Raw genomic sequence first — 196,341 nt, 5'->3', positions numbered from 1 at the left:
CACCACCCCCCCGGGTTCGCGTCCATTTTTCATCTCTTGGCCCGTGGGCTTACCCCATTGGCTGGCTTTTTTGTACCCCGGGGGGGGGGGGGGGGGGGGGGGGGGGGGCCCCCCCCCCGCCCGCTGTTGTGGTGCGGAACCTGCCGGCCGCGTAACCGTGGAGCTGCCCTGCTACCTCTTGACTGCGACCAGCAGACCGTCGCCGGTCGGGAGCATGGCTGAGGCGAGGCGGTCGTCCTCACGGATGGACTTGCCCACCTGGCGGAGGATCACGGTGGTGGCCTCACGCGCGGCAGGGTTGGCGACACGGTCCTTGTCCAGCGCATCGTTGACGATCAGCAATCCGCCGGACTTGAGCAGCCGGACTGCCTGTTCCACATAGCCGGGGTAGTTCGGTTTGTCGGCGTCAATAAAGACCAGGTCGTAGGCGCCGTCTGTCAGCCGGGGGAGTACGTCGCGGGCGCGGCCGGAGATGGTCCGTGTCCGGTTTGCCGGGCTGCCGGCCTCCTGGAACGCCTCCCGCGCGGCCTTGAGGTGTTCGACGTCGACGTCGATGGTGGTCAGGACGGCGTGCGGACCCAGCCCGCGCAGGATGCAGACTCCGGAGACCCCTGCGCCGGTGCCGATTTCGACGGCGGTCTGGGCCTTGGAAGCGGCAGCCAGGACGGTCAGGACGGCACCCACGCCGGGGCCGACCGGGGTGACCCCCAATTCGAAGGACCGTTCGCGCGCGTGCAACAGGACCTCATCCTCGGCAGGCAGATCTTCTGCATAGGACCAGCTCGTAGACTTATCGGCGCTCATGGATTCGCTTTCTGGGCGGCAGGGGATTGTTCCCTCCAGCGTACTGGGTCAGGGGGGACCCGGCAGGCAGGCGCCACCGCTGGCGCGGTCACAGTGCACTCGCCGCCGTGGGCACAGCCGGCCGGTGCGGGCCGCCGGTTCTGCCGAGGGCGGAAGGGTGGCCGGCGTCAGGAAATTCCCAGAAAATTTTGAAAAGATGGATATCCGCTCATCCGCGTGGTGATCGGCGCCGAATCAAGGATGCCGGAGCTTGCAGCCGCAAGCACCGTCCACGGCGTAAGCACCATCCACGAGGGGAGCGGACAATGTCGATAGTGGCAGCTGTCCCTGTAGCTGAAGAGTCCCAGGCCGCGGCGGAGGCCGTATGGGTCCGGCCCACCTGGGAGGAAGTGGTGACTAACCACTCCGCCAAGGTGTACCGGCTCGCGTATCGTCTCACCGGCAACAAGTACGACGCTGAGGACCTTACCCAGGAAGTATTTGTCCGGGTCTTCCGTTCGCTGGAGAACTTCAAACCGGGCACCCTTGACGGTTGGCTGCACCGGATCACCACGAACCTGTTCTTGGACCAGGCGCGGCGCAAAAGCCGGATCCGCTTCGACGCGCTGGCTGACGACGCAGAATCCCGCCTGCCCGGCCGCGAGCCCGGCCCGGAACAGAGCTTTGAATTCAACAACCTGGACGTCGATGTGCAGACTGCCCTGGAGGAACTCCCCCCGGACTTCCGCGCCGCCGTCGTCCTCTGCGACCTTGAGGGGCTCTCCTATGACGAGGTCGCCGTCGCTTTGGGCATCAAGCTCGGTACCGTCCGCTCCCGGATTCACCGCGGGCGCACCATGCTCCGGGAGAAGCTGGCCCACCGGGACCCGAGGCCGCCGCAGTCCGCCAAGCCGTCGCTGAAACCGCGTCTGAAGCTGCCGCGCATTGCCGGCCTCCTCTGAACCAGGCGATGCGTCTGCTCCAGCGACTGCTCCGCGTCCCCCACAATCGCCGGGGCCGGCACCGGGACCCATGCCCGGACTGCCAGCTGCAGAAGCGCCGGGAACGGCAGTACCTGGAGCGGCTGCGCGGAGCGGACGTGCCGGCGGCCAGCAGCGACCTCACTGCACGACTGCTGGCGCGCACCGCGGAACTCGCCAGCGCTGAGCAGCCGGACCGCCGCCCGCCGTCAACGGTCTTTGGCCGCCGCCCCGCGCTGCGTGCCTCGGTGATCGCGGCCGGCAGTGCTGCGGCCGCCGCGGCCTTGCTCGGCGGATCGGCCTATCTGATGGGCGCCGACCCTGCCCAGCGGCCCGGCGTCGTGCCCGCCACGGCGTTTTTCCAGCAGGATCCTGCTGGTTTCGGGGCTGATGCCGTGGACGGAGCGGCCGGCGCACCAGCGGGCTGGAGCCTCACCGGCGAACCCGATTTCACTCCGGCCGGCTCGCTGAGCACGGTCCAGCTGACCATGCTGCGCTCCGAGGGGTGGTCCTGCCCCGTGCTCCGTGAACTCGGCTACCACCTGATCTGGGCCAGGGGCCGGGTCCTGACCGGCGGCGACGCTGTGGAGCTGCGCCTCACGGACGGCCGACATTTCACCACCATCCTCGAACAGCACGGCGCTCCGGACCGGCAGCGCGGCCCGGCAGGGCAGTCCGGCTTTCCTGAAACCGCCCCGCCACTGAACCCGCTCACGGGCCACCCGGCAGCACTGGACGGCTTCACCTCAGCGGTGTTGCCTGCGGGGAACGCCGCAGCGGGCGTGGAGCCAGGGGTTGGCGCGAGCCAAGGCAGCCTCTGGGTAAATCATGCCGCGCCCTTCGCTGCCATCTACAAGGCGGACCAAACTACCTTCACCTACGTCTCGGACCAGCCCGCGGAGCGGACAGGCGAGGCCGTGGCCGCCCTGGTCCGGGCCCGTAACTTGGCCGTCGGAACGGCCGCCGGCCAGGGCCAGGAACCGCAGGGAACGATCCACGGCCCTGCGACGGCGGACGTCGGCGGTCCGGAGTCCGGGCCCGGGCACGATTTCATCAGCCGGATGGAACGGGGCATGGGCAGGATTCTGGAGTTGCTGGCACCGTGACGTGCGGATTTGGTGGGGTCACGCGCCGGGTATTCCGGCCGAATCGTCGCGGCCCCGCGTGAGAGGGTAATCTTCGTACAATGCTTGGAATCAATGGACCGGAGTTCCTCCTTCTGCTGATCATCGGCCTTCTGGTGATTGGCCCCAGCAGGCTGCCCGAATACACTCAGAAACTTGCCAACATCGTTAAGGAAGTCCGGCGGATGGCGTCGGGGGCCAGAGAGCAGATCAAGGACGAAGTCGGCATCGACATCGACGACGTTGACTGGAAGAAATACGATCCCCGGCAGTACGATCCGCGCCGGATCATCAAAGAGGCGCTGCTTGACGATGACACCAAGCCGGTCAGCGGCGGCGCCCCGGCGGCGGCAGTAGCCACCGTTGCGGCAGCTGCGTCGGTTCCCCGGCCGGACCGAATTGTCGAGCGGCTCCCGGACGGCGAGCAGGCGCCCTTCGACTCGGAGGCTACTTAACTGGCTGCAGGCCCAGCGACTTTCCGTTGAGCCCGCGCGGGATGGCACCGATTCTGCCGGCAATGTCCAGCAGCGCCGCGGCGGCGGGAGTTTCGGGCCTGCCCAGCACCAGCGGGACACCGGTGTCGCCCCCCTCCCGCAAGAGAATGTCCAGCGGAATCTGTCCCAGCAGTGGAACATCAGTTCCCACAGTCGCTGAGAGCCGCTCGGCCAGCATGGCGCCGCCGCCACTGCCGAACAGCTCCATCCGGCCGCCGTCGGGCATTTCAAGGTAGGACATGTTCTCCACAACACCGGCGACGACTTGGCCGGTCTGGGTCGCGAGGGCACCCGCCCGCTCGGCTACATCCGCAGCAGCGGCCTGGGGAGTGGTCACCACCAGGATCTGGGCTTGGGGCAGCAGCTGGGCCACGGAGATCGCGATGTCACCGGTGCCGGGCGGAAGGTCCAGGAACAAGGCGTCGAGATCGCCGAAGTAGACGTCGGTGAGGAACTGCTCCAGCGCACGGTGCAGCATGGGCCCGCGCCAGGCGACGGGCTGGTTGGCGGCGACGAACATACCGATCGAGATGACTTTGACCCCGTAGGCGACCGGCGGCAGGATCATGTCATCGACCCGGGTGGGGGACTGGGTGATGCCCATCAACGCCGGGACGGAGAAACCGTAGACGTCCGCATCGACGATCCCCACCCGCAGGCCCCGTGCCGCGAGGGCGCAGGCGAGGTTTACCGTCACTGAGGACTTGCCGACGCCGCCCTTTCCGCTCGCGACGGCGTATACCTTGGTCAATGATCCGGGGTCGTTGAACGGGATGCCGCGTTGGCCGCCGGCACCGCGGAGCTGGTCCTTGAGGGCGTCGCGCTGTTCCTGGGTCATGACTTTCAGCTCGACCTCGACGCCTGTGACGCCCGGCACGGCGGACACTGCCGACTCGCAATCGGCGGTGATGGTTCCGCGCAGCGGGCAGCCGGCAATGGTCAGGAGTACAGAGACCCGTACCTGCCCGGCCGCGGAAATCTCCGCCGCTTCCACCATGCCCAATTCAGTGATCGGACGGCGGAGCTCCGGATCGATGACGGTGGCGAGTGCGGCCTGCACTGCCCCGGCCAGCGGGGAGTCCGGGACGGTGCCGGGGGTGGTGCTGTCCTGGCTGAAGCTCATGCGGTAGGTGCTCAGTTCTCGGGGAGTACGGGGGGCGCAGGCGCGCCGGCATGGTCCGCGCCGGCGTTGTTCTGCTGTTCGGCCAAGGCGCCGGACTTCTTATTTGCCCTGGGCTTGCTCTCAGACCGGACCCGGGGGATCTGCTGGGTCCGGGGACTGCGCTGTTTGTCGCGGCGTTCCTTCAGTTTTTCCTTGACCTTGTCCCGCGGCGACTCGTGAACACCTGCGGACGGATCGTGGGTGCGCAGTTCCTCCTGTGCTTCCAGCATGTCCTCCAGCAGGCTCCGCAGCTCGGCCCGGACGTAATCGCGGGTGGCGACTTCGCGCAGGGCGATGCGCAGCGAAGCGAGTTCCCGGGTCAGGTATTCGGTGTCGGAGAGGTTCCGCTCTGCCCGCTGGCGGTCCTGCTGCAGGGAGACGCGGTCACGGTCGTCCTGCCTGTTCTGGGCCAGCAGCAGCAGCGGCGCGGCGTAGGAGGCCTGCAGTGAAAGCATAAGGGTCAGCAGGGTATACCCGAGGGCCCGGGAGTCGAACTGCCATTCGGAGGGCGCGAATGTGTTCCACCCCAGCCAGATGACGACGAACACCGTCATGTAGACCAGGAACTGCGGGGTGCCCATAAAGCGGGCGAACCCTTCAGTGGTCTGGCCAAAGGCGTCCGGGTTGGGGGAGAACTTCGGCAGGATCCGCTGGCGGCCGCTCAGGGGCGTATCGAGGCCGCCCCTGTCGGCTTTGCTGCCCGGCCGTGCCTGGGGGTTCCGTGCTGCGCTGATATCAGCCAATGCGGCCTCCAAGCTTCCTTATCGGGACATCGTCCTCGTGGGCGCGCCAGTCATCGGGCAGCAGATGATCCAGCACATCGTCAACAGTCACCGCCCCTACAAGCCGACCGTCGCTGTTAACAACGGGGAGCGAGTTGAGGTTGTAGGTGGCCAGCGTCCGGGCCACCTCGCTGATGTGCGCGAGGTCCGAGACCGGTTCCAGGGTCTTGTCCACGAGGTTGCCCAGCGGTTCGGGCGGCGGAAAGCGGAGCAGCTGCTGGATATGGACGACGCCCAGGAAACGGCCCGTAGGCGTCTCCAACGGGGGCCGGGCAATAAAGATCGACGACGCCAGGGCGGGTGAGAGCTCTTCGCGGCGCACATGGGCGAGGGCTTCCGCGACGGTGGCTTCGGGAGGCAGGATGACTGGGACCGGGGTCATCAGGCCGCCGGCGGTGTCCTCGTCGTATTCAAGCAGCCGCCGGACGTCTTCTGCGCCTTCGGGTTCCATCAGTTGCAGCAGTTCTTCGGCCTGGGCGCTGGGAAGCTCCGCGAGGAGGTCGGCGGCGTCGTCCGGGTCCATTTCCTCCAGCACGTCTGCCGCGCGGTTCACGTCAAGGGCGGAGAGGATCTCGACCTGGTCGCCTTCGCGCATCTCCTGGAGGACGTCGGCCAACCGTTCGTCCTGAAGTTCGCTGGCGACCTCGAAGCGGCGCTTGTCGCTCATTTCCTGGAGCGCCTCGGCAAAGTCGGCAGGCTTGAGGTCCTCGTGGGTCGCGACGAACTGGGTTGCTGCCTGGGGTTCGGTGTGGGCGCCCTGCTGCGCGTCGGCCCAATCGATAATCATGGTCTCGTTGCGGCGGAGCCGGCTCAGCGGGGAGAGGGAATGCCCGCGGCGGACAAAAAGCTTGCTGACAAACCAGTCGCCGGAGCGGTGCTTGTCCATCGCGATGTCCTCGATTGTGGCATCTCCGCTGCCGTCGGCGAGGGTCACACGGCGGTCGAACATTTCGGCTACGACGAGGGTTTCGGCTCCGCGCTGTTCGAAACGGCGCAGGTTTACCAGTCCGGTGCAGATGACCTGGGTCTGGTCGATCGAGGTGATCCGAGTCATCGGCACAAAGACGCGCTTCTTGCCCGGCACCTCAACGACGATGCCCACAACGTGCGGCGCGCCCCGGGAACCTCGGGAGAGCACCACAACGTCACGCAGCCTGCCCAGGCGGTCGCCCAGCGGGTCAAAGACGTCGAGTCCGAGGAGGCGGGCAACAAACACCCGCGAAAGATTTGTGCTCACCTGTACAGGCTACCGAGTCCGCTCTCTTTTAGCTGAATTTACAGCCGGTGCCCAGCCGGATAGGTAAGAATGGACCTATGTCAAACATTTTTGGTGCTCCCAGGGCCGGCGCTCGCACCGGCCCGGACGAGGCCCGCAGTGTCCCCAAGGGGGACACCGTTGGTTCCTACAACTCCTACCTGGATGCCCAGAAGGCGGTGGACTACCTCGCTGACCAGCAGTTTCCGGTGCAGATGGTCTCGATCGTGGGCAACGATTTGAAGATGGTGGAACGGGTCACCGGCAGGTTGACGTACCCCCGGGTGGCGCTCTCCGGTGCGCTGAGCGGCATGTGGTTCGGCCTGTTCGTCGGCATTATGCTCTCGTTCTTTTCCACGACCGACGGTGCGTTCTCGATTATGACGTCGGTGCTGATGGGTGCGGCATTCTTTATGCTCTTCGGCATCGTCACCTACGCCATGCAGCGGGGCAAACGGGACTTCACCTCCACCAGCCAGGTCGTGGCCACCAACTACGACGTTGTGGTTTCATTCGAGGCGGCGAACGATGCGCGCCGGCTGCTGCACCAGCTTCCGATGACGCAGCAAGACGCCGCCCGGCCCGCCGGCGCGGCCGGCTACTCCCAGCCCGAGCACCAGCCGCACCAGCAACCGGGCCGGCAGCAGGGGCCCGGGCCGCAGCGGCCCGCTGGCTGGAGCGACCCCTACGGCCAGCGGACCCCCGAAGCCGGCGGCGACCCGCGCGAACAGCCCGGCAACCAACCGGCCGCCGGCCAGCAGTCCGGTCCGTCCCAGCAGGGAGCTGGCACCGCCTCCGGCAAACCGGCAGGGGAAGAGGAACCTGTCAAGGCTGCCGGGTTCGCGTATCCGGACCTGCCGGACGGCCGCCCGCAGTACGGCGTCCGCGTCGACGACGCGGCCAAGCAGGAGCCCGGTGGCGGCGGCCCGCAACACTGACCCGCAATGCAAAAGGCCTCCCCCGAGATGATCCGGGGGAGGCCTTCTGCGTGTCACCGGCGGTTACTGACCGCCGGCGGCGAGCTACGCCGTCGCGTCCGCTTCCTGGTAGATGCCCGCCATCCAGGACTCAACGTCGTCGGCCTTGCGGGGCAATGCCGCGCTGAGGTTGACCGGACCGTCGGCGGTCATCAGGATGTCGTCCTCAATCCGGATACCGATTCCCCGGTACTCCTCGGGAATGGCGAGATCCTCGTCCTTGAAGTACAGCCCGGGTTCGATCGTGAAGACCATGCCGGCGGTGAGGACGCCGTCGAGGTACAGCTCCCGCTTGGCCTGGGCACAGTCGTGCACGTCGAGGCCCAGGTGGTGGCTGGTGCCATGCGGCATCCAGCGGCGGTGCTGCTGGCCTTCCGGACTGATGGCTTCCTCGACCGAAACCGGCAGCAGGCCCCAATCGGCCAGCCGTTCGGCCAGCACGGTGGTGGCGGCAGTGTGGATGTCGCGGAACTTGGTGCCGGGCTGCGCGGCAGCGAAGCCGGCGTCGGCGGCGTCCAGAACGGCCTCGTAGACCTTGCGCTGGACCTCGGAGAACGTGCCGTTGGCCGGCAGGGTGCGGGTGATGTCAGCGGTGTAGAGCGAATCCGCTTCGACCCCGGCGTCGAGCAGTAAGAGTTCGCCTGCCGTGACCTTGCCGGTATTCCGGGTCCAGTGCAGCACTGTGGCGTTGTTGCCGGAGGCCGCAATGGTGTCGTAGCCGAGCTCGTTGCCTTCTTCCCTCGCCCGGGCAAAGAATGCGCCTTCAACGACCCGCTCGCCGCGCTGGTGGGTCAGGGCACGCGGCAACGACTTGACCACCTCGGTGAATCCCTGCACGGTGGCCGCGACGGCGGTCTGCATCTGGCCGATTTCCCATTCGTCCTTAAGCAGGCGCAATTCGGAGAGCGCCTCGGTGAGTTTCTCATCGAGGGCGTCAAGGGCGCCCAGATCCAGGTTGTCCGGGTCCTTGGCCGTGTTGTAGCGGGCAGTGTCCACCAGGGCGTCGACGTTTTCGTCCGCCTTCCGGACCAGCCGGATGGAGATCCCGCCGATTTCGGGGGCTCCCACGTTTTTGGTGATGCCCACTTCGAGTTCGCTGATCTCAGCGGTCGCCAGGCCAAGGCGGGCCTTGAACTCGGCCAGGGTGGGACGGGTACCGATCCAGAATTCGCCGGACCGGGAATCTGCGTAGAACTGCTCGGTGTCGCGGCCGGCGAGCGGACGGAAATACAGTGTCGCGAGGTGGTGGCCGCCGTCGTCGCCCTTGCCTGCCTCTACGGGTTCGAGGATCAACACGGCATCGGGTTCGTGGTCCAGCCCCAGGCCCGTGAGGTGCGCGAAGGCCGAGTGCGGGCGGAACCGGTAGTCGCAGTCGTTGGAGCGGACCTTCAGCGGTCCGGCGGGGATGACCAGGCGTTCGCCTTTGAACTGCTCGGAAATGGCGCGCCGGCGGGCGGCTGCATGGTTGGCGACGGCATCGCGTTCCGGGAGCTGCTCCTGGGACGGTGCCCAGTTGCTGGCCATAAACGCTTTGAAAGCATCGGAACTGGGCCGCTGTGAGCGGTTGTTGACGCGCTCGTCGAGGGGCTGGGAAGCGGAGACTTGGGTGTTATCTGCATCGTTCACGCATCCATAGTCTCACCAGCACAGCGGCTTAGGCCAACAGCCCGACGGCGGTTGGCCCGGACGCCGCGGCCACGATCTACTAGGCTGGTGCGGTGAGGATTGACCTGCATGCCCACTCGAACGTATCCGACGGTACCCAGGCGCCGGCAGCGGTGATGGCTTCGGCGGCGGAGGCGGGGCTGGACGTCGTCGCCCTGACCGACCATGATTCCACCGGCGGCTGGGCGGAGGCCGGACCCGCCGCGTTGGCGTACGGGGTGGCGTTGGTTCCCGGCATGGAGATCTCCTGCCGGACGCCGGAGGGGATCAGCGTCCACCTGCTCTGCTACCTGCACGACCCGGCGCACGCCGGGCTGCTGGAGGAAATTACCAAGGCGAAGGATGCCCGCTTCACCCGGGCCGAGCGGATGGTCAGCCTGCTGGCGGAGGACTACCCGCTGAGCTGGGACGATGTCATCCACCACGTGGCGCCCGGCGCTACCCTGGGCCGGCCGCACATCGCCGACGCCCTCGTCGCCGCCGGCGTGGTCGCGGACCGCACCGAAGCCTTCGAATCGATTCTCACGTCCCGGTCACGCTACTTTGTGCAGCACTACGCCCCGGACCCGGCAGCCGCCGTCGAACTCGTCCGGGACGCCGGCGGGGTGCCGGTGTTCGCCCACCCCGTGGCGTCCGCCCGCGGGCGGATCGTGGGCGAGCGCGTCTACCGGGAAATGATCGACGCCGGGCTCGCCGGACTGGAAATCGACCACCGGGACAACCCCGAGGAGGGCCGGGCATTCCTGCGCAAACTTGCGGACCGGCACGGGCTGCTGGTCACCGGCTCCTCCGACTATCACGGGTCCGGGAAACCGAACCGGCTAGGCGAGAACCTCACGGCGCCGGAGGTCCTTGCCCGGATCGAGGAACAGGGGACCGGGACGTCCGTGGTGCGCTGACCCCCCGCGGATGCGAGCTTAGGTGCCCGGGAAGACGCTGAAGCTGGCATGCGGGGCCAGCCTTTTGGACATGACGTCGATGGCCGGCTGGTTTTGGTCCACGCAGACGAACTTCCGGTCGAGTTTCGCGGCGACGGCACCCAGGGTCCCGGAGCCGGCAAAGAAGTCCAGGCACCAGTCGCCGGGCCGGCTGGAGGCGGCAACCACCCGGCGGATCAGGCCTTCGGGTTTCTGCGTCGGGTAGCCGGTTTTCTCCTTCCCCGTGGGGGAGACGATCGTATGCCACCAGACGTCGGTGGGCAGCTTGCCCAGTTCGCGTTTGGCAGCCGTGACGAGCCCGGGGGCCATGTACGGCTCCCGGTCCACCTCGGCGCTGTCGAAGTGGTACTTCGTGGGGTTCTTGACGTAGACCAGGATGTTGTCGTGCTTGGTGGGCCAGCGGTATTTGGCCCGGGCGCCGTAGTCGTAGGCCCAAATGATCTCGTTCAGGAAGCACTCACGCCCGAAGATGGCGTCGAGCATCACCTTGGCGTAGTGCACTTCGCGGTAGTCCAGGTGCAGGTACAGGGTGCCGTCATCGGCCAGCAGCCGCCACGCCTCCACGAGCCGGGGTTCCAGGAAACTCCAGTAGTCGCTGAACGCGTCGTCGTACTTGTGCAGCGCACCCTTGATGGTGTCGTAAGAGCGTCCCTTGAACCCGACCCGGTCGCCCTCACCGCCGGCATTAAGCACCATCCTGGTTTCCTGGCGCTTCTGGACCCGGCCGGTGTTAAAAGGAGGATCCACGTAAATGAGGGTAAAAGCGCCGTCCGGCAGCGTCGGGAGGTAGTCGGCGTTGTCCGCGTGTACCACCAGATTGCTGCCGTCCGGCGCCCAGACGGTGTCAGCCATATAAGGGTTTAGGCCTCGGTGCTGCTTGCCGGTGCACCGGCCTGGGACTCGCCCGCCACCACTTCGCCATTATGGCGGCGGGTGCGGGTGCGGCGGCGTGCGCGCGTCGCACGGTCGACCTCGGTCGGTGCGCTGGCTGCGGCTTTGGCCGGGGTCTCAGCTGCGGGACCCGTGCCGGCGTCAGCTTCGGCCGGACGACGACGGCGCTCGCCCGAGCGTCCGCTGTCCTTGGCGCCGCCGGTGCCGCCGCTGCGGCGCGAATCATGGGCGCTGTCCCGTCCGCCGGTGCCGCGGCTGCCGCCGCCGCTGCGGGCGCTGTCGCGTCCGCCGCCGGCCTGACCGCCGCGGGGGGTGTTCTTCTTTCCGGTCTCGCCCAGGTCCTCCAGGACCTCGGCATTGACACCGGCGAGTACACGTTTGTCCCGGGGCAGCCGGCCCTTGGTGCCTGCGGGAATGTCGAGCTCCTCGAAAAGGTGCGGGGATGAGGAGTAGGTTTCCACCGGCTCCGGGACACTCAGGCCCAGGGCCTTGTTGATCAGGCCCCAGCGGGGCATGTCGTCCCAGTCGACGAAGGTCACGGCCGTGCCCTTGTTGCCGGCGCGGCCGGTGCGGCCCACCCGGTGCAGGTAGATCTTTTCGTCTTCAACGCACTGGTAGTTGATGACGTGCGTGACATCATCGACGTCGATGCCGCGGGCTGCGACGTCGGTGGCGACGAGGACATCGACCTTATTGTTGCGGAAGGCACGCAGGGCCTGCTCGCGTGCGCCCTGGCCGAGGTCGCCGTGGATGGCGGCCGCAGCGAAGCCGCGGTCCACCAGTTCCTCGGCGACTTTGGCGGCGGTGCGCTTGGTCTTGGTGAAAATGATGGTGCGGCCGCGGCCGCGGGCCTGCAGGATCCGGGCCACGACCTCGATCTTGTCCATGCTGTGGGCACGGTAGATCAGCTGCCGGATGTCGCGCTTGGTCAGTCCCTCGTCGTCTGGGTCCGCGGCACGGATGTGGGTGGGCTTGGTCATGTACCGCCGTGCCATGGCGACGACCGGGCCGGGCATGGTGGCGGAGAACAGCATTGTCTGGCGGACCGGCGGGGTGCCGGCGATGAGGGTCTCGACGTCGGGCAGGAAGCCGAGGTCCAGCATTTCGTCGGCTTCGTCCAGGATCACCATCTTGACGTTCTTCAGGACGAGATGCTTTTGCTTGTAGAGGTCGATGAGGCGTCCGGGCGTACCGACAACAATTTCGACGCCCTTCTGCAGCGCCTCGACCTGCGGCTCGTAGGCACGGCCGCCGTAGATGGTGGTGATCCGGGCGTTGCGCTTGCGGGCGGCATTCTGCAGGTCGCCGGCGACCTGGACGGCCAGCTCACGGGTGGGTACAATCACGAGGGCCTGCGGGGCGCCAGGGGCCGGGAGCAAGTCGTAGCCGGCGTCGTCGGGTCCGACGACGCGCTGCAGGGCCGGGATGCCAAAGCCGAGGGTTTTGCCCGTTCCGGTCTTGGCCTGGCCGATAATGTCGTGGCCGCCAAGGGCTACCGGCAGGGTCATGGCCTGGATCGGGAACGGGTGGGTGATTCCGGCGTCGGCGAGGGATTCCACGATATCGGCGCGGACATTGTAGTCGGCAAAGGTCTTCTCGGCGATCTCGTGCGGCTTTTCGTCCGAGATGATGGTTTCTTCCGGTTCGATCGTTTCCGTGCCGGATTCGTCGGTCAGAAGCTGGTGCGTGTGCAATTCACTCACTAGGGGAGATTCCTTATTCATTTTGGGCTGCGCTGCATGCTCAACGGGCCGGCCGGGTGGCCGTTCCGGAGCACGCTCAGAAGCGCAAGCAATTCCAGTGGAAGCCGATCGCGGGCTATCTAGATGCTGGCACTGGGGACCAGCGGGTGTATCTCAAGATCGCGTAGGGGCGGGCTTGTTGAATTCGAAAATGAAGGAAATCAACGACCGGGCATCCATATCTACCCTTCCAGTCTAGCCGCACACGGCCCGGAAACTCGACGGCGGCCACTGACGGCGCGGCAAGGCCGCCGATCGCTCAGACGGCCAGCTCCAGCCGGACCTCACGGGTGGTGATGTCGGCCGCGACCACCCGCACCCGGACCTGGGTGCCGGGTTCCAGTTCGCCCGGGCAGCGGGCAGTGACGGCGGGTTCGGCGATTTGCACGATTCCGGCGGGCCCGCCGGTGGTGCCGGCGGCATTGGTGCCGTTTTTGCCGGTGCTGTTCTTTCCGCTCCTGGCGGGTTTAGCGCCGGAGATCACGACGGCGTCGAACTCCTGGCCAACGTGGTTGACCAGCAGCGCCGCCTCCACGGTATCGAGGGAGAGGCGCTCCAGCCTGGCGGCCAGCTGGTCCGAGGCTGCCATGATCGACGGGAGCGACGGCAGGGCTTCCCGGGCCCAGGCCGGGACAGCCGTGCCGTTGCTGAGCGCCTCGCAGATCACCAGGACAAAGCGGTCCACCAGACGTCGGAGCGGGGCCGTGGAGTGGGCGTAGGCGGCGCCGATGGCTGCCTGGACCGCGGCCCCGGGCACCGTGCCATCGAAGGGCGTGTAGCCCGCGCCGCGGAACAGCATGCCGGCCGAGTGCACGATCGCCAGCTGCCGCGGATCCGTGGGATCCAGGGTGCGCAGGTATTCGCCGTAGCTCATGTCGGCGTTCCAGGGCCTGCCAAGGGCACGGGTCTGGCGGTGGAAATGAGCCAGCGACGCTTCATCCGGCGCCGGCATGGTGCGCAGGATACCGACTTTGCCTTCGAGCATGATCCCTGCTGCGGCCATTCCCGTCATCAGCGAAATCTGGGCGTTCCAGTCTTCCACGGGCAGCGGCGGGGCAGCTACAATCCGGTAGCCGCCGTCGGGCAGCTGTTCGATTTCCTGTTCGGGCATGTTCAGGCTGGCGCCGCCGCGGAGCCGTTCGAGCTCTACCCGCTTCATCCCGACTTCCTTGAGCAGCTCCAGCAGCGGCGCGGCCGTGCCGGCGTCGAGGTCGGCCTGGACACCCCGGTAGCTGAGTTTGGCCCGGCTGCGGACTGTGGCACGGCGGACCAGCACTTCCGACACCTCCGCGGTGGTGTCCAGCTCGAATTCCCACACAAAGGCGGCACACCGTTGCCCGGCCAGCAGGCTTCCGGCTTCTTCGCTGATGACTTCTGGGTGCAGCGGGATCCGGCCGTCCGGGGTGTAGTACGTTTGGCCGCGACGGCGGGTCTCGGCGTCGAGCGCTCCGCCGGGGACAACAAAGGAGGGGACATCGGCGATCGCGTAGAAGACCTTGTATCCCGCGCCGGAACGGTCGATGAAGAGGGCCTGGTCCAGATCGGTGGAAGACGCAGGATCGATGGTCACAAACTCGATGTGGGTGAAATCCAGCTCCGGCAGTTCGTGTCCGGCGACGGCTTCCTTCGCTTCCCGCAGCGCGTCCTCGGGGAACGGTCCGGGCAGCTCCAGGGTTGTGCGCAACGTGTTGAGTGCCTCGGCAAGGAGGCTCTCCTGCTGGTGGACATTCGGGGTCAAGCGATGCTGGGACACGGAAATCAGAGTAGCTTCATTTGCACTATTAGTCTTGGACCATGAGCAGATTCCCGGCTGATCCCGCCCGCTACAACAGCTTTCTGAGGGATTTGTTCGGCGTGATGGCCTACACCGAACTCTCCGCTTTCGAGCGGCTCTCCTCCGACGCACGGTACGCGCCCACCCTGCACGACCGGGCAGCGCTGGGACGTATCGCCGTGATCGAGTTCCAGCACTACGAACTCGTCAGCTCCAGGCTCGAAGCCATGGGCCTGGACACCGAGGAAGCCATGCTGCCGTTCCAGCCGTCGGTGGACCACTTCCATAAACGCACCCGCCCGGCGGACTGGCACGAGTCCCTCATCAAGGCGTACGTGATCGACACCGTTTCCGCCGACGCCTACCGCGCCATGTCCCGTTATCTCGACGCAGGCACCCGTGCCCTGGTGGAGCAGGTCCAGGCCGGCGACGAAGCGGCAGCGGTGCTGCGGGAACGGCTCCGGGCCGCCCTCGCAGATGACCCGAAGCTGGCGTCGCGGCTGGCACTGTGGGCCCGGCGACTGCTGGGGGAGGTCCTCAACCAGGCGCAGCGGATGAGCTTCGAGCACGCCTTCGCCGACCGGCTGATCGGCGCGGATGAGGACGGGCCGAGGGAGCTTGTCCGAGCCCTGCTGCGGGAACTGGCAGCGAACCACGCACGCCGGATGACGCAGCTCGGCCTTGCCGGCTGAGCAGGCGGGCCTTAGCGTTCCGCGGCGTCGAGGGCGGCAAGCAGGGCCCGGGCTGCGCCCTCGGGATCGGTGGCCTCGGTGATCGCGCGGACCACGACGATCCTGCCGGCGCCCGCGGCCACCACTTGCTCCACATTGCCCAGGTCGATGCCGCCGATCGCGAACCACGGCCGCGCGCCCCAGAGGTTCCCCGCAGCCTCGCTCCGGGCAGTTCTCCGCTGCTGGGCCTCTGACCCGCCGATCGCGTCCGCCGCGTAGCGGACGAGGTCAAGTCCGACGGCGGCGCGGCCCGGCTTTGTGGGGGTGGCCCATACCGGGCCAACACAGAAGTAGGTCAGACCGTTCCGGCCGGAAGTTGCGGCTATCGCGGCGTCCACCTGGGCCGGAGTGTGGGTGGACAGCCCGATCGCGGTCTCCTGGCCGAGGAAGTCCCGCGCCGCCCCGAACGGGATGTCCTTTTGCCCGATATGGAACACCGGCGCCCCGGCCAGGGAGGCGAGGTCTGCCCGGTCGTTGACTGCCCAAAGCCGGCCATGACGGCGGGCCGCCTGCTGCAGGACCGCCAGCAGTTCCAGCTCCTCGGCGGCTTCCAGGGATTTGTCGCGCAGCTGGATGATGTCGACGCCGCCAGCAAAGGCCGAGTCCACGAAGTCTGCAAAGTCGCCGCGGTCCCGGCGCGCGTCGGTGCAGAGATAAAGGCGGGCGGTGGTGTGGGCGGCATCCTGGCTCATGTTTCCAGCCTAGTTCCTCTACACTGGGCCAATACCGCGGGAGCCCGCCGCCGTCCACGCCACTGGCGACCGGCAACGGCAGGCTGAGAGGGCGTAGCAGCCGACCGCTTGACCTGATCCGGTTAGTACCGGCGTAGGGAAGGAATCCTCTATGGACGGCACCTTCGTCCCCGGCACGGCCCGTGAAAGCGACGCAACCTCGGCTGCGGCCGCCGCGGATGACCTCAAAAACCCCGAATGTTACGACGTGGCCGTGATTGGCGGCGGCGTTGTTGGCCACGGGATCGCCTGGGCGGTGCGGCGCTCGGGCCGATCTGTCGCGTTGATCGACGACGCCCCCGGAACAGGAGCCAGTTGGGCTGCCGCCGGCATGCTTGCCCCGGTGAGCGAACTGCACTACCAGGAAGAGGCCCTCCTGGAGCTTATGCTGGAATCCTCCCGCCTCTGGCCGGCATTCGCGGCCGGACTGGACGGCGCCGGGGGCGGAACGGGGGGCTCCCGGACGGGCTACCTCACCACGCCGACCCTCGCCGTGGGTGTCGACGCCGCCGACCGCCGGGCGCTCGCGGACCTGCGCACCGCCCAGCAGGCTGCCGGCCTCAGCGTCGAGCCGCTGACCGTCCGTGCGGCACGAAGGCGAGAGCCGCTGCTGAGTCCGGGCATCTCCTGCGCCTTCGATATTCCCGCCGACCACCAGGTGGACCCGCGCCTGCTGCTGGCCCGGATCAGGGAACTGCTGCGCACCGACAGTCGCTCCACCACCATCGCCAGGCGTGCCGGCGGGCTGTTCTGGGAGCAGGGTCGGGTGGCTGGCGCCAGCCTCATCGGCGGCGGTTCCATCCGGGCCAAGGACACCATTGTGGCCAACGGCCTTGGCGCCGCCACACTTGAGGGGCTGCCCGCGGGGCTTGAGTTTCCCCTGCGGCCGGTCCACGGGGACATCCTCCGGCTCCGCGTCCCGGCGAAACTACGGCCGCTGCTCACCGCCACGGTGCGCGGGCTGGTGCGCGGGGTGCCGGTCTACATCGTGCCCCGGCAGGACGGCACGGTGGTGATCGGCGCCACCCAGCGCGAAGACGCGCTCGGCGGCGACAACCCGGATGCTGCCACCCAAGCTGGTGTCCCGGGCCGGGCGGTGTCCGCCGGCGGTGTTTACCAGCTGCTGCGTGATGCCCAGCAGCTGGTCCCCGCCGTCGCCGAACTGGAATTGCTGGAGGCCACTGCCCGGGCCCGGCCGGGGACCCCGGACAACGCGCCGCTGCTGGGCCGGGTGGCGGCGCGGGGGCGTCCGGGGGAAATTGCCGGTTTGATGATAGCGACCGGCTTTTTCCGGCACGGCATCCTGCTCACACCCGCCGCCGCGAGGATCTGCTGTGAGTTGCTGGACGGAACCGTGGATTCCCGTTGGAAGCACTTCCGCCCGGACAGGTTCGCCACCGGCAGTCAAACCAGCAGACCGGCCGCAGCCGGCGCCCGGAGGCCGTCCCCGAAGATCATCACCCATCCGAACACCCACCCTGAAGAAAACAAGGAAGCGGTATGAACATCACCCTGAACGGAACCGGGCACTTTCTCCCGGACGGCGCCTCGGTCAGCCAGCTGGTCAGCCAGGTTACCGGCCGGCCGCTGGCGCCCAACGGCCACTCAGTCGACGGCGGGAAACTCGGGGTCGCCGTCGCCCGCAACGCGGACGTGGTCCCGCGCAGCCAGTGGTACACCACAGCGCTCGTCGACGGTGACGACCTCGAACTGGTCACGGCGGTGCAGGGAGGATGAGCGGCAGGGAGGACACCACACTCGCCGGGGCGCCGGGAATTTCACCGGCCGCCGCGGACCCGTTCACGGTCGACGGTGTACAGCTGGGGTCCCGGCTGATTATGGGAACCGGCGGGGCGCCTAGCCTTGACGGTCTGGGTGCCGCGCTGCTGGCGTCCGGCACCGAACTGACCACCGTGGCGATGCGGCGCTATTCGCCGGCAGAATCGGGGTCGTTGTTCCAGCTGCTTTTGGACCACAACATCCGGGTGCTGCCGAACACCGCGGGCTGCTTCACCGCCAGGGATGCCGTCCTCACTGCCGAGCTGGCACGGGAAGCCCTCGAAACGGACTGGGTAAAGCTGGAAGTCATTGCGGACGAGCACACCCTGCTGCCGGATGCGGTGGAGCTCGTCGAGGCCACCGAGCAGCTTGTGGGCCGCGGGTTCAAGGTCTTTGCCTATACCAACGACGACCCCGTGCTGGCGCTGCGGCTGGAAAACCTCGGCGCCGCTGCCGTGATGCCCCTCGGCGCGCCGATTGGCACCGGCCTGGGCATCTTGAACCCGCATAACATCGAACTGATCGTCGCCCGTGCCTCCGTGCCCGTGGTCCTTGACGCCGGGATAGGGACCGCCTCCGATGCAACCCTGGCCATGGAGCTTGGCTGCGACGCCGTGCTGCTGGCCACGGCGGTGACCCGGGCACAAAATCCGGTTCTGATGGGCGAGGCGTTTAGACACGCGGTGATCGCCGGACGGCTGGCCAAACGCAGCGGCAGGATCCCGCGGCGGGAGCACGCACTGGCATCATCGGCCATGGAAGGCCGTGCCGAGTTCCTCTAGGTGCGTTGGGCGGGTCCCGGGGCGGAACCCGGCCCGGCCGGCGTGCCGGGACCTCGCTAGTAGCGCAGGATTGCGGTCAGCCTGGCAGTATCGCGGCTGGTGCGGTTCCGACCCAGGTACAGCACGGACGCCGTGGCGGCGGCTGCGCCCAGCAGGATGGGCAGTATCCACGGAATCCAGCTCAGTCCCGACTGATAGCCCAGCCCCGCGGCGCTAAAAAGAATCCAGCTCAGCATCCCCACCGTGAGAGATGCCCCGGCGGGCACCGAGATGCCGTACTTGGCGTGCCGCTTGTCATTGGCCCACACGACAAAACCAGCAGCGACGGTCACCAGGACCACCACAATCAGGGACAGCATGTTCGGACTCCTTGCGGGTTGGGTCTGGGGCCGGGCAGCACGGCGCTGCCCGGCGTCACAGCTGGTGCCTAGACCGCGCCGAAACCTACGCGGCGCACTTCCTCGGCGCCGATCTCGACATAGCCCAGGACGTTCGCGGGAATGATGATCAGGCGGCCTTTTTCGTCAGTCAGGCGCAGCTCCGTGCCCTTCGCGATTGCTTCGCCGACCACCTTGGCTACGGCGTCGGCTTCCTGCGCCGATTCCAGGACAATTTCGCGGCCGATGTTCTGAATGCCGATCTTTACTTCCACAGCAAGGCCTCCCAGCCAATCAAAGTTCTTAGGGTGTTATGTCTATTTGTAGCCTAGGTTTCCTTGGGGAAGCGGGAGATTCCGCGCCAAGCTAAACGGTAGATCAGATCGCTTGCCACATCGAGGTCGAGGTTACCGTCAGTTTCCAGCCAGTAGCGGGCGCTCACCTGCGCCAGCCCGGCCAGTCCCCGGCCCAGCAGTTGGGCCTCCAGCTCCGGCAGCTTGGTGTCCTCGGCGATGACCTGCCCAACGGCGTCGGCAAAAGTCTTGTTAAAAGCCTCCAGCCGGGCGCTGACGTCGACGTCATTGACCAGGTCGGATTCGAAGACAAGACGGTGGGCCTGGTCATCGCTGGCGATGAAGCGGAAGTAGGCCCGCATCACAGCCTGGACGCGCTCGTCGTTATCCGTCGTGGAATTCAGGGCACCCAGCAGCAGCCCGATCAGGATGCTCAGCTGGCTGTCCAGGAGGGCCAGATACAACTCACGTTTGGACGGGAAGTGCTGGTACAACACGGGCTTACTGACATGGGCAGTCTCCGCAATCTCGTCCATCGCGGCGCCGTGGTACCCGTTGGCGACAAAGACTTCCTGGGCCGCCGCGAGCAGCTGCGCCCGGCGTTCGTCACGGGGAAGCCGCGCCGATCGCGATCCGCTGCGGGCCGGGACGTTGGGGGACTTTCCGGCCTGCCCCTGCTCAACGGGTGCCTGGTGAACCACTGTAGGCCTACTTTCGCTTGCTGTTACGACTACTTTACGTGCCAGTAATATGACCTGGCGGCATCTTCGGGCATAGATTGAAGTATGGCCTCCCAGTTGACCTCCAATGCAGCCCCCGCCACACCGGCAACAGCGTCCGGAGTGCCGGGGCCGCTGGTGGAAGCGGCCGAAGGCCTGAGCCCCGAGGAGGTGGAGCGTTACTCCCGGCACCTGATCATTCCGGAAATCGGGGTGACCGGTCAGCGCCGCCTGAAGAATGCCAGGGTCCTTGTGATCGGCGCCGGCGGGCTCGGTTCCCCCGCGTTGCTCTACCTGGCCGCGGCGGGCGTGGGCACGCTGGGTATCGTCGACGACGACACGGTCGATCTGAGCAACCTCCAGCGTCAGGTGATCCACGGCGCAGCGGATGTAGGACGGCCCAAGACCGAGTCCGCCCGCGACGCCATTGCCGCCCTGAACCCATTGGTGGAGGTACGGCTGCACCAGCTCCGGCTTGATGCGTCCAACGCGCTGGAACTTTTCGCCGGCTACGACCTGATCCTCGACGGCGCCGACAACTTCGAAACCCGCTACCTCGTCAACGATGCTGCAGCGATCCTCGGCAAGCCCTACGTCTGGGGTTCGATTTTCCGCTTCGACGGGCAGGTCAGCGTCTTCTGGGAACAGCATGGCCCCACCTACCGGGACCTGTACCCTGAAGCGCCGCCTGCAGGATCAGTGCCGTCCTGCGGAGAGGGCGGCGTATTTGGGATGCTGTGCGCCGCCGTCGGCGCGCTTATGGTGACGGAGGCCGTCAAGCTGATTACGGGCGTCGGGCGCTCCCTGCTGGGCCGGGTGGCGCTCTTCGACGCCCTGGGCGGCAGCTGGCGCGAAATCAAAGTCTCCCGCGATCCGGAGGCGGAGCGGATTACCGCGCTGACCGACTATGAAGCTTTTTGCGGTATTCCGCCGGCTGCGGACGCCGGCACCGAACACACCGTGACGGCCGCGCAACTGGCAACGATGCTCGCTTCCCGCAAGGCCGGGCTCAAGGATTTCCAGCTGGTCGACGTGCGCGAGAGCGGCGAATACGAGATCGTCAGGATCGACGGAGCGGTGCTGATCCCGCTGGGCCGGATCCTAGCCGGCGAGGCGTGGCAGGAGCTGCCGCCGGACAGGGACATCGTCTTCCACTGCAAGTCCGGTACCCGGTCGGCAGCCGTACTTGCCGCCGCCCGTGCCGCAGGCTATGAGCGCGTCAGCCACCTCGACGGCGGAATCCTGGCGTGGGTCCGGGATGTTGAACCGGGCAAACCTGTCTACTGACTGCCTGAAACTCAAGTGACCCAATAGCGGAAAGGCCAGTGAAATGGGCGCGAACTTTAACGCAACACCACAGCATAAGATCGGTTCCGGTTTCGGCAGGGACTCCACGGCAGCGGAGGTAATTGCCGGGATCGACCTGCACGGTAAGACCGCCATCGTCACCGGCGGATACTCCGGCTTGGGCCTGGAAACCGTCCGGGCGCTGGCCTCGGCGGGCGCCGCGGTGACAGTTCCGGCACGGCGTCCGGAGCACGCACGGGAAGTCCTCGCCGAGGCCGCCATCCCGTCCGGGACCGATGCGGGGCAGGTGAGCGTCGCCGCCCTTGACCTGGCCGAGCAGTCGAGCGTCAAAGACTTCGCAGCGATGTTCCTGGCCGCTGGCCAGGCCGCCGGTGCCGACGGGGGAATCCGCAGCCTGGACATCCTGATCAACAATGCCGCCATTATGGCCAGCCCCGAACGCCGGGTGGGGCCCGGCTGGGAGTCGCAGTTCGCCACGAACCACCTGGGCCATTTTGCCCTCACCAACCTGCTCTGGCCCGCGCTGGCTGCCGCGCCCGGGGCCCGGGTGGTGTCGCTGTCCTCCACCGGGCACAAGCTCTCGCCGATCCGTTTCGATGACGTCAACTTCGAGTCGGGCTATGACAAGTGGCGGGCCTATGGGCAGGCCAAAACGGCGAACTCGTTGTTCGCCGTGCAGCTGGACAGCTTGGGCCGGGACTCAGGGGTCCGTGCCTTCGCGGTGCACCCGGGCGGGATCATGACGGAACTCCAGCGCCACCTGCCCAGGGAAGAGATGATTGCCTCCGGCTGGCTGGACGAGTCCGGCAAAGTTGACTCGCGGTTCAAGACCCCGGCCCAGGGAGCGGCGACGTCCGTGTGGGCGGCAACGTCGCCGGCGCTTGCGGGTATGGGAGGTGCTTACTGCGAGGACTGCGACATCGCGGAGTCCACGGCGACGGGCTCGCCCGAGGCACGGATCAGGGGCGTGGACGCGCATGCGGTCGACCTCGCTGATGCTGCCAGGCTTTGGACGCTGTCCGCTGAGCTGACGGGAATCAACGCTTTCGGCTGAGGCCGGTTTCCTGAGGCCGGATTCCTGAGGCCGGTTTACTGACGCCGGTTTCCTGACGCCGGGCTGGCGGAACTACCCGGCGGAGCTGGCTGAATACCAGCAACCAGCCGATCAGGGACATTGCCCCAGGAGGCTGTCCGGCGGAGTGTCGCTGAGGGCCCTGGCCAGGACAGAGCAGCCGGGCCTGAGACAGGCAATTCGTGTCGGGCCTCCAACTGGGCCACCTCAGCCAAGCCGTCCAGGCATGCATCGGCCAGAGCTTGCAACTGGCGCCGCGTCCGCCGTCGGGAGAGGGGTGGATGCTGACACGGACCGTGTACGGCAGGCAGAGTTCGCCTCAAAATACCGCAGCCGCGGTCTGCGCTCAGGTCATTGAGAGCTGAGGGTCCGGCAGGACCAGCGCCCTAGGCTGTTTCCCGTGCGTCAGTTTCCGCAGCCCCGCCCGAGGCCCGATGCTCAACCGGGCATTCGGCGCCCTTGGGCGCGGGCTGTTCGACTGTGATGCCGTACAGCGACTCAAGGGCAGCGACATAATCCTCCTGCTGACCGTTGGCGGCCAGCTCGCGGGCCCGCACCGTCGGCACATGGAGCAGCTGCTTGACCATCCGGCGCAGCGCAAATTCAACTTCCTCTGCCGCGGCCGTGCAACCGTGGCGGGCCCGGACCTTTTCCATTTCCGTATCCAGCACGTTCATGGTGTGCCGGCGCAGAGCGACGATGGCCGAATCCACCGAGCGGGCCTCGCGCTCCTGCTCAAACGCGTTGGCCGCACCGGCCACAATACTGCTGGCTTGTGCCAGCGATTCGGCCTGTTCCTGCGGGGCGGCCAGCCGGACCGATTCCAGCGTGAGCAGCTCGACGCCGTCGAGCGCTCCGACAGCGGGATCAAAATCGTGGGTGAGGGCCAGATCAATGGCAATCAGGGGCTGGGTCGAGGCAGCCCGGACCCGGCCCAGCTCAGCAGCCTCAACGCGGGTATCGGCGCCGCTGCAGCCAATCAGGACGTCGGCGGCTGCGACGGCGGCCGGAAGGCTCTCGCCATCCAGTGCGGTCCCGCCGCGGGTGGCGACAAAACCGGCGGCACGGCCGGAGGAGGAGTAGACGGAGATGTTGGTGCAGCCGCGCTCACGCAGCAGGGACATGGTTGCGCCGGCGTAGGCGCCGGTGCCGAAGACGACAACTGTTTTGGTGGACCAGTCAGGGACCTCGGAAAGCTCCGTGGCGAGGTCCAGGGCCACGGAGACCACTGACAAGCCACGGGCGCCCAGGGCGGTCTGCGCTCCGACGTCCTTGGCGGTCTTCGACGCTGCCTGGAAGAGCCGGACGAGGCCGGAACTGGCCGTGCCTTCGTGCTGGGCGGTAATGAGGGCGCGCCGGACCTGTCCGGCGATTTCGCGTTCGCCCACGACTGCTGAATCCAGCCCGGAGCTGACGGCGAAGAGATGCCGGGTGACATCCTCGCCCGTGCGGGTATTAAAGGAACGCCCGACGAGCTGTTCGTTGAGGCCGGTGGAGCCGCTGAGCTGGGTGATGAGGGCTGAGCGGGCTTCCTCGACGTCGTCAGGGCGGGGCGCTTCGCCGTAGATTTCGAGGCGGTTGCAGGTGGCGAGGACTATCGCACCCGCCACGGCCGGCGACCCGGCGAAGGCGGATGTGGCAAGCTCGGAAGCACCGGTGCTCAGCTGAGCAACGGTCTCGAGGTCGATGTCGGCGTGGGTCGCCACCAGAGAAAAAAGAACCACAGCTCTTCAATCATAGCTTTTTCGTACCCGCGTAGAACAACTGTGCGGGGTGTGACCGCCCACGCGGGCCTGTGATTCGTGCCACCGTGCGGGCGCCGACCGGCGCCGTGACAGTCTGTCGTTATCTTTTGGGGCCGATTTTCGGCACAATCGAAGTCATGACCTCTCGCGCTGCGGCAACTTCCCAAACCTCCGGCCTTGACGCCGGACACCCCCTGATGGACGGCCGCACCGCGGATTCCCCACTGATCACCGCCTACCGGGGCGGGAAGCCGGCCCGCCGCCCGGTCTGGTTTATGCGCCAGGCCGGCCGCTCGCTGCCCGAGTACCTCAAGGTGCGTGAGGGGGTCGCGATGCTGGACTCCTGCCTGCGCCCCGAACTTGCCTCCGAGATCACCCTGCAGCCGGTCCGCCGCCACGACGTCGATGCCGCCATCTTCTTTTCCGACATCGTGATCCCGCTGAAGCTCGCCGGCGTCGGTGTGGACATTGTGCCCGGCGTGGGTCCTGTGCTGGAGAAGCCGGTGCGCACCGCGGCCGACGTTGCCGCCCTGCCCCAGCTGACCTGGGACGCCCTCGAGCCCATCCGCGAAGCCGTCCGGCTCACCGTCGCCCAGCTGGGGAAGACACCGCTGATCGGCTTCGCCGGTGCCCCGTTCACCCTCGCGGCGTACATGGTCGAGGGCAAGCCCTCCCGGGACCACCTCGGCCCGCGCACCATGATGCACGCCGACCCGGAGACGTGGACCGCGCTGGCAAACTGGGCCGCCGACGCCTCCGGCATGTTCCTCCGTGCCCAGCTGGAAGCAGGCGCGTCCGCCGCCCAGCTCTTCGACTCGTGGGCCGGCTCCCTTGGCCTGGCCGACTACCAGCGCTTCGTCGCACCGGCGTCCGCCCGCGCCCTGGACCATGTCCGGGACCTAGGGGCCCCGCTGATCCACTTCGGCACCGGCACCTCGGAACTGCTCGTCGCCATGCGCGACGTCGGCGTCGACGTCGTCGGGGTGGACTACCGGCTGCCGCTGGACGAAGCAAACCGCCGGCTCGGCGGAACGGTGCCGCTGCAGGGCAACATCGACCCTGCCCTGCTGTCCGCCCCGTGGGAGGTTCTGGAAGCGCACGTCCGGGCCGTCGTCGCGGCCGGTGCTTCGGCCCCCGGCCACGTGCTTAACCTCGGCCACGGGGTGCCGCCGGAAACCGATCCGGCAGTACTCACACGGGTCGTTGAGCTTATCCACTCGATTTCGCCGGAGTAGGCGCATGCAGGCAGCCGGCTCCACCGCGGAAGCCGCACCGCAGACCGCTGTGGTGGTGGGTGGCGGGATTTCCGGCCTGCTCGCCGCCCGCGTCCTGGCCCGGGCCGGCGTCCGCACCACTGTTCTTGAAGCCAGCGGAGTGTGGGGCGGCTGCGTCGGGAGCCATACGGTGGCCGGCCTGACCCTGGACAGCGGCGCCGAGTCATTCGCCACACGTTCCACGGCCGTGTCAGAGCTCGCCGCCACGCTGGGCCTCGCCGGGAAGATTGTGGCACCGCAGCCCGGCGGCGCCTGGGTCCAGCTGCCCGACGGCCCGCGGGAGCTTCCCCGCACCGGGGTCCTTGGCATCCCGGCCAATCCCTGGGACCCGGAAGTCCGCCGTTCCCTCGGTTTCCTCGGGTCGCTCCGGGCCTCGCTCGATTCACTGCTGCCGGCCGCGTTGGGTACCGGGCCGGAAGCCACAAGCGTGTCGGCGCTGGTCCGTGCCCGCATGGGGCGCCGTGTGCTCGACCGCCTCGTCGCACCTGTCGTCGGCGGGGTCCACTCCGCGGACCCGGGCGTCCTTGACATCGACATGGTGGCACCGGGCCTGCGCGCCGGCATCCGGGAGCACGGATCGCTCGCCGCCGCCGTCGCGGCCCAACGCCGGGGTCCTCGCGCCGCAGCCATTCCCGGTGCAGTTGCCGCCGCGCCACGCCCGCCGGTGGGGGCGCCGCCACTGCAGAAGGCCGGGTCGGCAGTCGCGGGCCTGCGCGGCGGGATGCACACGCTTATCCCGGCACTGCTGGCCGAGCTGGGCCGCGATGGTGTCACCTTGCTGACCGGCGCCCGGGCTGACGCCGTGCAGCGCGCCGCCGGCGGGTGGCGGGTCTTGGCCGGGGACACAGCACACGACGCCGGGTTGCTGGTTGTCGCCGTGGACGGCCCGGCCGCCATCGACCTGCTCGCCGGCGCGGTGCCGGAACTGGCCGGCCGACGTCCGGAGGCAGGCCCGGACGTCAGCCTCGTCACCCTCGTGCTGGACCTTCCCCGGCTCGACGCCGCCCCGCGCGGGACCGGGGTCCTCGTCGCGCCGCAGAGCCCGGGAATCCAGGCCAAGGCACTGACCCACGCCACCGCCAAATGGGAGTGGCTTGCAGACCAGGCCGGTCCCGGTACCCATGTCATCCGGCTGTCCTACGGGCGCGGGGACGCCCGCCATGGCGCCGCAGCGATGCCGGGGCCCCGCTCGGATGCTGAACTCTTCACGGCTGCCTTGACGGATGCATCCTCGTTGCTCGCGCTCCCGGTTACCGCAGCGGACGTGGTGGATTGGGACGTGGTGCGCTGGGGCGGGGCGCTGCCTTTTGCGTCGCTCGGTCACAAGCGCCGGGTTGCGGAGGTCCGCAATATCTGCGCGGCGGACGGCACACTTGCCATCGTCGGCGGCTGGCTGTCCGGCAACGGCCTCGCCGCGATTGTGGCCGACACACCGGGGCAGGTCCGGCAGCTGCTGGCCCCGGGTGAAGGCCCCGGATGAAGGCGCCGGATCCCCGCCACTGTGAAATAAAGCACTTCTACGCCCCGTAGAAGTCCTTCATTTCGACTTAGCCGGAGGGAAGGGGCAATATGGTATCCATGAGCCACACTTCTGCCGAAACTGTCACTAAAACTGCATCAGCAAGCGAAGAATCAGCAGCGCAGTTCTTCACGCTCTGGACCGTTTTCAAGCGCTCCGCCGAAGGCCTGCGCAGCGACGATGCTGCCGGCGAGTTCGACGCCCTCACCGCACGGCTGGCCGACGCCGGTGTGGTCCACCGCGGCAGCTATGACGTCTCGGCCATGCGCGCCGATGCCGACATTATGGTTTGGCTGCATGGCGCCGAGCCCGAGGCCCTTCAGCGGGCCGTCCGGGACATCCGCCGCAGCAAACTGTTCGCCGGCACCGAAATTGCCTGGTCCGCCATGGGTGTGCACCGCGAAGCGGAGTTCGCCAAAAACCACACGCCCGCATTCTCCCGCGGGGTGGAACCGGCAGAGTGGCTCTGTGTGTATCCCTTCGTCCGCTCCTACGAGTGGTACCTGCTGCCCGACGCCGAACGCGGGGCCATGCTTCGCGACCACGGCTTACTGGGCCGGGACTTCCCCCAGGTCATCGCCAACACGGTGTCCTCCTTCGCCCTCGGCGACTGGGAATGGATCCTCGGCCTGGAAGCCCCCGAACTGGTGGACCTCGTGGACCTGATGCGCCACCTGCGGGCCACCGAAGCCCGCCACCATGTCCGCGAAGAAGTCCCGTTCTACACCGGCCGCCGGGTGAACGCAGCCGAGATTGCCGAGGTCCTGTCATGAACCCGCTGAACCCCCAAGACACGGTTACCGCCGTCAACGCCGTGACCCAGGCCGGCCGGATGGCCCCCAAGGATTACGACGCCGTACTCCTGGCCTCCTTTGGTGGCCCCGAAGGCCAGGAAGACGTCCTCCCGTTCCTGCGTAACGTCACCCGGGGACGCGGCATCCCGGACGAACGGCTCGAGGAAGTCTCGCACCACTACCGCGCCAACGGCGGCATCAGCCCCATCAACCAGCAGAACCGAGACCTCAAGGCCGGCATTGAAGCCGAACTTGCCGCCCGGGGAATCGAACTGCCGGTGTTCTGGGGCAACCGCAACTGGGCGCCCTACGTCCCGCAGACCCTCCAGGACATTTACGACGCCGGGCACCGCAAGGTCCTGATGCTCACCACAAGCGCCTACTCCTGCTACTCCAGCTGCCGGCAGTACCGCGAGGACATTGGCATAGCACTGACCGAGACCGGCCTCGACGGCAAACTTGAAGTGGACAAAGTCCGGCAGTACTTCGACCACCCGGGCTTCGTCGAGCCGTTTGTGGAAGGCACCGCAGCCGGCCTGGCCGACGTCCGCGCCCGGCTGGCCGCGGCCGGTACCCCGGACGCACCGGTCCACATCCTGTTCGCCACCCACTCCATCCCCACCCGCGACGCAGCGGCGGCGGGCCGCTCCGACGCCGAACCGCGACAGTTCGAGGAGGATTCGGCCTACGTCGCCCAGCACCTGGCGTCCGGCACCGAAGTCATCCGCCGGGTCGAGGCAGGCAGCGGTGACACCGCCCCCTGGTCCCTCGTCTACCAGTCGCGCTCCGGCGCCCCGCACGTGCCCTGGCTGGAACCCGACATTAACGACGCCATCGAAGAGCTCGCCGGGAAGGGCGTCAAGGGCATTGTGATCGTTCCGCTCGGCTTCGTCAGCGACCACATGGAAGTTGTCTGGGACCTCGACACCGAGGCCCTGGAAACCTGCGCCACCCTGGGCCTCACCGCGACGCGCGTCCCCACACCGGGGACGCACCGGAAGTTCGTCAGCGGACTTGTGGACCTGATCAGCGAACGGACCGCAGCGAACAACATCGCCGACCGCCCGCACCTGACCAAACTCGGCCCCTGGTACGACGTTTGCCGCCCGGGCTGCTGCGCCAACTTCCGCGGCGAAAAGCCCACCATTTCGGGCGCGGACACCACCATCGGCACCGGCCACGCCCCCTACCCGGCGGCTCCCGCCGGTACCCCCGCTCCGGCGGCGGGACAGGATACGGCGTGAGCGTCAGGGTCGGAACCCGCGCCAGCAGGCTTGCGCTCACGCAGACCCAGCAGACAGCGGACCAGCTGACCGCCGTCGGCGGCTTCCCGATCGAACTGATCCACATCCGGACCGACGGTGATGTCCTCACCGGATCGCTGTCCCAGATGGGGGGTACCGGCGTCTTCGTCGCGGCCCTGCGCGACGCCCTGCTGCAGGACAAGTGCGACATCGCTGTGCACTCACTCAAGGACCTGCCCACCGGGGCAGCACTCGGGCTGACGCTCGCGGCGACGCCGAAACGCGCCGATGTCCGCGACGTGCTCTGCTCCCGCGACGGACTCAAGCTCGCCGATTTGCCGGCCGGCGCCGCAGTGGGTACGGGTTCCCCGCGGCGGGCGGCCCAGTTGCGATCCGCCCGCCCGGACCTGGACATCCGGGATATCCGCGGAAACGTAGACACCCGGCTGGGCCGTGTCCCCGGCCTGCCGGGCAATAGCACCGACGCTGTCGTTGAAGGAAAAAGCTGTGATCTCGACGCCGTTGTGCTCGCGGCCGCCGGGCTGCAACGCCTCGGCAGGTTGGCCGCCGTCAGCGAATACCTCGAATCCGCTGTTATGCTGCCCGCCGCCGGGCAGGGTTCGCTCGCGATCGAATGCCGCTCCGCGGATGCTCCGCGCAAGGCGGGATCCACCGACGGCTCACAGGGAGTGCTGGCGCAGGCCCTCGCCGCCCTCGACGACCCTGACACCCGGCTTGCGGTAACGGCTGAGCGGGCCCTCCTGGCCCGGCTGGAAGCAGGCTGCGCTGCGCCGGTGGGCGCCTATGCTGTCCGTAAGGGTAGCCGGCTGCACCTTGAAGCCGTGGTCTGTGCCGTCGACGGTACGGCCTCGGTCCGGGATTCAAAGGCCACGGACGGACTCACCGAGGTGGGTGCAACCCTGCTGGGGATCGAGCTTGCGGAAGTCCTGTTGGCCCGCGGTGCCGCCGAGATCGCGGACCTGGCAGCGTCCTGAGCCGAGAATTCCACCAGGTCATGGGAAGGCACAGCGGCGTCAAGGCGCCGGACGGCGCCCGGATCCTCGTCGCCCGCAGCCCGGACCGGGCAGCGGGCCTGGTCAGTGCCCTGCGCGGCGTCGGCGCCGAACCCGTGCTGCTTCCGCTGATCGATTTCGAGCTGGCCAGGGACCAGCATTCCCTGGATGTAGCCTTCGACGCCCTCGGTGCCGGTGCGTACGCTTGGCTGGTCGTCAGCAGCGTGACAGCTGTCCAGGCGCTCGAGGCCAAGGCCACCGAACGGGGTACCAACCTCGCTGCCTGGCTTCCGGGCAGCCTCATGGTCGCCACGATCGGACCCGCCACCCGGCACTACCTCGAAACCCGGGGAGTCGCCGTCGACCTGGCACCCGCCGGCCAGCAGTCCGGTGCGGGACTTCTCGATATCTGGCCCGCACACCAGGGCAGTGTATTCCTGCCGCAGGCAGATATCGCGGACCCCCGGCTCCGCCGCGGGCTGGCGGCCCGCGGCGCCTTCGTCCAGGCCGTGACCGCCTACCGCACCGTAGACTACCCGGCCGACCCGCGCCGGAGCCTGGCCTTCTGTCAGCCGGCAACACTCCCGGACCCCGGCCCGGACCGGCCCGCCGAAGCCGCTGTCCTTACCCCGGCGCAGGCGAAAAACGAAATCGACGCCGGTCTGCTGGACGCCGTTGTTGCTGCTTCCCCCAGTGCCGTCCGGCGCATCCACGAGGACCTTTCCCCGCTGGGCGCATGCCGGTTCGTGGCCATCGGACGCTCGACCGCCGCCCAGGCTCAGTCACTCGGCCTCAGCGTCGCCGCCGTGGCCGAGGAGCCCACCGCCTCCGGTCTGGTGGCAGCCGTTATTCGCGCGCTGGCCAAGGAATCGCCCCCACACCATCCGCCCGCAGAGCCCACAGCAAAGGACACCATATGAGCTTCCCGACCCACCGCCCCCGCCGGCTCCGCACCACCCCTGCATTGCGCCGGCTGACAGCCGAACACCGGCTCTCGGCCGCCGAACTCGTCCTGCCCGCCTTCATCCGCGAAGGGCTGACCGAGCCGAACCCGATTTCCTCGATGCCCGGCGTCCAGCAGCACACCACCGAGACGCTCAAACGCGCCGCCAGCGAGGCCGTGGAGCTCGGCGTTGGTGGCATTATGCTCTTTGGAATCCCCGCCGTCCGCGACGCCACCGGCACCGCCGCCCTGGACCCTGACGGAGTGCTTAACAAGGCCATCCGGGACGTCCGTGCCGAAGTCGGCGACGAGCTGGTCATCATGAGCGACGTCTGCCTGGACGAATTCACCGACCACGGGCACTGCGGAGTCCTCGACGCCAGCGGTTACGTGGACAACGACGCCACGCTGGAGATCTACGCCCGGATGGCCGTGGCCCAGGCCGAGGCCGGCGCCCACGTGCTCGGCCCGTCCGGGATGATGGACGGCCAGATCGCAGTCATCCGACAAGCCCTCGAGGAAGCCGGCCACACCACCACCGCCGTCGTCGCCTACGCCGCGAAATACGCCTCGGCGTTCTACGGTCCGTTCCGTGAGGCCGTTGATTCCCAGCTCACCGGTGACCGGCGGACCTACCAGATGGACGCCGCGAACCGCCGCGAAGCGGTCCTCGAAGTGGAACTGGACCTCGAAGAAGGCGCCGACATGGTGATGGTCAAGCCAGCCATGAGCTACCTCGATATCCTCGCCGACGTCGCCGCGATGAGTCCGGTGCCGGTCGCGGCCTACCAGATTTCCGGCGAGTACTCGATGATCGAAGCTGCCGCGGCCAACGGCTGGATCGACCGCCGGGCCGCCATCACCGAATCGGTACTTGGCATCAAACGGGCAGGCGCCAACATCGTCCTCACCTATTGGGCCAGCGAACTTGCCGGCTGGCTGAAAGAGTCCCGGTGAGCCCCGTGACAGGGTCCGATCCCGCTTCCGCGCCAAACCCCACCGCCCCGGTGGGCCCGGGGCGCATCCTGCTGGGCCTGAACACCTTCGGCGACATCGGGGTCTTCCCCGACGGACACCCCGTCCCGCACGCCCAGGTACTGCGCCAGCTGCTGGAGCAGGCCGAACTCGCTGACCAGGTGGGGCTCCATGCCTTCGGCGTAGGGGAGCACCACCGCCGTGACTTCGCCGTCTCCGCCCCCGAAGTGTTCCTCGCCGCGGCGGCAGCCCGGACCCGGCGCATCCGGCTCGGCTCCGCAGTCACCGTGTTGAGCTCCGATGACCCCATCAGGGTTTTCCAGCGCTTCTCCACCGTGGACGCCATCTCCAACGGCCGGGCCGAGGTGATGCTGGGCCGCGGCTCCTTTGTGGAGTCCTTCCCGCTCTTCGGACTCAACCTCGCCGATTACGAGGTCCTGTTCGAGGAGAAGCTGGAGCTCTTCGACAAAGCCCGCGCCCAGCAGCCCATCCACTGGGAGGGACGCACCAGGCCGTCCATCAGCGGTCTGAGTGCCTACCCGCCGCTGGAACACCACCTGCTGCCGGCCTGGATCGGCGTCGGCGGAACCCCTGAATCGGTGCTGCGCTGCGCCGAATACGGGTACCCGATCATCTTCGCAATCATCGGCGGAGAGCCGCGGTCCTTCGCCCCGCTGGCGAATCTGTACCGCGATGCGATGGCCAAATACGGCCACCCGATGCAGCAGATAGCCACCCATTCGCCCGGCCACATTGCTGCCACCGACGAGGAAGCACGGGAGGAGTTCTTCCCGCACTGGCTCGGCCAGCGCAACCTGATCGGTGCCGAGCGCGGCTGGGGTCCCGGCAATCGCGCCGAGTTTGACGCGATGTGTACCCAAGAGGGCGCCCTCTACGTCGGCTCGCCGGACACCGTCGCGGCCAAGATCGGCCTGCTCAAGCACAACCTCGGCGTGGACCGCTTCGACCTCAAATACAGCAACGGCACCCTGCCGCACACGGCGATGATGCGCTCGATCGAGTTGTTCGGCACCGAGGTGGCACCCCGGGTTGCCTCGTTGCTGGCCGGGTCTTCACCGCAGAACTGAAAGAATAGGAACCATGACTTCCAGCCACCCTCGCAACGAGGCACTCTTCGACCGCGCCCGCCAGCTGATGCCGGGCGGTGTTAACTCGCCAGTCCGTGCGTTCGGCTCCGTCGGCGGCACACCGCGGTTTATGGTCTCCGCCAAGGGCCCCTATCTGACAGATGCCGATGGCGCAGAATACGTGGACCTGGTCTGCTCCTGGGGCCCGGCACTGTTGGGTCATGCACACCCGGAGGTCCTCGCCGCGGTGCATGCCGCCGTCGACCGGGGGCTGTCCTTTGGCGCCTCGACGCCGGATGAGGCCAATCTCGCGGCTATCGTGCAGGAACGTGTTCCTGCCGCCGAGCGGGTCCGGATGGTCTCCACCGGCACCGAGGCCACCATGACCGCCGTCCGGCTGGCCCGCGGCTTCACCGGCCGGAACCTCATCATCAAGTTCGCCGGCTGCTACCACGGACACCTCGACGGGCTCCTCGCTGCGGCCGGCTCGGGCCTGGCGACTCTCGCGCTGCCGGGTTCGGCCGGCGTCACGGCCGCCACCGCAGCCGAAACCCTCGTCCTGCCCTACAACGACCTCGCCGCCGTCGAGGCCGCCTTCGCCCAGCACGGACCCAACATCGCCGCGGTCATCACGGAGGCGGCGCCGGCCAACATGGGCGTCGTCACCCCGGGTGAGGGGTTTAATGCCGGCCTGTCGCGCATCACCGGCGAGCACGGCGCCTTGCTGATCCTCGATGAAGTCCTGACTGGATTCCGGACCGGCTACTCGGGCTACTGGGGCCTCACTGGCGGTGCCGCCGGCGCGGCCCAGCCCTGGACCCCGGACCTGCTGACGTTCGGCAAGGTCATCGGCGGCGGAATGCCGGCCGCGGCCCTCGCCGGCCGCGCAGAGGTCATGGACTACCTGGCGCCGTTGGGCCCCGTCTACCAGGCCGGCACGCTCTCCGGAAACCCGGTGGCCATGGCCGCCGGCGTCGCCACCCTCACCCACGCCAACGCCGGAGTCTACTCCTTTGTGGACGCCCGCTCGCTGGAGCTCTCCGCGGCACTGTCCTCGGCACTGGGCGCGGCAGGGGTGGACCATTCGATCCAGCGGGCCGGGAACCTGTTCTCGGTGGCGTTTGGCACCTCGGCGCGCGGCGTGCACAACTACGACGACGCCCAGGGCCAGGAAGTGTTCCGCTACGCGCCGTTCTTCCACTCCATGCTCGACGCCGGGGTTTACCTCCCGCCGTCGGTCTTCGAGGCCTGGTTCCTCTCCGCCGCGCACGACGACGCCGCGATGAACCGGATCTTCGATGCCCTGCCGGCCGCCGCCAAGGCAGCGGCGGCCGCGAAGGCGTAGCTCCGGCGGGCCCCACGGCCCGTACTGCCCATCCGGTATCGAGCTTAAACAGCTGTGGGGCACCCGCCGCGGCGGGTGCCCCACATGCTTAAGCGGCAGTCCCGCGCTCTAGAGGACGTCCGAAAGGAATCCCTGCAGGCGTTCCGTGCGCGGATCGGTGAAGATCTGTTCCGGCGGCCCGGACTCGACGACGACGCCGCCGTCCATAAACGTCACGGTGTCCGAGACGTTCCGTGAGAAGCCCATCTCGTGAGTCACCACGACCATGGTCATACCACCCTTGGCGAGGTCGGCCATCAGCGCCAGCACACCCTTGACAAGTTCCGGGTCGAGCGCGGACGTAGCCTCGTCGAAGAACATCACTTCGGGTTTCATGGCCAAAGCCCGCGCTATCGCCACCCGCTGCTGCTGACCTCCGGAGAGATTGGCGGGGCGGGCATCCGCCTTGTGCTTGAGCCCCACGAGGTCAAGCTGGGCAACTGCCTCCTCGCGGGCCTGCTCCTTGGACATTCCGCGGAGCTTGCGCAGTGCCAGCGAGACGTTTTCCACCACGGTCTTGTGCGGGAACAGATTGAATTGCTGGAAGACCATACCGATCCGCCGGCGCAGCTCGTCGGGGTTGTCCTGAAGCACGGACTTCCCGTCGAGGAGGATGTCGCCCTGGTCGGGTTCGATCAGCCGGTTCATAACCCGCAGAAGCGTTGACTTACCTGAGCCGGACGGCCCGATAACGGAAGCCGTTGTGCCCTGCCCAACGTGCAGGTCGATGCCGCGGAGGACGTGGTTCGCCCCGAACGACAGGTGGATGTTTTTTGCTGTCAGCGACCCGGAAGCAAACTCGCTCATGCCGGGGCCCCCTTTCCGACCTTGGCGGCCGCGTCATCGGGTTCCTTTTTTTCCGGCCGGCCCGAACGCAGGCGGCCATCAATCCAGTTCACGAAGTGTGTTAATGGAACCGTCAGGGCCAGGTAGAAGACCGCCGCGGCAACATACGGGGACAGGTTCCCGCTGGTCGACGCCGCATCCTTGCCGATCTGGAAGATTTCCCGTTCCGAGGCCAGCAGGCCCAAAAGGAAAACCAGCGAGGACTCCTTGATCAGGGCGATGAACTGGTTAACCAGTGCGGGCAGAACCCGCCGGATGCCCTGGGGCACAACCACCAGCCGCATCGAGGGGCCATAGCCGAATCCCAGGGCGCGGGTGGCTTCGAGCTGTCCCTTGTCCACGCTCTGGATGCCGGAGCGGAAAATCTCACCGATGTAAGCTGCCGACATCAGCGACAGTGCCGCCACCGCCATCGGGTACGGGCTCGTCGATCCGGTCAGTTGCCGAATGATCGGACCGAAGCCGAAACCGATCACGAGGATCGTCAGCACCGGCGGCAGCCCACGCAGGATGTCGGTGTAGACACGCGCGATCCAGCGCACCGCAGCGTTCCTGGAGATACCCATCAGGGCAAGCACCATCCCGAGCAGCGTTCCGATGATGCCGGAAGTGATTGCCAGGACGATCGTATTCGGCAAGCCGACCGCGAACATCATGGGGATGACTTCGCCCATCGCCTTCCAGTCGAGGAAGGTGTCGCCAAGTTGTTTGAGAATATCCAGGAGGTTCATAGACGGCCCGGGCTACTTTGCCGGAATCTGGACGGCCTTGCTGCCCGGCTTCCAGCCCTGCGGGGTCTGCTCCGCCACGGTGGGACGGTCCGTGTACCACTCGGACGTCAGCTTGGTCCACGTGCCGTCGGCGATCACTGCATCCAGGCCGGCGTTCAGCGCCTCGATAAGGGCCTTGTTGTCCTTGTTCACGGCGTAGGCCGTGAAGTTCTGGGTATTTACGACCTTCTCGGCGATTTTGGTCTTGTCGCCTTCCTTGACCTGGCCTGTTGCCTGCTGGGACGGGGCCACCCACGCGTCCACCTGGCCGTTCTTCACGCTGGCGTAGACCGTGTTGTAGTCAGGGAAGCGGACAGGCTCAAGTTTAAGCGTGTTGGTGACGTAGTCATCCTGCACGGTGCCCTGGACGACGCCGACGCGTACGCCGGCCTTAAGGTCATCGAAGGACTTGACCTGGGCGTTGTCCTTTGTCACGACAGCCATGTAGCCGAAGTCGTAGCCATTGGTGAAGCCAACCGTTTCGCGGCGCTTGTCGGTCGTGGAAATCGAGGATGATCCGGCGTCGAACTGTTTGTTGTTGACTTGTGAGAGCAACGCGGAGAAGTCGGTTGAAGCGAATTCGACCTTGAGGCCCAGCTTGTCGACGATCGCACGCATCAGCTCGTTGTCGTAGCCGGTGAACTTACCGGAGGGATCGATGAAGATGTTCGGCGGCGCATCCGAGAGGGTGCCGACCCGCAAGGTGCCCTCGGTGATCAAGCCAAGTTTCGTCTTGTCGATCGTGTCCAGGGGAGTGATCTCAGCGGTCGTGTACTTGTCCAGCGAAGTCTGGTCGCTGCCGGCGAGTGCGTCAGTGGGTGAGCCGGACGGTTGCGCTGATCCGCCGCCGCAGGCCGCCAGGGACACAGCCACAGCGATCGCCACAGGAACAGTAGTCAGCCACTTCATGGCTTTGGTTTTCATCATGCAATCGCTTTCGTCAGGAGTGTGTGGTCCGCGGGGGCAACGCCGCGCCCGGGCGCAGGGCGCGGACGGCCCGGGGACAGCAAGCCGCAAAATATAAGTGTGACACCTGACCCGAAGGCGAATTCAAAGCGAATTTCTGCTCTCGATCTCCCTTCGATGCCGAATTAAGTTCATGCGCCTTAGTAGTGCCACGTTATCTGAGCCGTCCGGGCAGGGTGCGACGGAACGAATGACGTGCAGGCCCGGTCCCGCCCGGCGCCGCAAGGGCTGTGATTTCCGTCGCACTTGGCCGGTTTTCGGGGCGTTGAGGGCTATAGAGTGCCGCCATGCCCGTCAGTGTTTCGGCGCGTGACGTGCTCTTTGTCCTAGAAATCCCCGCGGCTGGCGTCTTCCGGCGGCAGCACCGGCCAGTCGCCCTCGATCACGGCGGCGGGTTTGGTTTTGCGCAGGTAGGTCTGAAAATCCGACGCCTGGGCCGAGGCCCACTCGATCTGGAGCTGGTGCAGGTGGCTGGCCGGCATCCGGAGCTTCGGGAACTTCCCTGCCATGGCGTCGAGCATACGGAGGGTGGCGAGGGCGTCCGCCGCTGAGGTGTGGGCATTGTCCAGGTTCACCCCGTACTCCTCGCAAAGGGCTGTCAGCGTGCGCTTGCCTTTGCGGTACCGGTCGACCTGCTTGTTCATGATGTACGGATCCAGGACGGGAAAACGGCTCAACTGCGGGACACCGTAGCGGGCCGATTCGGCGGCGAGCACGGTGAAGTCGTAGCTGGCGTTGAAGGCGATGACCGGCACTCCCCGGTCGAAGAGCTCTTGAAGCGCTGCGGCAACCTCCCGCGTCACTTCGGCGGCAGGGCGGCCCTCGCTGCGGGCCCGTTCTGTCGTGACGCCATGGATGTCACTGGCCTCGGTCGGGATCTCGACCCCCGGATCGGCGAGCCACTCGTGCTCGTTGATGATCCCGCCGTCGTTGTCCACCACAGTGATGGATGCCGTGACGATCCGTGCGGAGCGCGAGTTCCGACCTGTGGTTTCGAGGTCGAAGGCCGCGCGGGGGAGGGTGTTCCAAGTGCTCATGCATCAACGCTACCTGCTGCCACCGACAGGAACGCGCCACCGTTTGTGCCCGGCACGGCGTCGGCGGTGCCTACCGCGGCGGGTCCGGCCGGCGGGTTGGGGTGGGGCGGGTTGGGGTGGGTTGGGGCGGGTTGGGGTGGGGAGGACCGTCGGGACTGCCGCGCCGCTAGGCTGGAGTGATGAAAGCGGAGTATGTGGAGGCGGTGCTGGATGTGGTGGCGCTGATCCCCGCAGGCGCCGCGGTGGCCTACGGCGACATCGCGGAACTCCTCGGTTCCGGCGGCCCCCGCCAGATTGGCGCCGTGATGAGCCACCACGGCAGCGCGGTTCCCTGGTGGCGGGTCCTGAAGTCCAGCGGCGAGGCGCCTCCCGGACACGAACGCGAGGCCCTTGCCCGGTACCTCCGGGAAGGCACCCCGCTGCTGGGCGAGTACAAAAAGTACCTGCACTCCGGTGAGGGGCGTTTCCGGGTGGACCTGATGGCTGCCCGCTGGGCGCCGACGGGCAGTGATTTCGACGCCATCGACGCCGCCGCAGAGCGGCTGGAACGATCCTTGCGCAAACTGTCGGTCCCTGATGATGAAATGACTGTGTGAGCAACCCCAGCAAGAACGCCGAGTCCCGCCCGCCCGTCACACGGCCCGCAACATCTCCACCGGCTTCCCTGGCTCAGGCACCAGGAGGGTCCGAAGCCGGGACGCGCCGAGCTGCCAGGCCGGGCGGCTCCGGTTCCGCGCTCCGACTGCTGCCGCCAAAAAAACTGCACAACGCTGTGCCTGTGTTGTCGGCAGACCAGCTCGCCGCCGTCGACGTCCCACACGGCTCCGGCCCCGTTCTGATCCCGGGAGCGCCGGGAACCGGCAAGTCCACTGTGCTCGTTGAGGCCGCCGTCCGGCGGGCCCGGCGCGATGGACTCGATCCGGAACGGATCCTCATCCTCGCCCCCGGACGCCTTGCCGCCGATTCGCTCAGGGACCGCTTTACGGCCCGGCTGGACCGCAGTTTAAGTACGACGCCGGCACGCACCTGGGCTTCATACGCCTTCGATCTGATCCGGCGCGCCAAAGCGGAAGGGATCCTGCCGCTACCGCGTCCGCCGAAACTCCTCTCCGGCCCGGAACAGGACCTGATCATCAAGGAACTGCTGGAGGGCCACGCGGAGCCCGGACTTGAGCTGCCCTGGCCCGAGGACCTGGCGGCCGCACTGCTGACGCGGGGCTTCCGCCAGGAAGTCCGCCAGCTCTTTGACCGGATCATCGAATCCGGCCGGACGGCCGAGGACCTTGTGGTCCTGGCGCGACGTTGCCACCGGCCGGACTGGGTTGCCGCAGCCGGACTCTATGCGGAGTACCGCGACGTCCTGGACCTGCGGATGCCGGAATCCTTCGACCCGGCCGGCATCATCACCGCGGCCCGGCAGATCTTCCAGGACGAGCCGGACTTTCTGGCCGCTGAACGCGACCGGCTCCAGCTGATCCTGGTGGACGACATGCAGGAAGCCAACCCCGCCGTATTCGAGCTGCTCGCGGACATCGCCGCCGGCAAGGAAGCGCTCATTACCGCATCGCCGGACACCGTAGTCCAGGGTTTTCGCGGCGCCCGCCCGGACCTTGTCGCGGAGCTCCCCTGGTTGCTGGCCCCCGTCGACGGTGTTGTGATCGAACGGCCGCTCCGGACCGCGCACCGCCACAGCCCGGCGGTTGCTGAGGCCTGGCTTTCGGTTGCCGGACGGATCTCCAGCAGGGCCGGCGGGCAGTCCGCTCGCCAGCTCGAGCAGCCGCCCGCACCGGATCCGGACCCGGGAACCGCCGCCGGAGCCGTTGAAGCGCACCTGCTGCCGTCGCCGGTGCACGAACTGCGCTACGTGGCACAACGGATCCTGGAAGCCCAGCTCACCGACGGCCGCGACCTCGGTGACATCGCCGTGGTCGTGCGCAACGGCGGCCAGCTCAGCCAACTGCAGCGCTACCTCGCGGGTCAGGGGATCCCGGTCCGGATCCCGGTGGCGGAATCCGCTGTCCGCGACGAAGTCGCCGTCCGGCCCCTGCTCAATGCCTATGCCGTTGTGTTGGACCCTGCCGTACTCAGCCCCGAAGCGGCAGTGGCGCTGCTGACCTCGCGGATCGGCGGGGCCACCGCGATCGAGCTGCGGCGCCTCCGCCAGTCCCTGCGCCGGGAGGAGCTCCTGGGCGGCGGCGGCCGCACCAGCGATGTGCTCCTCGTCGAGGCCCTGCTGGAACCGGGCGCGCTCGGGACCCTCGGCATTGAGGGCACCTCTGCACGACGGATTGCACGGATGATCCAGGCTGGCCGGGTTGCCGCCCAGGCTCCGGGCGGCAACGCCGAAACGGTGCTCTGGGCACTCTGGAACTCCACCGGTCTTGCCGCGCGTTGGACCGAGGCGGCGCTGGCCGGCGGATCGGCGGGTGCCCGTGCTGACCGGGACCTCGATGCCATGATGGCCCTTTTCCACACGGCGGAGCGCTTTGTGGACCAGCTGCCCGGGTCCGGACCCGAGCAGTTCCTCGAGTACCTGCTCAGCCAGGAACTCCCGATGGACACCCTCGCGGCACGGGCCCAGCTGGAGGACGCCGTTGAACTTATGACCCCGGCCAGCGCTGCCGGCCGGGAATGGCCCGTCGTCATCGTCCCCGGCCTGCAGGAAGGCGTATGGCCAAACACCAGGCTCCGCGGCGAACTGCTCGGCAGCACACTCTTCGCGGACGCCGTCGAGCACGGCGTGGAATACGCCCTGCAACTGGATCCCCTCAGCAGGCTGCGCGAAATCCGCTACGACGAGCTGCGCAGCTTCTCCACTGCTGTGTCGCGGGCCAAGGAGCAACTGATCTGCACGGCCGTGTCTTCCGAGGATGAACAGCCGTCGTCGTTCCTGGACTACGTGGTGCCGCTCCGCCCCGGCCAGGACCGGCGCGCTTTCACCCAGGTTGAGCGCCCTCTTACCCTGCGCGCCCTCGTCGCCGAGCTGCGCCAGTACGCCCAGCTCGACGCCGGAACTCCGGAAGCCCTGGAAGCCTCCGACGTTCTTGGCACATTGGCCGCGGCTGAGCCCGCCGTACCCGGCGCGCATCCCGCGAGCTGGTGGGGGCTGGCCCCGCTGTCCACGGACGATCCCGTTGTTCCCCCAGGCGGCACTGTCTACGTATCGCCTTCGAAGGTGGAGGCGGTGCAGAAGTCGCCGCTGGACTGGTTCGTCCAGGCTGCCGGCGGCGAAGCCGCTACCGACTTTGCCCGCAGCCTGGGCACCCTGGTCCACGCCATCGCGCAGGACCTGCCCGATGCTTCGGGCGGTGAATACGTGGCTGAGCTCATCCGCCGCTGGCCGGCGTTGGGGATGAAGGACAACTGGGAAGGCAAACTGGACTTCCAGCGCGCCGAAACGATGGTTCGTAAACTTGCCCAGTACGTGCTGGTGATGCGCAGCGAGGGACGGTCCCTGGTCGGCGTCGAGCTGGACTTCGAAGTCAAGCTCCCGGACCTTGGGGCCGGGGACGGAGCGGCCGGCGCTGACCCGGGCGCCGACGGGGGCCCTTGGCCTGCCCGCCCGGCCGTGCTGCGCGGCCAGGTCGACCGGCTGGAGATCGACGCCGAGGGCCGGCTCGTTGTGGTGGACCTCAAGACCGGCAAACGGCAGCCGGGCAAAGCCGAGCTGGCGCGGCATCCGCAGCTGGGAGCGTACCAGGCTGCGGTGCTGGCCGGAGGTTTCGCCGGTTCCGACGACGGCCCGCCCCCGCTGCCCGGCGGTGCCGTCCTGGCCCAGCTGGGAACCGGCACCAAAAGCCCTGGCATCCAGTCCCAGGCAGCGCTGGACCCCGCGGAAAACTGGGCACTGGACATGGTTGGCGACGCTGCCCGGGTGATGTCCGGGAGCGCCTTCGAGGCCCGCCATGATCCGTCCAAAAGTGGCCACGGTGGCCACGGTTGCCGCCTTCCCGAAGTCTGCCCGCTGTGCCTGCGGGGAAAGCAGGTTACCGAATGAGCACCGAAACTGCCCGTCCCGCCGTTGCACCGGCAGCACTTCCAGTCCCCAGGTTCACCCCGGCGGAGCTCTCGGCCCTGCTGGGGGAGACCAACAGCCCTACAGCCGAACAGTCGCAGATCATTTCCTCACCCCTGTCACCGCGGCTCGTTATTGCCGGCGCCGGTTCGGGCAAGACCGCCACGATGGCAGACCGCGTGGTGTGGCTTGTCGCCAACGGCTGGGTCCGTCCGGAGGAAGTCCTCGGCGTAACCTTTACGCGCAAGGCGGCCGGCGAACTGGCCAGCCGGATCCGCGCCAAGCTGGCGGCGCTGCAGCGTATCGCCGCGTCCGACACGCAGAACCAGGTGTTCCCCGCCGGGCTGCTCAGTACCGATGCACTTGAACCCAAGGTCTCCACCTACCACTCCTACGCCAGCGGCATTGTGTCGGACTACGGGCTGCGGCTCGGCGTCGAACGCGACGTTGTGCTCCTCGGCGGCGCCCAGGCCTTCCAGCTCGCCAGCGAAGTCGTGGAAGCCTACGACGGCGACTACGAACACTTCCGATCCGCAAAATCCACCCTGGTCAAGGCAGTCATCCAACTGGCGGGCGAGTGCGCTGAGCATCTCCAGGAACCCGCTGGCGTCCGCCGCTGGCTGCTGGAGCGGGTGGCCGAGTTTGAGCAGCTGCCCTACCTCGCAACCGCCACAAAGAATCCCAGCCAGGCCGTCGCCGAGCTCAGCGGACTGCTGCGCACCCGGGCCAGCGTCGCGGACATGGTGGGGCGCTATACGGACGCCAAGCGTGCCCGCGGTGCCCTCGACTTCGGGGACCTCGTGGCCCTCGCCGCCCGTGTGGCCAACGAGATTCCGCTCGCCGCGGAAACCGAACGCCAGCGCTATAAGGTGGTGCTGCTCGACGAATTCCAAGACACCTCACACGCCCAGCTTGTCCTTTTCTCCCGGTTGTTCAGCGACGGCCATGCGGTCACCGCGGTGGGCGATCCCAATCAGTCGATCTACGGCTTCCGCGGAGCCTCCGCCGGCCAGCTCTTTCATTTCGTCCGCGAATTCCCGGCGCGGCTCGGAGCCGGCGAAAGACCAGCCGGCGTCGGTACCGGTGCCGACGCGGCAGACAGCACGGCGGGCTTTGCCCTCGCGCCGACGTCCTACCTCACCACGGCATGGCGCAACGGCCGGACCATCCTCTCGGCCGCCAACGTCATTTCCGCGCCGCTCAGCGCCGCCGCGGCCCGGACCGGCCCGGCCGGTGAACGGGACAAGGCCGGGGGTGTCGAGGTGCCGCCGCTGCAGCCCAGCCCCGCCGCGGTCCAGGGCCGCGTGGTGATGGGCCGGTTTGGCACCGATGAGGATGAGGCCGCGGCGATCGCGGGCGACGTGTTGAAATTCAGGGTGACAGACTTCAGCGGGACGGCAGGGGAGCCTGAACCGCCCGCCATGGCGGTTCTGTGCCGCCGGCGCGCCCAGATGGAATGCATTCGCCGCGAATTCGAAGTGCGCGGGATCCCCTATGAAATCGTCGGGCTCGGCGGTCTGCTGGACACCCCCGAAATCGTGGACCTGGTTGCGACCCTCCGGGTACTGGCCGACCCCGGACGGTCCGATTCGCTGATGCGCCTGCTGGCCGGGGCACGCTGGCGGATCGGGCCCGCGGACCTGATGGCCCTGCGCGACTGGTCCAGCTTCCTGGCCCGGCGCCGCGGCCGCCCCGGCGCCGCTGACGACGACGTTACCGTTGACGACGGCGCGGAGGCGGTGGTGATCGAGGGCGACCTCACGGACGCCGCGAGCCTGATCGAGGCACTCGACTGGCTCCCGCGTGCGGGCTGGACCTCCGTGCACGGCCGCCAGCTCGGTGCCGAGGCGCTGGAGCGTCTCCTCCGGCTTTCGGCGGAGCTCCGGCAGTTGCGCGGCTATATGGGTGACGACCTGACCACCCTGCTTGGTGAGGTGGAGCGGGCGATGCTCCTGGATATCGAGGTCGCCGCACGGCCGGGGATCAGCATTCACCAGGCCCGCCGCAACCTGGACGCCTTCCAGGACGCTGCTGCCGGCTTCCTGCACACGTCCCAGCGGGTGGATGTGCTGGCGTTCCTGGCCTGGTTGGAGGCCGCGGCCGCCGAAGAGAATGGCCTGGATGCCGCGGCGCCCGAAGTGAACCATGAAGCCGTGCAGCTACTGACGGTACACGCTTCCAAAGGCCTGGAATGGGATGTGGTATTTGTGCCCGGGCTCAATGCCGGGGCCTTCCCGAGCAGCCGGGACTCGCGCTGGAGCAGCGGCAGCGCCGCACTGCCCTGGCCGCTGCGCGGGGACCGCTCGGACCTTCCGCAATGGGACCTCGACCACCCTGACCAAAAAGGCTGGCTCGACGCCGAAAAGGACTTCAAGTCCGCCGTGCAGGTTCACGGCGAGGCCGAGGAACGTCGGCTCGCGTATGTGGCCTACACACGCGCCAAACATGTGCTCTGGGTTTCCAGCGCCGCCTGGGTCGGCTCGCGGGCCGGGATGGCGGACATGTCGCCGTTCCTGGCCGAACTTGAGGTGCTCGCCGCCGGCGGCGCCGCCGTGATCCACCCGTTGTCCGTCAGCGAGGAGTCATTGCCGCAGGAGAGTCCGTTGACCTCGGAACTGGAGGTCGCGGGGTGGCCGTATGATCCGCTGGAGGGGCCCGTTGATCCTCGCAGCGGCGCCCGGCTGCGCCTCATTCCCGGCCGGCGGACGGCCATGGAGTCCGCTGCCGGGCGGGTGTTGGGATCCATGGGTCCGAAAGTGCCGCCGGATGCCGGGCCGGATGCCGACGCCGGTGTCGCCGGAGCAGACACACGCCGGCAGCTGCGTGGCCCCGCGGCCGGGTGGGCGGACGAGGCAGCGACCCTGCTGGAGCGCCGTTCCCGTCGGAGCACGGTGCAGGACGTTCACCTGCCGGGGCACATCTCCGCGTCCACCCTGGTGGATCTCGAGGACGACGCAGGCTCCGTCGTCGCAAGGCTGCGCCGCCCGGTACCGCGGGAGCCGGGTATGTCGGCCCGCAAGGGCACCGCATTCCACGCCTGGGTCGAAGAGTACTTCGGCGCAGCCGGCATGCTGGACCTGGAGGAAGCTGCCGGTTCCGATGGCCACATCGATGCAGCCTACGGGCTGGACAGTATGGTCGAGACGTTCCGCCAGTCCGAGTGGGCCGATCGCGCCCCGGCGTACGTGGAGGTTCCGGTGGAGACCCGGGTCGGTGATGTGGTGGTCCGGGGCCGGATCGATGCGGTCTTCCGGGACTCCGACGGCGGGTGGGATCTGGTGGACTGGAAGACCGGCCGCCGGCCGTCGGCCGTCCAGTTGAAGACCAAATCTGTCCAGCTGGCCGTCTACCGGCTGGCCTGGGCCCGGCTCAAAGAAGTCCCGCTGGACCAGGTTCGGGCGGCGTTCTACTACGTGGCCGACGACGCAGTAGTCAGGCCGCACGATCTGGGTTCGGCCGAACGGCTCGAACAAATCGTCGCCGCTGCCCTCGGAACCGGCTAGCGGGTCTTCGGCTCGACGATCGCGAGCGAGGTCGTGGAGGTGTCGTCGGCCGGGTTCGCCGCCTCCGTCACCGGGGCGGCTTCGTCGGCGGGGGCGGTTTTGTCCCCGCCCACGACGGCGATCGACTGGGTTGAGGAGTCCTCGATTGCGCCCGCGGGGGCCGGTTCGTCGGGGATTGCAGTGACGGAGACGCTGGCTCCTGCGGTGCCAGCGGGCCGGTCGACGTCCGCGGCACTGTCGTTCGCTGCATCGTCCGCACCGGCGGTTCCGAGGGGGATCGGTGTGACCAGGACGGCGGGTGCGGCGCTGCCCGCCGGAACAGCGGCAAGCCTTGAATCCGGTTCCGGGGCCGGTACGGGCTGGGGGAGCGGTTCAACGCTGATCGGCTGCCCGCCGTGTTCCGCGACGTCCTCGGCGAGTGCGGTGAGCATGGATTCCGCCTCGTCGATCATGTCCTGGTTTGCGGCGGCGATGCCCTTAACGAGGTACTGCGCCAGGGCGAATTCGGCGGACAACGCCGCTCGCCGCAGCAGGTGCGCGTCCGGTACGTCGCGCCGGGAAGAGGTGTAGTGGGTTAGTACGGCTTCCACAAATTCATGGTCGTTGGACGCGACCAGCCAGGCCATGTCATCGGCCGGGTCGCCGATCCGCAAGTCTGTCCAACCGGTCACGGCGGTCACACGGTCGCCGTCCACCAGCAGGTTGTCCTCGTGCAGGTCGCCGTGGACAACACACGGATTGAAGCGCCACAGGGACACGTCTTCCAGGGCGTGTTCCCAGCGTCGCAGCAGCAGCGCGGGAATCATGCCGGTGGTCGCGGCCTGGTCCAGTTCGTTGAGGCGGCGCTGACGGAACTCGTTCGGGGTGTAGCTTGGCAGGTCGGCGTTGCTGACCAGTGAGTGGGGCAAGTCGTGGATGGCGGCGAGGGCCGCCCCGATTTCGCGGGCCACGGCCGATGATGCGGCGCCGAGTTCCTCGACTGATCGGGTGGATCCGGCCAAATGGGAATACACGAACGTGCTCAGCGGTCCCTGTCGGACGGTCCCGGCGACGGTTGGCATCAGGAAAGGAAGCTCTGCCCGGACGCCGGGGGTGAAAGCGCGCAGTATCAGGAATTCAGTTTCCAGGCGGGCGCTGGCCTCGGCATGGCGCGGCGAGCGGACGCGCCAGCGCTTGCCCTCGGAATCCAGCAGGAGTGCCGAATCGAAGTCTGCCGGATCGTCGGGCGCAGAGCTGACGGCGGTCGGTGTCAGCCCGGGCACTGCCGCGGTTGCCACAGCTGCCAGTTCGATTGGTTTTCTTCTCACGCTCCCACGGTAGATTGAGCGGCGCCCAAGACGGCGATGCAGCACGGCGAGTCTGAAAGATCGGGAATAATTTGCGGTGTGGTGCCGCGGTGCCGCGTGCGTCTCCGCGTGTGGCTGCCCACATACGGGGCGAACAAATGTCAATTGTCAGCGGGAGTCAGTACGGTAGGTACATGAGTCTTGCGGAGAATTCGGCACCAGAGAACCACCCCCGCGACGCCGCCTCAGCCTCCCCGCCTGCAGCCTTGGCCGCCAACCTGCTTCACGACGCAATTCTTCCGGTCCGCCCGGCGCTGATTGACCGCGGTTCCGCAGCACGGCTGAAGCCGGGAATGCTCGAGGAGCTCATCGCTGGCGGCGGCGCCCGGGCCATGGTGCTCTCCGGCCGGCAGGCCCTCATCGACGGCAGCAGCCTGGTGCTGCTGGACGCGGCAGAACTTGCCCGCCACCTGAAGGACACGGCGTACGCCCCGGAGCAGCTGATTTACCTGGGAATGGCACTGCCCGGATCGGACCTTGCGGCGGGCACCCAGTTGGTCCTCTTTATCCTGCCGCAGCAGTTCGAGGTTCAGGCCGAGGAATTCGAAGCCCACATCGCCGGCATCCCCCGGGGTGCGCAGTGGGCGGGATTCCGCGAAGTGGCCGCCGCCCTGAACCCCGCGGACACCGCCCTCTTCATCGAAGCCAGCGCCATCGCCAACTGGCATGCCACACATACCCACTGCCCGCGCTGCGGCACCGCTACAACGACGGAGAGCGGAGGCTGGGTCCGCCGTTGTCCCGCCGACGGATCGGAACACTATCCGCGCACCGATCCGGCCATCATCGTCACAGTGGTGGGTCCGGACGGCCGGCTGCTGCTCGGCGGCGGCGGCCCGCTCGATGCGAAGAACTATTCCACCCTGGCCGGCTTCGTCGAACCGGGGGAGTCGCTGGAGCAGGCAGTAGTGCGCGAGATCGGTGAGGAAGTGGGCGTGCGGGTCTCCGCCTGCCAGTACCTCGGTTCCCAGTCGTGGCCCTTCCCGGCCTCGCTGATGCTCGGTTTCACGGCCACCACCGCGGACGCAGAAGCCACACCCGACGGCGTCGAAGTGACCCGGGCACGCTGGTTCAGCCGAAGCGAACTGCAAGCGGCAGTACTCAGCGGAGAGATCGTCATCTCCAGCAGATTGTCCATCGCCCGTGCCCTGATCGAACACTGGTACGGCGGGCTCATCCAGGACCGTGCGGACAACGTATGAGGAGCCCCTCCTGACCACCTGCACCGGCATCCCCGCGCTGAGGGTCCCGCCGCGTATCCACCGCACACCCTCAAACGACTGAGCAGCAACAGTGAACAAAGATCTCTTCCAGTCCAGTGACTTCCCGGCAGTTCGGCCAGACGACCGCCCGGATGCCGAGCCTCCGGCGCCGGACAACCGTTCCCTTGAGGAACGCATCCTCGGCGGCCTGGACGCTGAACAGCGGGAAGTTGCCAGTACCCTGCAGGGCCCCATGTGCGTCCTCGCCGGGGCAGGCACCGGCAAGACCCGCGCCATCACCCACCGAATCGCCTACGGGGTGCACTCCGGCGTCTACAACCCGCAGCGGCTGCTGGCTGTCACCTTCACCTCGCGGGCCGCGGCGGAAATGCGCAGCCGACTCCGGGACCTCGGTGTCGGGAACGTTCAGGCCCGCACGTTCCACGCCGCCGCGCTGCGCCAACTCCAGTTCTTCTGGCCCCAGGCCGTTGGCGGCGTCCTGCCAAACCTGCTGGACCACAAGGCCCAGATGATTGCCGAAGCGGCACGGCGGTTGCGGCTCAGCACCGACCGCGCGTCCATCCGCGATTTGGCCTCGGAAATCGAGTGGGCCAAGGTCTCCATGCTGACGCCCGCCAACTACCTGGAGAAAGCCCAAGGCCGCGGCGCCCCGGGCGGCTTTGACCTGACCGCCGTCGCCCGTGTCTTTCAGTCCTACGAGGACGTCAAAACGGACCGGAACGTAATCGACTTTGAGGACGTCCTGTTGATCACTGTGGGCATCCTGCAGGAGGACCCGAAAGTCGCAGCCACCGTCCGGGAGCAGTACCGCCACTTCGTTGTTGACGAGTACCAGGATGTTTCGCCGCTGCAGCAGCGGCTGCTGGAGTTGTGGCTTGGCGGCCGGGACGAGCTCTGCGTCGTCGGGGACGCCAGCCAGACCATCTACTCCTTCACGGGCGCCTCGCCGAAGCAGCTGCTTGGTTTTAAGGCCCAGTACCCTCAGGCCGCAGTGGTCAAGCTGATCCGCGACTACCGCTCCACCCCGCAGGTGGTACGGCTCGCCAATGAGTTGTTGGCCGGCCGGCGAAGCGCCGGGCCAGCCGCCGACGCTGCCTGGGCCACGCCTCTGCAACTCGTGGCGCAGCGCCCGACCGGACCGGTGCCGCAATTCACCGAGTGTTCCGATGACGAAGCCGAAGCCGCAACCGTCGCCGTGAAGGTCCGTGAACTCCTTGACGCCGGCACTCCGGCCAGCCAGGTCGCCGTGCTGTTCCGCACCAACGGGCAGTCCGAGGCCTATGAGCAGGCACTGGCCTCGGCCGGTATCGGCTACCAGTTGCGCGGCGGTGAACGGTTCTTTGCCCGCAAGGAGGTCCGCGACGCCATCCTGCAGCTGCGGGCGGCTACCCGGGCCGTCTCCGAAACGGCCAGCCCCGAGCCACTGGGACAGTTAGTCCGCGACATCGTCGCCTCGCTCGGCTATACGGACTCGGCTCCGCACAGCGGCGGCGCGCTCCGGGAACGCTGGGAATCGCTCGCTGCGCTGGTTGCGCTGGCCGACGAACTCGTGATCAGCCGCGGCGGAGCGTTCACCCTGGCGGATTTCGTCAATGAACTTCAGGAACGCTCCCTGGCCCAGCACGCCCCCACCGTCCAAGGTGTCACGCTTGCCTCGCTGCACGCCGCCAAGGGCCTCGAATGGGACGCGGTGTTCCTCGTGGGGCTCAGCGAGGGTCTGATGCCGATCTCCTTCGCCGACAGCCCCGAATCCGTGGATGAGGAACGGCGCCTGCTGTACGTGGGGATCACCAGGGCCAGGGAACACCTGTTCCTGTCCTGGTCCACCGCGCGCACCCCGGGCGGCCGCGCCAACCGAAAGCCCTCGCGGTTCCTCGACGGCCTGCGGCCCGACTCTGTGGCCAGCTCCTCGGTCCGCGGCAAGGGGGCCGCGCCGCGGCGCAAGGCGGCCGTGCCCGCTACCTGCAGGGTCTGCGGCACCATGCTCTCCTCCGGTGCCGAACGCAAGGTGGGCCGGTGCAACCAGTGCCCGCCCAGCTACGAGGAGCAGACTTTCGACGCGCTCCGGCAGTGGCGCAAGGAAAAAGCGCTCGAAGCCGACGTCCCGGCTTTTGTGGTGTTCACCGACGCCACGCTGACTGCCATTGCCGAAGCACGGCCGGACTCCCTCGAACAGCTCGCCACTCTTCCCGGGGTGGGGCCGTCGAAGCTGGAGAAGTACGGCGAGGCAGTCCTGGCAGTGCTGGTCGAAAGCACCACACTCTAGTGGCCGGGAGCACCACGCGGGCAAGCGGCCCGGCAGCGTCCGCACCCACACCCCTCACCACCACCGACGGCTCGCCGGTGGAAGTGCGGCGCTCCGCGCGTCGACGCCGGACCGTTGCCGCCTTCTGGGAAAACGGCACCGCAGTTGTCGCCATACCGGCCAGCTTCAGCCGGGCCCAGGAACGCGAGTGGGTGCACCGGATGCTTGAGAAGCTGCGGCGCCAGGGGGAGCGCAGCGCCGGGCGACGCCGTCCGCGAAACGATGCCGCCCTCGGGGCGCACGCCGCCGCACTCTCCGCAAAGTACCTGGGCGGCCGGGCCGAACCGTCCTCGGTCCGGTGGGTGGGCAACCAGAACTCCCGTTGGGGGTCCGCGACGCCGTCGGAAGGGACCATCCGGCTCTCTGACAAGCTTCAGCCCATGCCGCAGTGGGTCATCGACTATGTGCTGTTGCACGAATTGGCGCACCTGCTGGTCGCCGGCCACAACGCGGCGTTCTGGCGTTTGCTCGAGGCCTACCCGGAGACTGCCCGGGCCAGGGCCTTCCTTGAGGGGGTTTCTTTCGCGACATCGCGCGGCCTGGCGCCCGGCAGCACAGACAATGGCACGGACGGCACAGCCGCAGGCGTTTCCTGCGGATAGCGCCTTGGCCCACCCCGGCCGGAAACGCAGCCGGGGGCGGGCGACTGGCTGTTTAGGACTTGGGCGTGTCGCCTGCGTCGGTTGCGTCGTCAGGGCCGGCACCGCCGGGTTCTTCCCCGGCCGGCCGGTCGCCGCCGGGTTCGTCGAAGCCGCCGCTCAGCAGCTTCTGGAGGGCGTCGTCAACCTCAGAGTCGCTGGCTTCGGCCAGCTTCCGGCGTTCGCTGAAGCCTTTGGGATCGTCCAGGTCTTCGGCGGTGGGCAACAAATCGGGGTGCTGCCAGATCGCGTCGCGGCCCTCGGTCCCGCGTTCCTCCTTGAGCGAGGCCCACAGTGCTGCGGCTTCCCGCAGCCGGCGCGGACGCAGCTCCAGACCTACCAGGGAGGAGAACGCGTGTTCAGCCGGTCCGCCCGAGGCGCGGCGGCGCCGCACGGTCTCCCGGAGCGCCGCGGCCGCGGGCAACAGCTTCTCTGTGGCCGCCCAGCTCAGTTCATCAACCCATCCCTCCACGAGTGCCAGGGCGGTCTCAAGTTTTTCGAGCGCCTGGTCCTGGGCGGGGGTTCGCTGGGGCATAAAGACGCCTTGGGACAGGGCCTCCTGGATACCCTCCGGATTGGCCGGATCCAGATCGCGGGCGAGTTCGTCGATTTTCGAGGTGTCGATGTGGATGCCGCGTGCATAGGCCTCGATCGCGCCGAGCAGGTGACCTCGCAACCAGGGGACCTGCACAAAGAGCCTGGCATGGGCCGCCTCCCGGACCGCAAGGAACAGCAGGATGTCGTGTTCCGGCAGGCTGAGGCCCTCGCCGAATTTGGCCACGTTGGCCGGCAGCAGTGCCATTTCGAGATCGGCCAGCGGCACACCGATATCCGTCGAGCTGACCACCTCGGCGGACAGTGCACCGATGGCCTGGCCCAGCTGCATGCCGAAGATCGCCCCGCCCATGTTCTGCAGCATGGAGGAGGCACCGCCCATCATGGACTTCATTTCCTCCGGCATCTGCTCCGTCATGGCTGTGGAGAGTGCCTTGGCGACGCTGTCGGCCACCGGTTCGGTCAGCCGTTTCCAGGTTCCGAGAGTTTCCTCGACCCACTCGGCCCGGGACCACGCCCGGCCGATCAGTCCGGTGGCCGGCAGGTCCGTGACCTGGTCAAGCCATAGTTCCGCGAGCCGCAGCGCCTCATCGACCTCGCGGGACTGCTGTGCCGTGATGGACGGGTCGGCGCCGCTGGCGGCCACCCGGCGGGCGTTTTCATGGGCCAGCTCCCAGTTCACGGGGCCCTCGGAGGATGAGCTCATCATGGCCTGAACCTGGGAGAACATCTGGGCCAAAAGCTTGGGATCGTCCGGAAGGCCCGCGGCTTTTGCTAATTCCGCGGGGTCGATGTTCCCCATTCCCTGCCCGCCCATCAGGTTCTTCAGCATTTCGGCCAGCGGATCCTTGGGTTCCTCGTCGCCGTTGGACGGATTAAGTGGGTTGGAGGTCATGATCCCGCCGATCGTCGGTGTGGCTGCTTCTGAGGTTCACGCTACCCCGCAGCCAGCAGGCTGTCTGCTGAAACGACTGCGCGTTCGCTGTCGGCAAAGAGCCAGGCCGGCCGCCGAGCGCGTAGTGTTGGGAACTGGAATATTGGCAGGCGCAAGCCGCGGCGCATTCTGCGGACGCAGTGCGCCAATCGGGGGTCCGCGGGGCTCCCGCGCGGCGGCACGGGGAGGTCCATCAGTGACAACTACGCAGGGTGAGCAGGCCGGCAGCCAGGTCGGGGGCCGACGGGCACTCCTCGCGAGGCCAGGCCGGAGCCAGCGTCGTGACAAGCGGTCCTCGGCGATGTTCGTCTCGGGCCTGCTGGCGCTGGCGCTCGGCGTCACCGCCGTGAGCCTGCCTGTCCCGTACGTCGTGGAATCACCGGGACCGACGTTTAATACTTTGGGCACGGACAACGGCACACCGGTCATCAGCGTCACCGGCCACGAAGCGTTTCCCGCCAAGGGAAACCTGGACCTGACCACTGTTTATGTTGATGGCGGGCCCAACGGACCGGTGTCGGTCTTCGAGGCGTTCTCCGCCTGGCTCAACGGTTCCAAAGCCGTATATCCCGAGGAACTGATCTTCCCTAAAGGGGTAACGAAAGAACAGTCCCAGCAGGAAAGCGCCGTCGCCATGACCACTTCCCAAGAGAACGCTGTGGCTGCGGCGTTGGTTGAGCTGGGAATCGCGTTCGAGCAGAAATTGCAGGTTGCAGGTGTCCCGGAGGGCTCCGCTTCCGCCGGGAAGCTCCAGAACAACGACATACTCGTGTCGGTCAACGGAAAGCCGGCGTCGGCGCTGAGTGCCATCCAGGCTGAACTTGCCGCCGGCGACGGCGCCCCGGTGAATGTCGTCGTCGACCGTGGCGGCAGCAATGTGACGGCCAGCATCACGCCGTCGAAGACCTCATCCGGCCGGTTCATCCTTGGGATCATGCTGCAGTACAAATTCACTTTTCCCTTCGACGTCAAAATCTCCCTGGACCAGGTCGGCGGACCCAGCGCCGGGATGATGTTCGCCCTCGGCATCGTGGACACGGTGACCCCGGGAGACCTGACCGGCGGCAAGCACATCGCTGGCACCGGAACAATCACTCCCGACGGCGCCGTTGGCCCGATCGGCGGCATCAGCCAAAAAATGCACGGTGCACGGTCCGGCGGCGCCACTTTGTTCCTTGCACCGGCGGCGAACTGCGACGAGGTTGTTGGGCATATTCCCGCCGGGCTGCAGGTCGTGCGGGTCGAAACTCTGGCGGATGCACGGCACGCAGTCGACGTTGCCGCGTCCGGAACCGACATGTCGGGCCTGCCGGGTTGCGCCAGCAACTAGACTGGCCGCGGAACTAAGATCAGCTGCCACTCGTGGCACTTGATGACGGCGTCGGCGATCTGTTGGCACGATGCCGGCGGTGGCTAGAATTCAGCAACGCCCGATTCCTGGATCGACGTGCCGCACCGATAACTAAAAACCAGTAACTGTCTACCAGCTATGAGGTACCGAGTTTGTCCCGTCCTGCCAGCACCGTCCCGCCCGGAAGACCCCTGCGACGACGAGGCGCGCTGACGCCGACGTTGATTGTTGTGGCACTGATCGTCGTCGGATTCATCTTCTTCGCCAATGTCTGGACGGACGTCCTCTGGTACCAGCAACTGGGGTACTTCGAAGTGTTCCTGACCGAGAACCTTGCGCGCATCGCCATCTTCGTGGCCGGCTTCGCGCTGATGTTCGCCGCTGTCTTTTTCGCCATCCGGATCGCTTACAACTCCCGTCCGGTCTACGCGCCGGACTCGGAGATCCGGGACAACCTGAACCGCTACCAGGTCCAGCTTGAACCGATCCGCCGCCTCGTTATGATCGGCCTGCCCGTACTCTTCGGCCTGTTCGCCGGGAGCGCCGCGGCCAGCCAGTGGCAGAAGGTGCTGCTGTTCTTCAACCAGGAATCCTTCGGCGAGACCGATCCCCAGTTCGGGCTCGACATCAGCTTCTACCTGATGACCCTGCCCTTCCTGGGCTTCATCACCGGCTTCCTGATCAGTGTCATCATCGTTGCCGGAGTTGCCGGAATTATGACGCATTACCTCTACGGCAGCATCCGCATTATGGAACGCGGCATCTTTACCAGCCGGGCAGCGCAGATCCATCTCGCCGTCTCCGGCGCAGCGTTCCTGCTGCTGCTGGGCGTCAACTTCTGGCTGGACCGGTTCACCTCCGTGCAGAACAGCGGCGGCCGGTGGGCCGGGGCGCTGTACACGGACGTCAACGCCGTGATCCCCACCAAAGCCATTCTGGCCGTCGCCGCTGCCCTGGTTGCGGTGCTGTTTATCGTCGCCGCGGTGATCGGCAAATGGCGCCTGCCGGTGATTGGTACCGCGATGCTCATCATCACCTCTATCCTGGCCGGCGGGGTCTACCCGTGGGTGATCCAGCAGTTCCAGGTCAGGCCCTCGGAGCAGACCCTCGAGAAGAAGTACATTGAGCGCAACATTGCCTTGACCCGCTCGGCATACGGCCTGGACAAGATCCAGGAGACGCGTTACAACGCCACCACCAACGCCACCACAGGGGCCCTGGCGCCGGACGCCCAGACCACAGCCAACATCCGTCTGCTGGACCCCAACCTGATCTCGGACGCATTCTCGCAACTCGAACAGTACCGCCCCTATTACCAGTTCCCGAGCGCGCTTAATGTTGACCGCTACGAGATCGACGGAAAAGTTCAGGACACCGTTATTGCCGTCCGTGAACTGAACCCGGACGGACTGAGCGCCAACCAGCAGTCGTGGCTGAACCGCCACGTCGTCTACACCCACGGCTACGGCGTCGTCGCCGCGAAAGGCAACAAGTTCACGGTTGACGGCAAGCCGGAGTTCCTGCAGTCAGGGATCCCGTCCACGGGCGTGCTAGGTGATGACTCCAGCTATCAGCCGCGGGTCTACTTCGGAGAAAAGTCGCCCGACTACTCCGTAGTGGGGGCACCGGACGGCTCCCAGCACCGCGAGCAGGATCGGCCCGCCAGCAAGGAGGGCGACGGGGAAACGCAGTACACCTTCACCGGCGACGGCGGCCCGAATGTAGGGAGCTTCTTTAATAAGGTCCTGTACGCGATCAAGTTCCAGTCCTCGGACCTTTTGCTCTCCGACGGAGTCAATCCCGAATCGCAGATCCTCTACGACCGCAATCCGCGGGAGCGGGTCCAGAAGGTCGCTCCGTACCTGACCGTGGACGGCAACGCTTACCCCGCAGTTGTGGACGGGCGGGTGAAATGGATTGTGGACGGGTACACCACCAGCCAGTACTACCCGTACTCCCAGCAGGAACAGCTTTCCGCAGCCACCGCCGACTCGCAGACGACCTCCGGGCGGACGGCGTCCTTGCCCAACACCTCGGTCAACTACATCCGGAACTCCGTCAAGGCGACGGTGGATGCCTACGACGGAAAAGTCACACTTTATGCCTGGGACGATCAGGACCCGGTACTGAAGTCCTGGCAGAAAGTCTTCCCGACGTCGTTGAAGCCGTTTTCGGAAATGTCCGGAGCCCTGATGAGCCACGTCCGCTATCCGGAGGACCTCTTTAAGGTCCAGCGGGAGTTGCTGGGCCGCTATCACGTCACCCAGGCCGATAGCTTCTACACCAACAACGATGCCTGGAGCGTCCCGAACGATCCGACAGCCAAGGACGACGTTAATCAGCCGCCCTATTACATGTCGCTGAAGATGCCCAACCAGGACAAGCCAGCCTTCCAGCTGACGTCGTCCTTCATTCCCCAGGTTGTTAACGGGAACGCCCGCAACGTGTTGTATGGGTTCTTGGCGGCCGACTCCGACGCCGGCAGCGAGAAGGGCGTTAAGGCCGAGAGTTATGGCCAGCTCCGCCTCCTGCAGATTCCGCCGGAGGCAAACATCCCTGGTCCGGGGCAGGCGCAGAACAAGTTCAACTCCGACCCCACCGTCTCGCAGGCGCTGAACCTGCTCCGTCAGGGTGCGTCGGCTGTCCTTAATGGCAACCTGCTGACGCTGCCGGCAGGCGGGGGCATGTTGTACGTCCAGCCTGTGTATCTTAAGTCCACTGGCGAAACCTCGTACCCGACGCTGCAGCGCGTCCTGGTGGCGTTTGGTGACAAGATCGGGTTTGCCCCGACGCTCGATGAGGCGTTGAACCAGTTGTTCGGCGGTAAGTCCGGGGCCAGCGCCGGCGATTCGGCCAATAACGGGCAGACGCCCACCGCGCCGACCGCGCCGGACGGCACACCCGCTCCCGGCTCCGTGGATGCGAAAGCAGAGCTGAAAGCGGCTTTGGACGATGCCAACGCAGCCATCAAAGCAGGCCAGGACGCCCTCGCAAAGGGTGACTTCGCTGCTTATGGCGAGCAGCAGAGGATCCTTTCCGCGGCGCTGCAGCGGGCGATCACTGCTGAGGCCAAGATCGCGACGCCGGTTCCGGCTCCGGCAGCCACCCCGGCGCCGACTCCGAGCAGCTGAGCACGGTCAGCTAACAACGGCCGTCCGCATCACGGGCCGAGGCCGGGTTCGCGCTCCTTGTGAGCGCGGACCCGGCCTTTCGCCTTCTCCTGAGGGTTCGCCGCGTCCAGCGCTGCCGCCCGGGAGACGCACATCACGCCGCCTCGATTTGGCCCCACGTTCACCTGCCGGTAGAGTTAACAGTGCGACGCGGGGTGGAGCAGTTCGGTAGCTCGCTGGGCTCATAACCCAGAGGTCACAGGTTCAAATCCTGTCCCCGCAACTGAAGAGAAAGTCCGGAACACTGTTAACAGTGTTCCGGACTTTCTGTTTTGAGCCGTTGACGGCGTCCACGGACAGCTGTCAACGGCGGCGGTCCGGCCGGCCACAAAACTAGGGTAGTGTTGATCTAGCGACGCGGGGTGGAGCAGTTCGGTAGCTCGCTGGGCTCATAACCCAGAGGTCACAGGTTCAAATCCTGTCCCCGCAACTGAAGAAGAAAAGGAAAGGCCCGGATCTGTTGATCCGGGCCTTTTGTTTTGGGTCGGTGGCGAAGCCCTAGCCGTCTTTGAGCCGCTGATAGGTCTCCAGCGCCCGGGCCCGGGACTCCGGCAGCCCAACGACCGGTTCCGGATATCCTGTGGCCGGAGTCCCGGCCCTCCACGGTTCGTGGATTGCCTTATCGTCCAAACCGGACAGTTCCGGGAGGTATTTGCGCAGGTAGCGGGCGCTGGCGTCGAACTTCTTGCTTTGGGTGACCGGGTTGAAGATCCGGAAGTACGGCGAGGCGTCGGCGCCGGAGCCAGCCACCCACTGCCAGTTCGCCGGATTGCTGGCGGCATCGGCGTCCACCAGGGTGTCCCAGAACCAGGCCTCGCCGAGCCGCCAGTCGGCCAGCAGGTTCTTGACCAGGAAACTTGCGGCCGCCATCCGGACGCGGTTGTGCATCCAGCCGGTCTGCCAGAGCTGGCGCATCCCGGCGTCGACCAGGGGATAGCCGGTGTTGCCCTGCTGCCAGGCCGCCAGCTCGGCGTCGGAGGGCTTCTGCCAGTCGAAACGGTCAAACTCGGGCCGGAAGTTCCGGGTGGCCAGTTCCGGGTTCTCGTAGAGCAGCTGCCAGCAGAATTCCCGCCAGCCGAGTTCGGAGCGGAAGACGGCTACATCGCCCGGAGCCGCGGGGCCAAAGCGTTCGCGCAGTGCGTGCCAGACCCGGAAAGGGCTGATTTCGCCGAACCGCAGATGCGCGGAGAGCCGGCTGGTGCCCTCGACACCGGGGACGTTGCGGCCGGTGCCGTAGTCCTCCACAGGACCGTCGAGGAAGTCCTCAAGCCGTTCGTGGGCCCCGGCTTCCCCGGGCTGCCAGCTGCCGGCGAGTCCGACGCTCCAGTCCGGCCTCCGGGGGAGCAGCCCCCAGCTGTCGAGCGTGTCGCTGTCCGGAAGCGTTCCCTCCGCGCCCACTGCCGGGGCAGGGAGGCGCCCCGGAGGGTCCAAGGGCAGCCGGGGCTCCGGTGCCTCCAGGCAGGCCCGCCAGAAGGGCGTGAAGACTTTGTAAGGCCCGCCGGCACCGGTCCGGACCGTCCACGGTTCAAACATCAAGTTCGCCTGGAAGCTGGCGGCTGTGAGACCCTGCTCCTTGGCCCAACCCTTGATGCCGGCGTCCACCTCGCGTTCCGGGCCGCCGTAGCGGCGGTTCCAGAGCAATGTCACGGCTCCGGTTTCGTCCGCGAGCTCCCGGATCACCTCAGCGGCCAGACCGCGGCGCAGCAGCAGTCGGGAGCCTTTGCCCTCAAGCCCGGCAGCAAGATTTGCCAAGGAGTGGTGCAGCCACCACTTCGTGGCGCCGCCGAGGGGCCGCACCCCGGGGGAGGCCTCATCGAGGACATAGACCACGGTCAGCGGCTGACCCAGCGAGGCCGCTTCACTCAAGGCCGGATTGTCGTCCAGCCGGAGGTCGTCGCGGAGCCAGACAATTGTCGAAGAACGGGATCCCAAAGACATGGATCCACGGTACACGCCCTGCCGCGCCGCAGGCACAACAACAAGGGCCGGACCCCTTGGGCCGTCCGGAGACGGTCCAAGGGATCCGGCCCTGGCCGAACGCGCTGCGAAGACCCGGCGGAAACCCGGCCGGGCTTACAGCTTGTCGAAGTCTGCTTCCTCGACGGTGGAGCCTGCGGGGCGGCTCTCACCGGCGGCAAGGGCGGCCGGCGAGCCGCCGGACTTCAGCGCAGCGAGCCTGGCTTCGATCTCGGTCTGCTCGCCAAGGTCCTCAAGTGAGTTGAACTGTGCGTCCAGGCTCGAAGCGGCGAGTTCCTGCTGGCCGCGGACTTTGGCTTCCTCGCGCCGGATCTTCTCTTCGAAACGGCCAACCTCGGAGGTGGGATCCATAAAGTCGATGCTCTTCAACGCATCGTGGACCTGGGTCTGAGCCGCCGCCGTCTTGGAGCGCGCCACGAGTTCGTTGCGCTTGCTGGTGAGCTCGTTGAGCTTTCCCTTCATCTGGTCCAGGCCGTGCTTGAGCTTGTCAACAACCTCGGTTTGAGAGGCGATGCTCGGCTCGGCGGACTTCGCCTCGTTTTCAGCGGACATCTGGCGCTGCAGGGCCACCTTGGCCAGGTTGTCGAACTTCTCTGCGTCGACGGTGTCGCCCCCGGCGCGGTATTCGTCAGCCTTGCGGGAGGCGGCGAGGGCCTTTTTACCCCAGTCCTGGGCGTTTTTGATGTCCTCGTTGTAGTCGTCCTGGAGCATCCGCAGGTTGCCGATGGTCTGGGCGACGGCGGACTCGGCCTCGGCGATGTTGTTGGTGTAATCCCGGACCATCTGGTCGAGCATCTTCTGTGGGTCCTCAGCCTGGTCCAGCAGGGAATTGATGTTGGCCTTCGCCAGCTGCGCCATGCGGCCGAAAATGGACTGCTTCATGGTGTTACCTTTCGTCCTGCTCAGTGGTGCCCACTGAATATCGGTGAACAGTGAAATGTACCGCTTCTACCCGCCAGCCGGAGCGTCCCCGCCGGCGCCTAGTTTCGTGTGGCCAGCGGGCCGGCTAAAAGCTGCCCGAGTCGCCGCCGCCAAAGTCTCCGCCGCCGCCAAAGTCTCCACCGCCGCCCCAGCCGCCGCCGGAGTCTCCGCCGCCGCCCCAACCGCCGCCGCCGCCTCCGCCGTGCAGGATGGAGTTGATGAGGATGCCGCCTAGGATGGCGCCGCCGAGGCCGCCACCGCCGCCGCCGCCGAACATCCCGCCGCGGCCATAGCCCTGGTTGGCGTAGCCGCCGAATTGGTCCACGTCGGACTGTGCCTGCTGCGCTGCCTGGGCAGCGAGATTGTGGGCCTGCTGGGCGTACTGCAGCGCGGTGACGGGGTCCGTGCGGGAAATGGAAAGGGCGTAGTCCAGGTTGCGCTGGGCCTCTGCAAGCCGGGTGCGGGCCTCAGTTCCGACGCCGCCGCGGCGGGCGGTGATGTAGTCCGACGTCGCGCTGATCTGTGCCTGGGCGGACATGATGCTCTGCTGCAGCGAGGCCTGGGCCCGCCGGGCCTGCTCCTGCTGGTCACGAATCCCGGCGAGGGCCGAATCCAACGTCTGGTGCGCCGTTTCGACGCGTTCCAGGGTGGCAATCGGATCAATCTTGCCGCCTTGGATTTCGGCTTTGACCCGGGCCAGTGCCGCTTCGACGGCGGCTACGGGTCCGGCCAGCTCGGGGTGCTCCCCGGACTGGATCATGGCCCTGGCCTGGGCCAGGTCCTGGGAGGTGTCGACGACTGCAGACTCCAGCCCGCTATGTGCCTCCTCGAGGTTGCCGGCGACCTTGGTGATCGCGTCGATGAGCACATTGGTCTGATGAAGGCTTTCTTCAGCTGCCCGGACGGCGACGGCGGCGAGGCTTCCTTCGCCGGCACTGAGCTTCTCCCGGGCCGTTACCGAAGCATTCTGCACAAAGGCGAGCCGCTCCTTGGCTTGGCTGATGTTGTCCGCAACCTGGGCCAGGGCGCTCTCGGCGTACTTGGCGCGCAGCCCGGTGAGGGACTGCTCGGCGCTGGCGATCCTCGCTTCTGCCTCCCCGGCGCCGGAGGCAACGGTGGCCAAGGCCTGCGGGGCGTTCTTTTCAAGCTCACGCAGGGAATCAAAGTCCGCCTTCTGCTCCTGCAGCGAGGAAAGGGCTGACTCGGAGCGGCGGATGATCTCGCCGAGCCAGGTGCGCTGTTGCTCCTCGGTGTCCGGGATGTGGTCGTCGAGCTGTTGCTGCAGCTTGAAGGACTCGGACATGTGGCCCTTGGCGTCCTGCAGGGCCCTTGTGAAGTTGCCGACGGCGGCATCGCCGTACTGCGCCTGGGCAAAGCCAAGCTCCTGCTCGCTGGACTTGATCGCGTCGTCGGCGGCAATCAGCAGCGAGCCGCTCTTGCGGCGCAGTTCCGCTGCGGTGAGCCCGGCAAGCGGGTCCAGATCGGCGCCCTGCTGGTCAGGGTCCGTAGCGGCCCCCCGGGTGGCCCTTTTCCGCCGATTCCGGAAGTACAAGTAGGCGCCGGCCCCGCCAGCTGCTACGGCTCCCACACCGACCAGCACGGCGCTGCCGGCGCCGGCGCCCGAGGACACCGAGCCGCTGCCGCCGCCGGCCGCATCGCCGACGGCAACGGCAGTATCAATGGCCGCCTGGGCAAAGTCGCGCTTGCCGCCGTCCAGATTCGCGACGATCGCATTTTGGCTGATGGTGCTGGTCTTGGAGTAGATGGCGCTGGCCGAATTCGGCGAAAAATAGTACTTGCCGTCGTCGGACATGGCTAGGATGACATCGGCCCGCCCCATGCCCTTTTTCGTTGCCACGGCCTGCGCCCATGCCTTGGGTTCAGCGGGGTTCTCGAACGTCTTTACGGTCACGACGTAGAGGTTGTACTTGTGCTCTTTCAGGAGCTTCTGAACTGCGTCCTGGACCTCGCCCTTGCGGCTGCCGAGTACATTTCCGCTGTCAAGGACATTCTGTCCGGAGGGTATCGTTACCGGGTCCTCGGCCAAGACTGGAGCGGCCGGAATCGCCAGCAGTCCGGCAACGCCCACGATGGCGAGGAAACGAGTCAAAGCAGACCGCATGGCAACCCTTCAGCACTTCTGCGTCCAGTTCGGGCCGAACCGGTCGTCAAGATCGCCGCAGTACCTGCCGCACTGATGTATAGCCGCAGGTCGCTGTGGCAATTCCATTTGATTCTATGGTGCCCCCAAGTGGCCGTCCATCGATGGGAATATGCCACCAGCGAAAAGCGCGGAATGGGTAACTGGAAGCTGTGTCACGGCACGCGGAACCATTCAGCAACCTCCCAGCAAACGTGCGCTTTAGTATCAGTGTGATCGTCCATAGTTAATGCAGACGAGGATGAAAGGAAGTCTTATGACTGAGAACCCAGCGCAGGGCGCGTCAGCAGAGAACCGGGAGCCAGCCGCGCCGCACGAGGGCACTTCAGGGCACCCCCAGGGCGACTCCGCGCCGGACTCAGCGCACGAGAACCCGACACTCCGGCTGGAGCCAACGGCGGACAACGCTCCGCAGCCGGTCTATCCCCAGCATCAGCCGGCGTACGGTGGTCCGCCGGCACCGGTGACGCAACAGTTCGGCGAGGCCCCCGCCCCCGTCCAGCAGGGCCACACCCCGGGCCAGCCCGACCCGCAGCACAGCCCTGCCTTTGGACCGGCGGCCGGCAGCTCCGCCTTTGGCCAGTCCCAGCCCCCGCACAGCCAGTACTCCAGCGGCCAGTCCGCTTCCGGCCAGCCGCAATATGGCGGCTACGGCGGTGCCGTTCCCGGGTCGGCCTACGCGTCCAATCCCGCCCACGCCCCTAAGCGCAAGGCGGCGTTCGGTGTCCCCACCCTCATTGCCAGCATCCTCGCGGCCGGCCTTGTCGGCGGCGGTGTGGTAGCCGGGACCACCCAGTTGCTCGGGGGCGGCGGAGGCGTCACCTCCACCGGAACCAGCAACAGCAGCAGCCAGGCCGGTCCTGTCATTGTGAACAACCGGGATGATGTTAATGCCATCACCGCGGCTGCCGTGAAGGCCACGCCAAGCGTCGTGACCATCAAGGCATCAAGCGGCAGCGGCGGTGGTACCGGCTCCGGCATAATTTTGGACACTGACGGCCACGTCCTGACGAACACGCACGTTGTTACCCTCGACGGCACGGCGGCCAACGCCGCGATTGAAGTCCGCCTGAGCGACGGCAAGGTCTACAGTGCAAAGGTCGTCGGCACCGACCCGCTCTCAGATCTTGCAGTCGTGCAGATCCAGAACGCCTCCGGGCTGGTACCGGCTGTCCTGGGCGATTCCGGCAAGCTGAACGTCGGCGACACCGCCGTCGCGATCGGCTCGCCCCTCGGCCTGACGGGAACCGTGACGGATGGCATTGTGTCGACGCTGAACCGCACCATCAGCGTCGCTTCGTCGGCAGTGCCGAAGCAAGGGGCGGACAGCTCCCAGGGCGGCGGACAGGGCTTCCAGTTTGCCCCGCCGGACGGCGGGCAGGGGCAAAGCACCACTAACCAAGGCAGCATCGCGATCAACGTGATCCAGACCGATGCGGCCATCAACCCGGGAAACTCCGGCGGCGCCCTGATCAATACCAAGGGTGAGGTCATCGGCGTGAACGTCGCAATCGCCTCGGCCGGCGGCGACACCGCGAGCAGCGGAAACATCGGCGTGGGCTTCAGCATTCCGATTAACAACGCCAAGCGGATTGCGCAGGAGATCATCAGCGGCGGCAAGGCGACCCACGGCCAATTTGGTGTCAGTGTCAAGCAGAAGGCTGCCGGCAGCGCAGCGTCCGGATTCTCCGTCGGAGCCGAGGTTGCCACTGTTGAACCAGGTTCCGCAGCAGACAAGGCTGGCCTCAAAGTCGGCGACGTCGTGACGAAGTTCCAGGACCTCACCATCAGCGATCCGAACCAGCTCACTGCCGCCGTGCGCGAGCAGGCCGCCGGGGCCTCGGTGAAGGTCACGGTCCTGCGCAGCGGCAAGGAGCAGCAACTCGATGTGACCCTCGGGGCTGCAGCCGAGCAGTAGGAACGGTTCGCTCGGCCAGGTAGAGGGCCGGGAGGCGCCGTCAGGTGCCGCCCGGCCTTCTGGCTGTGCACGGCACTGCCGCGGGGACGCCCGCAGCCCTGACACAGGCCTTAACCGGGCCGCGTCCGTGCTCGCCGATATGGTTAGCTAGGAGAAACCCGGCTCCCCGGGCGTTCCGTGGCCACGACCCCACCCGGCTGGCTGTCCACCCGCATGGAAGGCTGCTGTAAACACAGTGGAAGAGACATTGAAGATCATCGTGCTGGTCAAGCACGTCCCGGACGCACAGTTCGACCGGCACCTCACCGGAGCGGGCAACACAACAGACCGCTCCGAGAGCATCCTGTCCGAACTTGATGAGTACGCCCTCGAAGCCGCACTCCAGCTGATCGAGGCCCGCGGCGGGGAAGCGGCCGGCAACAGGGTCATCGCACTGAGTATGGGCCCTGCCGGTGCCGTCAACGCGGTGAAGAAGTCCCTGCAGATTGGTGCCAGCGAAGGCGTCCACCTCAGCGACGACGCTCTGGCCGGTTCCGACGCCGCGGCCACCTCGCTTGCGCTGGCCGCCGCCATCCGCCACCTTGGCGCGGACACCCCGGCGGACCTTATCCTCACTGGCATGGCCTCCACCGACGGCGAGACCTCCCTGGTCCCGGCCCAGCTCGCGGAACGCCTGGACCTGCCGCAGGTCACCTTCGCGTCCTCGCTGGAACTCGACGGCGCCACGCTCACCGCCCGCCGCGACGGCGATGCCCACGCCGACACCGTCGAGGCAACGCTGCCCGCCCTCGTCTCGGTCACGGACCAGATCAATGACCCCCGGTACCCGAATTTCAAGGGCATTATGGCCGCCAAGAAGAAAACCATCACCACGTTGAGCCTTGCCGACATCGGCGTCGACCCGGCGCACGTCGGACGGTCAGGTTCCTGGACCGCCGTCGAATCCGCCGAGGCACGCCCGGCGCGCACCGCCGGCACCATCATCACCGACGAGGGCGATGCCGGCATCAAGCTGGTCGAGTTCCTGGCCGCCCAGAAGCTGCTCTAAGGGGATTCCCAGACATGGCAAAAGTACTCGTATTCATTGACAACCCCGGCCAGGCCCTGAAGAAGGCCAGCCTGGAGCTGCTCACCATTGCCCGGTACCTTGGGGAGCCGGCGGTCGCCCTCATCGGGGAACTTCACGACGACGTCGCAGCAACCCTGGGAGCCTATGGCGCCCAAATGCTGTACCGGCCGTCCGCAGCGGACCTCGACGACTACCTCGTCGGCCCCAAGGCCTCCTACCTGGCAGCCGCGGTCCACGCCGCCGATGCCACCGTCGTCTTGACCGAGAACTCGGCGGAAGCCAGAGAAATCGCTGCGAGGCTCGGCATCAAGCTGGGCGCCGGAGTCATCACCGACGTCGTCGCCGTGGACGCTGACGGAACCGCGCACAAGTCCGTGCTGGCCGGTTCCTACATCACCACAGCGAAGGCCACGACGCCGATCGCTGTCCTGACCGTCAAAGCCAACAGCATCACGCCGGAGCCTGCCGTCACCGGCACGGCGCCGGCCACCGTCACCGTCGAGGTGCCGGAGACTGCCCCCGCGGCGTCGGCCAGGATTACGGCCCGCAACGAGAAGGCCGCCAGCGGCCGTCCGGAGCTCACCGAGGCGCGGATCGTTGTGGCCGGCGGCCGCGGCGTTGACGGCAACTTTGGCCCGGTCGAAGACCTCGCCGATGCCCTCGGTGCTGCCATCGGCGCTTCCCGCGCCGCAACTGACGCAGGCTGGATCGGCCACGACGCGCAGATCGGCCAGACCGGCAAGACCGTTTCGCCCCAGCTGTACATCTCCGCAGGCATCTCCGGGGCTATCCAGCAGAAGGCCGGCATGCAGACTGCCACAGTGATCGTGGCCGTGAACAAGGACGCTGAATCGCCCATCTTCGAGATCGCCGACTTCGGCATCGTGGGGGACCTTTTTACAGTCCTGCCGCAGGCCACCGAAGAAATCAAGAAGCGCCGGGGCTGACCCGTTGGACACCCTTAGCCCCTCGGCGCCAAGCCCGTTTGATTCGGAGCACGAACGGATCGAACGGGTGCTGTGCTTCGCCGCCCACCCGGACGACATCGATTTCGGTGCCGCCGGCACCGTAGCGGCCTGGACCGCTTCCGGCATAGACGTCAGCTACTGCATCATGACCGACGGCGACGCGGGCGGCTTTGACCCTGGAGAGAGGGACGAGATCGTCCGGCTGCGGAATGAAGAACAACGCCGTGCCGCTGCCCTGGTCGGGGTGAGCGACATTTACTATCTGCACGAGCGCGACGGGTACCTCGAGCCCACCCACGACGTGATCCGCGAGGTGGTACGGCTGATCCGCCGGATCCGGCCCGACGTTGTGCTCTCGATGCATCCGGAACGGAACTGGACCAGGATCCAGAAGAGCCACCCCGACCACCTGGCGGTGGGGGAGGCGGTGACCCGGGCGGTGTATCCGGCGTTGGAGAACCCGTTTGCGTATCCGGAGCTGGCCGAGGCCGGACTGCCGGCCTATAAGTTGCCGTGGCTGTGGCTTTTCGCCGGGCCTGCGGAACGTGAAAACCACGTTGTGGATGTCACGGAACAGGTGGAGGACAAACTCGCCGCCATCCATATCCACGTCAGTCAGCACCCCGACATCGAGGCCATGGACCGCACCGTCCGTGGACTGATGCTCCGGACAGCGGAACGCGGCGGGTTCCCGGCAGGCCGCAGCGCGGAAGCGTTCCACGTCGTTGCAATCAACGGGCCAGGGACCATCGCCGGATTCTAGTCCGACCTGAGCTGCCCGAACCAGAGCCGCGCAGACCTTGACCCTTGTTGATAAGGGACAAGGCCTGCGCGGCTCTGTGTTGTCTGGTCCTGGCGTTATGCTCCCAGCGGGGCGGCCGCCACGGTGGGCAGGGTCGGTTTAGACGAGCCACCGGCCGGTTCAAGGGTGATGCCGAGAGCTGCGGCGGTGCTGATGCCCTTGACCACTGCAGGCTTGGACAGGGCTTCGGCATTCATCAAGCCCTGGGATACCGGAGCCGATCCGTCCTTGGGGATCAGCCACATCTGGTAGACCTTGCCCGCCGGCGGTGCCGGGACGTCGTTCATCTTCACGACGATCGCATCCTTCGAACTGGAGACCGACACCGTGGCCGTGCCGCCGCCAACGACATCGATTGTCGCCTGACGGACATCGCCGGCCTGAAGGACCTGATTCATTGGATCGTTCTGGTTCGCGACGTAAGCCCCGACACCGACTCCGCCCATGGCGATTAGGGCTGCGGCAGCGACGCCGACGAGCCAGTTGCGCATCCCTTGCGGACGGCGCTTCTCGTCCCGGCGCTTGCGGGCGGCGCCGAGCTCGTCGCCGATGGCGGGCGCCGCGGAGTCGCGGACTGGCCGGCCCACCACGGGAGGCACAGCAGACGGCCCGCGCCTCTGGTGCGGATCCGGCGGCGCACCGATTTCCTGGCCCGGCAGGTTGGCCATGATGCGGTCCAGCAGGCCCGCCGGAGGTTCTTCCTCCGCGGCAAAGCTGACGGCAAGTGTCTCCCGTGCCTGCCGGACGCGTTCGTCAAAGGCGGCCCGCTCGGGCTGTGGAGCCGAGGCGAGGTGAGTCTCGATGGCGGCACGTTCGGCATCGGTTATGGCGTCCAAGGCGTACACCTCGGCGAGGTCAGCCGCACGCCCCGAAGCAAGATCGGTGGCGATATCGGCGGCAAAGCCGCCAGTGACGCGGCCGTTGTGGTGTGGATTTATGTCGGTCATCTCAACTCACCCCCAGACAGGTTTTCAGTCGGAGTAGTCCGTCGCGGATGCGGGACTTGATGGTAGGCACCGCAGCATTGAGCTTCTCTGCGACTTCCCGGTACGTTAGCCCGCCATAGTAGGCAAGCCGTACGGACTCCTGTTGTGTGTCGGTCAGCGTCTCCAGGCATCTGACCACTGCCTCGGCCTCAAGCCGGCTGCCGACCTCGTCAGAGACCGAATCATGATCGATATCCTGGCTGCTGGCGCCGTATTTGGCTTCCCGGTCAGTTGAGGACTGGGACGATCGGACCTTATCCACGGCCCGTCGGTGTGAAATCGTCATCAGCCAGGCCAGCGGGGTGCCCGCCGAAGGATTAAACTTAGAGGCGTTCTGCCAGACCTGGAGGAAAACTTCCTGGGTGGTGTCCTCGCTGAGTTCAACATCGATCAGTACGCGCCGGGCCATGCCAAAGACACGCCGGGACGTGAGCTGGTAGAACTCGGCGAAGGCTGCCTGGTCACCGTGTGCAACCTGCGCCAAGAGTGCGCCGAGCCGGCGGTTCACGTCGGCCGGAGTGCCAGAAGGAGCAGCAGCTTCGGGGTTCGGGGCGTTGGGAGTTTCCATCACCTTCAAGCATAAGGTGCCTGCCGCCAATCGCGGGCCAGGCCGGGATCTTTCCGGGGCGTGGTCTCTCACAGCGCGCCGGGCGGGATGTCTGTCTACCTGCAAAGTAGTTGTCACCTGCCGTTCCTCGCTCCTTTCCACGCTTCCTGCGCCTCTTGGTTTAACCGGGCTTCAGAAGTGATTCGGGGCCGCTGGCCGGCCGGATGGGCGGGCGTCGGAATAAGTTGCGTCGCTACAGCCTGGCGCCGGCGAACCCGTTTTGGCGCCAGGCTTCATAGACCGCGATCGAGGCTGCGTTCGCGAGGTTGAGCGAACGCAGCGCCGGCAGCATCGGCAGCCGGACACGTGACGTTACATGGTGGTCGCGTTTGAGGTCCTCGGGCAGACCCACGGATTCCGGGCCGAAAAGCAGGACATCCCCGGGCCGGTAGCTGACGTCCGTGTAGGAAGCCTCGCCGTCGGAGGTGAAGGCATAGACCCGCTTCGGTGCAAGGGCCGCCCATGCGGCCTCCATGTCCGGGTGGACGGTCACGACCGCCAGGTCGTGGTAGTCGAGGCCGGCCCGGCGCAGCTTCGCGTCGGAAAAATCAAAGCCGAGGGGCTCGACCAGGTGCAGCTCGGCACCGGTAATGGCGGCCAGCCGGATGGCATTGCCCGTATTGCCGGGGATTTCTGGGGCATAAAAGAGGATGCGGAACACCCTTCCATCCTAGCGAGCCGGCTAGTGCATGCCGCGCAGCAGCCGGGCAAGGACCGGAACGATGACGGTATTGGGAGCCGGCCCTGAACTCAAGAACTGCTTGAGCCCCCGTGCCAGCCCGGCCGCATTGACCACCTGCACCGTCTCATGCGCTTCGGAGCGGCGGTGCCGGTCGATGACCGGCTCGTGCAGGTTGCCGTCAGTGCTGTGGATAACGGTCCAGCCGGTGACGTTCAGTTCCGGGAAGATGTCCTGCATCCGGCGGACCACGTGGGCCAACTGGGGTGGTGCGATGGAACGGCCGCCATGGGTGAGGGCGCTGCCGTTCCAGGCATAGGCCCCGGGCGGCAGCAGCATCGAGCCGATGATCGCCATGCGGTAGCCGGAGAGCACCACGTGGTCGATGTGGCTGTTGTCAGCCGGGGACTGCAAACCGTTAATCAGCCGTGCAGCCGGGATAGCGGGGAGGATCTGCCTGCTGATGAGCTGAACCGTCCGCATTTCCCGCTGAATTCTGGCCTCAGCCCCAAAGATGCCCCGTTTGCGGGGTAGACCATGGACCTGCTGGCGGGCCACGCTCGGCGGAATCAGCGGGACCTCGCCGGACCCGGCGTACTGCTCGAACGGCGGCACGAAGACCGGGGCATCGGACGCTGTGTTTCGGGGAGTATTGGGGCGCCGAACATTGGCCGAAGTCCGGCTCCCGGCGGCCGGGGCGTCAAAGTGGGCTCCTTCATCAGGGGACGGCCCCGCGAAGGCGCCGCCGCCGTACGACCGGTCATAGTCGGCCCGGCTTTTCGCATCGATCAGCGTCTCGAAGGCAAGGGTAACGCGCCGGAATGCTGCCGGGTCGCCGCCGTGGTCTGGGTGAGCGGTGCGGGCGGCCCGGCGGTAGGCCACCTTGATTTCCTTAGCGGTCGCCGTGACCGGAATCCGGAGCACCTGGTAATGCGAGCTGTTGCCCTGCGTCAAGCAAAGATCCTTTTGGTCGATGGTGCCAGCCCATCCTGGACGTCCGGCCTGGCCAGTTTAACCGGCAAGGGGAACAACGAGCGCAGGGGCACGGAAGGTTCCCGACGGCTGGCATAATTCAGCGCATGATGATCGCAGTCGCCGTTAACCCCGCGGCCTCCTTCGGCCGCGGGGTTAACGCCGGCAACGAGGCGGCCGCGTGCTTCCGGTCGGCCGGGGCCGACGTCGTGGTCCTCTCCGGGGACAGCTACCAAGAACTCGCACGGATGGTAGACGGGGCACTGGCCGCAGGGGTGGACGCCCTGGTGATGGTTGGCGGCGACGGAATGGTCCACCTCGGCATCAATGCGCTCGCAGGATCGGACCTGCCCTTTGGTACTGTCCCGCTGGGGATCGTCCCGACCGGCACCGGGAATGACATGGCCCGGACCCTCGGCCTGCCGGCACACAACATCCCCGGCGCCTGCGAGCGGGTGCTCGCGGCCCTGGCCGCCGGCGGGCGGCTGATTGACGCCGGACGCGTTTGGTCCGACGGCAAGTCCAGCTGGTTTGCCGGGGTGTTGTCCGCGGGCTTCGACGCTGCCGTCAACGAACGGGCCAATGCCTGGCGTTGGCCGCGGGGCAAGGCCCGCTATAACCTTGCCATGCTCCGCGAACTGGCCTCCTTCCGCCCGATCAACTACACAGTGACGGCCGACGGCGCTCGTTGGCGGCAGTCGGCGATGCTGATTTCGGTCGCCAACGGCCAGTCGATTGGCGGCGGCATGAAGGTCACGCCCGACGCCGTGCTCGACGACGGCTTGCTGGACCTCTTTATCGTCGGCCCGCTGTCCAGGGCCGGCCTGCTCAGGGTATTTCCGAAGGTTTTCTCCGGTGGCCATCTCGGGCATCCGGCCGTGCACATCCGCCGGGTGCGCTCGGTGGAGCTGTCAGCGGACGGCGTGGTGGCCTACGCGGACGGCGAGCGGATCGGGCCGCTGCCGCTCACCATCGAGGTGGTTCCTGGAGCCATCCGGGTCCTCGCCTAGGCTGTAGGCGGCAAGCTGCGGGCCCGTGAATGCGGTGCGGCGCGGGAACGGCGGAACGCCACGGAGCGGCGCTTGGCAAATGTTCCGGCGGCACCCGGCGCCGCCTCCGGTCCGGGAGCCCAGTGCGAGAGTCTAGAATCATGCGGAGGCCCAGCAGGAAGCGAACGGGCACAGCGACACGGAGGCGAGGCATGGGCAGTAAGGGCGAAACGGGGCCCTTGCCGGCGGCGGGCGGGAACCTCGATCTCCGTCGCGCGCACCGGGGACGGCGGGGGAGTCTCGCGTTCCTGGCGCTCGCAGTCACAGCCGCCCTGGCGGGCTGCAGCGTCGGTGTGCCCGATCCCGCCGCTGCCAAGCCGACGCCGCTTGCCCCCACGGTTGACGCCCCCACCGTAACCCCCGGCCACGACTCCGCCGCGGTTGCGGCGAAGGACATGCCCTTCGCCGCCGGGGAGAGCCTCGCTGCCGGCGTGCCGGTCCGGCTCTCCGACGCGCTTGGCGAAGCCCCCGGCTGGAAGCCCGGCAAACAGGAGGTGGCCGGCGGCAGCGAATACCTTAAGGCGGACGGCTGCCTGGTCTCGGCCAAGACCCGGGTGAACCAGGGCGCACTGGCCGTTGCCGGGAGTGACAAGGCCTCCACCGAAGCGCTCTTCAGGTATCTGGATCCGAGTATCCTGCCGTCCTATCTCACGACAGACACCCTGCGATGGGGCGCAGACCCGGATAAGCCCGCCCCCGGTGTTGAGATGCTCGTGCTGGAAAGCGGGGCCAAGGCCGGAGCCCGGGCAAGCGCCGTCTACGCCAGACTGTTCAGCAAGGCCGGCAACTCCGTCTATATCTCCGTCTCCTGCCCGGACGCCGGCACCCTCACGGCCGCACGCGCCAACGTCGCGGAATACCTGGGTGTGATTCCACCGTCTGACTAATCCGCCCGCGCACCTCACGGGTGGCCGTCGTCGGTCCGTCCGGTGTCTGGCCAGGTTCTGCTGGTTTTCCTCGGCGATTGCCTGTCTGGTGCGAGCGAGCTGATCAGCAGGCCGAACGGGCGCCAGTTACCTGGTCCAGTAGGGCAGCAGAAGTGAAACCAGTTAAGCAATGAATCTTGTTTTTAGAGATAGCATAAATCCATGATCCGATCCCCGTGGACCCGCAGGCTTGCTGCGGTGGCCTCCCTTGGTGACGAGACACGCCGGAGATTGTTTGATTTTGTGGCCTCTGCAGGGCATGCGGCCAGCCGGGACGAGGCAGCCGCGGCCCTTGGCCTGCCGCGGAGCACGGCCTCCTTCCAACTGGACCGGCTGGTGCAGGAAGGCGTGCTGGCGGTGGAGTTCCAGAAGCTCGGGGGCAGGGGAGGCCCCGGTTCGGGCCGGCCGGCCAAGCTGTACCGGGCCGCAGTCCAGGAAGTGGCAGCTTCGGTGCCGGACCGCAACTACGACCTCGCCGCGGAGCTGTTGGTCTCCGCCATCGAGGAATCGGCGACCGACGGCGGCTCCGCCCGGGAGGCGCTGGTTCGGGCGGCCTACGCGCGCGGGCAGGCATCAGCCCGGGCGGAGACCGGCATGGCCGGCTTCGCGGAGTTCCTCACGGCCGAGGGATATCTCCCCACGAGCGACGGCGAGGGGGGCTTTGTGCTGTTGAACTGCCCCTTCCACCGGATCGCCGACGGCCACAGCGCGGTGGTCTGCGCCATGAACGGTGCGTTCCTGGCCGGCGCCGCGGCGGGCTGCGGAATTGACCCGACCCAGGTTGGGGCACTGGATATTGCAGGTCTCAGGGCACGGGGCGCGGCACTGCCGGCGCAATGCTGCGCCCGGGTTGGGCCCCTCCCGGCAGGCTCCTGAACGGCCCTCACGGGCTCCTCGCGGACACTGCTTTCGGACACTCTGCCGGCTCTCCTCGGCCCCGGTCGACTGATTTATACTCCCGGGCGGCGGGTCACGCCAGCTTAAGCTTCGCGGACCCCTGGTTGCCGGTCAGCAGCACACCGGCGATCACCAGCAGGCCACCGAGGACTTGCACGAGTGTGAGCGGAGTCCCGAGGAGCACTGTGATGATGGCAGTGAAGACCACTATCAGGTTGAGGTAGTTCCCGGCGGCGCCCGGCGGGGTGTCCTTTAATGCCAGGTTCCAGAACAGGTAAGAGCCGAGGGACGGGAAGACCGTGATGTAGGCCAGCGACCAGCCCTCGGCCGGGGTGTCCGGGAACTGCACTCCCAGGGCGAGGGCGAACGGCGACAGCGTCACGGCCGCGATGACCACCTGAACGGCGGTGGCAGCTACCGGCGGAACCCCGAGCCGGCGGGCGATAATCGTGTATAAACCCCAGACCACTATCGCGCCGATCATCAGTAGTTCGCCGGTGTTGATGGAGAGGCTGAGGATCCGTCCCGGCTCGCCCCTGGTCAGCACCAGCAGCACGCCGAGCAGGCCGAGGCAGATGCCGAGCCAGCCCAGGCGTGTGGTCCGCTCGCCCAGCAACACGATGGCCAGCACCACGATCAGGGCCGGGTTGGCCGCCGTGATCAGGGAAGCGTTCATCGCCGAGGTATACCCGAGTGCACCGTAGAGCAGCAGCGTGTACCCGCTCATGCCCAGCACACTCAGGAGCAGGAGCGCCGGCCAGCGGCGCAACACGGCGGGCCAGTCCGGCTTTTCGATGATCTGGGCCAGGACCAGCAACGGCACCGCGGCAAGGGTCCAGCGCCAGAAAGTCAGCTCCAGCGGGGTCATCGAGGCGACGGCTGCCTGGCCGACGACGAAATTTCCGGACCAGAACAAGGTGGCCAGGACAAGGTACAGGGACGCTTTCACCGCTTGAATGTACACCAGGCCGGACCGGCACCCGCGGGTAGAATTGACCTGTGCCCGTATACCTGGATCATGCCGCAACTACCACCCTCGCCCCGGAAGCCCTGGCCGCGCTGACGCGCGAACTGTCCCGGACAGGCAACCCGTCCTCGCTGCACGGATCCGGCCGGCGCGCGCGCCGCGCCGTGGAGGACGCCCGCGAGATGCTGGCCGCCGCAGCCGGCGCACACCCCTCGGAAGTCATCTTCACCTCCGGCGGTACCGAAGCGGACAACCTCGCGGTCAAGGGCCTGTACTGGTCCCGGCGCGCCGCAGACCCTGCCCGTACGCGTATCCTGTGCTCCGCCGTCGAGCACCATGCCGTGCAGGACACCGTCGAGTGGCTTGAACGGCACGAGGGTGCCGAGGTCTGCTGGCTGCCGGTCGATGCCGACGGCGTCGTGGATCTTACGGTGCTGGCCGCAGAACTGTCCCGCGATCCGGCGTCGATCGCCCTGGTCACCGTGATGTGGGCCAACAACGAAGTGGGAAGCGTCCAGCCGGTCGCCGACATTGTCCGGCTGGCGCACACTGCCGGTGTGCCGGTGCATTCCGACGCCGTACAGGCTTTCGGGTCCGTCCCCGTGGACTTCCGCGGCACCGGACTGGACGCAATGTCCATCTCCGGACACAAGATCGGCGGCCCGGTTGGCGTCGGTGCCCTGCTTCTGGGCCGCGCAGTAACGCTCATTCCCGTGCAGCACGGCGGGGGACAGGAGCGTGATGTCCGCTCCGGGACCCTTGACACGGCATCCATCGCCGCGTTCGCCGCTGCAGCCGAATCAGTTACCGCCAACCTCGCGGCGGAGGCCGGGCGCATCGCAGCGCTCCGGGACCGGCTGATCGACGGCGTGCTGGCAGCGGTGCCGGAGGCCCGGCTTCGGGGTGCCGCCGGGGCCGGGAGACTGCCGGGCAATGCGCACTTCACCTTCCCCGGCTGCGAAGGCGATTCGCTGCTTTTCCTGCTGGATCTGGCGGGGGTTGAATCGTCCACGGGCTCGGCGTGCACGGCAGGCGTGCCCCGGCCGTCACACGTACTGCTGGCCATGGGACTGGACGAGGACACGGCCCGGGGTGCCCAGCGGTTCAGCCTGGGGCACTCCTCGACCGGAAACGACGTCGACGCCCTGTTGGCGGCCTTGCCCGGTGCCTACTCACGCGCCCGCCAGGCCGGAATGGCCGGACATGAATCCACGATCCAGACCGCCGGCACCCTGGCGCGCCAGGCCGCCGGAGATACTGCCCGTCAGGCCGACGGCGGGAGCTGATCCAGCGGGACGGCGGGATCGGCCAGGACCCCGGGCGGCAGGGCTGACCTTGAGGCGATGAGCGCCTTGATAATCTTCTGCGGTTTGTCAGAGCGCGGCCAGTTCACGCTCATTCCCGCGACTACCGTTCCGCCGTGCTGCCAGAAGGCCAGGAATTTGCCCGCCGCCAGGGAGCCACGGATTATAGGTGGCCCCGAGCTGAGCGCCGGGAAGCCGGAGTACTCCATGCTGACGTTGAACTGGTCGGTGTAGAAGTACGGGATTGTGTCCAGGACGGCGGCCTGGCCCAGCATGGACATGGCCGCGACCTTGCCGCCGTTGAGGGCATTGGACCAGTGCTCGCTGCGCTGATGTTCCCCGGTGAAGGGGTGCAGGGCATTGGCGACGTCGCCGGCCGCGAAGATCCCGGCGACCGAGGTCCGCAGCGAGGCATCCGTGAGGATACCGTTCCGCACTGCGATGCCGGCCGCTTCGGCGAGTGAGACCTCGGGGGCCACGCCCACGGCCATAACCACCACGTCCGCCGGCAGGACCTCGCCAGAGTCGGTCACCACAGCCGTGACACGGCCCGCGTGGCCGGATACCGCTGCGGCCGAGGCGGGGAGCCTGAATCGGATGCCGTTGGCTTCGTGCAGCGAGCGGAAGAAGCCCCCCAGTTCCGGCCCGATCGCGGCGCCCAGCGGCACTTCCTCCAGGCCCAGCAGCGTGACGGTATTTCCATAGGCGCACGCGGCAGCGGCTAGCTCCATGCCGATCCAGCCTGAGCCGATCATCACCACGTTGAGGCCGCCGGCGGACAGGCGGCTGCGCAGCCGGCGGCTGTCCCCTACTGTCCTGAAAGTATGGACCCCGTCGAGCCCGCTGCCGGGCAGGGGCAGTGTTCGGGGTCGTGCGCCGGTGGCAAGCAGCAGCGAGCCGTACTCCAGCCGGGCGCCGTCCCGGAGGATTACGGCACGGGCTTCCGGGTCGATTTGTGCGGCCGGCGTCCCCAGCCGCAGGTCGACGCCGTTCTCCCGGTACCAGGCGTCGGGCAGCACCGGCAGGGTGTCCTCGCCGGCCGTGCCCAGTAGGTATTCCTTGGACAGCGGTGGGCGCAGGTAAGGGTGGTGGCTCTCTTCTGCGAACAGGATGAGCCGTCCGGTGAAACCTTCCGCCCGCAATGTCTTGGCGGCCGTGGCGCCGGCCAGGCCGCCGCCCACGATGACGATGTCCGCAACAGCCATGTCCGCCCGCTTCCCGTGTGTGCAAACCTTCTAAAACCGGTAAGTCAAATTTTAGAAGTGGTGCGGGGAGCAGTCAAGTGATTTTGGGGGAGGAATCGGCGTGGCGATAGAATGGGGCGGCAGGCATTGTGTTATTCCTGCGCACCCCGGACCCTAAAGAAAGCCAGTATGCGAGTTCTAGCAGCCATGAGCGGCGGCGTCGATTCCGCCGTTGCCGCAGCCCGCGCCGTCGAGGCGGGCCACGACGTCGTCGGCGTCCACCTGGCCTTGTCCCGAATGCCGGGGACCTTGCGCACCGGCAGCCGCGGCTGCTGCACCATCGAGGACTCCCGGGATGCCTGGCGTGCCTGCGACGTGCTCGGTATCCCTTACTACGTTTGGGATTTCTCGGAGCGCTTCAAGGAAGACGTGGTCCAAGACTTCATCGACGAATACGCCGCGGGCCGCACTCCCAACCCCTGCATGCGCTGCAACGAACGGATCAAGTTCGCCGCGCTGCTGGAGAAGGCGATCGCCCTGGGTTTCGACGCAGTCTGCACCGGCCACTACGCCAAGGTGATCAACGACGCCGAAGGCAACCCCGAGCTGCACCGGGCCGCGGACTGGGCCAAGGACCAGAGTTACGTCCTCGGCGTCCTCACGCATGAGCAGCTCAAACACTCCATGTTCCCGCTCGCTGATACTCCGTCCAAGGCCGAAGTCCGCGCCGAGGCCGAGCGCCGCGGACTCTCCGTCGCCAACAAGCCCGATAGCCACGACATCTGCTTCATCCCCGACGGCGACACTGCCGGCTGGCTGGCCGAAAAGATCGAGATGACCACCGGCGACATCGTGGACGAGTCCGGCGCGAAGGTCGGCGAGCACCCGGGTGCCAACGCCTTCACCGTCGGCCAGCGTCGTGGCCTGAAGCTGGGTACGCCCGCCGCTGATGGCAAGCCACGCTTTGTACTTGAAATCCGGCCGAAGGAAAACAGGGTGGTGGTGGGCCCAGAGGCGCTGCTGGCCATCGACGAGATCCGAGGCATTAAGGTCTCCTGGGCAGGGCTGCCAATCGCCGAGGTCCACACCGGTGAAGAATTCGACTGCTACGCCCAGGTCCGCGCGCACGGCGACCCCGTACCCGCGACGGCGCGGGTGGAGCACCCCGACGCCGGCGACGGCCGCACGGGCGCTACGGGTAACCTCGTTGTGACCTTAACGGAACCCCTGCGGGGTGTGGCTCCGGGCCAGACCGTGGTGCTCTATCAGGGCAGCCGGGTACTGGGGCAGGCCACTATCGATGCAGCCCGATCGCTGCAGCGGGCTGCTCTCTAAGCGGGCTGCTCTCCAAACGGGCTGCTCTCCGAACGGGCTGGCGGCAGGCTGGACCCTGTTGCCGCCGGAAGGCCGCACACCTTGGGTGTGCGGCCTTTTTGCGAGCTGACCGCTGTGGCGGTTTGCGCCACTGCGGCACCTCGGGCGCTATCGGACGCTGCCGGTTTTCAGCCGGGATTCCTGCAGATAACGTCGAGTTCTTTGCATTCGTGTAAATTTTGTGTCTCATCTCACAGAATGCAACGATTCACCTGTTGATCTTCTGGTTGAATCAAGGCATCAGGACAGGGTGCTGACCCCGGGGCCACCATTAACCCTGGCCGGCACACTAGTACTCATCGAACAGAAAGTTCACAGATGGCAATGAACAAAAAGGCCCTGCAAAGCGCCATCGCGCTCGCCGGGGTATCCGCCTTCGCACTGACTGCCTGCACCGGCCCCTCCGGCGGCGGCGGGACCTCGACCGGCAGCGCGGCCGGCACAGGCACTATTACGTACGGCACCACCGATAAGGTAGTCACTCTCGACCCGGCCGGGTCCTACGACGCCGGCTCCTTTATGGTGATGAACCAGATCTACCCGTTCCTGCTCAACTCGAAACCGGGCACTGCAGACTCCACTCCCGACATTGCCGAGTCGGCTTCCTTCACGAGCCCCACGGAGTACACCGTCAAGCTCAAGCCCGGCCTCAAGTTCGCCAACGGGCACGCACTGACGTCCTCCGACGTGAAGTTCTCGATCGACCGCGTCGTCAAGATCGCCGACGACAACGGTCCCGCGTCACTTCTCGGGAACCTCGATTCGGTCGCAGTCAAGGACGACTCCACGGTGGTCTTCACGCTCAAGGCCGGCAACGACCAGGTCTTCCCGGGCGTCCTGGCAGCCAACGCGGGTCCGATCATCGACGAAGAGGTCTTCCCGGCTGACAAGCTGCTGACCGACGACGAAATCGTCAAGGGCCGCCCGTTCGCCGGTCCCTACACAATCGAGAGCTACAAGAAGAACGAGCTCGTGGGCCTGAAGGTCAACCCGGACTACCAGGGCCTGCTCGGAAAGCCCGCCAACGGCGGCGCGACCATCAAGTACTACGCTGATTCCAACAACCTCAAGCTGGATGTCCAGCAGGGCAACATCGACGTAGCCGGCCGCAGCCTGACAGCCACCGATGCCGCGGACCTTGAGAAGGATTCCAAGGTCAAGGTCTACAAGGGCCCGGGCGGCGAGTTGCGCTACATCGTGTTCAACTTCGACACCATGCCGTTTGGTGCCAAGGCCGCCGACGCCGATCCCGCGAAGGCGCTTGCCGTGCGGCAGGCGATGGCTAACGTCGTCGACCGCGACGCGATCGCCAGCCAGGTCTACAAGGGCACGTATCTGCCGGCATACTCCGTCGTTCCTGACGGTTTCGTCGGAGCCATCCAGCCGCTCAAGGAAATGTACGGCGACGGCAGCGGCAAGCCCAGCCTCGACAAGGCCAAAAAAGCCTTCGCCGATGCGGGCGTCACGGCACCGGTTACCATCAAGCTCCAGTACAACCCGGACCACTATGGCAAGTCCTCGGGCGATGAGTACGCCATGATCAAGGAGCAGCTGGAGAAGTCGGGCCTGTTCAAGGTTGACCTGCAGTCCACCGAGTGGGTCACCTACTCGAAGGACCGTACCTCCGATGCCTACCCGGTTTACCAGCTCGGCTGGTTCCCGGATTACTCCGACGCGGACAATTACCTCACTCCGTTCTTCGTCCCCGGCAACTTCCTGAAGAACCACTACGAAAACCCGACTGTCACGGACCTGATCAGCAAGCAGCTGACCACCGTCGACAAGACCGAGCGCGAAAAGGTGCTTGGCGAGGCCCAGACGGCCGTCGCAAAGGACCTGTCCACGCTGCCGTTGCTGCAGGGTGCCCAGCTGATGGTCGCCGGCAAGGACGTTAAGGGTGTTGAGAAGACCCTGGATGCTTCCTTCAAGACCCGTCTTGGTGTCATTTCCAAGTAAGTCCCATCCCATCCGGTTCTGACCAGCCAACGAGGCGGGGCGCCCACACGGCGTCCCGCCTTTGGTGCTGTTACAAGGACAACAGATTCCGGAGCCCGCGTGGCTCCCGGAACACACACTGAGGTACCAATGACAACACTTATCGAGGCGCCGCCGACCGACGGCGAAGGCCTCCTGCCGACAAAGAAGAAATCGACCGGTGGGGGACTGGGCCGATACATCCTGATCAGGTTCTTCCTGATCTTCCCGACGATCCTCATCCTTGTCACCATGGTGTTCTTCCTGATGCGCACCACCGGCGACCCTATTACCGCTGCCCTGGGCGGCCGGCTCCCGCCGGAACAGCTGCAGGAACGGATCACAGCGGCCGGGTACGACCGGCCCATCTTTGTGCAGTACTTCGAGTACCTGGCGCAGCTCATCACCGGCAACTTCGGCACCACCCTCTCGGATAACCGCCCGGTCTCGGAGATGCTTGCCACCTATGGCGCGGCCACCCTGGAACTGACAATTAACGCCCTTCTGGTGGCCCTGGCCGTCGGTATTCCGCTGGGCCTGGTCGCGGCGCACCGCCGCGACAAAGGCCCCGACGCGGCGCTGCGGGTCTTTGCGATCCTTTGTTATGCCACGCCGGTCTTCTTCTCCGGGCTTCTCTTCAAACTGACATTCGCCGTCTGGCTGGGCTGGCTCCCGGTAGCCGGGCGCGCGAAGCCCGGCACCGAGCTCGCCCTGACCGCGCTCGAGGCGCCGACGGGCATCTATTGGCTGGACGCCATCCGCAGCGGCAATACCGCAGCATTGGCCGACGTTATGGCCCACGCCGTCCTGCCTGCACTAGCCTTGGGCCTGCTGACCGCCGGCATCTTCCTGCGGCTGGTCAGGACCAATGTCATCGGCACCCTCGGCAAGGACTACGTCGAGGCCGGCCGTTCCCGCGGGGTGAGCGAATTCCGGCTGGTCACCAAACACGCCTACAAACCTGCACTGATCCCCATTATCACCGTGATGGGACTGCAGATCGCCGTGCTGCTGGGCGGCGCGGTGCTGACCGAGACCACGTTCGAATGGAAGGGCCTGGGCTTCCAGCTCGCGACCTACCTGACGGCCCGCGACTTCGTAGCAGTCCAAGGCATCGTGGTCCTCCTCGCAGTGATCGTGGCTGTGACCAACTTCTTCGTGGACATTGTCGCCGCGCTGATCGACCCCCGCGTGAGGTACTGATATGAGCACCACTGCCGTTACTGAACCTGCCAAAGATCCCCGGGGACCCTGGGTCCGGCGACTGCCGGTCATATCCCACTTCAACAAAAGCGTTGGCCTGCAGCGCGGAATGCTGGTGGCAGGGCTTGTACTCACAGCAGTCTTCCTGCTGACCGCGATTTTTGCGCCGCTGGTCGCGCCCTTTGGTTTCTCCCAGATTTCCGACGCCGACGGCGGCTTCCCGGCCCAGCAAGCGCCGGGCGGGAAGCACCTGATGGGAACAACCGTCGGCGGTTACGATGTTTTCTCCCGGGTGGTCTGGGGAGCCCAAACGGCCGTTCTGGTCATCATTGTGGCGGTGATCATGTCGATTTTCATCGGTGTGATCCTGGGCCTGGTCAGCGGCTACATCGGCGGCTGGCTGGACCGGACGCTCGTGGTGATCGCCGATGCGGTTTACGCCTTCCCGCCGCTGCTGGTGGCCATCGTGATGGCGATCGCCATCAGCGGCGGCAGGTCCAGCCTCTGGGGCGGTATCCTCGCTGCGGCGATTTCCATCACGGTCGTTTTTATTCCGCAGTACTTCCGTGTGATCCGGGCCGAAACCATCCGGCTCAAGGCGGAACCCTTTGTGGAGTCGGCCAAGGTGGTGGGTGCCTCAAACATCCGCATTATGCGCCTCCACGTGTTCAAGAACGCCACCCGCACGCTGCCCCTGATCTTTACCCTCAACGCCTCCGAAGCCATCCTGACCCTTGCAGGCCTGGGTTTTTTGGGCTTCGGCATTGAGCCGACGTCGGCCGCCGAGTGGGGCTTCGACCTGAACAAGGCGCTGGCGGACACCACGTCAGGTATCTGGTGGACAGGTGTCTTCCCCGGGCTCGCTATCGTCCTCACCGTCCTTGGACTGACTCTTGTCGGCGAGAGCATCAATGACCTTAACGACCCCCGCCTGCGGGGCCGCAGGAAGGCTGCCGCCGGCAAGGGCGGGCCGGATTCCAGCACCGGTGCCCCGGCTGCACTCGACGCAGAAGTGAGAAGTTCATGACTATCAACATCGACAAAAAGGGCACGGGCCCGGTCCTCGACATCGAGCACCTCAAGGTCACCTTCGCCACAGATGCCGGCGACGTTTACGCCGTCAAGGACGTCAGTCTCCAGGTCAACCCCGGCGAAGTCGTGGCGATCGTGGGCGAATCCGGCTCCGGCAAAACCGTGACGGCCAAGACCATCCTGGGCCTGCTGCCGGAGACCGCTATCAGCTCCGGAGCGGTGCTGATCAACGGCAACAACGTGATCAGCGTCAGTCCCGCGAAGTTGCGGGAGATCCGTGGCCGCGACGTCGCCATGGTCTTCCAGGAACCGTCCACGGCGCTGAACCCCGTCTTCACTGTCGGCTGGCAGATTGCCGAAGGCATTCGCGCCCACACCCGCCACGGGGGAACCGGGCGGGTCAACGCCAAGGAAGCCAAAAACCGCGCCGTTGAGGCGCTCCGCAAGGTGGGCATTCCGGACCCCGAAACGCGGGTCAACTTCTATCCGCACCAGTTCTCCGGCGGGCAGAAGCAGCGTGTGGTCATCGCCGCGGCGCTGGCCCTGAACCCGGGCCTCATCGTGGCGGACGAGCCGACCACCGCGCTGGACGTTACGGTACAGGCGGAGATCCTTGAGCTCCTGCGGGACCTCCGGGACCAGTACGGAACCTCGATCGTGCTGATCACCCACAACATGGGGGTGGTGGCCGACCTCGCCGACCGCGTCGTTGTGATGTACCAGGGTGATGTCGTCGAAGAGGCGGCCGCACGCGTGCTGTTCGCCGAACCGAAGCAGGACTACACAAAGAAGCTCCTGGCCGCCGTCCCGCACCTGGGCCGGAACTCTGCTTCCGAAGGCATGACCCAGCGGGCACACCAGGGCGGCAAGGTGCTCGTCGAGGCCAGGAACCTGACCATCGAGTATCCCGGACGGCTGGGCAGCCCCGCTTTTAAGGCCGTGGACGGGGTGAATTTCACACTCTCCGAGGGTGAGGTCTTTGGCCTCGTGGGGGAGTCAGGCTCCGGGAAAACGACGATCGGGCGTGCGATCGCCGGCCTGAACCGGACCACCGGCGGCAGCCTGAAGGTGCTGGGCTACGAAATGCTCAACCTGAAGGAGCGCACCTTCAAGCCGCTGCGCAAGGAGATCGGGTTCGTTTTCCAGGACCCTGCGGCGTCTTTCAATCCGCAGTTGACGATCGGTGACTGCATCGCCGAACCCCTGATCATCCACTCCAATCCCGGCCCGGCGCAGGCCAGGCAACGGACCCGGGAGCTGCTCGAAGCCGTGCAGTTGCCGGCCGCCTATGCCGACAGGTTTCCGCATGAGCTCTCCGGCGGGCAGCGTCAGCGCGCGTCACTCGCGCGGGCACTGATCCTGAACCCGAAGCTGCTCATCGCCGACGAGCCGACGTCGGCGCTGGACGTGTCAGTCCAGGCCGTGGTGCTGGAGCTGTTCAAGGACATCCAGGCCGAATTCGGCTTTGCCGCCCTGTTCATCAGCCACGACCTCGCGGTGGTAGATATCCTCTCCCACTGGGTTGGTGTTCTGTACAAGGGCAAGATGGTGGAACAGGGGCTCGGTAACCAAGTGATGGGGCATCCGCAGCACGAGTACACCAAAAAGCTCATTGCTTCGCTGCCGGTTCCGGATCCGGACGAGCAGGCCAGGCGCCGGGAGGAATTCCGCGCCGTGCTGCACGGCTAAGCCGATTCCTCGGCACACCAGGGGACATGCCCGCCGTTCTGAATGAACGGCGGGCATGTCCCTGGTGTGGTGGTGGAAAACAGTGCTGTGGTGGAAAACAGTGCGGTGGCGGAAAACGCAGGTTACGGCCCGCGGCGCCGTAGGAACCGTCCGAGCTTAACAGCCGAAGTGATTCGGGCGGTGGCCCTAGAATGGGTCAATGACCGAGCAGAACCAGACACCTCCCGACGCCGAATCCTATGACCCGGGAGCCAGCTCGCTGGCCGGTCAGGTGGATCCGGCGGTGATGGCTGAGCTGTTGTCGATCCGTTCCAGCATCGATAATATCGATGCCACGCTCGTTTACCTTCTCGCTGAGCGCTTCAAAGCCACCCAGAAGGTCGGATTCCTGAAGGCCACCCACAAGCTTCCCGCCGGGGATCCTGGCCGGGAGACCGCTCAGATCTCGCGACTGCGCCGCCTCGCCGCGGAGGCCCACCTGGACCCGGCGTTTGCCGAAAAATTCCTCAACTTCATCATCGGCGAAGTCATCCGGCACCACGAGGCCATTGCCGAGGACCACCTGGCTTCCCTGGCCGCTGACAGCCTCGCCGCCGGCACCCAAGCCCCGCTCATGGGCCGATCCGTAGGCACTGCCGGCGCCTCCGAGACCGCCTAAGCGTGGCCGCTCCACTGGCCGCGGGGCCGCAACAGGTCACCGCCACCGCTCTGGGCGCCTGGCCCGGCGAGGACCCGGTCGAGTCCGCACGCATCATCCGCGGTGAGCTCGGCGGCCCGCACCTGCCGTTCCTGGCCGAGCTTCCGGACCGGGGTGTCGGTTCGGACGCGCTCGGGCGGACGGCTTCCCTGCTGGTGGACCTTTCCGTAGACGTCCAGCCCTACGGCTGGCGGATCGTGGACCGGCCCGGCAAGGACTTCAAACGGGCGCGCTCGGCGCTCTCAACCGACATTAACATTCTTGCCGACGTCATCGGCGCCGAGGACAGCCCGGCCACAGATCTCAAGGTTCAGCTGCGGGGACCGCTCAGCCTCGCCGCCGGACTGCACCTGCACAACGGGGAGCGTGCCCTGATTGACTACGGCGCCAGGCGGGACCTTGCCGCGTCCCTGGCAGCGGGTGCCGGCAGCTACCTCAGCCGCATAGCCGCCGCGGCTCCCGGAGCCCGGATCGTGGTGGAGATCGACGAACCGGAGATAGCGTCCGTCCTGGCCGGCACCATTCCCACCTCCAGCGGCTACCGGACGCTGCGCTCGGTAGCCGGCCAGGAGGCCACCGATTCCTGGGAGTTGCTCATCAACGCGCTGCGGGAGGCCGGCGCCGTCGAGGTCGTTGTCTGTGTCCCGGAAGTCGAGGCGCCCTTCGACCGGATCCTGGCTGCCGGAGCCGACGGGATCGCGGTGCCCCTCCGGGCGCTGACATCGCGCCAGTGGGAACAGCTCGCCGGCGCAGTGGAAGGCGGCAAACGGCTGTGGGCGGGAGCGCTGGATGTCTCCAATCCCGCCGCCGCGCTGCCTCGGGTCGCCGACGTCGTGGAAACGCTCTGGCGGCCGTGGCGCCAGCTGGGCCTGGCCGCCGCGACTCTCGGTGGTGTACGGGTCACGCCCTCAGACGGGCTGGCCAGGCATTCGCCGGCATCGGCGACGGCGGTCCTGACCCGGCTGGTGCAGGTGTCCGACGGCCTCAACCAGCTGGCGCTCGGCTAGCGCGGGCCCGATCCTCAGCTGCGGCTTTCCCACCGGTCAGGCCGGGCGCGGTCCGGCAAATACCCCGGCACTGACACTCCGCCGGGGTAAGGGTCCAGCCGATAGTCGAAGTGCCCGGCATAGACCAGGATCAGCCCGAGCTGCGGCTGGATCACCTTGACCTGGATCCGGTGCCTTCCGGCGGTGCCTTCCTCAGGCGCCCACCACTGTTCGGCGTAGGCCTTGGCGTCCAGCGCGGCCGGCAGGGGAATCCGCAGCGGCCCCAGAAAGAGCCGCGACGCCTCCGATACGCCGCGCAGCCTGCCACCGGCGGTGACACTGAGGTTGAGGTCCGTGACCAGCCGCCGGTACCGTCCGACGTAATCCAGCAGGCCGGACCGGCTGCCGGAGTCATCGAAGCTTGTGGTGTCGTGGAAGAGCCTGGTGGTGCCCGGGAAGAAGATCTCGCGCCGGGCCGTCAGGCTGGACCGGCCGAAAGGGTCCAGATGGGCGTGGTTTTCGATCCGGAACGGGATGCCTTCCCCGTACTCCGGGAAAAAGGCCTCCTCGCCGCCGGCGGGACGCAGCAGGGGGCGCAGCCAGCTTTGCCGGCAGCCGACCACCTCAAACACACCCTCGCCGACGCCGAAATGGCCTGAGCCGGGAGTGAGGGAAAAATACTCCTGCAGCTCCGGCTGCAGCCGGCCGAAGTCGGCGCCGAGGGCCAGTTGGTAGATCGGGGTGCTCACAAGTCCTCCTGGGATGCTTGGCTTGTTGACGTCTTCCTGTCCACAGCATGCGGGACGGCGGCGCATTTGTCACAGCGGGCCCCGCTTATGGCCCTCCGTGCGGTGCCCGGGCAGGCCGCCGCCATGCCCGGGCACCGCTGAATACGACAAAGCCATTGCAATAAGGGAATATATACATATGAAGGCACGCATTCTGATAGTGGACGATGACGAGGCGCTGGCCGAGATGATCGGTATTGTTCTGCGCAATGACGGGTTCGAACCCGTCTTCTGCGCCGACGGCGGGCAGGCGCTCGAAGTCTTCCGCTCGTCCAAGCCCGACCTTGTGCTGCTGGACCTTATGCTTCCGGGCATCGACGGCATTGAAGTCTGCCGACAGATCCGTGCCGAATCCGATGTTCCAATCGTGATGCTTACTGCCAAGGCGGATACGTCCGATGTGGTCCGCGGTCTTGAGTCCGGTGCCGACGACTATGTCCCGAAGCCCTTCAAGCCGGCCGAGCTGGTCGCCCGGGTCCGGGCACGGCTCCGGCCCGGCGACCAGAAGGCGCCGGAGACGCTGCACATCGCCGACGTCACTATCGACGTCGCAGGCCACCTCGTGAGCCGCGGGGCCGAGCGCATCTCGCTGACACCGCTGGAATTTGACCTGCTGGTCGCGCTGGCGCGCAAACCCTGGCAGGTTTTCACCCGGGAACTGCTCCTGGAACAGGTCTGGGGCTACCGGCATGCTGCGGACACGCGTCTGGTCAACGTCCACGTCCAGCGGCTCAGGTCAAAAATTGAACGTGACCCGGAAGCCCCCGAAGTTGTATTGACGGTCCGTGGTGTCGGCTACAAAGCAGGTTCCTGAGCCACCGGAGGGCCTCGCCGGAGCAGCTCCGGTGAGCACCTCGCCGGAGCCGTCCGGCGTCGTGGGACCAGGTACTGCGGGTCCCGCGGCCCCGGCCGCCGCGCATGCGGACGGTCCCGCGGTCCGCCGGCAGGCCCTGCGGTTCCGGACCCGGCTTTGGATGAAGCGGTCCCGGATCGTGGGCGTGCGGGTGGCCAGGCTGGTTGGCACCGGCTCTTCCCGCCTGCTTCCGGGTATCCGCTATCTGCTCCGGTCCCTGCACCGCAAATGGCGTCGTTCCATGCAGTTCCGGACCGTCCTGACGACACTGATGCTCGCAGTCGCATCATTTGCAGTCGTCGGGGCCTATTTGTCCAACCAGATCGCCAATAATCTCTTCCAGGAACGGCTGGCCCAGGCCGAGTCGGAGACACGATACAACGTCAAGCAGGTCCAGGACACCTTCGACGGCGCCCAGGTCACCGACCAGTCCAGTGTTATCACCCTCGTTTATGACACTTTGAACGCCGTCGAGGGACGCGGTTCCGTGATCCAGCGGCGCTACGTCTTCGAAGCCATGCCGGAGCAGACCAAACCGCGCAACCGCTGGGTCGAATCGAGGGCCTCGGACCAGCTCACCATCAGCGTCATTCCGACCGAGCTGCGCAAGGCGGTGCAGGATTCCGGCAAGGAGCAGTTCTGGGCTTCCACGGAATTCCCGGTGGGTACCGAGGACCGGCCCGGAATTGCAGTGGGCAACAAGGTCACTTTCAACGGCACGGTCTACGAGCTGTACCTGATTTATGACCTCAATACGGCACAAAAGACCCTTGACGAGATCCAAAACGTACTGCTGGCCGGCGGTGCCGTGCTGGCGCTGCTGATTGGTGCCGTCGCCTGGTATGTGACCCGGAACGTCGTCAGCCCGGTCAGCCATGCCGCACTGGTGTCCGAGAAACTCGCGGCCGGGCAGTTGCAGGAGCGGATGGTAGTCAAGGGCGAGGATGAGGTGGCCCGGCTTGGCGCGTCCTTTAACCACATGGCCGCCAGCCTCCAGGAGCAGATCACCCAGCTCGCCACGCTGTCGCAGATGCAGCAGCGATTCGTCTCGGATGTTTCCCACGAACTACGCACCCCGCTGACCACGGTGCGGATGGCCGCCGAGGTGCTCTATGACGCACGCGACGACTTCGACCCCGTCAACAAGCGCTCGGCGGAACTGCTTTATAACCAGGTGGAGCGCTTCCAGTCCCTGCTTGCCGACCTGCTGGAGATCTCACGCTTCGACGCGGGCGTCGCCACACTCGATGCCGAACCGGGCGACATTGTGCAGCTGGTAGCGCATGTGATGGAAGGTGTAGCGCCGGTGGCCGCCGAGTACGGCTCCGCGGTCACCCTCAACGCGCCTGCGGGCAGCATCATCGTGGACATGGATGACCGTCGGATTGACCGGATCCTGCGCAATCTTGTGCTGAATGCCCTGGAACACAGCGAAGGCCGGCCGGTGAACATCTCGGTGGCGGCCAACGACACCGCCGTCGCTGTCGCCGTCAGGGACCACGGCATCGGTCTGTCACCGGCGGACGCGGCCCGCGTTTTTGACAGGTTCTGGCGCGCCGATCCGGCGCGGGCGCGCACCACTGGGGGCAGCGGCCTCGGGTTGTCCATTGCGGCCGAAGACGCCAAACTCCACAACGGCTGGCTGCAGGCGTGGGGACGGAAAGGGGTCGGAGCCAACTTTCGCCTCACCCTGGCCCTTCGCCAGGGCGAAGCCATTGCGAAGTCACCCCTCCAACTGGAGCCTGTCGACGTCGGGCTCCGTGGCGTGGGGAGCGAGCGGACCATGCTGCTGCTGGATCCGGTGCCCGTCACACGCGCCGATGCTCCTGCCCCGGCGGCCGGGGACGTCCCCGACGTCGGCACACCGCACGCCCGCTCAGCCGTCACCCGAATCGCGGACCCGGGAACCGCAGTCACCGGAATGAAGGAGGGGCCATGAACGGAGCCGCATGGAAAGGCCACCGAGCGGCGGCCGTGCTGCTGGCGCTCCTGCTGTTCCTGCTGACATCGTGTGCCCAGATCCCGCGCTCGGGCCCGGTGGGAAAGAGCACCGACGAAAGCGCTGGGAACCCCAATAATGCCCCTGTGTTCTTCCCTTCGGCCCCGCGTGAGGGGGCCGGGCCGGAGGCCGTGATCGAAGACTTCTACCTCGCCGGCAGCGGCTACGAAGACGACTACGCGGTGGCGCGCCAATACTTGACCCAGGCGTCCTCAGTGACTTGGAAGCCGGACCAGCGGGTGCTTGTGTTCCGTTCCGCCCGTGTCGTCCCGACAGCTGTCGAGAACGTCTTTAACTACGAACTTGACGTGTCCTACTCCGTCGACGCTGACGGAGTCGCGACCCGGCTGCCGGAGGGAACCAAGGAGAATATTCCCGCTACCCTGACCAAGGTTGACGGTGAATGGCGGATTGCCGAGCTCCCGGACGGTACGGCAATTCCGGAAGAGACGTTCAAAGTAATCTATGGCGCCTATCCGATCTATTTCTATGACCCGACGTTCACCTACGCGGTGCCGGATGTCCGGTGGTTCATCCGGAAGAAGACCGTCAAGGCCATGACAAGTGCCCTCCTCGCGGGTCCGGCCCCGTATCTCAAGGGGGCCGTGGTCAGCGCCTTCCCGTCCGGCATCAAGCTGGCCCGCGAGTCCGTGCCGGTCGTCTCCGGTGCCGCCCAGGTGGACCTTTCGGCGAAGGACCTTGTGGAGGCTTCCAACGAGGACCGCCTGCGGATGCAGACCCAGCTTTCGCTGACGTTCCGCAGCCAGCCCGATGTGATCAACGTCGAGCTCCGAGCCAACCAGGACCTGGTGCGCGTAGATGACAACGGTTCGGTTGTCCCGCCGATCCGGGACAAGAACGTACCGGGCCGCCAGATCGCCGTGAGCGAGAACGACCTGGTCCGGTACGAGAACAACAGGATCTCGCCGCTTCCCGGCATCCAGTCTGTATCGGCGCTGGCGCCGCGGGTCCCGGCGGAGTCGCCCGTGTCGCAGACCGCGGCTTTCCTCAACGCGGGGCGCGGGACGCTGTACTCCATCGTGCCGGGACAGCCCGCCAGGGCGCTCGCTACCCGCGCTACGCTGACCCGCCCGTCCTTTGACCGGTACGACTGGGTCTGGACGGCCGGGCCGGGGGCCAACGGCGACACCGAAATGGTCGCCCACCGGCCAGTCGGCGTTGCCGAGGGGGCCAGCGTCCCCGCGGTCACCCTGGCGCCGGCATGGCTCGCCGGGCGGTCCGTCAAGGAGTTCAGGGTTTCCCGCGAGGGCACCCGCGCCCTCATTCTCACGCAGCAGAACGGCAAGACCAAAGTCCAGATCACCGGTATCGTCCGGGCCGCGGACGGTACCCCAAAGGAACTGACCGTGCCGACCACCCTGCTGTCGACGAATGATCCGGACCAGGGAGTGTGGGTGGATGACACGACGGTCGCCGTGATGAAGGGCTCCACCAGCGGATCCGTCACTCCCGAGCTGCTCCCACTCACCGCGTCCGAGCCGCAGCCGCTCGCGCCGTGGCCCGGGCTCACCGCACTCAGCGCCGGGAATGGCGGCGAGGAAATCTATGCCCAGTCCGGGGAAGGGATCTTCCAGCGGCTCGGTAACGGCTGGGCCCCGCAGCTGAAGGGGCCGATCGATCCGTCCTATCCGGGTTAGCGGCCGCACCTGACGGGACCGCCGGCGGTTCCGCACATAGCTGAGTCAAGGACTGCCAACGGGCGCTGCGGGGGCGCACAGTGGGGGGATGGGCACAGCCAGGGAAGCCCGCGGCCGCCGCGGGGCCAGGGCGGCAGTTGGGCACGACGGCAGCGCCGGCGCTGAGCCGCACACAGGTGCACGCAGCGCAACCGGCGCCGCACGGCGGACCCAACGCGCAGTCGACCCCGATCTGGTTACTGCCGCAGCTTCTGCGGCGAGACACCGGGGCGCCTACCGCCTGCCGCTGGCACGGCTGGCGGCGGCTGCCGCCGCCGCTGCCGCCGAAGTCCTGGCACTCGTGGCCCCGGTGGAGTGTGTCTGTTGCGGGGCCGAAGACATGCCGCTCTGCGGCGGCTGCGAACGGCAGGTCCGGCTATTGATGCGCCAACCATTCCGGGCAGAAGCGCAGGCCCCGGCACTGATGGACGTCGACGGCGCCGTGATCCTTCCGGTGGTGGCTGCCGGCGCCTACCGCGCGGAGTTGGCGCAGACCGTGCTGTCGTTCAAGAGCCACGGGCAGCGTCAGCTCGCCGAGGTGTTGTCCAAAGGCCTGGCCCGGGCCATCCGCGACGCCGCCGGGGAGTCCCGGGGACTGCTCCTTGTACCCGTCCCGACGAGCAGCAGCGCCTACCGGAAGCGCGGCTTCAGCCCGATCCACGTGCTGCTCGGCAGGGCGGGAAGGCCAAGGGGGCCGGGAGCCGGGCAGCACCCGGGATTCACCATCGTCCACGCACTCCGGAAGACGAGGCCGCCGTTCCCGGCGTGCGGGCCGTCATCAGGTGGGCAGGGTGGCCAGAAGGGACTGGGGCGCCGGGACAGGGTGCAGCGCGTGCAGGGAACCATGCGGGTTCGCCGCTGGCCGTTCAATCCCGGGGTGGACGGCCGGGCGTGCATCATCGTTGACGACGTGCTCACCACCGGGGCCACGTTGGCCGAGGCCAGCCGGGCGTTGCATGCGGCCGGCGCGGTGGTGCGGGGTGCCGTAGTCCTCGCCGCGACACGCCCGCCGGTCACATTGGGCTTCCCCGGTCCGGACGGTGCGATAGCAGGGAAACGGCCCGTCAACGAAAAAAATAAACCAAAAAAGGATGAATAAGAGGTGTGTATGAACTAACGTCGAAGATGGGTACCAAGAACAGATGTACCTGTCGATGGCGGCTCGGAAAGGGGCTCGACTGTCAGTCAGATCAGCCTCGGGAAGTGCCGTCGTCGTGTCACCGAAGTCATTTGGAGGGCACCATGGAGTTCATGATCAGCGGACGTAATTTGACGGTCTCGGACCGGTTCCGCGAATACGCTGACGAGAAGATCTCGAAGATCGCGTCGCTCGGGGACAAGGTCCAGAGGGTGGACGCGAAGGTTTCCAAGGAGACCAAGGCCCGGCAGACGGACGAGATGCTCACGGTTGAGCTGACCGTCCTGGGCCGTGGGCCCGTGATTCGTGCCGAAGCCAGCGCCGCCGACAAATTCGCCGCGTTCGATCTCGCCTACAACAAGCTTCTGGAGCGCCTGCGCCGGGCGAAGGACCGCAAGAAGGTCCACCACGGCCGGCACACCCCCAAGTCCGTGACCGAGGCGACGGCGTCGCTTGAGCCCGCTAGTACCAGCGAGCCCCTCTACGAAGAGGCGAGCCACTGGCAGGAGTCGAAGACGGCCCCCGATGAGAAATCGCCGTACGAGGTCGAAAACGATATCCCCGCCGGAGACTCACCCGTGCTGATCCGTCGGAAGGTCTTTCCCGCGGCGTCCCTCACACTCGACGACGCCGTCGACAACATGGAACTTGTCGGTCACGACTTCTACCTCTTCGTGGACAAGGAGACCAAGGCTCCGTCCGTCGTCTACCGCCGTGAGGGCTGGACCTACGGCGTGATCTCCCTTGACCAGACCTGCGAGCCGGGGCAAGCCCCGCTGGAAGAAAAGATCATCGCCTACCGCTCCGAGGATGAGCCGGCCAGCGCATAAGCTGAAGCTGACCGTTCAACGAAGGGACTGACGTGCCGGAAGCGCTGAGCCTCACGCAGGCGCGGCGGATCGCACTGGCAGCCCAGGGATTGGACAAGGTACGGCCCGCCGGACCCGTGAGTTCACGGGCGGTGGGCCGTACTTTTGCCCGCCTCCAGCTTGTCCAGATCGACTCCGTGAATGTGTTGTCCCGGAGCCACTACCTGCCGTTCTTCTCCCGTCTGGGGAACTACGACCGCGCCATCCTTCAGCGAATGGCGGGGTCCCATCCGCGCCGGATGATGGAGTACTGGGCCCACGAGGCAAGTTTCATCCGGCCCGACCATTTCCAGGACCTGGTCCTGTGGCAAAGCCGGAAATGGGTGGGGGCGCATTCCATGGACCCCCAGCTGCGCAGCGGCGTCGCGTCCCGGGTGCTGGAGGCGCTGGCGGACGGCAGGCCGATGACCGCCGCCGAACTCACCGCACGCCTGGGCCATGTGGAGGCCCGGCAGCGGGACAACTGGGGCTGGAACTGGAACGCCGTCAAAATGGTCCTCGAACACCTGTTTGAGGCGGGGATCATTTCGGCCGCGTCACGCACGGAATCGTTCGAGCGGCGCTACACCCTTACCGCCAGGGTCCTGCCTGAGCGGCCCGCACCGCCGTCGGGCCTCCCGACCACCGACTCATCCCGGGCCGCAGCGCTGGTGCGTCTGATCGATGCGGCCGCCCGTGCCCACGGGATCGGCACACTGCGATGCTTTGCCGATTACTTCCGGACGCCCCTGCGTGCATCGGCCCTGGCCGTGGACCACCTGGTCCGCGCCGGCAGCTTGTTGCCTGTCACCGTGACCGGCTGGAATAGGCCCGTCTACAGGCATATCGAGGCAAAACTGCCCCGCACGGCCACCGGCCGTGCGCTGCTGAGCCCTTTCGACTCACTGGTCTTTGAGCGGCGCCGGCTGGAGGCCCTGTTCGGCTTCCACTACCGCATCGAGATCTACACTCCGGAACCGAAGCGCCGCTACGGCTACTATGTGCTGCCGTTCCTGCTGCGGGACGGGATCGTGGCCCGCGTCGACCTCAAAGCCGATCGATCCAACCGCATCCTGCTGGCGAGGGCGGCCCATGCCGAACCCGACGCTCCGTCCGACACCGCCGCCGAACTCGCCGCTGAACTGCGGCTCATGGCAGAGTGGTTGGAACTGGACCGGATAGTTGTTTCCCAGCAAGGGGACCTGGCAGTGGCGCTGGCAGCAGCAGTGTCCGAGGCAGGGAGCGGGCTATCCGCTAAGAGGGGACAGGCGTAATCGGCCCTGCGTCTCTCCCGTAGACTAAATACGCCAGAATTCGGCAGCTTGAGACTGGGAGCAACTTCACGTGGCATCACTTATCGAAAAACTTCTCCGCACGGGTGACAAAAAAACCCTGAGGCAACTGCGGAACTATGCCGATTCCATCAATGCCCTGGAAAGCTCCTTCCAGACCTTCAGCGACGCTGAATTGCGCGAAGAGACGGACCGTCTGCGCGCGCGCCACGGTGATGGCGAGATACTGGACGATCTGCTGCCCGAGGCTTTCGCTGCCGTGCGCGAAGCCTCCTCCCGAACCCTTGGCATGCGCCATTTCGACGTCCAGCTGATGGGTGGCGCCGCCCTGCACCTGGGCAACATTGCCGAAATGAAAACCGGTGAAGGCAAGACCCTCGTGGCCACCGCTCCGGCCTACCTGAACGCCCTCACCGGCAACGGTGTGCACGTCATTACGGTGAACGACTACCTGGCTGAGTACCAGTCGGATCTGATGGGCCGGGTGTTTCGGTTCCTTGGCCTGAGCAGCGGCTGCATCCTGTCAAACCAGGATCCTGCGGTACGCCGCCAGCAATACTCTGCGGATATCACCTACGGCACCAACAACGAATTCGGGTTCGACTACTTGCGCGACAACATGGCGTGGGACCAATCCGAACTGGTCCAGCGCGGCCACCACTTTGCCATAGTCGATGAGGTGGACTCCATCCTCATCGATGAGGCCCGGACCCCGCTCATCATCTCCGGGCCGGCCCAGGGTGACACCAACCGCTGGTACAGCGAGTTCGCTAAGGTCGTCACGCGGCTTCAGTCCGAGGAGGACTACGAAGTTGACGAGAAGAAGCGCACCGTCGGTGTGCTCGAGGCCGGCATTGAGAAGGTCGAGGACTACCTCGGTATCCACAACCTGTACGAGTCCGCCAACACCCCGCTGATCGGCTTCCTGAACAACGCCATCAAGGCCAAGGAACTGTTCAAGCGGGACAAGGACTACGTCATCCTGGACGGTGAAGTGCTGATCGTGGACGAGCACACCGGCCGCATCCTCGCCGGCCGCCGTTACAACGAGGGTATGCACCAGGCGATTGAGGCCAAAGAAGGCGTCGAGATTAAGGCCGAGAACCAGACTCTCGCCACGGTTACCCTGCAGAACTATTTCCGCATGTACAACAAGCTCGCGGGCATGACCGGCACCGCCGAAACTGAAGCCGCCGAGTTTATGAGCACCTACAAGCTCGGCGTTGTTGCGATCCCCACCAACCGGGACATGCAGCGCATCGACCAGGCGGACCTGGTCTACAAGAACGAGGCGGTCAAGTTCGACGCCGTCGTCAAGGACATCGCTGAACGACACGATCAGGGCCAGCCGGTCCTCGTTGGCACCACAAGCGTCGAGAAGAGTGAATACCTCTCCCGGCTCCTTGCCAAGGAGGGTGTCCGCCATGAGGTCCTGAACGCCAAGAACCACGCCCGGGAGGCCGCGATCGTCGCCCAGGCAGGCCGCAAGGGGGCCGTCACGGTTGCGACCAACATGGCCGGCCGAGGTACCGACATCATGCTCGGCGGCAACGCCGAGTTCACCGCCGTCGCCGAACTGGCTCAGCGCGGGCTCGACCCGGAGGAGAACTCCGAAGAATACGAGGCCGCCTGGCCGGCCGCTTTCGAGGCTGCCAAACAGGCCGTCAAGGACGAGCACGCAGAAGTCCTCAGCTTTGGCGGCCTTTATGTGCTGGGCACCGAACGGCACGAATCGCGCCGGATCGACAACCAGCTCCGCGGCCGTTCCGGCCGCCAGGGCGACCCGGGCGAGTCCCGGTTTTACCTGTCGCTGACCGATGACCTGATGCGTCTGTTCAACTCCGGCGCCGCGGAACGCCTGATGAGCAGCTCAGTGCCTGACGACGTGGCACTCGAATCCAAGCTCGTCTCTCGTGCGATCGCCTCCGCCCAGGGTCAGGTGGAGGGCCGCAACGCCGAACAGCGAAAGAACGTCCTGAAGTACGACGACGTGCTGAACCGCCAGCGTGAGGCCATCTATGGTGATCGCCGGCGCATTCTCGAGGGGGACGACCTCCACGAGAAGGTCCAGTTCTTCCTGGAAGATACGATCAATGCCTTCATCGAGCAAGCCACGGCAGAGGGTACCGGCGACGACTGGGACTTCAACCTTCTCTGGTCCAACCTCAAAACCCTGTACCCGGTAAGTGTTACGCCGCGCGAGGTCATTGACGAGGCCGGTGGAAAGCCGCGGATCACGGTGGAGTTCCTGAAGGAGGAGATCCTCTCCGACGCACGTCTGGTTTACCAGGCACGCGAAGAGGCTATCGGCCAGACGAGCATGCGCGAACTTGAGCGCCGGGTCGTCCTTTCGGTGATCGGCCGAAAATGGCAGGAGCACCTGTACGAGATGGACTACCTCAAGGAGGGCATCGGGCTGCGCGCCATGGCCCAACGCGATCCTCTGGTGGAGTACCAGCGCGAGGGCTTTATTATGTTCCAGGCCATGATGGAGGCCATTCGCGAGGAAAGCGTGGGGTTCCTGTTCAACCTTGAGGTTGAGGTGACCCCTGCCGAGGACGTCGTAGTTGCGGACGACGCCGGGCAGCACACCGAACATCACGAGCCGCAGATTCGTGCTGCCGGGCTGGAAGCCCCTGAAAAGCCGGCGCAGCTGCAGTACACGGCCCCGGGTGAGGACGGTTCGGCCCAGACCCGGGTGGAGGCCAAGTCCTCCGGCCGCTCGGGGAACCCGGCCAAGGCTGCCCAGGATGCCCAGCGTCGCGCCAACAAGAAGAGGAAGCGCTAGCTGAACGGCTGCGGCTTAGCCGGCCGCAGCTAGGTTCTCCTCCTTCCGCCGGGTCCATTGGGAAGCCTGGCCGGTGGTAACTGGCCTTGTGCCTTGGCAATCAGCCGATTTCCAGCACAGTGACCCGCCAGGCGAGCCTGCTGCGCTCCAGCCTCAGCGCGACCGCGCGCACCCGCGATTCCTCGACCACAACGGCGCTGGCTTCGTAGATGTCCGCGGTCACCCGGCAGGCCCGGACGGAGTGGACGGACGGATTACGGTGCAGCCGTCCGGCGGTTGGCGACGCCCCGCACGGCATCCGCCGCGTCAACGCGGCCCGGTGTTGCAGGGCCGCCAGACAGCGGTCGTCGAGCCGCCTTGCCAACTGCTGCACCGCACGGGCACCGGCCAGCACCTCGATGGCGGCCTGAACCGTGCTGCGTGAAATAGCACAGATCTGCTGTTCCTCGTCGGGCATTGGCAGCCGCGGTGCTGCCGGAATGCAGGGCCCGGCCGGCAGGGATGCCGGGGCCGCACCGTCGGGAACCAGTCGAAGTGGCGGGGCTAGGGATCGGTTGGGTTCCGCTGCGGCACGGAGGCTGCTGGTGGCGTTCATTGTGCTTCCTTTCTGAGGGTTTTCAATTGGCGCAATGCGATGCCGGGGATGTTCCCAGCCGGGATCTCTATGGGCCGTAGACCGGAAGGATCGGGGACTGGGCTCGGGCACACTCAGAATCCGGGGCGCAGCCTGAGCACCTGGCCAGGCCGCAACAGATCCGGGTTACCCCCGATGATGCCTCTGTTGACCTGATAGATCCTTGGCCATTCCAGGGCAATGTCGACGTCGGAGGCGCAGGCTCCCAGACGGCCGGCCGCTACGGTCCACAGCGAATCACCGGGCCTGATTGTCACTTCAGTCGTGTGGTCCGCTGCTTGCTGCCGACGCAGCGGGCGCTCCGCCAGCGGTCCCGGGTCGACAACCGGACTCAACGGTTGCCATTGCGGAATCTCGACAGCAGGGGTTTGCGACGGATTTACGGGTGTTGCCGCCGGCGCTGGCCGCGCCGTGTACGTTCCAGGCGGAGCTCCTGTCGCGTCCGCAACCGCCGTCGGGATCCACGCTGCGGATGCCGCTGGTGTGGCCGCGGGCGAGGCCGCGGGGTCGGGGAATGCCGGTGGGACGGCTGCTGTGGCCAGCGGTGCGGTGAGCAGCTGGAGTCCGACGGCGGCCAAGGCGAGGCGGCGCATATAGCCCGGGGCAAATCTGCCGGTGGCTGAGGCGGCGCGGACCTTTCCGCCGCGTTCGAGGAGGGCTGCCGCCACAGCAATGCCAAGCGACATTGCCCACCAGAGAATCACCACCAGGCCTGCCGTGTTCGCAGCGGCACCAAGCTGGTCTTCAAACCCTAAGGACGCGTGATGTGCGGAGGAGACCCTCCAGCGCTGGACCATGGCGCCTCCTGTTGCGGCGAGGAGGAAGCCCAGCAGCAAAATGGCTGCCGCCATCACCACGTCGGCGCGCAGCGCAGGGTGCGGGCTGGATGTCGGAACGTCTGCTGCGGCCATGGTCTGCTGCCTGTCTTTCTTTGATGCCGTTTGATGCTTTTAGAACTAATTTGATGCTGTTTAACTAAGTTTGGATTCGTATAGTGACGTTTGTCTAGGGCTAATTTTCCGGAGTGTGGTTGACCGCTGGCGTGGGCCGTGCGTACCCTGACGCCATGCGCTGGGATTCCCTCTTTGAGGATCTGGAGACCCAAATGGCCGCGGGCGTGCGGCTGGATCTCGACGCGGAAATTATGGAGCGGACGAGGGCGGAAGCGGCAGCCGTGGAGCTCGGTGACCGGCTTCGGGGCTCGGTGGGGCTACAAATACGGGTTCAGCTCGCCTCCGGAACAACGTTCGAGGGAACGTTGATCCACTCGGGAAGTCAGGCGCTCGTGCTGGCTGAACCACAGCATCAAGTGCTGATTCCCTATGACTCGGCGCTTAGCTACCTCGGGCTTGCGCGGTTCGCAGTGCCTGAGCCGTCCAGGGTCCGGCAAAGACTTGGACTGGCCAGCGCCCTGCGCGGCCTGGCGCGGGACCGCGCAGCTCTTGCTGTCCTGCTGACCGGAGGGTCAGCAGGCGAAACGACTCTCCACGGTGTGATCGACAGGGTCGGCCGCGACCACTTCGACCTGGCGGTGACCGGGGAAGGCGAGGACCGCCGGGCGGCCAATGTCCGGCAGTTGGCGACGATTCCCTTCGGCGCCCTCGCCGGAATCAGGTCCGCCCGGTCTCCGGATGACGATCCGCGCGGCTACCCGGCAGCTCGGTGAATCCGGCGTGGCTGCGGCGCCGGGTTTCCCCGGCTCAGCGGTTCTTGGACTTTGCTTGTTCGATCATCCGGCCAGCTTCCGCGTAGCGCTCCTCGATGTACTGCTCGAGCATCTTCTCCTCAACACGCCACTGGCCCCGTCCGCCCACCTGAATGGCCTTGAGCTCCCCGCTGCGCACGAGCGAGTACGCAGCCGTGGCGTTGATCTGGAGCTGCTCTGCGACGTCGGCAAGGGTCAGGAATCGGGGCATGATCCCATTTTGCCATCGATGGTCCGTTCCAGGGCCGTTATCCACAGTTTGCACTTCTTTTGCTTCTGCATCTTCCCGTGAGCGCACCAAGGGGCAACAATAATGATGGCCGGGCCGTCACCGGCGGCAATGACGGGGGGAGCGGGCGCATGAGTGCAAGCACGGCAGCCGGCGGTGCGCGGCTGAAGAAGCCGTCCTGGAAAGACCCCAGGCTGATTATTGGCATCCTGCTGGTGCTTGCCTCAGTGGCGGGTGTGATAGCAGTGGTGGGAGCCGCGGACCAAACCGCCGAGGCCTACACCGCGCGGGAAGCGATCGCCGTCGGGGAAACTCTGAGCGCTGACAAGCTGGACCGCGTCAAGGTCCGCCTGGGCGAGGTCGAACAGCACTATCTCACGCCCGCGACCGGCGTGCCGGACGGGCTGGTCGCCGTGCAGAGGATCGGCAAGGACCAATTGCTGCCGCGCGGCAGTTTCGGGAGGCCCGACGGACTGGACCGGAAACCGGTGGCCGTCACTGTCGAGGAGGCCCTGCCGGAGCAAGCGGTTGCAGGTTCCCGGGTCGATGTCTGGGTCGCGCTGCCGGATACCAGGAATGGATTCAGCCAGCCGGCCTTGCTGTTGCCGGGCGCAGAAATCGCCCGGATTACGCCGGGAAGCACCGCGCTGGGGTCCGCACGGTCCACAGTGGTGATGGTGCTGGTGACCGACGGGCAGATGCCGAACCTGCTGGGGGCGCAGGCCAACAAGGCGAAAATATCAGTCGTTTGGAACCCTGGGGGAGGCAAGCGATGAGTATCCCCGTTGTTACTGTCGGGGACTCGCGGGAAGACCTGGTCGGCAGGCTGGAACGCCTCCACGGCCCGGTGTCGGTGGTCCGGCGGTGTACCGAGTTGGCCGAACTGCTGGCCGCCTGCCAGAGCGGACTTGCCCGTGCCGCAGTCGTGGCGCAGGGCAGCGAGGAGCTGACGGCATCGCTTGTCGACCGGCTGTCCGCCGTGGGGGTGGCCGTCGTGGCCCTGACCGACAGCACGGAAGAGATGGCCCGGTTGCAGGGGATCGGGGTGGCCGCCGAACTATCGGGGGTCGGCGCCGCGGCCCTTGCCGGCCGTATCCAGTCCGCTGTCAGCCAACTCACCGGGCGGGACCCGCTGCTCCGGCAAGGTGACAGCTCTGGTCCGCCCGACGCCGGCCGGGCCCCCGAAAGCTCCGGCGGGGGCGCCGTGGACGGCGCCGAAAGATCCGGTGCCGGTAAGGTCATCGCGGTGTGGGGGCCCGCAGGATCGCCGGGCCGGACCATGCTCGCGGTCAATATGGCCGCCGAACTCGCCGCCGCCGGGAAATCCGTGCTGTTGGTGGACGCCGATAGCTATGGCGCCAGTGTCGCGGCCATGCTGGGGCTGCTGGACGAAGCCGCCGGGCTCGCGCAGGCGTGCCGCCTCGCAGACCAAGGCCTGCTGAACCAGGAAGCGCTGCTCCGGATCGCGGCTCCGGTCGTAACGAAGACGGGTAGTTTCCGGGTGCTGACCGGAATCACCCGGGCCGACCGCTGGACCGAACTCCGCCCCGCGGCACTTTCCCTGGTGCTGTCCCGGGCCCGGCAGCTTGCAGAAGTCGTAGTCATCGATACCGGGTTCTGCCTGGAGAGCGACGAGGAATTGAGTTTCGATACGATGGCACCTCGCCGCAACGCCGCGACCTTGAGGAGCCTCGAACTTGCGGACATGGTGTTCGCCGTGGGAGCGGCCGACTCGATAGGTGTTCCAAGGCTGGTCCGGGGTTTGGCCGAACTGGAATCCGCCGTCCCGGGTGTGTCCCCGCGCGTGGTGTTGAACAAGGTCCGGCAGTCCGCTGTGGGACGCTTCCCGGAACGGCAACTGCGCGATGCCTGGGAGCGTTTCGGTCCCACGGTCCCGCTGAGTGCCTTTCTGCCAGCTGACCCGGTCGCTACTGATGCGGCGCTGCTGGCGGGATCGCTCCTGCTCGAGGCCGCCCCCGATTCTCCGCTGCGAAGGGGGATCGCCGACCTTGTTTGTGCACCCGTCCAGCGAATTAGCCGATCCTCTGTATTTTCTTCCACAGCGAAGCGGCGACTAAAAGGCTAGGCTCACCATGAGGGCCGCAACGAAGCGGCCATGAACTTTTCTGATGGAGGCGTTTGTCGATGTCGTCTGGGTCCAGCGTGGAGGATCAACCCGTTTCGATCGGTGCCGGGGCAGGCTACCTGAGGGACTACTACGAGCACCTAGCCGAAGAAGATGCCTTGGCTTATCCTGAGGCATTGCTCTCGGAACGGGCGGCGATGCACCGCCAGACGGCGGCCAAACGGCTCCCGGGCACCGCTAACATCACCATCGCCGATGAAGCTGACCGCAGTGTTGTCTACATCGTCACCGACGATATGCCGTTCCTGGTTGATTCGGTGAACGCCGAACTCGTCCGGCAGAACGCCCCCATCCGACTCGTGATTCATCCGCTGTTCGTTGTGACCCGCAACCGGGAAAGCGGCGAACTCGTCAAAGTCTCACGGGTCCCCTCGCACCTGGGCATTTCCAGCGGCGACACCGCCGCGATGCCCAACCTTTCGCACCTGATCGCCCAGGGGGATAACGCCTCCCACATGGAATCATGGATCGCCGTCGAAATTGACCCCGTGGACGAGGAAAAGCGCGCAGCGCTGACAGCGGGAATCGGACGGGTACTCGCCGATGTCCGCGCCGCCGTCGAGGACTGGCCGAAGATGCGGAACCGGGCCCTTCAGATCGCCGACGACCTGGATACGCTCCCCGGTGACGCGCAGATCGCCGAACTCCGCCAGGCCCAGGCGCTGCTCCGCTGGCTGGATGACGGCAATTTCACCTTCCTCGGGTACCGCGAATACGACCTCACGAATGAATCCGGAGAGGACGTCCTGGAACCCCGGGAAGAAAGCGGTCTTGGGCTGCTGCGCAGCGGGGCAGAGACCCCGCACCAGATTCAGCACCTCACGGAGACGGGCCGGAAGAAGGCCCGCGAAAAGCGCGCACTTGTTATCACCAAGGCCAACTCGCGCTCCACGGTCCACCGCTCCGCCTACCTGGACTACATCGGCGTCAAGAGCTTCGATGCTGCCGGCAACGTCAACGGTGAACGCCGCTTCATCGGGCTCTTTGCCACCACTGCCTATGCGGGGTCCGTGCGTGATATCCCGGTGGTGCGCGAGAAGGTCGCCGCAGTACTGAGCGATGCCGGCTTCCCGCCGGATTCACACTCCGGCAAGGACCTCCTGGGCATCCTCGAAACGTACCCCCGCGACGAGCTTTTCCAGATCGAAATACCCGACCTGGCTGCCATTGCCACGGGCATCCAGCGATTGCAGGAACGACGCCGCACCCGGCTGTTCCTGCGGCCGGACCTCTACGGTCGCTTTATGTCCGCTCTTGTGTACCTTCCGCGCGACCGTTACACCACGAACGTCCGCCTGCGCATCGAGAAGGAGCTGCGCGACACTTTCGATGCGGTCTCCATCGATTTCGAGGCGCGGATGACTGAGTCCGCGCTGGCGCGGCTCTTCTTCCGGATCAGGCTCCCGAAGAACTCTGATGTCAGCACCGTCAATAGCGAAGATCTCGAAAAGAGGCTGGTCCGCGCGGCCCGTTCGTGGAGCGAAGGCATCTCCGAGGTCCTGCACACCCGCGCCGACGGGGGCCTCAGGGAGGACGGTGCCAAGGAGCTCGCCGCTGTGTGGGCCGAGGCTTTCCCGGCGAGTTACCGGGTCGACTACGAGGTGGAGGATGCCCTGGAGGACATCGCCCGCTTCGAGAAGTACGGAGCCGGAGCCCAGGACAGCGCGCACGAAGTCCAAGAACAGTCCGGCGTCCACGTCTATCTCCCCGATGGTGCCGGAGCGACCCTTGAAGAGGACGCCCGCGTCAAGCTCTACATGCTCGAGCCCAAAAGCCTGAGCCAAATCCTGCCGTATTTCCACAACCTGGGCTTGGAGGTCCTGGACGAGCGTCCGTTCGAAATCGAGACCGCGGACCACCGTGACTTCTTCCTGTATGACTTGGGCCTGAAGTACCCCGCCGGGGTTGACCCCCTGGAAACGGGGGAGTTGCTCGCGGAGGCCTTCTCTGCTGCCGTGTCCGGTGCCGTGGAATCGGACAGCTTCGACCGGCTGGTGCTTCGCGAAGGGATGCGCTGGCGCCAGGTGGTCGTCCTGCGCGCGTACGCCAAGTACATGCGGCAGATGGGCAACACCAACTCTTACGGATTCCTGGCAGATACGCTGCTGGCTAACCCCGACGTCAACCGCGGGCTCAGTGCACTGTTCGAAGCCCGCTTCGATCCTTCGTTGGGTGAGGACGAACGCCGCAGCCGGCAGGACGAGGTCATCGCCGGATTGGATGCTGCGATCGAGCGGGTCGCAACCCTCGACGCCGACCGCGTGCTGCGGACCTTCAAGAACCTGATCCAGGCGACCCTGCGGACCAACTACTACCAGAACAAGGCCCACCTGAGTTTCAAGCTGAACCCGTCAGCAATTGAAGGCCTGCCGTTCCCGACTCCCATGTTCGAGATCTGGGTCTACTCGCCCCGGGTAGAGGGCGTCCACCTGCGATTCGGCAAGGTGGCCCGCGGCGGCCTGCGCTGGTCGGACCGCCGGGAGGATTTCCGCACCGAGATCCTTGGACTGGTCAAGGCCCAAACGGTCAAAAACGCAGTGATCGTGCCCACCGGCGCCAAAGGCGGGTTCTACGCTAAACAGCTCCCCGACCCCGCGGCGGACCGCAGCGCGTGGATGGCGGAGGGCATCGCAAGCTACAAGACGTTTATCCGCGGTCTCTTGGACATCACGGACAACCTCGTGACAACAACAGCCGGCGAGCAGCTGGTGCCGCCGGCCGACGTCGTACGCCATGACGACGACGATTCCTACCTTGTAGTTGCAGCTGACAAGGGAACTGCGTCATTCTCCGACATCGCCAACGGCCTCGCCGCGGAGTACGGGTACTGGCTTGGTGACGCTTTCGCCTCCGGCGGATCGGTCGGCTACGACCACAAGGCGATGGGCATCACCGCCCGGGGTGCCTGGGAATCCGTTAAGCGGCACTTCAGCGAGCTGGACCTGGACACCCAGTCCGAGCCGTTCACGGTCGTCGGTGTCGGCGACATGTCAGGGGACGTGTTCGGCAACGGTATGCTCTTGTCGAAGCATATCCGGCTGCTCGCGGCCTTTGACCACCGGCACATTTTCCTCGATCCGACCCCGGACGAGGCCGTCTCCTTCGCCGAGCGCCAGCGTCTTTTTGAGCTGCCCCGTTCATCCTGGGACGACTACAACAAAACGCTGATCAGCGAAGGTGGCGGAGTTTTTGCCCGCCAGGCGAAGTCGATCGCGGTCTCGGCCCAGGTCCGTTCCGCACTGGGGCTTCCCGACGGGACGACCAGGCTCAGCCCGCCCGAACTGCTGCGAGCGATCCTGCTCGCCCCGGCCGACCTGCTCTATAACGGCGGGATCGGCACCTATGTCAAGGCCGCTACGGAAACCAATGCCGAGGTCGGTGACAAAGCCAACGACTCCATCCGCGTCGATGGCCGTGAACTGCGCGTGAAGGTGGTCGGTGAGGGCGGCAACCTGGGCATGACCCAGCGCGGCCGCATCGAGGCCGCCCTGCAGGGCGTCATCCTGAACAGCGATGCGATCGACAACTCTGCCGGGGTGGACTGCTCCGACCACGAGGTGAACATCAAGATCTTCGTGGACCGGATGGTTGCCGCCGGGAAGCTGGATCCTGCGGAGCGATCGGAGTTCCTGGCCTCGATGACCGACGAAGTCGGCCGGCTCGTCCTTGAGGACAATATCGACCAGAACATCCTGCTGCTCAATGACCGGATGCGGGTCTCCGAATGGAGCCCCAGCTACGAACGCCTGATGGACTGGCTGGAGAAGTCGGCCGACCTCAAGCGTGATCTGGAGGCGCTGCCGACAACGGAGACGTTGCGCGAGCGGCTCGAACAGGGCCAGGGACTGACCTCACCGGAGCTGTCCGTCCTGGCGGCCTACGCCAAAATCGAGCTTGCCTCGGCGCTCCGGGACAGCGACCTCTCCGAGGACCCGTGGTTCCGGTCAACCCTGCGTGCTTATTTCCCGAAGCAGTTGCGTGAGAGGTTCGATGCGGAGCTGGACACCCATCCGCTGCGCCGGGAAATCATCGCGACAGTGGTGGCGAACGACATGATTAACATGGGCGGCATCACCTTTGCCTTCCGTGCCATGGAAGAAACCTCCGCGTCCGAGGCCGCTGTTGCCAAGGCCTTCCTGGCCCTCCGTGAAGTCTATGAACTGGACGTTATGGTCGGGGAGCTCAATGCGTTGCCCGCTTCTTTCCCGACGGAGCACTGGAGCACCGTCCATTTGGATATCCGCAGGCTTCTGGACCGGGCCGTGCGGTGGGTCCTGAGCCAAAGCAACGGCTCCCGGCCAATTGCCGAGACCGTGGCCGAGTTCAAGCCGCTGATGGATCCGATGCGTGCGCGCCTGCTGGACTACCTGCGCGGCGGTGACCGTGACCGGGTGGCCGAATGGCTGGAGACGGCCCGCGCGTGGGGCCTGCCGGAGCAACTGGCCCATCGGTGGGCCGAACTGTTCGAAAGCTTTGTGCTGCTCGACATCGCCAAGATCGTCCACGCCAGCCCGGAACCGGTAGAGGACATCGCGCATGTCTACTACGCCCTGTTCAACCACTTCCACGCCGATTCCCTGCTTGAGCGAATCACCAAGCTGCCCCGGCGGGACCGCTGGCAGGCTCTGGCCCGGGCGGCCCTGCGCGACGACCTGTACTCGACCGTTTCGGATATGACGACGGCCGTGCTGGAGGCAACGCCGCGGGGTGTACCGGCAGAGGAGCGGCTTGTGGCCTGGGAGAACCAGAATGCGGAGCAGCTGAGCCGGGCGAAGAGCATGTTTGATGAAGTGAACGCGCTTGAGGCCGATGACATGGCTTCACTGTCGGTAGCATTGAGGCTCTTGAGGTCAATCGTTCGACGCTAGGCAGCCGCCGGCGTTCGACTATGGAGGTGCTGTGGCAATCTTTACGGACCCTATCAGGGAGCATGCTGATTTCGGGCCGGGGGATGCCGAGTGGCTCCACCTGCTCGTCGGGGACTGGCAGATGGTCGCCGACTTGGCGTTCGCTGACCTGGCGCTGTGGTTTCCGCATCCCGAGTTCGGCTACGTGGCACTGGCGCACGTCCGCCCCTCCACCACGCATACGGTGTTCCACGCCGATTTCGTGGGGGAGGGGATCCGTTCGGACCTGTTGCCCCTCGTTGAGAAGGCGTGGGAGAGCCGGACTATCGAGCGCTCCAACGAGACCAACTGGAGCAGCGATACGGCTCTTCGGGTCGAGGCCGTGCCAATGGTCCGCAACGGCCGGACCCTTGCCATCGTCACCACCCACATGGATCTCTCCAGCTCCCGCATGCCGTCGCGGCTGGAGTTGACTTACCGGCAATGCGCTTACGATCTGTTGCGGATGGGAACACTGGGGCTGTGGCCCGATTTCGCCTCGCCCACCGGTTCGCGCCGCGGGGCGCCGCGCGTTGGGGACGGTCTGATCAGGCTCGACGCCGAGGGCATCGTCCAGTACGCGAGCCCCAACGGGGTGTCCGCATTCCGACGGCTGGGAGACGGCGAGTCACTTGAGGGCAGGAGCCTGGCCGAGGTAACCGCAGGTTTGCTGAAGGACCGTCGTCTGGTGGATGAAACCCTTCCGCTGGTCGTCACAGGGCGTATGCCGTGGCGCAGTGAAATCGAGTCCCGCGGGGTCAGTCTGTCCTTGCGGGCGATTCCGCTGCGGGATGAACAGCGGCGCTTCGGCGCCCTCGTGCTCTGCCGCGACGTCAGCGAACTGCGGCGCCGCGAGATGGAGCTCGTGACGAAAGACGCCACGATTCGGGAGATCCACCACCGGGTGAAGAACAACCTGCAGACCGTTGCCGCGCTGCTGCGGATGCAGTCGCGGCGCATGGTCAGCGATGAGGCAAAGCAGGGGCTTGAGCAGGCGATGCGGCGAGTGGCCACGATCGCCCTCGTGCATGAGACGCTGTCCCAGGGCCTGACCCAGAGCGTCGACTTCGACGAACTTATCGGACGCCAGTTCAGGCTCTCGGCTGAGGTGGCGTCGCCGTCGCAGCAGGTGAAGACAGCACGCTCGGGACTGTTTGGTGAGCTGCCGAGCGACTTTGCGACGCCGCTGGCCTTAGTGATCAACGAGTTGGTGACCAACGCCGTTGAACATGGGCTGGAGGGCAGGACCGGAACGGTCTGGCTAATGGCGGACCGCTCCGAGGGCGAGGACGGCGAGGAGCTGCTCACCGTCACGGTAGCGGACGACGGCGTCGGCATCCCCGCTACACCCTATGTGGAGGGCCTCGGTCTGCAGATCGTCCGTACCCTGGTGACGAGCGAACTGGGCGGCAGTATCCAGTGGAAGGCCCGTGACAGCGGCGGGACGGCAGTCGAGATCGTCTTGAGTCTGGCCACGTCCTAGCCCGTCCTAGCCCGTCGGCCAGGGCGGACGCCGGGGGCGGGACCATGGCGGTTAACGAGCAATGGCCGCAGACGTGAGTCTGCGGCCATTTCTTGTTCCTGCCTGTAAAGGCTGGGTGCCGGTTCTACCGGCGGCCAGTAGCTGGTGTCAGGAGGCGCGGCGGGCACGAGCCGCGCGCCGCTTGAGGGCACGTCGCTCGTCTTCGCTCATGCCGCCCCAGACGCCGGCGTCCTGCCCGGATTCGAGGGCCCACTGAAGGCACGTGTCAACGACGGGGCATCGACGGCAAACACTTTTGGCTTCCTCGATCTGCAGGAGGGCAGGGCCGGTGTTTCCTACGGGGAAGAAAAGCTCCGGGTCCTTGTCAAGGCACGCTGCGCGGTTACGCCAATCCATGCTGATCAGTCACTCCATTTCCTGGGCAGTCAGTTTTGCCTTTGTGAAATTATTCACTAGAGGCTTCATAAGAAAGGGGCCCGGTGGGGCCCCCTCGATCATCTGAATTAAGCGTGTCATGTTAACGCTGCGTAAACAAGGGGTACTAGCATGCAAAATGCCGCGCCCTCGTGAGCGATGCATCACAATGTGCGGCCGGGCCCTCACGTCCAGTCGACTATGTCCGGTACTGTGCCAGTGTGTCAAGAGCCTCTGAAAACCCCTCCGAACCTGCCGCTGACCGCGGGAACGGCCCTGCGGGAAGCCCTTCCGGCGGGCCCGCCGGCAGCGTTCGCGGCCGGCCGGCAGGAATCCTGGTCATTGCTGTCATCGTGGCGCTGGAAGCGACCGCGCTGTTGGTTGCCGCCATCTGGTACGGAAGCCAGTTAGTTACCGGAGCCCCGGTGCTCTCCTTCTGGGGTGCAGTCTTCACGCTGGGGCTGCTGTTGGTCTTCGCTGCCTGGCTTGTGGCCGTGTCCACGTTCCTGTTCCGCGGGTACCGGTGGCCGCGATCGGGTGCGCTGGTGGCCCAGCTTTTTGCGCTCACCATCGGCTTTCCCACGATGTCCGGCGGCTATCCCCTGGCGGGCTTGGCCCTGCTGGTGCCTGCGGTTACCGCCATTATTTTGCTGTTTGACAAGCGAGTCATCGTGTTCGCATCACGGGCAGGCGGGGCTCCGCCGGCCCTCTAGCCAGGTCCCGTCTGATCCCTGCTGCTGTCTGCTGCAGGATCGAACGCCAACTGCACCGCCCGGGCCCGACCTTCCGAAATCAGGACCGCGCGGCCCGGGGGAGGGCTGGGCTCCAGATCGAACCTGACTCCGAACAAGTCACCGTCCAGCACCGACCGCGGGGCGAGCAGGACGCCCCTTCCGTAGCCCGCGGCATTCTGGGCCAGTGGTACCCGTTGCCGAATGGCGGGGTTAAAGCCTGCCGTCAGGACCACGCGCCAGCCCAGGTTGTTCAACAGGACCAGCCGGCGATTGGTTTCAGCTGACTGCAGGTCGAGGTCGTCCGCCAGCAGGACCGCCGCAGGGTCCAGCACCCCGGCGAGCGCGGAGTCGTACGTGCCTGCCCAGTACTCCTCCAGATCCGTCGCCGACGGGGGCCGGAGCCAAGTGGCTGCCGGGTTGAGCCCGGGAAGGGCCGATAGAAGCGAGCTCTTCCCCGACAGGTGCCCACCGAGGACCGCTAGGACTGCGCCCGGAGGTAACGGGATTCCCACAGCGCAGAGTTCGTCGCCCTGGACGCCGAGGCAAAGCTGCCCGTTCGAGGCAGGCGGGCCCGGGCGGGGCGTTGCCTCGCTGCTGCCCGCACTTACTGGACCGGACCGCGCGTGGACTTCGCTGACCGTGACCCGTGATGGAAGGGGCTCGATGCGGAACGGCCGGATTCGCGAGAGACAGGCCTCGCCGCCGACTGCCGGCGGGCGGGGCCCGAAGAGTTGTCCCACGTGCCCGGAAGGAGAAGGGGAGACAGACATTGGTCCAAAAACGACCACTCGATCTCCGGCCGTCCCGCCGGCGGGCAGCCGGGGCCAACCGAGCCGCGCTTCCTCGGTCGAACCGGCAGGCAGGAAAATCCGGTTGGGCACGGCGGCGAAGAACCGTGCGGTCACGAGCTCGCGTTCCCCCGCCGCGAGCACCGCAATCCCGGCGCGGGCACCATCCCGGACGATGTTGTGGACCAGGTCTTCGGCCCAGGCCAGGGGTCCGGCCCGAAACGCCGACACCCAGGACCCCCAACCGCACAGGACGAGGACGAGGACAGGCAGGTCCGCCGGCTGGGCAAGGCCCAGCCTTCGTGTCATTTCTTCCGAGACGCGTTCGAGGACCCGCGCGGCCCGCCGGAGTTCGTGCAGCCCGACAACTGCGCCCACTCTAGCGGCGGTGGACATGGCGCTGAATGAACCTGTGGCATCCAAGAGATACATGTGGGATTCGTCATCGCAGCCAAGCAGCTGATTCACAATGAGCTCCAGGACGGTGTCGGCACCTCCATTGAGTCCCGGGATCAGTCCGAGGTGGCCGTGGGTGCCCGGATGCCAGTCGAACTCTGCCACTCGTTGTTCCCTGGGAAGGTCCAACAACCCCAGCCGGATCCGGCCGCGGCTGCCATCCGTCGGAAACGGCACTTTACCGGGGAGCGGTGTTGCCACCGGACGGCGCGGCTCCCCACCGCCGATTGCCGCCCAGGCAGCCCGGACTGTTTCCGTCAGGTGGGTTATGGCCAGGGACGGTGGCGATGCGGCGCGGGCGGCGCACGGTTCGACCGCCGGGCGGTTGAGGAATTCACTGACCTCCATCACACTTGGCCAGCCGGCAGCCTCGGACGGGAGCGGCGTGGTCGTGGCGGTCTGAAACTCTTCCGGCGCTTCGCTGCCGCGGACCAGGTAGGCGCGTCCCGGCCGCGCAATCGGGATGGCTGCCGCCAGCCGTGAATTGATGATGTCGAGGGACTCCAGTTCGGATTGGACCCGCAGGGCGACACGGCTGGTCACGTTCGCACGGATGTCTGCGGAAACGGCGCCCTGGGGTCGCTGGGTGGCCATGATGAGATGAATCCCAAGCGAGCGGCCGATTGCAGCTACCCGCAGGAGCTCGGCCAGCGCTCCCGGGGCTTCCTCTACCAGCATTCTGAATTCGTCGATGATAAGCACCAGATGGGGCAGCGGCGGCGCCGCGGGTTGAAGCGATTCATAGGCAATGAGGTCGGCAGCCCGGTACGAGTCAAGGAGCTCTTCCCTGCGGCGTACTTCCGCCCGCAGTGATACGAGCGTGCGCTCCACTTCACCCTGGTCGAGATCCGTGAGCAGTCCGACGCAGTGTGTCAGGGCTGCCAACGGTCGCAGGCCGGAGCCGCCTTTGAAATCAATAAACAGCAGGTTGACGCGATCGGGCGGGTAATGGCCCACCAACCCGACCGCCATGGTCCGCAACAATTCGGATTTGCCCGAGCCGGTGGTCCCCGCCACCAGGAAATGGGGGCCGTCGGCCTGGAGGTCCAGCCACAGTGGGCCGGACGTTCCGACGCCGACCAGCACTGGAAGTCCGGGGGCGTGTGCTGAGGCGGCCCAGCGTGCGGAGATTTCCGCCGCTGAGGCTGGCATCAGCTCCGCCATGAAGCAGGCATCCGGAAGGCCTTTTGGCGGAGCCTGCTCAGGGTTCTGTCCGCCGATCCGGCGGCAGGCCCGGTCGAAGACGCCGGCTGGAACAAGATCGGGAATGAACTCCACCGCGGAGTGACCGGACGAAAGCACGGCGGTTCGCTCGGTGAGCTCTAGGACCGAACCAGCGGCGGCAGCAGCAGGACCTTCGGAGCAGTGGAAAACCTGCCAGCCGTGGCCTGCCGCAGCCGAACACAGCCTGTCCCGCCCCATTGTCGTGACGATCACCAGCACCCCGCGCTCGTAGCCCGGGCCCGGGCCGGTTGCGAGGATCTCCAGCGTGGATGTCTCCTGTGCGGAGAGCACGACTGACGGCAGGAAGCGTGCGGCATAAAGGGCGGCGGTTGGGCCGTGGATGAGGATTTTGGTTCGCCCGGCTGCGGGGTAGCTGGCAAGTTGCAGCAGGCAGGATCTGACCAGTCCGGACACGGCGGTTTCGGGGCCACGCACGGTGGTCAGCCTCGTCGCTGGATTGAGTGTCACAGGCACCAGGCCGAGCAACGGTGGCTGGAATCCGGAATCCGGTGGTTCCAGACCGATATTCGCGCGTTGCGGTGCCTGGCCGAGCCGCAACCAGACAGGTCCTGTGGCAATTGCGGATGACACCCCGCGATCCGCTGCAAGGAAACGAGCCCCCAGCGACAGTTCGCCGGCGGAGGGCGCGGCTCGCCGCCGTCGTTCGCGGTCCTGGCGCGCCGCGGCGGCCACGGCGGCCCGCAGTTCGCGGCGCTGCCTTCGGCCCGAAAACACGGGCACCAGAATGGACACGGCTGACAGGGCAGTAAAAGCGAGGAACACCCACATTCCGGTGAGGACGGCCAGGCCCACTCCGAGGCAGAGGGGCAGGCCCGCTGACAGCAGCAGGGCCGCCCTGTTGCTGTGCGCCGCGGGGTTGCTGAGCACCAACGGTGCTGAGATGTCGGACCCGGCAAAGGCCGGAATGCCGGCGTCGAGGGAATCGCCGAAAACCAGGGACATCGACGAACCGCCGCACCGGATCGCCGACTCCGTGGAGACGGGCGCCGACTGTACTTTCCGTCCGTCGACGCGGACCCCGTTGGCGCTGCCGAGATCGACGAGGCTGACGGCGGAGTCAGTCACGTCCAGCCGGGCATGTTCCCGGGACAGCTCGGCGTCCGGAATGACGATCTCGGTGCCGCTGCGACCGATTCGGAACCGCCCCCGCCGCAACGGAAAGATCAGGCCCGCACCCGGGCCACTGTGCACGGTCAGCACGAGCGTTGGCGGGTCCACAATCGTGGGCGGCGCAGCGCCGTCCACCAGGATGGCACCGGCAACGAGGGGGACTTTCCCGGGCGTCAAAGCGGCCACGGGCACCCGGTCCACGGTCAGCGCCCCGGTCCCGTAACGTCTGGAGATAGCCGCTTCGAGGTCCGCGCCGGGGCAGGTAGCCGGCAGTTCGATGGCCAGTTCCGCAGGTCCGGAGGTCAGTGCCGACCCCGGGGCGGGAACCAGTGTGCAATGCAGCAGCATCGGGTTGGGTCCTTTCCCGGGGTGTCGTTTGATCCCACGGTAGGCGGCGATGCGGCGTTGCGGCACGCGGGAATCCGGCTATGTGGAAAGCGGTGCCGACGGAGGGAAAACTGCCCCGCGACAGGACGGTCCGCGGGCCTGGACGCGGGCCGCGATTCGCGGGTTCACACCGTGTCTCGGGTAGGCTGGACCAGCAGACAATGCGCAAGATTGCGCTGCCCGCATTCGAACCAGGAGAGTTTGTGACCGCTGACCTCGTCATCGTAGGGTCGGGCTTCTTTGGCCTGACAATCGCAGAACAGGCCGCCACAGAGCTGGGCTTGAAGGTCGTTGTTATCGACCGCCGGCACCACATTGGCGGAAATGCCTACAGCGAAAGAGAAGAGCAGACCGGCATCGAGGTGCACCGCTACGGCGCGCACCTCTTCCACACCTCCAACGAGCGTGTCTGGGAGTACGTGAACCGCTTCACCACCTTCACCAACTACGTTCACAAGGTGTACGGCGTTCACAAGGGCGAGGTCTACTCCCTGCCGATCAACCTGGCGACCATCAACCAGTTCTTCCGCGCCAACCTGACCCCGGGCGAGGCCCAGGAACTGATCAAGGAACAGGCCGGGGAACTTGCCGGCACGGATCCGCAGAACCTGAACGACAAGGGCATCCAGCTGATCGGCCGTCCGCTGTACGAGGCCTTCATCAAGCACTACACCGGCAAGCAATGGCAGACGGACCCCAAGGACCTGCCCGCGGGCATCATTTCCCGGCTCCCGGTTCGCTACAACTACGACAACCGGTACTTCAACGACAAGTACGAAGGTCTCCCGACCAACGGCTACACCGCGTGGATCGAGAAGATGGCGGAGCACCCGAATATCGAGGTCCGGCTCAACACCGACTTCTTTGACGAGTCGCACGAGTACAGCAAAAACAATGTTGTCGGCAACATCCCGGTCATCTACACCGGCCCGGTCGACCGCTACTTTGACTTCGCCGAGGGCGACCTCTCCTGGCGCACCATCGACTTCGAAGAAGAAATCCTCGACGTCGGAGACTTCCAGGGAACGTCAGTGGTCAACTACAACGACGCCGACGTGGCCTACACCCGCATCATTGAGCCACGGCACTTCCACCCGGAGCGCGACTACCAGACGGAAAAGACCGTTATTATGCGCGAGTTCTCGCGGGCAGCAGAAAAGGGCGACGAACCCTACTACCCGATCAACACCGCAGCGGACCGCGAACGGCTGCTCAAGTACCGCGATCTCGCCGCCGCCGAGCAGGATGTCCTGTTCGGGGGTCGTCTGGGCACATACAAGTATCTGGACATGCACATGGCCATCGGGTCGGCACTGACCATGTTCGATAATAAGATCCGCCCGCATTTCGATGGTGGCGCCAAAATTGAAAGCGGAGGGGTCGACGCATGAGCGCCGCGGACGAAACTACTGATTGGGCACGGATCCAACGGGTAATCCTTCCGTCGGGTGACCAGACCGACACTATCCCGCTGTACGTGGACGCCGGGCCCGCCAGCGGCATCCGGCTGCGGGAGAACGACGAACTTGCCCGCTCGCCGAAGCTGCCCGAGGACAAACTGCAGATGTTCAGCTCCGGGGGGAGCGAGGCGCACTTCGAGGACTTGCTCTCGCGTGAGTCCATGCGGGTGCGGTCCGGCGAGCAAATATCGTTCGGCACCTATTTCAACGCATTTCCGGCAAGCTACTGGCGACGGTGGACCTCGGTCCGTGACATCCGGCTGGTCGTTCGGACAACCGGCAGCGGAGCGGTCACCGTTTACAAGTCCAATGCCCGCGGGTCGGTTCAGCGGGTCGATGGGCGCCACGTTGACGGCGAGTCCACTTCGGTTTTCGAGTTATCGCTCAAGCCGTTCGGCGACGGCGGCTGGTACTGGTTTGATCTGGCAGCGAGTTCCACGGACCTCGTGCTTGAGGCCGGCCAGTGGGAGTCTCACGATCTCACCGGCAGCCGCGGCCAGGTGACCCTCGAAATCACGACAATGAACAAGCCCGATTACTGCCTCAACAACGCCCGCATCCTCGCAGCTAACCTCGACGTCCTGGCCAACGTCAAGGAAATCCTGATCGTGGACCAGGGCACGCAAAAGGTGGAAGACCAAGAGGGGTTCGCCGAGGTCCAGGCCTCACTCGGGGGCAAGCTACGGGTCATTAATCAGGCGAACTTGGGCGGGTCCGGCGGTTTTGCCCGTGGAATGTACGAGGCGGTGGAGAACGGCAGCGATTACGTGTTGCTGCTCGACGACGACATCGTCGTCGAGCCGGAAAGTATCGTTCGGCTCTTGACCTTTGCCGACCACTGCCGGAAGCCCACCATCATCGGGGGGCACATGTTTGACCTGTATAACCGCAGCGTCCTGCACACCTTTGGCGAGGTGGTCGACCCTTACCGGATTGTGCCGGCGCAGCCACATGCGGACATGGAGCTTCGCCATGACTTTAGCGTCGCGAACCTCCGCCAGACCGCCTGGCTGCATCGCAGGGTGGACGTCGACTACAACGGCTGGTGGATGTGTCTGGTCCCCACGAAGGTGATCAAGGAAATCGGGCTGGCCCTCCCGCTGTTCATCAAATGGGACGACGCCGAATACGGTCTCCGGGCCAGGGAAGCCGGGTTCGCGACCGTGTCACTGCCGGGCGCAGCGGTGTGGCATGTGTCGTGGGCGGATAAGGACGACATGGTCGGCTGGCAGTCGTACTTCCACGAACGCAACCGGCTGATAACCACGCTCGTTCACAGCCCCTATCCCAAGGGCGGACGGGTCCTCAGGGAATCGGTCCAGGCCGACGTCAAGCATCTTGTGTCGATGCAGTATTTCACCGAGCACGGCCGCATCGAGGCACTGAAAGACATCTTCAGAGGACCCGACGCTCTGCATCAGGTCCTGGCGTCCAGGCTTCCGGAGATCAACGCCCTCAAGTCCCAGTACACGGACGCCCAGCTGAAGGATGACGTGGACGACTTCCCGGCTCCGAAATTGGGCCGCGGCCCAATGGGTGGTGCGCCGATCGGAATGCCGCGCAAAAAGGACCTGGTTCCCTGGGGCATCAAGACAGTCTCGCGTCAGCTCGTCAAGGCTCCCGCGCCGGAGAGCGCCGAACGTCCGCAGGGATTCCTGGCCCACCGGGACAACCGCTGGTTCAGGCTTGCCCACTACGACAGTGTTGTGGTGTCCAACGCCGAGGGAACAGGTGCCTCCTGGTACCGGCGTGACCCCAAGAAGCTCAAGTCGATGCTGGCCGAGGCCACCCGTTTGCACCTTCGGCTGTACCGGGAGTGGGACAAGTTGGCCGAGCAGTACCGGGAGGCCGTTCCACGAATTACCTCGATGGAAGCCTGGAAAAGGACGTTCGACGCCGACACCAAGGGTGGGCAATAGATGGCCGGCGCTGTGGACCAGTTGGTCAAGCCCGGACGTGGCCGCGGACTGCTCGATGTCTACGGTGATCGCTTCCTGTTGAAGCTGCTGGTACGCAAAGAGATAAAGATCCGCTATCGCGGTTCGGTGCTTGGTCTGATGTGGTCCTATGTCAAACCGCTGATGCAGTTCATGATCTACTTCATCGCGCTGGGTATTTTCCTAAATCTTGAGCGGGGGACACCCAACTACGCGATCTATCTCTTTTCGGGCATTGTGCTGGTTAACTTCTTTACGGAGTCATTGTCCAACGCCACCCGGTCGATAGTGGACAACCGCGACCTCATTCGGAAGATCTACCTGCCGCGGGAGCTGTTTCCAGTCGCAACCGTGTGGGTGTCAGCCGCCCATTTCCTGCCTCAGTTGTTGGTACTTATTGCTGCCTGCCTGGTTGTCGGGTGGACACCGTCAATCGTGCAGATATTGGCGGCGGTCCTGATCTTTGTGATGGTGGCGATCCTGGCGACTGGCCTGGGCCTGATGTTCGGTGCTGTCAACGTCTACTTCCGCGACTCCGAAAACATCGTGGACATGATCGTTATGGTTGTCACGTGGGCTTCGCCGGTTCTTTACGTGTGGACCATGGTCCAACAGGTTATGGGACCGTGGTTTTGGGTTTATCAGCTCAACCCGATGACAACCGCCGTCGAAGTTTTCCACTGGGCTTTTTGGGAGCCGACCCTGAAGGCGAACCAGCTCGTGGGGGATACCATGCCCCCGGATCTCTTGAGCTTCTGGCTTCCGGTTTCCCTGATCATGTCTGTGGCAATCCTGTTCCTTGGCCAGCTGATGTTCCGCCGGCTTTCCGTCCACTTCGCACAGGAGCTCTGAAATGGCGTCCCACGGCCACGTTGCCATCAGCTGTATTGGCGTCCGCAAGCAGTTCGTCCTGCGGCACACGCGCTCCCTGAAGGAGGCCTTGGTCTGGCTTGTCAGGGGCCGCAAGGGAGATCTGTCGAAGAAGTTCCAGGCGTTGAACCACGTCTCCCTTGAGGTCAAGCAAGGCGAAACGGTTGCCCTGCTGGGCCTGAACGGTTCCGGTAAATCCACCCTCCTGAAGTTGATTTCCGGTGTGCTGCAGCCTGACGCCGGCACGGTGCGGACCCGGGGGCGGGTCGCCGGGCTGATCGAGGTCGGCGCGGGCTTCCACCATGACCTCAGCGGACGTGACAACGTTTATCTCAACGGTGCGATTCTGGGCATGTCGGAAAAGCAGATCGATGAGATGTTTGATTCCATCGTGGAGTTCTCGGAAATCGGTGAATTCATTGACACCGAAGTGAAGTTCTACTCGTCGGGTATGTACCTGCGTTTGGCATTTTCCATCGCGGTGCACACCGACCCGGAGGTCTTCCTCATTGATGAGATCCTTGCCGTCGGCGATGAGCCGTTTCAGCGTAAGTGCATCGCGAAGATCCAGGAGTTGGCCGAGAAGGGCAAGACGCTCTTTGTGGTGAGCCACGACCTGGATTTGGTGGCGACGGTCTGTGAACGCGGGGTGCTGCTCGAACACGGCGAGGTCGTGATGGACGCAGAGGTGCACGACGTCGTTGCGGAGCTCCGGCGGAGATCAGCCGTGGCCTAGCGGCCGTGTGGCATTCCACCTCGGGCCGGCGTCGAATAGGATGGGGCGGAAACGGGGAACGTGCCCCGTACTGGGGGATACGGGAGCGCGATCGATGACAATGTTGGGACCAGAAAAACAACGGGACCGATGGGCCGGGAGCCGACGCCGCACTGCAGTGGCGAAGGTCCGCAAGACCGTGGCGGTAGCTGTGGCCGGCGGCCTTTGCCTCGTTGGTATGGCCCAAGGGCCGGTAGTGGCGGATACCGCCACGGAAACCGTTACTGTGACGCCCACAGCCAGCCCATCGGCCACAAAGCCGGGCCCGTCTGCATCGGGTACGGCACCGGCGCCGACACCGCCGGCTGACCCCCCACCCGCCGCTCCGTCGCCCACTTCGACAGCAGCACCAGCCCCGCCAACAGCCTCGCCGGAGCCGACGGCGACCCCGGCCCCCGTGGCTCCGAGCCTGGAAGTTTCCGATCCGGCCGCAGCGGCCGCCGCAATGTTTACAGTGCCCGGGCCCATCGGTGCCGAGCATCAGAGGCTCGGTGGTGACTCCGGGGCGGTTGGCCCAGCCACCGCAGCGCAGCTTTGTGGCTTGGCCAACGGCGGCTGCCTGCAGACATTCGCCCACGGCACGATCGCGTGGAGTCCGGCAACCGGCGCCCACCTGATGGCCGGGCCAATCGAGGCGGCGTGGGTAAAATACGGCGGCGTCGGAGGGAACCTCTCCTATCCGAGTGAGGACCGCAAGTGCGGGCTGCAGGCCAACAGTTGCCGCCAGCAGTTCCGCGGCGGCTCCCTTCACGACGTGCCGGGTGTGGGCACGTTTCCTGTCTGGGGCGGGGTCAGCATGCGGTATGAAGGCATGGGCGGCATTGCCGGATATCTTGGCTACCCGCGCGAGGCTGAGGTGTGCGGTGTTCCTGCCGGGCACTGCGTCCAGCACTTCCAGCGAGGTTTGATTTACTTCGGGCCCGGTGGAACCTGGCCGATTTGGGGAGCCATCGGGGGCACTTTTGAAGGTCTTGGCGGCTCGTCGGGCTATCTCGGCTACCCGGTAGCTCCCGAGCAGTGCGGTTTGCCGGGCAACGCCTGCCTGCAGAAGTTCCAGCGGGGAACCATCTACTTTGTGCCGGGTGCGGGGACCTTTCCGGTCTGGGGCGGTATCCAGGGCCGCTATGACGCATTGGGCGGCAGCGCCAGCTACCTCGGCTACCCGGTGGCCAACGAAAAGTGCGGACTGCGTGGCGGGGGATGCTCCCAAGCATTCCAACGAGGCAGTATTTACTTTGCCATCGGAGCGGGGACGCAGGCAGTGTGGGGCGGGTTGGGTCTGTACTATGCCTCGAGATACGCTCAGGACGGCGTCCTCGGCTATCCCACTACCGGTGAAATGTGCGATTCGGGCGGAAATTGCCGGCAACTGTTCCAGTTCGGCGAACTTCAGTGGGTCACCGGATACGGAGTCAAGTTCATGCCGGCCACTTCGGGGTATTGTCCGGCGCTCAATACCGGCACGGTGAAGTACGCCACCGGGGGAGCATCACGAGTATCTTTCGCGATCGCTGCCGACTACCGGGCCACGCGGGTCAACTTCATCACTTGCGTCCGCCAAGCAAGCGGCCAGTACACCACCGAGTGGGGTGCGCTGGGCTCCGCGGGCGAGTCGGGCTTCGCCGGACCCGGGTATGCCACCGGTCCGACCTGGCAGAAGTACTCACCTACGGGAAGTTTCACCGTGACCGAGGCGTTCGGATTGGGCAACCCCGGTACCAGCCTCGCCTACCGGACCCTGAACCCATATTCGCGCTGGGGCGGCCAGCTCAACGGCAACTACAATAAGTACTTTGAGTCGAGCGGCGACGTTTTCCCGGACGAGAACATGTGGTACTACGCCACCAGGCCCTCGAGGGATTACCGCCAGGGCGTCGTGATCAACTACAACCGTCCGCCGGACTCGCCCATCGTAATGAACGCTGGCTTCGCCATCTTCCTGCATGGCAACAACGTTCCGACGTGGGGCTGCATTTCACTCAATGACGGAGACCTGCTGCAGTTTATGCGAACGGCGAATCCCGGTGACCGTTTCGTCATGGGAGTTGCAAATGACATCTTCAATTAACAGCCCCGGCAAAAGTGCATTGCGCCGGTGCGTGCTCCTTATGGTGGGCGGCCTCCTGCTGTCGTCCTGCACGGCTGGACCGGTTACCGGTTCCGGGGCGACTGCGTCCGGAGATGCAGGACGCCCACCCCCGTCGCCGGCGGGCACTTCCGACGTCGGACCCGGCACGGAACCCACGACTCACGACGGCCGTACCGTGCTGCCCGCCCGGCCTGAGGATTGCAGTTCACCCGGAGTCGTTGGCATCAGGGGTGTCCTCGGAACTGTCGCCGATCAGCTTCAACTGCCCATCGCCAAGGTATCCTCCAAAGCGGGTCTGGCCGACGTGACCTGCACGTTCGCCCTTGCGCCGATACCGGGCGGTCAAGTGCCCGAGCCTGGCAACTCGTTGCTGATTGCCACAACGACAGCCAATGACGAAGTGGCCTTCAAAAAGCTTGAGCTACCCCGGCTTATGATGGAGCCAAAACCCGTGTCCGGGCTCGGCAGCAAGGCCTGGTACTCACTGAACCGGCTCAGCGATTCGACCGAGTATGTGCTTGAGGTTGTGGACGGACTGACCGTGACAAGGATCTCACTTGCGGTTCCCGCAGCTGCGGCACAGGTTGACGGGATGCAACAGAAGTTGAGCGCCGTCGCTGCGTTGCCCTAGTCGGGGACGGATGTAGCCCCTACATAACCGCACAGGCAGTGAGTTCGTAGAGTCTGGCTGCGCCTTGTGCGAAAACGAGCTTCACGGCCTTGGATTCCGCTAGATTTTCCAGGCCGGGGAATCGGTGGCTTCCGCCGTGGACTTCCTGAGATCCGAAGTCCAACACGTAGCGCACGCCGGTCGCCTTGGCGGCATCGCAGACTGCCGGAACGGTGTCGGCGTCGCGGAGCTCGGCGTTCAGGAGCTCAACAGCTGGCGAATTGGCAGTCAGGACGTGCTTTGCAGTGGTCTCCCGGTCAGCTAGGGCGTACGCCATGGCGGCGCCGGTCCAGGGATTAACTGCGATGACGGATCCAGCGGGGACCAGTTCCGGGAGACGGTCAATCAGTGCCTGCTCATCTGTGGAGACAAGCGGTGAGTCCCGGGATTCCTGGTAGTTTGCGCGGGCCGAGCGCACCGCGGCAGCAGTCGAGGGCAGCTGGGACGCTAGTGCTGCTGCGGCCACGACCACAGCAGCGCTGGCCCACAGGACGGTTCGGGTGCTCTTCGGTGTCACACTGCGGCCGTCAACAGTTGCGGACGCCCGGTGGCGGTGCAGCACGCTGCGCAAACGGGTGGCTATGGCGTCAGCGCCGAGTGCAGTAAACGGGACCGCAGTCAACGGCAAGAGCGCGGCAAGCCGATAACTATCGTTGTACCAGACCCCTGTTATCCGGCTCCTGAAGTCGCTGATTGGTGTCCCGGAGACAATCACGAAAAGGACTGCCGTGATGCCGAAGCAAGCCAGAATCCAGGCGTGGCGACTGCGGCGCAAGGACAGTGCCAGTCCAAGGACCATCAGCACGCTCAGCGCGGGAGCGACGGGACGGTTCATTGCAGAGTTGGTCATCACCTCGAACCCTGCGCCAAGCGCTGACTGCACCGGGCCCCAGAAGGCGGCGTCCTGCGGGGGGCGGATGTATTTCCAGAGCACGAGGAGCAGACCTGCGAAAACGACCAGGCCCAAGCTGGCCGGCACCCGGCCTTGGGTCCCCTTCTTTCTGCCGATATAGCGCCGCCAATAGGATTGTGCGACCACCGGAACGGAAAGAACCAGCAAGGACATAACGCCGTTGGGATGGGCCAAGGCCACCCCCGGAATCAAGAGCAAGGGCAGGCCGAAACGTGCCCACGCAGAAACGTGGAGTTCAGTGCCGAGGCCGAAGCAGACGGCGACTGCGCCGAGAGCGGCAGGCAGCATGCAAACCGAAAGGAAGTTCGGATAAAGTACCCCAAAGTCCAACAACATAATGGGAAACGCAGAAAAGATACCTGAGAGTACGGCGGCAGAGGCGATTGCTATCGGCCTGTTGCCGGCCACAATCCGGGTCAGCATCATGCAGCCCAGCGGCCACATAAACGCGGCGATGGCCATGTTGAGGACGTTGACGGCCACCGGTAGCGGCGCCCCGGTCAACTGGATGAAGGCCGCAGCGAGACCGTGCCAGGCCGCGGGGTAGAAGTAGGGGGCCGCGCCTCCGCTGGCCATTGATGACATCGTCAGCGACGAGGCGCTGCCCGTTTCCAGGACGTAGCGCACGCCGTTGAGGTGGAAGACGTTGTCGAAGGTCTGAGAGAAGCTGGCCGGGGTAACAAAGGCAACAGCCAGCTGAACGAGGATCAGGCCTGCGCCGAGGGCGAAGGAAGCCGCCAGCCAGACGGACTGGCGTCCGGGTTGGAACTTGAGAGCCAACTGTTCGGCCAGTGTGCGGTCGCGGCGGAGCCACCGAAGGCCGGCCAGGCCAAGTCCGAGGATGACCCCGCCCAGCAAGATGGCCGCCGATGACCATTTGATGCCGAGATAGGGCAGCGCCACAGCCAAGACGGCTGCGACCGCGACGGTGATCGGCGGGGCCGCGGCGACGGCTAGAAGTCCACGAAGGCCAAGTCCAAACGAGACCAGGCCGCCCGGAAGAATGAGAAAGACGGCGGCGGCGAGGATGAGGGGGACAGTTTCAAGCCAACTCAAATGGACAACCGCAAGTCGGGGTGTTCGAGGACTAGGCCAGGGGCGGGCATATCAAATCGACTGGTCCAGCAGTCCGAGCAGGTAACTGCCATACCCACTCTTGATGAGGGGCTCGGCCCGTTCGCGCAGTTCGTCGTCGCTGAGGAAGCCATTGCGCCAGGCGATCTCTTCGGGTGCGCCGATCTTGAGGCCCTGGCGGTTCTCGACCGTCCGGACAAAGTTCGAGGCATCACTTAGGTCGTCGAACGTGCCGGTGTCCAGCCATGCCGTGCCGCGGGGAAGGATTTCCACTTGCAGCTTTCCGCGCTCCAGGTAGGTGCGGTTGACGTCGGTGATTTCAAGCTCTCCGCGGGGGGAGGGTCGCAGGTTTTTCGCTATGTCGATGACATCGTTGTCGTAGAAGTAGAGGCCGGGCACGGCGTAGTGGCTTCGCGGCTTGGCCGGCTTTTCTTCGAGCGAGAGGGCCTTGCCGTCGTCGTCAAACTCGACAACGCCGTAGGCCTTGGGGTCCTTGACCCAGTAGCCGAACACGGCGCCACCGTCGATATTGGCGTGCCGGCGCAACTGCGTACCCATGCCTTGGCCGTAGAAGATGTTGTCCCCGAGAACGAGGGCAACGGTGTCGTCTCCGATATGGTCGGCACCCAGGATAAACGCCTGCGCCAGGCCGTCGGGGGACGGCTGCTGGACGTAGGTGATGCTCACCCCGTACTGCGATCCATCGCCCAGGAGCCGCTGGAACTGCTCTGCATCGTGGGGGGTGGTGATGATGAGGATGTCCCGGATCCCCGCGAGGATAAGGGTGGAGAGGGGGTAGTAGATCATCGGCTTGTCGTACACGGGCACGAGTTGCTTGCTGATGCCGAAGGTGATCGGGTGCAGCCGCGATCCGGTTCCGCCTGCCAAGATTATTCCACGCATTTATCAATCCTCCCGTAATGGCGGCGCCACAGCAAATAGCGCACCCTTTTATCCGCTGGCGGTCGGCCCGGACCGGTGAAGCGGTTAGCGGCCGCCGTGTAGAATTAAGTGCCCGCACATATGACGAAGGAAGCCCGGACTTGAGCAGCGTTGCACTTAAACCCCAAGCGATTCCGGCCCCTTCACTCGGGAACCGGCTCGATCCGCGGGGCAACAGCCTCAACCTCATCCGCCTGGTCTTGGCCCTTGCTGTGCTGTTTGCCCACAGCTGGCACATCGTCGGCGCCGGCAACGGCCCGGGGTTCCGCGGCGAAAACCTTGGCGGGTGGGCCGTTGCGGGCTTCTTTGGCATCAGCGGTTACCTGATCACGGCGAGCAGGTTCAGCAATAGGATCGGCTCGTATCTGGTTCACCGTGCGGCAAGGATCTTCCCGGCATTCATCGTCTGCCTGGCAGTGATGGCTTTTGTGTTCGCGCCCATCGCCTACGCAATCCAGCACGGCTCCCTGCGTGGATTCCTCTCCACACCAACCACCCCGCTGAACTCCATTTTCGCGAACCTCCCGCTGCGGATCGTGAGCTATGACGTGGCGGGAACTCCAGCCGGCGTGCCCTACCCGGGGGCATGGAATGGTTCGCTCTGGACGCTCTACTTCGAATTCATGTGCTACTTGCTCATTGCTGTTGTGGGATTCATTCCCCTGGCCCGGAAGACACCTTGGCCGGTCGTTACGGCATACGTGGCAAGTGTGCTCCTGTGGGCAAATATCGCCTCCATCAAACCGTACATGCAGTCGAACCTCGACTTTGAGTTGGCCGCCCGGCTTGTGCCTTACTTTTTGGGCGGCGCGGTGGTTCAAGTCCTGAGCTCACGCATCGGGATTCACCGCGTCGCAGGCCCGGTCTCGATCGCCATTGCTGGGCTGTCCATCTGCTTCGTCGACGGATATGGCGGGCAGCTCGCAGCGCCCTTCATTGCCTACGGCTTGCTGTGGATCTCTACGTGGCTGCCCCAGCCATCGCTTGTCGCGCGGCACGATGTCTCCTACGGGGCATATATCTATGCCTTCCCGGTGCAGCAGTTGCTGGCAGTCTTTGGTGCGTATCACTGGGGCGTCTGGTGGTTCACCCTCGCTGCCACACTTTGCACGATTCCGTTAGCGGCGGCGAGTTGGCTTTTCATTGAACGTCCGGTGATGCGGCGGGCCAGGAAAAGCAGCTAGGGCCGCAGCTGGCTTGTCCATTGGTTCTTGGGCAAGCGGCAGCGTTTTGTGTGCCGCATGGTGCAGGCTTTAGGACAGCTTCTTGCCGCTCTTGGCCCTGAATCCGTCCGCGATCCCGTCCAATGCACTCGCGATCCGCGAAAATCGCCCGGGGGCGAGGAGCGTCACGATGGCCAGGTGCCGGTAGTCGGCCAAGAAACCCTTGATGGTCCAGAGCGGGTAGTGACGGCCGTATTGCCGGGCCAGCAGAATCCTGTTGCGGAAGATGTAGTAGTAACGCCAGGTTGCCGCCGTCCGGACTTCGAGGACTCGGCCGCCCAAGGAGAGGCTCCTCCCGAATACCCGGGCCGGGACTTTGTTTCCCAGCGCGTGCCGCAGTGAAGCTCCGGGCGCTAGGGCCACCGCCAAACCGTGGGTGCGGCATCGGAGATAGAACTCGCTGTCTACTCCATCGATGAAGAGACTGGCCTGCAGGAGGCCCAGGCGTTCGATGACAGGGACCGGGACGAGGAGTCCGGACTGGATCGGTTCACCGCCGAGCTGGACACCGTGCCGGACAGGTCCACGCCGAACCGGCAGGCCGCGTACCGAGCCCGGAGCAACCATTCCCACCGGCACACCCGAGGCCGAGGCGGCGGCGGCGGTCGTGAGCAGTTCCTGCACGTAGCCCGGGTCCAAAAGGGAGTCCTGGTCCATGGTGAGGATGAAGTCCGGTCTCGGTGTGGCTGCGAGCGCCGTCGAAATTCCTGCGTTCAGCGCTGCCGCAATGCCTGAATTCTCGCTCAGCCGAACCGCGACGCAACCCATCGCCTCCAGCTCCGTAAGGAGCCTGGCCGGGTCCTCTGGACTCCCGTCGTCAACCACAACAACCCGGTCAACTTGGGGGAGCAATGCTGCGGCGTTGGCCAGGACCGCCTCGGTTGGGTTGAACAAGGAGATCACGGCGGTGGTTGTGCGCACAGGTACGCCGTCCACCTCAGGCAGGTTTAACGTCGGGCTGCGCATCGATCCAGGTCGCCAGCTGGTCGATGCCCTGCGCGAGGTTGAACTTCGGAGACCAGCCGAGCACTTCCTGCGCCGCGGAGATATCAGCCCAGGCATGTCGAACGTCGCCCTGCCGGTATTGGCCCGTGACGTGTGGCTCCGGCGCGTTGTAGTGCTCAGCTATCAGGTTCGCCGCGGTGCCAATTGTCTGGAATTCTCCCGACCCGATGTCCATCGGTTCGCCTTGGACCGTGGCTGAGACGGCACCAGCCACTATGGCCGAGGCAACGTCGTCAATCAGCACGAAGTCGCGCCGGACCTCCCCGTCCTCATAGAGCGGAATTGATTTTCCGCCCATTGCCATCCGGCAAAAGAGGCTCATGATGCCGGTGTACGGGTTGATCAGCGACTGTCCCGGTCCGTACACATTCTGCAGCCGCAGGATAACTGTTTCGACACCATAGGACTTGGACCAGGCTTGGAGGATATGCTCCTGGGCCAGTTTCGTCGCGCCGTACACGCTGACCGGTGCAGGGAAGGTCTCGGATGCCTTCATGGCCAGGGGAGTGGCGCCGGGGAAATCCCACTGGGACTGATCCAGGGTGGCGCTCATGCGCTGTCCCGGGTAGAAGGGTTTTCCTTCCGCGTCCTGCCAGGCGCCTTCGCCATAGACGGCGCGGCTGGAAGAGAGGACGATGCGGCGCGGCAGTTTGTGGTGCCTGTTGAGGCCATCCAGCATCTGGGAGGTGCCCACTACGTTTACATGGGTGTGGCGGGTGGACTCCTCCAGGGATTGACCGGTTCCGGTCTCCGCTGCGAGATGGACGATTACGTCCGGCGACACATCCTGCAGGACCTGGTCCCAAGTGGCTGCTTCAGCGACATCAGCCACAATAAGTTCGGCGCGCAGGTCCAGTTGTTCGGGACGCAGGCCGGATTCGTGGATCTGGGGATGCAGGTTATCAACGACGACGACGCGGTCGAAGGCCTCGGCCAATGACGGGGAGATGGCGCAGCCGATAAAACCAGCTCCGCCGGTCACTAGAACGGTGCCGCCCGGACGGACGGAAGTTGAGGCAGAAGTCACTGGGGACCTTTCTTAGCGGGCAGGTTATTTGCCGAAAGCATGGCGGGCGAGGGCCTTGATTGCAGGGGTGTTCCGCGTGATTGCGGCTTTGGGAATCAGGTAAACGGCGTGGGCCCGGGACGTGACACGCAGCCGTGCAGACCGCGCCGCCCGGTGCCAGCCGAGTTCTTCGGCCTGGATGGCCGCTACTTCGAAGTATTCACGCTCGCCGGCGAACCTCGAACCGTCGACCAGCTTCGTTGCGGAAGCGCTGTTGGAATGACGGCGGTACCGGAAGCACAGCGTCGGTTCGATCAGCAGCTGATGCCCTTGGAAAATCATGTCCATGACCAACGCGAGATCCTGGATTATCGGGAAGCCTTCGCGGAATTCCACCTCCCGGATCTTGTCGGTCCGGAATGCCAGCGACGGCCAGTAGAGCCAGTCGCCGTGCATCAGGTTGCGTGCCATGGCCTCGCCCGAAACGACCTTGCAGCCACGTCCCCTTGGCTTGACGAGCTGTTGTTTGACGGTATCGGCCAACGTGGTCACAACACGGCTGTTCTCGTCGATAATCTCCACTCCGGGCTGGATCACCGCGGCGTGCGGATACCGTTTGTGGGCCTTCAGTATGACGTCAACGTAGTTCGGGAGGAGGACGTCGTCGCAACCCAGAATGACCATCACGTCTTGGCTCGCGAGTCCGACGCAGGCACGGTAGTTCTCCGTGATTCCCTCGTTGTGTTCCTTGCGGATGTACTTGACCCTGGGATCATCGATATCAGCCATGTAGTCCCTGATCTCCAGGGTGGGGTAGGCGTCATCGATCACGGTCAAGAGCCAATCCGGGTTCTCCTGCGCCAGCACGCTCTCGAGGGTTTCAATCATGTAGGCGGGCTCGCCCCAATAGGGGATGAAGATGTCCAGTGGCATTTTAGGAATCGGAGCTTTCAGTTGAGGGTTCGCCAGCAGGGACCGGCGATGTTCGGGAGTCGTCCGTTGTACTGGCGTCGCGGTGTGGGGGCAGGCCCGGCTCTAGCGCGGACAGCGCCTCGACTTGGGACCGCAGGATGGCGACTTCTTCCGCCAAGGTGCGGGTTTCGTCCTCGACAACCGAGATCTCCCAGGACAGGTGCAGGCAGACTCCCAGGAGCATCAGGATGCTCATGGTGAAGAGCAGGTTGGAGGGAAGCTGGACCCCTACAAACTCAGCGACGATGTTTAGGAGCCTCGGGAAGGCAGCCAGGACAAGTGTGGCAACTCCGACCACCAGCCAAAGGACGGCGTACTTCTCCCGAAGCTTCTTGCGGCGAAGCATTTCGACGACCAGTGCGACGATTGCCAGAGACAAGAGAAAGGCAGCTATGTTGCCCAAGGCTAGGTTCCTTTCACACCGTGCGTCGGCACGGTTACATGGGATCGCTTGCGCGTCAACGCAAAGAGCAGGGCAAAAACAGACCGTCCCAAATAGACCGCAGCCTGGGCCGGGTTATGGCTGGGCTTCCCGCCTTGCCGGGCGCGCATTTCCACCGGGACTTGGGTGACCCTGCATCCGGAGCGTACGGCGACGACAAGGGAATCAATGGTGTCGCCAAGATATTCAGCCGGATAATGATCAAGGTACTGGCTGATGGCGCGTTCGTTGCCGGCACGGAAACCGCTGGTGACATCCGTCAGACGGGTATTTGCGAGGGAAGAAATAACGCGGGCAAGGAATACCATCGCCCACTTGCGCGGGCCGCTGACAGTGTAGTTTCCCTTGTCCGCAAAACGGGCTCCGATGGAAATATCTGCATGCTCGAGGCCGGCAAGTACTTCTTCGATGTTCTTTGGATCGTGCTGGCCGTCCGAGTCGACCTGGATGACTTGGTGGTAGCCATAGCGGCGCGCGTATTTGAAACCGGCTCGCATGGCTCCCCCCACACCGAGGTTGAAGGGCAGATGCAGCACTGTAGCGCCAGCTGCCGCGGCCAACGCCGCGGTGTTGTCTGTCGAGCCATCGTCGACTACGACGACGTCGTAGCGGTTGCTGGTAGTCAATACCTCGCGAACGGTTTGGCCGATTGCCTCGGCTTCGTTCCAAGCGGGCATGATGACCAGAACGCGTGGGGGGACAGTGGGTTCCATGGTGTCCAAACTATATCAATGTCGGGCGGACTCTATAGCCGGGGCGCTGGCAGGGCCGGCCGCCCCGCGCCGCGCGGTTCAGCGGATCCGGCGCTCAAGTTCTACCGGAATGCGGCCCGAGACACCTTTGGCGCCGTCCCAGAACCCGCGTGCCGCAGCGCGCAGAAGGGTGAGTCTGCCAGGGCTGAAAGCGAAACGAAGCAGGTGCGCTTTGAGTTCTTCGACAAGCCTGCGGGCCACCCATTTGGGTGCTTTCAGCGCATAACGCTTGGTGAGGATCGTGCCGTTGCGGCAGATGTAGTAGACCCGCCCCGGCGAGTGGTAGTTGTATGAGAGCATCGTTCCGCCGATCCGCACCTGACGTCCGAAGAGAGTGCCGGGACGCCGCTGGCCGAGGTCGTGGTCGATGTCACAGCCGGCACCCACAAGCACGTCCAGTCCGGCGGTGCGCGAGCGCACTGTGAACTCGGAATCGACGCCGTCGATAAAGAGGCCCTCGTCGAACGCGCCGACCCGGTCGATCGTCGAGCGCGGGATCACGAATCCCGATTGCATGGGGTCGAATGCATGCAAAAAGCCATCGTGGCTCGGGATGGTGGGTACCGCATGGCCGCTGTAAGAGGCCGCGCAAACGAAGGCAACGTCAAGGCCTTTTGCCTTCGCGTCGGCGTAGGTTCTGTGGGCGAGCTCCACGTATCGATCGGTGACCAGCGAGTCCTGGTCCAGCGTCAGGAAGAACTCCGGCGCCCACTTCTCCGAGGCGGTCCGGATCCCCGTGTTGAGGGCAACCGCAATACCTTGGTTCGTCCCCTGGTGCAGCACCGTGGCACCCTGCTCGGCAAGGCGGGCGAATACTGGTGCCGAATCCGCAGGAGACCCGTCGTCGACGACGACAATGTGGTCCAGCTGGCCTCGAAGCCGCCGGATGGCTTCGACCAAGGACTCGGGCGGTGAGTAGGCGGCGATCACGGCAGCCGTGCGGCCTGGTTGGTCATTCGAAGGCATGGTCGGATGCCCTTTCTCTACGTAGTAGCTTGAGGCCCGGGATCAGCAGGGCAACGAACAGCACCGCTTCACTCAGGGCCATGCCAAGTGCGATACCAGGCGCATTTCCGTTCGCGCCGGCATAGATCATGGTGGCGACCCCAACGACGGCTGAAATCAGGGTCCAGCGCAGGACCTGTGACTGGCGGCCGGCCGGAATCAGCAGATTGCGGATGAACGGGGTGCTGGCGCTGAGGAACACGAACGCCAGTCCGTAGTATGCGCAGAGCTCGGTGCTCGCCTGCAGCTTGCCGGCGAAGAGCAGGCTGCTCGCGAATGGGCCCAACACCGTAAGGATGAGCGCTCCGAGGACCCCGAGTCCGGCGTGCGCCCAAATGGCAGCAAGGTGACGGCGGGCAGGGTTCGTTGCACCCCTTTCAATGGTCCAGCCTTGAAAGGCATTTCCCAGTGCCACGACCGTAAAGAGCCCGAACCGGTAGAGCGTGTCTGCGGTCGCCAGGCTGCCCGAGGCCTGCGGGGCGGTGGTGGCGGTGGCGATGGGGGCCGGAGTCGACGCATAGGCGTTGCCTGCCAGGCTGATGCCCGCTGTTTTCGCCTGGGTCTTGAGTTGGCCGAAGGATTCGCGCAGGTCCGCTGGCAACCACTGGCCACCTGCAGAGTAGCGCCGGTGGAAGCCGACGAGGGCCAGGACCGTCGCTACCGCGAGGAGAATGGTGTAGTACCAGAGCTGGTGGGTCAATAGCAGAACCGGCGCGGCCGCCGCGGTGGCGACGAAGCGTGGCACCGTGTCATAGAGGGCCAGTAGCCGGGGTTGCCCGACGCCGATGCAGAACCACGCAGGCGACAACCCGGCCAGGGCGACAGCCCACGACATTGCCACCGCTTCGTAGCGGAAGCCGGGTACGGCGACCGCCGCCGCAACGATTCCGGCGCTCGGCATAACGAGGATCATCAGAAGGAGCCGCGTGCGCATGCTCCGCAAGTAGATTTCACTGCGCTCGTGGCTGCCTGCGGCGCGGGCTATGGCGACCGGTCCGTCAACATTCCAGCCCCACAGCAGGATGGTGGCGGCGAACGTGCCGATGGCTTGACCAGAGATGACACTGGATATGCCCTCGGCGCCCACGACGCTTGCTATCACCGGAAGGAGCAGCAGGGGAGTGACTAAGGACAGAAGGGGGAGGATCGCAAACCCGGTCAGGCGCAGCAGTACGGTCTTCATGCGTGGGCGGGTCCTTGTCGGTCTGGAAGTCTGCCTCGATCTTACGGGACTTCCCTCACGGGACGCCGCCTGCACCAGCTCCGGCAGATCGAGGTCGCTTAGGATGAATTGACGGGGTTGCCGTGGTTTCCCGTCGGCATTGTGCCCAACCGAGCGAAGCGAGTCCATGAGTTCTTTACAGCCAAACAATGTGGCCGCCGTCCGCGCGAGCGTGTGCATGGCCAGCTACAACGGCTCGGCGTACATTACCGAGCAGTTGGCTTCCATCCTGGAGCAGCTGGGACCGACGGACGAGGTTGTCATCGTTGACGACGCGTCTACTGACGGAACCCGAGACGCCGTGCGGGCTTTCGGTGACGACCGCATTCGGCTCCTTGAGGCGGCGTCAAACCAGGGATACGTCAGGTCCTTTGAGCAGGCGGTCCTGGCCAGCCGCGGGTCACGTATCTTCCTGGCGGACCAGGATGACATCTGGATCGAAGGCCGTCTTGAGCTGATGCTGGCGGCGTTGGACAAGTATGCGGTTGTTGCGAGCAATTTCGACGTGCTTGGCGGTGGTCCGCGCCCGGCTATTGCCCGACTGCGAAGTGCCGACTCCAACCGCCGCGTCCCCAACCTGGCCGGCATCCTGATCGGCTACCGGGCGTACTACGGCTGCGGCATGGCCTTCCGTCGGGAGGTCCTAGGACTATTTGCTCCCGTTCCACGGTATTTGAAAGAGTCCCATGACCTGTGGCTTGCGATCGGCGGAAACGTCCTTGGCTCGATCGGCCACCTGGACGAGTCGACGCTGCTGCGTCGAATCCACGGCGCGAACGCGACTCCGGAAGGCTGGCGCTCCCTCCGGGTCATCGTGTCCGCGAGGCTGGTCCTTTTACGGCTGATGGGGGAGGCCCTGCGGCGCACTGCGGGGCAAAATCGCGCACCGAAGTAGCTCGCTCCAATGCCCTGATCGCTGGAGCTTTTCGGTTGACGGTAAGCTGACTGAATGCAAAAACTCCTTGTCACCGGCGGCGCCGGCTTCATTGGTTCCAATTTTGTCCACTATGTAGTTGAGAACACAGACGATCACGTGACCGTCCTGGACAAGCTCACCTACGCCGGCAACCTGGATTCGTTGAAGGGCCTTCCGGCGGGGCGTTTGGAGTTCGTCAAGGGTGACATCTGCGACGCGGACCTGGTCGATGGGCTCGTGGCCGAGGCCGACGTTGTGGTCCACTACGCGGCGGAGTCGCACAATGATAATTCGCTGCATGATCCGCGCCCGTTCCTTGATACGAACATCATCGGCACGTATACGCTGATCGAGGCGGCCCGGAAGCACGGCAAGCGTTTTCACCACATCTCCACGGACGAGGTCTACGGCGACCTTGAACTCGATGATCCGGAGCGGTTCACCGAGAGCACCCCGTACAACCCTTCCAGTCCTTATTCGTCGACCAAAGCGGGCTCGGACCTGCTGGTCCGGGCCTGGGTGCGGTCTTTCGGGCTGCAGGCAACGATCAGCAACTGCTCGAACAACTACGGCCCGTACCAGCACGTGGAGAAATTCATTCCGCGCCAGATCACCAACGTGATCGACGGGATCCGTCCCAAGCTTTACGGCAAGGGCGAGAATGTCCGGGACTGGATCCACGCCAATGATCATTCCTCCGCTGTCCTGGCGATCATCGCCGGGGGCCGGATCGGGGAGACCTACCTGATCGGCGCGGACGGGGAGCAGAACAACAAGGACGTCGTCGAACTGATCCTCAAGCACATGGGCCAGTCCCCGGAGGCCTACGACCATGTGGTGGACCGTCCCGGCCACGACATGCGCTATGCCATCGACTCCGCGAAGCTGCGCGATGAGCTCGGCTGGAAGCCGCGCTTTTCCAACTTCGACGCCGGGATCGAGGACACCATTGCCTGGTACCGGGACAACGAGGACTGGTGGCGTCCGCAGAAGGCGGCCACGGAAGCTAAGTACACGGAACAGGGCCAGTAGATTATGTCGATCGAGTTCTCGAAAAAGCTCACCGCGCACGAAACCCCGATTCCCGGCGTCGTCCTCTACGACCTTCCGGTCCACGGCGACAATCGGGGCTGGTTCAAGGAGAACTGGCAGCGGGAAAAAATGGTGGCCCTGGGCCTGCCGGACTTCCGGCCGGTGCAGAACAACATCTCGTTCAACGAAAAGGCCGGAACCACCCGCGGGATCCATGCCGAACCATGGGATAAATTCATTTCGGTCGCCACCGGCCGGATATTCGGTGCCTGGGTTGACCTGCGCGAGGGTGCCTCATTCGGTGCCGTGTTCACGGCCGAACTCGATGCCAGCCAGGCCATTTTTATCCCCCGCGGTGTCGGCAATGCCTTCCAGACCCTGGCGGACAACACCGCCTACACGTACCTGGTCAACGACCACTGGTCCGCCGACGCCCAGGGCCAGTACACCTTCCTGAACCTCGCCGACGAGAGCGCCGCGATCGCCTGGCCCGTGCCGCTGGAGGAGGCCGAACTCTCCGACAAGGACAAGGCCCACCCGCGGCTAGGGGATGTCGTCCCGATGCCGCCGAAGAAGACCCTCGTCCTCGGCGCCGACGGCCAGCTCGGCAAGGCGCTGCGGGAACTCTACGACGGAGATACTTCCGTTGAGTTCGCCGGCCGCACCGAGTTTGACCTCGGCAGCGCGGACGCGTTTGCGGCCCGGAACTGGAAAAACTACTCCACGATCATCAACGCCGCCGCGTATACCGCAGTCGACGCGGCCGAGTCGGGCCAGGGCCGGGCCGCGGCTTGGGCGGCAAACGTCAGTGCCGTCGCACGGCTGGCTCGAACCGCCGTCGAGCACGACCTGGTTCTGGTCCACGTCTCTTCCGACTACGTCTTCGACGGCACCCAAGAGCTCCACACCGAGGACGAGCCGTTGTCCCCGCTGGGGGTTTACGGGCAGACCAAAGCCGCAGGCGACGCCGTCGTTTCCGTGGTGCCGCGGCACTACATCGTGCGCACCAGCTGGGTGATCGGGGAGGGCAACAACTTCGTCCGGATCATGGCATCGCTCGCCGGGCGCGGAATTGAGCCGTCAGTCGTGAACGACCAGATCGGCCGGCTGAGCTTTACCGAGGACATTGCCGCCGGCATCCGGCACCTGCTCGAAACGGGCGCGCCCTTCGGGACCTACAACCTCTCCAACGAAGGTGCTCCGCAGTCGTGGGCGGACATCGCCGCCGACGTCTACGAACTCTCCGGCAAGTCACGGGACGCCGTCACCGGGGTCAGCACGGAAGAATACTTCCGCGGAAAATCCGTTGCGCCCCGTCCGGTCAACAGCATCCTGGATCTGGCAAAAATAGCAGCCGCAGGCTTTGTGCCGGCAACGGCGGCCGATCGTTTGCAGACGTATTTGACGAAGGGATAACCCGCCTGCCCGCTGCCGGCTGAACAGCGGCCGGCTCCGGGCGGACGGGGCCGGTCATGCTAGCCCGTCGTGTCAAAATTGGGTGCAGAGTAGCCGTGGCGTAGTCTAGCCCTCGGACCGGCGGCCCTTTTGGCTGCGTCATTGGAACCAGCCGCAGGTACTTATGTCTTTGAAATCCGCGTTTGACCCCCGCTCTAATTCGCTGAATGCGATCCGGCTCGGGCTGGCCCTTTTGGTCATGGTTTCCCATTCGTGGGCTCTTGGTGGTGCCGGGGCTGAGCCAGAGCTCGGGGGCGCAAACCTGGGTACGTGGGCTGTCTTCGGATTCTTCGGAATCTCGGGGTACCTGATCACCAGAAGCAGGCTCTCCGGCCATTCCGTCCGCCAGTTCTACAGGGCCAGGTTCCTCCGGCTGTTTCCTGGTTTCCTTGTCTGTCTGCTCGCAGTCGCATTTGTCTTCGCGCCACTGTCGAGGCTGTGGGATCCGGCGGGCAGCTTCTCCATCCTTGACCAACTCGGCTATATCCTGCGGAACATCCTCCTCTATCCGCCGTTCCTCGGCCAGTACGACATCGGTTCAACGCTGTCAGCGGTGCCGTTCACTGATGTTTGGAACGGTCCACTGTGGACGCTGTTCTGGGAAGCGAGCTGCTACGTGCTTGTGGGGGTAGCGGCCAGCCTTCTGCCGAGGCGTGTGCTGGGTCCATTGCTGGCAGCGACGCTCGTCATCGCGTCGGTGGCAACTCTCGCGGCCGAGCAAAATCCCGTGGTGCCCCTCCTGATCACCAGGACGCTGCCCATGTTGGCTGCTTTTGCCGGCGGCGCCGTGATGTTCCTTTACGACGAAAAGTTCATTCGACGGTGGGCCGTCCCGGGCGCTGTGGGGATGCTCGTTATGTCCGTGCTGACACAGACAGCCACCACGCTGGCACCGTTGCCCTTCACTTACCTTCTCTTTGTCCTGAGCGCCATCATCCCCTTGCAGCGGGTCGGTTCCCGCTTCGACGTCTCTTACGGTGTCTATATTTACGGCTGGCCGGTGCAGCAGGTGGTGGCCTTGATCGCCGGTGACAGTCTCCCGGTGTGGGTCTTCGTTGGCCTGAGTGTGGCTGCAACCGTTCCGCTGGCTTACCTGAGCTGCCGCTACGTTGAGCAGCCCGCCCTGGCCTTCAAGAATGGCAGGGCCGCCGCGACCGCTGTGGCCGCCGGCGGCAAGAACCGGGCCGGCTGACAAGGTCGCCGAAGACAGTTCGCCACAGCTGCCGCCTGTGATCGAATCGACTGAACCGTTCGGCTAGGTTTCCAGCGTCGCAACAGGTGTGGGCAGCGGGTCGTGGTGCGGCGCCTGAGAGCCGTTGGCTTCCACAGCGGTGCCGGTGTGCGCAGCGGCAGCTGTTGCTGGCGGCTTGACGGTTACCCAGCGGTGCAGGAGGATGGCAGCTGCCACAAGGACTGCCAGGTAGAGGACGGCCAGGGTGATCCAGCCAAAGGGCGGCTGCCATTGCGGTGCTTCAACCATGTCACGCCAGTTGGAGCTGTCCTGCAGGCCGATAACGTAGCGCCGCAGACCGTATATGAAGCTGTAGAAATGGCCAAAGACGAGCAGGGTTAACACAGCGGCGCTCGCCCGGCGGCCAACTCCGGCGTTTGCGACGGAGAATGACCTCATGGCCACGCCGCAGGCCGTGACCAGTACAACCACGAGGGCAAGGATGTAGCGGCCCTGCCAGATGAGTCCCACGTCTTTCGCCAGCGGGATCTGAAGGAGGGGCGGGAGCGCGATAACGGCCACCGTGAGAAAGGCCACGGTCAAGCGTCCGGCCCTGTCCGCGACAGACCAGGAGATGAAGATCGAGCCGATGATGAGCGTTGCCCATACGGCAAGGACCCCTGCCGGCCCGGGGGTGTCCAGCCAGCCAAGGTAAGAAACATAGCCGACAGCGAAGTCGAAGGTCCTGTCCAACATGATTGTCGCAATTTGAGTTGGCGTTGCGTCTATGCCTTGGCCCATAAGGTTCTGCAGGCTGTTGGCCACACGGAGCCACACGAGGGACAGCGCGCAACCGATAGCTACGATTCCGATCATGGCCCAGCCGAATTTTTGCCGGAACAATGACAGCAGTGGCCGATAGCCGAACAGCATCAGCGAAGCCACCACAGCCAGGGCCAACCACAGCAGCGACGCGGCGCGCGTGTTGGCCAGGACGACTGCGGACAGAGTAGCCGCGCCGAGCGGGCCTTTCCAGGCACCGTTCGACTGGAGGCGGTCCCACGTAAGACACAGTGCGGCGAATACGGACATGGAGGTCGCGATTTCGAGGGCATTGGGATTCACCGCGCCGGAAAGGAAAAGCACCATGGGCGTCAGTGCGAACGACGCGACGAACAGCGGCAGGCGCCACTGGCGCAGCCCTGCCAGCGAAATCATGGCAATGGCTATAAAAGCAGCGCTCAGCAGCCCACTGACAATGCGCATCGCGTAGATGGCTTTGGCCCCTGACAGGAAAAGGCTCGGCAGGCCTGTAACTGCGTAGTACATGGGGTTGTAGTTCCCGGCGCTGGTGAGTGCCTTAACGATCGTTGTGTCCGACGTGACGGGCGGGCTGCAACCGGCGGAGACCAGAGACTTCCATGCGAAGCAGAAGGGGAGCCCGTCGGTTGCGGCAATGTAAGCAGGGACATCAACCTGGGACCGTTCCCCTTGGGCTGTGCCGGATTCACCCTGCAGCTGACCCCGAACAACCGAAGCCGCCTTGATAACGTGTGACTGCTCGTCCGGTACCGAAATCAGCGGGCTGGCCACGGACCAGAGGGTTGTCAGCAGGCCGACAACCGCAAAAACTGCGAAGAACCGCAGGAGGCCGATGGGAAGTTTTCGGGTTTTCAAGGCAGGCAAGGAAGGCATGATTCTCTCTGGTACGGCGTCAGGTCCTACCTCACTCTACAAGCCAGCGTCGCTCCCGCGGCAGCGACGGCAAAACGTTCGCCAGCGTTCCTGAATGGACATTGCAGTCGCCTGGTCTAGACTGTTTTGGTGTCACTGGCCTAGGACGGTGCGGACAATCCAACGAGTACGGGCGGTATTTTCGAATCATGCGGGATAGTTCCATGAGCCTCGTCCGGCGTTTTCAACATTTTGTGCGCAACGGGCACCTGGTCAAATTCCTTATTGTCGGCGCGGCCTCCTTTGCCATCGATCTCGGACTTCTTGCGCTGCTGCACGAAGGTGCCGGTGTGGATTTGTGGATTGCCACCCCCGTGGCATTCCTTGCCAGCCTGGTGTTCAACTTCCTCGTCCAGCGAAAGTTCACCTTCCAGTCTGATGAGCGAGCTCACGTAAGCTTCCTGAAGTACGGGGCGCTAGTGGTGTTTAACGTAGTCGCCACCGACATCATCGTGAACGTGGTTGCAGGCTCCGGACAGTCTTACGCGATCGGCAAGGTCATTGCGACTGTTGCCACAACAGGCTGGAACTTCCTCCTGTACAAGCACTGGATCTTCAAGGCGGCGCCAGTCGCGGACGACCACATCGACGTGACGGCGGCGGGGACACCCTCCGCCGCTCATGAACGCCCGGAGTAGACCTTACCGCTTCAGCTCCGGACCACCCTTTCCGGCTGTCAGTCTGGCTTCCTGAAGCCGCGGACCCCTGCAAGCACGGGGAGAGCCTTGACCGACCCCGCGCAGCGCGGATCCCCATGAGTTCAACGAGACCCCTGGTCGCCGGCTCATCGTGGGATCGCAGCGGGCCAAGACAAACGTGCTGGGACTGCTCCCTCGGAGTATCAAGTCAAACGTGCTGGGACTGCTCCCGCGGAGTATCAAGTCAAACGTGCTGGGACTGCTCCCGCGGAGTATCAAGCACGGGGTCCGGAGCGGGCTTCGCGGCGTTGTTGCCGTGGCGCCGCAACGGGAGCCCCGGCAGGCGTGCCAGGACGTAACCCGGAAAAAGATAGCCGTAGAGGGCCGACGCCCCCCGGTAGATCAAGGCTGCGTAGACAACAGTGAGCACGATCCAGCCAAATGGTGGCTGCCAGTCCGGATTCGTGAGCATCACCTGCCAGTTGCCGGAGTCTTTCAGCCCAACCACGTAGCGGCGCAGAATGTAGACAAACGTATAGATGTGGGCCGCTGCGGCGAAAATTATCAGGACACGGGCGATGCTCCGGAAGCCCGGCGCGGTTCCGAAGGCGCGGAATCGAACGGCCATGCCAGCCGAGATTATGGCGACCATAAACAGAGGCAGATTGTAGCGCCCCTGCCAGATATACCCCACGGAGCTGATCAGCCCGGCCTGGACCACGGCCGGCACAACGGCCAGGGCGGCCACGGAGATCCAGAACCCGACCGCGTTCCGCCGCGGCCGTGCAGTGAACGGTACAAGCAGCGCCAGCATCAAGAGCATGCTCCAGAACTGAATGACGGCCTGCGGAGCCGGGACCTCGAGCCAGCCCATGATGCCGATGTACTGGGGCACAAAATCGAAGGCGCGATCCATCATGGTCAGGAATGCCTGATGCGGCCTGACGCCGGCCACGAGGTTCGTAATGCCCTCGGGGGCTGCCGCGGTTGAACCCGGGGCAAAGAGCATCAGGACAATCCAGAGCAGGCCCAGTCCAATGCCCACTATCATCAAGCCCGCGGTGACCAGCACGGTGCGGTTCCGCAGAAGCCGGCCCAGGCTCCCGAACCCGAAGAAAGCCACGGCGACTACAAAGGCAACCAACAGCCAGACAAGCGAAACGTTCCGCGTGTTTGCCAGCACGGCAACGGAGATTCCGACCGTGGCAATTGCGGGTTTAACTTCTGACAGGCGTGCTGAGCTTTCCAGGCACACGAGAAGTCCGCAAAACGCTGCCATGGTCGCGGCTACTTCCAACGCGTTCGGATTAATTCCGGAGCAGAGGAACAGCACCATCGGCGTTATGGCAACAGCGGCCGCTACAACTGGCCATTTGGGTTTTCTGAGCTTAGTCAAGGCAGTCAAGCCGGCCGCCAGGAAAGCGGTGCAAAGGAGGGCGCTGGCGATCCGCATGCCGATGATTGCGGGCGCACCAGTCAGGACGAGGCTGGGGAGGCCCACCAGCCAGTAGTACATCGGGTTGTACAGTCCGGCGGAGGTTACACCGATGGTCAGATAGTTATCGTCCATGGGCACAGCGGGTGCACACGCTGCGGTGACATCGCGTTTGAAGGCTGTGCACGTCTGAGCGGAGAGGTTGGCTATGTAGGAGGGAACCTGAACATGGACGCCGTGGCCAAAGGACTGTCCTTCCTGAACCACGAACTGTCCACGTGCTACCGCGGCTGCCTTGATGGTATGCGAGGGCTCGTCCGGATAGGCCATCAAAGGGGTGGCCAGCGACCACAGAGTGGTGAGTAAGGCAAGCAGTGTGAAGATCCGAATAAATGGTCCCAGCACGTGTTTGCGCCGTCCCCCGAGAGCTACCGGGGCAGATGCAGTGGCTCCGGGTGCACCCGGAATCGGCGCGGACGCCGCACGATTGGTCCGCTGCCCTGCCAAGGGCTTGGCCTTGTTACTTATCATCGTGCTCCACACTGATCGTTCCGACTGCCGAACGGGACCGCTCCAGCGCCGCAACGCTCGGCGAGACGACCTGGGCGAAGTAGGACGAATTGGCTTGTCCGCCTTCACCAGTGACGTATTCGGCCCAGGACTTTACCAGGCGGGCCAGGGCAGGATTCTTATAGGAATGACAGAATGCCTGATAGCCGACGAACCCCAGGGAATAGCCTGGACCTCGACCGGTATGGAGGGTCAACTGGACGCCGCCGCCGGGAGCCTCGCTGACGGTGCCGCTGTCGACTGCCGTGCCTAAAGCATCGTCCGTTACTTTGACAAAATCTTCTCCGAACTTCACCGTCGCTGTTGAGAACCGCGTTCCGATTGATGCCCGGTCCATAAATGCTACGGCTCCTGCGGTAGCGTCCACCTTCGTTGCCAGATCGGCATAAGTGCCCACGGACTGCCCAGCGGTGTCCGCGGGCCATTTTCCGGTTATGGGCGGTCTCGCTGCCGTTTCAGGGGAGGACCGTAGATAGTCGCCGACGGCTTGGGTGAGTCCAGAGCCGCCTGCAGCCCAGACGGGCACGATTTTCATATCAGGCAATGCGGTGCCCGGATTAAGGTCCGCGATCTTCTGGTCGTCCCAGCGTGTGATCTTGCCTTCGAACATCGCTGCCAGAACGGCTTGGTCCAAGCGGACATTCCGCAACCCGGCAACGTTGTAGGCGACCCCGACGGCGGTAACGGATGTCGGTACGGCAAAGGCTCCCTCCGGCCCGCACGCGGCCTTTGACAGTTCCCAGTCGTTGGTTGTCAACTGGGAATCCAGGCTGGCAAAGTGGGCCATCCCCCGGAATAGCGCGTCCCTGCCGCTGGCATCGCCATCGGGCGAGAACCGCAGGGAGGTCTGCCGAAACTCCTTGCTCCAGCCCTGCTGCCAGGCAGAGATGGAGCCCATCTGGCTGATGCTGCCTATTGCCGTCAGGGAGCCGGTGACGCCAGTGCCGTATTCGGCCGCGCTGCACGAGGCAAGCCCCAGCGCGCACACCGATGCGAGCAGGGCAAGTACCTGCCTGCGAGGCTTACAGCGCATTCCGTCGATCCCCTTCGTCAGCTACCTTGACAGAGCCATTGCGGTTTCCATCAACCTTAGCCTGAGCCGGTGCGGCCGCATTCAGCCGGGAGGCGCGGGGCTGCGGCAAAGATCCTTGGGGCATGGGTCGGGCTTCCGCGCCGAACGTCCGGCTGCGCCAATGCCGCTTCGGGAAGAGCGCCCTGTACAGGAGAACTGCGCCGGCCGTAAGCGTGATCAGGTAAGCGATTGACAAACCCTGCCAGGTGAGCGGTGGCTGCCACGTTGTTTCCCACATTTCGCTCCAATTTACGTGCTCGGGGAACAGGCCCACCGTGTAGCGCCGGAGAGTGAAAACAAAGGCGTAGACATGGGCTGCCACTGCAGCAACCAAAGTCCATCGGCCAATTGATTTGGCCCGGTCGGAAAGAGGGAACGAGTGAAAGCGAAGGGCCATACCGCAAGCGAGCATCATCAGGACCACCAGCGCGAGGAGGTATCGTCCCTGCCAGATGTAACCCAGCTCCTGGATGACCTGCGACTGAAGGATGGGGGGAAGCACAAGGACCCCGATGAAAACGGGAACCAGGAGCCAGCGATTCCTCAGTGGGCGTGAGGTCACTGCGGCCAAGACCAATGCCACGAAGGCGAAGTGCCAAAATACCTGAACACCGGACGGTGTAAGCGTATCCACCCAGCCCATCAGGCCGATGTAGCCGCTGACATAGTCAAAGGTCCGGTCCAGCATCGTTACGAAGGCTTGGTCCGGTGTCACTTTGGAAGGAATCCCGCCCAAACTCTTGAAGCTGTCCGCAACAACCAGCCACCCGAGCCCGGCGGCGCAACCCAGCACCGCGATGCCGGCCATCGCCACACCGAACTTACTCCGCAAGATCTCGGCTAATGGCCGCCACCCGTAGGCGATGAGGGCTACTGCAAAGGCTATGGCCAGCCATAGCAGGGACAAGGCCCGGGTGTTGGCGAGTACGGCGCCAGAAACGCCAACGGCAATTAGCGGGGCCCGGGTGGCCGCTAGAGACTTCGAGTTCTCGAGGGCTAGACACAGATTCACGAAGAACGCGGCCGTGGTGACCACTTCCAGGGAATTTGGGTTGATCGAGCCGGCGAGGTATAGAGCCATCGGCGTGAGCCCGACGACAGCGGCCACGAGCGGCCACTGGCCATGCCGCATTTGCCGGGCAGCCATGATTGCCATCGTCATAAAGACTGCTGAGAGGAGGCCACTTGCTATGCGCATGACATAAACCGCAGTTTCCCCGGACAACAAGCGCGATGGGAGACCCACGATCAGGTAGTAGAGCGGGTTGTAGTTTCCAGCAGTCGTCGTCGCGGGGACCAGCGCCGTGTTCTGGCCGTTGATGTCTGGCGAGCAGGCGGCAGAGACCTGGACTTTAAAGGCGTAGCACAATTGGTTGCCGAGTTCGGCTACGTAGCCGGGAACTTTCACAATTGCCGGGTCGCCTTGCTTGCCGCTTTCCTGGGTTTGCAACTGCCCCCGCGCCACCGCCGCAGCCTTGATGGTGTGGGCGGGCTCGTCAGGTATTGACATAAGCGGCGACGCCAGTGACCACAGGGTGGACAGGGTGCCCAGGATGAGGAACGTGACGAGGGCGGGTATATATTTCGTCCGGGCCAGAGGGACTTCCGGCCGGCGGCCTGAACGCTGTAAGTGCATGATCATAGAAGCTATCACCAATGGCATCGGCGGGTTGACGGCTCCAACCCGGTGCCGCGGCGGGTGGCTAGAGGCTGCCTGCGAACGTCCTGCCCAAATATCCCTGGCTTGGCTTCATGCCGGTCCCGGAATAGCTCCATAGTGAGCCGTCCGGCCGCCGGGCAACAAGGTCCGGGTTCGCGTCAGCATCCAGATTCCGTGCCGACCCGAAGTTGTCATAGACGTTCCAGCCCGTTCCTACCCGCAGCGACGGCGAAAGTTTTCCGGTCCCGTCTCCCGCATAGAACCACAACGTGCCGTCTGGCCTGCGAGCAAGGACGTCGTTCTTACGGTCGCTGTTGAAATCACCAACGCCGACGATTTCCGCGAAAACTTCCCAGCCGAAGGCCCCGATCTTAACGCCCGGCTGGTATCCGGTGTTAAGGGCGTCAACCTTGCTGGTGCCACGGTAGAGCCAAAGGGAGCCATCCTTACCGCGGGCAAGGACATCGTTCTTTCCATCGCGGTCAAGATCGCCGGTTCCGACAAGTGAATCGAACATGTCCCAGCCGAATTTGCCAATTTGCACTGCAGGAGCGTAGCCGCTGTTGCTGGCATCCACACGTCCGGTGCCGGCGTAGATCCACAGACTACCGTTCGGCTTGCGCGCCAGTAGGTCGCTCTTGCCGTCGCCGTTGAAGTCGCCGACGGCGGTCAGGGAGTCGAAGGCGTCCCAGCCGAAGTTTCCAATTTTCCGCGCAGTTCCGTAGGCTCCGGTTCCGGTTCCGGGGTAGAACCACAGGCTTCCGTCCGGCATGCGTGCCAGCAGGTCGGCCGTTCCGTCGCCGTTGAAGTCCGGGGTGCCGACGAGTGTGTCGAACGCACCCCAGCCGAAGTCGCCGATCTTTCGGGCGCTTTGATAGCCCTGGTCCCGCATGGCGGTTCCGGCATAGAAATAGAGGGAGCCGTCGGTCTGGCTGCCTACAAAGTCAGCCAGCCGGTCCCCATTGCTGTCTCCGGTTCCCACAAGCTGGTCGTAGATGCCCCAACCGGTGCCGATCTGGCGGGGGTTGACCAAGACGGCTTTGCCGGTGTTGGAGTAGAACCACATGGTGCCATCCGGTTTCCTGCCGACAAGGTCGCTGGTGCCGTCGCCGTCGAAGTCCTGGATTGCCACTAGTTGGTTGAACACGTCCCAGCCAAAGTCGATCTTCCGGCCCGTTCCGGTTTGGCCGGTTCCGGTTCCGGAGTAAAGATACAGGGCGCCGTCCGCCGTGCGGGCCAGCAGATCAGCCTTCCCGTCGCCGTCGAAATCGCGGACGCCAAGGATTGCATTAAAGACGTCCCAGCCGAACGCGCCGATCTTGACCGCCCCGCGGTAGCCTTCGCTGCTGCCAGAAACGAAGCCCGTGCCGGCGTAAAACCATAGGGATCCATCCAACTTCCGCGCCAGCAGATCGTTCTTGCCGTCCCCGTTGTAGTCCCCGACGCCGACCACGCTGTCGTAGATCTGCCAGCCGGCGCCGATACGACGGCTTACCGGGTAGCGGCCGGTCCCGTCACCGGAATACAGCCAAAGCTCACCGTCGGCCCTGCGCTGAATGAGGTCAGACTTTCCGTCGCCATCGAAGTCCCCGGTGGAGATGACCTTCCGGGTGGCGTCGGTGGGCACCGGTGGCGGGCTCCCCGCGGCGAAGCGCTGAAGGCTGGCGTAGTCGCCGGCCCAGACATTGGAATCGCCGGCGAAGGGCCCCTTGTCGCTGTACTGCCAGATGCTGTAGGTCGACCAGCTGGCCGGGACCGGGCCGGCGTCGTTCGAGAAGGAGCTCGGGTAGGAAGCTAGCCATAGCGGGTTGTCGCCGAAGCCCAGGGGGTTCCCGACGCAGTCTTTCCACCAGTAATTGCCGGTGTAAATGACGGGCAGCCGTCCCGTCAGGGCATACATGGTGTTGCTGAAGTCCCTGGCCCAGGCAGTAAGTGCGCCCGGCGACATGTCGTAGCAAGCGTTGCCTTGGTAGTAGCCGTTGATGGTCTGGCCTGCGTAGGGATTGCCTTCGAAATCGAGCACGGGCGGCATCGTATAGCCGTCGCCAGTCCAGCCGCCACCGCTCTGCACGAAAATTCTGGCCTGGTCGGCGCCGGAGGAAGCGGCCGGGTTCGCGTAGTGATAGGCGCCCCGCATCATCCCGACCGCCCGTGACCCGCTGTACTGTGAGTCAAAAATTTGATTGGTGTAATAGTTGCCCTCGGACGCCTTGATATAGGCGAACCTTGCGCCCATGTTCCACTGCTGTTGCCAGTTCACAGAGGGCTGGTATTGGCTGACATCGAGACCCTGAACGCCGAACGTTGGCATCCAGGTCCCCTGCGTGGTCAGCGTTTTTGCGGCTGCACCGGGGCTGGGCGCCAGACCCTGGCCCATCTCTGCCCCGCCTCCGGCCGTCGCTGCTGCCATAGCTGCACGGTATCCCGCACTGGACCGATCCGGTGTTGTGGGGGGCACTGTGGCGGCAGTCGCAGGCGGGGCCGGTATGGCCGGGCCGGAAGCGGTCGGCTGGGCCTCGGCAATGGCCGGTGCCGGCGAGGTAGTGACCCCCGGGGCCGGAATTGCGGCCGGGGGAGTCGCGGTGACGCTCGGTGTCGGTTCAACGGCACCGGCGGGAACAGCCAAGCCCGGTCCGGCGACGAGGCAGAGGGCCAGTAGGGTGGCTCCGACCCGGCTGCCCAGGTGACTGGTAGGGGGAAGTAGGGTCCGCTTCATTTTTCGCTCCGGAACAACGACACGATTGCGGCCGTGCCACGCTGGTCACGCGCCCGAGAATCAGCACATCAAGGCTGCAGGGTGGTGAGAATGTCTGACTTGTCGGGCTCACCTTATCTGGGGAAAGTAGTGAAACCAGAGTTTCTTGTGTTACCAATGTGAAAATTGTTGTAAAACTGCGGGTAGTTTTCCACATCCGCCGCACCGGACTCTTGTTCCGAAGCGCGGGGAGCCCTAGTTTTAACCCAATTGCAGCGCCCCCGGAGCAGGGCGAATAGGCAAACTGGGGGCCATTGTGGAGGCTGTTCGCATTGTCGAGGACGAGGTCCGCGAGCTGATTCGCCGCCGCGGCCTGGACCCCATGCGGCAGGCCGGTGAGGTCCGACGCCTGGTCGAGGCCGCCGTCCTGGATTACGACGAGCGCGCATTGCTGGCCCCGCTCCCGCCCATCGGCCCGCTTGAATCGGCCCGGAGGTTTGTCTTCGACGCCGTGGCCGGTTTTGGGGCACTGCAACCCCTGCTCGACGATCCCGCCATTGAGGAGGTCTGGCTAAATGCGCCCAACGAGATCTACGTCGCCCGCAACGGTGAATCCGAGCTCACCTCGGTCTCGCTCACGGACCAGCAGGTACGGGACCTTGTGGAACGGATGCTGAAGAGCTCCGGGCGACGGCTCGACATGTCCTCTCCGTTCGTGGATGCAGCGCTGCCCGACGGTTCCCGCCTGCACGTCGTCATTCCTGACGTGACCAGAAAGCACTGGGCCATTAACATCCGCAAGTTCGTTGTAAAAGCCAGTCGGCTTGAGCACCTGGTGGAGTTGGGCACCGTGACGCCCCAGGCCGCCCGGTTCCTCGGTGCGGCCGTGGCAAGCGGACTGAATATCCTGGTCTCCGGCGCCACCCAGGCGGGTAAGACCACCATGCTGAATTGTTTGGCCGCGAGCATCGGTACCCGCGAGCGCGTTATTACTGTCGAGGAGATCTTTGAGCTGCAGTTTCCGCTGCGGGACGTTGTGGGGCTGCAGTGCCGGCAACCCAACCTGGAAGGCGAAGGTGAAATCCCCATGCGCCGGCTGGTCAAGGAGGCACTGCGCATGCGCCCCGACCGCCTGGTGGTGGGCGAGGTGCGGGAGGCCGAGAGCCTGGACATGCTCATTGCCTTGAACTCCGGCCTTCCCGGCATGTGCACCGTCCACGCCAACTCCGCCCACGATGCCGTCACCAAGATCTGCACGCTGCCCTTGCTTGCAGGCGAGAACATCTCGAGCGCCTTCGTGGTGCCTACGGTCGCATCCTGCATCGACCTCGTGGTCCACTGCGCCCGGCACGCCAGCGGACGCCGCGAAGTTACGGAGATCCTGTCGTTGGGCCGGCGTGTGGAGAACGGCATTATCGAATCCTCCATGGTCTTTGCCCTCGCTGACGGCCAGTTGCAGCCCAGTGCCAATTCGATGCCGGCAGCGGAGAAGTTTGCCCGGGCAGGGTACGACGTCGCAGCCCTGCTGGAGCCGCGCTGATGGCTGCACTGATCGGCATGGTGGCGGGCGCCGGATTCCTGCTGATCTGGTGGTCCGCCTGGGAACAGCCCAAGCCAGCCAGCCCCGCACGGCGCAGCAGCCGGCTGGAGGATCTTCTGCGCACCGCCGGAATCGAGAAGGTCAGTGGCTCGGGCCTGGCGGCGACGTGCCTGGGTGTCGGTGGGTTCACAATGTTTGTTTTCTTCGCGGTGACCCGGTCATGGCCCATCGCGGGCTGTTTTGGCCTTTTTGGTGGCTGGCTGCCAATGGCCATCGTTTCGTGGCGCGCACGGAAGCGGACCGCCGTGCTGCGACAGTTGTGGCCCGACGTCGTTGACCACCTTCGCTCGGCGATTAGGGCCGGCCTGTCGTTGCCGGAGGCTTTGATCCAGCTGGGCGAAAAGGGGCCCGAGGAGCTCCGGCAGGTGTTCCGTGACTTTGGCTCCGACTACCGTGCCGGCGGGCAGTTCGGCCCCTCCCTGACCCGGCTGAAGGACCGTCTGGCGGACCCCGTCGCCGATCGGATTATCGAAGCGCTCCGTCTGACGAAGGAGGTGGGGGGCTCCGATCTGGGTCGGCTGTTGGGAACCCTGGCGGAATTCCTCCGGGAGAATGCCCGCACCAGAAGCGAACTGGAGGCCAGACAGTCCTGGACCGTCAACGCAGCACGGCTTGCGGTCGCCGCCCCCTGGCTTGTCCTGGTGCTGATGGCCAGCCGCCCCGAAGCGGTAGCTGCCTACAACACTGCCCTCGGTGCCGCTGTACTGCTCGGCGGACTGGCAGTTTCCCTGATCTCCTATACCACCATGCTCCGCATCGGTGCCCTCCCTGCGGACGAGCGGGTCCTTCGATGACCGGCCTGATGGCGGCAGCTGTTGTCTGCGGAGTCGTCCTGGGCATTGGCCTCTGGCTGTTGCTTGTCCGGCTGCCGTTTATGCGGCCGACAACGTTCGTGGAACGCATCAGCCCGCAGCTGAAGGCCCACAATCTGGAATCCCGGCTGCTGCGCACGGCGCCGGGGAACATCACACCGTTCGGGCCGCTGGAAAGAATTCTGCGCCCGGTCATCGGCGACGCCGTGAGGTCGCTGGGGCGGTTGAATCCGGTTTCCTTGACCTTGAACCGCCGTCTGTCCAGGGCAGGGAGTGCCGCGTCGCCAGCCGATTTCCGGGCAGAACAACTTCTCTGGGGAGCCGGCGGCTTTGCGGCCGCAGTCGGCGCCGTCGTGCTGTTCGGTGCGGCCGGGCGTTTCAGCCCGCTGGTCGCCGCTGTGCTGGTCCTCGGCAGCGCCGCCGGAGGGTTTCTGTTGCGGGACTATCTGCTGGGCGTCCGGATCAAAAAGCGCGAAGCGCGGATGATGGCGGAGTTCCCCAGCATCGCCGAACTGATGGCGCTGGCTGTCAGCGCCGGCGAGAGTGCCACAGGGGCACTGGACAGAGTGTGCCGCAGCGCCCGAGGCGAGCTCTCCCAAGAATTCGCCCTGGTCCTCGCCGAGACCCGGGCGGGGACGCCGCTCGTGGACGCCCTGCAGGAGTTCTCCGCTCGGACCGAACTCGGCCCTCTTCTCCGTTTTGTGGACGGGCTGATCGTGGCGGTCGAACGGGGAACCCCCCTGGCTGAAGTGCTGCGGGCCCAGGCGCAGGACGTCCGGGATACCGCCAAACGCGAGCTCATGGTGTCGGCCGGAAAGAAGGAAATCGGAATGATGGTGCCGGTCGTGTTTGGCGTCTTGCCGCTGACGGTCGTATTCGCCGTGTTTCCCGGACTCGCCGCCATCAGCATGGGCCTCTAACCGCAGCAAAGGAAAACACCGAAATCAACCGAACATGCGAACCAAGGAGTGAACGTGAAAAAGATCCGCAACCAGATGACACTGTTGCTTTGCACCATCAGCATGCTGCCCGTACCGGCAAGACATTCCACGGCGCAGGATGCCGGAGAGCATCCTGAACGGCGCAGCGATCCGAGCGAACGGGGCGACGTGCCGGGCTGGGTGATGATTACCCTGATGTCCGCCATCCTCGTCGCCGCCCTCCTCGCCCTCGCCGGCCCGGCCTTGGAGGCACTGTTCAACCAGGCCATGGACAAGGTAGGGCAGTAAAACACGTGCCCCTGCCCCGAGGCGGCTGGGGCAGGACTGACGAACGTGGCTCGGCAGTGGTGGACTTTGTGCTTGTGGGTGGACTGCTGACGCTGTTCTTCCTCGCCATCATCCAGCTCACCCTTGTCATCCACGTCCGGAATACCCTGGTCGACGCCGCGGCCTCGGGCGCCAGATACGGCACCCTCGCGGACCGCGGTTCCGCGGATGCCCGGGACAGGACAGTCCAGCTGATCGGAGTCGCCCTCAACCAGGATTTTGCCACCGACGTCACTACCAGCGAGGCCACGTACCAGGGTATCCGGACCCTGGAAGTCACTGTGCGCGCGCCCTTGCCCGTGATCGGGCTGATCGGTCCCCGCGCAGCCCTGGAGGTGAAAGGGCATGCTGCCATTCAGCCCTGAGCGTCCACCGCACTGGCTCTCACCGCACTGGCATTCAGCGCACTGGCAGCCACCGCGCTGCCAGTTTCGGCACAGGCTGTCGGCGGGCGGGTCCCGCGCAGTCAACGCCGGCCTCCCGCAGAACGCAGAACAGGGAAGCGCTGTCGTCGAATTTACGTTCCTGTCGCTGTTGCTGATGGTGCCGCTGGTTTACTTCATCATCACCATGGGAGCGCTCCAAAGCGGCTCATTTGCGGTCGTCGGTGCCGCGGACCAGGCCGCCAAGGTTTTCGTTGCGCAGCCCGACGGCGCTGCCGCCCGGGCAGCCGCAGAGCAGGCCGTGCTGCTGGCGCTCGCAGACCACGGGCACCCCGCGGCGGATGCCCGGGTCGAGACCACATGCGCCCCGGCCGACTGTATGGCCGCGGGCACGGCCGTGACGGTCACCGTCCACCTCACCGTACCGCTGCCTTTTGTCCCCTTCGGCGACGTGCTGAACCTGAACGCCGGTCAGCTCAGCGCCTCCGCCACGCAGCTGGTGGGCCGCTTCCGATGAGCGGCTCCGGGGCACCGCAACTACGCTCCGGCCAGCGCCGCGACGACGGTCAACTGATGGTGCTGATCATCGGGTACGTGCTGCTCGCCGTGCTTCTTTCGACAGTTGTCATTGCCGCCTCCAGTGTCTATATCGAGCACAAAAAGCTCCTGTCGATGGCCGACGGCGCCTCGGTAGCCGCGGCAGACAGCTTCACACTCGGACAGCTCGAAGCGGCCCGCGGCAACCCCACCGCTGTGCTGACCGGCGCCCGCGTGCGGGCAACCGCCATCGAGTTCCTGGACCGCAGCAATGCCTTCACCCGGTTCGCCGGCCTCACCGTTGGCCCGGGGACGGGGAGCCCGGACGGGGCCACCGCCGTCGTGGTGCTCAGCGCCGCCGTCCACCCGCCCATGGTCAACTTCCTGATCCCCGACGGCATCAGGATCGAAGCGAGTTCGACGGCGCGCTCCCGGCTTTCACGTTAGAGCCCCGGCGCTGCCAGGCAGCCCAGTCCGGGCCGCCTGCGGGGATAGCGTAGGGTTAAAAAACCATGGCAAACATTGATTTTCCCGCAGAAATCCGCGCCCTCCGAGCCACCTACGCCTCGATCGAGAACGTTTCGAATGTTGAGGGGCTGAAGGAGGACATCGCCGAACTCAGCGAACGGGCCGGCGAACCCAATCTGTGGGACGACCCCGCGGCCGCGCAGGTGATTACCTCGCGGCTCTCGCACCGGCAGTCCGAACTGGCACGCCTTGACTCGCTGGCCTCCCGGATAGACGATCTTGAGGTCCTGGTGGAGCTGGGCCAGGACGAGGATGACGCCGCCTCCATGGGTGAAGCGGCGACGGAACTCGAGTCCGTGCGCAAGGCACTGACGGAACTCGAAGTGGTTACCCTGCTTTCCGGCGAGTTCGACATCCGCGAAGCCGTCGTCACGATCCGAGCCGGCGCCGGGGGAGTGGACGCGGCAGACTTCGCCGAAATGCTGCTGCGGATGTACCTCCGCTGGGCTGAACGCCACGGCTACCCGACCACCATCATGGACACCTCCTACGCCGAAGAAGCAGGGCTCAAGTCCGCCACCTTCGAGGTCAAGGCCCCTTACGCGTACGGCACGCTCAGCGTCGAAGCCGGCACCCACCGCCTGGTGCGGATCAGTCCCTTCGACAACCAGGGCCGCCGGCAGACCTCCTTCGCCGCCGTCGAAGTCATCCCGCTGATCGAGCAGACGGACTCCATCGACATCCCGGACAATGAGATCCGCGTCGATGTCTTCCGTTCCTCCGGCCCCGGCGGCCAGTCGGTCAACACCACGGACTCCGCAGTGCGCCTCACCCACATCCCCACCGGCACCGTGGTGTCGATGCAGAACGAGAAGTCGCAGCTGCAAAACCGTGCGGCCGCGCTGCGAGTGCTGCAGTCCAGGCTCCTGTTGCTGAAGAAGCAGCAGGAGGACGCGGAGAAGAAGGCATTCGCCGGCGATGTAAAAGCCTCCTGGGGCGACCAGATGCGCTCGTACGTCCTGAACCCGTACCAGATGGTCAAGGATCTCCGCACCGAGCACGAAGTCGGCAACACCTCGGCCGTGTTCGACGGCGAGATCGACGATTTTATTGATGCCGGCATCCGCTGGCGGACCGACAACCGCAACGCCGACAAATAGCCGCACACACGCCCTACTTCCGCGGCACACCCGTCCTGGCCGCCTAATCCTGCGACACGCCCCGGCACTCGGGCCGATCCGCCGGGGCCCGTGCGTATAGTCGAGAAGCCGGAGCTCTACTTCCCCCACTAGAAAGCCCGCGCGCCGGCAGCAGAACCGGGATGTACCTGTCCATGTCCTGCAGGGTATTTAGGGCCATGATCCGTTTCGAAAATGTCACCAAGGTCTACGACCAGAAGGCGCGCCCCGCCCTGGATTCCATCAACCTTGAGATCGACCGTGGCGAATTCGCCTTCCTCGTCGGGGCCTCCGGTTCCGGAAAATCGACGTTCCTGCGCCTTGTCCTTAAAGAGGACCGTGCCTCCTCCGGTGCCGTCTACGTGGCCGGCCAGAACGTTGCCAACATTTCCAGCTGGCGGGTGCCCAGGCTCCGCCGCGGCATCGGCGTCGTCTTCCAGGACTTCCGCCTGTTGCCCCAAAAGACTGTCTTCGCCAACGTCGCCTTCGCGATGCAGGTCATTGGCAAGGGCCGCAGCGTCATCCGGGACACCGTTCCCGAGGTCCTCAAGACCGTCGGGCTCGAAGGCAAGGAAAACCGCCTTCCACACGAACTTTCCGGCGGTGAGCAGCAGCGCGTGGCGATCGCCCGCGCCGTCGTCAACCGCCCCGGCATCCTGCTCGCCGATGAGCCGACCGGCAACCTGGACCCCACCACCTCGATGGGCATCATGGGGGTGCTGGACAAGATCAACCAGAACGGCACCACAGTGGTGATGGCAACGCACGATGACGACATCGTCAACGAGATGCGCAAACGCGTCGTCGAGCTCAAGAACGGCGTTGTGATCCGCGATGAGGCCAAGGCGCTCTACACCTCCATGATCCCGGTCGTGGGACAGTCGCGCCGCCTGCGCGACGCCAGCGGGCGGGACCCGCAAGGGGAGGGCCAGCTGTGAGGCTCCAATTCGTCCTCGCCGAAATCGGCAGCGGCCTGCGCCGCAACCTCTCCATGGTGGTCTCCGTCATCCTGGTGACTTTCGTGTCCCTGACTTTCGTCGGCGCCGCTGGCATGCTGCAGCTGCAGATCAACCAAATGAAGGGCTACTGGTACGACAAGGTCCAGGTCGCCATCTTCCTGTGCAGCGACGGTTCGACGGCGGCCAGTTGCGCCAGCGGGCCCGCCACCCCCGAACAGCAGGCCAACCTGGGCAAGCTGCTGGAATCGCCGGCCGTTGCCCAGTACGTCAACGACTTCCAGTTTGAGTCCAAGGACGATGCGTACAGGCACTTCAAGGAACAGTTTTCCAATTCCCCGATCGTTGACTCGGTGACGCCGGACCAGCTCCCGGCCTCCTTCCGGATCAATATGAAGGACCCGGAAAAGTACCAGATCATCAGCGAGACCTTCTCATCGCAGGCCGGTGTGGAAACCGTGATCGACCAGCGCCAGCTCCTCGAACGGCTCTTCTCGGTCATGAACGCTGCCTCCCTCGTGGCCGTCAGCGTCGCCGGCGTGATGATCATCTGCGCCATCTTGCTGATCGCCACCACGATCCGGCTCTCCGCCTTCAGCAGGCGACGGGAAACCGGGATCATGCGCTTAGTCGGGGCATCGAAAATAGTGATCCAGCTGCCGTTTATCCTGGAGGGCGTGATAGCCGCAGTGATTGGCGCGGCGCTGGCCTCGGGAACACTGTGGGCCGTGGCGCACTTCTTCCTGGGCGGATACCTCTCCAAGCAGTATCCGGACACCGCGTTTATCTCCGCGGGCCAAACCCTGGTGCTCGCACCGGCCCTCATTGGCCTTGGCGTGCTGCTGGCAGGCGTATCATCGCTCCTAACCCTTCGTCGATACCTGAAGGTTTAGCGTGCGCAACGAAAAAGGGATCCCCATGACACCGATGCACCGAACCGGCCCGCAGCCGGTTCCCCTCCGGCGAGCCGTGGCCGGCCGCCGCACCCGCATCGTCAGTGCCGCGCTAGCCCTGGTTCTGGTGGCGGCCTTGGGAGCTTCGGCCCCGGTGGCCGTCGCCGACTCCCTCGAAGACCAGCAGGCAGCCCTCCGGGAGGAAGCGGCGAAGGTTCAGCACTCGCTGGAGTTTGTTGACTCCAAGATCGCCCAGGCGGCCTCGGACCTCGTCCTTTACCAAGGCCAGCTCCCCGGTGCCCAACAGGCCCTGCTCGACGCCCAGGGCCGCGTGGCAGCTGCGGTCAAGGAAGCCGAGGCCCTCGCAGCCCGGGTGGACCTTGCGCAGCAAAACAAAGCCAAGATCACCCAGCAGTTGGAGACGGACAAGCAGAAGATCACCGACACGAAGAAACTGATCGGGCAGATCGCCACCCAGGCGTACAAGTCCGGCGGTGTGCCGTCCAACCTTTCGCTGTTTTTCGGCCCGAACAACGGCGGCAGCCTTACGGACACCATTGACCTGGCCGACCAGGCGATGCGCAGCCAAAACGCCGCCATGGACAAGCTGACCCAACAGAACGCCACGAACATCAACTCCCAGGCCAGGCTCGAAGCGGTGGAAGCCGAAATCAAGGACCTTAAAGCCAAAGCTGATGCCGCGCTGGCCCGCGAACAGGCAGCCCGCGGCGAGGCAGAGGCCAAAAAGGCCCAGGTGGACCAGCTCATCGCCGACACCACCCGGATCGACGCCGAACTTCAGGCCGCCAAACCCGGAATCCAGACCCAACTCGCCCAGGTCAAGTCCCAGCAGGACGCCGTTGCCGCGGACATCGCCGAACGCGACCGCAAACTGCGCGAGGCCTATGAAGCCGAACAGCGCCGGATCGCCGAGGCGGCCGCGGAGGCTGCCGCCGCGGCCGCCCGCGCCCAGGGGCAGGCCCAGGCGAAGCCGGCACCGTACGTTCCTGCCCCCCAGGGATCCCCGTCGGCCTTCGGCCTGCAGCATCCCCTCAATGGCGTCCCGATCACCTCCGGCTTCGGCTGGCGCTCGACACCTCCCGGGACCATCGACTTCTACGGCCAGGGCGGCTATATGCACACCGGAATCGACTTCGGCGCCGCCTGCGGCACACCGGTCTTTGCCGCGGCGGCGGGAACGGTATTTTCCGCCGGCTGGGCCAATGACGGCGGTGGCAACAACGTGAAGATCTCCCATGGTGTGATCCAAGGCAACTCGCTGACCACCATCTATTACCACAACACCTCAGTTGTCGTCTCGCCGGGCCAGCAGGTCAGCCGGGGCCAGCTGATTGCTTATTCGGGAACCACCGGCAACTCCACCGGCTGCCACTCGCACTTCGAGACCTGGCTTAACGGCCGAGCCGTGGATCCGATGAACCTGCTCTGATCCGCCCGGAGCGGAAGCCCTGCCGGTGCGCTGCTGCTCTGCCGTAAACTGGCATAAGCCTGCGCCGTTCCGGCGTACGGCACACCCGTCGATTCAAGGAGTTCTACCGTGCCGAAAGAAAGTGGCCGTAAGGTAGTGGCCACCAACCGCAAGGCCCGGCACGACTACCACATCCTCGATACCTATGAGGCGGGAATCGCACTGATGGGGACGGAAGTGAAGTCCCTTCGGGAGGGCCACGCCTCCATGGTCGACGGCTTTTGCACCTTCTACAACGACGAGCTGTGGATGGAGAGCATCCACATCCCCGAATACCACCAGGGGAGTTGGACCAACCACGCCGCACGCCGCCGTCGGAAGCTGCTGCTGCACCGGGACGAACTCACCAAGATCTCGCACAAGATCCGCGAATCCGGTTTCACGATTGTCCCACTCCAGCTGTACTTCGTGGATGGGCGGGCCAAGGTGGAGATCGGCGTAGCCCGCGGTAAGAAGGAATACGACAAGCGTCATACCCTGCGCGAGCAGCAGGACAAGCGTGAGGCCCTGCGGGTGATGCGCGAACGGAACCGGCGGTAGCCGTGGCCGTCCCCGGCCTGGTGGAATGAATCTGCGATGCCGTGCGTTATGCTTGATAGCCAGGCAGCCAATGGTGCGGTACCGGTTCAGCAGCACGGAAACGGTTCGGCAACATAGCAGCTTGGTTTGATAAAAAAATACGGGGATGATCGGTTTCGACGATGTTAGTCGCGACAGGTGAAGCGGGCCGAGGATGCAGAATTATCTCGTAAACGCTGTCTGCAAACCAATAAGTGCCAATTCAAAACGCACTGACTTCGCTCTCGCTGCCTAAGCAGTAAGACAGTCCGTCAGCCCGAGGTTGCTATTGCCCCGGATCCTGGCGTCATTTAGATAGCCACTGCTGTTAACCCCCGTCATCGGGGTGAACGGGACTCTTTGATGACTGGGCCCGGATCAGCCAGCTGTTTGTAGCGTGGCTGGGGCCGAGAAAATCCAACGCAAACTGCGCCCGGAGAAGCCCTGACAACACGACATCGGACGGGGGTTCAATTCCCCCCATCTCCACCATCGGAGCACCGGAAACGTTGCTCCACCCCGTAAAGTCCCACACAAAAGGCCGGAAGCTGACGCTTCCGGCCTTTTGCTTTGCCTGCACGGCCCGGCTGGCGGGTTGCGCTCAGTGCTTCTTGATGTGCGATACCGGGTCCGCGTGCGTCTCCGCGACGTTTTTGGACTTCTTCTCGGCCCGTTTTTCCTTGATGGTCTTCACCGGCTTTTTGGCCATGCTCCGGTGCGGTGATTTGTCAGGCATGCGGGTGCTCCCTCACAGCGGGGCCGGAATGGCCCCATAAGATAAAGCTACGCCTCCGGCACCGCGACGTCGACGATTCCAACGAACCGGCTGCCCACACCCTCATACTCGCTGCGGACCAAGCCGGCAGCGGCTGCGGGACGCTCAAACGAGGCGTGGTGTTCGCAGCAGACGTAGGTGAAGTCCGGCCACCATTTCTTCGGCCGGGCCGCTTCGGAGAAGCCGCAGACAGCACAGGAAAGCTGGACCCAGACGGGGCGTTTACCGGTCCGGTTGGCCTTGGACTGGACCAGCCACTGCGGCGGGTTGTCAAGGAGTTCGCCGAGTTCGGTTTCGCTCAGCCGGGACGGGATGCCGTGACGGTGAGCCATTTCCAGCGGAATGTCGAGGACTTGGGCTGCTTCACGTCGGGTAACCATGCTTCAACGATACGGGATCGGATGCTCCGTCATCGCAGTCGGGAGGCCGGCGTTAGGCTCGTCACAGGGCAGTGAGGGAGAGCCCGAGCGCTGCTGCGGCGAGGCCGAGGATTAGGTTGGCGGCGACGTTGAGGGTGGCGGCGCGGTAGCGGCTTTCGCTCGCAAGCCGGACAGTGGCGGTGGTCCAGGAGCTGAATGTCGTGAGGCCGCCGGCGAGTCCCGTCGCGAGGCCGGACTGCCACTCAGGCCCCAGTCCCCAGTGTGCCGTGCCGCCGATGGCCGCGCCGATGATAAAGGAACCCGTCACGTTGACGGCGAGGGTGGTCCAGGGCCAGTGGGAATGACGGGCCGGGAAGGAGTTAGCAAACCAGGAGTCGACGGCGAAGCGCAGCAGGGCGCCGGCAACACCGAAGGCTCCGACGAGCAGTGCCGTGATCATGATGCCCGGCCGGTCAGATCAGCCATTGCCTTTCCGGTCTTCCACCCCGCGGCCGCCGCACCGAGCCCCAGGACGAGTGAGAGTCCCAGATAAACCAGCGAGCTGGTTTGGAAACCGGCCCTGAACTGCTGGTCCAGGGCGAACACCACCGCCGAAAACGTAGTGAAGGACCCCAGCAACCCGGGTCCGAGTCCGGCACGCAGCCAGAACGCCGTCTTCGGCCGCGCGATCCAGACGGTGGTGAGGGCCGCGAGCACAAAACTGCCGAGGACGTTGATCGCCAAGGTGGTCCAAGGGATTGTCCCGGCGGATTCCGGGAACACCAGGCCGGCCCCGTAGCGCAGCTCCGTTCCGATCAGGCCGCCGACGGCGACGGCCGTCCATGCATGCCAGCCCGGCGACCGGTCATGCGCCGCACCCGCCGTCCGGGGGAGCGACTTTGCCGTGTGTTTCATACCCCGGCTCCGGTCAACTCGGCCCGCACTCAGGACCGCCCGAGGCTGCAGCCGGGATGGGTAACGTCACTGTGGACCCAGAGGGCGGAGGCGACTTCCTCGGCCAGATCCACTTCCTGCCCGGCCGCGCCCGAGCCGATGCGAACTACCAGGGCGCCGCCGAAAGGCTTGCGCCCCAGCACCTCGACGTCGTCGTCAAGGTCGATTTCTTCCGCGGAAAGGTAGCGCAGGAGCTCGGGGTTTTCGTCACTGATCCGGGTAATCCGGCCGGTGTGCCCATCGTCGAGCTCGCTCATCCGGTGCGCCACCGGGATCAGGACGGAGCCGTCGGCGGCAGGGATCGGATCCCCATGCGGATCACGCCGCGGGTTCCCGAGCTTGGCTGCCATCCGCTCAATGAAGGTGTCCGAGACGGCGTGTTCGAGCAGCTCGGCCTCGTTGTGAACCTCGTCCCAGCGGTAGCCGAGTTCCCGGACCAGGAATGTTTCGATGAGCCGGTGCCGTCTGACCATGGACAACGCCAGCCGGACACCGTCGGCGGTGAGGGTGATCGCGCTGTACGGCTGGTGGTCCACGAGTCCCTGGTCCTTGAGCTTGCGGACCATTTCGGAGACCGAGGAGTTGGCGACGCCGAGGCGTTGTGCCAGCTGGGTGGAGGTGATCGGCTTGTCCTGCCACTCCGTAAAGGAATAGATGACCTTGACATAGTCCTCGATCGAGGAAGAGGGCAGGCTGGTCTTCACAGCATCCAGCCTACCGTTAGCCCGCGCTGGCGAAGGTCAGCCACAGCAGTGCGAGGTTAAGCGCGACCACCAGGATGACGCTGACGACAGCTGCGATCCGAAGCGCCATTCCATCGGCGAACCGGCCCATCAGCGACTTGTTACTGGTCAGGACAACCAGCGGGATCAGCACAAAAGGGATTCCGAAGCTCAGGACAACCTGGCTCAGGACCAGTCCCCAGGTAGGATCGAAACCCACGCTCAGCAGCACCACCGCCGGTACCAGGGTGATGATGCGCCGCAGCATCAGGGGGACCCGGATCTTGAGCAGCCCCTCCATAATTGAGCCGCCGGCGTAGCAGCCAACGGACGTGGAAGCCAGTCCGGAGGCGAGCAGCCCGACGGCGAAGATGACGCCGATGACGGGTCCGAGGCTGCTGGTGATGGCGGCATGGGCTCCTTCGATGGTGTCTGTTCCGTCCGCACCGCCGAGGGTCGATGCGGCCAGCAGCAGCATCCCGATGTTCACAAGACCGGCGAAGGCCAGGGCGACGACCACGTCCCAGCGGGTCGCCTTGACCAGCCGGGCGAGGGCCGGGGCGGGAACATGGACGTGCGGGTCCGGACGATGCCGGTCCCTGGACAGTGCAGAGTGGACGTAGATGGCGTGCGGCATCACCGTGGCGCCGAGCATGCTCGCGGCCAGCAGCACAGTCTCGGGACCCTGGAAGCCCGGGATCAGCCCGGCTGCCACACCGGCAGGATCAGGCGGGCTAACAAAAAGGCCGGCCAGGAACCCGATGGTGATGATGCCGAGCAGGAAGATAATGATGAACTCAAATGGCCGCTGCTTGTTCCGGGCCTGCACGGCGAGGAGTCCCATGGAGACGGCGCCGACGATTACGGCGCCAAGGGGCAAAGGCAGTCCAAAGAGCAGGAAGAGCGCGATTGCCCCGCCCACCACCTCGGCAAGGTCAGTGGCAGCAGCCACGATCTCGGCCTGCACCCAAAACGCCCGGCGCCAGAACGGCTTCAGCCGCTCACCAAGAATCTCCGGCAGGCTTTTGCCGGTGACAAGCCCGAGTTTGGCGGACTGGTATTGCACCAGCACGGCCATAATGTTGGCGGCCACCAGGACCCAAACGAGCAAGTAGCCGTATTGCGCTCCGGCGGTGAGGTTGGCCGCCACGTTGCCGGGGTCCACGTAGGCGATCGCGGCAACAAATGCCGGCCCCAGCAGGCCGATCATGGCCCGGCGGCCGGCCGGTTTCGGCCGGGCGGCCGTCGCCGGTCCCGCGCCGTCGTGTCCTGTTACGTCCAGCACTGGGCTCCCCTGCTAGGTGCGTCGCCGTCGACGCGGGCGGCAACGGCGGGTGGATGCCTGCGCCGAAGTTTGCGAACGCCTACAAATAATTATTAGGCATACCGAAACCATAAGCCACGGTGGCTGTCCGCGGCAACGTCGACGGCTCCAAAAGGACCTTTCCGGCCGGTGTCAGGACCGCACGGCCCGCCAGCTCTGTGTCAGGTAGGGGAGCGGGATCACTTCATCGCCCTGATGGCCCAGGTGCTCGTGCAGATACCAGTCGAGGTTGCCCAGCACCTTGGTGCGGGTGGCCTGGCCGGCCGCCAGGTAGTAGCTGCGGGACTTCGCCAGCGCCAGGATGTCTGCGCCGCGCACCGGATCTTCCCACCGGGTGAGATGGCTCTCCAGTCCCGTAAATTCAGGTCCCAGCGGCGGTGTGAAGTGCGGTTTGTGCACGTCGCCGGCATGCATAATGCGCGAGAGCCGGTGCACCCAGGGAACAGACGTGTCCAGCTGGTTCCAGATCAGCCCCAGGACACCGTGCGGGCGGAGGATCCTGGCGATTTCCGTGCTGGCCAGCAGCGGATCGCACCAATGCCAGGCCTGGGCGACTGTCACCACGTCGAAAGCACCGTCGGGCAGCCCCGTCCGCTCCGCGGTACCCTCGACGGCGGTGACCCCGGGAAGCGCCCGGCGCAGCTGTTCCAGCATGTCCGCGGATGGGTCCACTGCCACCGTGCGCAGGCCGCGCCCGACCAGCAGCGCCGTGAATTTCCCGGTTCCGGCGCCGAGGTCCGCGGCATCCGCTGCGCCGCCGGGGATCAGCCAGCCAGCCGATTCCTCGGGATACCCGGGCCGGACGCGGTCGTAGTGTTCCCCGCCGTCCTGAAAGCTGTGCCCCAGCTCCTGGCGCCGCCCCTGGGGCAGCTTGGGTCCGCCGCGTGCCACGTTTGATCTCCTTCGGCAGGTCCGGGTACGTACCTTGTGAATTTACCGCACCGGGCAGGGGCCGCGTTTGCAGGGGCCGTGTCTGCCGGCGCCGCCGGAGCCAGCGCCGCCGCACCGGCGGCCGTTAGTCCAGCGTGCAGGGCGCCGCCCCGGCCGTGCCGGGGGTATTGGGGGCCCAGTGCGGGTAGCTGCGGGTGTCGTTGGACGGTACCCAGCGGCCTGCGTCCACCACGTAGTCCCAGCCGAGGCCGTTCCCGAGCAGCTCCCGGACTCCGGTGAGCAGCCGCTGGGCGTCATCAAGCCTGGAGCCCAAGCCGAAGCTTGCCCGAAGCGACCCCGAGGGCAGGCCAAGCCGCCGGAGCAGCGGATGCGCGCAAAACCTGCCGTCGCGCAGCCCCATACCGTGCTCGGCGGACAGGTAGGCTGCCACCAGGCCCGCGTCGTAGCCTTCCACCGAGAAGTTGACGACGCCGATGGTGCCGGCGCCGGGAAGGGTTTGTGACCCGGTGCCCGCCCCCGGCCCTGCAGCCGCGTCGAAGGTACCGCTGTCGGAGAAGATCTGGTGGACCGTCACACCGTCGATCCGGGCGAGGCCCTCCACCAGGAAGGACCGGATGGCGTTCTCGTGCGCGTGCCACTGGTCCGGGTCCAGCCCGGCGATGATTTGCGCGGCCCGGGCCAGGGTGGCGGCGCCGAGCACGTTCGGGGATCCGCCCTCATGCCGGGCGGGTCCCGTGGTCCAGCTGACGGTGTCGATCCGGGCGTCCTGGACGGCCCCGCCGCCCGCGAGGTGCGGGATGCCGGCGTCGAGCCAGTCGGGACGCCCGATCAGGACGCCGGCACCGAAGGGTGCGTAGAGCTTGTGCCCCGAGAAGGCGATGTAGTCGAGATCGTCCGTGGAGACGTTGATCCGCCGGTGCGGGGCCAACTGGGCGGCGTCGACGACGATCCGGGCGCCGTAGTCGTGCGCCAGCGCTGCCAGGGCGCGGATAGGCAGGATCTCGCCGGTGACGTTGGAGGCACCGGTCACGGCAAGCAGGCTGACGCCGCCGTGTGCGAGTTCCTCGCGGAGCAGCTCCAGGGTGGCCGCGAGGGTGGGGGCGGCAATGACGCTGCGGTGGGGTACCCGCTGCCAGGGCAGGAGGTTGGCGTGGTGTTCAATGTCGAGGTAGAGCACCTCGCCGGTATGCTCGCCGTTGACGACCGGCAGGCAGCCGGCCAGCAGGTTCAGCGAATCAGTGGTGTTCCTGGTGAAGATCACCGCATCGTCCGGCCGGCCGCCAACGAAGTCGCGGACAATCCCGCGGGCGTTCTCGTAGACCGAGGTGCTGATCTGGGAGGCATAGCCGGCGCCGCGGTGGACGCTGGCGTAGAACGGCAGGATCTCGTTGAGGTAGGCCGAGACCACGGACAGCGCCGGAGCCGAGGCACCGTAGTCCAGGTTGGCGTAGCGGACATGTCCGCCCTGGATGAGAGGCGCCTGGATCTCGGCGCCGGTCACCGCGGCCAGCGGCCGGCGGGCAACGGCGAACCGCGGATCGGGATGTGCCGGACCGGTGTCGGCCTGAACCTCGGCGGCGGCAGGAATGGTGGCAGTCGTCATGGGACCTCGCTCGAAAAGGACCCCACGCACCGGGGATCCGCGCTTGCCGGGTCCGTTCCGGACCGGCCAGGTCGTCACCCGGGGCACCCCGCCGCGAATGGAGGGTTGCCGGCCAGCAAACCGGGGTTTAGCGCTGGCACTCGTGACCTGGTTCGAGCCTAGGCCATGCCGGCTTCCGTGGAAAAGGCAGGGCAGGATTGTGAAGTCCTTTGTGACGGGCCGGTACCGAAGCTGCCGAACGGCGCCGGACGCGCTTACAGCAGGTCGTCCAGCCCGGGGTTCAGACGCTTGAGGACTTCGGAGTGCAGAATGGAGTTGGTCGCGAGGGCGTTGCCGCCGAAGGGACCGTCTTCTCCTTCGAGGGAGGTAAAGCGGCCGCCGGCCTCGGTGACGATCGGAACCAGCGCGGCCATGTCGTAGAGGTTGAGTTCGGGTTCGCAGGCGATATCAACGGCACCTTCCGCCACCAGGCAGTAGGACCAGAAGTCGCCGTAGGCGCGGGTCCGCCACACCTCTTCGGTGAGCCCCAGGAACTCGTCAAGGTTGCCGCGCTGCTTCCAACCTCCCAGGCTGGAATATGACAGCGAGGCATCCGGCAGGCTCGCGACGTTGGAGACCTTCAGCCGGGTTGCGGCCGCCAGTGAACGGCCCATGTACGCACCGGCGCCTTTTGCCGCCCACCAGCGCTTTCCCAGCGCCGGGGCACTGACAACGCCGACCACCGGCTCGCCCTCATCGACGAGGGCGATCAGCGTCGCCCAGACCGGGACGCCGCGGACGAAGTTTTTGGTCCCGTCAATCGGGTCGATGATCCAGCGGCGGGAGCCGTGGCCGGAACTGCCGAACTCCTCCCCGAGCACGGCGTCGCGGGGCCGGGACCGCGACAGCTGGCCACGGATGGCCTCCTCGGCGGATTTATCGGCGTCAGTGACCGGCGTCAGGTCCGGCTTCGTCTCGATCCGAAGGTCGAGCGCCTTGAAGCGGCTCATGGTCTGGGCATCTACGGAATCTGCCAGGACATGGGCAAGGCGCAGGTCGTCGTTGTAGCTCGAAGCGGGTTGACTCATGCTTCCAAACTACCGTCAAAGCGGGCAGGGAAGCGGTAGGCGCCGCGGCCTGCTAGGAGACGGTGCCCAGTTCCTTAACGTCCTGGGCTTCCAACCGCGGGTCTGTCCCGAGCAAACGGCGCAGTGAGGCGAGCCTGGCCGGACCGGATTCTCCTGCCTGGCCGGAGGCCACCCAGGCGTCCACGCCGCAGTTGACGGCGCTGGAATCGTGCTTGCAGCCCCGTTCGCAGTCGTCGGTGCCGGGCTCGAGGTCGGGGAAGGACCGCAGGATCCGGTCCGGGTCCACATGCGCGAGCCCGAAGGAGCGGATGCCCGGGGTGTCGATGATCCAGCTCCCCGCCGGCGCATCGTTGACTTTGAGGGCCAGCGCGGAGGATGAGGTGTGGCGGCCGCGCCCGGTCACGGCGTTGACACCGCCGGTGGCGCGTTCGGCGCCGGTGAGGGCGTTAACCATGGTGGACTTGCCGACGCCGGAATGGCCCAGCATCACGGTGACCTTCCCGTCGAGGTAGGCGCGCAGCTGTGCGACGGCGTCCTTGTCCAGCCGGGCGGAGAGCCCGTCATCGGAGCGGGCATCGATGCCCGAGGCGGCGGAGTCCGCCGTCTTGGAAATAATCACCGGGAAAGCAAGGTGCTGGTAGTTGGCGAGGAGCTCGGCAGGATCCTTGACGTCGGCTTTGGTGACAAGCAGCAGCGGATCGATCCCGGCGTCGTACGCGGCCACCAGGGCGCGGTCGATAAATCCGGTCCGCGGCTCGGGATTGGCGGCCGCCACCACGATCACCAACTGGTCGGCGTTGGCGACGACGGCGCGCTCGATCGGGTCCGTGTCGTCGGCGCTGCGCCGCAGCAGGGTCCTGCGGTCCTGGATCCTGACCAGCCGGGCCAGGGTGTCGGGCTCGCCGCTGACGTCGCCGACCAACGAAACGAAGTCGCCGGCCACTACCGGGTTGCGGCGCAGTTCGCGGGCGCGGGCGGCGATGATCTTCCGTTCTGCCCCCGCGCCTTCGGCGACGACGGCGGTGTAGCGTCCGCGGTCAACGGTAATGATCCGCCCGGTCACGGCATCGTCGTGGCTGGGCCGGTCCTTGGTGCGGGGCCGGGTGCCTTTTTTGTTGGGGCGGATCCGGGCGTCGGATTCGTCCCAGGAATCAGTGCTGCGTGCCACCGGAGGCGTCCTTCTCTGCCGGGGAGGCCCCTGCGGGAGGCGTGTTTCCTGCGCTGAGGCCAAGCATGGACTCCCACAGTTGCGGGAAGTCGGGCATGGTCTTCGCCGTGGTCCCAATATCCTCGACAACGACGCCCGCTACGGCCAGGCCGAGGATGGCGCCGGCCGTGGCCATACGGTGGTCGGCGTAGCTGCGGACGACGCCGCCGTGCAGCGGGGCGGGCCGGATGATGAGGCCATCAGAGGTCTCCTCCGCGTCCCCGCCGAGCCGGTTGATCTCCGCCACAAGGGCGGCCAGCCGGTCCGTTTCGTGCCCGCGGAGGTGGGCGATGCCACTGAGCCGGGAGGGACCGCTGGCTAGCGCGCAGAGTGCGGCGACAGTGGGGGCAAGTTCGCTGGTCTCGTGAAAGTTCCCGCCGGTGAGCTCCGGGCCGCCGGTGACGGTCAGGGTACCGTCGGTGAGCGACACGGTGGCCCCCATCTCCGCTAGCACGCTGCGCCACATATCGCCGACCTGCGTCGTCGGGGCCGGCCAGTTCGGGATGCGTACGGTGCCTCGGGTGGCCAGGGCCGCCGCCAGGAACGGACCGGCGTTGGAAAGGTCCTGTTCGATCCTGACGTCAAAGGCCCGGATGGGTCCGGGCGAGACAACCCAGTGGTTTGGGCGGGAATCGTCAACGGCTACCCCGGCTCCGCGCAGCACGGCGACGGTCATGGTGATGTGGTCAAGGCTGGGAACGGGCATCCCTGGGTGTTCGTGGCTCTGGTGTTCGAGGTGCAGTCCGTCCACAAACCGGGACCCGGCCAGGAGCAGTGCGGACACAAACTGCGAGGACGCGCTGGCGTCAATAACGAGGTGGCCGCCGCGCACGGCGGCCGCGCCGTCGACGGTGAACGGCAGCGAGGATGCCGGGCCTCCGTCGGGCGCGCTGACTCTGACGCCCAGCCCGGTGAGGGCTTCGATGATGGGGCCCATTGGGCGCTCGCGCGCGTGCGGATCCCCGTCGAACAGCGTCAGCCCCGGGCGCAGGGCCGCGAGGGGCGGCACGAACCGCATAACCGTCCCCGCCAGCCCGCAGTCCACCACTCCCGTCCCCCCGGCTGCCGCCTGGCTGATGGGCGTGATGGCCAGGTCCGGGCCGAAATCGCCGTCGCCGGGCACTTCCGTGATCCGGGCCCCGAGTTGCCGCAGCGCCGCGATCATCAGGGCGGAGTCCCGGGAGTGCAGCGGAGCCCGGAGCCGTGAGGGCCCGTCCGCGAGGGCGGCCAGCACGAGATAGCGGTTGGTCAGGGACTTGGACCCCGGAACGGTGACTGTTGCGTCCACCGGGTGTCCGGCGAAGGGCGCCGGCCAGAGGGCGGCAGCGTTCGCCGGCAGGGGGTGTGCGGCTGCTGTGGGGGTGGTGCCGGTCATTGCTGCTTTAGGCTCCGACGGTGTGGTCTACGGCTTTGCGTACGGCCTTGTCGGCTTTTTTCATCTGTTTGCCGGTGCTCTTCCGGACATCGGCCGCAAGGTGCTCAGCCCGCCAGGCCAGGCTGGGACGGCCGTCCGTGTCGACTGCGGCGAGCAGGACGCCGCCGGTCAGTGAGACGTTCTTGAGCAGCTGCTTGCGGCGGGCGTTGCGGCCCTCAGTGGAGGTGATGTCCGCGCTGCGCCATTCGACGTAGCTGTTGAGCGCCGAGATGACAGCCAGGATGCTTGCGGCCAGACGTGCCGACTTGCCGAGGGCAAACATAAGGCCGGCCCCGACCTGGGTGCCGCCGATGACCCGGGCGAGGACTTTTTCGCTGGTCTGGAACGGCAGGGACTCCGCCGCGCGGCGCAGCAGGGGTGAGAGCTGCGTGGCGGTGTCATCCGCGTTCTTGAGCTTGTCCAGCCCGGCAAGGACGAAACTGGACGCCAGCATGGGCCGGGCGAGAAAGCGGACAAACGACATGAAATTCCTCCTGGGTGGGCGGACCGCGGGAATGAAGCGGGAGAACCGGTTCTAGTCTTGCACTTTTGTGGAATATTTGCCCGCCGGGCGGGGTTGTCAATAGCAGATTTCAGGCCCTGGTTTAGGGCTGGATGTAGGTTCAGCGAGAGTCAGATCGGCCCGGAACGACTGGCTGGAACACGGTGCCACGGGCAAACGAGTCAGTCGTGGCGCAGGAAGGCGGAACTATGGTTCTGGTGAAGGATACGCCGTTAAGGAACAGTCTCTTGGCGACCAGCGGGAAACCGGCGTTAGGAGGCGGGCAGTTGTGGGCTGATGCCCTGCAGCAGGCAACCATGCCGGCAGGCCGGGACGGCCGCCGCACTCTCACAGTAGACTTGGGGGCAATGAGCACCATGGATCCGGCCGTCACGGCCAAGCACACGGTCGCCGGAAACGGTGCCACACCCGCCAAGCCACCCGCCGCCAGTCCTGCTGGCGCACCGTCAGGGGCTGCCCCGGAGATTGACGCCGGGCTGGACGCGGCGGCGCGGGAGACGATCGTGGACGGTCAGGCGCTGGACACTGCGACTGAAACGACGCAGGAACGCCGGGCGCGGTTCGAACGCGACGCCATGCAGTATGTTGACCAGCTGTACTCCGCGGCCATGAGGATGGCCCGAAACCCCGCCGACGCCGAGGATCTCGTCCAGGAGGCGTACACCAAGGCTTTCTCCGCGTTCCATCAGTACAAGCCCGGCACCAACTTGAAGGCCTGGCTTTACCGCATCCTGACGAATACCTACATCAATCTTTACCGCAAGCGCCAACGCGAGCCCCTGCAGTCCAACTCGGACACCATTGAGGACTGGCAGCTGGCCCGGGCCGAGTCGCATACGTCCTCGGGTCTGCGGTCGGCCGAAGCCGAGGCCCTCGACCACCTGCCGGACTCGGATGTGAAGCGGGCGCTGCAGTCCATTCCGGAGGAGTTCCGGCTGGCGGTCTATTTTGCCGACGTCGAGGGATTCGCGTACAAGGAAATTTCAGAAATTATGAACACGCCGATCGGGACCGTGATGTCCCGCCTGCACCGCGGCCGGAAGCTGCTGCGGGATATGCTCGGCGACTACGCCGCCGAGCGCGGATTCAGGGCTGCAGATGCAATCGCGGCTGCCGGAAGCGACAAACAGGAGAACAGGAAATGAGCGACTGCCAGGGACTGGGCGACTGCGACGACACCCGGATGCAACGTATCTACGAGTACCTCGACGGTGCCCTCACCCACGATGACATCGCCGAAATCAAGGACCACTTGGACGGCTGCCCGGAATGTTTTGAGCAGTACGACCTCGAATGTGTCATCAGGGTCATGGTGAAGCGTTCCTGCAGCGAGGCAGCCCCGGAAAACCTCAAGAACGCGATCCTGGACCGGATCCACTCGAGCAACCCGGTTGAGGCCTGAGCGGGCCCAAGGTTCGGCTCGACCGCCAAAAACGAATGACCCCGGAAACCGTGAGGTTCCGGGGTCATTCGTCCAAAGCTGTCATTCCAAGCTTTGCTTAGGCGTTGGGGCGCTTGCCGTGGTTCGCGCCGCCACGCTTACGGTCACGACGTTTACGTGCACGTTTGCTCATAGCTGGCCTCCTTAATTTTTGGTACTCAAAAGAGCTGCCCTCAAGTCTCCCACATCGGGGCACCCGCCGCGAACCGGCGGGGCGGGCGGATCACTCGAGGGAACTGCGGATGGAGATCCGTGCCTGGTCCAGTACCGTCTTGACAGTCTCCAGCGTCACCGGCGTGATCGGGTGCCGTCCGCCGTGGCGGCGCAGTTCCACCCGGACGTCGTCGCGGAAGGCCTGCACCAGCATCTCGGCCTCCCGCAGCCGGGTGTCGCCTTCCGGTGAGTAGCGCTGCCCGGCCAACGCGGCAACTGTTGAGCCAGCTGCGCGGGCCGAGGAACGCGCGGCCTCGGCCGTTGCAGCCAGCTCGGCCCGGAGGCCGCGCATGTTGACCTTGATGTCCTGCCGCAGGTTGTCGGCCAGCCGCCGGACGGACGCGCTGATATCTTTTTCCACGCCTGCAAGTTCGTCCCGCCGGCGCTCCAGCTCCAGGAGTCCGCCCGGGGTGATGCTGTAGTAGGTACGGCGTCCCTCGCTGTGGGTGTCCACCAGCCCTTCCTCCTCCAGCTTGCCCAGCCGCGGATAAATCGTTCCGGCGCTGGGGGAGTAGGTTCCGCCGAAACGTTCGCTGAGCGCCTTGATCAGCTCGTAGCCGTGCTTCGGACCCGATTCCAGCAGTGCCAGCAGATAGAGCCGCAGGGCCCCGTGGGCGAAGACCGGGGGCATCAGCGTTCCTGTACGGTGTCCGCGCCGGGCAGGCCGTGGAAGATCGACGTCCTGCCGGACACTGAATTGGTCCGGACCAGCATAAGTTGGGTGTCCGGGCCGGCGATGGTCTGGACCGTGCCCCCTGGCTGATTGTACTTCTGGTCGTCAATGACGATGGTGCCGCTGGCGGACTTGGCAATGATGTCCACGCCGACATCGTGCGGGAGCCGGATGGTGACGTCTCCGGAGACTGAATTGGCACCAAAGTCCTGGGCGAAGCCGTGCAGGTCGAAATTGAGGTCGCCACTGACGGTGTTGGCGCGGATATTGCTGAGGTCACCCGAAGCCGTGACCTCGCCCGAGACGCTCTTGGCCGTCAGCACGCCGCGATGGTTGCGGGCGATCACTTCGCCGCTGACGGTGTTGAGTGAGAGGTCCCCGGCGGTGCCGTCGGCCAGCACGGAACCGGAGACCGTGTTCAGCCGGGTGTGCCCGCTGACCCCGGAGACCATACCGTCGCCGCTGACGGTCCCGGCCTCAATGTCGATCCCGGCCGGCGCGGCGATGCTGATGACCAGCGAGTTGCTGCTGCTGTTGTTGACGGTCCCCATAAGGTTCTTGAACCACCCCTGCGGCCCGTGCAGCTGGTGGCGGACCTCGAGGCGGCCGTTCACGAGGCTGATCGCCAGCGGGTCGCCATGGACCTCGGATACTTCGATTCGGGTGACGGGATCATCATGGGTGACGATGTCGAAGCGTCCCCGGACGATGCCGAGCTTAAGCGAGCTGACGCCGTCGACGTCGATGGTCTGCGGACCGGTGACGGTCCAGTTGTTCTCTGTCATGGCTCCTCCAGGAGGGCGATACTTCGTGCGGATAGTTGCGATATATCGTGACTCATAAGTCACGATATATCGCCGTCCTGGCACGGTCAAGATATATCGCGGAGTTTTCCCGGGGACGGATACCGGCGGCTACGCCGGCGCGTCAATCCCCAGCCACTGGAACCAGCCGCGGTGCAGCACGAGCCACGCCATCAGGCCGTAGCCGGCCTGGCCGGGGGTGCCGCCGTTCGCGGCCAGGTCCTGGCGCCACTGCTCGTGATTGAGCAGCGGCGAAAAGGTGTCGACGTAGAGGTGCTTGCGCCGGGTGGTGACGTCCGCAAATGCGGTGTTCAGTTCGCCGAGCCGGCGGTTCTGCGCGGGATCCAATGTTGGCGGCGGGCCCACGATAAAGACCTCGATCTTGTTCTGCGAGGCCGCGTCCAGGATGTTGGCGAGGTTGAGCCGGCTCCGGGCAGTCGAGAGCCCAAATTCGACATCCCGGCCGGAGAGTCCAATTACGAGGCGGTTTTCGCAGTGGTCGTTGAAGCGCCGGCCGGCTTCCGCGAGCCAACGGGCTGCCAGCCCTTCGGTGCCTTCCTGCGGGCAGGGGAGGGAATAGCATTCCAGGGACAACCCGTCCTGCGGCGTGCGCGCCAGCACCCGGCCCAGCCAGCCCAGTGCGCGGGGATCACCCAGCCCGGCCAGCATTTCATCGCCAACGGCTGCGATCCGCAGCTTTCGATCTTCCACGACTACCTCTTCACTCCAGAGCGTCCAATAAACCGTTCCCCGGGACCATCCGTGATGGCGGGGGACACCGCCGGTTAAACACCGGTGCCCGGCCGGAGTTGTGTAGGTGCACCTCCGGCCGGGCAGCGATGACCTTACTTACGTGCGAACGCCTGTTTGAGCAGAGCATCCTGCTCGGCCGCGTGGCGCTTCATCGATCCTGCCGCCGTGGAAGCCGAGGCGGGACGGGAAATGAGGCGCACCCGGCGCTCCAGGGCGTCGGGAAGGTTCAGGCCGATAAAGGGCCACGGCCCCTGGTTCGCGGGCTCGTCCTGCGCCCAGACAACTTCGGCGTTCGGGTACTTGGCAAGTTCGGCGGCAATCTCGGCGGCGGGCAGCGGGTAAAGCTGCTCAACGCGGACGATCGCTGTGGTCTTGTCACCGGTCTTCTGCCGTGTGGACAGGAGATCGTAGTACAGGCGGCCGGAGACGAGCAGGACACGCTCGACGGCGTCGGCCGGGAGCTGCTCATGCTCGGGGATGACGGTCCGGAAGGCGCCCGTGGTGAAATCCTCGACCGAAGACGCTGCGGCCTTGAGCCGGAGCAGCTGCTTCGGTGTGAAGATGATCAGCGGTTTGCGCGGCCGGCTGTACGCCTGCCGGCGCAGCAGATGGAAGTGCGAAGCGGAGGTGGTGGGGTTTGCCACGACCATGTTCTCTTCGGCGCACATCAGCAGGAACCGCTCGATCCGGGCGGAGGAGTGGTCCGGCCCCTGGCCTTCGTAGCCGTGCGGCAGCATCAGCACAAGCGAGGAACGCTGGCCCCACTTCTGTTCGGCCGAGGAGATGAACTCATCGATGATGGTCTGCGCGCCGTTGACGAAGTCACCGAACTGCGCTTCCCACAGCACCAAGGCGTTCGGTCGTTCCACCGAATAGCCGTATTCGAAGCCCATCGCCGCGTATTCCGAGAGCAGGGAGTCGTAGATCCACAGCTTGGCCTGGTCCTCGGAGAGGTGTGCCAGGGGCAGCCACTCGTCGCCGTTGGCGCGGTCGTGGAAGACGGCGTGACGCTGCACGAATGTGCCGCGGCGCGAGTCCTGCCCGGCGAGGCGGACGGGAACACCTTCCATAATGAGAGAGCCGAACGCCGCAAGCTCCCCGAAGCCCCAGTCGATGCCGCCTTCACGGGACATCGCTTCACGTTTCTCCAGCAACTGCTTGAGTTTGGCGTGGACGGTGAAGCCCTCGGGGATATCAACGTGCGCTTTGCCGATGCGTGCCAGTGTCGCAGCGGAGATTGCGGTCGACGCCGGGGCGTTGATACCGGAATCGGACTGCTGGGCCATGGGACGCTCCAGATCGGACACCGCGGCGGAATCGGCAGTGATAATCGGAATCGGGGAAGTCTGCGCTGCATGGGTTTCGGCGAAGACGCGCTCCAGCCGTTCCTGGTAGTCGCGCAGCAGCTGTTCGGCTTCTTCTTCGGTGATGTCGCCGCGGCCGATCAGCGATTCCGTGTACAGCTTGCGGACCGAACGCTTGGCTTCGATCAGGTTGTACATCAGCGGCTGGGTCATCGAGGGGTCGTCGCCCTCGTTGTGGCCGCGGCGGCGGTAGCAGACCATGTCGATGACAACGTCCTTGTGGAACCGCTGCCGGAATTCGTAGGCGAGCTGCCCGATCCGGACCACTGCTTCGGGGTCATCGCCGTTGACGTGGAACACCGGCGCCTGGATCATCTTGGCGACGTCCGTGGAGTAGGTGGAGGAACGCGACGATGACGGGGCGGTGGTGAATCCGACCTGGTTGTTGACCACGATGTGGATGGTGCCGCCGGTGCGGTAGCCGCGCAGCTGGGAAAGGTTCAGCGTTTCCGCGACCACGCCCTGGCCGGCGAAGGCAGCATCGCCATGCACCATGATCGGCAGGACGGGGAAAGCCTCGCCCTGATCGAGGCGGTCCTGTTTGGCCCGGACAATGCCTTCAAGGACGGAGTCCACGGCCTCAAGGTGGGACGGATTGGCAGCAAGGTAGACCTTGGTCTGCTTGCCGTTGTCCGAGGTAAAGTTGCCCTCGGTTCCGAGGTGGTACTTGACGTCGCCGGACCCCTGCACGGAGCGCGGGTCCTGGGTTCCTTCAAATTCGCGGAAAACCTGGGCGTAGGTCTTCCCGGCAATGTTGGTAAGCACGTTGAGCCGGCCGCGGTGGGCCATGCCAATTGCCACTTCGTCGAGTTCGTCCTCAGCCGCATCGGAGATGATGGCGTCCAGCAGCGGGATCAGCGACTCGCCGCCTTCCAGCGAGAAGCGCTTCTGGCCAACGAATTTGGTCTGCAGAAACGTCTCGAAAGCCTCGGCGGCGTTGAGCTTGGAGACGATGCGCAGCTGTTCGTCACGGCTCGGCTTGGAGTATGGGTGCTCCAGTTGGTCCTGGAACCACTTGCGCTCTTCGGGGTCCTGGATATGCATGTATTCGATGCCCGTGGTGCGGCAGTAGGCGTCGCGGAGCACACCGAGGATGTCTCGGAAGGCGAGCATCGGCTTGCCGCCGAAACCGCCGGTGGGCCATTCGCGGTCCAGGTCCCACAGCGTGAGGCCGTAGGTGAGGACGTCAAGGTCCGGATGCTTGCGCTGGACATATTCCAGCGGATCGGTGTCGGCCATCAGGTGGCCGCGCACCCGGTAGGCGTGGATCAGCTGCTGGATCCGGGCGACCTTGTTGATTTCGTCGGCCGGGTCCACCTGGAGGTCCGGGCTCCAGCGCACCGGCTCATAGGGGATGCGCAGGGATTCGAAGATGTCATCGTAGAAGTTCTGCGCGCCCAGCAAGAGCTGGTGCACGAGCTTCAGGAACTCGCCGCTGCCGGCGCCCTGGATGACACGGTGGTCGTAGGTGGAGGTCAGCGTCAGGACCTTGCTGATGGCGTTCTGGGCGATAATCTTCGCGCTGGCGCCCTGGAATTCCGCCGGGTAGTCAAGCGCGCCGACACCGATGATGGCAGCCTGGCCCTTGGACAGGCGCGGCACCGAGTGCACCGTTCCGATGCCGCCGGGGTTGGTCAGCGACACCGTGGTGCCGGAGTGATCGTCAGCGGTCAGCTTGCCGGCGCGGGCACGCTTGATCAGGTCCTCGTAGGTGTGCCAGAACTCGGAGAAGTTGAGTGTCTCCGCCTTCTTGATGTTCGGCACCATCAGCAGGCGGCTGCCGTCGGGCTTCGGCATGTCGATGGCGATGCCAAAGTTCACATGCGCCGGCTGCACGGCTACGGGCTTGCCGTTGACCTCGTCGTAGTAGACGTTCATCGAGGGGAACTGGGCCAAGGCGCGGATGACCGCGTAGCCGATCAGGTGCGTGAACGAAACCTTGCCGCCACGGGCGCGGGCCAGGTTGGAGTTGATGACCACGCGGTTGTCGATCAACAGTTTCGCGGGAATCGCCCGGACGCTGGTGGCGGTCGGAACTTCGAGGCTGGTGATCATGTTGGTGGCGATGGCCTTGGCCGGGCCGCGAAGGACGGATACCACGTCTTCCTCGGGGGCCGTCGGCGCCTTGACGTTCTTCGGCAGCTGAGCCGGGATGGGCGCCGCGCCGGGGCCGGCCTCCGATGTTTTGGAGCCGTCGCGGGCGACGGTTGCCGGGGCTTTCTTCGCGGCTGCAGGCGCCACGGCCGTCGCGGGTGCGGCCGCCGGGGCGGGTGCGGCCGCCGGAGCGGGTGCGGCCGCCGGGGCTGCGGACGGCTGCGCTGCCGTCGTCGCAACGTGGGCTACAACAGGAAGTTCGCGGGTGGCGGGGTGCGCAACTGTCGCTGCGCCCGAGGCCCCGTTGGTGACGGAACTGTCTCCGGCGTCGAAGGATTCGAACAAGGGCCACCATTTGGCGTCCACGGTGTTCTTGTCCTGCTGAAAACGCTCGTACAGTTCGTCAACGAGCCACTCGTTTCCGCCAAATTCCTCTGGTAGACGGTGGCTAGGCTGCTCTGGCACTTGAATTACGCCTCTTCCATGAGTTTGATTCCCACTGGTGTCACGGTGCGTCAGCACGGCGATTGAACCAGTCTCCGCGTCCAGTGAACCCAGACCCATGCCAGTCTAGTGACGATTCTCGCCAAACCGCCAATAAGGGTGACTCAAATCATCGAGTCGACTCAACGCGTCTCCGCGTCACCCAATCCAGTCCTCCCGGGGCCTCCGGCCGACCGCCGCGTGGCGTCGGAGCGCCGGGAAGGGCGGGGTCCGCGGCCGTTCAAAAGCCTCGATACAATCGCAGGGAGAACCCGTTCAGCACCGGAATGCCTACCTAAGGAGCAGCCGTGCGTTTTCTGACCGAGCCCACCACTGACCTGACCTACTCGGACCTCTTTCTTGTGCCGTCCCGTTCGGAGGTCACGTCCCGGCTGGATGTGGACCTCTCGGCGGATGACGGCACGGGCTCCACGATTCCCCTCGTCGCGGCCAACATGACTGCAGTGACCGGCAAGCGCATGGCGGAGACCATGGCGCGGCGCGGCGGGCTGGCGGTCCTGCCCCAGGACGTGCCGCTCGACGTGATCCGTGACGTGGCGGCCTGGATCAAGGAACGCCATCCCGTCCTGGAAACCCCCGTGACACTCTCGCCGTCCAGTACAGTCATCGACGCACTGCATCTGATGGGCAAACGTCCGCACGGGGCCATTATGGTGGTCGACGATGCGGGGGCCGTGACCGGCATCGTCCGGGCCGCGGACTTCGAAGGCCAGGACCGATTCGCCTCGCTCTCCTCGGTCATGCGCGTCCAGCCGCTGGTGCTGGACGCTGCCCTGCTGGAGGACGCGCCCGACGGCGGCGCCGGGGCGGGGTCGGGTCTGCGCCGCGCTTTCGACGCCATGGACGCCGCCGGCAGCGACTTTTCGCCAGTGCAGCGGAACGGTGTCCTTGCCGGGGCGCTCACTCGGAAGGGCGCGCTGCGTTCGACCTTGTACCGGCCGCTGCTGGACGCGCGCGGCCGGCTAAAAGTCGCCGCCGCCGTCGGAATCAACGGTGACGTTGCCGGGCGTGCAGCGGAACTGCTCGCCGCCGGCGTCGATGTGCTGGTCCTTGATACCGCCCACGGGCACCAGCAGAAGATGTTTGACGCCTTGGCCGCGGTGAAGGGACTCAACCCCGGTGTGCCCGTGGTGGCGGGGAACGTGGTCACGGCTGAGGCAACCCGGGAACTCATCCGGGCCGGCGCGGACATCGTGAAGGTCGGGGTGGGCCCGGGTGCCATGTGCACAACGCGCATGATGACGGCCGTGGGCCGGCCGCAGTTCTCCGCCGTGCTGGAGTGCTCGGCCGCCGCGCGGGCCGCGGGCGGACGTGTCTGGGCCGACGGCGGTGTCCGGTACCCGCGCGACGTTGCGTTGGCACTGGCTGCCGGGGCGAGCCAGGTGATGATCGGGTCCTGGTTCGCCGGGACGCACGAAAGCCCGGGGGATCTGCAGCAGGACGCCGGCGGCCGGCAGTTCAAGGAAAGCTTCGGCATGGCGTCTGCACGGGCCGTGCAGAACCGCAACCAGCGTGAGGGCGCCTTCGAAAAGGACCGCAAGGCCCTCTTCGAAGAAGGGATCTCCACGTCCCGGATGTTTATTGATCCGGCCCGGCCCGGCGTTGAGGATCTGCTGGACATGATCACGGCCGGGCTGCGCAGCTCGATGAGCTATGCCGGAGCTGCCGATCTTGCCTCGTTCCGGGAGCGCGCAGTAGCTGGCATCCAGTCCGCCGCCGGCTACGAGGAAGGCCGGCCTGTCCCGCAGAGCTGGTAGCCGTGCCGACGGCGCGGGCAACCGCCGGGCCCCATCCGGGGTCGCCGCGTCGGCGGCGGACGCAGGCGTTCCTGTAGACTGAAATCCTTATGGACAGTAAATCTAGGTGCCGGCCTGGGGGCTGTCAGCGGGGAACGGAAACCCTTCCCGCGCAGTTGACCCGAAGAGCCGGCAAACCCCGTTCACGCTCCCACCATTCTCCGGCGGCACGCCGGCCACATGCCTTCAGGGGCACCCGGTCGTTCCAGGAAACAGGGTCGGCCCCGGCCGACCATCCTCCGCCGGGACCCTCCCGCGGTGCAGCCCCGGAAGCAGGCCGCTAAATGGAGTGGCTACTTCTCGCAGCAGGCCTGCTGCTCATCCTCGGTACCGGCTTTTTTGTAGCCGTTGAATTCTCCCTTGTCGCCCTGGACCAGGCCTCGGTCCAGCGGGCCGTGGACAACGGCGATACCGCCGCGGCGCCACTGCTCCGATGCCTCAAGTCGCTGTCCACCCAGCTCTCAAGCTGCCAGCTGGGCATTACCATCACCACCCTGCTCACCGGCTACGTGATGGAGCCATCGGTGGGCAAGCTGCTCGAAGCTCCGCTGGCCGTCCTGGGATTGCCGGCGGCGGCAGCGTCCTCCGTGTCCCTGGTCCTGGCGATGGCCTTCGCGACCCTGCTGTCCATGCTGATCGGCGAGCTGGTCCCGAAGAATATGGCCATTGCACTGTCCTTCCAGGTCGGCAAGGCACTGGCCCGTCCGCAGCTGATGTTCACGGCGATCTTCAGGCCCGCCATCGTGGTGCTCAACGGCTTCTCCAACAAGGTCCTGAATATTTTCGGCCTGGAAGCCAAGGAAGAGATTTCGGGTGCGCGGACGCCGGCCGAGCTGGCCTCCCTCGTGCGCCGCTCGGCGGCGATGGGAACCCTCGACGCCGGCACCGCCAACTTCATCGACCGGACGCTCAAGTTCTCGGGCCGGACTGCGGCGGACGTAATGACCCCGCGCATCAGGATCGAGACAATCGACGGCCACCAGCCGGTCTCGGACATCGTGGAAGCCGCACGCCGCACCGGATACTCCCGGTTCCCGATTATCGGTGAGTCATCGGACGACATCCGCGGCGTGGTGCACATCAAAAAAGCCATTGCCGTTCCCGCGGACCGGCGCGCCAAGCTGGAGGCGGGCGCCATCATGACTGATGTGCTCCGGGTTCCGGAAACCATCCACCTTGATGCCCTGTTGGCGGAACTCCGCGAAGGCAACCTGCAGCTGGCCGTTGTCCTGGATGAGTACGGCGGGACCGCCGGTATCGCCACGCTGGAGGACCTCGTCGAGGAAATCGTCGGGGAAGTGGCCGATGAACACGACAAGGTCCGTCCCGGCCTCTTGCAGAGCGCCTCGGGCGACTGGTACTTCCCCGGCCTGCTTCGTCCCGATGAACTCTCCGAACAGATCCCGGGCCTGACCGTGCCCGATGAGTCTGCCTACGAAACGGTGGGAGGCTACGTTATGAGCCAGCTGGGCAGGATTGCCGCTGTGGGGGACACCGTCGACGTCGCGGGAGGCACCTTGGCTGTGACCCGCATGGACGGGCGCAGGATTGATCGGATCTGCTTCAAGCCCGTCCCCGTGCACCGCGAGGAGCACTCCCGCGGCCAGGTAGGTGCCGCATGAGCGACTGGGCAGGAATCCTCTGGCTCATTGTCCTGCTGCTGGGCAACGCTTTTTTCGTGGGCGCTGAGTTTGCAGTTATGTCCGCGCGCCGAAGCCAGATTGAGCCGCTCGCCGAGGCAGGATCCAAACGGGCGCAGACCACCCTGCTGGCCATGGAAAACGTCTCGTTGATGCTTGCCTGCGCGCAACTCGGGATCACGGTTTGTTCGCTGCTGATCCTGCAGGTTGCCGAGCCGGCCATCCACCACCTGATGGCAGTGCCGCTGGAAGCCGTCGGCATTCCGGTGGAGATCGCCGACATCGTCGCGTTCGCCGTCGCGCTGTTGTTGGTTACTTTCCTGCATGTCACCATCGGTGAGATGGTCCCGAAGAACATTTCGGTCTCGGTGGCGGACCGTGCAGCCTTGTTGCTGGCCCCGCCGCTGATTTTCATCGCGCGACTCGTGAAACCTGTGATCGTGGCGCTCAACTGGGCGGCCAACCACATCCTGAAACTTATGCGGATCGAGCCGAAGGATGAGATCACGTCCTCTTTTACACTCGAGGAGGTCCAGTCGATCGTGCAGGAATCCACCCGCCACGGACTGGTGGACGACGACGCCGGGCTGATCACCGGGGCGCTGGAGTTCTCTGAACACACGGCCTCGGATGTGATGGTCCCGCTCGACAAGCTCGTGATGCTGAAGGCGAACACCACGCCGGCGGAGTTCGAGAAGTCAGTCAGCCGCACCGGTTTTTCCCGCTTTCCGATGCTCGACGACGACGGTATGCTCTCCGGCTATTTGCACATCAAGGACGTGCTGTCCATCCCGGACGCCGCGTACCACCAGCCCATCGCTGAGAGCCATATCCGGTCCTTGGCTAACCTGGCGATGAGCGACGAGATCGAGAAGGCCATGTCCGTGATGCAGCGCACCGGGTCGCATCTGGCGCGCGTGATCGGACCGGACGGCCTGACCCAGGGTGTGCTGTTCCTCGAGGACGTTATTGAGCAGTTGGTCGGGGAGATCCGCGACGCCACCCAGGCGACCGGCTACCGACGGCTGGGCCAGGACCAGCAGTAGGCTTCGTGTATCCCTAAATAGGAATCATTCCTATTTAGGGATACACTCGGCTTATTGCTATTGCTCCTGATTCTCAATAACTGATCCGAGGTTACCCGTGCGTCGTCCTGCCGCCCGTGCCGTCGTTGCCGCCGTTGCCGGCATCACCTTGATGCTTACCGCCTGCACCCCAACACCGCGGAACTCCGCTGCGGGTGCGGGCGACGGAATCGTCGACGTCGTCGCCTCCACAAGTGTGTTCGGCAACATCGTGGGCACCATCGGAGGAGACAAGGTGCGGGTGACTTCCATCATTTCGCGCACCAGCCAGGACCCGCACTCTTATGAAGCCACTACGCAGGACAAGCTGGCTGTGTCCAAGGCCGAGCTGGTGGTGGAGAACGGCGGAGGCTACGACGACTTCCTGCAGAAGCTGGCCGAGGACACGGGACTGGACCACAACAACATCCTCAATGCGGTGGAGCTCTCCGGACTGGCCCCGGAGGAGCACGCAGGCGCATCGGCCGCTGCCGATGAGCAGACGCACGGGCATGGCGGCAGCGGCTTCAACGAGCATGTCTGGTACAGCCTGCCTGCCATGGCCAGGCTCGCTGATGCCGTCGCGGCGAAGCTTGGCGAGCTTGAACCGTCCGGGGCCGGAACTTTCCGCAGCAATGCTGCGGCGTTCAAGAATTCACTCGGCGGGCTCGAAACCAGGCTGGCGGAAATCAAGGCCAGCACCGGCGTGGCGCCCGTCGCCGTGACGGAACCTGTGCCGCTCTACCTGTTGGAGGCTGCCGGCTTGGAAAACCAGACCCCGGCCGACTACACCGCCGCAATCGAAGAAGACACGGATGTCCCGCCGGCGGTGCTCAAAGCCACGACCGACCTCATGGGCTCGGGCAAGATCAGGCTGCTTGCCTATAACCAGCAGACCGAAGGGCCGCAAACGGCCGCCGTCAAAGACGCGGCAGCGGCCGCTGGGGTCCCGGTCGTGAACTTCAGTGAGACGCTGACGGAGGGCAACAGCTATCTGCAGTGGATGACGGACAACGTCGACAACATCGCCAAGGCCCTGGCCTAAACGCCGCCCCCGGCGGCAGGACCACCGGCGGCAGGACCACCGGCGCAGGCCCGCGGGTAGCCGCGGGCCTAAGATGGGCGGGACAGTGCTAGCAGGCCCCTGGCCGGACCCGCCGATCCGACAGCCCACCCAGAGAACGCGAGTCCCGGGCTTGCGAAGAATTCGAGGAAACCCAAGTTGACACCCGTAGTGAGCCTCCGTGGGGCCTCCCTGACGTTCGGCAAGCGGACGTTGTGGGAGGGCCTGGACCTGGACATTAATCCGGGTGAATTCTTCGCTGTGCTCGGACCTAACGGCAGTGGAAAAACTACCTTCCTCAAGGTCCTGCTGGGACTGCAGGAGCTTAGCTCCGGCTCGGCCGTGCTCGCCGGCCGGCCCGTAGAGCGGGGCAGCCGGGGGATCGGCTACGTTCCGCAGCAGAAATCCTTTGATCCCGACACACCCCTGCGCGCCCGCGACCTCGTTGGGCTGGGGGTTGACGGCCACCGGTGGGGACTGCGGCTGGGCGCGGCAAAGGTGAACCGCCGGATCGATGAGCTGCTCGAGCTGGTGGGGGCATCCGACTACGCGATGGTCCCGGTGGGCCAGCTGTCCGGCGGCGAGCAGCAGCGGCTGAGGGTGGCGCAGGCACTGGCGACCGACCCGCAGGTGCTGCTGTGCGACGAGCCACTGCTGTCCCTGGACCTCCAGCACCAGCAGGCCGTGAGTGCGCTCATCAACCGGCAGTGCCATGACCGGGACAGTGCTGTGGTTTTTGTCACGCACGAGATCAACCCGATCATGGACTATGTTGACCGGGTCCTCTACCTGGCCGGCGGACGGTTCCGGGTGGGCCCGCCAGCGGAAGTCATGACCACCGAGGTCCTCTCAGATCTCTACGACAGCCACGTCGAAGTGATCCACGCCAACGGACGGCTGATTGTGGTCGGGCTGCCGGACGGCGCCACGCATCACCACGAGGACACCCATGTGGTGGCGGGGGAGGTGGGCTAGATGGACCTGGAAAGCCTGCTGGCATCAATCTTCAACTTCGAGAACTACGGCGAATTGCTCGCGCTGGTCCAGAATTCCCTCTGGGCCGGGGCGGTCCTGGGCCTGCTCGGCGGACTAATGGGAACCTTCGTAATGAAGCGGGATCTGGCCTTCGCCGTCCACGGAATCTCAGAACTCTCCTTTGCCGGTGCCGCCTTTGCCTTGCTGATCGGGGCTGACATCATCCTGGGCTCCCTGGTGGGATCCGTTGTGGCGGCGCTGCTGCTGGGCCTGCTGGGAGTCCGGGCCCGGGACAAAAACTCGATCATCGGCGTTATTATGCCGTTCGGCCTGGGCCTGGGCATCCTTTTCCTCTCCCTGTACGAGGGCCGGGCCGCCAATAAGTTCGGGCTGCTGACCGGACAGATCGTCTCCGTCGGAACCGTCCAGCTCCAGGTGCTGGCTGTGGTTGCCGTCGTCGTTATGCTTGCCCTGGTGGGCATCTGGCGGCCGCTGACCTTCGCAAGTGTGGACCCCGACGTTGCGTCCGCGCGCGGCGTGCCCGTGCGGGCGCTTGCCCTCGGGTTTATGCTGCTGCTCGGTGTCAGCGTTGCGCTTTCCATCCAGATTGTTGGCGCCCTGCTGGTGCTGGCACTGCTGATCACACCCGCTGCTGCGGCCATGCGGTTGACGTCTTCACCCGGGCTGGTGGTAATCCTCAGCGTGGCGTTCGCCATGACCGCCACGGTCGGGGGCATTATGCTGGCCCTCGGCGGGCGGATCCCCATTAGTCCGTATGTGACGACGCTGTCGTTCCTGATCTACGTGATCTGCCGGGTAGTTGGCGGGGTCCGGGCCAAACGCGGACTGAATGGACGCGTACTGCGGGATGCCGCCGTTCCGGCGGCCTGAGCTGCCGCCGGCGCTACTTCCCAGCCTGGCGGGCAGTGCAATCCGGGCAAAGCCCGAAAATCTCGACGGTGTGTTCCACCACTGTGAAACCGTGTTCGGTTGCCGTCCGCGCGGCCCAGGCCTCGACGGCGGGGGCCTCTACTTCGACGGCCTTGCCGCAGCTGCGGCACAGCAGATGGTGGTGGTGCCCGGTGACGGCACAGCGGCGGTACACGGCTTCTCCGTCGGCGTTCCGGAGGACATCCACCAGGCCCTCATCCGAGAGGGACTGCAGGATCCGGTATGAGGTGGCAAGGGACACCGAGGCGCCGCGGTCCTGCAAAATCCTGTGCAGCTCCTGGGTGCTGACGAAGTCGGTCAGTTCGTCCAGGACGGCGCTGACCGCTAGGCGCTGCCGGGTGACACGCTGCTCCTTGGCCGGAGCCGGGGCCTGGGCAGGCACCGTAGCCCGGGCGCCATCGGCGGAGGCGCCGTGGGACATGGTGGAACTCGCTTCGGTGGAGGTCTGGATACGGTGTGATGGCAAGGTCCCAGATTACCAGCCGGGCACATGGACACCGCCGGGCCAGGACCTTAGGCTGGCCTGATGTTGCTCACGAAGTTCACCCATGCCTGCGTCCGGCTCGAGAAGGACGGCAAGGTGCTGGTGTTCGACCCCGGGACCTTCTCGGAAACAGACCGGGCCCTCGCCGGCGCGGATGCGGTGCTGATCACCCACGAACACGCCGACCACATCGATGTCGAGGCCGTCACTGCCGCACTTCTTGCCAGCGCCACCCTGCAGCTTTTCGCGCCGGCCGGGGTCGCAGCGCAACTGCGGGAAAAGGCGCCCGAGGCGGCGTTAAGGGTCCACCCGGTGGAACCCGGCGACGAGTTTGGAACGGCCGGGTTCGCCGTCCGGAGTTTCGGCGGGCAGCACGCACTGATCCATCCGCAGATTCCGGTGGTGGCCAATATCGGCTACCTCGTGGACGGGAACGTCTACCACCCGGGCGATTCCTTCATTGTGCCCGATGGTGTGGACGTCAGGACCCTGCTGGTACCGATCCACGGGCCCTGGAGCAAGGTGGGGGAGGTCATCGATTTTGTGATCGGCGTCCGGGCCCGGAAGGCCTACCCGATCCACGATGCCCTGCTCAATGAGAGCGGGCGCGGACTGGTGGAAGGGCATGTATCCCGCTTCGGAGCCAAGTACGACACCGAATACCTGCACCTCTCGACCGGTGACGCAGTGGAGGTTTAGGAAGGCGTCCAGCCTAGGACGGCCAGGCTCCGCTGGCGAAGAATTCCCGGATGGTCACTTCATGCGGTTCGGGGTCGAGGCCCTGGGACCGCAGCCACTCCGGGCTGTAGTAGTTTCCGGCGTAGCGGTCTCCGCCGTCGCACATCAGGGACACCACGCTGCCCCGGTGTCCCTGGGCGATCATCCCTGCGATGAGTTGCCACACACCCCACAGGTTGGTTCCAGTGGAAGGGCCGGCGTGCAGGCCGGTATGGACAAGCAGGTGCCGCATCGCGGCCACCGACGCCGCGTCCGGAACCGGGATCATGTGGTCAATGACGGCCGGGACGAAGCTGGGTTCCAGCCGCGCCCGGCCGATGCCCTCGATCCGTGACGGCTGGCAATCGCCGGCCGGCGCGGCGAGCGCGGCCCTGCCGGGCACCGGCGTGCCGGCGGGCGTGCCCCGGCTTTCCAGCCAGCCGGGGTAAAACGCTGAATTCTCCGGATCCACTACGGCCAGTTCGGTGTTGTGGCGGTGATACCGGAGATAGCGGCCGATGGTTGCGCTGGTGCCGCCGGTGCCGGCGCCAACCACGATCCAGCGGGGGACCGGGTGCTCTTCCAAGGCGAGCTGGTCGAAGATTGACTCGGCGATGTTGTTGTTGCCCCGCCAATCCGTGGCACGCTCGGCATAGGTGAACTGGTCCATGTAGTGGCCGTTGGTCCGCTGTGCGAGTTCCGCGGCCGCCTCATAGACCTCCGAGGCGTGGTCCACCAGCAGGCAGGAACCGCCGAACTGTTCGATCAGTGCGATCTTCTCGCGGCTCGTGGTCTGGGCCATCACCGCAATGAACGGCAGCCCAAGCAACCGGGCGAAGTAGGCTTCGGAGACTGCCGTGCTGCCGCTGGAGGCTTCAACAATCGTGGTGCCTTCGCAGATCCAGCCGTTCACCAGCCCGAACAGGAACAGCGAGCGGGCCAGCCGATGCTTAAGGCTTCCGGTCCGGTGGGTCGACTCGTCCTTGAGGTAGAGCCGGACGCCCCACTGTTCGGGCAGCGGGACCGAGTACAAGTGTGTGTCGGCGGAGCGGTTGTTCTCTGCGTTGACTCTGCGAATGGCCTCATCGGCCCAGGCCCTGTCCTGCTCTCGCGCTGTGATCACTGCCCAAGCCTACCTGCGGCGCCAGTTTCCCCTGGTTAGAGTTGGGGCATGCAGACCCTTATGGACGTCGCGGCCCTACATAACCGCCTCGGCGCAGACAGCATGGAACGGCGGACCGTGTTGCTGGATGTGCGCTGGGCGCTCGGCGACCCGAACGGCCGGGAGCACTACCTCGCCGAACACCTGCCCGGGGCGGTCTTTGTGGACCTCGCCAATGAACTGGCCGGGCCCGCGGACCCGCGCCGCGGCCGCCACCCGCTTCCGAGCCGGGACCACTTCCAACGATCAGCCCGCTCCTGGGGCATCCGCACCGGAGACGTTGTGGTTGTTTATGACAACAGCGGCAACCTCGCCGCCGCCCGGCTCTGGTGGATGCTCCGCCAGGCCGGGGTCCGCGATGTCTGTCTGCTCGACGGCGGCCTGGCCGCCTGGCTCGACGCGGGCTTCGACGTCGAAAGCGGAGAACCTGCAACGGGGCAAGGCGACGTGGTGCTGACGGGGCCTGCCATGGAGGTGGTTGACGCGGGCCAGGCGGCAACGTGGGGGCAGCACGGACTGCTGCTCGATGCCCGGGCGGGGGAGAGATACCGCGGCGAATTCGAGCCGGTGGATCCGCGAGCCGGCCATATTCCGGGCGCAGTGAGCGCACCCACCACGGCCAACCTTGGAGCGGATGGTAAGTTCCTGCCCCCGGACGTGTTGCGGGAACGCTTCGCCGGTCTCGGGGCGCGCGCCGACGTGCCCATCGCGGTCTACTGCGGATCCGGCGTCACGGCGGCCCACGAAATTGCAGCCCTTGAGATCGCCGGATTCCCTGCTGCGTTGTATCCGGGCTCGTTCTCCGAGTGGTGCAACAGTGTTTCCCACCCTGTGGTGACCGGGGACGAGCCGTACGGCGAGAACAGTTCCGGGGACTCACCGCGCTAGCCATTCGTTCGTATTCCCGCCCCGGCCCGGGCTGTGGCTCTTGCCGTGGTGCCCAACCCTTGACAATCCCTGGGTCATTTAGTTAACTACTTAACGAAATGACTAACAGCGAACATCACGACATCGTCGGCAGTGCAGTCTTCAAGCTCCACCGTGCTACGGCCCTGGTGGACCGGATAGCAGACCGCTACCTTCTGGAACATCACGGAATCGGCTACTCGGGTTTCCTGGTCCTCCTCACCCTCGGCACCTCCGGGCCGCAGGCTCAACGGCAGATCGCGGACGCCCTCGACGTCTCCCGGGCTTCCATCACGCAGCGGCTGGGACGGCTGATCGGCGACGATCTGGTCATCGTGCGACCGGACCCACGGGATGCCCGGGCAAACACGATCTCGTTGTCGCCCAAGGGAACCGCGCTGCTGGCGAGTGCGTGGCAGGGTCTCGAAACCCATCAGGACGGAGTCGATGCGGGCGTGGATGAAGAAGCATTGGTTCAACAGCTCGACCGGATTATCGATAATGCCCTGCGCGTCCTCCGGCCCGAAGAAGCCCGGCGGCCGGGCCGGGAGGTCCCGGCACCGGACCCGAGCGGGGGTTCGTTGTGCCGGTAGATCAGCTTGCCGCGTTAGCCGCCTGCGTTATCCTGGCCGGCCTCGGGATTTTTCAGCTTGCACTCATCTGCGGAGCTCCGCTCGGCAGGATGGCGTGGGGCGGTAACCACACCGTCCTGCCCGCCAAGCTCAGGATCGGGAGCGCCGTGTCCGTTGTCCTCTATGGCCTGTTTGCCTACACGGCGTTGGCAAAGGCCGGGCTCGCCCCGCCGGTGATCAACGACGACGTGACCGCGGCCGCCGCCTGGGCACTGACGGCATACTTCGCCCTGGGTGTTGTGATGAACGGGATCTCCCGCAGCAAACCCGAACGACTTACTATGACCCCGACAGTACTGGTCCTCGCACTCCTCTACCTTGTCCTGTCGCTGAACTAGCATTTCCTTGCTGAACAGACGTCCGGGCTGCGGCAAGCAACCGCCGACTTCCCGCGGCGAGTGGCATAGCGGCCGCTCCCGCGGGTAGCGTCAGGCTATGACACCAGGACGCCCCGTACCGCCGCCCCTTGCCAAGCCGCTTCCCGATCTGACCACTGGCACTACCGACAGCACTGACACCCTCACGCCGGGACCGAGCCTTGCCGCCGCTTACGGCGCTACCGCCAGCGACAGCGGGCTGGTTCCCTTGACGGTTGCGCGCCGCGCGCCGAAGGACGACGACGTCGAAATCGCCATCGAGTTCTGCGGACTCTGCCATTCGGACGTCCATGCCACACGGGGCGAATGGGGAACCCAGAACTATCCGCTGGTTCCCGGCCACGAAATCGTGGGCCGGGTCAGCCGTGTCGGCTCCGCAGTCGACGAGTTCAGCCTCGGCGAGCGGGTGGGCGTCGGGTGCCTGGTCGATTCCTGCCGTGAATGCGAGAGCTGCCGTGACGGCCTGGAGCAGTACTGCGAAAACGGCATGACCGGGACCTACGGCGCGAAGGACCGCCGCAACCGGGACGCCATCACCCAGGGCGGCTACGCCACCTCTGTGGTTGTGGACCGCCGCTACGTCCTGCATATCCCGGACGGCCTTGATCCGGCTGCCGCGGCCCCGCTGCTGTGTGCAGGCATCACCACCTATTCCCCGCTGCGCCACTTCGGCCTCGAGGCGGGGGACGTTGTCGGCGTCGTTGGCCTCGGCGGACTGGGTCACATGGCTGTGAAGCTCGCCAAGGCCATGGGCGCCGAAGTGAAGGTCTTCACCACCTCGGAGTCCAAGGTCGCCGCCGCCCGCGAACTCGGCGCCGATGACGTCATCCTGTCCCGCGACGAGGCCGCGATGGACGCCGCGAACCGCAGCATCGACGTCATCATCGACACCGTCGCCGCGCCGCATGACCTCAACCCGTACTTCCGGACCCTGCGCGTGAACGGGGCGCTCTTCCAGCTGGGGCTGCCCTCCGAGGAGATGCCACCGGTGAACCCGGGCGCATTGATCCGCCGTCGGATCGCGTACGCAGGCTCACTGATCGGCGGCATCGCCGAGACCCAGGAAATGCTGGACTTCTGCGCCGAGCACGGTGTCACCTCCGACATTGAGCTGGTCCGCGCCGACCACCTCAATGCGGCCTACGACCGCATGGTGGCCGGAGACGTGAAGTACCGTTTTGTCCTGGACACCAGTACCCTCGGAACACCCTCGGAAAGGGCAGACGCATGAGCACTCTCTTCACCAGGATCATCAACGGCGAGATCCCCGGCCGCTTCGTCTGGCGCGAGGACGACGTTGTGGCCTTCCTTACGGTAGGCCCGCTCGCCGACGGACACACCCTTGTGGTGCCAACCGCGGAGGTGGACCGCTGGACCGATGCGCCCGCTGAAATGCTGGCCCGCGTGATGCAGGTGGCCCAGACGATCGGGGCAGTCCAGGTCGGGGTGTTCGACGCGGCACGCGCCGGCCTCATTGTGGCCGGCTACGAGGTCAACCACCTCCATGTCCATGTGTGGCCGTCCCGCACCATGGCGGACTTCGACTTTGGCTCGGTGGACCAGAATCCCGATCCGGCCCGGCTGGACGCCAACGCCGAAAAGCTCCGCGAAGGGCTCCGGAAAGCCGGGCACTCGGCACACGTTCCGGACGCCTGAGGCGTAGCCGTTCGGAGCCGCTGGCACCGGCCTGACGGCCCCAACGGGTCGTCAGGCCGGTGCCAGCGCCTTGTTAAGCACAGCGCGGATCCGCTTTTCCGAGACGGAATAGGCTGTCCCCAGCTCGACGGCGAAGAGGCTCACCCGGAGCTCCTCGATCATCCAGCGGACCTGGGTTAACTCGGTCCCGGCCCGCCTGCCCGGCAGCAGTGCCGACGCGGCGTCGTCGTAGTCGTCCTCCAGTGCCTGGACGGCGGCCATGTGCTGGGCGTCCCGCGCGACGTTCGTTGGGAGTTTCTCGAGGCGCTTCTCGATCGCCGCGAGGTAGCGCGGCAGCTGGCTGAGCTGGCTGTAGCCGGTGCGTGCCACAAAACCGGGAAACACAAGTTGCTCCAGCTGGCTCTTGATGTCGTTGAGTGCGCTGATCAGGGCCAGGCTCGTTGTGTCTTTGAGCGCCCGCTCGATCCGCCGGGTGCTGGCCAGAATGCGCTCCACGACGGCGGTAACCGTAAAGACCGTATCGATGAGGTCCGCCCGGACTTTCTCGTACAGGGCGTTGAACGATCCTTCGTCCCACGGCAGAGCGGCAGGGGTGAGCTTGTCGATGGCGGCGAGGGCGCAGTCGGCAATCAATGCCGTCACGGAGCCGTGCGGGTTCTGGCTGAACGTCAGCTTTTCCGCGTTGTTCAGGTGTTCCAGGACGTAGCGGTCCGGCGGCGGCACCCTCAGTGCGAGCAGGCGGATGACGCCGCCGCGCATGGCCTGCTCTTGTTCGGAGCTGGTCTGGAAAAGCCGGAGCGCCACCGACGCTCCCTCATCCACGAGCGCAGGGTAGCCGGTGACGGTGTGGCCCTTCACGGTGCCCCGGACCTCGCGCTGCACTGTTCCGAAGGACCAGGATGTCAGTGCCGCCTTCTCGGCGAAACCGGTCGAGGCTGCGGCCTCCCCGGAGGCCGCAGTTGTAGACGCCGTGCCGGCAGCCTGCGCTGCCCCGGTGCGGGCCACCGAGTTCTTGGACGTGCCGTGGCCCATAATGCCGGACCGCGGCGCCGTTGTTGCGGGCGTGGCGCCCAGCGACTCCGCGATGGCGCGGCGGGTAGCCGGTGCCAGCCGATCCTGCAGCACTGAAAGGTCCTTGCCTTCCTCAAGTATCTTTCCGCCGGAATCCACCACTCGGAAGCTGACCCGCAGGTGCGGGGGAACAGCGTCCCAGCTCCAGGAATGCGGCGGGATGACCTGGCCGCGGATCCGGCGCAGGACCAGCTCGAGGGAGGCCTCCAGCTCGTCGGCGGCCGGATCGAAGTCCGCCTCGAGGGCTGCGACGGCCTGCCGGGCGACGTCCGGTGCCGGCACGAAGTTCTTACGCACCTGCTTGGGCAGCGACTTAATCAGGGCGGTGACCAGCTCCACGCGCTGGCCCGGAATGAGCCAGCGGAACGCCGCGTCGTCCAGCTGGTTCAGGAACAGCACGGGCACCTCGGCGGTGACGCCGTCGGACGGGTTGGGCGGCGACCCGGGGGCGACGGGATGGAACTCGTAGCTCAGCGGCAGCTCAAAGCCCTTGTGCAGCAGGGTCTTTGGGTAGGCCGAGTCATCCAGGGCATCTGCGTCCTCACTGATCAGCAACGCCTGGTCGAAATCGAGCAGCGCCGGGTCCTGCTGCCGCGCGTCCTTCCACCACTTGTCGAAGTGCCGCTCGGAGACAACGTCCTTGCCGATCCGGGCGTCGTAGAACTCGAAGAGCGTCTCGTCGTCCACCAGGATGTCCCGGCGCCGCATCCGTGCCTCCAGCTCCTCGACCTCGTGCAGCAGGGCCCGGTTGCGGTGGAAGAACTTGTGGTGGGTCTGCCAGTCACCCTCGACGAGGGCATGGCGGATGAACAGCTCCCGGCAGAGCTCGGGGTCCACCTTGCCGTAGTTGATCCGGCGGCTCGGGATGATGGGCACGCCGTACAGCGTGACCTTTTCATGGGCCATCACCGAACCCATCTTTTTGGACCAGTGCGGCTCGCTGTAGCTGCGCTTGACCAGGTCCGGCGCTACCTGCTCTACCCAGAGGGGATCGAACTTCGCGGCCACCCGCGCCCACAGCCTGCTCGTCTCCACAAGCTCAGCGGCCATCACGAAGGTGGGGGACTTCTTGAACAAGGCCGATCCCGGGAAAATCGCGAAGCGGCTGCCGCGGGCGCCGGCGTATTCGCGCTTGCGCTCGTCAAGGATGCCAACATGGCTCAGCAGGCCCGAGAGCAGGCTGATGTGGATGCCCTCATGGTTGCCCACCGGATCGGCGAGGCGCTTGTTGTCCAGGCTGATGCCGAGCGGCCGGGCCAGCTGGCGGAGTTGGGCGAAGAGGTCCTGCCACTCGCGGACACGCAGGTAGTTGATGAACTCGGCACGGCAGAGCCGGCGGAACGCGGTGGAGGAGAGCTCCTGCTGCTTTTCCTGGAGATAGTTCCAGAGATTCAGGAACCCGGTGAAGTCCGAGTTCTCATCCCGGAACCGCGCGTGTTTCTCCGCAGCGAGCTGCTGCTTGTCGGTCGGGCGCTCGCGCGGATCCTGGATGGTGAGGGCCGCGGCAAGGATCATGACCTCGCGGACGCAGCCGCGCTTGCCGGACTCGACGATCATCCGGCCGAGCCTCGGGTCCACGGGCAGCTGGGCAAGCTGCTGCCCGACGGCGGTCAGGGCCCCGCCGTTCCTCCCGTCGGCACCGGCCGGCGGCCGGCGGCCCGCGCGCTCACCCGTCTCCTCCGGCGCACGTGCTGTGCTCAGGGCACCGAGCTCGCGCAGGAGGGCGACGCCGTCGTTGATGGCGCGGGAGTCCGGCGGCTCCACAAACGGGAAGTTTTCGACATCCTTCGGCCCGCGGGCGACTCCCATAGCGGTCATCTGCAGGATGACTGCGGCGAGGTTGGTGCGCAGGATTTCCGGATCGGTGAACGGCGGGCGGGACTGAAAGTCCTCCGCCGAGTACAGCCGGATGGCAATGCCGTCCGAGACACGGCCGCAGCGCCCCGAACGCTGGTTTGCCGAGGCTTGGGATACCCGCTCGATCGGCAGGCGCTGGACCTTGGTGCGGTGCGAATAGCGGGAGATGCGGGCGGTGCCGGTGTCGATGACGTATTTGATGCCGGGGACGGTCAGGGAGGTCTCAGCGACGTTGGTGGCCAGCACAATCCGGCGCTTGGCCCCGGGGTGGAAGACCTTGTGCTGTTCCTGCAGGCTCAGCCGGGCGAAGAGCGGGAGCACCTCGGTTCCGGCGAGCTTCCGGTTGGACTGGATCCTGCCGTTGAGGGCCTCGGCGGCGTCGCGGATTTCACGCTCGCCGGAGAAAAAGATGAGGATGTCGCCGGGGGCTTCCTGCGCGAGTTCGTCGACGGCGTCGCAGACGGCGTCCAACGGGTCACGGTCCTCCTCCAGTTCATCGTCGGAGGCCGTGTCCGCGTCATCGCCGGTGGCTCCGCCGGCCGGCTGGGAGAGCGGCCGGTAGCGGATTTCGACCGGGAACGTCCGACCGGAGACCTCGATGATCGGCGCCGGTACGTCCTCGCTGCCGAAGTGCTTTGCGAAGCGCTGCGGGTCGATGGTGGCCGAGGTGATGATGATCTTCAGATCCGGCCGCTGCGGCAGGATCCGCTTGAGGTAGCCGAGGATGAAGTCGATGTTCAGGCTGCGCTCGTGGGCTTCATCGATAATGATGGCGTTGTATTTCCGCAGCAGCTTGTCGCGCCGGATCTCCGCCAGCAGAATGCCGTCGGTCATAAGCTTGACCTTGGTGTTGCGGCCAACCTCGCCCGTGAACCGGACCTGGAAGCCGACCTCCTGGCCGATCTCCACGCCGAGTTCCTCTGCGATGCGTTCGGCCACGGTGCGGGCCGCGAGCCGCCGCGGCTGGGTGTGACCGATCAGGCCGTTCTCGCCCAGGCCCAGCTCCAGGCACATCTTGGGAATCTGGGTCGTCTTACCTGAGCCGGTCTCGCCGGCAATGATGGTCACCTGGTTGGCCGCAATGGCCGCCATCAGGTCCTCGCGGCGCTCGGAAACGGGCAGCTCGGCGGGGTAGGAAATATGAAAAGTCATGGCTTCAGACAGTCTACTGGGAACTCTCGGGCCAGCGCCGCCAGTGCCGTCCGCACGAAGAAACTAAGCATACTGAGGAATATGTCGGTACCTGATGGTCTTGGCCTCACTATGACTACTATCGCAATCATTGGAGCGGGTTCCGGACTCGGCAAGGCGGTCGCGCGGCGTTTTGGCGCGGAAGGCTTCGCTGTCGCGCTGATTTCCCGTCACCAGGGAAACGTTGATGCCCTGGCCGCGGAGCTGGCCGGCGACGGCATCGAAGCCCAGGGGCTTCGCAGCAGATGTCCGTAATCCCGAATCGATCACCACGGCACTGGAACGCGCCACCGAGGCACTCGGCCCGATTGAGGTCCTGCAGTACAGTCCGCTGCCGCAAAAAGACTTTATGCGACCGGTGCTTGAGACGACCCCGGCGGACCTTGTGGGCCCGGTGGAATTCTCCATCTACGGTCCGGTCGCAGCAGTGCACCAGGTCCAAGGCACAGCAGCACTTCGGCCGGCTCGACGTTGTGGTCAATAACGCCGGCTACGGCCAGTTCGGGACGGTTGAGGAACTTAGCGAGTCAGAGGCCCGGGACCAGATCGAGACGAATCTTTTTGGTGCGCTGTGGGTAACCCAGGCTGCGTTGCCGTTCCTGCGGAGCCAGGGCAGCGGCCACATCCTGCAGGTGTCCTCCGTAGGCGGCGTCTCGGCATTCCCCACGGTGGGCATCTACCACGCCTCCAAGTGGGCGCTGGAGGGTCTGAGCCAGTCGCTCGCGCAGGAAGTGGAAGGCTTCGGCATCAAAGTGACATTGATCGAGCCAGGCGGCTTCGCCACGGATTGGGGCGGCAGCTCGGCGCGCCACTCCAACGCCCTGCCGGCCTACGACGCGGTGCGGGAGCAGGCCGCCAATCGGCCCAGCCGCCGCGGAACGCCGGGAGATCCCGTGGCTACGAGGGATGCCATCCTGACGCTGGTCGACTCTGAGGCGCCCCCGTTGCGCATCTTCTTCGGCGAGGCGCCGCTGGGGATCGTGACGGCCGATTATGAAGCGCGGCTGGCTGCCTGGAACGAATGGCAACCACTCTCCGTAGCCGCCCACGGCGGCCGGAGCTAATAAAAGGAGGCCCCATTGCCGGTCCGTGGACCGGCCGCGGTGCCTCCTTTCGCCCGGCTCAGAAGATCCGGAGGGTATGGCTGACGCTGGGCAGGTCCGGTGCGGACCGGTAGTCGTCCGAACGGACCGGCGGGTTGTGGCCCGGCCCGTCCCTGCGCAGTGCGGAGACCGTGGCGCCGATGCCAACGACGGTTAGGATAACGACGGTGATTCCGACGAGTTCCATAGCTCCATGGTTCGCCGGTCCGGGGGTCAAACAAAGTGGCAGAAATGCCCATAAAGACATAATTTCTGCCATGCTTGCTTGATGATCAACTCAGTGGCGATGATCGTGGTGCCGCGCTTTTCAATCTTCGAATTCGCGACGGCCTTCGAAGTGTTTGGCGTCGATCGCTCGGAGCGCGGAACCGGCGTGCCGGTTTTTGATTTTCGGGTCTGCACTCCGGTACCCGGCGATGTCCCGATGAAGTCAGGACTGTCCATGCGGATAGATTTCGGGCTCGACGCCGCGGCGGACGCGGACCTCGTGATCATGACCCCCTACGACCGGGACGGGGACCTTCCCGAGCCCGTCCTTGAGGCGCTCCGTGCCGCGCACGCCCGCGGTGCCTGGGTGATGTCCATCTGTTCCGGGGCTTTTGCGCTGGCCCGGGCTGGACTGCTGGACGGCCGCCGCTGCACCACCCACTGGCACTTTTCCCGGGAGCTCGCCGGACAGTACCCTGCAGTTTTGGTCGACGAGGACGTCCTTTACGTCGAAGACGGCCGAATCATCACGAGTGCCGGCACGGCCGCAGGTATCGACGCCTGCCTGCATTTGGTCCGGGTGGAATTTGGGGCCGCCGTCGCAGCGGCCATCGCCCGGGACATGGTGGTGCCGCCGCACCGGGACGGGGGCCAGGTCCAATTCATCGACCGGCCAATACCGGCCTGCGGCTCCGCGCCCATGGAGGAATTGCTGCAATGGATGCTCCGCCATCTGGGGGAGGAGCATCCGGTCAATGAACTTGCCGCCCGCGTCCATATGTCACCCCGGACGTTTGCCCGTCGGTTTCGTTCCGAAACGGGCGCCACCCCTGCTGCCTGGCTCAATTCCCAGCGTGTACTCCGCGCCCAGGAGCTGTTGGAGACCACTGACCTCACAATTGACGAGATCGCCCGCGCCTCAGGTTTCGGCCATTCGGTGCTGTTGCGGCACCACTTCGCCAAGGTGCTTGACACCAGCCCGCAGTCCTACCGCCGTACTTTCCGCGGACACCTGTCGGCTGCTGTCTAACGGACCCGCTGAGTCATCGAAGCGGCGCGGTCACCCCGCCCGACGTTGGCTCCGCCGCAGCCTTGGCCGTTTCCACGAGGTCCCGCCACGGTCCGGTGACGGCGTTCTCCGGCAGGGTGGCGCGCCGCTGTCCGGCCCGGATGTTGTACAGGAACCGGTCGGGCTGCCCCCCGGCGGCTCCCCGGGCCGCAGCCGGGACCGTGTCCCAGGGGCAGGCCTCGATCAGCGGTTGCCAGAGATCCGTATCCTCCGGCGGCGCGGGTTGCACGGTCCACGTCCGCTTTATGCCGGCAATGCCACCGCTGCGCTGGACAGTAATCTTCACTAGGCACCGGCTTGAATCGAAAACGGGTTTGGTAGGACGGCCATTTGCATGGACCTCGAATTTTTAGGGCGGTGACGTTCACGGGATCCGGAGCGGGACCGGGAAGTCCTACCGCCGGACGCCAGTGAACTTTACCTTCACAGTTTCCCACGCGGAGAGCACGGCGTCATGCTCTTTGGATTCCGCTCCGAAAAGCTCCCCGGCCGAGGCCGCAGTGGCCTTGGCGAATGCGCCGAAGGTGGCATCCGGAGCCAGGGTGCCGCCCGTCAGCGTTTCGTACCAGATCCGTCCCGGCGCCTCCCAGGCGTTGCCGCCCAGCGCCGCCGCCACGAGGTAGAACGCCCGGTTGGGGATGCCGGAGTTGATGTGCACGCCGCCGTTGTCGGCACTGGTGCGCACATAGCCTTCCATCGAGCCCGGCTGCGGGTCCTTGCCGAGAACGTCGTCGTCATACGCAGTGCCGGGGTCTTTGAGGGAACGCAGGGCGGCCCCCTGGACCTTGTCCGTAAAGAGGCCCTCGCCGATCAGCCAGCTGGCCTCCGCCGTCGTCTGCTTCCCGAGAAACTGCTCAACCAGGGCGCCGAAGACATCTGACATTGATTCGTTCAGTGCGCCTGCCTGGTTGCGGTAAACCAAGCCGGCCGAGTACTGCGTGACGCCATGGGCGAGTTCGTGGCCGATCACACTCAGGGACTTTGTGAACCGCTCGAAAACCTCGCCGTCGCCGTCGCCGAACACCATCTGCCGGCCGTCCCAGAAGGCGTTGTCGTACAGGCGGCCATAGTGCACCGTGGCATCAAGGTGAAGTCCATTGCCGTCGATGGAGTTCCGGCCGAAGGCCTCGGCGTAGAGCCGGTGGGTGTGGCCAAGACCGTCGTAGGCCTCGTTGGCTGCGGGGTCGTTGACGGCTGGCTCACCCTCCTTGCGGACCATGCTGCCGGGGAGTTGCTCGGCTGATTTGGCGTCATAGACTGTCCGTTCCGGTGGGGACGGCCTAAGTTCGCGCAGGGCGGGATGGCTGCCTGGCCCGGGTGTGGCACGGGAAGCCTGAAACCCCGGGACGTGCAGCAGGGCTTCCTTGGCTGCACGCGCTACCGCGGAGTGTTCGGGTCCGTGCTGGGCTGCCAGGCGGCGGAGCAAATACGGAGGAACGATGGTGCAGTACATGTGAGACCCCTTTGCGCTTCGGCGGGATCCGGTAGTGGTGCGGTGGCCGCACCCGGGCAGGCCACCGCCTCCAGCCACCAGGCCGAGACCCCGCTGCCGATGCACCCAGCCTACGAGCGGGCACCGACAAATGGCAGGATGGCGCGCCTTGAATGCCCCGTCCGCCTGCCCGTTGCGTCGAGATGCAAAGAACCCCGCCGTTTCAATGAAACGGCGGGGTTCTTGTTTGTGCCCTCGATTGGAATCGAACCAACGACCTTCTGCTCCGGAGGCAGACGCTCTATCCCCTGAGCTACGAGGGCAGTCAGGGTTCCTGCCGTTACCGGCGGGACGTCCTAGAGCTTAGCAGGAAGGGGGCCTCCAAGGGAAAATCGACGCGCTCAGTAGCCGGAGAAGGAGTCCACGTGGATCCTCCGAGCCCCGGACCGGCGGGCAGCGGCGCTGAGT

170 protein-coding genes, 3 tRNA genes, 1 other RNA gene and 2 riboswitches (1 of these 176 only partly in view) are annotated in these 196,341 nt (G+C 65.7%); of the genes, 100 read left to right on the top strand and 74 right to left on the bottom strand.

Going from position 1 to position 196,341, the window contains the following annotated elements; translation table 11 throughout:
- Positions 1-171: 171 nt before the first annotated feature.
- Positions 172-804 (bottom strand): O-methyltransferase, encoded by a 633-nt coding sequence (locus tag ABIB49_RS07545; RefSeq protein WP_282468016.1) that lies wholly within the window; start codon positions 802-804, stop codon positions 172-174.
- Positions 805-1,109: 305 nt separating this feature from the next.
- On the opposite strand from ABIB49_RS07545, the gene sigE reads away from it, so the two are divergent.
- The 3 genes from sigE to ABIB49_RS07530 all read left to right on the top strand — a co-directional run bounded on the left by sigE (position 1,110) and on the right by ABIB49_RS07530 (position 3,342).
- Entirely contained in the window at positions 1,110-1,745 is a 636-nt protein-coding gene (gene sigE, locus ABIB49_RS07540) for an RNA polymerase sigma factor SigE (protein WP_226776109.1), read from the top strand.
- 8 nt (positions 1,746-1,753) lie between these two features.
- Complete coding sequence (locus ABIB49_RS07535; RefSeq protein ID WP_226776110.1) at positions 1,754-2,869, top strand: hypothetical protein; 1,116 nt, start codon at positions 1,754-1,756, stop codon at positions 2,867-2,869.
- A gap of 80 nt (positions 2,870-2,949) precedes the next feature.
- Positions 2,950-3,342 (top strand): twin-arginine translocase TatA/TatE family subunit, encoded by a 393-nt coding sequence (locus ABIB49_RS07530; RefSeq protein WP_226776111.1) that lies wholly within the window; start codon positions 2,950-2,952, stop codon positions 3,340-3,342.
- Here the strand turns inward: ABIB49_RS07530 and ABIB49_RS07525 are convergent.
- The 3 genes from ABIB49_RS07525 to ABIB49_RS07515 are packed head-to-tail and all read right to left on the bottom strand — an operon-like array spanning position 3,335 to position 6,562.
- The gene (locus ABIB49_RS07525) at positions 3,335-4,504 is read right to left on the bottom strand and encodes an Mrp/NBP35 family ATP-binding protein (protein WP_226776112.1); all 1,170 of its coding nucleotides are present in this window, start codon (positions 4,502-4,504) and stop codon (positions 3,335-3,337) included. The genes ABIB49_RS07530 and ABIB49_RS07525 overlap by 8 nt on opposite strands.
- Before the next feature lie 11 nt (positions 4,505-4,515).
- Entirely contained in the window at positions 4,516-5,298 is a 783-nt protein-coding gene (locus ABIB49_RS07520) for a DUF1003 domain-containing protein (protein ID WP_226776113.1), read from the bottom strand.
- A complete protein-coding gene (locus ABIB49_RS07515) occupies positions 5,279-6,562 on the bottom strand; it encodes a magnesium transporter MgtE N-terminal domain-containing protein (protein WP_226776114.1) in 1,284 nt (427 codons plus the stop codon). Before ABIB49_RS07515 ends, ABIB49_RS07520 begins: the two co-directional genes overlap by 20 nt.
- 77 nt (positions 6,563-6,639) lie before the next feature.
- On the opposite strand from ABIB49_RS07515, the gene ABIB49_RS07510 reads away from it, so the two are divergent.
- Positions 6,640-7,518 (top strand): YflT domain-containing protein, encoded by an 879-nt coding sequence (locus ABIB49_RS07510; RefSeq protein ID WP_354156862.1) that lies wholly within the window; start codon positions 6,640-6,642, stop codon positions 7,516-7,518.
- Positions 7,519-7,602: 84 nt separating this feature from the next.
- Here the strand turns inward: ABIB49_RS07510 and ABIB49_RS07505 are convergent, their stop codons facing one another.
- Positions 7,603-9,183: an aminopeptidase P family protein gene (locus ABIB49_RS07505; RefSeq protein ID WP_226776116.1), complete on the bottom strand. Its 1,581-nt coding sequence runs from the start codon at positions 9,181-9,183 to the stop codon at positions 7,603-7,605.
- Positions 9,184-9,275: 92 nt separating this feature from the next.
- On the opposite strand from ABIB49_RS07505, the gene ABIB49_RS07500 reads away from it, so the two are divergent.
- On the top strand, positions 9,276-10,121 hold the full coding sequence (locus tag ABIB49_RS07500; protein WP_354156861.1) for a PHP domain-containing protein: 846 nt from the start codon (positions 9,276-9,278) through the stop codon (positions 10,119-10,121).
- Positions 10,122-10,139: 18 nt separating this feature from the next.
- Here ABIB49_RS07500 and ABIB49_RS07495 read toward each other — a convergent pair whose 3' ends face one another.
- From ABIB49_RS07495 to ABIB49_RS07485, 3 genes are all read right to left on the bottom strand, one after another.
- A complete protein-coding gene (locus tag ABIB49_RS07495; RefSeq protein ID WP_226776118.1) occupies positions 10,140-11,012 on the bottom strand; it encodes a DNA-methyltransferase in 873 nt (290 codons plus the stop codon).
- Positions 11,013-11,020: 8 nt separating this feature from the next.
- Positions 11,021-12,754 carry a DEAD/DEAH box helicase gene (locus ABIB49_RS07490; RefSeq protein WP_282359641.1) on the bottom strand — a complete coding sequence of 578 codons (1,734 nt, stop codon included), beginning with the start codon at positions 12,752-12,754 and terminating at the stop codon, positions 11,021-11,023.
- Positions 12,755-13,052: 298 nt separating this feature from the next.
- Positions 13,053-14,546: an RNB domain-containing ribonuclease gene (locus tag ABIB49_RS07485; protein WP_354156860.1), complete on the bottom strand. Its 1,494-nt coding sequence runs from the start codon at positions 14,544-14,546 to the stop codon at positions 13,053-13,055.
- A gap of 41 nt (positions 14,547-14,587) precedes the next feature.
- Here ABIB49_RS07485 and ABIB49_RS07480 point away from each other — a divergent pair, with 41 nt between their 5' ends.
- A complete protein-coding gene (locus ABIB49_RS07480) occupies positions 14,588-15,259 on the top strand; it encodes a ferritin-like fold-containing protein (RefSeq protein WP_226776121.1) in 672 nt (223 codons plus the stop codon).
- 11 nt (positions 15,260-15,270) lie between these two features.
- Here the strand turns inward: ABIB49_RS07480 and thiE are convergent, their stop codons facing one another.
- A complete protein-coding gene (gene thiE / locus ABIB49_RS07475) occupies positions 15,271-15,990 on the bottom strand; it encodes a thiamine phosphate synthase (RefSeq protein ID WP_226776122.1) in 720 nt (239 codons plus the stop codon).
- A 26-nt stretch (positions 15,991-16,016) separates the two neighbouring features.
- A riboswitch (TPP riboswitch) is annotated at positions 16,017-16,148 on the top strand.
- On the opposite strand from thiE, the gene thiO reads away from it, so the two are divergent.
- From thiO to ABIB49_RS07460, 3 genes are all read left to right on the top strand, one after another.
- A complete protein-coding gene (gene thiO, locus ABIB49_RS07470) occupies positions 16,142-17,533 on the top strand; it encodes a glycine oxidase ThiO (protein WP_226776123.1) in 1,392 nt (463 codons plus the stop codon). (Overlaps the previous riboswitch by 7 nt.)
- A complete protein-coding gene (gene thiS, locus ABIB49_RS07465; RefSeq protein WP_226776124.1) occupies positions 17,530-17,766 on the top strand; it encodes a sulfur carrier protein ThiS in 237 nt (78 codons plus the stop codon). Before thiO ends, thiS begins: the two co-directional genes overlap by 4 nt.
- Positions 17,763-18,590 (top strand): thiazole synthase, encoded by an 828-nt coding sequence (locus ABIB49_RS07460; protein ID WP_226776125.1) that lies wholly within the window; start codon positions 17,763-17,765, stop codon positions 18,588-18,590. Before thiS ends, ABIB49_RS07460 begins: the two co-directional genes overlap by 4 nt.
- Positions 18,591-18,646: 56 nt before the next feature.
- Here ABIB49_RS07460 and ABIB49_RS07455 read toward each other — a convergent pair whose 3' ends face one another.
- The 3 genes from ABIB49_RS07455 to ABIB49_RS07445 form a co-directional block, all read right to left on the bottom strand.
- The gene (locus ABIB49_RS07455) at positions 18,647-18,949 is read right to left on the bottom strand and encodes a hypothetical protein (RefSeq protein WP_226776126.1); all 303 of its coding nucleotides are present in this window, start codon (positions 18,947-18,949) and stop codon (positions 18,647-18,649) included.
- Positions 18,950-19,017: 68 nt separating this feature from the next.
- Positions 19,018-19,242, bottom strand: coding sequence for a DUF3107 domain-containing protein (locus tag ABIB49_RS07450; protein WP_226776127.1), 225 nt, complete (start codon positions 19,240-19,242; stop codon positions 19,018-19,020).
- Between the two features lie 53 nt (positions 19,243-19,295).
- The gene (locus ABIB49_RS07445) at positions 19,296-19,961 is read right to left on the bottom strand and encodes a TetR/AcrR family transcriptional regulator (protein WP_226776128.1); all 666 of its coding nucleotides are present in this window, start codon (positions 19,959-19,961) and stop codon (positions 19,296-19,298) included.
- Between the two features lie 84 nt (positions 19,962-20,045).
- Here ABIB49_RS07445 and moeB point away from each other — a divergent pair, with 84 nt between their 5' ends.
- Positions 20,046-21,266, top strand: a complete 1,221-nt coding sequence (moeB, locus tag ABIB49_RS07440) for a molybdopterin-synthase adenylyltransferase MoeB (RefSeq protein ID WP_282359636.1) — start codon at positions 20,046-20,048, stop codon at positions 21,264-21,266.
- Positions 21,267-21,309: 43 nt separating this feature from the next.
- A complete protein-coding gene (locus ABIB49_RS07435; RefSeq protein ID WP_226776130.1) occupies positions 21,310-22,341 on the top strand; it encodes an SDR family NAD(P)-dependent oxidoreductase in 1,032 nt (343 codons plus the stop codon).
- Between the two features lie 404 nt (positions 22,342-22,745).
- On the opposite strand, the gene ABIB49_RS07430 is transcribed toward ABIB49_RS07435, so the two are convergent.
- Positions 22,746-24,083 (bottom strand): glutamyl-tRNA reductase, encoded by a 1,338-nt coding sequence (locus tag ABIB49_RS07430; RefSeq protein WP_282359635.1) that lies wholly within the window; start codon positions 24,081-24,083, stop codon positions 22,746-22,748.
- A gap of 158 nt (positions 24,084-24,241) precedes the next feature.
- On the opposite strand from ABIB49_RS07430, the gene hemE reads away from it, so the two are divergent.
- The 9 genes from hemE (at position 24,242) to hemL (ending at position 34,299) form a co-directional block, all read left to right on the top strand.
- Positions 24,242-25,339 (top strand): uroporphyrinogen decarboxylase, encoded by a 1,098-nt coding sequence (hemE, locus tag ABIB49_RS07425; protein WP_226776132.1) that lies wholly within the window; start codon positions 24,242-24,244, stop codon positions 25,337-25,339.
- A gap of 4 nt (positions 25,340-25,343) precedes the next feature.
- Positions 25,344-26,858: a protoporphyrinogen/coproporphyrinogen oxidase gene (locus ABIB49_RS07420; protein WP_226776133.1), complete on the top strand. Its 1,515-nt coding sequence runs from the start codon at positions 25,344-25,346 to the stop codon at positions 26,856-26,858.
- 98 nt (positions 26,859-26,956) lie between these two features.
- Positions 26,957-27,670 carry a hydrogen peroxide-dependent heme synthase gene (gene hemQ / locus ABIB49_RS07415; RefSeq protein ID WP_226776134.1) on the top strand — a complete coding sequence of 238 codons (714 nt, stop codon included), beginning with the start codon at positions 26,957-26,959 and terminating at the stop codon, positions 27,668-27,670.
- On the top strand, positions 27,667-28,935 hold the full coding sequence (locus tag ABIB49_RS07410; RefSeq protein ID WP_226776135.1) for a ferrochelatase: 1,269 nt from the start codon (positions 27,667-27,669) through the stop codon (positions 28,933-28,935). The genes hemQ and ABIB49_RS07410 overlap by 4 nt, the downstream gene beginning before the upstream one ends.
- Positions 28,932-29,930: a hydroxymethylbilane synthase gene (gene hemC / locus ABIB49_RS07405; RefSeq protein WP_226776136.1), complete on the top strand. Its 999-nt coding sequence runs from the start codon at positions 28,932-28,934 to the stop codon at positions 29,928-29,930. Before ABIB49_RS07410 ends, hemC begins: the two co-directional genes overlap by 4 nt.
- 20 nt (positions 29,931-29,950) lie before the next feature.
- Complete coding sequence (locus ABIB49_RS07400) at positions 29,951-30,868, top strand: uroporphyrinogen-III synthase (protein WP_226776137.1); 918 nt, start codon at positions 29,951-29,953, stop codon at positions 30,866-30,868.
- Entirely contained in the window at positions 30,865-31,848 is a 984-nt protein-coding gene (gene hemB / locus ABIB49_RS07395; protein ID WP_282359634.1) for a porphobilinogen synthase, read from the top strand. The genes ABIB49_RS07400 and hemB overlap by 4 nt, the downstream gene beginning before the upstream one ends.
- A complete protein-coding gene (locus ABIB49_RS07390) occupies positions 31,845-32,954 on the top strand; it encodes an LLM class flavin-dependent oxidoreductase (RefSeq protein WP_283481010.1) in 1,110 nt (369 codons plus the stop codon). Before hemB ends, ABIB49_RS07390 begins: the two co-directional genes overlap by 4 nt.
- Positions 32,955-32,967: 13 nt before the next feature.
- Positions 32,968-34,299 carry a glutamate-1-semialdehyde 2,1-aminomutase gene (hemL, locus tag ABIB49_RS07385; protein WP_226774984.1) on the top strand — a complete coding sequence of 444 codons (1,332 nt, stop codon included), beginning with the start codon at positions 32,968-32,970 and terminating at the stop codon, positions 34,297-34,299.
- A gap of 108 nt (positions 34,300-34,407) precedes the next feature.
- Here hemL and ABIB49_RS07380 read toward each other — a convergent pair whose 3' ends face one another.
- From ABIB49_RS07380 to ABIB49_RS07365, 4 genes are all read right to left on the bottom strand, one after another.
- On the bottom strand, positions 34,408-35,145 hold the full coding sequence (locus ABIB49_RS07380) for an amino acid ABC transporter ATP-binding protein (protein ID WP_226774983.1): 738 nt from the start codon (positions 35,143-35,145) through the stop codon (positions 34,408-34,410).
- Entirely contained in the window at positions 35,142-35,906 is a 765-nt protein-coding gene (locus ABIB49_RS07375) for an amino acid ABC transporter permease (protein ID WP_226774987.1), read from the bottom strand. The genes ABIB49_RS07380 and ABIB49_RS07375 overlap by 4 nt, the downstream gene beginning before the upstream one ends.
- A gap of 21 nt (positions 35,907-35,927) precedes the next feature.
- Complete coding sequence (locus ABIB49_RS07370; protein WP_283481012.1) at positions 35,928-36,878, bottom strand: substrate-binding periplasmic protein; 951 nt, start codon at positions 36,876-36,878, stop codon at positions 35,928-35,930.
- Between the two features lie 368 nt (positions 36,879-37,246).
- Positions 37,247-37,957, bottom strand: coding sequence for a 3'-5' exonuclease (locus ABIB49_RS07365; protein WP_226774982.1), 711 nt, complete (start codon positions 37,955-37,957; stop codon positions 37,247-37,249).
- Positions 37,958-38,136: 179 nt separating this feature from the next.
- Between ABIB49_RS07365 and ABIB49_RS07360 the strand changes: the two genes are divergently transcribed.
- From ABIB49_RS07360 to ABIB49_RS07350, 3 genes are all read left to right on the top strand, one after another.
- On the top strand, positions 38,137-38,553 hold the full coding sequence (locus ABIB49_RS07360; protein WP_226773808.1) for an MGMT family protein: 417 nt from the start codon (positions 38,137-38,139) through the stop codon (positions 38,551-38,553).
- A 182-nt stretch (positions 38,554-38,735) separates the two neighbouring features.
- Positions 38,736-41,954 carry an ATP-dependent helicase gene (locus ABIB49_RS07355; protein WP_349358556.1) on the top strand — a complete coding sequence of 1,073 codons (3,219 nt, stop codon included), beginning with the start codon at positions 38,736-38,738 and terminating at the stop codon, positions 41,952-41,954.
- Entirely contained in the window at positions 41,951-45,475 is a 3,525-nt protein-coding gene (locus ABIB49_RS07350) for an ATP-dependent helicase (protein WP_283479239.1), read from the top strand. The genes ABIB49_RS07355 and ABIB49_RS07350 overlap by 4 nt, the downstream gene beginning before the upstream one ends.
- On the opposite strand, the gene ABIB49_RS07345 is transcribed toward ABIB49_RS07350, so the two are convergent.
- On the bottom strand, positions 45,472-46,782 hold the full coding sequence (locus tag ABIB49_RS07345; protein ID WP_283479240.1) for a macrolide 2'-phosphotransferase: 1,311 nt from the start codon (positions 46,780-46,782) through the stop codon (positions 45,472-45,474). The two genes, ABIB49_RS07350 and ABIB49_RS07345, sit on opposite strands and share 4 nt — an antisense overlap.
- Positions 46,783-46,955: 173 nt before the next feature.
- Between ABIB49_RS07345 and nudC the strand changes: the two genes are divergently transcribed.
- The 3 genes from nudC to ABIB49_RS07330 all read left to right on the top strand — a co-directional run bounded on the left by nudC (position 46,956) and on the right by ABIB49_RS07330 (position 50,951).
- The gene (nudC, locus tag ABIB49_RS07340) at positions 46,956-48,023 is read left to right on the top strand and encodes an NAD(+) diphosphatase (protein ID WP_282359632.1); all 1,068 of its coding nucleotides are present in this window, start codon (positions 46,956-46,958) and stop codon (positions 48,021-48,023) included.
- Positions 48,024-48,219: 196 nt separating this feature from the next.
- The gene (locus ABIB49_RS07335) at positions 48,220-50,310 is read left to right on the top strand and encodes an ATP-dependent DNA helicase UvrD2 (RefSeq protein ID WP_226773818.1); all 2,091 of its coding nucleotides are present in this window, start codon (positions 48,220-48,222) and stop codon (positions 50,308-50,310) included.
- The gene (locus ABIB49_RS07330) at positions 50,310-50,951 is read left to right on the top strand and encodes a M48 metallopeptidase family protein (protein ID WP_282359631.1); all 642 of its coding nucleotides are present in this window, start codon (positions 50,310-50,312) and stop codon (positions 50,949-50,951) included. The genes ABIB49_RS07335 and ABIB49_RS07330 overlap by 1 nt, the downstream gene beginning before the upstream one ends.
- 52 nt (positions 50,952-51,003) lie before the next feature.
- Here the strand turns inward: ABIB49_RS07330 and ABIB49_RS07325 are convergent, their stop codons facing one another.
- Positions 51,004-52,437, bottom strand: a complete 1,434-nt coding sequence (locus ABIB49_RS07325) for a zinc-dependent metalloprotease (RefSeq protein ID WP_226773813.1) — start codon at positions 52,435-52,437, stop codon at positions 51,004-51,006.
- 235 nt (positions 52,438-52,672) lie between these two features.
- Between ABIB49_RS07325 and ABIB49_RS07320 the strand changes: the two genes are divergently transcribed.
- From ABIB49_RS07320 to ABIB49_RS07305, 4 genes are all read left to right on the top strand, one after another.
- On the top strand, positions 52,673-53,806 hold the full coding sequence (locus ABIB49_RS07320) for a YlbL family protein (protein WP_502913772.1): 1,134 nt from the start codon (positions 52,673-52,675) through the stop codon (positions 53,804-53,806).
- A gap of 173 nt (positions 53,807-53,979) precedes the next feature.
- Complete coding sequence (locus ABIB49_RS07315; protein ID WP_282359630.1) at positions 53,980-56,958, top strand: UPF0182 family membrane protein; 2,979 nt, start codon at positions 53,980-53,982, stop codon at positions 56,956-56,958.
- Positions 56,959-57,146: 188 nt separating this feature from the next.
- A tRNA-Met gene (locus tag ABIB49_RS07310) sits at positions 57,147-57,220 on the top strand.
- Between the two features lie 133 nt (positions 57,221-57,353).
- Positions 57,354-57,427, top strand: a tRNA-Met gene (locus ABIB49_RS07305).
- A 68-nt stretch (positions 57,428-57,495) separates the two neighbouring features.
- Here ABIB49_RS07305 and ABIB49_RS07300 read toward each other — a convergent pair.
- From ABIB49_RS07300 to ABIB49_RS07290, 3 genes are all read right to left on the bottom strand, one after another.
- Positions 57,496-58,935, bottom strand: coding sequence for a cryptochrome/photolyase family protein (locus ABIB49_RS07300; RefSeq protein WP_282359629.1), 1,440 nt, complete (start codon positions 58,933-58,935; stop codon positions 57,496-57,498).
- 135 nt (positions 58,936-59,070) lie between these two features.
- Complete coding sequence (locus ABIB49_RS07295) at positions 59,071-59,856, bottom strand: PspA/IM30 family protein (RefSeq protein WP_226773816.1); 786 nt, start codon at positions 59,854-59,856, stop codon at positions 59,071-59,073.
- A 124-nt stretch (positions 59,857-59,980) separates the two neighbouring features.
- Positions 59,981-62,017 (bottom strand): TPM domain-containing protein, encoded by a 2,037-nt coding sequence (locus ABIB49_RS07290; protein WP_354156859.1) that lies wholly within the window; start codon positions 62,015-62,017, stop codon positions 59,981-59,983.
- 295 nt (positions 62,018-62,312) lie between these two features.
- On the opposite strand from ABIB49_RS07290, the gene ABIB49_RS07285 reads away from it, so the two are divergent.
- The 4 genes from ABIB49_RS07285 (at position 62,313) to ABIB49_RS07270 (ending at position 66,774) form a co-directional block, all read left to right on the top strand.
- Positions 62,313-63,974, top strand: coding sequence for a S1C family serine protease (locus ABIB49_RS07285; protein ID WP_282359627.1), 1,662 nt, complete (start codon positions 62,313-62,315; stop codon positions 63,972-63,974).
- 235 nt (positions 63,975-64,209) lie between these two features.
- Complete coding sequence (locus ABIB49_RS07280) at positions 64,210-65,022, top strand: electron transfer flavoprotein subunit beta/FixA family protein (RefSeq protein ID WP_226773707.1); 813 nt, start codon at positions 64,210-64,212, stop codon at positions 65,020-65,022.
- Positions 65,023-65,036: 14 nt separating this feature from the next.
- The gene (locus ABIB49_RS07275) at positions 65,037-65,990 is read left to right on the top strand and encodes an electron transfer flavoprotein subunit alpha/FixB family protein (protein ID WP_282359626.1); all 954 of its coding nucleotides are present in this window, start codon (positions 65,037-65,039) and stop codon (positions 65,988-65,990) included.
- Between the two features lie 4 nt (positions 65,991-65,994).
- Positions 65,995-66,774 carry a PIG-L deacetylase family protein gene (locus ABIB49_RS07270; RefSeq protein ID WP_282359625.1) on the top strand — a complete coding sequence of 260 codons (780 nt, stop codon included), beginning with the start codon at positions 65,995-65,997 and terminating at the stop codon, positions 66,772-66,774.
- Positions 66,775-66,869: 95 nt separating this feature from the next.
- On the opposite strand, the gene ABIB49_RS07265 is transcribed toward ABIB49_RS07270, so the two are convergent.
- The 4 genes from ABIB49_RS07265 to ABIB49_RS07250 form a co-directional block, all read right to left on the bottom strand.
- A complete protein-coding gene (locus ABIB49_RS07265) occupies positions 66,870-67,760 on the bottom strand; it encodes an anti-sigma factor (protein WP_282359624.1) in 891 nt (296 codons plus the stop codon).
- Position 67,761: 1 nt separating this feature from the next.
- The gene (gene sigK / locus ABIB49_RS07260) at positions 67,762-68,367 is read right to left on the bottom strand and encodes an ECF RNA polymerase sigma factor SigK (RefSeq protein ID WP_282359623.1); all 606 of its coding nucleotides are present in this window, start codon (positions 68,365-68,367) and stop codon (positions 67,762-67,764) included.
- 232 nt (positions 68,368-68,599) lie between these two features.
- Complete coding sequence (locus tag ABIB49_RS07255; protein WP_226773712.1) at positions 68,600-69,067, bottom strand: tRNA (cytidine(34)-2'-O)-methyltransferase; 468 nt, start codon at positions 69,065-69,067, stop codon at positions 68,600-68,602.
- A 21-nt stretch (positions 69,068-69,088) separates the two neighbouring features.
- Complete coding sequence (locus tag ABIB49_RS07250) at positions 69,089-70,039, bottom strand: J domain-containing protein (protein ID WP_282359622.1); 951 nt, start codon at positions 70,037-70,039, stop codon at positions 69,089-69,091.
- Between the two features lie 125 nt (positions 70,040-70,164).
- On the opposite strand from ABIB49_RS07250, the gene ABIB49_RS07245 reads away from it, so the two are divergent.
- The 3 genes from ABIB49_RS07245 to ABIB49_RS07235 all read left to right on the top strand — a co-directional run bounded on the left by ABIB49_RS07245 (position 70,165) and on the right by ABIB49_RS07235 (position 72,908).
- Positions 70,165-71,067 (top strand): diacylglycerol/lipid kinase family protein, encoded by a 903-nt coding sequence (locus ABIB49_RS07245; RefSeq protein ID WP_282359621.1) that lies wholly within the window; start codon positions 70,165-70,167, stop codon positions 71,065-71,067.
- A gap of 191 nt (positions 71,068-71,258) precedes the next feature.
- Entirely contained in the window at positions 71,259-71,993 is a 735-nt protein-coding gene (locus ABIB49_RS07240) for a hypothetical protein (RefSeq protein WP_282359620.1), read from the top strand.
- Positions 71,994-72,194: 201 nt separating this feature from the next.
- The gene (locus ABIB49_RS07235) at positions 72,195-72,908 is read left to right on the top strand and encodes a helix-turn-helix domain-containing protein (protein WP_282359619.1); all 714 of its coding nucleotides are present in this window, start codon (positions 72,195-72,197) and stop codon (positions 72,906-72,908) included.
- Between the two features lie 94 nt (positions 72,909-73,002).
- Here the strand turns inward: ABIB49_RS07235 and ABIB49_RS07230 are convergent, their stop codons facing one another.
- On the bottom strand, positions 73,003-73,878 hold the full coding sequence (locus ABIB49_RS07230; protein ID WP_282359618.1) for a DMT family transporter: 876 nt from the start codon (positions 73,876-73,878) through the stop codon (positions 73,003-73,005).
- 50 nt (positions 73,879-73,928) lie between these two features.
- On the opposite strand from ABIB49_RS07230, the gene ABIB49_RS07225 reads away from it, so the two are divergent.
- The gene (locus ABIB49_RS07225; RefSeq protein WP_282359617.1) at positions 73,929-75,182 is read left to right on the top strand and encodes a cysteine desulfurase family protein; all 1,254 of its coding nucleotides are present in this window, start codon (positions 73,929-73,931) and stop codon (positions 75,180-75,182) included.
- On the opposite strand, the gene ABIB49_RS07220 is transcribed toward ABIB49_RS07225, so the two are convergent.
- The gene (locus ABIB49_RS07220) at positions 75,161-76,405 is read right to left on the bottom strand and encodes an NAD(P)/FAD-dependent oxidoreductase (protein ID WP_282359616.1); all 1,245 of its coding nucleotides are present in this window, start codon (positions 76,403-76,405) and stop codon (positions 75,161-75,163) included. The genes ABIB49_RS07225 and ABIB49_RS07220 overlap by 22 nt on opposite strands.
- 168 nt (positions 76,406-76,573) lie before the next feature.
- Here ABIB49_RS07220 and mnmA point away from each other — a divergent pair, with 168 nt between their 5' ends.
- The 7 genes from mnmA to ABIB49_RS07185 all read left to right on the top strand — a co-directional run bounded on the left by mnmA (position 76,574) and on the right by ABIB49_RS07185 (position 85,360).
- Entirely contained in the window at positions 76,574-77,719 is a 1,146-nt protein-coding gene (mnmA, locus tag ABIB49_RS07215) for a tRNA 2-thiouridine(34) synthase MnmA (RefSeq protein ID WP_226775755.1), read from the top strand.
- A gap of 357 nt (positions 77,720-78,076) precedes the next feature.
- The gene (locus ABIB49_RS07210; protein WP_226775756.1) at positions 78,077-79,714 is read left to right on the top strand and encodes an ABC transporter substrate-binding protein; all 1,638 of its coding nucleotides are present in this window, start codon (positions 78,077-78,079) and stop codon (positions 79,712-79,714) included.
- Between the two features lie 129 nt (positions 79,715-79,843).
- Positions 79,844-80,935: an ABC transporter permease gene (locus ABIB49_RS07205; RefSeq protein WP_226775757.1), complete on the top strand. Its 1,092-nt coding sequence runs from the start codon at positions 79,844-79,846 to the stop codon at positions 80,933-80,935.
- 1 nt (position 80,936) lies between these two features.
- A complete protein-coding gene (locus ABIB49_RS07200; protein WP_282359613.1) occupies positions 80,937-81,962 on the top strand; it encodes an ABC transporter permease in 1,026 nt (341 codons plus the stop codon).
- A complete protein-coding gene (locus ABIB49_RS07195; protein WP_354156858.1) occupies positions 81,959-83,656 on the top strand; it encodes an ABC transporter ATP-binding protein in 1,698 nt (565 codons plus the stop codon). Before ABIB49_RS07200 ends, ABIB49_RS07195 begins: the two co-directional genes overlap by 4 nt.
- A gap of 199 nt (positions 83,657-83,855) precedes the next feature.
- Positions 83,856-84,314, top strand: a complete 459-nt coding sequence (locus ABIB49_RS07190; RefSeq protein WP_282359611.1) for a chorismate mutase — start codon at positions 83,856-83,858, stop codon at positions 84,312-84,314.
- A 2-nt stretch (positions 84,315-84,316) separates the two neighbouring features.
- On the top strand, positions 84,317-85,360 hold the full coding sequence (locus tag ABIB49_RS07185; protein ID WP_226775761.1) for a uroporphyrinogen decarboxylase/cobalamine-independent methonine synthase family protein: 1,044 nt from the start codon (positions 84,317-84,319) through the stop codon (positions 85,358-85,360).
- Positions 85,361-85,374: 14 nt separating this feature from the next.
- Here ABIB49_RS07185 and ABIB49_RS07180 read toward each other — a convergent pair whose 3' ends face one another.
- Positions 85,375-86,088 carry a DUF4166 domain-containing protein gene (locus tag ABIB49_RS07180; RefSeq protein ID WP_282359610.1) on the bottom strand — a complete coding sequence of 238 codons (714 nt, stop codon included), beginning with the start codon at positions 86,086-86,088 and terminating at the stop codon, positions 85,375-85,377.
- 178 nt (positions 86,089-86,266) lie between these two features.
- Here ABIB49_RS07180 and mtrA point away from each other — a divergent pair, with 178 nt between their 5' ends.
- The 7 genes from mtrA (at position 86,267) to secA (ending at position 96,742) form a co-directional block, all read left to right on the top strand.
- Positions 86,267-86,941 (top strand): MtrAB system response regulator MtrA, encoded by a 675-nt coding sequence (mtrA, locus tag ABIB49_RS07175; protein ID WP_226775763.1) that lies wholly within the window; start codon positions 86,267-86,269, stop codon positions 86,939-86,941.
- 160 nt (positions 86,942-87,101) lie between these two features.
- Entirely contained in the window at positions 87,102-88,919 is a 1,818-nt protein-coding gene (mtrB, locus tag ABIB49_RS07170; protein ID WP_354156864.1) for an MtrAB system histidine kinase MtrB, read from the top strand.
- Entirely contained in the window at positions 88,916-90,637 is a 1,722-nt protein-coding gene (locus ABIB49_RS07165) for an LpqB family beta-propeller domain-containing protein (RefSeq protein WP_282359609.1), read from the top strand. Before mtrB ends, ABIB49_RS07165 begins: the two co-directional genes overlap by 4 nt.
- Before the next feature lie 88 nt (positions 90,638-90,725).
- Positions 90,726-91,775, top strand: a complete 1,050-nt coding sequence (locus ABIB49_RS07160) for a ComF family protein (RefSeq protein ID WP_354156857.1) — start codon at positions 90,726-90,728, stop codon at positions 91,773-91,775.
- 143 nt (positions 91,776-91,918) lie between these two features.
- Positions 91,919-92,644: a ribosome hibernation-promoting factor, HPF/YfiA family gene (hpf, locus tag ABIB49_RS07155; protein WP_282359607.1), complete on the top strand. Its 726-nt coding sequence runs from the start codon at positions 91,919-91,921 to the stop codon at positions 92,642-92,644.
- Positions 92,645-92,676: 32 nt separating this feature from the next.
- Positions 92,677-93,936 carry a winged helix-turn-helix domain-containing protein gene (locus ABIB49_RS07150; RefSeq protein ID WP_354156856.1) on the top strand — a complete coding sequence of 420 codons (1,260 nt, stop codon included), beginning with the start codon at positions 92,677-92,679 and terminating at the stop codon, positions 93,934-93,936.
- Between the two features lie 70 nt (positions 93,937-94,006).
- A complete protein-coding gene (gene secA, locus ABIB49_RS07145) occupies positions 94,007-96,742 on the top strand; it encodes a preprotein translocase subunit SecA (RefSeq protein ID WP_354156855.1) in 2,736 nt (911 codons plus the stop codon).
- A 100-nt stretch (positions 96,743-96,842) separates the two neighbouring features.
- Here the strand turns inward: secA and ABIB49_RS07140 are convergent, their stop codons facing one another.
- Together ABIB49_RS07140 and ABIB49_RS07135 are read right to left on the bottom strand one after the other, a co-directional pair.
- Positions 96,843-97,337, bottom strand: coding sequence for an Rv3235 family protein (locus ABIB49_RS07140; protein ID WP_354156854.1), 495 nt, complete (start codon positions 97,335-97,337; stop codon positions 96,843-96,845).
- Positions 97,338-97,450: 113 nt separating this feature from the next.
- Entirely contained in the window at positions 97,451-98,287 is an 837-nt protein-coding gene (locus ABIB49_RS07135; protein ID WP_354156853.1) for a LysM peptidoglycan-binding domain-containing protein, read from the bottom strand.
- Positions 98,288-98,442: 155 nt separating this feature from the next.
- On the opposite strand from ABIB49_RS07135, the gene ABIB49_RS07130 reads away from it, so the two are divergent.
- Complete coding sequence (locus ABIB49_RS07130; RefSeq protein ID WP_282359602.1) at positions 98,443-99,042, top strand: hypothetical protein; 600 nt, start codon at positions 98,443-98,445, stop codon at positions 99,040-99,042.
- A 34-nt stretch (positions 99,043-99,076) separates the two neighbouring features.
- Here ABIB49_RS07130 and ABIB49_RS07125 read toward each other — a convergent pair whose 3' ends face one another.
- Positions 99,077-99,292, bottom strand: coding sequence for a helix-turn-helix domain-containing protein (locus tag ABIB49_RS07125; RefSeq protein ID WP_282359601.1), 216 nt, complete (start codon positions 99,290-99,292; stop codon positions 99,077-99,079).
- 149 nt (positions 99,293-99,441) lie between these two features.
- On the opposite strand from ABIB49_RS07125, the gene ABIB49_RS07120 reads away from it, so the two are divergent.
- The 4 genes from ABIB49_RS07120 to ABIB49_RS07105 are packed head-to-tail and all read left to right on the top strand — an operon-like array spanning position 99,442 to position 107,825.
- Positions 99,442-100,086, top strand: a complete 645-nt coding sequence (locus ABIB49_RS07120; RefSeq protein ID WP_282359600.1) for a CpaB family protein — start codon at positions 99,442-99,444, stop codon at positions 100,084-100,086.
- A complete protein-coding gene (locus ABIB49_RS07115; RefSeq protein WP_282359599.1) occupies positions 100,083-101,396 on the top strand; it encodes a CpaE/TadZ family protein in 1,314 nt (437 codons plus the stop codon). Before ABIB49_RS07120 ends, ABIB49_RS07115 begins: the two co-directional genes overlap by 4 nt.
- A gap of 59 nt (positions 101,397-101,455) precedes the next feature.
- Positions 101,456-106,324: an NAD-glutamate dehydrogenase gene (locus ABIB49_RS07110; protein WP_282359598.1), complete on the top strand. Its 4,869-nt coding sequence runs from the start codon at positions 101,456-101,458 to the stop codon at positions 106,322-106,324.
- Between the two features lie 31 nt (positions 106,325-106,355).
- On the top strand, positions 106,356-107,825 hold the full coding sequence (locus ABIB49_RS07105; RefSeq protein ID WP_226775776.1) for a sensor histidine kinase: 1,470 nt from the start codon (positions 106,356-106,358) through the stop codon (positions 107,823-107,825).
- A gap of 147 nt (positions 107,826-107,972) precedes the next feature.
- Here the strand turns inward: ABIB49_RS07105 and ABIB49_RS07100 are convergent, their stop codons facing one another.
- Positions 107,973-108,221 (bottom strand): WhiB family transcriptional regulator, encoded by a 249-nt coding sequence (locus ABIB49_RS07100; protein WP_003804966.1) that lies wholly within the window; start codon positions 108,219-108,221, stop codon positions 107,973-107,975.
- A 239-nt stretch (positions 108,222-108,460) separates the two neighbouring features.
- Here ABIB49_RS07100 and ABIB49_RS07095 point away from each other — a divergent pair, with 239 nt between their 5' ends.
- Complete coding sequence (locus ABIB49_RS07095; protein ID WP_396021306.1) at positions 108,461-108,952, top strand: hypothetical protein; 492 nt, start codon at positions 108,461-108,463, stop codon at positions 108,950-108,952.
- Here ABIB49_RS07095 and ABIB49_RS07090 read toward each other — a convergent pair.
- The gene (locus ABIB49_RS07090) at positions 108,949-112,920 is read right to left on the bottom strand and encodes an FtsK/SpoIIIE domain-containing protein (protein ID WP_354156852.1); all 3,972 of its coding nucleotides are present in this window, start codon (positions 112,918-112,920) and stop codon (positions 108,949-108,951) included. The genes ABIB49_RS07095 and ABIB49_RS07090 overlap by 4 nt on opposite strands.
- A 242-nt stretch (positions 112,921-113,162) precedes the next feature.
- Between ABIB49_RS07090 and glf the strand changes: the two genes are divergently transcribed.
- The 5 genes from glf (at position 113,163) to ABIB49_RS07065 (ending at position 120,069) form a co-directional block, all read left to right on the top strand.
- Positions 113,163-114,350: a UDP-galactopyranose mutase gene (gene glf, locus ABIB49_RS07085; RefSeq protein WP_282360493.1), complete on the top strand. Its 1,188-nt coding sequence runs from the start codon at positions 113,163-113,165 to the stop codon at positions 114,348-114,350.
- Positions 114,347-116,338 carry a glycosyltransferase gene (locus ABIB49_RS07080; protein WP_282360492.1) on the top strand — a complete coding sequence of 664 codons (1,992 nt, stop codon included), beginning with the start codon at positions 114,347-114,349 and terminating at the stop codon, positions 116,336-116,338. The genes glf and ABIB49_RS07080 overlap by 4 nt, the downstream gene beginning before the upstream one ends.
- Positions 116,339-117,208 (top strand): ABC transporter permease, encoded by an 870-nt coding sequence (locus tag ABIB49_RS07075; protein ID WP_354156851.1) that lies wholly within the window; start codon positions 116,339-116,341, stop codon positions 117,206-117,208.
- Between the two features lies 1 nt (position 117,209).
- Positions 117,210-117,962: an ABC transporter ATP-binding protein gene (locus ABIB49_RS07070; protein ID WP_354156850.1), complete on the top strand. Its 753-nt coding sequence runs from the start codon at positions 117,210-117,212 to the stop codon at positions 117,960-117,962.
- Positions 117,963-118,398: 436 nt separating this feature from the next.
- Positions 118,399-120,069 (top strand): L,D-transpeptidase family protein, encoded by a 1,671-nt coding sequence (locus ABIB49_RS07065; protein WP_354156849.1) that lies wholly within the window; start codon positions 118,399-118,401, stop codon positions 120,067-120,069.
- A gap of 226 nt (positions 120,070-120,295) precedes the next feature.
- Here ABIB49_RS07065 and ABIB49_RS07060 read toward each other — a convergent pair whose 3' ends face one another.
- Complete coding sequence (locus ABIB49_RS07060) at positions 120,296-120,436, bottom strand: hypothetical protein (protein ID WP_354156848.1); 141 nt, start codon at positions 120,434-120,436, stop codon at positions 120,296-120,298.
- On the opposite strand from ABIB49_RS07060, the gene ABIB49_RS07055 reads away from it, so the two are divergent.
- The gene (locus ABIB49_RS07055; RefSeq protein ID WP_354156847.1) at positions 120,437-120,721 is read left to right on the top strand and encodes a hypothetical protein; all 285 of its coding nucleotides are present in this window, start codon (positions 120,437-120,439) and stop codon (positions 120,719-120,721) included.
- Between the two features lie 19 nt (positions 120,722-120,740).
- On the opposite strand, the gene ABIB49_RS07050 is transcribed toward ABIB49_RS07055, so the two are convergent.
- Both ABIB49_RS07050 and rfbA read right to left on the bottom strand, forming a co-directional pair.
- Positions 120,741-122,729, bottom strand: a complete 1,989-nt coding sequence (locus ABIB49_RS07050; protein WP_354156846.1) for a DUF6541 family protein — start codon at positions 122,727-122,729, stop codon at positions 120,741-120,743.
- A gap of 51 nt (positions 122,730-122,780) precedes the next feature.
- Entirely contained in the window at positions 122,781-123,650 is an 870-nt protein-coding gene (rfbA, locus tag ABIB49_RS07045; RefSeq protein WP_282360485.1) for a glucose-1-phosphate thymidylyltransferase RfbA, read from the bottom strand.
- Between the two features lie 140 nt (positions 123,651-123,790).
- Here rfbA and ABIB49_RS07040 point away from each other — a divergent pair, with 140 nt between their 5' ends.
- Positions 123,791-124,873: an acyltransferase family protein gene (locus ABIB49_RS07040; RefSeq protein ID WP_282360484.1), complete on the top strand. Its 1,083-nt coding sequence runs from the start codon at positions 123,791-123,793 to the stop codon at positions 124,871-124,873.
- A gap of 69 nt (positions 124,874-124,942) precedes the next feature.
- Here the strand turns inward: ABIB49_RS07040 and ABIB49_RS07035 are convergent, their stop codons facing one another.
- The 7 genes from ABIB49_RS07035 to ABIB49_RS07005 all read right to left on the bottom strand — a co-directional run bounded on the left by ABIB49_RS07035 (position 124,943) and on the right by ABIB49_RS07005 (position 131,277).
- Positions 124,943-125,833, bottom strand: a complete 891-nt coding sequence (locus ABIB49_RS07035) for a glycosyltransferase (protein WP_354156845.1) — start codon at positions 125,831-125,833, stop codon at positions 124,943-124,945.
- A 16-nt stretch (positions 125,834-125,849) separates the two neighbouring features.
- Complete coding sequence (locus ABIB49_RS07030; RefSeq protein WP_282360482.1) at positions 125,850-126,944, bottom strand: NAD-dependent epimerase/dehydratase family protein; 1,095 nt, start codon at positions 126,942-126,944, stop codon at positions 125,850-125,852.
- A 24-nt stretch (positions 126,945-126,968) separates the two neighbouring features.
- Positions 126,969-127,856: a glycosyltransferase family 2 protein gene (locus tag ABIB49_RS07025; RefSeq protein ID WP_253032364.1), complete on the bottom strand. Its 888-nt coding sequence runs from the start codon at positions 127,854-127,856 to the stop codon at positions 126,969-126,971.
- Between the two features lies 1 nt (position 127,857).
- Positions 127,858-128,298 carry a DUF2304 domain-containing protein gene (locus ABIB49_RS07020; RefSeq protein ID WP_282360480.1) on the bottom strand — a complete coding sequence of 147 codons (441 nt, stop codon included), beginning with the start codon at positions 128,296-128,298 and terminating at the stop codon, positions 127,858-127,860.
- A gap of 2 nt (positions 128,299-128,300) precedes the next feature.
- Positions 128,301-129,050: a glycosyltransferase family 2 protein gene (locus ABIB49_RS07015; protein ID WP_282360479.1), complete on the bottom strand. Its 750-nt coding sequence runs from the start codon at positions 129,048-129,050 to the stop codon at positions 128,301-128,303.
- Between the two features lie 78 nt (positions 129,051-129,128).
- Positions 129,129-130,055, bottom strand: a complete 927-nt coding sequence (locus ABIB49_RS07010) for a glycosyltransferase (RefSeq protein WP_282360478.1) — start codon at positions 130,053-130,055, stop codon at positions 129,129-129,131.
- The gene (locus ABIB49_RS07005; RefSeq protein ID WP_282360477.1) at positions 130,042-131,277 is read right to left on the bottom strand and encodes a polysaccharide biosynthesis protein; all 1,236 of its coding nucleotides are present in this window, start codon (positions 131,275-131,277) and stop codon (positions 130,042-130,044) included. Before ABIB49_RS07005 ends, ABIB49_RS07010 begins: the two co-directional genes overlap by 14 nt.
- Before the next feature lie 166 nt (positions 131,278-131,443).
- Here ABIB49_RS07005 and ABIB49_RS07000 point away from each other — a divergent pair, with 166 nt between their 5' ends.
- The 4 genes from ABIB49_RS07000 to ABIB49_RS06985 all read left to right on the top strand — a co-directional run bounded on the left by ABIB49_RS07000 (position 131,444) and on the right by ABIB49_RS06985 (position 135,911).
- Entirely contained in the window at positions 131,444-132,211 is a 768-nt protein-coding gene (locus ABIB49_RS07000) for a glycosyltransferase (protein WP_354156844.1), read from the top strand.
- 54 nt (positions 132,212-132,265) lie between these two features.
- Entirely contained in the window at positions 132,266-133,264 is a 999-nt protein-coding gene (gene rfbB / locus ABIB49_RS06995) for a dTDP-glucose 4,6-dehydratase (RefSeq protein WP_282360475.1), read from the top strand.
- 3 nt (positions 133,265-133,267) lie between these two features.
- Positions 133,268-134,680: a sugar nucleotide-binding protein gene (locus ABIB49_RS06990; protein ID WP_354156843.1), complete on the top strand. Its 1,413-nt coding sequence runs from the start codon at positions 133,268-133,270 to the stop codon at positions 134,678-134,680.
- Positions 134,681-134,843: 163 nt separating this feature from the next.
- Positions 134,844-135,911, top strand: a complete 1,068-nt coding sequence (locus tag ABIB49_RS06985; RefSeq protein ID WP_354156842.1) for an acyltransferase family protein — start codon at positions 134,844-134,846, stop codon at positions 135,909-135,911.
- A 63-nt stretch (positions 135,912-135,974) separates the two neighbouring features.
- On the opposite strand, the gene ABIB49_RS06980 is transcribed toward ABIB49_RS06985, so the two are convergent.
- Complete coding sequence (locus tag ABIB49_RS06980) at positions 135,975-137,576, bottom strand: DUF2142 domain-containing protein (protein ID WP_354156841.1); 1,602 nt, start codon at positions 137,574-137,576, stop codon at positions 135,975-135,977.
- A 197-nt stretch (positions 137,577-137,773) separates the two neighbouring features.
- On the opposite strand from ABIB49_RS06980, the gene ABIB49_RS06975 reads away from it, so the two are divergent.
- Positions 137,774-138,262 carry a GtrA family protein gene (locus tag ABIB49_RS06975; RefSeq protein ID WP_253032373.1) on the top strand — a complete coding sequence of 163 codons (489 nt, stop codon included), beginning with the start codon at positions 137,774-137,776 and terminating at the stop codon, positions 138,260-138,262.
- Between the two features lie 244 nt (positions 138,263-138,506).
- Here ABIB49_RS06975 and ABIB49_RS06970 read toward each other — a convergent pair whose 3' ends face one another.
- From ABIB49_RS06970 to ABIB49_RS06955, 4 genes are all read right to left on the bottom strand, one after another.
- Positions 138,507-140,228 carry a DUF2142 domain-containing protein gene (locus ABIB49_RS06970; protein ID WP_354156840.1) on the bottom strand — a complete coding sequence of 574 codons (1,722 nt, stop codon included), beginning with the start codon at positions 140,226-140,228 and terminating at the stop codon, positions 138,507-138,509.
- Positions 140,218-141,300 carry a substrate-binding domain-containing protein gene (locus ABIB49_RS06965; RefSeq protein ID WP_282360469.1) on the bottom strand — a complete coding sequence of 361 codons (1,083 nt, stop codon included), beginning with the start codon at positions 141,298-141,300 and terminating at the stop codon, positions 140,218-140,220. The genes ABIB49_RS06970 and ABIB49_RS06965 overlap by 11 nt, the downstream gene beginning before the upstream one ends.
- Positions 141,290-142,981: a DUF2142 domain-containing protein gene (locus tag ABIB49_RS06960; RefSeq protein WP_354156839.1), complete on the bottom strand. Its 1,692-nt coding sequence runs from the start codon at positions 142,979-142,981 to the stop codon at positions 141,290-141,292. Before ABIB49_RS06960 ends, ABIB49_RS06965 begins: the two co-directional genes overlap by 11 nt.
- A gap of 61 nt (positions 142,982-143,042) precedes the next feature.
- Positions 143,043-145,409, bottom strand: a complete 2,367-nt coding sequence (locus ABIB49_RS06955) for a GH25 family lysozyme (RefSeq protein ID WP_354156838.1) — start codon at positions 145,407-145,409, stop codon at positions 143,043-143,045.
- Between the two features lie 601 nt (positions 145,410-146,010).
- Between ABIB49_RS06955 and ABIB49_RS06950 the strand changes: the two genes are divergently transcribed.
- The 13 genes from ABIB49_RS06950 (at position 146,011) to ssrA (ending at position 156,328) form a co-directional block, all read left to right on the top strand.
- On the top strand, positions 146,011-147,234 hold the full coding sequence (locus ABIB49_RS06950; RefSeq protein WP_283479298.1) for a TadA family conjugal transfer-associated ATPase: 1,224 nt from the start codon (positions 146,011-146,013) through the stop codon (positions 147,232-147,234).
- Positions 147,234-148,088 carry a type II secretion system F family protein gene (locus tag ABIB49_RS06945; RefSeq protein WP_283479299.1) on the top strand — a complete coding sequence of 285 codons (855 nt, stop codon included), beginning with the start codon at positions 147,234-147,236 and terminating at the stop codon, positions 148,086-148,088. The genes ABIB49_RS06950 and ABIB49_RS06945 overlap by 1 nt, the downstream gene beginning before the upstream one ends.
- Entirely contained in the window at positions 148,085-149,026 is a 942-nt protein-coding gene (locus ABIB49_RS06940) for a type II secretion system F family protein (protein ID WP_283479300.1), read from the top strand. The genes ABIB49_RS06945 and ABIB49_RS06940 overlap by 4 nt, the downstream gene beginning before the upstream one ends.
- A gap of 54 nt (positions 149,027-149,080) precedes the next feature.
- Entirely contained in the window at positions 149,081-149,335 is a 255-nt protein-coding gene (locus tag ABIB49_RS06935) for a hypothetical protein (protein WP_226774394.1), read from the top strand.
- A 5-nt stretch (positions 149,336-149,340) separates the two neighbouring features.
- Positions 149,341-149,739, top strand: a complete 399-nt coding sequence (locus ABIB49_RS06930) for a TadE/TadG family type IV pilus assembly protein (RefSeq protein ID WP_226774395.1) — start codon at positions 149,341-149,343, stop codon at positions 149,737-149,739.
- Positions 149,720-150,274, top strand: coding sequence for a hypothetical protein (locus ABIB49_RS06925; protein WP_283479303.1), 555 nt, complete (start codon positions 149,720-149,722; stop codon positions 150,272-150,274). The genes ABIB49_RS06930 and ABIB49_RS06925 overlap by 20 nt, the downstream gene beginning before the upstream one ends.
- Positions 150,271-150,741, top strand: a complete 471-nt coding sequence (locus ABIB49_RS06920; RefSeq protein ID WP_283479304.1) for a pilus assembly protein TadG-related protein — start codon at positions 150,271-150,273, stop codon at positions 150,739-150,741. The genes ABIB49_RS06925 and ABIB49_RS06920 overlap by 4 nt, the downstream gene beginning before the upstream one ends.
- Before the next feature lie 65 nt (positions 150,742-150,806).
- Positions 150,807-151,922: a peptide chain release factor 2 gene (gene prfB, locus ABIB49_RS06915; RefSeq protein ID WP_226774398.1), complete on the top strand. Its 1,116-nt coding sequence runs from the start codon at positions 150,807-150,809 to the stop codon at positions 151,920-151,922.
- Positions 151,923-152,119: 197 nt separating this feature from the next.
- Positions 152,120-152,878 carry a cell division ATP-binding protein FtsE gene (gene ftsE, locus ABIB49_RS06910; RefSeq protein WP_226774399.1) on the top strand — a complete coding sequence of 253 codons (759 nt, stop codon included), beginning with the start codon at positions 152,120-152,122 and terminating at the stop codon, positions 152,876-152,878.
- Positions 152,875-153,789 (top strand): permease-like cell division protein FtsX, encoded by a 915-nt coding sequence (ftsX, locus tag ABIB49_RS06905; RefSeq protein WP_226774400.1) that lies wholly within the window; start codon positions 152,875-152,877, stop codon positions 153,787-153,789. Before ftsE ends, ftsX begins: the two co-directional genes overlap by 4 nt.
- A 25-nt stretch (positions 153,790-153,814) precedes the next feature.
- Positions 153,815-155,239: a M23 family metallopeptidase gene (locus tag ABIB49_RS06900; RefSeq protein WP_283479306.1), complete on the top strand. Its 1,425-nt coding sequence runs from the start codon at positions 153,815-153,817 to the stop codon at positions 155,237-155,239.
- A 108-nt stretch (positions 155,240-155,347) separates the two neighbouring features.
- Positions 155,348-155,818, top strand: a complete 471-nt coding sequence (gene smpB, locus ABIB49_RS06895; RefSeq protein ID WP_226774402.1) for an SsrA-binding protein SmpB — start codon at positions 155,348-155,350, stop codon at positions 155,816-155,818.
- A gap of 141 nt (positions 155,819-155,959) precedes the next feature.
- Positions 155,960-156,328: a transfer-messenger RNA gene (gene ssrA, locus ABIB49_RS06890) on the top strand.
- Positions 156,329-156,437: 109 nt separating this feature from the next.
- On the opposite strand, the gene ABIB49_RS06885 is transcribed toward ssrA, so the two are convergent.
- The 12 genes from ABIB49_RS06885 to ABIB49_RS06830 all read right to left on the bottom strand — a co-directional run bounded on the left by ABIB49_RS06885 (position 156,438) and on the right by ABIB49_RS06830 (position 166,636).
- Entirely contained in the window at positions 156,438-156,572 is a 135-nt protein-coding gene (locus ABIB49_RS06885; protein ID WP_256446742.1) for a hypothetical protein, read from the bottom strand.
- 47 nt (positions 156,573-156,619) lie between these two features.
- Positions 156,620-156,991: a hypothetical protein gene (locus ABIB49_RS06880; protein ID WP_226774403.1), complete on the bottom strand. Its 372-nt coding sequence runs from the start codon at positions 156,989-156,991 to the stop codon at positions 156,620-156,622.
- Between the two features lie 61 nt (positions 156,992-157,052).
- Positions 157,053-157,430, bottom strand: coding sequence for a fluoride efflux transporter FluC (locus ABIB49_RS06875; RefSeq protein ID WP_226774404.1), 378 nt, complete (start codon positions 157,428-157,430; stop codon positions 157,053-157,055).
- A complete protein-coding gene (locus tag ABIB49_RS06870) occupies positions 157,427-157,885 on the bottom strand; it encodes a fluoride efflux transporter FluC (protein ID WP_282360457.1) in 459 nt (152 codons plus the stop codon). Before ABIB49_RS06870 ends, ABIB49_RS06875 begins: the two co-directional genes overlap by 4 nt.
- A 29-nt stretch (positions 157,886-157,914) precedes the next feature.
- On the bottom strand, positions 157,915-158,628 hold the full coding sequence (locus ABIB49_RS06865; protein ID WP_283479307.1) for a metal-dependent transcriptional regulator: 714 nt from the start codon (positions 158,626-158,628) through the stop codon (positions 157,915-157,917).
- A 16-nt stretch (positions 158,629-158,644) separates the two neighbouring features.
- Complete coding sequence (locus ABIB49_RS06860) at positions 158,645-159,931, bottom strand: Nramp family divalent metal transporter (protein ID WP_283479308.1); 1,287 nt, start codon at positions 159,929-159,931, stop codon at positions 158,645-158,647.
- A 171-nt stretch (positions 159,932-160,102) separates the two neighbouring features.
- Positions 160,103-160,861, bottom strand: coding sequence for a class I SAM-dependent methyltransferase (locus ABIB49_RS06855; protein WP_283479311.1), 759 nt, complete (start codon positions 160,859-160,861; stop codon positions 160,103-160,105).
- A 124-nt stretch (positions 160,862-160,985) separates the two neighbouring features.
- Positions 160,986-162,464 (bottom strand): aminotransferase class V-fold PLP-dependent enzyme, encoded by a 1,479-nt coding sequence (locus tag ABIB49_RS06850; RefSeq protein WP_283479312.1) that lies wholly within the window; start codon positions 162,462-162,464, stop codon positions 160,986-160,988.
- Positions 162,465-162,498: 34 nt separating this feature from the next.
- Positions 162,499-162,612, bottom strand: a riboswitch (SAM riboswitch).
- 106 nt (positions 162,613-162,718) lie between these two features.
- Positions 162,719-163,531 (bottom strand): histidinol-phosphatase, encoded by an 813-nt coding sequence (hisN, locus tag ABIB49_RS06845; protein ID WP_226774409.1) that lies wholly within the window; start codon positions 163,529-163,531, stop codon positions 162,719-162,721.
- Positions 163,532-163,583: 52 nt separating this feature from the next.
- Positions 163,584-164,699: a ribosome small subunit-dependent GTPase A gene (gene rsgA / locus ABIB49_RS06840; protein ID WP_283479313.1), complete on the bottom strand. Its 1,116-nt coding sequence runs from the start codon at positions 164,697-164,699 to the stop codon at positions 163,584-163,586.
- Positions 164,683-166,113 carry a 3-phosphoshikimate 1-carboxyvinyltransferase gene (aroA, locus tag ABIB49_RS06835; protein WP_282360452.1) on the bottom strand — a complete coding sequence of 477 codons (1,431 nt, stop codon included), beginning with the start codon at positions 166,111-166,113 and terminating at the stop codon, positions 164,683-164,685. Before aroA ends, rsgA begins: the two co-directional genes overlap by 17 nt.
- A gap of 7 nt (positions 166,114-166,120) precedes the next feature.
- A complete protein-coding gene (locus tag ABIB49_RS06830; RefSeq protein WP_226774413.1) occupies positions 166,121-166,636 on the bottom strand; it encodes a DoxX family protein in 516 nt (171 codons plus the stop codon).
- A gap of 386 nt (positions 166,637-167,022) precedes the next feature.
- Here ABIB49_RS06830 and ABIB49_RS06825 point away from each other — a divergent pair, with 386 nt between their 5' ends.
- Together ABIB49_RS06825 and rsrA are read left to right on the top strand one after the other, a co-directional pair.
- Positions 167,023-167,820 carry a sigma-70 family RNA polymerase sigma factor gene (locus tag ABIB49_RS06825; RefSeq protein WP_226774414.1) on the top strand — a complete coding sequence of 266 codons (798 nt, stop codon included), beginning with the start codon at positions 167,023-167,025 and terminating at the stop codon, positions 167,818-167,820.
- A complete protein-coding gene (gene rsrA, locus ABIB49_RS06820; RefSeq protein ID WP_226774415.1) occupies positions 167,817-168,077 on the top strand; it encodes a mycothiol system anti-sigma-R factor in 261 nt (86 codons plus the stop codon). Before ABIB49_RS06825 ends, rsrA begins: the two co-directional genes overlap by 4 nt.
- A gap of 97 nt (positions 168,078-168,174) precedes the next feature.
- Here the strand turns inward: rsrA and ABIB49_RS19295 are convergent, their stop codons facing one another.
- The 5 genes from ABIB49_RS19295 to ABIB49_RS06800 form a co-directional block, all read right to left on the bottom strand.
- Positions 168,175-168,249 (bottom strand): 50S ribosomal protein bL37, encoded by a 75-nt coding sequence (locus ABIB49_RS19295; protein ID WP_104061284.1) that lies wholly within the window; start codon positions 168,247-168,249, stop codon positions 168,175-168,177.
- Between the two features lie 90 nt (positions 168,250-168,339).
- Positions 168,340-168,960 carry a PadR family transcriptional regulator gene (locus ABIB49_RS06815; RefSeq protein WP_354156837.1) on the bottom strand — a complete coding sequence of 207 codons (621 nt, stop codon included), beginning with the start codon at positions 168,958-168,960 and terminating at the stop codon, positions 168,340-168,342.
- Positions 168,960-169,787 carry a DUF4097 family beta strand repeat-containing protein gene (locus ABIB49_RS06810; RefSeq protein ID WP_283479315.1) on the bottom strand — a complete coding sequence of 276 codons (828 nt, stop codon included), beginning with the start codon at positions 169,785-169,787 and terminating at the stop codon, positions 168,960-168,962. The genes ABIB49_RS06815 and ABIB49_RS06810 overlap by 1 nt, the downstream gene beginning before the upstream one ends.
- A 129-nt stretch (positions 169,788-169,916) precedes the next feature.
- The gene (locus ABIB49_RS06805; RefSeq protein ID WP_226774418.1) at positions 169,917-170,516 is read right to left on the bottom strand and encodes a GDSL-type esterase/lipase family protein; all 600 of its coding nucleotides are present in this window, start codon (positions 170,514-170,516) and stop codon (positions 169,917-169,919) included.
- 134 nt (positions 170,517-170,650) lie between these two features.
- Complete coding sequence (locus ABIB49_RS06800; RefSeq protein ID WP_354156836.1) at positions 170,651-174,481, bottom strand: multifunctional oxoglutarate decarboxylase/oxoglutarate dehydrogenase thiamine pyrophosphate-binding subunit/dihydrolipoyllysine-residue succinyltransferase subunit; 3,831 nt, start codon at positions 174,479-174,481, stop codon at positions 170,651-170,653.
- Between the two features lie 326 nt (positions 174,482-174,807).
- Here ABIB49_RS06800 and guaB1 point away from each other — a divergent pair, with 326 nt between their 5' ends.
- The 6 genes from guaB1 to ABIB49_RS06770 all read left to right on the top strand — a co-directional run bounded on the left by guaB1 (position 174,808) and on the right by ABIB49_RS06770 (position 181,949).
- Entirely contained in the window at positions 174,808-176,277 is a 1,470-nt protein-coding gene (gene guaB1 / locus ABIB49_RS06795) for a GMP reductase (protein ID WP_226774420.1), read from the top strand.
- A gap of 323 nt (positions 176,278-176,600) precedes the next feature.
- Positions 176,601-177,938, top strand: a complete 1,338-nt coding sequence (locus ABIB49_RS06790; protein ID WP_354156835.1) for a hemolysin family protein — start codon at positions 176,601-176,603, stop codon at positions 177,936-177,938.
- Complete coding sequence (locus tag ABIB49_RS06785; RefSeq protein WP_282360445.1) at positions 177,935-179,002, top strand: hemolysin family protein; 1,068 nt, start codon at positions 177,935-177,937, stop codon at positions 179,000-179,002. The genes ABIB49_RS06790 and ABIB49_RS06785 overlap by 4 nt, the downstream gene beginning before the upstream one ends.
- A gap of 151 nt (positions 179,003-179,153) precedes the next feature.
- Positions 179,154-180,065: a metal ABC transporter solute-binding protein, Zn/Mn family gene (locus ABIB49_RS06780; protein ID WP_502913776.1), complete on the top strand. Its 912-nt coding sequence runs from the start codon at positions 179,154-179,156 to the stop codon at positions 180,063-180,065.
- A 177-nt stretch (positions 180,066-180,242) separates the two neighbouring features.
- Positions 180,243-181,058, top strand: a complete 816-nt coding sequence (locus tag ABIB49_RS06775; RefSeq protein WP_226774423.1) for a metal ABC transporter ATP-binding protein — start codon at positions 180,243-180,245, stop codon at positions 181,056-181,058.
- Positions 181,059-181,949 carry a metal ABC transporter permease gene (locus tag ABIB49_RS06770; RefSeq protein WP_283479318.1) on the top strand — a complete coding sequence of 297 codons (891 nt, stop codon included), beginning with the start codon at positions 181,059-181,061 and terminating at the stop codon, positions 181,947-181,949.
- Between the two features lie 13 nt (positions 181,950-181,962).
- Here the strand turns inward: ABIB49_RS06770 and ABIB49_RS06765 are convergent, their stop codons facing one another.
- Entirely contained in the window at positions 181,963-182,430 is a 468-nt protein-coding gene (locus ABIB49_RS06765; RefSeq protein WP_282360498.1) for a Fur family transcriptional regulator, read from the bottom strand.
- A gap of 105 nt (positions 182,431-182,535) precedes the next feature.
- Between ABIB49_RS06765 and ABIB49_RS06760 the strand changes: the two genes are divergently transcribed.
- Positions 182,536-183,192, top strand: a complete 657-nt coding sequence (locus ABIB49_RS06760; RefSeq protein ID WP_282360441.1) for an MBL fold metallo-hydrolase — start codon at positions 182,536-182,538, stop codon at positions 183,190-183,192.
- Between the two features lie 13 nt (positions 183,193-183,205).
- Here the strand turns inward: ABIB49_RS06760 and ABIB49_RS06755 are convergent, their stop codons facing one another.
- Entirely contained in the window at positions 183,206-184,333 is a 1,128-nt protein-coding gene (locus ABIB49_RS06755; protein ID WP_354156834.1) for a PLP-dependent cysteine synthase family protein, read from the bottom strand.
- A gap of 48 nt (positions 184,334-184,381) precedes the next feature.
- On the opposite strand from ABIB49_RS06755, the gene ABIB49_RS06750 reads away from it, so the two are divergent.
- The 5 genes from ABIB49_RS06750 (at position 184,382) to ABIB49_RS06730 (ending at position 187,943) form a co-directional block, all read left to right on the top strand.
- Complete coding sequence (locus tag ABIB49_RS06750) at positions 184,382-185,260, top strand: sulfurtransferase (RefSeq protein WP_354156833.1); 879 nt, start codon at positions 184,382-184,384, stop codon at positions 185,258-185,260.
- 98 nt (positions 185,261-185,358) lie between these two features.
- Positions 185,359-185,871 (top strand): MarR family winged helix-turn-helix transcriptional regulator, encoded by a 513-nt coding sequence (locus ABIB49_RS06745; RefSeq protein ID WP_283479323.1) that lies wholly within the window; start codon positions 185,359-185,361, stop codon positions 185,869-185,871.
- Complete coding sequence (locus tag ABIB49_RS06740; protein ID WP_283479325.1) at positions 185,862-186,248, top strand: hypothetical protein; 387 nt, start codon at positions 185,862-185,864, stop codon at positions 186,246-186,248. The genes ABIB49_RS06745 and ABIB49_RS06740 overlap by 10 nt, the downstream gene beginning before the upstream one ends.
- A gap of 97 nt (positions 186,249-186,345) precedes the next feature.
- Positions 186,346-187,518, top strand: a complete 1,173-nt coding sequence (locus tag ABIB49_RS06735) for an NAD(P)-dependent alcohol dehydrogenase (protein ID WP_354156832.1) — start codon at positions 186,346-186,348, stop codon at positions 187,516-187,518.
- The gene (locus tag ABIB49_RS06730) at positions 187,515-187,943 is read left to right on the top strand and encodes an HIT family protein (protein ID WP_253032416.1); all 429 of its coding nucleotides are present in this window, start codon (positions 187,515-187,517) and stop codon (positions 187,941-187,943) included. Before ABIB49_RS06735 ends, ABIB49_RS06730 begins: the two co-directional genes overlap by 4 nt.
- A 51-nt stretch (positions 187,944-187,994) precedes the next feature.
- Here ABIB49_RS06730 and hrpA read toward each other — a convergent pair whose 3' ends face one another.
- A complete protein-coding gene (gene hrpA, locus ABIB49_RS06725; RefSeq protein ID WP_354156831.1) occupies positions 187,995-192,023 on the bottom strand; it encodes an ATP-dependent RNA helicase HrpA in 4,029 nt (1,342 codons plus the stop codon).
- Positions 192,024-192,134: 111 nt separating this feature from the next.
- On the opposite strand from hrpA, the gene ABIB49_RS06720 reads away from it, so the two are divergent.
- Together ABIB49_RS06720 and ABIB49_RS06715 are read left to right on the top strand one after the other, a co-directional pair.
- Entirely contained in the window at positions 192,135-192,317 is a 183-nt protein-coding gene (locus tag ABIB49_RS06720) for an SDR family NAD(P)-dependent oxidoreductase (protein WP_349358604.1), read from the top strand.
- A gap of 218 nt (positions 192,318-192,535) precedes the next feature.
- Positions 192,536-193,126: an SDR family NAD(P)-dependent oxidoreductase gene (locus ABIB49_RS06715; protein WP_226774434.1), complete on the top strand. Its 591-nt coding sequence runs from the start codon at positions 192,536-192,538 to the stop codon at positions 193,124-193,126.
- Positions 193,127-193,184: 58 nt separating this feature from the next.
- On the opposite strand, the gene ABIB49_RS06710 is transcribed toward ABIB49_RS06715, so the two are convergent.
- A complete protein-coding gene (locus ABIB49_RS06710; RefSeq protein ID WP_283479328.1) occupies positions 193,185-193,352 on the bottom strand; it encodes a hypothetical protein in 168 nt (55 codons plus the stop codon).
- Positions 193,353-193,433: 81 nt separating this feature from the next.
- On the opposite strand from ABIB49_RS06710, the gene ABIB49_RS06705 reads away from it, so the two are divergent.
- On the top strand, positions 193,434-194,402 hold the full coding sequence (locus tag ABIB49_RS06705; RefSeq protein WP_283479329.1) for a GlxA family transcriptional regulator: 969 nt from the start codon (positions 193,434-193,436) through the stop codon (positions 194,400-194,402).
- Between the two features lie 13 nt (positions 194,403-194,415).
- On the opposite strand, the gene ABIB49_RS06700 is transcribed toward ABIB49_RS06705, so the two are convergent.
- The 4 genes from ABIB49_RS06700 to ABIB49_RS06685 all read right to left on the bottom strand — a co-directional run.
- Positions 194,416-194,727, bottom strand: a complete 312-nt coding sequence (locus ABIB49_RS06700; protein ID WP_283479331.1) for a protealysin inhibitor emfourin — start codon at positions 194,725-194,727, stop codon at positions 194,416-194,418.
- 108 nt (positions 194,728-194,835) lie between these two features.
- Entirely contained in the window at positions 194,836-195,894 is a 1,059-nt protein-coding gene (locus ABIB49_RS06695) for a M4 family metallopeptidase (protein WP_283479332.1), read from the bottom strand.
- Positions 195,895-196,123: 229 nt separating this feature from the next.
- Positions 196,124-196,196 (bottom strand) — tRNA-Arg (locus tag ABIB49_RS06690).
- Between the two features lie 78 nt (positions 196,197-196,274).
- Positions 196,275-196,341: the 3' end of a ferredoxin--NADP reductase gene (locus tag ABIB49_RS06685; RefSeq protein WP_282360431.1), read on the bottom strand. Its footprint extends 1,469 nt past the window's final position; 67 of the gene's 1,536 nt are visible here — the last part of the coding sequence; its start codon lies beyond the right edge, outside the window — the gene reads right to left on this strand; it ends in the stop codon at positions 196,275-196,277.

It is taken from the genome of Arthrobacter sp. UYCu512 (assembly GCF_040547075.1).
GTDB lineage: Bacteria > Actinomycetota > Actinomycetes > Actinomycetales > Micrococcaceae > Arthrobacter.
Note: the sequence above shows the minus strand (reverse complement) of the source record. Positions and strands in the feature narration are given on the sequence as shown.

Bases quoted from the DNA above. Each gene is read 5' to 3' on its own strand.
- ABIB49_RS07545 (WP_282468016.1), bottom strand. From the start codon at position 804: ATGAGCGCCGATAAGTCTACGAGCTGGTCCTATGCAGAAGATCTGCCT.
- sigE (WP_226776109.1), top strand. From the start codon at position 1,110: ATGTCGATAGTGGCAGCTGTCCCTGTAGCTGAAGAGTCCCAGGCCGCG.
- ABIB49_RS07535 (WP_226776110.1), top strand. From the start codon at position 1,754: ATGCGTCTGCTCCAGCGACTGCTCCGCGTCCCCCACAATCGCCGGGGC.
- ABIB49_RS07530 (WP_226776111.1), top strand. From the start codon at position 2,950: ATGCTTGGAATCAATGGACCGGAGTTCCTCCTTCTGCTGATCATCGGC.
- ABIB49_RS07525 (WP_226776112.1), bottom strand. From the start codon at position 4,504: ATGAGCTTCAGCCAGGACAGCACCACCCCCGGCACCGTCCCGGACTCC.
- ABIB49_RS07510 (WP_354156862.1), top strand. From the start codon at position 6,640: ATGTCAAACATTTTTGGTGCTCCCAGGGCCGGCGCTCGCACCGGCCCG.
- ABIB49_RS07495 (WP_226776118.1), bottom strand. From the start codon at position 11,012: ATGGCTGACACCGTCTGGGCGCCGGACGGCAGCAATCTGGTGGTACAC.
- ABIB49_RS07480 (WP_226776121.1), top strand. From the start codon at position 14,588: ATGAGCAGATTCCCGGCTGATCCCGCCCGCTACAACAGCTTTCTGAGG.
- thiE (WP_226776122.1), bottom strand. From the start codon at position 15,990: ATGAGCCAGGATGCCGCCCACACCACCGCCCGCCTTTATCTCTGCACC.
- thiO (WP_226776123.1), top strand. From the start codon at position 16,142: ATGGACGGCACCTTCGTCCCCGGCACGGCCCGTGAAAGCGACGCAACC.
- thiS (WP_226776124.1), top strand. From the start codon at position 17,530: ATGAACATCACCCTGAACGGAACCGGGCACTTTCTCCCGGACGGCGCC.
- ABIB49_RS07460 (WP_226776125.1), top strand. From the start codon at position 17,763: ATGAGCGGCAGGGAGGACACCACACTCGCCGGGGCGCCGGGAATTTCA.
- ABIB49_RS07455 (WP_226776126.1), bottom strand. From the start codon at position 18,949: ATGCTGTCCCTGATTGTGGTGGTCCTGGTGACCGTCGCTGCTGGTTTT.
- moeB (WP_282359636.1), top strand. From the start codon at position 20,046: ATGGCCTCCCAGTTGACCTCCAATGCAGCCCCCGCCACACCGGCAACA.
- ABIB49_RS07435 (WP_226776130.1), top strand. From the start codon at position 21,310: ATGGGCGCGAACTTTAACGCAACACCACAGCATAAGATCGGTTCCGGT.
- hemE (WP_226776132.1), top strand. From the start codon at position 24,242: ATGACCTCTCGCGCTGCGGCAACTTCCCAAACCTCCGGCCTTGACGCC.
- ABIB49_RS07420 (WP_226776133.1), top strand. From the start codon at position 25,344: ATGCAGGCAGCCGGCTCCACCGCGGAAGCCGCACCGCAGACCGCTGTG.
- hemQ (WP_226776134.1), top strand. From the start codon at position 26,957: ATGAGCCACACTTCTGCCGAAACTGTCACTAAAACTGCATCAGCAAGC.
- ABIB49_RS07410 (WP_226776135.1), top strand. From the start codon at position 27,667: ATGAACCCGCTGAACCCCCAAGACACGGTTACCGCCGTCAACGCCGTG.
- ABIB49_RS07400 (WP_226776137.1), top strand. From the start codon at position 29,951: ATGGGAAGGCACAGCGGCGTCAAGGCGCCGGACGGCGCCCGGATCCTC.
- hemB (WP_282359634.1), top strand. From the start codon at position 30,865: ATGAGCTTCCCGACCCACCGCCCCCGCCGGCTCCGCACCACCCCTGCA.
- hemL (WP_226774984.1), top strand. From the start codon at position 32,968: ATGACTTCCAGCCACCCTCGCAACGAGGCACTCTTCGACCGCGCCCGC.
- ABIB49_RS07380 (WP_226774983.1), bottom strand. From the start codon at position 35,145: ATGAGCGAGTTTGCTTCCGGGTCGCTGACAGCAAAAAACATCCACCTG.
- ABIB49_RS07370 (WP_283481012.1), bottom strand. From the start codon at position 36,878: ATGAAAACCAAAGCCATGAAGTGGCTGACTACTGTTCCTGTGGCGATC.
- ABIB49_RS07365 (WP_226774982.1), bottom strand. From the start codon at position 37,957: ATGAGCACTTGGAACACCCTCCCCCGCGCGGCCTTCGACCTCGAAACC.
- ABIB49_RS07360 (WP_226773808.1), top strand. From the start codon at position 38,137: ATGAAAGCGGAGTATGTGGAGGCGGTGCTGGATGTGGTGGCGCTGATC.
- ABIB49_RS07350 (WP_283479239.1), top strand. From the start codon at position 41,951: ATGAGCACCGAAACTGCCCGTCCCGCCGTTGCACCGGCAGCACTTCCA.
- nudC (WP_282359632.1), top strand. From the start codon at position 46,956: ATGAGTCTTGCGGAGAATTCGGCACCAGAGAACCACCCCCGCGACGCC.
- ABIB49_RS07325 (WP_226773813.1), bottom strand. From the start codon at position 52,437: ATGACCTCCAACCCACTTAATCCGTCCAACGGCGACGAGGAACCCAAG.
- ABIB49_RS07300 (WP_282359629.1), bottom strand. From the start codon at position 58,935: ATGTCTTTGGGATCCCGTTCTTCGACAATTGTCTGGCTCCGCGACGAC.
- ABIB49_RS07295 (WP_226773816.1), bottom strand. From the start codon at position 59,856: ATGAAGCAGTCCATTTTCGGCCGCATGGCGCAGCTGGCGAAGGCCAAC.
- ABIB49_RS07290 (WP_354156859.1), bottom strand. From the start codon at position 62,017: ATGCGGTCTGCTTTGACTCGTTTCCTCGCCATCGTGGGCGTTGCCGGA.
- ABIB49_RS07285 (WP_282359627.1), top strand. From the start codon at position 62,313: ATGACTGAGAACCCAGCGCAGGGCGCGTCAGCAGAGAACCGGGAGCCA.
- ABIB49_RS07275 (WP_282359626.1), top strand. From the start codon at position 65,037: ATGGCAAAAGTACTCGTATTCATTGACAACCCCGGCCAGGCCCTGAAG.
- ABIB49_RS07265 (WP_282359624.1), bottom strand. From the start codon at position 67,760: ATGACCGACATAAATCCACACCACAACGGCCGCGTCACTGGCGGCTTT.
- sigK (WP_282359623.1), bottom strand. From the start codon at position 68,367: ATGGAAACTCCCAACGCCCCGAACCCCGAAGCTGCTGCTCCTTCTGGC.
- ABIB49_RS07245 (WP_282359621.1), top strand. From the start codon at position 70,165: ATGATGATCGCAGTCGCCGTTAACCCCGCGGCCTCCTTCGGCCGCGGG.
- ABIB49_RS07240 (WP_282359620.1), top strand. From the start codon at position 71,259: ATGGGCAGTAAGGGCGAAACGGGGCCCTTGCCGGCGGCGGGCGGGAAC.
- ABIB49_RS07235 (WP_282359619.1), top strand. From the start codon at position 72,195: ATGATCCGATCCCCGTGGACCCGCAGGCTTGCTGCGGTGGCCTCCCTT.
- ABIB49_RS07220 (WP_282359616.1), bottom strand. From the start codon at position 76,405: ATGGCTGTTGCGGACATCGTCATCGTGGGCGGCGGCCTGGCCGGCGCC.
- mnmA (WP_226775755.1), top strand. From the start codon at position 76,574: ATGCGAGTTCTAGCAGCCATGAGCGGCGGCGTCGATTCCGCCGTTGCC.
- ABIB49_RS07210 (WP_226775756.1), top strand. From the start codon at position 78,077: ATGGCAATGAACAAAAAGGCCCTGCAAAGCGCCATCGCGCTCGCCGGG.
- ABIB49_RS07205 (WP_226775757.1), top strand. From the start codon at position 79,844: ATGACAACACTTATCGAGGCGCCGCCGACCGACGGCGAAGGCCTCCTG.
- ABIB49_RS07200 (WP_282359613.1), top strand. From the start codon at position 80,937: ATGAGCACCACTGCCGTTACTGAACCTGCCAAAGATCCCCGGGGACCC.
- ABIB49_RS07195 (WP_354156858.1), top strand. From the start codon at position 81,959: ATGACTATCAACATCGACAAAAAGGGCACGGGCCCGGTCCTCGACATC.
- ABIB49_RS07190 (WP_282359611.1), top strand. From the start codon at position 83,856: ATGACCGAGCAGAACCAGACACCTCCCGACGCCGAATCCTATGACCCG.
- mtrA (WP_226775763.1), top strand. From the start codon at position 86,267: ATGAAGGCACGCATTCTGATAGTGGACGATGACGAGGCGCTGGCCGAG.
- mtrB (WP_354156864.1), top strand. From the start codon at position 87,102: ATGAAGCGGTCCCGGATCGTGGGCGTGCGGGTGGCCAGGCTGGTTGGC.
- ABIB49_RS07165 (WP_282359609.1), top strand. From the start codon at position 88,916: ATGAACGGAGCCGCATGGAAAGGCCACCGAGCGGCGGCCGTGCTGCTG.
- ABIB49_RS07160 (WP_354156857.1), top strand. From the start codon at position 90,726: ATGGGCACAGCCAGGGAAGCCCGCGGCCGCCGCGGGGCCAGGGCGGCA.
- hpf (WP_282359607.1), top strand. From the start codon at position 91,919: ATGGAGTTCATGATCAGCGGACGTAATTTGACGGTCTCGGACCGGTTC.
- ABIB49_RS07140 (WP_354156854.1), bottom strand. From the start codon at position 97,337: ATGAACGCCACCAGCAGCCTCCGTGCCGCAGCGGAACCCAACCGATCC.
- ABIB49_RS07135 (WP_354156853.1), bottom strand. From the start codon at position 98,287: ATGGCCGCAGCAGACGTTCCGACATCCAGCCCGCACCCTGCGCTGCGC.
- ABIB49_RS07130 (WP_282359602.1), top strand. From the start codon at position 98,443: ATGCGCTGGGATTCCCTCTTTGAGGATCTGGAGACCCAAATGGCCGCG.
- ABIB49_RS07125 (WP_282359601.1), bottom strand. From the start codon at position 99,292: ATGCCCCGATTCCTGACCCTTGCCGACGTCGCAGAGCAGCTCCAGATC.
- ABIB49_RS07120 (WP_282359600.1), top strand. From the start codon at position 99,442: ATGAGTGCAAGCACGGCAGCCGGCGGTGCGCGGCTGAAGAAGCCGTCC.
- ABIB49_RS07115 (WP_282359599.1), top strand. From the start codon at position 100,083: ATGAGTATCCCCGTTGTTACTGTCGGGGACTCGCGGGAAGACCTGGTC.
- ABIB49_RS07110 (WP_282359598.1), top strand. From the start codon at position 101,456: ATGTCGTCTGGGTCCAGCGTGGAGGATCAACCCGTTTCGATCGGTGCC.
- ABIB49_RS07100 (WP_003804966.1), bottom strand. From the start codon at position 108,221: ATGGATTGGCGTAACCGCGCAGCGTGCCTTGACAAGGACCCGGAGCTT.
- ABIB49_RS07090 (WP_354156852.1), bottom strand. From the start codon at position 112,920: ATGCTGCTGCATTGCACACTGGTTCCCGCCCCGGGGTCGGCACTGACC.
- ABIB49_RS07080 (WP_282360492.1), top strand. From the start codon at position 114,347: ATGAGCGCCGCGGACGAAACTACTGATTGGGCACGGATCCAACGGGTA.
- ABIB49_RS07075 (WP_354156851.1), top strand. From the start codon at position 116,339: ATGGCCGGCGCTGTGGACCAGTTGGTCAAGCCCGGACGTGGCCGCGGA.
- ABIB49_RS07070 (WP_354156850.1), top strand. From the start codon at position 117,210: ATGGCGTCCCACGGCCACGTTGCCATCAGCTGTATTGGCGTCCGCAAG.
- rfbA (WP_282360485.1), bottom strand. From the start codon at position 123,650: ATGCGTGGAATAATCTTGGCAGGCGGAACCGGATCGCGGCTGCACCCG.
- ABIB49_RS07025 (WP_253032364.1), bottom strand. From the start codon at position 127,856: ATGCCACTGGACATCTTCATCCCCTATTGGGGCGAGCCCGCCTACATG.
- ABIB49_RS07015 (WP_282360479.1), bottom strand. From the start codon at position 129,050: ATGGAACCCACTGTCCCCCCACGCGTTCTGGTCATCATGCCCGCTTGG.
- ABIB49_RS07010 (WP_282360478.1), bottom strand. From the start codon at position 130,055: ATGCCTTCGAATGACCAACCAGGCCGCACGGCTGCCGTGATCGCCGCC.
- ABIB49_RS07005 (WP_282360477.1), bottom strand. From the start codon at position 131,277: ATGAAGACCGTACTGCTGCGCCTGACCGGGTTTGCGATCCTCCCCCTT.
- ABIB49_RS07000 (WP_354156844.1), top strand. From the start codon at position 131,444: ATGAGTTCTTTACAGCCAAACAATGTGGCCGCCGTCCGCGCGAGCGTG.
- rfbB (WP_282360475.1), top strand. From the start codon at position 132,266: ATGCAAAAACTCCTTGTCACCGGCGGCGCCGGCTTCATTGGTTCCAAT.
- ABIB49_RS06990 (WP_354156843.1), top strand. From the start codon at position 133,268: ATGTCGATCGAGTTCTCGAAAAAGCTCACCGCGCACGAAACCCCGATT.
- ABIB49_RS06985 (WP_354156842.1), top strand. From the start codon at position 134,844: ATGTCTTTGAAATCCGCGTTTGACCCCCGCTCTAATTCGCTGAATGCG.
- ABIB49_RS06975 (WP_253032373.1), top strand. From the start codon at position 137,774: ATGCGGGATAGTTCCATGAGCCTCGTCCGGCGTTTTCAACATTTTGTG.
- ABIB49_RS06970 (WP_354156840.1), bottom strand. From the start codon at position 140,228: ATGATAAGTAACAAGGCCAAGCCCTTGGCAGGGCAGCGGACCAATCGT.
- ABIB49_RS06965 (WP_282360469.1), bottom strand. From the start codon at position 141,300: ATGCGCTGTAAGCCTCGCAGGCAGGTACTTGCCCTGCTCGCATCGGTG.
- ABIB49_RS06960 (WP_354156839.1), bottom strand. From the start codon at position 142,981: ATGATCATGCACTTACAGCGTTCAGGCCGCCGGCCGGAAGTCCCTCTG.
- ABIB49_RS06955 (WP_354156838.1), bottom strand. From the start codon at position 145,409: ATGGCAGCAGCGACGGCCGGAGGCGGGGCAGAGATGGGCCAGGGTCTG.
- ABIB49_RS06945 (WP_283479299.1), top strand. From the start codon at position 147,234: ATGGCTGCACTGATCGGCATGGTGGCGGGCGCCGGATTCCTGCTGATC.
- ABIB49_RS06940 (WP_283479300.1), top strand. From the start codon at position 148,085: ATGACCGGCCTGATGGCGGCAGCTGTTGTCTGCGGAGTCGTCCTGGGC.
- ABIB49_RS06925 (WP_283479303.1), top strand. From the start codon at position 149,720: ATGCTGCCATTCAGCCCTGAGCGTCCACCGCACTGGCTCTCACCGCAC.
- ABIB49_RS06920 (WP_283479304.1), top strand. From the start codon at position 150,271: ATGAGCGGCTCCGGGGCACCGCAACTACGCTCCGGCCAGCGCCGCGAC.
- prfB (WP_226774398.1), top strand. From the start codon at position 150,807: ATGGCAAACATTGATTTTCCCGCAGAAATCCGCGCCCTCCGAGCCACC.
- ftsE (WP_226774399.1), top strand. From the start codon at position 152,120: ATGATCCGTTTCGAAAATGTCACCAAGGTCTACGACCAGAAGGCGCGC.
- ABIB49_RS06900 (WP_283479306.1), top strand. From the start codon at position 153,815: ATGACACCGATGCACCGAACCGGCCCGCAGCCGGTTCCCCTCCGGCGA.
- ABIB49_RS06885 (WP_256446742.1), bottom strand. From the start codon at position 156,572: ATGCCTGACAAATCACCGCACCGGAGCATGGCCAAAAAGCCGGTGAAG.
- ABIB49_RS06880 (WP_226774403.1), bottom strand. From the start codon at position 156,991: ATGGTTACCCGACGTGAAGCAGCCCAAGTCCTCGACATTCCGCTGGAA.
- ABIB49_RS06875 (WP_226774404.1), bottom strand. From the start codon at position 157,430: ATGATCACGGCACTGCTCGTCGGAGCCTTCGGTGTTGCCGGCGCCCTG.
- ABIB49_RS06870 (WP_282360457.1), bottom strand. From the start codon at position 157,885: ATGAAACACACGGCAAAGTCGCTCCCCCGGACGGCGGGTGCGGCGCAT.
- ABIB49_RS06850 (WP_283479312.1), bottom strand. From the start codon at position 162,464: ATGACGACTGCCACCATTCCTGCCGCCGCCGAGGTTCAGGCCGACACC.
- hisN (WP_226774409.1), bottom strand. From the start codon at position 163,531: ATGAGTCAACCCGCTTCGAGCTACAACGACGACCTGCGCCTTGCCCAT.
- aroA (WP_282360452.1), bottom strand. From the start codon at position 166,113: ATGACCGGCACCACCCCCACAGCAGCCGCACACCCCCTGCCGGCGAAC.
- ABIB49_RS06830 (WP_226774413.1), bottom strand. From the start codon at position 166,636: ATGTCGTTTGTCCGCTTTCTCGCCCGGCCCATGCTGGCGTCCAGTTTC.
- ABIB49_RS06825 (WP_226774414.1), top strand. From the start codon at position 167,023: ATGAGCACCATGGATCCGGCCGTCACGGCCAAGCACACGGTCGCCGGA.
- rsrA (WP_226774415.1), top strand. From the start codon at position 167,817: ATGAGCGACTGCCAGGGACTGGGCGACTGCGACGACACCCGGATGCAA.
- ABIB49_RS06815 (WP_354156837.1), bottom strand. From the start codon at position 168,960: ATGCCCCCGGTCTTCGCCCACGGGGCCCTGCGGCTCTATCTGCTGGCA.
- ABIB49_RS06810 (WP_283479315.1), bottom strand. From the start codon at position 169,787: ATGACAGAGAACAACTGGACCGTCACCGGTCCGCAGACCATCGACGTC.
- ABIB49_RS06790 (WP_354156835.1), top strand. From the start codon at position 176,601: ATGGAGTGGCTACTTCTCGCAGCAGGCCTGCTGCTCATCCTCGGTACC.
- ABIB49_RS06785 (WP_282360445.1), top strand. From the start codon at position 177,935: ATGAGCGACTGGGCAGGAATCCTCTGGCTCATTGTCCTGCTGCTGGGC.
- ABIB49_RS06780 (WP_502913776.1), top strand. From the start codon at position 179,154: ATGCTTACCGCCTGCACCCCAACACCGCGGAACTCCGCTGCGGGTGCG.
- ABIB49_RS06770 (WP_283479318.1), top strand. From the start codon at position 181,059: ATGGACCTGGAAAGCCTGCTGGCATCAATCTTCAACTTCGAGAACTAC.
- ABIB49_RS06765 (WP_282360498.1), bottom strand. From the start codon at position 182,430: ATGTCCCACGGCGCCTCCGCCGATGGCGCCCGGGCTACGGTGCCTGCC.
- ABIB49_RS06760 (WP_282360441.1), top strand. From the start codon at position 182,536: ATGTTGCTCACGAAGTTCACCCATGCCTGCGTCCGGCTCGAGAAGGAC.
- ABIB49_RS06750 (WP_354156833.1), top strand. From the start codon at position 184,382: ATGCAGACCCTTATGGACGTCGCGGCCCTACATAACCGCCTCGGCGCA.
- ABIB49_RS06745 (WP_283479323.1), top strand. From the start codon at position 185,359: ATGACTAACAGCGAACATCACGACATCGTCGGCAGTGCAGTCTTCAAG.
- ABIB49_RS06735 (WP_354156832.1), top strand. From the start codon at position 186,346: ATGACACCAGGACGCCCCGTACCGCCGCCCCTTGCCAAGCCGCTTCCC.
- ABIB49_RS06730 (WP_253032416.1), top strand. From the start codon at position 187,515: ATGAGCACTCTCTTCACCAGGATCATCAACGGCGAGATCCCCGGCCGC.
- hrpA (WP_354156831.1), bottom strand. From the start codon at position 192,023: ATGACTTTTCATATTTCCTACCCCGCCGAGCTGCCCGTTTCCGAGCGC.
- ABIB49_RS06720 (WP_349358604.1), top strand. From the start codon at position 192,135: ATGACTACTATCGCAATCATTGGAGCGGGTTCCGGACTCGGCAAGGCG.
- ABIB49_RS06710 (WP_283479328.1), bottom strand. From the start codon at position 193,352: ATGGAACTCGTCGGAATCACCGTCGTTATCCTAACCGTCGTTGGCATC.
- ABIB49_RS06705 (WP_283479329.1), top strand. From the start codon at position 193,434: ATGATCAACTCAGTGGCGATGATCGTGGTGCCGCGCTTTTCAATCTTC.
- ABIB49_RS06695 (WP_283479332.1), bottom strand. From the start codon at position 195,894: ATGTACTGCACCATCGTTCCTCCGTATTTGCTCCGCCGCCTGGCAGCC.